Origin of the sequence: Variovorax paradoxus, from assembly GCF_030811855.1 — a bacterium.
GTDB classification, from domain to species: domain Bacteria; phylum Pseudomonadota; class Gammaproteobacteria; order Burkholderiales; family Burkholderiaceae_C; genus Variovorax; species Variovorax paradoxus_L.
Map to the genome: position 1 here is coordinate 114,951 of NZ_JAUSRN010000007.1, position 179,716 is coordinate 294,666.

General features: G+C 65.9%; 174 protein-coding genes and 1 tRNA gene (1 of these 175 running past the window's edge). 91 read left to right on the forward strand and 84 right to left on the reverse strand.

Translation table 11 applies throughout. The annotated features are described in order from the left end of the window. A protein-coding gene (locus J2X92_RS15000) for a P1 family peptidase (protein ID WP_307576762.1) crosses the window boundary here: on the reverse strand, window positions 1-989 show its 5' portion. The gene continues 37 nt to the left of window position 1, outside the view; only the first 989 of its 1,026 coding nucleotides appear in the window; its start codon is at window positions 987-989; its stop codon lies beyond the left edge, outside the window. 40 nt (window positions 990-1,029) lie between these two features. On the opposite strand from J2X92_RS15000, the gene J2X92_RS15005 reads away from it, so the two are divergent. Further along, a complete protein-coding gene (locus tag J2X92_RS15005) occupies window positions 1,030-2,328 on the forward strand; it encodes an NAD(P)/FAD-dependent oxidoreductase (protein WP_307576763.1) in 1,299 nt (432 codons plus the stop codon). Window positions 2,329-2,343: 15 nt separating this feature from the next. On the opposite strand, the gene J2X92_RS15010 is transcribed toward J2X92_RS15005, so the two are convergent. From J2X92_RS15010 to J2X92_RS15025, 4 genes are read right to left on the reverse strand one after another with little or no spacing between them, the layout of a single operon-like run. Next, a complete protein-coding gene (locus J2X92_RS15010; RefSeq protein WP_307576764.1) occupies window positions 2,344-2,811 on the reverse strand; it encodes a DUF411 domain-containing protein in 468 nt (155 codons plus the stop codon). An 11-nt stretch (window positions 2,812-2,822) separates the two neighbouring features. Next, on the reverse strand, window positions 2,823-3,101 hold the full coding sequence (locus J2X92_RS15015) for a hypothetical protein (RefSeq protein WP_307576765.1): 279 nt from the start codon (window positions 3,099-3,101) through the stop codon (window positions 2,823-2,825). Beyond that, complete coding sequence (locus tag J2X92_RS15020; RefSeq protein ID WP_307576766.1) at window positions 3,098-4,090, reverse strand: glycerophosphodiester phosphodiesterase; 993 nt, start codon at window positions 4,088-4,090, stop codon at window positions 3,098-3,100. The genes J2X92_RS15015 and J2X92_RS15020 overlap by 4 nt, the downstream gene beginning before the upstream one ends. Then, a complete protein-coding gene (locus tag J2X92_RS15025; protein ID WP_307576767.1) occupies window positions 4,087-4,653 on the reverse strand; it encodes a DUF1439 domain-containing protein in 567 nt (188 codons plus the stop codon). Before J2X92_RS15025 ends, J2X92_RS15020 begins: the two co-directional genes overlap by 4 nt. 169 nt (window positions 4,654-4,822) lie before the next feature. Here J2X92_RS15025 and J2X92_RS15030 point away from each other — a divergent pair, with 169 nt between their 5' ends. Further along, a complete protein-coding gene (locus J2X92_RS15030) occupies window positions 4,823-5,785 on the forward strand; it encodes a DUF72 domain-containing protein (protein WP_307576768.1) in 963 nt (320 codons plus the stop codon). A gap of 14 nt (window positions 5,786-5,799) precedes the next feature. Here the strand turns inward: J2X92_RS15030 and J2X92_RS15035 are convergent, their stop codons facing one another. The 7 genes from J2X92_RS15035 to J2X92_RS15065 all read right to left on the reverse strand — a co-directional run bounded on the left by J2X92_RS15035 (window position 5,800) and on the right by J2X92_RS15065 (window position 11,073). Further along, window positions 5,800-6,582: an amino acid ABC transporter ATP-binding protein gene (locus J2X92_RS15035; RefSeq protein WP_307576769.1), complete on the reverse strand. Its 783-nt coding sequence runs from the start codon at window positions 6,580-6,582 to the stop codon at window positions 5,800-5,802. Then, window positions 6,566-7,219, reverse strand: coding sequence for an amino acid ABC transporter permease (locus J2X92_RS15040; RefSeq protein WP_028260104.1), 654 nt, complete (start codon window positions 7,217-7,219; stop codon window positions 6,566-6,568). The genes J2X92_RS15035 and J2X92_RS15040 overlap by 17 nt, the downstream gene beginning before the upstream one ends. Before the next feature lie 17 nt (window positions 7,220-7,236). Next, a complete protein-coding gene (locus J2X92_RS15045; RefSeq protein ID WP_307576770.1) occupies window positions 7,237-7,893 on the reverse strand; it encodes an amino acid ABC transporter permease in 657 nt (218 codons plus the stop codon). Between the two features lie 31 nt (window positions 7,894-7,924). Continuing rightward, window positions 7,925-8,725 carry a transporter substrate-binding domain-containing protein gene (locus tag J2X92_RS15050; protein ID WP_307576771.1) on the reverse strand — a complete coding sequence of 267 codons (801 nt, stop codon included), beginning with the start codon at window positions 8,723-8,725 and terminating at the stop codon, window positions 7,925-7,927. After that, window positions 8,722-9,486, reverse strand: a complete 765-nt coding sequence (locus tag J2X92_RS15055; protein WP_307576772.1) for a GntR family transcriptional regulator — start codon at window positions 9,484-9,486, stop codon at window positions 8,722-8,724. Before J2X92_RS15055 ends, J2X92_RS15050 begins: the two co-directional genes overlap by 4 nt. Before the next feature lie 112 nt (window positions 9,487-9,598). Further along, window positions 9,599-10,591, reverse strand: coding sequence for a Bug family tripartite tricarboxylate transporter substrate binding protein (locus tag J2X92_RS15060; protein ID WP_307576773.1), 993 nt, complete (start codon window positions 10,589-10,591; stop codon window positions 9,599-9,601). 41 nt (window positions 10,592-10,632) lie between these two features. Next, window positions 10,633-11,073 carry an OsmC family protein gene (locus tag J2X92_RS15065; RefSeq protein ID WP_093016004.1) on the reverse strand — a complete coding sequence of 147 codons (441 nt, stop codon included), beginning with the start codon at window positions 11,071-11,073 and terminating at the stop codon, window positions 10,633-10,635. A 226-nt stretch (window positions 11,074-11,299) separates the two neighbouring features. On the opposite strand from J2X92_RS15065, the gene J2X92_RS15070 reads away from it, so the two are divergent. Further along, complete coding sequence (locus tag J2X92_RS15070; protein WP_307576774.1) at window positions 11,300-13,000, forward strand: long-chain fatty acid--CoA ligase; 1,701 nt, start codon at window positions 11,300-11,302, stop codon at window positions 12,998-13,000. An 83-nt stretch (window positions 13,001-13,083) separates the two neighbouring features. Next, window positions 13,084-13,602, forward strand: coding sequence for a thermonuclease family protein (locus tag J2X92_RS15075; RefSeq protein WP_307576775.1), 519 nt, complete (start codon window positions 13,084-13,086; stop codon window positions 13,600-13,602). Window positions 13,603-13,642: 40 nt separating this feature from the next. On the opposite strand, the gene J2X92_RS15080 is transcribed toward J2X92_RS15075, so the two are convergent. Then, window positions 13,643-14,989 (reverse strand): NAD(P)/FAD-dependent oxidoreductase, encoded by a 1,347-nt coding sequence (locus J2X92_RS15080; RefSeq protein WP_307576776.1) that lies wholly within the window; start codon window positions 14,987-14,989, stop codon window positions 13,643-13,645. A gap of 167 nt (window positions 14,990-15,156) precedes the next feature. On the opposite strand from J2X92_RS15080, the gene egtB reads away from it, so the two are divergent. The 5 genes from egtB (at window position 15,157) to J2X92_RS15105 (ending at window position 19,666) form a co-directional block, all read left to right on the forward strand. After that, entirely contained in the window at window positions 15,157-16,407 is a 1,251-nt protein-coding gene (egtB, locus tag J2X92_RS15085) for an ergothioneine biosynthesis protein EgtB (protein WP_307576777.1), read from the forward strand. Between the two features lie 3 nt (window positions 16,408-16,410). Next, a complete protein-coding gene (gene egtD / locus J2X92_RS15090; RefSeq protein WP_307576778.1) occupies window positions 16,411-17,415 on the forward strand; it encodes an L-histidine N(alpha)-methyltransferase in 1,005 nt (334 codons plus the stop codon). 672 nt (window positions 17,416-18,087) lie between these two features. Next, window positions 18,088-18,372, forward strand: coding sequence for a DUF427 domain-containing protein (locus tag J2X92_RS15095; RefSeq protein WP_307576779.1), 285 nt, complete (start codon window positions 18,088-18,090; stop codon window positions 18,370-18,372). Beyond that, window positions 18,369-19,118 carry a 2OG-Fe dioxygenase family protein gene (locus J2X92_RS15100; RefSeq protein ID WP_307576780.1) on the forward strand — a complete coding sequence of 250 codons (750 nt, stop codon included), beginning with the start codon at window positions 18,369-18,371 and terminating at the stop codon, window positions 19,116-19,118. Before J2X92_RS15095 ends, J2X92_RS15100 begins: the two co-directional genes overlap by 4 nt. Before the next feature lie 107 nt (window positions 19,119-19,225). Further along, window positions 19,226-19,666 carry a universal stress protein gene (locus J2X92_RS15105; RefSeq protein ID WP_055799091.1) on the forward strand — a complete coding sequence of 147 codons (441 nt, stop codon included), beginning with the start codon at window positions 19,226-19,228 and terminating at the stop codon, window positions 19,664-19,666. Here the strand turns inward: J2X92_RS15105 and J2X92_RS15110 are convergent. Beyond that, entirely contained in the window at window positions 19,653-20,339 is a 687-nt protein-coding gene (locus tag J2X92_RS15110) for an RluA family pseudouridine synthase (protein ID WP_307576781.1), read from the reverse strand. The two genes, J2X92_RS15105 and J2X92_RS15110, sit on opposite strands and share 14 nt — an antisense overlap. Before the next feature lie 66 nt (window positions 20,340-20,405). Here J2X92_RS15110 and J2X92_RS15115 point away from each other — a divergent pair, with 66 nt between their 5' ends. Beyond that, window positions 20,406-21,680: an MFS transporter gene (locus J2X92_RS15115; protein ID WP_307576782.1), complete on the forward strand. Its 1,275-nt coding sequence runs from the start codon at window positions 20,406-20,408 to the stop codon at window positions 21,678-21,680. Window positions 21,681-21,702: 22 nt separating this feature from the next. Here J2X92_RS15115 and J2X92_RS15120 read toward each other — a convergent pair whose 3' ends face one another. From J2X92_RS15120 to J2X92_RS15130, 3 genes are read right to left on the reverse strand one after another with little or no spacing between them, the layout of a single operon-like run. Beyond that, a complete protein-coding gene (locus J2X92_RS15120; protein WP_307576783.1) occupies window positions 21,703-21,984 on the reverse strand; it encodes a 2Fe-2S iron-sulfur cluster-binding protein in 282 nt (93 codons plus the stop codon). Next, on the reverse strand, window positions 21,981-22,292 hold the full coding sequence (locus tag J2X92_RS15125; RefSeq protein ID WP_307576784.1) for a VF530 family protein: 312 nt from the start codon (window positions 22,290-22,292) through the stop codon (window positions 21,981-21,983). Before J2X92_RS15125 ends, J2X92_RS15120 begins: the two co-directional genes overlap by 4 nt. Next, window positions 22,289-22,438: a hypothetical protein gene (locus tag J2X92_RS15130; RefSeq protein WP_015866429.1), complete on the reverse strand. Its 150-nt coding sequence runs from the start codon at window positions 22,436-22,438 to the stop codon at window positions 22,289-22,291. Before J2X92_RS15130 ends, J2X92_RS15125 begins: the two co-directional genes overlap by 4 nt. Before the next feature lie 93 nt (window positions 22,439-22,531). On the opposite strand from J2X92_RS15130, the gene J2X92_RS15135 reads away from it, so the two are divergent. After that, complete coding sequence (locus J2X92_RS15135) at window positions 22,532-23,050, forward strand: GNAT family N-acetyltransferase (RefSeq protein ID WP_093016032.1); 519 nt, start codon at window positions 22,532-22,534, stop codon at window positions 23,048-23,050. Between the two features lie 110 nt (window positions 23,051-23,160). Beyond that, window positions 23,161-24,069, forward strand: a complete 909-nt coding sequence (locus J2X92_RS15140) for a DUF808 domain-containing protein (protein ID WP_307576785.1) — start codon at window positions 23,161-23,163, stop codon at window positions 24,067-24,069. A 33-nt stretch (window positions 24,070-24,102) separates the two neighbouring features. On the opposite strand, the gene J2X92_RS15145 is transcribed toward J2X92_RS15140, so the two are convergent. Together J2X92_RS15145 and J2X92_RS15150 are read right to left on the reverse strand one after the other, a co-directional pair. Continuing rightward, window positions 24,103-24,306 (reverse strand): hypothetical protein, encoded by a 204-nt coding sequence (locus tag J2X92_RS15145; RefSeq protein WP_307576786.1) that lies wholly within the window; start codon window positions 24,304-24,306, stop codon window positions 24,103-24,105. A 34-nt stretch (window positions 24,307-24,340) separates the two neighbouring features. Further along, complete coding sequence (locus J2X92_RS15150) at window positions 24,341-25,528, reverse strand: lactonase family protein (RefSeq protein WP_307576787.1); 1,188 nt, start codon at window positions 25,526-25,528, stop codon at window positions 24,341-24,343. 110 nt (window positions 25,529-25,638) lie between these two features. On the opposite strand from J2X92_RS15150, the gene J2X92_RS15155 reads away from it, so the two are divergent. Genes J2X92_RS15155 through J2X92_RS15165 form a run of 3 tightly spaced genes read left to right on the forward strand, consistent with a single transcriptional unit; the run spans window position 25,639 to window position 27,253 of the window. Next, window positions 25,639-25,911: a DUF2164 domain-containing protein gene (locus J2X92_RS15155; RefSeq protein WP_307576788.1), complete on the forward strand. Its 273-nt coding sequence runs from the start codon at window positions 25,639-25,641 to the stop codon at window positions 25,909-25,911. A 52-nt stretch (window positions 25,912-25,963) separates the two neighbouring features. Continuing rightward, window positions 25,964-26,395, forward strand: coding sequence for a hypothetical protein (locus J2X92_RS15160; protein WP_307576789.1), 432 nt, complete (start codon window positions 25,964-25,966; stop codon window positions 26,393-26,395). Window positions 26,396-26,455: 60 nt separating this feature from the next. Beyond that, window positions 26,456-27,253, forward strand: coding sequence for an enoyl-CoA hydratase/isomerase family protein (locus J2X92_RS15165; protein ID WP_307576790.1), 798 nt, complete (start codon window positions 26,456-26,458; stop codon window positions 27,251-27,253). Here J2X92_RS15165 and J2X92_RS15170 read toward each other — a convergent pair whose 3' ends face one another. After that, entirely contained in the window at window positions 27,254-27,910 is a 657-nt protein-coding gene (locus tag J2X92_RS15170) for a glutathione S-transferase (RefSeq protein WP_307576791.1), read from the reverse strand. A 109-nt stretch (window positions 27,911-28,019) separates the two neighbouring features. Between J2X92_RS15170 and zigA the strand changes: the two genes are divergently transcribed. After that, window positions 28,020-29,213, forward strand: a complete 1,194-nt coding sequence (gene zigA / locus J2X92_RS15175; RefSeq protein WP_307576792.1) for a zinc metallochaperone GTPase ZigA — start codon at window positions 28,020-28,022, stop codon at window positions 29,211-29,213. 9 nt (window positions 29,214-29,222) lie between these two features. On the opposite strand, the gene J2X92_RS15180 is transcribed toward zigA, so the two are convergent. Next, a complete protein-coding gene (locus tag J2X92_RS15180; RefSeq protein WP_307576793.1) occupies window positions 29,223-29,690 on the reverse strand; it encodes a Fur family transcriptional regulator in 468 nt (155 codons plus the stop codon). A 109-nt stretch (window positions 29,691-29,799) separates the two neighbouring features. Here J2X92_RS15180 and J2X92_RS15185 point away from each other — a divergent pair, with 109 nt between their 5' ends. The 8 genes from J2X92_RS15185 to J2X92_RS15220 all read left to right on the forward strand — a co-directional run bounded on the left by J2X92_RS15185 (window position 29,800) and on the right by J2X92_RS15220 (window position 36,269). Continuing rightward, a complete protein-coding gene (locus J2X92_RS15185) occupies window positions 29,800-30,465 on the forward strand; it encodes an alpha/beta hydrolase (RefSeq protein ID WP_307576794.1) in 666 nt (221 codons plus the stop codon). 47 nt (window positions 30,466-30,512) lie between these two features. Continuing rightward, window positions 30,513-30,824, forward strand: coding sequence for a putative quinol monooxygenase (locus J2X92_RS15190; protein ID WP_307576795.1), 312 nt, complete (start codon window positions 30,513-30,515; stop codon window positions 30,822-30,824). Between the two features lie 160 nt (window positions 30,825-30,984). Then, window positions 30,985-32,541: a glutamate--cysteine ligase gene (gene gshA, locus J2X92_RS15195; RefSeq protein ID WP_307576796.1), complete on the forward strand. Its 1,557-nt coding sequence runs from the start codon at window positions 30,985-30,987 to the stop codon at window positions 32,539-32,541. A 186-nt stretch (window positions 32,542-32,727) separates the two neighbouring features. Beyond that, the gene (locus tag J2X92_RS15200) at window positions 32,728-33,108 is read left to right on the forward strand and encodes a response regulator transcription factor (RefSeq protein WP_307576797.1); all 381 of its coding nucleotides are present in this window, start codon (window positions 32,728-32,730) and stop codon (window positions 33,106-33,108) included. A gap of 107 nt (window positions 33,109-33,215) precedes the next feature. Next, window positions 33,216-34,142, forward strand: coding sequence for an SDR family oxidoreductase (locus J2X92_RS15205; protein ID WP_307576798.1), 927 nt, complete (start codon window positions 33,216-33,218; stop codon window positions 34,140-34,142). 102 nt (window positions 34,143-34,244) lie between these two features. Continuing rightward, window positions 34,245-34,682, forward strand: coding sequence for a nuclear transport factor 2 family protein (locus J2X92_RS15210; protein ID WP_307576799.1), 438 nt, complete (start codon window positions 34,245-34,247; stop codon window positions 34,680-34,682). Next, window positions 34,672-35,136, forward strand: coding sequence for a MerR family transcriptional regulator (locus J2X92_RS15215; protein ID WP_307576918.1), 465 nt, complete (start codon window positions 34,672-34,674; stop codon window positions 35,134-35,136). Before J2X92_RS15210 ends, J2X92_RS15215 begins: the two co-directional genes overlap by 11 nt. Then, the gene (locus J2X92_RS15220; protein ID WP_307576800.1) at window positions 35,133-36,269 is read left to right on the forward strand and encodes an alpha/beta fold hydrolase; all 1,137 of its coding nucleotides are present in this window, start codon (window positions 35,133-35,135) and stop codon (window positions 36,267-36,269) included. The genes J2X92_RS15215 and J2X92_RS15220 overlap by 4 nt, the downstream gene beginning before the upstream one ends. Here the strand turns inward: J2X92_RS15220 and J2X92_RS15225 are convergent. From J2X92_RS15225 to J2X92_RS15235, 3 genes are all read right to left on the reverse strand, one after another. Beyond that, window positions 36,256-36,615 carry an HPF/RaiA family ribosome-associated protein gene (locus J2X92_RS15225; protein ID WP_307576801.1) on the reverse strand — a complete coding sequence of 120 codons (360 nt, stop codon included), beginning with the start codon at window positions 36,613-36,615 and terminating at the stop codon, window positions 36,256-36,258. The genes J2X92_RS15220 and J2X92_RS15225 overlap by 14 nt on opposite strands. A 110-nt stretch (window positions 36,616-36,725) precedes the next feature. Continuing rightward, on the reverse strand, window positions 36,726-37,154 hold the full coding sequence (locus tag J2X92_RS15230; protein WP_055799024.1) for a CBS domain-containing protein: 429 nt from the start codon (window positions 37,152-37,154) through the stop codon (window positions 36,726-36,728). Window positions 37,155-37,308: 154 nt separating this feature from the next. Beyond that, window positions 37,309-37,908, reverse strand: coding sequence for a cell envelope protein SmpA (locus tag J2X92_RS15235; protein WP_307576802.1), 600 nt, complete (start codon window positions 37,906-37,908; stop codon window positions 37,309-37,311). Window positions 37,909-38,114: 206 nt separating this feature from the next. Here J2X92_RS15235 and ylqF point away from each other — a divergent pair, with 206 nt between their 5' ends. Continuing rightward, window positions 38,115-39,086: a ribosome biogenesis GTPase YlqF gene (gene ylqF, locus J2X92_RS15240; protein WP_307576803.1), complete on the forward strand. Its 972-nt coding sequence runs from the start codon at window positions 38,115-38,117 to the stop codon at window positions 39,084-39,086. A gap of 16 nt (window positions 39,087-39,102) precedes the next feature. On the opposite strand, the gene J2X92_RS15245 is transcribed toward ylqF, so the two are convergent. Next, window positions 39,103-40,743 (reverse strand): DUF4139 domain-containing protein, encoded by a 1,641-nt coding sequence (locus tag J2X92_RS15245; RefSeq protein ID WP_307576804.1) that lies wholly within the window; start codon window positions 40,741-40,743, stop codon window positions 39,103-39,105. A 194-nt stretch (window positions 40,744-40,937) separates the two neighbouring features. Here J2X92_RS15245 and J2X92_RS15250 point away from each other — a divergent pair, with 194 nt between their 5' ends. Beyond that, entirely contained in the window at window positions 40,938-41,357 is a 420-nt protein-coding gene (locus J2X92_RS15250) for a PaaI family thioesterase (protein ID WP_307576805.1), read from the forward strand. Here the strand turns inward: J2X92_RS15250 and J2X92_RS15255 are convergent. Continuing rightward, a complete protein-coding gene (locus J2X92_RS15255) occupies window positions 41,293-42,543 on the reverse strand; it encodes an acyltransferase family protein (RefSeq protein ID WP_307576806.1) in 1,251 nt (416 codons plus the stop codon). The two genes, J2X92_RS15250 and J2X92_RS15255, sit on opposite strands and share 65 nt — an antisense overlap. Window positions 42,544-42,704: 161 nt before the next feature. Between J2X92_RS15255 and J2X92_RS15260 the strand changes: the two genes are divergently transcribed. The 3 genes from J2X92_RS15260 to J2X92_RS15270 all read left to right on the forward strand — a co-directional run bounded on the left by J2X92_RS15260 (window position 42,705) and on the right by J2X92_RS15270 (window position 46,097). Further along, complete coding sequence (locus J2X92_RS15260) at window positions 42,705-43,610, forward strand: LytTR family DNA-binding domain-containing protein (RefSeq protein ID WP_307576807.1); 906 nt, start codon at window positions 42,705-42,707, stop codon at window positions 43,608-43,610. Window positions 43,611-43,789: 179 nt separating this feature from the next. Beyond that, the gene (locus tag J2X92_RS15265; RefSeq protein WP_307576808.1) at window positions 43,790-44,992 is read left to right on the forward strand and encodes an ammonium transporter; all 1,203 of its coding nucleotides are present in this window, start codon (window positions 43,790-43,792) and stop codon (window positions 44,990-44,992) included. Window positions 44,993-45,161: 169 nt separating this feature from the next. Next, on the forward strand, window positions 45,162-46,097 hold the full coding sequence (locus J2X92_RS15270) for a succinylglutamate desuccinylase/aspartoacylase domain-containing protein (RefSeq protein WP_307576809.1): 936 nt from the start codon (window positions 45,162-45,164) through the stop codon (window positions 46,095-46,097). 15 nt (window positions 46,098-46,112) lie between these two features. Here the strand turns inward: J2X92_RS15270 and J2X92_RS15275 are convergent, their stop codons facing one another. From J2X92_RS15275 to J2X92_RS15285, 3 genes are read right to left on the reverse strand one after another with little or no spacing between them, the layout of a single operon-like run. Continuing rightward, window positions 46,113-47,030 carry a M23 family metallopeptidase gene (locus J2X92_RS15275; protein WP_307576810.1) on the reverse strand — a complete coding sequence of 306 codons (918 nt, stop codon included), beginning with the start codon at window positions 47,028-47,030 and terminating at the stop codon, window positions 46,113-46,115. A gap of 42 nt (window positions 47,031-47,072) precedes the next feature. Then, window positions 47,073-47,609: a pseudouridine synthase gene (locus J2X92_RS15280; RefSeq protein ID WP_307576919.1), complete on the reverse strand. Its 537-nt coding sequence runs from the start codon at window positions 47,607-47,609 to the stop codon at window positions 47,073-47,075. After that, window positions 47,609-49,435, reverse strand: coding sequence for a glutamine--tRNA ligase/YqeY domain fusion protein (locus J2X92_RS15285; protein ID WP_307576811.1), 1,827 nt, complete (start codon window positions 49,433-49,435; stop codon window positions 47,609-47,611). The genes J2X92_RS15280 and J2X92_RS15285 overlap by 1 nt, the downstream gene beginning before the upstream one ends. Before the next feature lie 134 nt (window positions 49,436-49,569). Here J2X92_RS15285 and J2X92_RS15290 point away from each other — a divergent pair, with 134 nt between their 5' ends. Next, window positions 49,570-49,917: a hypothetical protein gene (locus J2X92_RS15290; protein WP_307576812.1), complete on the forward strand. Its 348-nt coding sequence runs from the start codon at window positions 49,570-49,572 to the stop codon at window positions 49,915-49,917. Between the two features lie 80 nt (window positions 49,918-49,997). Here J2X92_RS15290 and J2X92_RS15295 read toward each other — a convergent pair whose 3' ends face one another. From J2X92_RS15295 to J2X92_RS15315, 5 genes are read right to left on the reverse strand one after another with little or no spacing between them, the layout of a single operon-like run. Then, window positions 49,998-50,831, reverse strand: a complete 834-nt coding sequence (locus J2X92_RS15295) for a LytR/AlgR family response regulator transcription factor (protein ID WP_307576813.1) — start codon at window positions 50,829-50,831, stop codon at window positions 49,998-50,000. After that, window positions 50,828-51,898 (reverse strand): sensor histidine kinase, encoded by a 1,071-nt coding sequence (locus tag J2X92_RS15300; protein WP_307576814.1) that lies wholly within the window; start codon window positions 51,896-51,898, stop codon window positions 50,828-50,830. The genes J2X92_RS15295 and J2X92_RS15300 overlap by 4 nt, the downstream gene beginning before the upstream one ends. Window positions 51,899-51,926: 28 nt before the next feature. Continuing rightward, a complete protein-coding gene (locus tag J2X92_RS15305) occupies window positions 51,927-52,229 on the reverse strand; it encodes a 2TM domain-containing protein (protein WP_307576815.1) in 303 nt (100 codons plus the stop codon). Beyond that, the gene (locus tag J2X92_RS15310; protein ID WP_307576816.1) at window positions 52,226-53,176 is read right to left on the reverse strand and encodes a sterol desaturase family protein; all 951 of its coding nucleotides are present in this window, start codon (window positions 53,174-53,176) and stop codon (window positions 52,226-52,228) included. The genes J2X92_RS15305 and J2X92_RS15310 overlap by 4 nt, the downstream gene beginning before the upstream one ends. 31 nt (window positions 53,177-53,207) lie before the next feature. Continuing rightward, window positions 53,208-53,729, reverse strand: a complete 522-nt coding sequence (locus J2X92_RS15315; RefSeq protein ID WP_307576817.1) for a DUF6622 family protein — start codon at window positions 53,727-53,729, stop codon at window positions 53,208-53,210. A gap of 226 nt (window positions 53,730-53,955) precedes the next feature. Here J2X92_RS15315 and J2X92_RS15320 point away from each other — a divergent pair, with 226 nt between their 5' ends. The 4 genes from J2X92_RS15320 to J2X92_RS15335 all read left to right on the forward strand — a co-directional run bounded on the left by J2X92_RS15320 (window position 53,956) and on the right by J2X92_RS15335 (window position 63,242). Further along, window positions 53,956-55,311 carry an efflux RND transporter periplasmic adaptor subunit gene (locus J2X92_RS15320; protein WP_307576818.1) on the forward strand — a complete coding sequence of 452 codons (1,356 nt, stop codon included), beginning with the start codon at window positions 53,956-53,958 and terminating at the stop codon, window positions 55,309-55,311. A 43-nt stretch (window positions 55,312-55,354) separates the two neighbouring features. Further along, window positions 55,355-58,462: an efflux RND transporter permease subunit gene (locus tag J2X92_RS15325; RefSeq protein ID WP_307576819.1), complete on the forward strand. Its 3,108-nt coding sequence runs from the start codon at window positions 55,355-55,357 to the stop codon at window positions 58,460-58,462. Next, a complete protein-coding gene (locus tag J2X92_RS15330) occupies window positions 58,459-61,701 on the forward strand; it encodes an efflux RND transporter permease subunit (RefSeq protein WP_307576820.1) in 3,243 nt (1,080 codons plus the stop codon). The genes J2X92_RS15325 and J2X92_RS15330 overlap by 4 nt, the downstream gene beginning before the upstream one ends. A gap of 122 nt (window positions 61,702-61,823) precedes the next feature. After that, complete coding sequence (locus tag J2X92_RS15335; RefSeq protein WP_307576821.1) at window positions 61,824-63,242, forward strand: efflux transporter outer membrane subunit; 1,419 nt, start codon at window positions 61,824-61,826, stop codon at window positions 63,240-63,242. A gap of 109 nt (window positions 63,243-63,351) precedes the next feature. Here J2X92_RS15335 and J2X92_RS15340 read toward each other — a convergent pair whose 3' ends face one another. Together J2X92_RS15340 and J2X92_RS15345 are read right to left on the reverse strand one after the other, a co-directional pair. Beyond that, window positions 63,352-63,717, reverse strand: coding sequence for an SPW repeat protein (locus tag J2X92_RS15340; RefSeq protein ID WP_307576822.1), 366 nt, complete (start codon window positions 63,715-63,717; stop codon window positions 63,352-63,354). 106 nt (window positions 63,718-63,823) lie between these two features. Beyond that, window positions 63,824-64,690: a MurR/RpiR family transcriptional regulator gene (locus tag J2X92_RS15345; protein ID WP_307576823.1), complete on the reverse strand. Its 867-nt coding sequence runs from the start codon at window positions 64,688-64,690 to the stop codon at window positions 63,824-63,826. A 147-nt stretch (window positions 64,691-64,837) separates the two neighbouring features. On the opposite strand from J2X92_RS15345, the gene J2X92_RS15350 reads away from it, so the two are divergent. The 4 genes from J2X92_RS15350 (at window position 64,838) to J2X92_RS15365 (ending at window position 68,719) form a co-directional block, all read left to right on the forward strand. After that, window positions 64,838-66,172: an aspartate aminotransferase family protein gene (locus J2X92_RS15350; protein WP_307576824.1), complete on the forward strand. Its 1,335-nt coding sequence runs from the start codon at window positions 64,838-64,840 to the stop codon at window positions 66,170-66,172. 57 nt (window positions 66,173-66,229) lie between these two features. After that, window positions 66,230-67,147 carry an amino acid ABC transporter substrate-binding protein gene (locus tag J2X92_RS15355; RefSeq protein WP_307576825.1) on the forward strand — a complete coding sequence of 306 codons (918 nt, stop codon included), beginning with the start codon at window positions 66,230-66,232 and terminating at the stop codon, window positions 67,145-67,147. Between the two features lie 13 nt (window positions 67,148-67,160). Then, a complete protein-coding gene (locus J2X92_RS15360; RefSeq protein WP_307576826.1) occupies window positions 67,161-67,814 on the forward strand; it encodes an aspartate/glutamate racemase family protein in 654 nt (217 codons plus the stop codon). 80 nt (window positions 67,815-67,894) lie between these two features. Beyond that, window positions 67,895-68,719, forward strand: a complete 825-nt coding sequence (locus J2X92_RS15365) for an undecaprenyl-diphosphate phosphatase (protein ID WP_307576827.1) — start codon at window positions 67,895-67,897, stop codon at window positions 68,717-68,719. 51 nt (window positions 68,720-68,770) lie between these two features. Here the strand turns inward: J2X92_RS15365 and J2X92_RS15370 are convergent, their stop codons facing one another. The 4 genes from J2X92_RS15370 to mutS form a co-directional block, all read right to left on the reverse strand. Beyond that, entirely contained in the window at window positions 68,771-69,460 is a 690-nt protein-coding gene (locus tag J2X92_RS15370; protein WP_307576828.1) for a response regulator transcription factor, read from the reverse strand. Between the two features lie 145 nt (window positions 69,461-69,605). Beyond that, window positions 69,606-70,415 carry an alpha/beta hydrolase gene (locus J2X92_RS15375; RefSeq protein WP_307576829.1) on the reverse strand — a complete coding sequence of 270 codons (810 nt, stop codon included), beginning with the start codon at window positions 70,413-70,415 and terminating at the stop codon, window positions 69,606-69,608. An 18-nt stretch (window positions 70,416-70,433) separates the two neighbouring features. Then, window positions 70,434-71,273 (reverse strand): proteasome-type protease, encoded by an 840-nt coding sequence (locus tag J2X92_RS15380; protein ID WP_307576920.1) that lies wholly within the window; start codon window positions 71,271-71,273, stop codon window positions 70,434-70,436. 28 nt (window positions 71,274-71,301) lie between these two features. Then, on the reverse strand, window positions 71,302-73,902 hold the full coding sequence (mutS, locus tag J2X92_RS15385; RefSeq protein ID WP_307576830.1) for a DNA mismatch repair protein MutS: 2,601 nt from the start codon (window positions 73,900-73,902) through the stop codon (window positions 71,302-71,304). Window positions 73,903-74,093: 191 nt separating this feature from the next. Here mutS and J2X92_RS15390 point away from each other — a divergent pair, with 191 nt between their 5' ends. Together J2X92_RS15390 and corA are read left to right on the forward strand one after the other, a co-directional pair. Next, a complete protein-coding gene (locus tag J2X92_RS15390; protein ID WP_307576831.1) occupies window positions 74,094-74,720 on the forward strand; it encodes a hypothetical protein in 627 nt (208 codons plus the stop codon). 33 nt (window positions 74,721-74,753) lie between these two features. Beyond that, on the forward strand, window positions 74,754-75,731 hold the full coding sequence (corA, locus tag J2X92_RS15395) for a magnesium/cobalt transporter CorA (RefSeq protein WP_307576832.1): 978 nt from the start codon (window positions 74,754-74,756) through the stop codon (window positions 75,729-75,731). A 135-nt stretch (window positions 75,732-75,866) separates the two neighbouring features. On the opposite strand, the gene J2X92_RS15400 is transcribed toward corA, so the two are convergent. Together J2X92_RS15400 and J2X92_RS15405 are read right to left on the reverse strand one after the other, a co-directional pair. Then, entirely contained in the window at window positions 75,867-76,709 is an 843-nt protein-coding gene (locus tag J2X92_RS15400) for a siderophore-interacting protein (RefSeq protein ID WP_307576833.1), read from the reverse strand. Window positions 76,710-76,723: 14 nt separating this feature from the next. Next, the gene (locus J2X92_RS15405; RefSeq protein WP_307576834.1) at window positions 76,724-77,341 is read right to left on the reverse strand and encodes a PadR family transcriptional regulator; all 618 of its coding nucleotides are present in this window, start codon (window positions 77,339-77,341) and stop codon (window positions 76,724-76,726) included. Between the two features lie 625 nt (window positions 77,342-77,966). Between J2X92_RS15405 and J2X92_RS15410 the strand changes: the two genes are divergently transcribed. Both J2X92_RS15410 and J2X92_RS15415 read left to right on the forward strand, forming a co-directional pair. Further along, window positions 77,967-81,293, forward strand: a complete 3,327-nt coding sequence (locus tag J2X92_RS15410; protein WP_307576835.1) for a bifunctional diguanylate cyclase/phosphodiesterase — start codon at window positions 77,967-77,969, stop codon at window positions 81,291-81,293. Between the two features lie 76 nt (window positions 81,294-81,369). Next, window positions 81,370-82,182: a glycine-rich domain-containing protein gene (locus J2X92_RS15415; RefSeq protein ID WP_307576836.1), complete on the forward strand. Its 813-nt coding sequence runs from the start codon at window positions 81,370-81,372 to the stop codon at window positions 82,180-82,182. Between the two features lie 75 nt (window positions 82,183-82,257). Here the strand turns inward: J2X92_RS15415 and J2X92_RS15420 are convergent, their stop codons facing one another. Next, window positions 82,258-83,274, reverse strand: a complete 1,017-nt coding sequence (locus tag J2X92_RS15420; RefSeq protein ID WP_307576837.1) for a patatin-like phospholipase family protein — start codon at window positions 83,272-83,274, stop codon at window positions 82,258-82,260. Between the two features lie 27 nt (window positions 83,275-83,301). Here J2X92_RS15420 and J2X92_RS15425 point away from each other — a divergent pair, with 27 nt between their 5' ends. Next, window positions 83,302-84,093: an alpha/beta fold hydrolase gene (locus J2X92_RS15425; RefSeq protein ID WP_307576838.1), complete on the forward strand. Its 792-nt coding sequence runs from the start codon at window positions 83,302-83,304 to the stop codon at window positions 84,091-84,093. A 31-nt stretch (window positions 84,094-84,124) separates the two neighbouring features. Here the strand turns inward: J2X92_RS15425 and J2X92_RS15430 are convergent, their stop codons facing one another. Genes J2X92_RS15430 through J2X92_RS15440 form a run of 3 tightly spaced genes read right to left on the reverse strand, consistent with a single transcriptional unit; the run spans window position 84,125 to window position 87,497 of the window. Continuing rightward, entirely contained in the window at window positions 84,125-85,441 is a 1,317-nt protein-coding gene (locus J2X92_RS15430) for a sulfatase family protein (protein ID WP_307576839.1), read from the reverse strand. A 14-nt stretch (window positions 85,442-85,455) separates the two neighbouring features. Beyond that, the gene (locus J2X92_RS15435) at window positions 85,456-86,451 is read right to left on the reverse strand and encodes a Bug family tripartite tricarboxylate transporter substrate binding protein (RefSeq protein WP_307576840.1); all 996 of its coding nucleotides are present in this window, start codon (window positions 86,449-86,451) and stop codon (window positions 85,456-85,458) included. A 53-nt stretch (window positions 86,452-86,504) separates the two neighbouring features. After that, the gene (locus J2X92_RS15440) at window positions 86,505-87,497 is read right to left on the reverse strand and encodes a Bug family tripartite tricarboxylate transporter substrate binding protein (RefSeq protein WP_307576841.1); all 993 of its coding nucleotides are present in this window, start codon (window positions 87,495-87,497) and stop codon (window positions 86,505-86,507) included. Between the two features lie 103 nt (window positions 87,498-87,600). Between J2X92_RS15440 and J2X92_RS15445 the strand changes: the two genes are divergently transcribed. Both J2X92_RS15445 and J2X92_RS15450 read left to right on the forward strand, forming a co-directional pair. Continuing rightward, a complete protein-coding gene (locus J2X92_RS15445) occupies window positions 87,601-88,122 on the forward strand; it encodes a MarR family winged helix-turn-helix transcriptional regulator (protein ID WP_307576842.1) in 522 nt (173 codons plus the stop codon). Then, a complete protein-coding gene (locus tag J2X92_RS15450; protein WP_307576843.1) occupies window positions 88,119-89,360 on the forward strand; it encodes a DUF418 domain-containing protein in 1,242 nt (413 codons plus the stop codon). Before J2X92_RS15445 ends, J2X92_RS15450 begins: the two co-directional genes overlap by 4 nt. On the opposite strand, the gene J2X92_RS15455 is transcribed toward J2X92_RS15450, so the two are convergent. The 3 genes from J2X92_RS15455 to J2X92_RS15465 are packed head-to-tail and all read right to left on the reverse strand — an operon-like array spanning window position 89,336 to window position 93,734. Continuing rightward, entirely contained in the window at window positions 89,336-90,430 is a 1,095-nt protein-coding gene (locus tag J2X92_RS15455; RefSeq protein WP_307576844.1) for a mechanosensitive ion channel family protein, read from the reverse strand. The genes J2X92_RS15450 and J2X92_RS15455 overlap by 25 nt on opposite strands. Continuing rightward, window positions 90,427-92,673 (reverse strand): FUSC family protein, encoded by a 2,247-nt coding sequence (locus J2X92_RS15460; protein WP_307576845.1) that lies wholly within the window; start codon window positions 92,671-92,673, stop codon window positions 90,427-90,429. Before J2X92_RS15460 ends, J2X92_RS15455 begins: the two co-directional genes overlap by 4 nt. Then, complete coding sequence (locus J2X92_RS15465) at window positions 92,673-93,734, reverse strand: inositol monophosphatase family protein (RefSeq protein ID WP_307576846.1); 1,062 nt, start codon at window positions 93,732-93,734, stop codon at window positions 92,673-92,675. Before J2X92_RS15465 ends, J2X92_RS15460 begins: the two co-directional genes overlap by 1 nt. Before the next feature lie 119 nt (window positions 93,735-93,853). Between J2X92_RS15465 and J2X92_RS15470 the strand changes: the two genes are divergently transcribed. Next, window positions 93,854-94,603: an RNA methyltransferase gene (locus tag J2X92_RS15470; protein WP_307576847.1), complete on the forward strand. Its 750-nt coding sequence runs from the start codon at window positions 93,854-93,856 to the stop codon at window positions 94,601-94,603. Window positions 94,604-94,622: 19 nt separating this feature from the next. Continuing rightward, window positions 94,623-95,414: a serine O-acetyltransferase gene (gene cysE / locus J2X92_RS15475; protein WP_307576921.1), complete on the forward strand. Its 792-nt coding sequence runs from the start codon at window positions 94,623-94,625 to the stop codon at window positions 95,412-95,414. Between the two features lie 9 nt (window positions 95,415-95,423). Here cysE and cadR read toward each other — a convergent pair whose 3' ends face one another. Then, window positions 95,424-95,894 (reverse strand): Cd(II)/Pb(II)-responsive transcriptional regulator, encoded by a 471-nt coding sequence (gene cadR / locus J2X92_RS15480; protein ID WP_307576848.1) that lies wholly within the window; start codon window positions 95,892-95,894, stop codon window positions 95,424-95,426. Between the two features lie 71 nt (window positions 95,895-95,965). On the opposite strand from cadR, the gene J2X92_RS15485 reads away from it, so the two are divergent. The 3 genes from J2X92_RS15485 to J2X92_RS15495 all read left to right on the forward strand — a co-directional run bounded on the left by J2X92_RS15485 (window position 95,966) and on the right by J2X92_RS15495 (window position 100,425). After that, complete coding sequence (locus tag J2X92_RS15485; protein WP_307576849.1) at window positions 95,966-98,248, forward strand: heavy metal translocating P-type ATPase; 2,283 nt, start codon at window positions 95,966-95,968, stop codon at window positions 98,246-98,248. Between the two features lie 57 nt (window positions 98,249-98,305). After that, window positions 98,306-99,577, forward strand: coding sequence for a cation:proton antiporter (locus J2X92_RS15490; protein WP_307576850.1), 1,272 nt, complete (start codon window positions 98,306-98,308; stop codon window positions 99,575-99,577). Between the two features lie 92 nt (window positions 99,578-99,669). After that, window positions 99,670-100,425: an SDR family oxidoreductase gene (locus J2X92_RS15495; RefSeq protein WP_307576851.1), complete on the forward strand. Its 756-nt coding sequence runs from the start codon at window positions 99,670-99,672 to the stop codon at window positions 100,423-100,425. On the opposite strand, the gene mog is transcribed toward J2X92_RS15495, so the two are convergent. After that, window positions 100,422-101,012, reverse strand: coding sequence for a molybdopterin adenylyltransferase (gene mog / locus J2X92_RS15500; protein ID WP_307576852.1), 591 nt, complete (start codon window positions 101,010-101,012; stop codon window positions 100,422-100,424). The two genes, J2X92_RS15495 and mog, sit on opposite strands and share 4 nt — an antisense overlap. A gap of 198 nt (window positions 101,013-101,210) precedes the next feature. After that, window positions 101,211-101,867 carry a ribosome biogenesis factor YjgA gene (gene yjgA, locus J2X92_RS15505; RefSeq protein ID WP_307576853.1) on the reverse strand — a complete coding sequence of 219 codons (657 nt, stop codon included), beginning with the start codon at window positions 101,865-101,867 and terminating at the stop codon, window positions 101,211-101,213. A gap of 106 nt (window positions 101,868-101,973) precedes the next feature. Between yjgA and pmbA the strand changes: the two genes are divergently transcribed. Next, complete coding sequence (gene pmbA / locus J2X92_RS15510; protein ID WP_307576854.1) at window positions 101,974-103,344, forward strand: metalloprotease PmbA; 1,371 nt, start codon at window positions 101,974-101,976, stop codon at window positions 103,342-103,344. Window positions 103,345-103,366: 22 nt separating this feature from the next. On the opposite strand, the gene J2X92_RS15515 is transcribed toward pmbA, so the two are convergent. Continuing rightward, a complete protein-coding gene (locus tag J2X92_RS15515; RefSeq protein WP_307576855.1) occupies window positions 103,367-104,158 on the reverse strand; it encodes a fumarylacetoacetate hydrolase family protein in 792 nt (263 codons plus the stop codon). 208 nt (window positions 104,159-104,366) lie between these two features. Between J2X92_RS15515 and J2X92_RS15520 the strand changes: the two genes are divergently transcribed. After that, the gene (locus J2X92_RS15520) at window positions 104,367-105,266 is read left to right on the forward strand and encodes a helix-turn-helix transcriptional regulator (RefSeq protein ID WP_307576922.1); all 900 of its coding nucleotides are present in this window, start codon (window positions 104,367-104,369) and stop codon (window positions 105,264-105,266) included. A 9-nt stretch (window positions 105,267-105,275) separates the two neighbouring features. Here J2X92_RS15520 and J2X92_RS15525 read toward each other — a convergent pair whose 3' ends face one another. After that, window positions 105,276-105,926 (reverse strand): SMI1/KNR4 family protein, encoded by a 651-nt coding sequence (locus tag J2X92_RS15525; RefSeq protein ID WP_307576856.1) that lies wholly within the window; start codon window positions 105,924-105,926, stop codon window positions 105,276-105,278. Window positions 105,927-106,141: 215 nt separating this feature from the next. Between J2X92_RS15525 and J2X92_RS15530 the strand changes: the two genes are divergently transcribed. After that, on the forward strand, window positions 106,142-106,684 hold the full coding sequence (locus tag J2X92_RS15530; RefSeq protein WP_307576857.1) for a nucleoside 2-deoxyribosyltransferase: 543 nt from the start codon (window positions 106,142-106,144) through the stop codon (window positions 106,682-106,684). 24 nt (window positions 106,685-106,708) lie between these two features. Here J2X92_RS15530 and J2X92_RS15535 read toward each other — a convergent pair whose 3' ends face one another. Beyond that, window positions 106,709-107,614 (reverse strand): LysR family transcriptional regulator, encoded by a 906-nt coding sequence (locus J2X92_RS15535; protein WP_307576858.1) that lies wholly within the window; start codon window positions 107,612-107,614, stop codon window positions 106,709-106,711. 102 nt (window positions 107,615-107,716) lie between these two features. Here J2X92_RS15535 and J2X92_RS15540 point away from each other — a divergent pair, with 102 nt between their 5' ends. Continuing rightward, the gene (locus J2X92_RS15540) at window positions 107,717-108,475 is read left to right on the forward strand and encodes a sulfite exporter TauE/SafE family protein (protein WP_307576859.1); all 759 of its coding nucleotides are present in this window, start codon (window positions 107,717-107,719) and stop codon (window positions 108,473-108,475) included. A 28-nt stretch (window positions 108,476-108,503) separates the two neighbouring features. Here the strand turns inward: J2X92_RS15540 and J2X92_RS15545 are convergent, their stop codons facing one another. The 16 genes from J2X92_RS15545 to nirB form a co-directional block, all read right to left on the reverse strand. After that, window positions 108,504-108,974, reverse strand: coding sequence for an NUDIX domain-containing protein (locus J2X92_RS15545; protein WP_307576860.1), 471 nt, complete (start codon window positions 108,972-108,974; stop codon window positions 108,504-108,506). Next, window positions 108,974-109,423 carry a GatB/YqeY domain-containing protein gene (locus J2X92_RS15550; RefSeq protein WP_055798861.1) on the reverse strand — a complete coding sequence of 150 codons (450 nt, stop codon included), beginning with the start codon at window positions 109,421-109,423 and terminating at the stop codon, window positions 108,974-108,976. Before J2X92_RS15550 ends, J2X92_RS15545 begins: the two co-directional genes overlap by 1 nt. 123 nt (window positions 109,424-109,546) lie before the next feature. Then, window positions 109,547-109,759 carry a 30S ribosomal protein S21 gene (gene rpsU, locus J2X92_RS15555; RefSeq protein WP_007833691.1) on the reverse strand — a complete coding sequence of 71 codons (213 nt, stop codon included), beginning with the start codon at window positions 109,757-109,759 and terminating at the stop codon, window positions 109,547-109,549. Between the two features lie 110 nt (window positions 109,760-109,869). Further along, on the reverse strand, window positions 109,870-111,102 hold the full coding sequence (locus J2X92_RS15560) for an NAD(P)/FAD-dependent oxidoreductase (protein ID WP_307576861.1): 1,233 nt from the start codon (window positions 111,100-111,102) through the stop codon (window positions 109,870-109,872). Between the two features lie 5 nt (window positions 111,103-111,107). After that, on the reverse strand, window positions 111,108-111,893 hold the full coding sequence (locus J2X92_RS15565; protein WP_307576862.1) for a YaeF family permuted papain-like enzyme: 786 nt from the start codon (window positions 111,891-111,893) through the stop codon (window positions 111,108-111,110). Beyond that, window positions 111,890-113,020 (reverse strand): sterol desaturase family protein, encoded by a 1,131-nt coding sequence (locus J2X92_RS15570; RefSeq protein ID WP_307576863.1) that lies wholly within the window; start codon window positions 113,018-113,020, stop codon window positions 111,890-111,892. The genes J2X92_RS15565 and J2X92_RS15570 overlap by 4 nt, the downstream gene beginning before the upstream one ends. 122 nt (window positions 113,021-113,142) lie before the next feature. Further along, the gene (locus J2X92_RS15575; protein ID WP_307576864.1) at window positions 113,143-114,027 is read right to left on the reverse strand and encodes an ABC transporter permease; all 885 of its coding nucleotides are present in this window, start codon (window positions 114,025-114,027) and stop codon (window positions 113,143-113,145) included. A 318-nt stretch (window positions 114,028-114,345) separates the two neighbouring features. Then, entirely contained in the window at window positions 114,346-115,263 is a 918-nt protein-coding gene (locus J2X92_RS15580) for an ABC transporter permease (RefSeq protein ID WP_307576865.1), read from the reverse strand. A 4-nt stretch (window positions 115,264-115,267) separates the two neighbouring features. Beyond that, window positions 115,268-116,536 (reverse strand): ABC transporter substrate-binding protein, encoded by a 1,269-nt coding sequence (locus tag J2X92_RS15585; RefSeq protein ID WP_307576866.1) that lies wholly within the window; start codon window positions 116,534-116,536, stop codon window positions 115,268-115,270. Further along, window positions 116,533-117,636, reverse strand: a complete 1,104-nt coding sequence (locus tag J2X92_RS15590; RefSeq protein ID WP_307576867.1) for an ABC transporter ATP-binding protein — start codon at window positions 117,634-117,636, stop codon at window positions 116,533-116,535. Before J2X92_RS15590 ends, J2X92_RS15585 begins: the two co-directional genes overlap by 4 nt. A 148-nt stretch (window positions 117,637-117,784) precedes the next feature. Continuing rightward, window positions 117,785-118,597, reverse strand: a complete 813-nt coding sequence (cobA, locus tag J2X92_RS15595) for a uroporphyrinogen-III C-methyltransferase (RefSeq protein WP_307576868.1) — start codon at window positions 118,595-118,597, stop codon at window positions 117,785-117,787. After that, window positions 118,594-119,499: a DNA-binding protein YbiB gene (ybiB, locus tag J2X92_RS15600; RefSeq protein ID WP_307576869.1), complete on the reverse strand. Its 906-nt coding sequence runs from the start codon at window positions 119,497-119,499 to the stop codon at window positions 118,594-118,596. The genes cobA and ybiB overlap by 4 nt, the downstream gene beginning before the upstream one ends. Before the next feature lie 47 nt (window positions 119,500-119,546). Next, window positions 119,547-122,342: a nitrate reductase gene (locus J2X92_RS15605; protein WP_307576870.1), complete on the reverse strand. Its 2,796-nt coding sequence runs from the start codon at window positions 122,340-122,342 to the stop codon at window positions 119,547-119,549. Window positions 122,343-122,365: 23 nt separating this feature from the next. Next, window positions 122,366-122,791, reverse strand: coding sequence for a nitrite reductase small subunit NirD (gene nirD / locus J2X92_RS15610; RefSeq protein ID WP_307576871.1), 426 nt, complete (start codon window positions 122,789-122,791; stop codon window positions 122,366-122,368). Continuing rightward, window positions 122,788-123,579, reverse strand: a complete 792-nt coding sequence (locus J2X92_RS15615) for a type IV pili methyl-accepting chemotaxis transducer N-terminal domain-containing protein (protein ID WP_307576872.1) — start codon at window positions 123,577-123,579, stop codon at window positions 122,788-122,790. Before J2X92_RS15615 ends, nirD begins: the two co-directional genes overlap by 4 nt. A gap of 22 nt (window positions 123,580-123,601) precedes the next feature. Then, window positions 123,602-126,058, reverse strand: coding sequence for a nitrite reductase large subunit NirB (gene nirB / locus J2X92_RS15620; protein ID WP_307576873.1), 2,457 nt, complete (start codon window positions 126,056-126,058; stop codon window positions 123,602-123,604). A 74-nt stretch (window positions 126,059-126,132) separates the two neighbouring features. Here nirB and J2X92_RS15625 point away from each other — a divergent pair, with 74 nt between their 5' ends. Next, window positions 126,133-127,833 (forward strand): bifunctional protein-serine/threonine kinase/phosphatase, encoded by a 1,701-nt coding sequence (locus tag J2X92_RS15625; protein ID WP_307576874.1) that lies wholly within the window; start codon window positions 126,133-126,135, stop codon window positions 127,831-127,833. 17 nt (window positions 127,834-127,850) lie between these two features. On the opposite strand, the gene J2X92_RS15630 is transcribed toward J2X92_RS15625, so the two are convergent. Beyond that, window positions 127,851-129,119 carry an MFS transporter gene (locus tag J2X92_RS15630; RefSeq protein ID WP_307576875.1) on the reverse strand — a complete coding sequence of 423 codons (1,269 nt, stop codon included), beginning with the start codon at window positions 129,117-129,119 and terminating at the stop codon, window positions 127,851-127,853. A gap of 257 nt (window positions 129,120-129,376) precedes the next feature. Between J2X92_RS15630 and J2X92_RS15635 the strand changes: the two genes are divergently transcribed. Next, complete coding sequence (locus J2X92_RS15635) at window positions 129,377-130,669, forward strand: type IV pili methyl-accepting chemotaxis transducer N-terminal domain-containing protein (protein ID WP_307576876.1); 1,293 nt, start codon at window positions 129,377-129,379, stop codon at window positions 130,667-130,669. Window positions 130,670-130,694: 25 nt separating this feature from the next. Here J2X92_RS15635 and J2X92_RS15640 read toward each other — a convergent pair whose 3' ends face one another. From J2X92_RS15640 to J2X92_RS15655, 4 genes are all read right to left on the reverse strand, one after another. Further along, window positions 130,695-131,504 (reverse strand): ABC transporter ATP-binding protein, encoded by an 810-nt coding sequence (locus J2X92_RS15640; protein ID WP_307576877.1) that lies wholly within the window; start codon window positions 131,502-131,504, stop codon window positions 130,695-130,697. Further along, complete coding sequence (gene ntrB / locus J2X92_RS15645; RefSeq protein WP_307576878.1) at window positions 131,501-132,439, reverse strand: nitrate ABC transporter permease; 939 nt, start codon at window positions 132,437-132,439, stop codon at window positions 131,501-131,503. Before ntrB ends, J2X92_RS15640 begins: the two co-directional genes overlap by 4 nt. A gap of 13 nt (window positions 132,440-132,452) precedes the next feature. Beyond that, the gene (locus J2X92_RS15650) at window positions 132,453-133,697 is read right to left on the reverse strand and encodes a CmpA/NrtA family ABC transporter substrate-binding protein (RefSeq protein WP_307576879.1); all 1,245 of its coding nucleotides are present in this window, start codon (window positions 133,695-133,697) and stop codon (window positions 132,453-132,455) included. A gap of 343 nt (window positions 133,698-134,040) precedes the next feature. Next, complete coding sequence (locus J2X92_RS15655) at window positions 134,041-135,321, reverse strand: nitrate regulatory protein (RefSeq protein ID WP_307576880.1); 1,281 nt, start codon at window positions 135,319-135,321, stop codon at window positions 134,041-134,043. Between the two features lie 75 nt (window positions 135,322-135,396). Between J2X92_RS15655 and tsaD the strand changes: the two genes are divergently transcribed. Then, complete coding sequence (gene tsaD, locus J2X92_RS15660) at window positions 135,397-136,458, forward strand: tRNA (adenosine(37)-N6)-threonylcarbamoyltransferase complex transferase subunit TsaD (RefSeq protein ID WP_307576881.1); 1,062 nt, start codon at window positions 135,397-135,399, stop codon at window positions 136,456-136,458. On the opposite strand, the gene J2X92_RS15665 is transcribed toward tsaD, so the two are convergent. Both J2X92_RS15665 and J2X92_RS15670 read right to left on the reverse strand, forming a co-directional pair. Next, the gene (locus J2X92_RS15665) at window positions 136,394-137,155 is read right to left on the reverse strand and encodes an alpha/beta hydrolase-fold protein (RefSeq protein ID WP_307576882.1); all 762 of its coding nucleotides are present in this window, start codon (window positions 137,153-137,155) and stop codon (window positions 136,394-136,396) included. The genes tsaD and J2X92_RS15665 overlap by 65 nt on opposite strands. A gap of 188 nt (window positions 137,156-137,343) precedes the next feature. Further along, window positions 137,344-137,715: an Hsp20/alpha crystallin family protein gene (locus J2X92_RS15670; protein ID WP_307576883.1), complete on the reverse strand. Its 372-nt coding sequence runs from the start codon at window positions 137,713-137,715 to the stop codon at window positions 137,344-137,346. A 122-nt stretch (window positions 137,716-137,837) separates the two neighbouring features. On the opposite strand from J2X92_RS15670, the gene J2X92_RS15675 reads away from it, so the two are divergent. The 25 genes from J2X92_RS15675 (at window position 137,838) to J2X92_RS15795 (ending at window position 161,858) form a co-directional block, all read left to right on the forward strand. Further along, window positions 137,838-139,136 (forward strand): branched-chain amino acid ABC transporter substrate-binding protein, encoded by a 1,299-nt coding sequence (locus J2X92_RS15675; RefSeq protein ID WP_307576884.1) that lies wholly within the window; start codon window positions 137,838-137,840, stop codon window positions 139,134-139,136. Window positions 139,137-139,147: 11 nt separating this feature from the next. Then, on the forward strand, window positions 139,148-140,305 hold the full coding sequence (locus J2X92_RS15680; RefSeq protein WP_307576885.1) for a pyridoxal phosphate-dependent aminotransferase: 1,158 nt from the start codon (window positions 139,148-139,150) through the stop codon (window positions 140,303-140,305). A gap of 232 nt (window positions 140,306-140,537) precedes the next feature. Beyond that, a complete protein-coding gene (rpsO, locus tag J2X92_RS15685) occupies window positions 140,538-140,804 on the forward strand; it encodes a 30S ribosomal protein S15 (protein ID WP_007837783.1) in 267 nt (88 codons plus the stop codon). A gap of 217 nt (window positions 140,805-141,021) precedes the next feature. Beyond that, window positions 141,022-143,349 (forward strand): polyribonucleotide nucleotidyltransferase, encoded by a 2,328-nt coding sequence (gene pnp / locus J2X92_RS15690; RefSeq protein WP_307576886.1) that lies wholly within the window; start codon window positions 141,022-141,024, stop codon window positions 143,347-143,349. Between the two features lie 96 nt (window positions 143,350-143,445). Beyond that, a complete protein-coding gene (locus tag J2X92_RS15695) occupies window positions 143,446-144,444 on the forward strand; it encodes an NAD(P)H-quinone oxidoreductase (protein WP_307576887.1) in 999 nt (332 codons plus the stop codon). A 13-nt stretch (window positions 144,445-144,457) separates the two neighbouring features. After that, complete coding sequence (gene tpiA, locus J2X92_RS15700; protein ID WP_307576888.1) at window positions 144,458-145,225, forward strand: triose-phosphate isomerase; 768 nt, start codon at window positions 144,458-144,460, stop codon at window positions 145,223-145,225. Window positions 145,226-145,265: 40 nt separating this feature from the next. Then, window positions 145,266-145,682: a preprotein translocase subunit SecG gene (secG, locus tag J2X92_RS15705; protein ID WP_307576889.1), complete on the forward strand. Its 417-nt coding sequence runs from the start codon at window positions 145,266-145,268 to the stop codon at window positions 145,680-145,682. Window positions 145,683-145,799: 117 nt separating this feature from the next. After that, window positions 145,800-145,884 (forward strand) — tRNA-Leu (locus J2X92_RS15710). Between the two features lie 68 nt (window positions 145,885-145,952). Next, window positions 145,953-146,312 carry an NADH-quinone oxidoreductase subunit A gene (locus tag J2X92_RS15715; protein WP_055805154.1) on the forward strand — a complete coding sequence of 120 codons (360 nt, stop codon included), beginning with the start codon at window positions 145,953-145,955 and terminating at the stop codon, window positions 146,310-146,312. A 15-nt stretch (window positions 146,313-146,327) separates the two neighbouring features. Continuing rightward, the gene (locus J2X92_RS15720; protein WP_012748606.1) at window positions 146,328-146,807 is read left to right on the forward strand and encodes a NuoB/complex I 20 kDa subunit family protein; all 480 of its coding nucleotides are present in this window, start codon (window positions 146,328-146,330) and stop codon (window positions 146,805-146,807) included. A 14-nt stretch (window positions 146,808-146,821) separates the two neighbouring features. Next, window positions 146,822-147,433 (forward strand): NADH-quinone oxidoreductase subunit C, encoded by a 612-nt coding sequence (locus J2X92_RS15725; RefSeq protein WP_307576890.1) that lies wholly within the window; start codon window positions 146,822-146,824, stop codon window positions 147,431-147,433. A gap of 1 nt (window position 147,434) precedes the next feature. Then, window positions 147,435-148,688 carry an NADH-quinone oxidoreductase subunit D gene (locus tag J2X92_RS15730; protein ID WP_307576891.1) on the forward strand — a complete coding sequence of 418 codons (1,254 nt, stop codon included), beginning with the start codon at window positions 147,435-147,437 and terminating at the stop codon, window positions 148,686-148,688. A gap of 10 nt (window positions 148,689-148,698) precedes the next feature. Beyond that, window positions 148,699-149,256 carry an NADH-quinone oxidoreductase subunit NuoE family protein gene (locus tag J2X92_RS15735; RefSeq protein ID WP_235505149.1) on the forward strand — a complete coding sequence of 186 codons (558 nt, stop codon included), beginning with the start codon at window positions 148,699-148,701 and terminating at the stop codon, window positions 149,254-149,256. Then, a complete protein-coding gene (gene nuoF / locus J2X92_RS15740; RefSeq protein ID WP_055805162.1) occupies window positions 149,256-150,596 on the forward strand; it encodes an NADH-quinone oxidoreductase subunit NuoF in 1,341 nt (446 codons plus the stop codon). Before J2X92_RS15735 ends, nuoF begins: the two co-directional genes overlap by 1 nt. 20 nt (window positions 150,597-150,616) lie before the next feature. Continuing rightward, complete coding sequence (gene nuoG, locus J2X92_RS15745; protein WP_307576892.1) at window positions 150,617-152,779, forward strand: NADH-quinone oxidoreductase subunit NuoG; 2,163 nt, start codon at window positions 150,617-150,619, stop codon at window positions 152,777-152,779. Then, complete coding sequence (gene nuoH / locus J2X92_RS15750) at window positions 152,776-153,852, forward strand: NADH-quinone oxidoreductase subunit NuoH (protein ID WP_307576893.1); 1,077 nt, start codon at window positions 152,776-152,778, stop codon at window positions 153,850-153,852. Before nuoG ends, nuoH begins: the two co-directional genes overlap by 4 nt. 17 nt (window positions 153,853-153,869) lie before the next feature. Then, window positions 153,870-154,391, forward strand: a complete 522-nt coding sequence (gene nuoI, locus J2X92_RS15755) for an NADH-quinone oxidoreductase subunit NuoI (protein ID WP_055805171.1) — start codon at window positions 153,870-153,872, stop codon at window positions 154,389-154,391. Window positions 154,392-154,429: 38 nt separating this feature from the next. Continuing rightward, on the forward strand, window positions 154,430-155,095 hold the full coding sequence (locus tag J2X92_RS15760; protein ID WP_307576894.1) for an NADH-quinone oxidoreductase subunit J: 666 nt from the start codon (window positions 154,430-154,432) through the stop codon (window positions 155,093-155,095). Beyond that, window positions 155,092-155,400 (forward strand): NADH-quinone oxidoreductase subunit NuoK, encoded by a 309-nt coding sequence (gene nuoK / locus J2X92_RS15765; RefSeq protein ID WP_012748597.1) that lies wholly within the window; start codon window positions 155,092-155,094, stop codon window positions 155,398-155,400. Before J2X92_RS15760 ends, nuoK begins: the two co-directional genes overlap by 4 nt. A 7-nt stretch (window positions 155,401-155,407) precedes the next feature. Next, window positions 155,408-157,441, forward strand: coding sequence for an NADH-quinone oxidoreductase subunit L (gene nuoL / locus J2X92_RS15770; RefSeq protein WP_307576895.1), 2,034 nt, complete (start codon window positions 155,408-155,410; stop codon window positions 157,439-157,441). Between the two features lie 30 nt (window positions 157,442-157,471). Further along, a complete protein-coding gene (locus J2X92_RS15775) occupies window positions 157,472-158,950 on the forward strand; it encodes an NADH-quinone oxidoreductase subunit M (protein WP_307576896.1) in 1,479 nt (492 codons plus the stop codon). A 13-nt stretch (window positions 158,951-158,963) separates the two neighbouring features. Continuing rightward, entirely contained in the window at window positions 158,964-160,451 is a 1,488-nt protein-coding gene (gene nuoN, locus J2X92_RS15780) for an NADH-quinone oxidoreductase subunit NuoN (protein ID WP_307576897.1), read from the forward strand. A gap of 16 nt (window positions 160,452-160,467) precedes the next feature. After that, entirely contained in the window at window positions 160,468-160,773 is a 306-nt protein-coding gene (locus J2X92_RS15785; RefSeq protein WP_307576898.1) for a DUF2818 family protein, read from the forward strand. Between the two features lies 1 nt (window position 160,774). After that, window positions 160,775-161,383, forward strand: coding sequence for an NUDIX domain-containing protein (locus J2X92_RS15790; protein ID WP_307576899.1), 609 nt, complete (start codon window positions 160,775-160,777; stop codon window positions 161,381-161,383). A gap of 7 nt (window positions 161,384-161,390) precedes the next feature. After that, entirely contained in the window at window positions 161,391-161,858 is a 468-nt protein-coding gene (locus J2X92_RS15795) for a DUF1178 family protein (RefSeq protein WP_307576900.1), read from the forward strand. Window positions 161,859-161,880: 22 nt separating this feature from the next. On the opposite strand, the gene J2X92_RS15800 is transcribed toward J2X92_RS15795, so the two are convergent. After that, complete coding sequence (locus tag J2X92_RS15800) at window positions 161,881-163,665, reverse strand: ABC transporter transmembrane domain-containing protein (protein WP_307576901.1); 1,785 nt, start codon at window positions 163,663-163,665, stop codon at window positions 161,881-161,883. Between the two features lie 76 nt (window positions 163,666-163,741). On the opposite strand from J2X92_RS15800, the gene J2X92_RS15805 reads away from it, so the two are divergent. The 4 genes from J2X92_RS15805 to J2X92_RS15820 are packed head-to-tail and all read left to right on the forward strand — an operon-like array spanning window position 163,742 to window position 168,715. Further along, complete coding sequence (locus tag J2X92_RS15805) at window positions 163,742-164,278, forward strand: MarR family winged helix-turn-helix transcriptional regulator (protein ID WP_093017457.1); 537 nt, start codon at window positions 163,742-163,744, stop codon at window positions 164,276-164,278. Beyond that, the gene (locus J2X92_RS15810) at window positions 164,271-165,749 is read left to right on the forward strand and encodes an efflux transporter outer membrane subunit (protein ID WP_307576902.1); all 1,479 of its coding nucleotides are present in this window, start codon (window positions 164,271-164,273) and stop codon (window positions 165,747-165,749) included. Before J2X92_RS15805 ends, J2X92_RS15810 begins: the two co-directional genes overlap by 8 nt. Window positions 165,750-165,778: 29 nt before the next feature. Continuing rightward, window positions 165,779-167,122, forward strand: a complete 1,344-nt coding sequence (locus J2X92_RS15815; protein ID WP_307576903.1) for an HlyD family secretion protein — start codon at window positions 165,779-165,781, stop codon at window positions 167,120-167,122. A 30-nt stretch (window positions 167,123-167,152) separates the two neighbouring features. Beyond that, window positions 167,153-168,715 (forward strand): DHA2 family efflux MFS transporter permease subunit, encoded by a 1,563-nt coding sequence (locus J2X92_RS15820; protein WP_307576904.1) that lies wholly within the window; start codon window positions 167,153-167,155, stop codon window positions 168,713-168,715. 27 nt (window positions 168,716-168,742) lie between these two features. Here the strand turns inward: J2X92_RS15820 and J2X92_RS15825 are convergent, their stop codons facing one another. Then, the gene (locus J2X92_RS15825) at window positions 168,743-169,942 is read right to left on the reverse strand and encodes an AGE family epimerase/isomerase (RefSeq protein WP_307576905.1); all 1,200 of its coding nucleotides are present in this window, start codon (window positions 169,940-169,942) and stop codon (window positions 168,743-168,745) included. 216 nt (window positions 169,943-170,158) lie between these two features. Here J2X92_RS15825 and J2X92_RS15830 point away from each other — a divergent pair, with 216 nt between their 5' ends. From J2X92_RS15830 to J2X92_RS15850, 5 genes are all read left to right on the forward strand, one after another. Further along, entirely contained in the window at window positions 170,159-170,929 is a 771-nt protein-coding gene (locus J2X92_RS15830) for an ABC transporter ATP-binding protein (protein ID WP_307576906.1), read from the forward strand. Window position 170,930: 1 nt separating this feature from the next. Next, entirely contained in the window at window positions 170,931-171,638 is a 708-nt protein-coding gene (locus J2X92_RS15835; protein WP_307576907.1) for an ABC transporter ATP-binding protein, read from the forward strand. Window positions 171,639-171,694: 56 nt separating this feature from the next. After that, the gene (locus J2X92_RS15840) at window positions 171,695-172,891 is read left to right on the forward strand and encodes an ABC transporter substrate-binding protein (protein WP_307576908.1); all 1,197 of its coding nucleotides are present in this window, start codon (window positions 171,695-171,697) and stop codon (window positions 172,889-172,891) included. Window positions 172,892-173,016: 125 nt separating this feature from the next. Then, complete coding sequence (locus tag J2X92_RS15845; protein WP_307576909.1) at window positions 173,017-173,892, forward strand: branched-chain amino acid ABC transporter permease; 876 nt, start codon at window positions 173,017-173,019, stop codon at window positions 173,890-173,892. 4 nt (window positions 173,893-173,896) lie between these two features. Further along, window positions 173,897-174,880, forward strand: coding sequence for a branched-chain amino acid ABC transporter permease (locus J2X92_RS15850; RefSeq protein WP_307576910.1), 984 nt, complete (start codon window positions 173,897-173,899; stop codon window positions 174,878-174,880). A 57-nt stretch (window positions 174,881-174,937) separates the two neighbouring features. Here the strand turns inward: J2X92_RS15850 and J2X92_RS15855 are convergent, their stop codons facing one another. From J2X92_RS15855 to J2X92_RS15870, 4 genes are all read right to left on the reverse strand, one after another. Beyond that, the gene (locus J2X92_RS15855) at window positions 174,938-176,779 is read right to left on the reverse strand and encodes a bifunctional metallophosphatase/5'-nucleotidase (protein WP_307576912.1); all 1,842 of its coding nucleotides are present in this window, start codon (window positions 176,777-176,779) and stop codon (window positions 174,938-174,940) included. Window positions 176,780-176,860: 81 nt separating this feature from the next. Beyond that, window positions 176,861-177,331 (reverse strand): hypothetical protein, encoded by a 471-nt coding sequence (locus tag J2X92_RS15860; protein ID WP_307576913.1) that lies wholly within the window; start codon window positions 177,329-177,331, stop codon window positions 176,861-176,863. Between the two features lie 89 nt (window positions 177,332-177,420). Continuing rightward, window positions 177,421-178,458, reverse strand: coding sequence for a lipocalin-like domain-containing protein (locus tag J2X92_RS15865; protein ID WP_307576914.1), 1,038 nt, complete (start codon window positions 178,456-178,458; stop codon window positions 177,421-177,423). A gap of 41 nt (window positions 178,459-178,499) precedes the next feature. Continuing rightward, entirely contained in the window at window positions 178,500-179,561 is a 1,062-nt protein-coding gene (locus tag J2X92_RS15870) for a PLP-dependent cysteine synthase family protein (RefSeq protein WP_307576915.1), read from the reverse strand. Between the last annotated feature and the right edge of the window lie 155 nt (window positions 179,562-179,716).

The window sequence follows — 179,716 nt, forward strand, 5'->3', positions numbered from 1 at the left end:
ACGTGCAACTCGCCTACGGTGACAGAACGCGCGGCCAGCACCGCACGCAAGGTGGCGCGCGCCACCGCTTCGGCCGCCATGGTGCCGAGCACGGTCATGCCGGGGGCATTGCCCTCGAGCGGCACGCGGCCGGTGGCCAGCGCAAAGAGCGTGTCGCCGTCGCTCATCGTGTGCACCGGATTGATGGCGCGCGCGAGGCCGTCGTGCGCCACGCTGGCAAGGCGGTTGGCCTGCACCTTCGTCAGCACCGCATCGGTTGCGATCACGCCCAGCGTGGTGTTGGTGCCTGCAAGCAGCGGCTTCGGCTGCTCGCCGCGCAGCAGGGCGCGACGGGTGTCGAGCAGCGCCAGGCCGTCTTCGGTGCGCGCGCCGGCTACCGGCTGCGCGGTGTCGGGGTCGATCACGTCGCCGAGCGCATTAACCGCTATCAGCGCGCCCACCGTCACGCCGCCCACGGTGACCGAGGCGGTGCCGATGCCACCCTTCATCGCGCGCTCCACGCCAAAGAGCTTGCCCACGAGCGCGCCGCTGCCGGCGCCCACGTTGCCTTCGGCCGGGGCATCGCTGCTGGCCGCCTCACAGGCCGCATAGCCGGCCGCGGCGTCGGGGCGGATGCGCGCATCGCCCATGGGCAGGTCGAACAGCACGGCGGCCGGCACGATGGGCAAGATGCCGAAGCGCACGTCCATGCCGATGTTCCGCTCCTCTAGCCAGCGCATCGCGCCCTCGGCGGCGGCCAGGCCCCAGGCGCTGCCGCCCGCCAGCATGATGCCGTGCACCTGCTGCACCAGGTTGCCGGGCGAGAGCAGGTCGGTTTCGCGCGTGCCGGGCGCGGCGCCGCGCACGTCGACACCCGCCACGGCGCCTTCGCGCGCAAGGATCACGGTGCAGCCGGTGGGCCGGCGAGTGTCGGAAAAATGGCCTACCTCGATGCCGGCGACATCGGTGATGGCGCCTGAAGGCGAAAGATCGGAAGAGGGAACGGACATGGCGGCCGATTATGGGACCGCCCCTCTACGATAGGCGTCCATGACAGTTGCAAGAAGTTTCTCCGCGGGCGGCGCCGGGCGTCACGCGGTCGTGATCGGCGCGGGCGCCGTGGGCAGTGCGACGGCCATCGAGGCCTTGCGCGCCGGCCTGCGCGTGACGGTGGTGGAGCCCGGCGAGCCGGGCGGGCCGCAGGCCACGAGCTACGGCAACGCGGGCTGGTTGTCCTCGCATTCCGTGGTGCCGCCTGCGTTGCCCGGTGCGTGGCGCAAGGTGCCCGGCTGGCTGGCCGATCCGCTAGGGCCGCTCGCGCTGCGCTGGCGCTATCTGCCGCGGTCCTTGCCCTGGCTGCTGCGCTACCTGGCCTCGGGCTGGACCGAGGCGCGCGTGCAGCGCACGGCCGACGCACTGCGCACCCTGCTTGCCGATGCGCCGGCCCTGCATGCCCGGCTGGCCGCAGAGGCCGGCGTGCCGCAACTCATCGAGCAGCGCGGGCTGCTGCATGCGTACCGGTCGCGCGAAGAGTTCGAGTCTGACGCGCTCGGCTGGCGTGTACGCCGGCGCACCGGCGTGCAGTGGGACGAGTGGGCTGGGCCGGAACTGCGGCAGCGCGAGCCCGATCTCGATGCGCGCTACACGCTCGGCATCTTCGTGCCCGAGGCCGGCCACTGCCGCAACCCTGGGGCCTACGTGGCCGCGCTGGCGCGACATGCGATGGAGGCCGGTGCAGAGCGCGTGGCGGCGCGCGCCACGGGCTTTCGTATCGAAGGCGGACGGCTGCGCGCGGTGCAAACGGAGGCCGGGGAGATCGTCTGCGACGCTGCCGCCATCTGCGCGGGCGCTCGCTCGGGCCCACTCGCCGCGTTAGCCGGCTCCCCTGTGCCACTCGAATCGGAGCGCGGCTACCACGTGGTGGTCGAAGGCGCTGTGGTGGGTCCGCGCACGCCGACCATGGTGGCCGATGGCAAGCTCATCGCGCACTGGATGGACGGCGGCCTGCGTGCGGCCGGGCAGGTCGAGATCGGCGGACTCGAGGCTGCGCCCGACTGGCGCCGCGCCGAGATCCTGCATCGCCACCTGCAATCGATGTTTCCCGCCCTGGCCGATCAGCCGGCGGATTCGGTTGTGGTGAAGCACTGGCTCGGCCACCGGCCCAGCCTGCCCGATGGGTTGCCATGCATCGGCGCCGCCGCGGCCAGCGCGGACGTCGTGCTGGCCTTCGGGCATGGCCATGTGGGCCTCTGCGGCTCCGCGCGCACCGGCAGGCTGGCAGCGCAGTTGCTGGCGGGCACCGCGCCCGAGACGGCGCTGGGTCCGTTCGATCCTGGCCGCTTCAGCTGACCGGGCCGTACCGGTTCAGCGGTAGCTCTGGTAAACGCGAGAGCCGCCGTCGGCAAGCACCAGCAGAACGTCGTAGGGATCGCGCTGGTTTCCGTAGACCGCGCCGTCCATCCCCGGTGAGCCGACCGGCATGCCCGGCACGGCAAGGCCGATGGCTTTCGGCTTTTCACGCAGCAGCCGGTGCACCTCGCGCGCGGGCACGTGGCCTTCGAGCGCATAGCCGCCGACCATGCCGGTGTGGCACGAGCCCAATTTGTCGGGCACGCCGAGCCGGGCGCGCGCAGCGTTGTTGCCGTCATCGTGCACGCGCGTTGTAAAGCCGTTTGCATTGAGGTGCTTGACCCAATCCTGGCAGCACCCGCAGTTCGGGTCCTTCCAGATCTCGACCATCGGCGCCGCGGCCAACGCGGCGAGCGGCCATGCCGCGGTGGAGGCGAGCGCCAGCGCCGAGCCGGCGCGCAGAAGAAGTGTTCGTCTTTGCATGTGGGGTCTCCTCAAGACACGAGCTGCCCGCGAGCCTTGTCGACCCACACCTGCAGGTTGTCGAGCAGGTCCTTCTGGCTGAAGGAGCAGCTCTCCTCGCTGAAGAGCGCACTCGATTCGAGCCGGTCGAGCAGGTTCAGCAGCACCTCCGCGTAGCGCGGCGGCAGGGCGCCCAGCAGGTCCGTGCTGGCACGCGCTTCGTTCGAAAGCGCGGAGGCCGAGCCACTGCCGCTTTGCAATGCCGCGATGCGGCTACCGAGGTCTTCGAGTTGCCGTGCGGCGGTGTTCATGACGCGGCCTTTCCGGGTGGCGGCAGCGACAGCCCGCGTTCGCGCATCAAGTCGCGCAGCACATCGGGGTAGTCGGTAATGATGCCGTCCACGCCCCAGTCCATCAGCCGCAGCATGTCGGCGCGTTGGTTCACGGTCCAGGGCAGCACCTTGAAGCCCAGGCCCTGTGCCTCCTTGATGGCCGCCGGGGTCAGGTCGTTGTAGGCCGGCGACCAGATCACCGGCCCTGCCGACTTGCCTGAAGCGGCCTTGACCAGTTGCGGAGTGGAGGTGAAGTTGGTGCTATCGAGCCCGGCCGTCCAGCGGCTGTCCTTGAGCGTGCGCGCGCTGCTGAGATAGGCGCGCGGCAACTGGGGCGCAAGCTGGCCGACCAGCGCGAGCGTGCGCCAATCGAAGCTCTGGACGGTGACCCGGCCGCCCATCTGCGCCTTGTCGATCTCGGCGAGCAGGGCGCGCACCATCGGCTCGGGCGCGGCGGTCTCGTCAGGCTTGGCCGGATCGATCTTGGTCTCGATGTTGAAGCGCACCGTGGCGGCCGCGGCGCCCCGTGCACGCACGTGGTCGAACAGGGCGGCCAGGGTTGGAATGCGTTCGCCGTCTTGCGGGATTTGCAATGCAAACTGCTTGCCGTAATTGCTCGCGGGATTGAGGCGGCCCACGTCGTAGCCCTGAATTTGCGCCAGCGTGAGCGAGCGCACGGTGGCGCCGCTCTGCGGAGCCAGCCATGCGCCGTTCGCGTCCCGCGTGTGGTCGGGGTTGAGAGTGGTGTCGTGCGAGATCACGACCACGCCGTCGGCCGTCAGACCAATGTCGAGCTCGAGCGTGTTCACGCCCAGGTCGATGGCCTTCGAGAAAGCCGCCAACGTGTTCTCGGGTGCAAGGCCGCGTCCGCCGCGGTGAGCCTCCAAGTCGAAGTGCTGCTTTGCCTTGGGGAGAACGGCCGCGCAGCCTGCAATAAGCAGTGCGGCGGCAAGCAGGGGATATTTCATTTGAGCTGTACCTTGATGCCGTCGTCTAGCACCGTGATGTCGCCGATTTCGTAGGTCTTGCGGCCGACGGTGAGTTCTTCGGCGGTGAAGCTGCGCAGTATTTGGCCTTGCAGCAGTTCCTGGGCGACCACCGCGCCTATCTTCTGCAGCCTCTCGGCATCGCGGCCCTGCACGCCCTGCAACTCGAGGCGCTCGGCCTTGGGTTGGTCGAGCCGCAGCGCGCGCGTGGCAGCGTCGTAGCGCAACGCACTGCTGACCGAGACCACGCCCTGCACCGGCGATGCGGCCAAGAGGGGGCTCGCGATGGTCAGCGTGGCCGTGATGGCCGCGCGGTTGCCGCGCGCGTCCAGGCCCAGTTGCGGATCGCGCAGCCCGACCATGAAGATCTCGGCATAGCGTTCGGCCACCGGAAAGCGCTTGGCGATCTGCGCCTGCAATTCGTCGCGGGTTGCGGTGTATTCGCTCAGGAAGAAATTGAAACCTGCCAGCGCCGAAAGCGGCGATTGCAGGACCGTGGCGCCGAGCAGCGCGCGCAGCACCCAGCGGCGGGAGTTGAAGGGCATGGGAGGGATTTGCATACTTCTCGGAGCTTGCCACAGCCCGCGTGGTTCCAGCCAGCGGGTCCGGCGCGTTCGCAAGTTCCCCATGCTGCTATGCGGAAGGGAATATTTCCTACGCGCCGGCGCTGTTCGGCGAGCCACGTTCGGGGCTTCGGCAAGAAAAAGACGAACGATGCAGCGCGCCACGCGAATCGGAATTTCTGGCTGGCGCTATGCGCCATGGCGGGGGCGCTTTTATCCGCAGGGGCTGGCGCAGCGCCTGGAGCTCGATTTTGCCTCGCGCATGCTGCCGACCATCGAAATCAACGGCTCCTTCTATTCGCTGCAGCGCCCCGAGTCCTACCAGGCATGGCATGACGCGACACCGGATGATTTCGTGTTTGCGGTGAAGGGGCCGCGCTACATCACCCACAACCTGCGGCTCAAGGAACCGCGCACCGCGCTCGCCAACTTCTTTGCCTCGGGTGTGTTCGCACTCGGCTCCAAACTCGGACCGATCCTCTGGCAGCTGCCGCCGTACTTTGTCTACAACGCCGATCGCCTGGAGGAATTCTTCACGCTTTTGCCCCGGGACGGCCGTTCCGCGCTGGCGCTCGCACGCCAGCACAACGAGAAGGTCGGTGAAGACCGCACGTTGTTGAAGGTGCCTGCGAAACTGCGCCTTCGCCATGCGCTGGAAGTGCGGCATGCCAGTTTCGCGAATCCGGAATTCATCGCGCTGCTGCGCCGGCAGAAAGTCGCGTTGGTTGTTGCCGATACGGCAGGACGCTGGCCGCTGCTCGAAGACCTCTGCGCTGACTTTGTCTACATGCGGCTGCATGGCGACAAGGAGCTCTACGCCAGCGGTTACAGCGACGAAGCGCTCGATAGCTGGGCCGAGCGCATCGATGCGTGGCGCCATGGACGCCAGGTCAAGGATGCCAAGCTGGCCGCGCCTTCGCGCCGATTGGCCGGGCGCAAGGGACGCGACGTGTACTGCTATTTCGACAACGACGTGAAGGTGCACGCGCCCTACGATGCCGCGCACCTGGCGGCCCGGCTCGGCGTGGCCACCGGCCTTGGCACCGACGACAACTTCGAGCCGCCGCCCGGCATGGCCGTGCGCAAGCGCACGAAGGCAACGGCCCGCAAGTAGCGGTGGCTTGCGGCTCAGTCGTGCAGCGACGAAAGAAACTGCTTGAGTTCGGCCGTCTGAGGATTGCCGAACAGTTCGGCCGGCGGGCCGATCTCATGCACGCGGCCCTGGTGCATGAAGATCACCCGGTCGCTCACCTTGCGCGCAAAGCTCATCTCGTGCGTGACCATGAGAAGCGTCATGCCTTCGTCGGCCAGCGACTCCACCACGCGTAGCACCTCGCCCACCAGTTCGGGGTCAAGCGCCGAGGTGATCTCGTCGCACAGCAGCACGGCCGGTTCCATGGCCAGCGCGCGGGCAATGGCCACGCGCTGCTGCTGTCCGCCAGAGAGCTGGTCGGGCATAGCGTCGAACTTCTCGGCCAGGTTGACGCGCTCGAGCAGCTTGCGCGCCTGCGACGCCGCCTCCATGCCGCCGCGCTTTTTCACCAACGTGGGTGCGAGCATCACGTTCTTGCCGACCGAGAGATGCGGAAACAGGTTGAAGCTCTGGAAGATCATGCCCACGCGCTGGCGCAACTCGCGCATGGCCATGGCGCTTTCGTGCAGCAGGGGCTTGCCATCGACAGTGAGCGAGCCCTCCTGGAACACCTCTAGCCCGTTGATGCAGCGCAAGAGAGTGCTCTTGCCCGAGCCGCTCTTGCCGATGATGGCGATGACCTCGCCGCGCTTCACTTCGAGATCGATGCCCTTGAGCACCTCGTTGGCGCCATACGATTTGCGCAGCGCGGTCACGCGCACGATGGGCGCGGCGGAGGAGGAGGTGGAAGAGACGGGGGATTCAAGCACGGCGGCCATGGGATTTCCTCTCGAGGTTCTTGGCGTACAGGCTTACCGGAAAGCACAGCACGAAATAAAGCAGCGCCACGCAGCTGAACACCACGAAGGGCTTGAAGGTGGCGTTCGAAATCATGCTGCCGGCCTTGGTGAGTTCGACGAAGCCGATGACCGAGGCGAGCGCGGTGCCCTTGATGACCTGCACCAGGAAGCCGACCGTCGGCGCGATCGCGATCTTCACGGCCTGCGGCAGGATCACGTGGCGCATCTGCTCGGCAAAGCTCAGGGCCAGGCTGCCCGAAGCTTCCCACTGGCCCTTGGGAATGGAGGCCACGCAGCCGCGCCAGATCTCGGTGAGAAAGGCGCTGGTGTAGAGCGTGAGCGCCACGCTCGCTGCGGTCCACGCCGACACGTCGACGCCGAACAGCGCGATGCCGAAGTAGGCGAGAAACAGCTGCATCAGGAGCGGCGTGCCCTGGAACAGCTGCACGTAGACGCCGACGGCGCGGTTCATGACGCTGCCGCCGCGCAGACGCAAAAACAGCAGCAAGCCGCCGACCAGTCCGCCGCCAACGAAGGCGATGAACGACAGAACGACCGTCCAGCGCAGTGCCATCAACAGGTTGCGCAGAATGTCCCAGAGAGAAAAATCGACCATGGTGTGGCTTCCTGCGTTCAGCGGCCGAAGAAAAATCTCGGCCCGGCCCAATTGAGCAATTTGCGCAGCGCCACCGCCAGCGCCAGGTAGAGCAGCGTGGCAATGATGAAGGACTCGAAAGCACGGAAGTTGCGGCTCTGGATGAGGTTGGCCGCATAGCTCAGCTCTTCGGTGGAGATCTGCCCGCAGACGGCCGAGCCCAGCATCACGATGATGATCTGGCTCACCATGGCGGGCCACACCTTCTTGAGCGCCGGCGGCAGCACCACGCGGATGAACACCTGCAACTTGTTGAGCGCCAGGCTCACGGCCGCCTCGATCTGCCCCTTGGGCGTGGCCTCGATGCCGGCGCGGATGATCTCGGTGGAGTAGGCGCCGAGGTTCATCACCATCGCGATGATCGATGCCGTCTCGGGCGTGAGCTTGACGCCCGCGGCCGGCAGCCCGAAGAAGATGAAGAACAGTTGCACGATGAAGGGCGTGTTGCGGATCAGCTCCACGTAGCTGCCCGCCACCCAGCGCAGCCACGGCGGCCCGTTGGCGCGCGCCCAGGCGCAGGCCACGCCCACGGCCATGCCGATGACCGTGGCAATGGCCGTCAGGCCGACTGTCCAGGCAATGCCCTTGGCGAGCAGCCGCCAGTCGACAAGAACTGCACCGAAATCGAATTCCATGGCGGCGCCTTTATGAAAGGTTCAGCGTCGGTCAGACGGGCAGGTCGCCGGATGCCTTGCCGAGCCACTTCTTGGACATGGCATCGAGCGTGCCGTCCTTCTTGGCCGCGGCGATGATCTCGTTGACCTTGGTCTTCAGTGCGGTTTCGCCCTTTGCCACGCCAACGTAGCACGGACTGTCTTTCAGCAGCAGCTTGAACTCGGCGCTGACCTTCGGGTTCTTGGCCAGCATGTCGCCGGCCACAGCCGCGCTGGTGGCAACGGTTTGCGTCTGGCCGGCCACGAAGGCTGCGATGGTTGCGTTGTTGTCCTCGAAGCGGCGGTAGTCGACGTTCGGCGGCGCCACCTTGTTCAGTTCCTGGTCTTCCATGGCGCCACGCGTCACGGCGACGGTCTTGCCGGCCATGTCGGCAAAACTGGTGAGTTTCATGCTCTTGGCGGCGTACACGGCCTGGAAGAAAGGCGCATAGGCCGAAGAGAACTCGATCACCTTCTCGCGCTCGGGGTTCTTGCCCAGCGTGGAGATCACGAGGTCGGCCTTGCGGGTCTGCAGGTAAGGAATGCGGTTGGCGCTGGTCACGGGCACGAGCTCGACCTTCACACCCAGCTTGGCGGCGATCAGCTCGGCCATTTCCACGTCAAGGCCCTGCGGCTTCATGTTCTTGTCGACCGAGCCGTACGGCGGGTAGTCGGTGGGCACGGCGATCTTGATGGTCTTGGCCTTCAGCACGTTGTCCAGGGCGTTCTGGGCTTGGGCGGCGCCCGCTGCAGCCAGCATGGCAACCGAAGCAAGTGCGAGGGTGAGGTGGCGTTTGGACGAAGAGAAGTTCATAGCAGGGCTCCTAGGTAAGTCGTTGAATCGGTGTCGTCGGGGGAGGGCGCGGCTTTGCGCCGCTTCGGCTTGGCCGAGGTGTTTTGAAGCGGTGCCAGCGCATCTCGCAGTTGCGCGAGTGGATCGGTGGGCGCCTGCACGCGCAGCGCCGATTGCACCGTGCCGATGTGCGCAGCCATCAATGCCTCGGCGGCGGCGTGATCGCCCCTCTCGAGTGCGGCAACGATCTGCACGTGGTCTTCGCAGGACTGCACGGCGTCGTGCGAAGACTGGTAGAGCATGGCGATCAGGGTGGTGCGCGCCGTGAAGTCGCGCAGCGTGTCGGCCAGGAGGGTGTTGCCCAGGCATTCGGCCAGGCACACGTGAAAGTCGCCGAGCAGGAAGCTGCGGTTGCCGACGTCGTTTTCCTTCAGCGCGGTTTTTTCACGCTGAAGGTGCGCCTTCAACTGGCGCAGTGCGGACTTGTCGATCTTGCCGGTGTTGCCCGCACTGCGGATAAGGCCAAGCTCGATGACGCGCCGGGCTTCGAAGGCTTCGCGCGCCTCGTCCTGGGAGGGTTCGATCACGAACCAGCCGCGCCGTGCGCTCACGGTGACGATGCCGCGCGCGGCCAGGCGGGTGAGCGCTTCCCGCACGATGGTGCGGCTGCAGTCGAACAGCATGGCAAGCTGCTGCTCGCCCAGGCGCGAACCCGGCGCGAGCTTTTGCGCCATCACCGCTTCGACGATGCGTGCACTGATTTCGGATGCGGAAATGGCCATAGGCCTGCATACCAGCAGCTTTTGTGCCAACTGGTATGCAAGATATGTGCACCGAAATGGGTTGGGTTGCGCACAAGCCGCCCAAAATGCGGGCGTCCGGTCACTCGTCCTTTTAGTCCATCCGTGCGCCTGAAGCCTTCACCGCCCTTTCCCACCGCGGCGTTTCCGTGGCCAGGAAGCGCGCGAACTCCTCGCTGCCCAGGAAGGCCGGGTCCGCGCCCTGGCTCACCATGCGCTCGCGCACCTCGGGGCTGGTCAGCACCTGCTTGAACGCATCGCTGAGCTTGGCGACCACGTCCTTGGGTGTGTCCTTGGGCGCAAGAAAGCCGTAGAAGCCCACCACCTCGAAGCCCTTGATGCCCGACTCGATGACAGTCGGCACGTCAGGGAGGGCGGGGTTGCGCTCGCGGCTGGTCACGGCCAGGGCGCGCACCTTGCCTTGCTTGTGGTAGTTGGCGGCTTGCGGAATCGATTCGGCCATGAACTGCACCTGCCCAGCCATCAGGTCGGTAAAGGCCGGTGCGCTGCCGCGGTAGGGAATGTGCACCATGAAGATGCCGGTCGCGGTCTTGAACATCTCTGGCACCAGGTGGCTGATGCCGCCATTGCCGGCCGAGCCGTAGTTGACCTGGCCCGGCCGCGCCCTGGCGTAGTCGACAAACTCCTTGAGGTTCTGTACTGGCAGCTTGGGCGTGACCAGCAGCGCCAGCGGTTGCATGGCGGTGCGTGCAATGGGCACGAAGTCGCGTTGCGTGTTGTAGGGCAACTTGCTGTAGAGCGCGCCGTTGATCACGGCCACGCCGGTATTGGCCAGCAGCAGGGTGTAGCCGTCGGCCGGGCTCTTGGCGACCGCATCGGCGCCCACCGAGCCGCCCGCGCCGGGTTTGTAGTCGACGATCAGCGGCTGGCCGAGCACGGCCTGCAGCTTGTCGGTCAAAAGGCGCGCATGCTGGTCGAGCGGGCCACCGGCAGGAAAGCCGATGACGACCTTGATGGGCTTGTCCGGGTAGGCGGCCTGGGCCAGGCCGCCCAAGCCGAAAGATGCGAACGACGCGATTGAAAAGGCCGCCAGGATGGCGGCGCGGACCGGTTGGCGGTGGGCCATGGATCGTCTCCTCTTGTAGTGGAGACGATCATAAGCAGCGCTCAGCCCGCGAGCGTGGCCTTCAACGTGATCTCCGGCACGCTGGCCAGCGCCTTCGACAACGGGCATCCGGCCTTGGCGGCGGCCGCGATCTGGTGGAACTTGGCTTCATCGAGCTTTGGCACGGCGGCGTCGAGCTCGAGCGCGATGCGGTCGATCTTGAAGCCTTCACCGTCCTTGGCCAGGCGCACAGCGGCCTTGGTGTCGATCCTGGTGGCGGTGAAGCCCTCTTTCTCGAGCGCGAAGGCAAAGGCCATCGTCAAGCAGGCCGCATGGGCCGCACCGACGATCTCCTCGGGGTTGGTGCCGCGCTTGTCATCCTCAAAGCGGCTTGCGAAGCCGTAGGGATAGTCCTTGAGGGCGCCGGTTTCGGTGCTGACCTGGCCTTTGCCGGTCTTGCCGGCGCCTTCCCAGTGAACGCTTGCGTGCTTGTCTGCTGGCATGAAATCTCTCCTTCATAGGGGTGACGGTGGGGGGAGCCGAAGGTTCGCGCGGAATGCCGCGCTTGTCTGTAGTCGCAAGGCGCGTGCGGTGCGGATCGCGGCGTTGAAACAAATGGGCGTCGCCAAGGTGACGGCTCCGGGGGCTTCCCCGATGGGAGCGGCGCACGGGTCGCCTTAGGCTGCGGACTGTTCCTTTTTCCCTCCCTTCGACCGACTGCCCCCGACCATGCAACAACGCCCGCACTACAAGTTCTGGCCCAAGCGCCTTCCGCATTCGATTACCGTGCCCGCAACCTCGCTCTGGCACAACCTCGCGACGTCGGCGGCGCGCTATCCGGACAAGGCAGCGCTGGTGTTCTTCGGCCGCGTGGTGAACTATCGCGATTTCGCAGAGCAGGCCGAGCGCCTGGCCGGCACGCTGCATGCGCTGGGCGTAAAGCGCGGCGACCGCGTGGTGCTGGACATGCAGAACTGCCCGCAGCTCGTGATTGCGCATTTCGCAATCCTGCGCGCCAATGCGGTGGTGGTGCCAGTCAACCCGATGAACCGGGCCGAAGAGCTCAAGCACTACATCGTCGACCCCGACGCCAAGGTAGCCATCACCACCGGCGACCTGGCTGGGGAGCTGGCCAGGGCCAGCAATGCGCTGCCGCCAGAGCAGCGGCTGTCGCACATCATCGTGACCCAGTTCACCGATGCCTTCGACGCCGACGCGACCGGCGACGACGCCCCCGCGCCGGCATGGAAGGAATGGCTCACCATGCGCCATCCCCTGCCCGAGCTGGCGGGCGGCAAGGCCATGGCGTGGACCGACGCGCTGGCCGCAGGCCATGCCGCGCCCGAGCACGTGGTGGGCGCCAACGACATGGCGCTGCTGCCCTACACCAGCGGCACCACCGGCCTGCCCAAGGGCTGCGTGCACCATCACTCGAGCCTCATGCACAACGCGGTGGCTGGTCAACTCTGGGGCCAGGCTACGTCGGAAGCGGTGGTGCTGGCCGTGGTGCCCATGTTCCACATCACGGGCGTGGTGAGCATGATGCACACCTCTATCGTCGCGGGGGGCACGCTGGTGATCATGCCGCGTTGGGACCGCGACGTGGCCGGGCGCCTCATCTCGCGCTGGAAGGTGACGAGCTGGACCAACATCCCGACCATGGTGATCGACCTCATGGCCAGCCCCCACTTCGCGAGCTACGACCTGTCGAGCATCACCCACATCGGCGGCGGCGGCGCCGCCATGCCGCAGGCCGTGGCGCAGCGCCTCTTCGAGCAATACGGCCTCAAGTACCAGGAGGGCTACGGCCTTACCGAAACGGCGGCGCCATCGCACACCAATCCGTCGGACAACCCCAAGCAGCAGTGCCTGGGCATTCCGTTCATGAGCACCGATGCGCGCGTGGTCGATCCCGATACGCTGGCCGAAATGCCCATCGGCGAATCGGGAGAAATCATCATCCACGGCCCCGAGGTGTTCCAGGGCTACTGGAAACGCCCCGATGCAACCCGTGCCGCTTTCGTCGAGTTCGAAGGCAAGCGCTTCTTCCGCTCGGGCGACATGGGCCGCATGGACGAGGACGGCTATTTCTTCATCACCGACCGGCTCAAGCGAATGATCAACGCGAGCGGCTTCAAGGTGTGGCCCGCCGAGGTCGAGCTGCTGATGTTCCGCCATCCCGCCATCCAGGAGGCCTGCGTCATCTCGACGAAGGACAGCTACCGCGGCGAATCGGTCAAGGCCGTGGTGGTGCTGCGCGCCACGCACAAGGACACCACCGAGCAGGACATCATCGACTGGTGCCGCGAGAACATGGCCGTCTACAAGATTCCGCGCAAGGTGCAGTTCGTCGATGCACTGCCCAAGAGTGGGAGCGGCAAGGTGATGTGGCGGTTGTTGCAGGAAGACGAGAACGGCGGCGCGGCGTAACAACGGGTTCGTGCCGCCGGGCCGCGGCACTTCGCACGGAGAATCCGTGGCTTTGGCCGCCACGGCTTTTCTTTCTCCGCTCCATGCACTTGCGCTTTCTCTCCGCCATCTGTTTTGCGCTTCTGCCCCTGCTGTCGCATGCCGCCCCTCGAACATGCCTCGTCGTCGGCATCAGCGACGGCGACACGCTCACAGCCCGATGCGGGCGCTTCGGTTCCTATGAAGAGGTCAAGGTGCGCATCGCCGCGATCGACGCACCTGAAAGATCGCAGCCTTATGGCCAACGCAGCCGGCAGGCGCTGAGCCGCCTCTGCTATTTCGAGCAGGCCGTGATCGCCGAGCGCGACACCGACCGCTATGGCCGCACGGTGGCCGACGTGAGCTGCAAGGGGCAGGACGCAGGCACCCACCTGGTCTCCGAAGGCTGGGCCTGGGTGTACGACTTCAACGGAATCGCCACGCGGCGCGGCGGCGGGTTGTTCAAGCTGCAGGACGGCGCGCGCGCGCAGCGCCTGGGGCTGTGGGCCAGTGCCAAGCCGACGCCGCCGTGGGAATGGCGGCGGCGTCAGCGCGAGAGCGATTCGAGCGAAGCTCTGTTCTGAGCCCTGCTGCGGCCACCCGCTCGCAGGTCATGCGCTATGGCTACGACTCGCTCCTGCCCTGCACGTCGGCCACCACGCGTGCGTTGCGCTGAAAGCTCCAATAGGCGCTGGCCCAGTCCATCATCACCACGATGCGGTTGCGGAAGCCGATCAAGAAGTACGCATGCGCGAACAGCCAGAAGAGCCATGCGAGCCGGCCGCTGAAGCGCAGCGGGCCGAAGGGCGTGCCCAGGTCCACCACGGCGGAGTTGCGGCCGATGGTGGCCAGGTTGCCGTAGTCGCGGTAGCGGAAGGGCACGGTCGGCTCGCCCTTGATGCGGCGCAAAATATTCGCGGCCGACGCGCGGCCCATCTGCTTGGCGCCGGGCGACACGCCGGGCACCGGCTTGGGCGGCTTGCCGGGCGCGTGGCTCAGGGCAGCCGCAAGATCGCCCACCACGCTGATCTCGGGATGGCCGGCCAGGCTCAGATCGGGTTCGACCTTGATGCGGCCGGCGCGGTCGCACTCGACACCGGTCGCTTCGCCCAGCATGCGGCCGAGCGGAGATGCCGCAACGCCCGCCGCCCACACCACGCAGCTGGTGTCGATGCGGTAGCTGGTGACCGGCGCGCCGTCCGCACCACCGCCTGACTGCACTTCGAGCCCGGTGGCGTCGATGGCGGTGACGCGTGCGTTGAGCCGCACCTCCACACCGAGTTTTTCCAGTTGATCAAGCGCCTTTTGGCTGAGGCTCTCGGGCATGGCCTGCAGCACGCGCGGCCCGCCTTCGATCAGCAGCACCTGCGCGCTGCCGGGATCGATGTGGCGGAACTCGCCGGAAAGCGTGTGCTTGGCAATTTCGGCCAGCGTGCCGGCCATTTCGACGCCGGTCGGCCCGGCGCCGATCACCGCGAAGGTGAGGAAAGCTCGGCGGCGCGCCGGGTCGGTGGCGGTCTCGGCCGCCTCGAACGACATCAGCACGCGGCGGCGGATCTCGAAGGCATCGGCCAGCGTCTTGAGGCCGGGCGCAACGGGCGCCCATTCGTCGTGGCCGAAATAGCTGTGCGTGGCGCCGGCCGCGACAACCAGGTGGTCGTACGGGACGCGGTTTCCGTTGGCCAAATGCACCGCTTGTGCCGAGGTATCGATGGCGCTCACTTCGCCGAGCAGCGTGGTGATGCGCGGCTGCTGGCGGAACAGGGTGCGCACGGGCGCTGCAATCGATGGTGCGGCCAGCCCGGCGGTCGCCACCTGGTAGAGCAGGGGCTGGAACAGGTGGTGGTTGGTCTTTTCGATCACCGTGACGTCGACGTCGGCACCCTCGAGCTTGCGGGCGGCTTCGAGTCCGCCGAATCCGCAGCCGACGATGACGACACGGGGGCGGACGGAGGCGTTGTTCGTTTGCATCGAGCGGATGATACGCAGGCGCCCTGCACGTCAGCCCATCTTGTGCCAAAGTGGCTCCCCCACCGATCGGGCGGGCCCCCGCAGCACAGGGCAGGGCGGGCACTTGTCCTACGTGATGCGGCAACACCGATCGGCTACAAATTGCGGTTGACCCGACTGGAGACACCATGACGCTTTCCCGGCCGATCACCCAGGCGGCAAGCGCACTGCGCGACAGGTTCCGCGAAGTGCGCGCCGCCAGCCTGGCACTCGCCGCGCCGCTCTCCGCCGAAGACCAATGCATCCAGTCGATGCCCGACGCGAGCCCGACCAAGTGGCACCTGGCCCACACCACGTGGTTTTTCGAGACCGTGCTGCTCCAGCCGCACGCCGCAGGCTACCGGCCGTTCGATACACGTTTTCATTACCTCTTCAATTCGTACTACGAGGCGCTCGGCCCGCGCCATCCACGGCCGCAGCGCGGGCTGCTCACGCGGCCCTCGGTAGACGAGGTGCATGCCTACCGCAGCCATGTCGACGAGGCCGTGCTGGCGCTGCTCGACAGCGACATCGTCGACCAGGATTGGGCCGCCATCGAGCCCATCGTCACGCTCGGCCTCAACCATGAGCAGCAGCACCAGGAACTCTTGCTCACCGACATTCTTCATGCGCTGTCATGCAACCCGCTGCTGCCGGCCTACAAGCCCGCCGCAGGGCCTGCGTTGCGGCTTGCTGCGGTGCCGCCCGCGATGCGCTGGCTTTCGCAGCCCGGCGGGATGGTGCAGGTGGGCCATGAAGGACAAGGCTTTGCCTTCGACAACGAAACGCCGCGCCATGCAGCGCTGCTGCAGCCCTACGCCATTGCCGACAGGCTGGTGAATTGCGGCGACTACGCGCAGTTCATTGCGGATGGCGGCTATCAGCGGCCGGAGCTCTGGCTCTCTGACGGGTGGGCTGCCGTGCAGGCGCAGGGTTGGCGGCACCCCGCGTACTGGATCGAGGCCAACGACCCGCGCCTCGGAAGCCAGCAGCAACAGAGCGGCTGGCAGGTCTTCGGCCTGCACGGCGTTCGGCCGATGGAAGCCGAGGCGCCGGTGTCGCAACTCAGCTTCTACGAAGCCGCCGCGTACGCCGAATGGGCCAGCGCGCGGCTGCCCACCGAGTTCGAATGGGAGGCCGCCTTCGACGCGCCCGGCATCTCGCAGATGAGCGGCCATGTCTGGCAGTGGACGCGGTCCTCCTACGATCCCTACCCCGGCTTCCGGCCCATGCCCGGCATCGCGGCCGAATACAACGGCAAGTTCATGGTGGGTCAACTGGTGTTGCGCGGTGGCAGCGTCGCCACCCCGGCCGGGCACACGCGGCCCAGCTACCGCAACTTCTTTCCGCCGGCCGCGCGCTGGCAGTTCTCGGGGCTGCGGCTCGCGAAAGACGTTTGAATCATGCGCAATCCAACTTCCTCGTCCTCCTTTTCGTTTGCCACCGCCGCCGCGCAGCAGCAGAAGCGCCAGCCCACTGCGCCGGTGCCGCTTTCCGAATTCGGCCGCGAGATGCAGGCTGGTCTTGCGCGCAGGCCGCGCCGGATTTCGCCCAAGTATTTTTATGACGCGGCGGGTTCGCAATTGTTCGACCGCATCTGCGAATTGCCCGAGTACTACCCCACGCGCACCGAGCTGCGCATCCTCGGCGAATGCGCCGGAGAGATCGCGGGGCAGATCGGTCCCGGTGCCGAGATCGTGGAGTTCGGCGCCGGCTCCCTCACCAAGGTGCGGCTGCTGCTCGATGCGCTCGAATCGCCCCGGCGCTACCTGCCCATCGACATTTCGGGCGAACACCTGGAGGCGGCCGCCGAGCGGCTGAAGGCCGACTACCCGCAACTCGCGGTGCAGCCGATCGCGGCTGACTACACGATGCCCCTGGTGCTGCCCGCGCCATTGCCGGGCGCGGGCAAGCGCGTCGGCTTTTTCCCGGGATCGACCATCGGAAACTTCGAGCCTGACGAGGCGCTGGCTTTTCTGCAGCTTGCGGCGCGGATGCTGCGCGGCGGAGGGCTCTTGATTGGCGTCGATCTGGTGAAGGATCCGGACCGGCTGCATGCGGCCTACAACGACGCGCAAGGCGTGACCGCCGCGTTCAACCTCAATCTGTTGCGGCGTGCGAATGCCGAGCTCGACACCGATTTCGACATCGACGGCTTTGCGCATGCGGCGTTCTACAACGCGCCGAAGCAGCGCATCGAGATGCATCTTGTGAGCCGGCGCGACCAGGCGGTTTCATTGAACGGTGAGCGGTTCGGCTTTGTCGAGGGTGAGACGATTCATACGGAGTACTCGCACAAGTTCACTGTGGAGGGGTTGCGGGCGCTGGCTGTGAAGGCGGGGTTTCGGCCTTTGGCGGTTTGGACGGATCCCGAGAGGCTTTTTAGTGTGCATTGGCTTGCGGCCTGATTTCTTCTTTTTTGGTTCCGAGGCCGGGACTCGCCCCGGCGGGCGACCTACTTTTCTTTGCTTCGCCAAAGAAACGTAGGCAAAAGAAAGGCGACCCCACTGTCTGCGACCCTTCGCTTCGCTGCGGGCAACCTGCGGTGCTCGGGTTTCGCGGGGTCTCGCAGAACTCGCTTCGCTCAAACAGCTGCGAGCCCTGATCCGCGAAACCCTGCGCTCCTCGGCGCATACAGAGGGGCGGGGGAACCACACGGGCCTTTGCTTCGCTCGGCCACCATGCCCCCGCGGCGCTGCGCGCCGCGGTGGTTGGTGACGTGGCCTTCGGTATTGGCTGTTGGGGCCGAGCGAGAGCGAAGGCTGCCCGCTCCCACCCCTTCTGTATGCGCCGAGGAGCGCAGATGCAGGCGGGATCAGGGCCACAGCTGTTTGAGCGAAGCGAGTTCTGCGGACCCCCGCCGGAGTCGAGCACCGCAGGTTGCCCGCAGCGAAGCGAAGGGACGCAGACAGTAGGGTCGCCTTTTCTTTGCTTACTTTCTTTTGGCGAAGCAAAAGAAATTGAGTCGCCCGCCGGGGCGACACCCGGCCTCGGGAAAACAATCAAGCCCACATATACCCGGACCAAAACCCACGCCAAAGGCAGAGGGCACAATATCCCTTCCCCGTGGAGAGCAAGACATGAAAGCAACCTGGAACGGCGTCACCATCGCCGAAAGCGACGACACCGTGCTCGTCGAAGGCAACCACTATTTCCCGATGAGCTCGCTCAACCGCGACCACGTCACCTTCAGCAACCACAAGACCACCTGTCACTGGAAGGGCACAGCCAGCTACTACTCGCTGCTGGTCAACGGTGAGCTCCACACCGACGCCGCCTGGTACTACGCCGATCCAAAGCCCGAAGCCGAGGAAATCCGCGACCGCGTGGCGTTCTGGAAAGACGTGAAAGTCAGCGCGTCGTGACCACGGCCGCGTTCGCACCGCCATTCATCGAGCCGGGCGAACTGCCGGCAGCTCTGCGCGAACAAGGCTATGCGGTGCTGAGCCCGCAAGGCGTGAGCGAATGGCTCGGCGTGCCGCTCGCGCAGCTCGAGGCGCTGCATGCCGATTGGAACGATCTTCCACCGGACGAATACCTGAAGGACGGCGGCCGCTACCGCACGCGGCGCCATGCGTGCTTTACGGTCGATGGCGAGTCGATCGCGCAGGTGCCGCACCGTGCGCACTGGCAGCCGGTCGAATACAACGCGCTGCATGGCGGCATGCAGCGCTGGTTCGCGCCTATGCATGAAGCCACCGTGGCGCAGCCGGTATGGCAGCGCCTGCTGCAACGCCTGGGCGAAGCGGCCAGTGGCATGCGCGGCACCAAGGCGCAGCCATGGTTCGTCGAAGCGCATCAGTTCCGCATCGACACGGCGGGCGGCATCGGCCGGCCCACGCCTGAAGGCGCGCACCGCGACGGTGTCGACCTGGTGGCGGTGGCGCTGGTCGGACGCAGCGGCGTCAAGGGCGGCGAGACACGCGTGTTCGAGGCCAACGGCCGGCGCGGCGAGCGCTTCACCATGACCGAGCCATGGACGCTGCTGCTGCTCGACGACGCACGCGTGATCCACGAGTCCACGCCCATCCAGCCGCTCGAAGAGGGTACCGCCGGCTGGCGCGATACCCTCGTCGTCACTTGCCGCGCTCAGGGTTTCCAGGGGGATTGAGCCCGCTGGCTTGAGTCCTACAGTCACGCCTCCGCGCAGGGGGTAAATTCGAGGGACGGTTCGGTTGCGAGCCGCGACTGTCCGCGAACGATAAAGTGAGGTCCGCCATGTTCAATCACATCCTGGTTCCGATCGACGGCTCCGAAACTTCCATGCTCGCGGTCAGCAAGGCGAGCGGCCTGGCGCTGGCGTTCGGGAGCCGGATTACGCTGATCCACGTGATCGACAACTATCCCTTCATCGGCGTGGGGGCGGACTACGCATTGGGCCAGAACGAGTACCTGGCGGCGGCCACTGCGAGCGCGAATGCGGCTTTGGCGCGCGGCGTTGCGGCGCTTGCCGCCGAAGGTCTGCACAGCGACCAGCGCGTGATCGACGGCCACGTGGTGCACGAAGGCATCGTCGACACCGCCATTGCCATCGCGGCCGACCTCATCGTCATGGGTTCGCATGGCCGCAGCGGCATCGAGAAGCTGCTGCTCGGCAGTGTCACGCAGCGCGTGCTGCAGGACGCGCCCATGCCCGTGCTGGTGGTCAAGGGCGGCTGAGCAGCAGCGCGAAGTCCGGAGGGCTTTCGAATCGAAGGGTCTGCTGCGTCGCCGGATGCACGAAACCCAGTTCGTTTGCATGCAGCAGCAAGCGCGGCGCACGCGCCTGAATCTCTTCACCGCCGTAGAGCGCATCACCCAGGATCGGATGGCCGATCGAGAGCAGATGCACGCGCAGCTGGTGCGAACGCCCCGTGAGCGGTTCCAGCAGCACGTGCGTGGCCGCGGCGGATTCTTCGCCTGGCGACCATGATTGCAATGACCTCCAGCGCGTGATGCTGGGCTTGCCCGCCGCATCGACCTTCTGCAGCGGGCGCCGCGGCCAGTCGGCCATCAGCGGTGCATCGATCACCGACCACTCATCTTTGACCGGCAGCACGCCATCGACAATGGCCTGGTAGCGCTTGTGCACGCGGCGTTCGGCAAAGGCGTCGCTGAGGGCACGCTGCATGGCGGCGCCGCGGGCCATCAGAACGAGTCCGCTCGTGGCCATGTCGAGCCGATGGACGATCAGCGCGTCGGGCCAACGCCTCATCGCGCGCGCGCTCAGGCAGTCCTGCTTGTCTTCGCCGCGTCCGGGCACGCAGAGCAGCCCGGCGGGCTTGTTGAGCACGAGCAGGTGAGCGTCCTGGTAAATCAGGTCGATGGAGTCGATGAAGGCGGTGTCCGGCATGGGTGACCGAGTGTAGAGAGCCCACGCTCATGCGCGGCTCATGGTGCCTCGGCTATCCTCGAACGAATGTCCGGCCCTGCCCCCGTCCCCGCGCCCGTCTCCCCGCCACCGAGCTTTTCCGACCTCACGCGTGAACGCCCGTTCATGCGGATGTGGGTGGCGCGCCTTTTCGGCACCGCGGCCTCGCAGATGCTCCTGGTGGCCATCGGCTGGCACATGTACGAGCTCACCAGCAGCGCATGGGACCTCGGGCTCGTGGGCCTCTACCAGTTCGTTCCCGCGCTGTTGCTGGCGCTCCTGGCGGGTCACGTGGTCGACCGCCATCACCGGGGCCGCATCGTGGCGGCCTGCTTTGCGGTGCAGGGGCTGGTGGCGCTGGTGCTGCTGTTCGCGGTGGTGCAGCGCTTCGACACGCGTGCACTGCTGCTGGGCCTCTCGCTGGTGCTGGGCGCGGTCCGGGCCTTCCAGATGCCGGCGCAGCAGGCGCTGACGCCGCTCCTGGTGCCGCCCACCATGCTGCCGCGCGCAATGGCCTTCAGCTCGGCCGGCATGCAAGGCGCAATCATCGGCGGGCCGGCCCTGGGGGGACTGCTTTTTGTGGCGGGCATGCAGGTGGTGTACGGCGCCAGCGTGCTGTGCTTTGGGGTGGCTTGTGCGCTCGTACTGCGGCTGCGCTATGCCCATGCACCGGCCGCGCGAGAACCGGTCACGCTGGCCACCGTGTTTGCCGGTGTCGATTTCATCTGGAAGCGCAAGCCCGTGCTCGGCGCCGTCTCGCTCGATCTTTTCGCGGTGCTCCTGGGCGGTGCGGTGGCGCTGCTTCCGATCTACGCCAAGGACATCCTGCACACGGGACCCTGGGGGCTCGGCCTGCTGCGCGGGGCGCCGGCGGTGGGTGCGCTGGTGATGTCGATCGCGCTCACGCGCCGGCCCATCGAGCGCAACATCGGCCGCACGCTGCTGCTGGCCGTCGGGCTCTTCGGGCTGTGCATGGTGGTGTTCGGAATTTCCCGCAGCTTCATCGTCTCGCTGATCGCGCTGGTGGTGTCGGGCGGCGCCGACATGGTCAACGTGGTGATCCGCCAGACCCTGGTCCAGCTCGAAACCCCGGACGCCATGCGCGGCCGCGTGAGCGCGGTCAATTCGATCTTCATCGGCGCCAGCAACCAGCTGGGCGAATTCGAATCGGGCGCTACCGCAGCGCTCCTGGGGCCGGTGGGTTCGGTGGTGGTGGGCGGCGTGGGCACCATGATGGTGGCGCTTGGCTGGTTCAAGCTGTTCCCGTCATTGGCGCAGCGCGACCGGCTGGTGGTCGCGATGCCGGCGGCGGCCATCAAGTAGGGCGAAGCGGCGCGAACTTTTTTCAGAAGATCGAGAACGCCTTGGGCGCATCGATCGTGACGTCGCCCTGCGCCTCGGCCACGCAGGGGAGGATCCAGCCCTCGGCTTTCTCGTCGGCGCTCAGGCCAGGCCATTCGACGACGTGGCGGATGGCGCCCGACACCAGCTGGCAGATGCAGGTGCGGCAGGTGCCGTTGCGGCAGGAGCTCGGCATCTCGATGCCGGCTGCCTCGGCTGATTTCAAAAGCGTGGTGCCAGCCTCGGCCTCGAAAGCCAGGCCCGACGGTTCGAGTCGAACCCTCATCGTTCTGGAGGCTGTTGCTGGTGTTGTTGCTCGCGGCGCTGTTCGCGCAGCATGAAGAGATAAAGGCTCTCGACCTTCTCGCGCGCCCAGGGCGTCTTGCGCAGGAACTTGAGGCTGGAACCCACACTCGGGTCGATCGCGAAGCAGCGGATGGGGACCAGCTCGCCGAGCCGCTCCCAGCCGTAGTAGTCGGCCAGCGCCGTGACGATGGCCTCCAGCGTGAGCCCGTGCAGCGGATTGCGGGGCTGGGCCGGCTTGGCGGCCGCCGGTGGCGGCACAGGCCCCGCTGGTGCCTCCTCGTCGGTCACTTGTTCTTGAGTTTGCCGCGCGGAATCACCGCCGTGGTGATCGTGCGGACGGGCTCGATGCCGCCGGTGCCTACCGGCTTGGGCGGTGAAGTGTCCTTCTTCGGTTTCTTGGCTTCCTTGTTTGCGCGCTGTTGACCTTTGGCCATATCGACTCCTTTTGATGCTGCGTATGCGGCGTAAGTAGCGGGCAGTTTAGCGGTGCGGCGACAATACGCGGTTCCATTTGATTTTCCGCATTCATGTCAGATTACGAAGTTCGCCCCGCCACCATGCGCGACGCCAAGGCCGTCGCCGAAGTCCACGCCCTGGCCGCCAAGGCTGCCTACGAAGGCATCCTGCCCGAAGAAGAGCTGCGCTTGCTGGCTCCCGCCTCGCGCGAAGCCAAGTGGCGCGAAGCCATCGAGTTCAGCGAGCCGCAGGTGCAGGTCGCGGTGCTGGACGGCGAAATCGTCGGCTTTGTCGGTTTCGACCGCTCGCGCGACCCCAAGACGCCGTCCACCACAGGCGAGATCTGGGCCATCTACGTCAAGCCCGAACACTGGGGCAAGGGCATTGGCGTGGCCCTTTGGGACGCCGCGCGTGAAGGCCTAGAGGAAGAAGGCTGCACCACCGTGACGGTGTGGGTGCCCATTCGCAACGACCGCGCCATGCGCTTCCACGAGCTTGCCGGCTTCAAGCGCGAAATGAAGACCGCCAAGACCACCGCGCTGGGCACCGTGCGGGTTGAAGAGATCCGCCTCAAACGCAGCGTCGCCTGACGCGTCCCCGCGGCCGGCCTGCCTTGGCGCGGCTGCGTACGGGTATTGCCGGCGCGGGCCGCGCTTGCGGCTAAGCTCGCCGGTTCTTTTTTCTCACACCGACCCTTGCCATGGCCACCAGCCTGCTTTTGCTGCTCGACGACATCGCAACCGTCCTGGACGACGTCTCGATACTCACCAAGGTTGCCGCCAAGAAGACCGCCGGCGTGCTGGGCGACGACCTTGCGCTCAATGCGCAGCAGGTCTCGGGCGTGAAGGCCGAGCGCGAAATCCCGGTGGTCTGGGCGGTGTGCAAGGGCTCCTTCATCAACAAGGCGATCCTGGTTCCGGCGGCGCTGGCCATCGGCACCTGGCTGCCCTGGCTGGTGACGCCGCTGCTCATGATCGGCGGCGCCTTTCTCTGCTTCGAAGGCTTCGAGAAGCTCGCGCACAAGTTCCTGCACAAGAAGGAGCACGAGGCCGATACCGCGCGCCACGAGCGCGCCGTGGCCGACGAGACCGTCGACGTGGTCGCGGTCGAGAAGGACAAGATCAAGGGCGCGGTGCGGACCGACTTCATCCTCTCGGCCGAAATCATCGCCATCACGCTGGGCACCGTGCAGGGCCAGTCATTCACCACGCAGCTCACGGTGCTTGCGGGGATTGCGCTGATCATGACCATCGGCGTCTACGGCCTGGTCGCCGGCATCGTGAAGCTCGACGACGCGGGCCTTTACCTGAGCCGGCAAGCCAGCAAGGCCGCGCAGGCTCTCGGCCGCGGCATTCTTGCCGCGGCGCCGTGGCTCATGAAAGGGCTGTCGGTGGCGGGCACCGCGGCCATGTTCCTGGTGGGCGGCGGCATCCTGGTGCACGGCGTGCCCGCGCTCGGCCATGCGGTCGAAGACTGGGCCAAGGCCGCCGGCGGCGTGGTCGGTGCGCTCGGGTCGATGGGGGTGAATGCAGGCATCGGCGTCGTGGCGGGCGCCATTGTGCTGGCCTGCGTTGAACTCGCCGGCAAGCTGCGCGGCAAGAAGGCCTGAGCCCTTGCGAGCCGCGGGCCGCTCCTGCGCCCGTTATTTGCCGCGTTTGAAAAGGCTGACCGCCACCAGCGCCACGCCCAGCGCCAGCGCGAACCATCCGACCAGATAGGCGCCGGCCACCATGTCGAACCAGCGCGTGCCTTGCAGGAAGCGCGGCGCCAGCAGAACGGCGGCACCGATCGCCAGGCAGAGAATGCCGCGTTCGAGCGTGCGGAGTTGTCGTTTGGGTTGCGCCATGGCTTCGCGGTTCAGTCAGGGTTGCGGGGTTTGTTCAGTGCGACATTGTCCCGCGCATCGCGGCCGGGTGTCCCTGCAGCTGGAATGATTTGCCCGTTGGCACCAGCGTGTCGCCGTCCAAGCGCAGGATCGTGATGTCCTGGTCGATGAAGTTGCCCACGTACAGGTATTTGCCGTCCGCGCTCCACACGGCTCCTTCGGGCAGGCCGCGCACCACCACCTCGTTGGCGCGTGTCACCTTCTTGCCGTCGATCTTGAGCAGCACCACGGACCCATTGCGGTTGTAGAAGTAGGCGTTCTTCGAGGCGTTGCTGCCGCGCAGCAGCACGGCCACCGCATGCCGGCCGGTCGGGCTCACCGCGAGGCCTTCGGGACCATCGCCCACCACCACCTTGTCGACCACACGCGGCGGCGTGGCCTCCAGATCGATCACGCTCACCGTGTCGATCTGCCCGTCCGATGCGCCCGAGTTGCCGTTGTCGGCCGTGAGCGCGAGCTTGCCGTCCGGCGTTACGTCCACGTTGTACGGCCAGAGACCGGCCGCAAGATCGACCTTGTTGTAGCTGACCTTCTCACCGTTCACCTCGAGCAGCGCGATCTTGTGGGTCGGGAACTTGGCCGCCAACGCGCGCTTGCCATCGGGCGTGAAGCGCACGTGCGCCACCGAATCATTCATGGCCACGGTGTCGATCAGCGTCACCTTCTTGCCCGCGATGCGCAGCACGCTGACCGAGTTGTCGGCGCGATTGGCCACCAGCGCAAGATCGCCCGCGCGGTTGATCGACAAACCCGAAGGCTGCTTGCCCACGGTGAGCGTGTCGATCAGCTTGGGCGGCGTGGTGGTCAGGTCGATCACGAAGAGGCGGTTGTCGGGCACCTGCTTGCGCACGCCGTTTTCTTCGACCACGTTGAGCGAGTTGGCCACCAGCGCCAGCGTTTCGCCCGGCGTGATCGCAAGGTTGACGGGCGGGCCGGCAATGGTGTTGTCGAGCTGCAGCGTGCCGACGAGCTTGGGTGAGAGTGGATCGGTGCCGATGTCCAGCACCTGCACCGTGTCTCGTCCCATCGGACCGAGGATCACGGCGCCGGCGTCGCTCCACGATTGCTTTTCGTCGTTGGCCACCAGCATCAACTGGCGCTGCGGCACGGTGGGGGTCAGGCTGGTGCAGCCCGCAAGGGCGGCCAATGCAAGAGCGGCCAGTGCAGCCGGATGGAATTTCATGAAGCGTTCTCCGTGTTGTAGGTCTTTGTGCTTCGGGCCGCGCGCGCCCGCAGCGCATGGTAGCGGCACAATGGATCGGACCCATTTCAAGGAACCGAAGAGCAGTCCGCATGACCATCGAAATTCCCAAGGAAGCACGCCAGCAGGCCATCGCCTCGATCGAGCGCTACTTCAACGAAAACATGGAAGAGAAGATCGGCAACATCGCGGCCGGCGCGCTGCTCGGCTTCTTTCTTGAAGAGGTCGGCCCGATCGTCTACAACAAGGCGGTGGCCGACGTGCAGGAGCGCCTGCAGTCGCGCATTTCGGAAGTCGATCTCGAAGTACATGAAGACGAATTCCAGTACTGGCGCAAGTTCGACCGATCGAAAAAAGCCAAATAGACGTCGCGCCCGCCACGAAAACATGCTTCCAGACGTTGCAAAATCCCAAGCCATGCAACCACACCGCCCGACCAACCCTTTTGCAGCTTCGCCCTCGCGGCTGCGCACCTTCGCAGCCGTGCCGCTGCTCATGCTGGCCGCATCCGTCGCCAGTGCCCAGCAGGCGCCCTCGGACTTTCCACTGGATTCCGTCGGCTACCTGAACGAGGAACTGCCCCGCATGGAGGCGGCCATTGCCGCCAGGGACCGCAGTTTCTTCCAGGGTGCGATGGCACGCACCGTGCAATTCTCGGAGCGCTGGGGCTTCAAGGCGCAGGCCAATCCCGATCTGGCGAAGTACCCGATGTGTACCGAGGCTGTGATGGACTACGTGGTGGTCGGCATGTGCAGGCTGAATCCCTCGAGCGACGGGTGCGAGCCGGGGCTGGCATCGCGCTTCGAGTCCAATGTGCAGCGCTGCCGCGAGGTTGCAGCGCGAAAATAGGCGGCCCGTCTTTCGACGCAAAAAGAAATCCTCGCACCTGCTGCGGGGTGGAGACACGCCATGGACTACACCCGCTACCAGACCCTTGCCATCACCCGCCGCGGCATCGGCGATGCGGTGCTCGACATCCAGATGCGCGCGACCAACGGCAAGCTCCCCACGGCGGGCCATGACGGCCATCGCGAACTGGCCGGGATCTGGCGCGACGTGTCGGCCGACGACACGGTGCGCTGTGCTGTGCTGAGGGGCGAAGGGCTGGGCTTTTCGGGCGGCGGCGACCTGGCCATGGTGCAGGACATGACCACCAATGACACAGTGCGCCAGCGCGTGTGGAAAGAAGCGCGCGACCTCGTCTACAACCTCATCAACTGCGACAAGCCCATCGTGAGCGCCATGCACGGCCCGGCCGTGGGCGCGGGGCTGGTGGCGGGGCTGCTGGCAGACATCTCCATTGCCAGCAAGGGCGCGAAGATCGTCGACGGCCATACGCGCCTGGGCGTGGCGGCCGGCGACCACGCGGCCATCGTCTGGCCGCTCTTGTGCGGCATGGCCAAGGCCAAGTACCACTTGCTGCTGTGCGAGCCGGTGAGCGGCGAAGAGGCTGAGCGCATAGGCCTGGTGTCGCTCGCGGTGGACGAGGCCGACCTGCTGCCGCGCGCTTACGAAGTGGCCGACCGGCTCGCGGCCGGGAGCCAGAGCGCGATCCGCCTCACCAAGTACGCGCTCAACAACTGGCTGCGCCAAGCCGGGCCGACCTTCGATGCTTCGCTGGCGCTCGAATTCATGGGTTTCGCGGGCGCCGACGTGCGCGAAGGCGTGGCCTCGCTGCGCGAGCGGCGGGCGCCGAACTTCGGCTGATCAGGCCGGCGGGTAGACGACGCCAATTTCGCCTGGCGTCCACTGCGCGTACTTCCACATTGCGCGTTCGAACAGCGGCGAAGCGGTCCAGCCCGCGAGCCAGGTGTGCAGCAAGGGCCAGGGCTGGCTTTTGAACCATGCGGGCTCGACCATTGCGAACTGCCGCACGAAGGGCATGACGGCCGCATCCGCCAGCGAGGCTCGCGCGCCGAAAAGCTGCCCCGAGCCGGCGAGCCGCGCCTCCAGATCCAACAGGAATCGGACGCCCGTCTCGCGCGCATCGGCGGACGAACCCTCGAATCGCGCCGGGTACTTGTAGCGGTCGAGCTGCGGCTTGAACCGGTCGTCGCACTCGGCCACGAGCGCGAGCATGTCTCCGAGCGTTCCAGCGTCGGGCTCCAGCCAGCACAACGGATCGTTGCGGCGCAGTGCCCAGAGCATGATGTCGAGACTCTGTTCCAGCACCGCGGCATTGGCCAGCACCAGCACGGGCACCGTGCCCTTGGACGAGGCCGCGAGCATTTCGGCCGGCTTGTTCTTCAGCACCACTTCGCGCAGTTCGCAGTGCTCGCCGCTGGCGGCCAATGCCAGGCGCGCACGCATCGCATAGGGGCAGCGGCGAAAGCTGTAGAGAACGGGAAGGGCGGTGTGTGGCATTGCGCACACGAGTCTATGCCGGCGGAGCAGCGGAAAGTCGGTTGCCATCAAATGCAACTTGGTTGCGTTGCTTTCTATAATGCAATTCTGTTGCATATAGGATCATTCCATGACCGACCGCCTTCCCGTCACCGTGTTGTCTGGCTTTCTAGGCGCCGGCAAGACCACGCTGCTGAACCACATCCTGCATAACCGCGAGGGCCGCCGCGTGGCGGTCATCGTCAACGACATGAGCGAGGTCAACATCGACGCGGCCCTGGTGCGGGACGGCGGCGCCGAGCTTTCGCGCACCGACGAGAAGCTGGTCGAGATGAGCAACGGCTGCATCTGCTGCACGCTGCGCGAAGACCTCCTCATAGAAGTCGGCCGGCTCGCGAAGGAAGGGCGCTTCGACCAGCTCGTGATCGAATCGACCGGCATTTCAGAGCCGCTGCCGGTGGCCGAGACCTTCACCTTCGCGGGCGAAGACGGCAAGAGCCTTGCCGACGTGGCGCGCCTGGACACCATGGTGACCGTGGTCGATGCCTTCAACTTCCTGCGCGACTACGGCTCGCCCGACAGCCTGGGCCAGCGCGGCCAGTCGCTCGGCGACGAGGACACCCGCACGGTGGTCGACCTGCTGATCGAGCAGGTCGAGTTCTGCGACGTGCTGGTGGTCAACAAGACAGACCTTGTCACGGCCGAAGAGCGCGAGCGGCTGATGGCGATTCTGCGCAGCCTCAACCCGCGTGCGCGCATCGAGACTTCGGAGTTCGGCCGCGTCGCGCTCGACCGTGTGCTCGACACGGGCCTGTTCGACTTCGAGCAGGCCGAACGCGCGCCCGGATGGCTGGCGGAACTGCGCGGCGAGCATGCGCCCGAGAGCGAGACCTACGGCATCGGCAGCTTCGTCTACCGCGCACGACTGCCGTTCCATCCCCAGCGCTTCTGGGACTTGGTGCAAAGCGAGTGGGAAGGCGTGGTGCGTTCCAAGGGGTTCTTCTGGCTCGCGAGCCGCGCCACACGGGCAGGCTCATGGTCGCAGGCCGGTGGTGCCTGCCGCTATGGCGTGGCGGGTTTGTGGTGGGCTGCCGTTCCACGCGAGCACTGGCCCGCCGATGAGGAAGCTCTGGAGGCCATTCGCAAGAACTGGGACCCGGCCACCGGCGACGCACGGCAGGAGCTCGTGCTGATCGGCATCGGCATGAACGAAGCCGCCCTGCGCGCGCGGCTCGATGCCTGCCTGCTGACTGAAAGCGAAATGCGCCACGGGGCGTCGTGGTGGACCAACTTGCCCGATCCTTTTCCGTCCTGGAACGTATAGCCCCGGGCTTCAGCCCCTGCATTCCCCGCAGGTGCCGTGCAGCGTGAGCGCGGTGTGGCGGGTGTCGATGCCCTGCTTGCGCAGTTCCCGGCCCAGCCGGCTCATTACCTTGGGCAGTTCGGGATCGGAGGGCAGCGCCAGCACCTTGTGGCACTGGTCGCATTCGAAGATGTTGCCCGACGCGGCTTCCACATGGCGCGAGAAGCGATTGACGCGGTCAGCGCCCACGCGCCGGTCGCACAGGCCCGCTTCGACCAGGCGATCGAGCACGCGGTAGATGGTCACGCGGTCAGGCGCCTCGCCGGCGGCGGCTGTGTAGGCGGCAACCACGTCGTCGTGCGTGAGCGGCTGGGTTGCGCGGGCCAACAGTTCCAGCACCGTTTGCGCGGCGCGCGTGACGCGCAGGCCGCTTTGCCGCAGCAGGGTTTCGCTGTCGGTCGGCGTGGCGGCGAGAGGGGGCTTCGGATGCAGGCTCATGGGTTCTTCGCGGAACCGCCATTGTGTTGCATTCCGTGAGACCGCGCCCTGGCCGGCCCGAATGCGCTAAGGTCTGGTTTTTCGCGTCTCTGAATACCTTCTACCGACCATGTCCCGCTCCCCGATCGAAATCGAAACCGCTCCCCATCCCACTGCCACGGTGATCGTGATGCACGGCCTGGGTGCCGATGGAAACGACTTCGTGCCGATTGCCAACGAACTCGATTTGTCGAACGTGGGCCCGGTCCGCTTCGTGTTTCCCAATGCCCCGGTGATCCCCGTCACCATTAACGGCGGCTACCAGATGCCGGCCTGGTACGACATTGCCGTGGCCGACCTGGCCGCGCGCGAGGACGAGGCGGGCCTGCGCCGTTCGCAGGCCACCATCGAGACGCTCATTGCCAACGAGAAGGCCCGCGGCATCGCGGCCGGCCGCATTGTGGTGGCAGGTTTTTCGCAAGGCTGCGCCATGGCGTTGATGACCGGTCTGCGCCATACCGAACGGCTGGCGGGCATCGTCGGCCTCTCTGGTTATTTGCCCATTGCAGCGACCACCGCGGCCGAGCGGCACGCGGCCAACCACGAGACCCCTGTCTTCCTGGCCCATGGCCGGCAAGATCCGGTGGTGCCGCTCGATCGGGCGCTGCAGTCGCGCGACGCGCTCATCGCGCTCGGCCATCCCGTCGAATGGCACGAGTACACGATGGCGCATTCGGTCTGCATGGAAGAAATTGCCGACCTGAACCGGTTTCTTCTGCGCGTGCTGGCGTCCTGACGCATCCGGCGCCTTCACGCATTTGCGAAAGAGAAGGAGAAGACAAGATGATCCTCGTCATCGGACACGCCATGGCGAAACCCGAAACCTTGCACGCGATGCTGGCCATCAGTGTGGAGCATGTGCTGCGTTCGCGCACTGAACCAGGCTGCATCTCGCACGAGGTCAGCGCCGACGTCCAGCAGCCGCTTCGGCTCAGCTTCGTCGAGCGCTGGAGCGACTTGGCGGCGCTGAAGGCGCATTTTCGCGTCGAGGCTTCGCGCGCGTTTGCCAAGGCATTGGCCGGCATGGCCGATGGCATGCCGCAGATGTCGGTCTACCAGTCGGAAGAGATCGACCTGGCGGCGGGGCGCGGCTGATCCTTTCGGCTTTGGATGAATTTGCAGGCGAATCCGATGGACTTTGCTATCAATACCGTAGCGCCGCGCAGCATAGCGGAAGCCGGGATTCCCTGCACCAGCAATGCCCGCGCCGCCGTGCTACCTTCCAGCCCCTCAGAGAACGACGGGTCATAACAATATGAGCATCAGATTGCAGGAGAGGTTGGGTTCACTCTCAACCGCGCGGTTGAAGGGAATGCGGCGCGGCATCGAGAAGGAAAGCCTGCGCGCGCTCCCCGACGGCAAGCTCGCGCTCACGCCGCACCCAATCGCGCTGGGCTCGGCGCTGACCCATCCGCACATCACCACCGACTTCAGCGAGTCGCAGCTCGAGCTCATCACGGGCGTGCATGCCGGAGTCGAATCGGCGCTCGAGGAACTGACCCGCGTGCACCAGTTCACCTACCGAGTGCTCGACTCTCTCGGCGACGAGCGGCTGTGGGTCTCCAGCATGCCCTGCGGCCTGCCGACCGACGAGACCATTCCGATCGGGCGCTACGGCTCCTCGAACGTCGGGCGCGCCAAGAGTGTCTACCGCATGGGCCTGAGCCACCGCTACGGCCGGCGCATGCAGACTATCTCGGGCATTCACTACAACTGGTCGCTGCCCGACGTGTCGAGCGAACAGTATTTCGCGCTCATTCGCAACTTTCGCCGCCACGCCTTCCTGCTGCTGTACCTGTTCGGCGCTTCGCCGGCGCTGTGTTCGAGCTTTGTCGCGGGCCGACCGCACGAGCTCCAGCCGCTGGGAGAAGGCAGCATGTTCATGCCGCATGGCACCTCGCTGCGCATGGGCCGGCTCGGCTACCAGAGCGACGCGCAGGCCTCGTTGGCCGTGAGCTACAACAGCCTCGATGGCTACGCCGCCTCGCTGCAGGACGCACTCACGCGGCCGTGGCCTGCCTACGAGGCCATCGGTATCCAGAACCTCGGCGGCGACTACAACCAGCTGGGCACCAGCCTGCTGCAGATCGAGAACGAGTTCTACGGCACCATCCGGCCCAAGCGCGTGATCAACCCCGGCGAGCGTCCGCTGCACGCACTGCGCGAACGCGGCGTCGAGTACGTCGAGGTGCGGCTGATGGACCTGGACCCCTTCGAGCCGGTGGGCATCAACGCCCAGACGATGCGCTTTCTCGACGTGTTCCTGCTGCAGTGCCTTTTGAGCGACAGCCCGGCCGACACGCCGCAGGAAATTGCCGAACTGGCCCACAACCAGCACCTCACCGCCGCACGCGGGCGCGAGCCGGGCCTGCAGCTGCTGCGCGGAGGCCGCGAAGTTGCGTTGATCGGCTGGGGCGTGGAGCTGGTCGAGCAATGCCTGCCTATTGCGGCCGCGCTCGATGCCGCGAACGGCGGCACGCAGCATGCCGATGCAGTGCGCGCAGCGCTTTCCGCCCTGCAGAACCCGGACAGCCTGCCTTCGGCGCGGGTGCTGTCCGCCATCGAGGAGCGGCACGGCAACTCGTTCACCGGCTTCGTGCGGGCGCAGTCGGAGCAGACCCGCGCCACACTGCTGGCGCTGCCGTTCTCGGCGGAGCAGCAGGCCGAGTTCGAGCGCATGACCGAGGAGTCGATCCAGGAGCAGAAGCGCATCGAGGCCGCCGACACGATGCCGTTCGAGATCTACCGCGAGCAGTACGTGTCGCCGGCCCGACTGGGGCTGGGCCGAGGCCGGATGGCCGTCGCGGCCTGAACTCCGGCTGTCCTACGCGTCTCACCGGCAGACTGCCGGCCCGACGACAGCGGCGGGGGCCGATGGCCTACAGGCATTGGCCGGCATGACCCACTGCGGGCGCTTCGGCGCCAGCGACCATGGGGCCATGCACCTCGTAAGCTCCTGTTTCTTGTTCCGGCCCGTGGTTTGGCCGGGAGTGTTGGTATGACTTTCAAGGCCTATCTCGTCGAGGACAGTGCCCTCATCCGTGAAAACCTCGTCGGGTTTCTTCACGACGTGGCCGATGCCGACGTGGTGGCCTGCGCCAGCAGCGAGGAAGAGGCGGTACGCTGGCTGCGCCAGCATCGCGACGACTGGGACCTGACCATCGTCGACCTGTTCCTGGCGCGAGGCAACGGCCTTGGCGTGATCAAGGCCTGCCGCAACCGCAAGGCCAAGCAGAAGGTGGTGGTGCTGAGCAACTACGCCACGGCCGACATGCGCCAGCGCTCCGAGCAACTGGGCGCCGATGCCTTCTTCGACAAGTCGGCCGAGCTCGATCAGCTGGTCGCGTACTGCGAAACCCTGCGTCACGCGCGCGACTGAGCTGGCGGCCGGCCCGCCGGGCCGCCGCGCTTTTCTGAGGTAAAACGCCTCGCGGCCGTCATGGGCCCGCACATTCCCATTCCTCAGCAAAGCAGCGAGAGCGACACATGAGCAACAGCACCATCGATTTCAAGGGCCGAGTGGCCATAGTGACCGGCGCGGGCGGCGGCCTGGGCCGCCAGCATGCGCTGGCCCTGGCGGCGCGCGGCGCCAAGGTGGTGGTGAACGACCTGGGCGGCACCAGCGACGGCTCGGGCGCTTCGGTGAGCGCGGCACAGGCGGTCGTCGACGAAATCAAGGCCGCGGGCGGGGAAGCCATGGCCAACGGCGCCTCGGTGACCGACTTCGACGCGGTGCAGGCCATGGTGCAGCAGGCGGTCGATGCCTGGGGCCGAGTCGACATCCTGGTGAACAACGCCGGCATCCTGCGCGACAAGAGCTTTGCCAAGATGGAGCTTGCCGATTTCAAGCTGGTGGTCGACGTGCACCTGATGGGCGCCGTGAACTGCACCAAGGCCGTCTGGGCACTCATGAACGAGCAGAAATACGGCCGCATCGTCATGACGACCTCGTCGTCGGGCCTGTACGGCAACTTCGGCCAGAGCAACTACGGCGCCGCCAAGCTCGCGCTGGTGGGCCTGATGCAGACGCTGAGCATCGAAGGCGCCAAGAACGACATCCGCGTCAATTGCCTGGCCCCGACGGCAGCCACCCGCATGACCGAGGGCCTGATGCCGCCGGAGGTTCTCGATGCGCTCAAGCCCGAAGCCGTGGTGCCCGCCATGCTGGTGCTGGCCTCCACCGACGCACCGAACCGCACCATTCTTTGCGCCGGCGCCGGCACCTTCGAGGCCGCGCACATCACGCTGACGCAGGGCGCCTGGCTCGGCATCGGTGCGGACACGCCGGAGCAACTGGCTGCGCGGCTCGCCGAGGTGACTTCGCGCGAGGGCGAGATCGTGCCGCAGAGCGGCACCGCACAAGGCAGCAACGAGGTCGGCAAGGCCATGGTGGCAAACGCGCGCAAGGGCTGACGCGCTGATCCTGCCGATGGCGCTTGACCTGAAGTGCACTCGAGCATTTCCAATGAATCGACCGGGACTTCCGGTTTATTCATTCGACGAGGACAAGCAGCCATGAACACGACGACGACAGACAACAAGGCGCTGGTGCAGCGCATCCATGCGGAGCTGGACAAGGGCAACGGCCAGCTCTTCCTCGACAACCTGGCCGACGACGCCCGCTGGACGCTGGAAGGCAGCACGCCGTGGTCGCGCACCTACGCGGGCAAGGCCGCCATCCGCGAAGAGCTGCTCAAGCCGCTGTTCGCTCAGTTCGCGGGCCGCTACGTGACCAAGACGGAGCGCATCATTGCCGAGGGAGACCGGGTGGTAGTACTGTTCAGCGGCGACGTGCCCACCAAGGCCGGCAAGCGCTACAACAACCGCTATTGCTACATCTATCGACTCGAAGGAGGCAAGGTGAAGGAGCTGACCGAGTACTTCGACACGGCACTGGTGCAGGAGGCGCTCGAGGCGCCGCCCGCTGCTGCTACCCATGCCCATGCCGGCTGACCGCGGCATCCCTTTTCACATCGGCGAACTCGCCACACGCACCGGCCGCACGGTGCACGCGATCCGCTGGTACGAGACGCAAGGCCTGGTGCCCGGCGTTTCGCGCGACGAGGGCGGCCGGCGTGTCTATGGCGAAATGCACGTCGGCTGGCTGGACCTGATCGACCGGCTGCGCCGCACCGGCATGTCCATTGCCGAGATGCGCGAATACACGGCGCTTGCATTGCAGGGCAAGGCCACCCTGCCGCAGCGCCGCGGCATGCTCGCAGCGCACCGTGCGCGCGTGGCCGACACCATTGCCGACTGGAAGCGCGCCCTGTCGCTGGTGGACCGCAAGATCGACTTCTACGACGAGTGGATGCACACCGGCCACCGGCCGCCGCTGATTCCCGCCGAAACGCCTCGCGTCGAGTCCCTTACGCCGAAACCGCCGAAACCACGGAAATCCTCATGACCATCGCCGAAACCGCTCCCATCCCGCTGCCCGCGGGCATCCGCTCGCGCCAGGTCGACAACGGCAACGGCCTGTCGATGCACGTGCTCGAAGCCGGTTTTGATGCGCCGGGGCGCCCTTGCGTGCTGCTGCTGCACGGGTTTCCGGAGCTGGCCTATAGCTGGCGCAAGGTGATGTTGCCGCTGGCTGAGGCGGGCTTTCACGTGGTCGCACCCGATCAGCGCGGCTATGGCCGCACCACGGGCTGGCAGCAAGGCTACGAAGCCGGGCTGGACGAGTTTCGCCTGCTCAATCTGGTACGGGATGCGGCGGGGCTCGTGTCCGCGCTGGGCCACCAGACGGCCGCGGTGGTGGGCCACGACTTCGGCTCGCCGGTGGCGGCCTGGTGCGCGCTGACCCGCCCGGACGTGTTCCGCTCGGTCGCATTGATGAGCGCGCCGTTTCCCGGCCCGCCGAACGCTGCGACGGCACCCGTGTTCGCGCAGGCCATCCGGCACCTGCTCGATGGCTTGGCCGCACTGCATCCTCCGCGCAAACACTATCAGTGGTACTACTCGGGGCCCGAGGCTGACGCCGACATGCGGCATGCACCGCAAGGGTTGCATGCCTTTTTGCGTGGCTACTACCACCACAAGAGTGCCGATTGGCCGCAGAACCGGCCCTTCGCGCTGGCCGCAATGAGCGCCGCCGAGCTGGCTCACCTGCCCACCTACTACGTGATGCGGGCCGAGCAGACCATGGCCGAGACGGTGGCTGCTGAAATGCCCTCGGCCGAACAGATCGCCGCCTGCAGATGGTTGCCCGAAGAGGACCTGGCCGTGTACACCGCCGAATACGCGCGCACTGGCTTCCAGGGCGGGTTGCAGTGGTATCGCTGCGGCACGAGCGGGCACTACATTCCCGAAATGCTGGCTTGGTCGGGGCGCACGATCGACGTGCCCGCCTGCTTCATCGCAGGCCGCAGCGACTGGGGCGTGTTCCAGAAGCCCGGCGACTTCGAAGCCATGCAGGCGACGGCCTGCACGCAGCTGCGCGGCGTGCACTGGGTCGAAGGGGCGGGGCACTGGGTGCAGCAGGAGCAGCCCGCCGAAGTAAGCCGCCTGCTACTGGATTTTCTGGCTACTCCGCGATAAAGCCCGCGTCCTTGCGGATCGATTCGCGGTCGCGGTGGTTGCTGAGACGGCCCAGCGTGTTGTCGAGCAGGCGCTTGAGCTTGTCGGCCGCGCCGCGGAAGGCCTCGTCGAGGCTGGTGGCGTGTTGCGTAACTGCAAGCGGTTTGTGGTGGGCAAGGCGGGCTTCCATCACGCAGCACTTGTCGCCGCCGCCGGCCTTGTCGTGGTTCTCGTCGCTCAGATGCACCTCGACGCGTGTCACGTCCTCGACGAAACGGCCCAGTTGCTGCTTGATCTCGGTGTCGGCCCAGCGCTCCAGGGCGTCCTTGTTGTTGATGCCGTTGCTCGTGTTGACCTGAATCTGCATGCCATGTCCCTGCTGATGGATGAACGAGCCCCTACTGTGCGCCCGAAACGGAGACCCTGCGCGTAGGCGTCTTCCCCACTTCCGCCGGGCAGGGCCGGGGCGCGGCCTTTTCAGCTCCGGATGTAACTGGTGAGCTGGTCGATCGTCTGCTCGTGCTCGCTGATGATGTCGTCCATCAAATCCTGGATGGAGATCATGCCCACCACCTTGTCGCCGTCGACCACCGGCAGATGGCGGAACTTGCGTTGGCTCATGAGCGACATGCAGGCCCGGGTGTGGGTCTGCGGGGTCACGGTCATCACGTCGGGCGTCATGATCTCGGAGACCTTCATCTCCTTGGAGTTCTTGCCCTGCAGGGCCACCTTGCGGGTGTAGTCGCGCTCGGAAAGAAAGCCCACCAGCCGGTCGCCGTCCATCACCATCAGCGCGCCCACCTCGAAATGCGCCAATGTGGCCAGCGCATCGAATACGCTGGTGTCCGGCGAGGTGCGCCAAGCCGCGGAATCGTGGCGCTTGAGCAGTTCGGAGACGGGTTTCATCGCGGTAACTCCATCAAAAAGTTTCGATTCGACCGACGCGTCCACGCGCCGCACTCGGTCAAATGATAGGGGCGATATCGGTGGAACCGCCCCCCGCGTTGCAAAAACCTCTAGGGGATTGCGCGCGGCCAGCCACCGCGCGCCTCTTGGCGAACTAAGGTGTTGGCACCAGCACGCGGCTGAGTGCCACGGGGTTGCCCGCGACGGTCTTGACAAGGCCCTTCTCGTCGAAAATCACCTGGTACTCCGACCAGCTGTCGCGCCAATAGCGCCACGTGAGTGCATCCAGGCTGGGGTTCTCGCCCGCCACCGGGTAGCCGATGGCCATCAGTACCTGTTCGCGCGTCATGCCGGGCGCGACCTTGCCGGCGACGATGGCGTCGCGGACAGCGGGCGGGAAGGCGGCCATCTTCTGCTTCGGATCTTCGGTCACGACGTAGCGTTTTGCGAAGTCGGCGAGCGTGATGTTGCGGCTGTAGTCGTTCTTGATGCGCTGGGGCTTGCCGCCGAGATCGGCGTCGAACCAGCGGAAGTCGTAGGCCGTGATGCGCGCCGGCGTGCCCACCGCCACGATGCTCGTACCTTGCTCGTCGTAATTGATGTCGCTGATGGAGCTGCCGTAGGTGCGCATGTTGCAGCACAGGTAGCCGCTGATCATCGGGCCTTGCGGCGGCGAGGGGCGCTGCGCATGGACGACGGTCGCGGGAAGGACGGTGGCTGCCAGCAGTGCGGCAGCGGCAAGGCGCTTGAACATGGATTTCCCTCGGTGGTTATTGATGATGGCTGCGGGTGCAGCGCGCGGATTCTAGGGGGCGAAAGCCTCCCAGGTGCAGGCAGAATGGGCATCCAGAGCTATGGAAAACATAGCGGCGTGATCCAGTTCACATTCCCGGTCGACAATGCGCACCGGGCATTCGTGCCAACCCCTCCCAGACAGAGCGAAAGAAAGAGCATCCATCGATGGCGATCCAGTGGTTCCCCGGGCACATGTACACGACCCAGAAGGCCATCACCGAACGGGTGAAGGACATCGACGTGGTCATCGAGCTGCTCGACGCGCGTCTGCCGGGCTCCAGCGCCAACCCGATGCTGGCCGAGCTCACTGCGGGGCGACCCTCGCTGAAGGTGCTGAACAAGCAGGACCTGGCCGACCCCGCGCGCACGGCACTTTGGCTCGCGCACTACAACGCGCTGCCGGCCACGCGTGCCATCCCGCTCGACGCAAGCCAGACCACCCCGGCGCAGGCCATCGTGCGCGCCTGCCATGAGCTCTCGCCCAATCGCGGCGGCATGGCCAAGCCGATGCGCGTGCTGATCTGCGGCATTCCGAACGTCGGCAAGTCGACCCTCATCAACACCCTGACCGGCAGCCGCAAGGCCAAGACCGGCGACGAGGCCGGCATCACCAAGCTGGAGCAGCGCATCACGCTGGCCGACGACTTCTATCTGTGGGACACCCCCGGCATGCTGTGGCCGCGCATCGTGGTGCCCAAGAGCGGCTACAACCTTGCGGCCAGCGGAGCGGTGGGGCGCAATGCCTTCGACGAAGAGGAAGTGGCGCTCGAGCTGCTCAACTACCTCAAGACGCACTATGCGGCGGGCATCGCGGAGCGATTCAAGCTGGTCGAGCTCGATGCAGCAACCATCGCCGGGATGAAGGACGAGGACGTGCTCGACACCATCGGCCGCAAGCGCGGTGCGCTGCTGGGCAAGGGGCGTGTCAACCTGCAGAAGGCGGCCGAGATCGTGATGCACGAGTTTCGTGCCGGCAACCTCGGGCGCATCACGCTCGAGACGCCCGAAGAGTTCGCGCAGTGGCTCGCGGAGGGGCAGCGCATCGATGCCGAGCGGCAGGCAAAGAAAGCCGCGCGCGGCAAGAAGCGCAAACCGGGCGCCGAGCCGGCCGAAGGCCAGGCGCCCGAGCCGCACTGAACTGTGCGCTCAGCGCTCAGCGCATCTGCAGCCGCGCGTCCTTCGGATAGCTGATGGTGTAGTCGGCTGCCACCCGCGCGGTCTTGCCCGCGTCGAGGTCGAAGCTCCACATCGCGAGGCCAGGCTGCTTGTTCCAGGCCAGTTCACCGGGTTGCGGCGAGAACTGCGCGGCCACGCGCACCTGATCGTCGACCGACACCGGGGCGGCCTCCAGCACCTGCACCGCAATGGGCGTGCGGTGGCGGTTCTCGACCACGTAGGCACGCTGCACCTTGCGTTCGGCGCGCGAGCCCACGAACCCGCCCGTGCCCTGGCTGTCCTGCTCGGGTTCGGGCTGCACGCGCACCAGTTCGTCGCGGCCGAAGGAGAGCGTGAGCTTCGAATCGCTGGGCGCGTTCCAGCGGCCGCTGCCCACGAAGTTGCCGTCGCGGTAGAGCTGCAGCGCACCGGCCGGCCACACGCCTGCAGGCTGCGCAAGCTCGGCGATCAGGAAGGCGCTGGCGTCCACGCGCGGGCTGGTGCGTGCGGCAAGCTTCGCCGTGTCTTCGTGCTGGCCCAGCGCCAGCGTCACGCGCTGGCCGTTGGACGGCACGTCGATGCTTTGCGGCACCGCGAATTCGGTGGCAAAGCTGTTGTCGAACACGTTCACGTCGAAGAGCGGCTCCGCAGCCTCGGCCATCACGCGCTTGTCGGCGGACGCCATGGGAGCCGGCGCCGCCATCATGGCGGCCGGCGCCGGGCTTGCCGGTGCACGCTGCGGCGGCTCGATGCCGATGCGCCATGCGCCGGGCGTGCGGCCCGCGGTTTCGCGGCGCGGCTGGCCGGTGGACAGCACCAGCTTCACGCCGCGCCAGTCTTCGCCCGTGGCCTGCGCCACCAGGGCTTGGCGCTCGATGCGCACCTTGCGCGTGCCGGTGTCGAGCAGCGCGCGATACGTGGGGGTCCAGCCGGGGCCATTGACCTGGTAGCTGAGCTTCACGTCGGCATCGGCACTGGCGGCCAGGGTGACGGTCACGGCCACTACCTGCGCGCCGTTGCCCTGTGTGCGCTTGCGCTCGGCCATCAGCGGGTTCAGTTGGCGGTCGATGTCGGCCTGCTTGCGCTGGATCTGGTGCTGCTTGAGGAGCGAGTCCTGCCCGGCGCGGCGCATGGCGTCGGTCATCGCGGCAAGGTTGCGTGCGTCCATGGGCGCGCGTGCGCCCTGCGCCGATTCGCCGCCGCCAGAGAGGCCCTTGAGATAGCCCGTCACCATGCCCAGCGCGTCGTTCTCGGCCTGCAGCGCTGCCTTCTGATCCTCGAGCTCGCGAATGCGGCCGTCGAGCGCGCTGGTGGCGCAGCGCGCCGAAAGTTCGCGCGGCTCGCTCAGCACCGAGGTCTCGCCCACGCGCACCGATGCCCCGGCCGATACCTGCAGGCTCTGCACGTCGAGCCCCGCGGGCAGGCAGGCGAAAGTGACGGATCGGCTGCCGGCCGCGACACGCGCCACGCGCTCCACCGTCGCGCTGCCGGGATAAACCTTGACCTGGGTGATGCGTGATGCATCCGGGCCGGTGGGGAGGGCCTGCGCATGCGCACCGGCGGCAAGCATCAGCCAAGCCGCGGCAATGAAGGTCGCGCGTAGATTGGCACGGGAGAGGGAAGAAGAGTTTGCTTTCATAGGAGCCCCGGTAGTGGATCGTTCCTCCACTCATACGGCGGGGCTTGCAGACCGGGGTTAAAGGGCTGAAAAAAAAGCGCGCTGTCGCCAAGGCAGCTGATCGGGCCGTGCGCGTCGCCCGCGCGACGGCACGCAGCGGGGCCGCTTCGTAGAGTGGCTTTTTCGATGCTTCATCTTCTTCGTGAAAGACCGCCATGCTCGACACCCTCAAGGCCATCAACAAGACCGCCGCCTTCAATCGCTGGGCCGGCTTCGAAGTGACCCGCGCCGCTGACGGCGAAGCCGAACTGCGCATGGCGTGGCGCGAGGAAGACATGGGTCAGTACGCCGGTTTCCTGCACGCGGGGCTCATCGGCGCCATGCTCGACACCGCCTGCGGCTTCGCGGCCGCCACGGTGGCGGGGCGGGTGCTGGCCTCGCACTTCTCGGTCAACTGCCTCTCGCCCGCACTGGGCCGCGCCTTCATCGCGCGCGGCAAGGTGGTGAAGGCCGGTCGCAAGCAGGTGTTTGCGACCGCCGAGCTCTATGGCCAGGGCGAGGGCGACAGCCTCAAGCTCGTGGCGACGGGGAGCGCAATTCTGGTTCCGGTGGAAGAGGCCCCTCCGGCGAAGTAGCCCGCGGCTCGGCGCGCGTGCGCCGAGGCTTGAGCCCGAACAGCGGCCGCAGCCAGTTGCCGCGCCGGATCAGCCCGTCGGTGAGCGCCCAGCAGCCGGCGATGGTCAACGCCACCAGCAAGGCGGGCTCCAGCACTGGGCCCAACGCAAAGGGTGCCAGCAGCGCAACGCCGGCAATGATCAGCGTCTGGTGCAGCACGTACCACGGGTACACCGACTCGTTGACCCAGCGCAGCCACAGCCAGGGCCGGTTCAGATAGCGATGGCCGTAGCCGAGGATCGAGGCGACCGCCAGCCACAGGTAGAGCATGCGCAAGGTGTCCATCAGTACGCCGGAAGGCGGGCCCTTGGCGCCGAGCCGCAGCGTGATGAAAGTGGCGATCACCGCCGCCGCCAGCGTCAGCGAAACTCGCCGCAGGCGCTCAAGTTCGCGCCACACGCCCGTGTCCACGCCCATCCAGTAGCCGTACAGAAACACGGTGAAGTAGATGCTGTGCAGATGGAAGTCGCGGATCAGGTTGTGTGTGGGCGGAAAGTGCCGGGCCAGCAGCATCGTCCAGAGCAGCAGCGGAAGCACCGGCAGCAACAGCAGCTTCCAGCCGCGCAGCCCGTTGAAGCGCTGGCGCATCCGCTGGCCGGCGGGCGACCTCCACAGCGGCAGCGTCAGCGCGATGATGGCCGTATAGGTGAACAGATAGGGCAGGTACCAGAGGTGGTTCCAGGTGATGCCGAACTCCGCGCCGGCAAAGGCCTGCTTGGGCCACGGATTGCCCATCGACAGATAGCGCAGCAAAAACGCGCCGAAGCCCGGCGCCACCAGCCCGTTGGCCACGCCCTCCGCATAGGCCTGGTAGGGCACGATCACCGCCATGCCGAAGACCAGCGGCAGCATCAGCCGCGCGCCACGGCTACGCAGCAGGCCCCAGGTGCCCTGGTGGCGGCTCAGGAAGCCCAGCGACACGCCCGAGACCAGGAACACCAGGTCCATGCGCCAGAGGTTGAGCACGCGCATCGGCCACTGCAGCCATTCGGCCGCATGCGGACTCTTGAGGTGCCAGGGCCAGTCGGCCACGTAGTACATCGCCACGTGGTACAGGATGACCAGCAGGAAGGCCAGGGCGCGCAGCGCGTCGATGTCGTGGCGGCGGTCGGGTGCTGCGGGCAAGGTGTCAGGGGTTGCGCTCATCGGTCGCTCCTCGAAAACACTTGGGAAGGAGGGCCGATGGTTGCGTTGTTGCGCCGCGCGCGGTCTTCCCGAGGGACGGATCGCGGCCCTTTTGTGACGAGCGGTGGCCGGCGGGGGGCGAAATTTTCCCGCAGGGCCCGTGGATCGCGAGAATCCCGGACATGGGAGATTCCCGAAAAAAAAACCTGTACGAGCGCTATGAACCCATCCGCCGCCGCGTGGAAGTGGGGTTCTGGATCGTCTTCATGGCGCTGCAGGCGGTGTTCAACACCGTGGTGGCGCTGGTCGATTCGCGCGGCCGCGCGGTGCCCCGCGCCACCTGGGAAATTGTCACCTGGGAGGTCTCGAGCCACCTGGTGCTGCTGGCACTGGTGCCTGCCGTGGTGGCCGTCCAGCGCCGGTTGTTGCCGCTGGCGCGCACCCATCTTCTCCGCTACCTGGCCTGGCACCTGGCGGCAAGCGTCGTCTTCAGCGTTGTGCACGTGGCGGCGATGTTCGCGCTGCGGTCCATGGTCTACACCGCGGCCGGCGAGCGCTACGACTATGCGGGCTGGACCGGGCACTGGGGCTACGAATACCTGAAGGACGTGCGTGCCTACCTGGCGATGGTGTTCGGCATCTGGGTCTACGGTGTCTTCATGCTGCGGCTGCAAGGCGAGGCGCGCGTGCTCGATCCGCCTGAGGCGGCAGCGCCCGAGCCTATTCAGCCCACCGCACCAGAGCACTCCGTGCCGCCCGCCCGGCCAGAGCGATTTCTGGTGCGCAAGCTGCGGCGCGAATTTCTCATTGCCGCGGGCGATATCGACTGGCTCCAGGCCGAAGGCAACTACGTCGGCCTGCACGTCAACGGCCACGACTACCTGCTGCGCGCCACGCTTACCGATTTTCTGACCCAGCTCGACCCTGTCCATTTCGTGCGCGTGCACCGCAGCCACGCGGTCAACCTGGGCCGCGTCAAGGAGATCGAGCCGCTCGACGGCGGCGATGCCCGACTGCATATGGCCGACGGCACCACGGTGCCGTGCAGCCGCCGCTACCGCGAAGCCCTGCGCGCCGGCGCGACTTGACGGCCCGGCGTGCCTTCGGGTGTCCTGTTCCGGTGCGCTTCTGAGTCAGAAAGCCCCTTTATGGCCCGAGCCGCACCATCAAGGAGCCTTTGGGCACCATTTTTGCTTTCTTGCGGCGCTGCTCCGAGCAATTCGGGTGCATGCACCAATTCAAACCATAAAAACTGCAAGAAGCTCCAATGGACGCACTCAAACAGGGCGCAGACGCGCTGTTCATCCTTCTCGGCGCCATCATGGTGTTGGCCATGCACGCCGGTTTCGCCTTTCTCGAACTGGGCACGGTTCGCAAGAAGAACCAAGTCAATGCGCTGGTCAAGATATTGGTCGACTTCTCGGTCTCGACCATCGTGTACTTCCTGGTCGGCTACGGCGTGGCGTACGGCACCCACTTCTTCGTGGGCGCCACCGAGCTTGCCGCCAAGAGCGGCTACGAGCTGGTGAAGTTCTTCTTCCTCTTGACCTTTGCCGCGGCCATTCCGGCCATCATCTCGGGCGGCATCGCGGAGCGCGCCAAGTTCTGGCCGCAGCTGATCGCCACGGCGCTCATCGTCGGCTTCGTCTATCCGCTGTATGAGGGCATTGCCTGGAACAAGGCCTTCGGCATCCAGGCGTGGATCGCTTCGGTCACGGGCAGCGAGTTCCACGACTTCGCGGGTTCGGTGGTGGTGCACGCGGTGGGCGGCTGGCTCGCGCTGCCGGCCGTGCTGCTGTTGGGTGCACGCCGCAACCGCTACCGCGGCGACGGCTCGCTGAGCGCCCATCCGCCGTCGAACATTCCCTTTCTGGCGCTGGGTGCCTGGGTGCTGTGCGTGGGCTGGTTCGGCTTCAACGTCATGAGCGCGCAGAGCATCGACAAGATCTCGGGCCTCGTGGCCGTCAATTCGCTCATGGCCATGGTGGGCGGCACCCTGGTGGCGCTGGCGCTCGGCAAGAACGACCCCGGCTTCGTCTACAACGGACCGCTCGCCGGGCTGGTGGCGGTGTGCGCGGGCTCCGATCTGATGCACCCGTTGGGCGCGCTGGTGGTGGGCGGCGTGGCCGGCGCCATCTTCGTGGTGATGTTCACGCTCACGCAGAACAAGTGGAAGATCGACGACGTGCTCGGCGTGTGGCCGTTGCACGGCCTGTGCGGCACCTGGGGCGGTATCGCGGCCGGCATCTTCGGCACGCAGGCGCTGGGCGGCATCGGCGGCGTGAGCGTGTGGGCGCAGCTCATCGGCACATTGATGGGCGTGGTTTGGGCCGCGCTAGCGGGAGCGGCGGTGTACGGCGCGCTCAGGGCCATGATGGGGCTGCGGCTCACGCAGGAAGAGGAATATGACGGGGCCGACCTGTCGATCCACCACATTTCGGCTACGCCGGAGCGTGAGGTGAATTGGTAGGCCCGACGCGGCGCTGAAGCGTATTCGCTGGGAATGCGCTTCATTTTTGAAGCGTATTTGTGCACTCATCCGCTCGGCCTAGCTGCGCGCAGCACAAGAAGCACAAAAGCGCGGCCTGTAGCAAACTCGCCTGACCGCTTCGCTCGCTTCAATTCTTCGCCAACGCCCCATGACCCAATCGCCCCCCGCCCTCGAAGTCCTCCCACGCGACCTCTCCGCCTACCGCAAGGGCAACGTCGGCATCGACTACGTGCACCGCTTCGAGTCCGGCAAGCCCGGCCCGCACGTGCTGATCAACGCGCTCACGCACGGCAACGAGATCTGCGGCATGACCGCCGCCACGCACCTGCTCGACACCACCGTGCGTCCGAAGATCGGCACGCTGACCGTGAGTTTTGCCAATGTGGAGGCGTACGAGTCCTTCGACAAGGCGCTGCCCTTCGACAGCCGCCAGCTGGTGCACAACCTCAATCGCATCTGGTCGCCCGAATGGCTCGACGGCACTGAAGACAGCCCCGAACTGCGCCGCGCCCGCGTGCTGCGCCCGGTGGTAAGTGCGGCCGACCACATCCTGGACATTCACTCCACCAGCCAGCCCGTGATTCCGTTCTGGGTGTACCCGGCGTTCGATCGCAACGCCGAGGCCGCAATGGCCATCGGCCGCCCCTCGGTGCATCTGGTGATGCCCGAGGGCCTCGGCTCTGGCACGCCGCTGATCCAGCACGGCCGGCACGGCCTCCCCGAAGGTAATGGCGTCGCGCTGGTGGCCGAATGCGGCCAGCACTTTCTGCGCTCGGCCTCCGAGTTGGCCACCGCCATCTCGCTCGATTTTCTGGCGCACTTCGGCCTCATCGACAAGGACCCGGCCTTGCCCGCGCCCGGCCCGCAGCGCCGCTTCGAGTTGCTGCAGACGCACGTCATCAAGTCGGAAGATTTTGCGTTCGTGCGCCCGCTCATCGGCTTCGAGACCTTTGCCAAGGGCGAACTCATCGCCACGAATGGCCCGGACGAGATCCGCGCACCGTGCGACGACTGCACGATCTTCATGCCCGCGCAGCGCGTGATCGTGGGGCGGGAGGCGGTTTATTTGACGAAGCCGCTTTGAGGTCGGGGTGGCGACTCAAGCCGCAATGAACAGCGCCGGATCCACCATCGCCCGATTCAGCATCACGGACCAATGCAAATGCGGCCCCGTCACCCGCCCGGTGGCGCCCACGGCTGCAAGCTGCTCGCCGGTCTTGAGCACGTCGCCTACCTTCACATCCACCCGGCTCAGGTGGCAATACATCGTCAGCAAACCGCCGCCGTGGTCGAGCCACACCGTGCCGCCGTTGAAGAAGTAGTCGCCCGTGTCGATCACCCGCCCCGGCAGCGGCGCCAGCACTGGCGTGCCCGTGCCGGCCGCGATGTCCATGCCGCTATGCGGATTGCGCGACTGGCCGTTGAACACGCGGCGCAGGCCGAACGAACTGGAGCGGCGGCCCGGCACGGGGACGCGCATCTGCAGCGAGGCATCGGGCCGCAGATCGGTGAACGTGGCCATGACGGTGGCCAGGTGCGCGCGTTCTCGCTCATAGCGTGCTTCGTCTTCGGGCGACAGGTCGACCGTGCGCGGCGGCACCGTGAGGCGTTGCTCGCGGTACTGTTTGGGGGCCACGGTGTAGGCCACTTGTTTGTCGGCGCCGCTCTCGGGGCGCACTGCGATGCTTGCGTCGCCTGGCGCGGCTGCGAGCGGAATGCCTACCAGCGCCGTCCACTCGATGGCGTCGCCCAGCACGAGCAATGGCACATCGCCTGAAAAGGCGGCCGGTCGTCTGGCGCTGGGACCCAGCGACAGGCGTGCTACGCCGCCCGGTACCTGGGACGCGTGCGGCCAGACGTCGGAACGCTGCTGTTGCTTCGGCTTCGCAGGGGATGCGGCGCTGACCTGCGTTGCAGCAGGCAGCGCCAGCAGGCTCAGCGTGCCGAGCAATGCGCGGCGGCGACTCAGCAGAACGGGCGAGAGGAGGCCGGGAAAATGGGGTCGGTTGCTGCGCATGAGGGATCGAATGAATGAAAGGTGTGCCGTGGCGCTGCTGCGCTACTCCAGCCAGGTGCCGGGCGCCAATCCGTCCAGCGTGTGCGGCCCGATGGCAGCGCGAATCAGACGCAGGGTGGGAAGCCCCACGGCCGCGGTCATGCGCCGCACCTGACGGTTGCGGCCTTCGCTGATCGCCAGTTCCAGCCATGCGGTCGGGATACTCTTGCGTTCGCGGATGGGCGGTTGCCGCGCCCACACATCGGGCGGTGGGTCGAGCAGGCGCGCACGGGCCGGGCGCGTGAGGCCATCGTTGAGCTGCACGCCTTGGCGCAACGCGGCAAGCGCCTCTTCAGTGGGCACGCCTTCCACCTGCACCCAATAGGTTTTCTCCATCTTGAAGCGCGGATCGGCGATGCGCGCCTGAAGCTGGCCGTCGTTGGTGAGCAGCAGCAGGCCCTCGCTGTCGGCATCGAGGCGGCCGGCGACATAGACGTCGGGGATGTCGATGAAGTCTTTCAGCCCGCGCCAGCGGCCCTCGGCCGTGAACTGGCTGAGCACGCCGTAGGGCTTGTTGAAGCGGATCAGGCGGGAAGGGATTACTTGCCCCAGCTGTCCCGCATGCCCGCGGCGCGATTGAACACCCGCTTGCCGCCTGCACCAGCCTTCGAATCGAGCACGAAGTACCCGTGCCGCTCGAACTGAAATGCCGCGCCATCCTGAGCCTTGGCCAGTGAGGGCTCGGCGTACGCAGTGCAAACTTCCAGGCTCTGCTTGTTCAGTTCGTCCATCAACTCTCCGCTGCCCGGATTCGCCGCCGCAAACAGCCGCTCATACAGGCGCACCTCGGCCTGCACCGCATCCGCCGCGGCCACCCAGGTGATGTTGCCCTTCACCTTGATGGCGTCCGCGCCGGGCGTGCCGCTCTTGGTGTCGGGCACCAGCGTGGCCTGCACCTCGATGAGCTTGCCGCTCGCGTCCTTGGTGCCGCCGGTGCATTCGATGACATGGCCGTATTTCAGCCGCACCTTGTTGCCCGGGAACAGGCGGAAGAAGCCCTTGGGCTGCACTTCTTCGTAGTCGGTGCGTTCGATCCACACCTCGCGGCCGAGCTTGAACTCGCGCTTGCCCATCTCGGGGTGGTGCGGGTGCACGGGGGCGGAGCAGTCGTCGAGTACGCTTTCATCCTTGTTGGGACCGCCCATCAGGTCGCCCCAGTTGGTGATCACCAGCTTGACCGGGTCGAGCACGGCCATGGCGCGCGGCGCGGTGGGGTCCAAGGTGTCGCGCAGCGCGGCCTCCAGGCTTGCGTAGTCGATCCAGCCGCCGGACTTGGTAGTGCCGCTGCGTTCGCAGAACAGGCGCAGCGCCTCGGGCGTGTAGCCGCGGCGGCGCAGGCCGGCCAGCGTGGGCATGCGGGGGTCGTCCCAGCCGTCGACATGCTTTTCCTCGACCAGTTGGCGCAGCTTGCGCTTGCTGGTCAGCACGTGGGTGACGTTCAGCCGCGCGAATTCATACTGGCGCGGATGCGGGCTGGCGATGAGGCCGCCTTCGGCCAAACGGTCGAGCAGCCAGTCGTAGAAGGGGCGTTGGTCTTCGAATTCGAGCGTGCAGATGGAATGGGTGATCTGCTCCAGCGCGTCTTCGATCGGGTGCGCAAAGGTGTACATCGGGTAGATGCACCACTTGTCGCCGGTGTTGTGGTGAGTGGCCCGGCGCACGCGGTACAGCGCGGGATCGCGCATGTTGATGTTGGTGCTGGCCATGTCGATCTTGGCGCGCAGGATGGCGGCGCCGTCTGCCACCTGGCCATCGCGCATGGCGCGGAAGCGCGCAAGGTTTTCCTCGGGCGTGCGGCTGCGGAAGGGGCTGTCGGTGCCGGGCGTGTTGAAGTCGCCGCGGTTCGCGCGAACTTCGTCGGCCGTTTGTTCGTCCACGTAGGCAAGGCCGGCGCCAATCAGGTATTCCGCCGCGCGGTACATGAAGTCGAAGTAGTCGCTCGCAAAGTATTCGTGCGGCTGCAGGGTGCCCGGCGCGCTGGGCCGGTCGGCGAGGTAGGTCTCGTAGCCGAGCCACTGGACGGCGTCGCGGATGGAATCGACGTATTCCTGCTCTTCTTTTTCCGGGTTGGTGTCGTCGAAGCGCAGGTGGCACACGCCACCGTATTCCCTGGCCAGCTCGAAATTGAGCCAGATGCTCTTGGCATGGCCGATGTGCAGGTAGCCGTTGGGCTCGGGCGGAAAGCGCATGCGCACCTTGGCGGGGTCGGGCATGCCCTGGGCGTGATGGGTGGCGTCGCCAGGCGATCCGCCCCATTTGCGGCCAAAATAGGCCCCCTGCGCAAGGTCGTTCTCGATCACGTGGCGCAGGAAATTACTCGGTGCAGCAGCCGTTTTTGCGCTGTCTTTGTCAGTCGGGGAGGTCATTGCGGCATTCTAGAGTGCACCCCCTGTCGGTTACCTTTAGCAACGTTCTTCACATTGCGGCGGGCAACCGCTTTGCATTTGGCGCGTTCAATACATACATGGGCGGTAAACGCCCCAACCAGGAGTCCAAGATCATGAGCCTCACACGTTCAACCTTCTTCAAATGGGCCGCCGCGAGTGTCGTGGCAGCCGGTGCATTGTTTGCGGCCACTTCGGCCAGTGCCCGCGGCGACGTGAGCTGGTCGGTTGGCGTGGGTCTGCCAGGCGTGGCAGTGGGCGTGGGCGCTCCGGCCTACTACCCGGCACCGGTCTATGCAGCCCCTGCGCCGGTGTATTACGACGCGCCGCCACCGGTTTATTACCGTCCGCCGCCGCCGGTTTACTACCGTCCGGCCCCGGTGTACTACGCGCCGCCGGCCTACTATGCGCCGCGCTACTACGGTCCGCGTGGCTACCACCACGGCCATCGCCACTGGCGTTAAGCGGCCCCGGCGCCGTTCGCCAAACTAAAAGCCGATCCCTTGGGATCGGCTTTTTTATGCGTGTTCGGAGCCTTTGGATTTCACATGGCGCGAAACAGGTGTGCGTAAAGCCGGCTGACCGGGATTTTTTCGGGCCGGCCGCGCAAGTCCAAGTGCAGCTTGCCCGCCTCATCGCGGTGCACAGCCTCGATGGCCGAGCTACGCACCACCACGGCGCGGTGCACCTGCCAGAAGACTTCCGGTTCCAGCTGGGTCAGCAGCTGCTTCAGCGGCGTGCGAATCAGGTACTCATGCTGGGCGGTAAGCACGCGGATGTATTTGTCGGCCGCCTCGAAATACAGCACCTCGTCGATCGGCACCATGCGCACGGTGCTGCCGCCCGCGTCGCTGGCTGCAACCATGCGCAGCGGGGCGGCGGCCGGTGGCTGCGCGCCGCCCGACGCGGCCGCAAGCACCTGGCGCCACTGGGCAAGGGTTTGCTCCAGCATTTCGTCAGCTGCGGCCAGGGCCGGTTTCGACGGCTGCTGCGCGGTCAAGGCCTGCTGCAGCCGCAGCACGGTCTTACGCAGGCGTTCGGGCTGAACCGGCTTGAGCACGTAGTCGATGGCTTGGGTTTCAAAGGCGCGGGCGGCGTATTCGTCGTAGGCGGTCACGAATACGAGCTGCGGCATGGGCGCCTCGTCGGTCGGCCAGCTGTCGGCCAGTTCGGCGGCAGCGCCCAGGCCATCGAGGCCCGGCATGCGAATGTCGAAAAACAGCACCTGCGGCAGCAGGCGGAGCGCCTCGCGGACGGCGCCGCGGCCGTCGCCGATGGTTGCAAGCACCTGCAGTTCGGGCCATGCAGCGGCCAGTTCGGCCTTGAGCGCCTGGGCAAGCAGGGGCTCGTCTTCGGCAATGAGGGCGGTGGGGTTCATGCGCGTGGGGGCAAGGGAAAACTGATGATGGTGCGGGTACCGCCCCCGGGCTCGGCAGCAAGGCTCATTTGGCCCTGGTCGCCATACACGGAGGCGAGTCGTTCACGGACCTGCGCTAGCCCGAAGCCGGTGCCTTCGGCAGCAGGCCGGTCCGCATCGAGGCCAATGCCGGTGTCGCTCACCTCGATGACCAGCCGGCCGGCGTCCTGGTGCGCCCGCACGGCGACGCGCCCACCTTCGACCTTGGGTTCGAGTCCATGGCGGATGCTGTTTTCCACCAGCGGCTGCAGCAGCAGCGGCGGCACGGGCGTGTCGCGCAGATCCTCCGGCAGGTCGAGCGTGTAGCGCAAGCGCTCGCCCATGCGCACGGACATCAGCTCGAGGTAGTCGGCCAGCCGTTCGAATTCCGCCGAAAGCGGATGCGCCAGCGCGCGCGAGCCGCTGAGGGTCATGCGCAGGTAGTTGTTGAGCCGGTCGAGCATGGCAATGGCACGGGGCGGATCGGTTGCGATCAGCACGCGCAGGTTGGCCAGTGTGTTGAACAGCATGTGCGGCTCGAGCTGGGTTTCGAGCAGCTTGAGCCGCGCTTCGGTCGCATTGCGCTGCGCAAGTTCGATCTGGCGGCGCATGTGCTTGGTACGGCCGAGGCTGTAGAAGAAAAAGCACATGCAAACCGTGGCCGTCAGCGTGATGATGATGGTGGTCGCAAGCTTGCGCTGTGTGAAGCTGCGAAAGTCGAGCAGTGGCTGGTTCGTCCATGCATCGCCGATGGCATTGCCTCCCAGAAAGCCGACCGCCACACCGCCCGCTATCAGCAGATAACCCCAAGGGCCGGACGGCCACAGAATTTCCTGGTGGCCGCTGATCAGCAGCCGGCCCACGTCGATGAAGAGCCAGCTGATCAGCCCGATGGAGAGCGAATACACCATCTGCGCACCCCACTCCCCGTGCTGCGTGATGGCCAGCGCGGCGGCAATGAAGCAGCAGAAGACGACGGTGATCAGGCCATGCCGAAGCATGCCCCGTACGTTCTCCGCACGGAAGCGAGGGAGCGCGTCAACACTCATCGGTGCACCCTAGGGCGTTGCGCTCCGCTCATCCGCGCTCCCCAGAGCGCAGCGCGCGCCGTTCGCGCTCCACCAGCCGGTCGTAGAAGTTGCCGCCAGGCGCAACGAACCAGATCACGGCGCCGTGGATGAGCAGGCCCAGGCCCCAGCCCATGAGCGGATACACCGCCCAGCTATGGCCGCGCGATGCGGAGAGCGCCACCAGCCCGAGGTTGACCAGAACGTAGACGAAGGCATGGATGTACCAGCCCATCTTGGCACCGGCCCGGCGGCGGGCAAGTCGCTCGACGTCGGAGTGAGAGGGGTTCGAATTGGATGCAGCGGTATTCATGACAGCTCCTTCAATTGGACAGGAATGAGATCGGTGGCGGCGGGCAATGGTGGCGGCGGCCGCAGAGCTGCCCGCTCGCGCAGTTCCTCGGTCGTTTCGCCCGGCCCGTCGGGCCGCCAGCCCGGCGGCATGACAAGGTAGCCGACGAAAGCCCGCGCCGAGCGTGACGCACGGAGGTCGCGCAGCAGTGCGCGCCAATGGGTGAATTCGATTTCGAAGATGTTGTTGGACTCCATCGGCTTCACCAGCCCATAGCGGCAGGGAAGATCGGCGCGCTCCGGAATATAGGTGCCGAACAGGCGATCGAAGACGATCAGCACGCCGCCGTAGTTGCCGTCCAGGTATTCCAGGTTCGAGGCGTGGTGCACGCGGTGGGCCGACGGCGTGTTGAGCACCCATTCCAGCGGCCCCAGCTTCGGAATCCAGGTGGCGTGAATCCAGAACTGGTACAGAAGGTTCAGCGTGAGCATCAGCAAAATCACCTTCGGCGGCATGCCCAGCAGCGGCGCGAGCATGAAGAAAGCGAGCGTGCCGGTGAGCCGGCCCGTCCAGCCGAAGCGGTAGGCGGCCGACAGGTTCAGCTGGTTCGGCGAATGATGGATGGCATGCGTGCACCAGAACCAGCGCACACGGTGCGCGGCGCGGTGGTACCAGTAGTAGCAGAACTCCTGGCCGATGAAGCAGGCGACCCAGCCGCTCCAGTGGCCCATGGGCAGCGTGAAGAGGCGGTGGTTCCAGAACCAGTCCATGGCGCCGCTCCAGAAGGCCATCGGGAGCAGCCAGCGCAGCGGGTATTCGCGCACCAGAAAATCGACCACGGAAACGCCGGCAGCCTTCCAGTCGTAGCTGCTCCAGCCGTTGCGCCACGACAGCACCAGCGCCTCGGCAATGGAAGCGGCGAGCACCACCGTGACGGCAATCTGGAGGATCAGCAAGAGCACGGTCATGGTGGTTCCTGGAATGTGCGCCGGCAGGATCTTAGGCCGCGCGGGCTGCCACGGCCATGGCGTCGGTACGGATGGCCAGCTTCCAGAGCCTGACGGCCCGCGCCGCAAAAATGCCGCTGAAGGCGCCGTAAAGCATGGGGACGGCCACGGAGAAGCTGGCCTGCTGGCGCAGTTCGGGGTGCATGGCCAAGGCCACGCCCACCACGTACTTTGTGAAGAAGATGCCCATCATCAGCACCAGCGGTATCGCGCTGCCAGCCAAATGGAACTCGCGTGCGGCCCGGTCGTAGCGCGTGCTGGCGGGCAGGGGCTGCTGCACGACCACCAGCACCAACGCGGCGGCCGCCACGGCCCAGCCAAGCAGGGCGCCGGGCGAATCTCCAAAGGCAGAGATCACGCCGGCCAGCGACAGCCCGGTCATGGCAATCGGCATCACCGTCACCTTGGCCAGGCTGATACTGCCGGACATCAGCTGCTTGCAGCCCAGCCACACGAGCAGCACGAAAACGGCGAAGACCCACTTCGGGGTGTGAAGAATGATTTGCAGCAGCATGGTGTTTCTCCAACAAGAGGTGATTCGATGGGGTGGACTGTGCCGGCGCTCCCACACAGCCGCCACGGGTCTGCGACGAAATGCGGGCTTGCGGCGCCAAGCGCAGGGGATTGGCGCGAAACGGGCCGTTCGCCGCAGCTTTACCGGCGCTTTACGGTTCATAAGACAGGCGCGCTACGATGCAGCGCTCCACTAGCGGCCGTACTTGCGCACTGCCACATCACACATGGAATCTCCGAACTCCGAGCCTTCTTCCGGCGATTCGCCTGCTGTTCAACCGGCAACACAACCTTCCTCGTCTCCGCCGCCCCGGCCGCCCTCGCGCCGCAAGCTCTGGCTCGGCAGCCTGATCGCGCTGCTGTTGCTGCTCGCGCTGGGAGGCGGCGCCTGGTATCTCATCAACCGCAAGACCAGCCCCACAGGCGGCCCGGGCTTCGGCGGTGCGACCGTCACGGTCGGCCATGCGGCGGCGCGCGAAATCGAGCTTCCGGTCACCATCGATGCGCTAGGCACGGTCACGCCGTTGGCAACGATCACGCTCAAGGCGCAGGTGGGCGGCGTGCTGACCGAGGTTCTCTTTACCGAAGGGCAGACCGTTGCCAAGAACCAACTGCTCGCGCGCATCGATCCCCGGCCCTACGAGCAGGCGCTGATGCAGGCTCGCGGCACCCGCCAGCGCGACGAGGCGCAGCTCGAGGCCGCGCGCGTCACGCTGGCGCGCTACCGCACGCTGCTGGGGCAGGATTCCATCGCGCGGCAAGACGTCGACACCCAGGCCGCGCTGGTCCGCCAGCTCGAAGGCACGGTCACCACCGACCTGGCCGCCGAGGCCGCCGCCAAGCTGAACCTCGACTACACCCGCATCACTTCGCCGGTGGCCGGCCGCATCGGCCTGCGTGCCGTGGACGCGGGCAACACCGTCACGGCCAATGCGACCACGGGCATTGCGGTCATCACGCAGATGAACCCGATCGACGTGCAGTTCTCGGTGCCGCAAGACCGGGTGCCTGATATCCAGGCACAGCTCGCCAAGGGTGAGCCGCTGTCGGTCACCGCGTTCGACCGCACCCGCGCGGTAACGCTCGACATCGGGACTTTCTCCACGCTCGACAACCTGGTCGACACCACCACCGGCACGGTGAAGGCCAAGGCCCGCTTCGGCAATGCAGAGACCACGTTGTTCCCGAGCCAGTTCGTCAATGTGCAGATGCTGCTGCGCAAGGTGCGGGCGGTGGTGGTTCCCGTGACGGCCGTACGCACGGGCCCCAATGGCGACTATGTCTACGTGATCGACGAAGACCGCAAGGTGTCGACGCGGCCGGTGAAGCGCGGCGAGGCCAATGCCGAGGTGGTGGCCATCACCTCGGGCCTGCGTGTCGGCGAGAACGTGGTGACCGAAGGCGGCGACCGCATCAAGGACGGGTCGGCCGTGCAGCTGCAGGGCGACCGGCCCGCGGCAGGTCCGCGCGGCGGTGCTTCCGGCCCGCGCGGTGCGGCTTCGGGTCCGCGCGGCGCACGCGGCGAGCGTGGAGAACGCGGCGAAGGCGGTGGAGAGCGGCGGCGCCAGCGCCCGCCGCAATGACGAGCAACCACAACACCACACGGAAACAGCGAGCGCGTCCGCGATGAGCCCCTCCCGCCCTTTTATCGAACGGCCGGTGGCCACGGCGCTGCTGATGGTGGCCATCGTGCTGGCCGGCCTCGTCGGCCTGCGGCTGCTGCCGCTGGCCGCGCTGCCGCAGGTCGACTACCCGACCATCCAGGTGCAGACGCTCTACCCCGGCGGCAGCCCCGAGGTCATGGGCCGCACCGTGACGGCCCCGCTCGAGCGCCAGTTCGGCCAGATGGCGGGCCTCAACCGCATGAGCTCGGTGAGCTCGGCGGGCGTCTCCATCGTCACCCTGCAGTTCGCCCTCGACCAGACGCTGGACGTGGCCGAGCAGCAGGTGCAGGCCGCCATCAACGCGGGCAGCTCGCTGCTGCCGGCCGACTTGCCGGCGCCGCCCGTGTACGCCAAGGTGAACCCGGCCGACGCGCCCATCCTGACTTTGGCCGTGAGCTCCGAGACCATGCCGCTTACCGAGGTGCAGAACCTCGTGAACACGCGGCTCGCGCAGAAGATCAGCCAGGTCAGCGGCGTGGGGCTGGTGTCGCTTTCGGGCGGGCAGCGCCCGGCCGTGCGCATCCAGGCCGACACCAACGCGCTCGCGTCGGTGGGCATTGGCCTTGACACGCTGCGCAGCGCCATCACCGCGGCCAACGCCAACAGCGCCAAGGGCAGCTTCGACGGCCCGCGGCGGGCCTACACCATCAACGCCAACGACCAGCTCGTGACGGCGGACGACTACAAGAACCTCATCGTCGCGTGGAAAAACGGCGCACCGGTGCGGATGACCGACGTGGCGCGCGTGGTCGACGGCGCCGAGAACACGCAGCTGGGGGCCTGGGCCGCACTGCGTGCCGGCGAGCAGCCGGCCACGCTCTATCCGGCCATCATCCTGAATGTGCAGCGCCAGCCGGGCGCGAACGTCATTGGCACGGTCGACGCCATCAAGAAGCAGTTGCCCGAACTGCAGGCCTCGCTCCCGGGCTCGCTCAAGGTCGAGGTGCTGAGCGACCGTACCACCGGCATCCGCGCTTCGGTTTCGCACGTGCAGCTCGAACTCGGGCTGGCCGTGGTGATGGTGGTGCTGGTGATCTTCTTCTTCCTGCACAGCGTGCGCGCCACGATCATCGCGAGCCTGGCGGTGCCGATCTCGCTCATCGGCACCTGCGGGCTGATGTACCTGCTCGGCTACAGCCTCAACAACCTGAGCCTGATGGCGCTGACCATTGCCACGGGCTTCGTGGTGGACGATGCGATTGTGATGATCGAGAACATTGCGCGCTACCTGGAAGAGGGCGAGCCGCCGTTCAAGGCTGCGCTCAAGGGTGCCACGCAGATTGGCTTCACCATCATCTCGCTCACGGTGTCGCTCATCGCAGTGCTCATTCCGCTGCTGTTCATGGGCGACGTGGTGGGTCGGCTGTTCCGCGAGTTTGCCGTCACGCTGGCCATCACCATCCTGATTTCCGCCGTGGTGTCGCTCACGCTGGTGCCAATGATGTCGGCGCGCTGGCTCAAACCGCAGGCCGAAGAGGGCGGACGCTTCGGTGCCAGCGTTCAGCGCTTCTTCGACCGCGTGATTTCTCGCTACGACGTGTGGCTGCAATGGGTGTTGCGCCATCAGCCGCTGACGCTCATCGTCGCGGTGGCCACGCTGGCACTCACGGTGCTGCTCTACGTGGTGATTCCGAAGGGCCTGTTTCCGACGCAGGACACCGGGCAGCTGCAGGCGCGCATCGAGGCGTCGCAGGATGTGTCGTACACGCGCATGGCCGAGCTGCAGCAGCAAGCCGCCAAGGCTATCCTGGCCGACCCCGAAGTGGCCAGCGTGAGCTCGGTGGTGGGCGTAGACGCCGCCAACAACACGGCGCTCAACACTGGCAGCATGCTCATCAACATGCGCGCTGACCGCGGCAACCAGGAAGCCACCATGCAGCGCCTGCGCGAGCGGGTGCGTGCCGTGGCCGGCGTCACGTTGTACTTGCAGCCGACGCAAGACTTGACCATCGACGCCGAAACCGGCCCGACCGAATTCCGCGTCTCGCTCGAAGGGGTGGACACCAAGACCGTCGATACCTGGGCGCAGAAGCTGGTGGAACGCCTTCGCTCCGAACCGCTGGTGCGCAATCCCACCACCACGGCGGGTGCGCAGGGCTTGGCAGCTTACGTGGACATCGACCGCAACACGGCCTCGCGCCTCTCCGTCACGGCCAGCTCGGTGGACGACACGCTCTACAGCGCCTTCGGCCAGCGCATAGTCTCCACCATCTTCACCGAAACCAACCAGTACCGGGTGATCCTGGAAGCGCAGCGCGAAGCCCTGGCTTCGCCGCAATTGCTGGGCAACCTGCAGTTGCGCACCGGCAGCGGCGGCGCCACCACGCTGTCGTCGTTTGCCACCGTGCGCGAGCAGCCGGCGCCGCTGCAGGTGACGCACGTGGCGCAGTACCCGGCGGCCACCGTGGGCTTTGACACGGCGGAGAACGTGGCGCTCGGAAAATCGGTGGCGGCCATTCGCGCGGCGGCCAAGGAAATCGGCATGCCGTCGAGCATGACCATGACCTTCCTGGGTGCGGCGGGCGCTTACGAAAAGTCGCTGTCCAACCAGCTGTGGCTCATCCTTGCGGCGGTGGTGTGCGTGTACATCGTGCTGGGCGTTCTGTATGAGAGCTACATCCATCCGCTGACGATTCTTTCGACGCTGCCTTCGGCCGGCGTGGGCGCGCTGCTCGCGCTCATGGTCACCGGCAACGACCTGGGCGTGATCGGCATCATCGGCATCATCCTCTTGATCGGCATCGTGAAGAAAAACGCGATCATGATGATCGACTTTGCCATCGACGCCGAGCGGCGCGAAGGCAAGTCGCCGCAGGAGGCCATTCACCAGGCGGCGCTGCTGCGCTTCAGGCCCATTTTGATGACCACGCTGGCGGCGCTTTTCGCGGCGCTGCCGCTGATGTTCGGCTGGGGCGAGGGCGCCGAGCTGCGCCGGCCGCTGGGCCTGGCGATCTTCGGGGGGCTGGTGGTGAGCCAGGTGCTCACGCTATTCACCACACCGGTGGTGTACCTGGCCTTCGACCGCATGGGCCGCCGGTTCGGACGCAAGCGGGAGGTTGTGGCCGAATGAACCTCTCCAGGCCTTTCGTCGAACGCCCGATCGCCACGGTCCTCTTGACCGTCGGCATCGCGTTGGCCGGGATCGCCGGGTTCTTCGTGCTGCCTGTGTCTCCGTTGCCGCAGGTCGACTTTCCCACCATCTCGGTGACGGCCAGCCTCTCGGGCGCGAGCCCGAGCACCATGGCATCGAGCGTGGCCACGCCGCTGGAGCGGCGGCTGGGCGTGATTGCGGGGGTCAACGAGCTCACCTCGACCAGCTCGAACGGCTCGACCCGCATCAGCCTCCAGTTCGACCTCAAGCGCAACATCGACAGCGCCGCGCGCGAGGTGCAGGCGGCCATCAACGCGGCGCGGGCCGATCTGCCGGCCACTTTGCGCAGCAACCCGACCTACCGCAAGCGCAATCCGACGGCCGCGCCCATCGCGATCCTGGCGCTCACGTCCAAGACGCGCACGCCGGGCCAGATCTACGAGGCCGTGTCCAACATCGTGAGCCAGAAGGTCTCGCAGGTGGAGGGCGTGGGCGAAGTCGAGATCGGCGGCGGCTCGCTGCCGGCAGTGCGGGTGGAGCTCGAGCCCTTTTCGCTCAACCGCTACGGCATCAGCAGCGAAGACGTGCGCGCCGCCATCCAGGCCAACAACGCCAACCGTCCCAAGGGCGCGATCGAGAACGACGAGCGCCGGCTGCAGATCTACACGCCCTCGCCGGGCCGCCATGCCGTGGAGTACCGCGACATGGTGATCGCATGGCGCAACGGCGCGGCCGTGCGGCTGGGCGACGTCGCGCGGGTGATCGACAGCGTGGAGAACACGCGCACCCTGGGTCTCTTCAACGGCCAGCCGGCGGTGGTCGTGCTGGTCACGCAGGAGCCCGGCGCCAACATCATCCAGACGGTGGACGGCCTGCGCGAGCTGTTGCCCGAATTACGGGCGCAGCTGCCGCAGGACATCGAGGTGCAGGTGGCCTCCGACCGCACCAACTCCATCCGCGCCTCGCTGCGCGAGATCGAGGCTACGCTGATGATCTCCATCGCGCTGGTGGTGCTGGTGGTGGGCCTCTTCCTGCGCCGTGCGCGTGCCACCATCATTCCGGCCGTGGCCACGGTGGTGTCGCTGCTCGGCACCTTCGGCGTGATGCACCTGCTGGGCTACAGCCTGAACAACCTGAGCCTGATGGCGCTGACGGTGGCCACCGGCTTCGTGGTGGACGACGCCATCGTGGTGCTCGAGAACACCAGCCGCCACATCGAGGCCGGCGTGGACCGCATCGAGGCGGCCCTGCGCGGCGCGCGCGAGGTGGGCTTCACCGTGCTGTCGATCAGCCTGTCGCTGGTGGCGGTGTTCATTCCGCTGCTGTTCATGGACGGGCAGATCGGCCGCCTGTTCCGCGAATTCGCGGTCACGCTGTCGGTGGCGGTGCTGATCTCTCTGGTGATCTCGCTCACCACCACGCCCATGCTGTGCGCCATGCTGCTGCGGGCCGAGCAGCCCGATGCCAAGCCGCCGGGGCGCCTGGCGCGCATGGCGGAAGGCGTCTACCAGTGGAGCCTGCGCACCTATGCCCACAGCCTCGACTGGGCGCTCGCGAGCAAGGCCGTGGTCATGGTGGTGCTGCTGGCAGTCATCGGACTCAACGTGTACCTGTTCTCCGCGATTCCCAAGGGCTACTTTCCCGAGCAGGACAACGGCCAGCTCAATGCCGGCTTGCGCGCGGACCAGAGCATTTCATCCGTGGCACTGAGCGAAAAACTGCGCCAGGCGGTCGACATCATTCACAAGGACCCGGCGGTCGACACCGTGGTGGGCTTCGCGGGCGGCAGCCGCTCGGGCGGCGGCTTCATGTTCGTCAACCTCAAGCCGATGTCGCAGCGCACCGAAAAGACCGCGGCGGTCGTCAACCGGCTGCGGCCGCAGCTCAACCAGCTGACCGGCCTGCGCGTGTTCCTGAGCCCGGTGCAAGACTTGCGCATGGGCGGGCGTTCGAGCAACTCCACCTACCAGTACACGCTGAAGGGCGACAACCTGGCCGATCTGCGTACCTGGACCGCCAAGCTGGCCGACCGGCTGCGCCAGGAAACGGCGCTGACCGATGTCGACAGCGACCAGGCGGACAACGGCGTGGAGACCTACGTCGACGTCAACCGCGAAAGCGCCGCGCGGCTCGGCGTGACGTCGAGCGCAGTCGACAACGCGCTCTACAACGCCTACGGGCAGCGCTCGGTCGCCACCATCTACGACGAGCTCAACCAGTATTCGGTGATCATGGAATGGGCCCCACGCTACCAGCGCGCGCCCGTGGTGCTGAAGGACCTGTACGTACCCTCGACGCTCACCACCAGCACCACCGCAAGCGGCGCCACCGTCGTGAGTTCGCTCGCCAACACCACCGACGCGACCACCGGCACCTCGACCACCACGTCGGCCAACCCGGCGCTGCGTACCGCGTCAACTGGCCAGGCGCTGGCTGCGAACACCACGCTGATGGTGCCGCTCTCGGCCATTGCCAAGGTCAGCGAGCGCGCGGTGCCGAGCTCCATTGACCACCAGGACACGGAGCTTTCGAGCACCGTGTCTTTCAACCTGGATGAGGGCGTCACGCTGCAGGATGCGCGGCGCATCGTCGCGCAAGCCGAGGCCGACATTGCCATGCCCGTGAACGTGCGCGGCAGCTTCCAGGGCACGGCGCTGGCGGCGCAGCAATCTCAGGGTCAGCAGTTGGCGCTCATCCTGGCGGCGATCGTCGTCATCTACATCGTGCTGGGCATCCTCTACGAAAGCCTGATTCACCCGATCACGGTGCTGACCACGCTGCCTTCGGCGGGCGTGGGCGCGGTGCTCGCGCTGCTGCTGTTCCGCATGGATTTTTCGATCATTGCGCTGATCGGGCTCTTCCTCCTGATCGGCATCGTCAAGAAAAACGCGATTCTGATCATCGACTTCGCGCTCGAGGCCGAGCGCGCGCGCGGCATCTCGGCCGTGGAAGCGGTGCGCGAGGCCTGCCTGCTGCGTTTCCGGCCGATTCTCATGACCACGCTGGCCGCCGCGCTGGGCGCGCTGCCGCTGGCCATCGGCTTCGGCCAGGGCGCCGAGCTGCGCCAGCCGCTGGGCGTGGCGATCATCGGCGGCCTGGTGGCGAGCCAGCTGCTCACCCTGCTGACCACGCCGGTGGTCTACGTGCTGCTCGACAAGCTGCGCCGGCGCTCCGGCAACGAGCGGCACCTGAGCCGCGCCGCGGGCTCGCCTGTATGAAACCCACCCCCGTCCCTCGCTCACTTCGTGTAGCTCGACTCCCCCTCAAGGGGGCAACACCGGCGGCCCGGCAAAGCCGGTTCCGCGGTGTTCCCGGCCTCCGAGAAAATGAATCCATTGCCATGACACATCGCACCCGCATCCCTTCGCTGTCCGCGCTCGCCTTCGCGGCCATGGTGGCCGGCTGCGCCGTAGGCCCTGCATACCAGGTGCCAAGCTCGGCCATGCCCGCCGGGTGGAAGGAGCAGAAGACCGCCGAGGGCTGGCTGCCCGCGGCCCCGGCCGATGCGCTCGACCGCGGCGACTGGTGGAAGCTCTTCGGCGATGCCACGCTCGACGAGCTGGCCGCCAGGGTGCAGGTGTCGAACCAGAACATTGCCGCGGCCGTGGCCAACTACGCGCAGGCGCAGGCCCTGGTGCGGGGAGAGCGCGCCGCGCTGTTTCCCACGGTTTCGCTCGATGGCAGCGGCCGGCGAAGCGGCAACATCGGCGGCAGCAGCAATGCGTCCAACGCCTTTTCCGCCACGTTGGGGGTCGACTGGGCACCCGACGTGTGGGGCCGGCTGCGGCAGGCCGTGACCAGCGCACAGGCGAATGCACAGGCCAGCGAGGCCGACCTGGCGTCGGCGCGCCTGTCGGCCATCGGCGACCTGGCCACCAATTATTTTTCGCTGCGCGAAGCCGACGCCGAGATCGTGCTGCTCGACCAGACCATCGAGGGCTACCAGCGCGCCTTCGAGATCACGAGCAACCGCTACAAGGCCGGCATTGCGGCCCAGACCGACGTGCTGCAGGCGCAGACCCAACTGGTGACCGCGCAGGCCGAGCGCGTGGGCCTGCAGCGCACCCGCACCACGCTGGAGCACGCCATTGCCATGCTGGTGGGCGTGGCGCCTGCCGACTTCAGCCTGCCGGCCGCGCAGTGGACACCGACCGTGCCCGGCATCCCCACCGGCGTGCCTTCCACGCTGCTGCAGCGCCGGCCCGACATTGCCGCAGCGGAGCGCGCGGTGGCAGCGGCCAATGCGCAGATCGGCATTGCGCGGTCGGCGTACTTCCCGAACTTCGGGCTCAGCGCGTCGGTGGGCAGCAGCGCGAGCCGCGTGAAAGACCTGTTCAACGCATCCAACACGCTGTGGGCGCTCGGCCTCTCGGTGGCGCAGGTGGTGTTCGATGCGGGCGCCATCGGCGCAAGCGTCGACTCGGCCAAGGCAGCCCACGATGCCAGCGTGGCACGCTACCGGCAGGCTGTTCTCACGGCGTTCCAGGCGGTGGAAGACCAGTTGACGGCAGGCGCCGCGCTCGCGCAGCAGGAGGGCCTGCGGCGCGAGGCTTCGGCCGCCGCCGACAAGACCGAGCAGCAACTGCTCAATCGCTACCGCGCGGCCCAGGTCAGCTACACCGAGGTGGTCACGGCGCAGGCAGCCGCCCTCAGCGCGCGGCGCACGCTGGTGCAGCTGCAGGTGAATCGCCAGACCGCCGCAGTGGCGCTCATTCAGGCCCTTGGCGGCGGCTGGCAACAGCCCATCCCTCTCCGCTAAGCGGAGCGGACTGGCTGTGCGCGAGATGGGCGTCTGCCCATCTCCTCAGCCCCGGCGCGAGTTGCGCGCGGAGCCGTTCTTCCTTCACGCCGCGATAACGGTCATGCGCTCAGTGCGCGTGACGGTCCATCGACCCGCCGAGGTAGTCCTTGTCGGTCACCAGCACCCAGAGCGCAAGCACCAGGATTGCCGCCGCCACGAGCACCGCATTCACCATCGCTTTCTCGACGGTGGCAAAGCCGAGCACCCAGGGCGAGACGGCCAACCAGATGGCGATGGCGCCTTCTGTCCACTCTTCCCAGGCACGCGGTACCAGGGTCGCCCCTAGCGCCACCGCGCCGAGCACGATGCCTGTCGCCACTGCGCTCCACATCGCGTAAGTGACGTCCTGGAACCCCAGGACCCAAGGCGAGATGATCAGCCACGCACCGAGCGCGACGCTGACTGGGTCTTGCCAATGTTTCACCTGCTTCATGGTCATTACCTCCTGTCGCGACACACAGCCGCGACAGTCGTTCGACTGAACCTTGGCGCCGGGGTTCCGGGATGCGGCGCCGCAGCATCCGATTCGAGGCGGCGTTCTAATTTTTTCGCGGCATCGGCGGCAACAGGTAGGCGCCCGATTCGAACAGCTGCGCCTCGGCCTGATCGATGCGCCGGATTACCGGCTTACCTGCGCGGCTTGCGAGCAGTTCGACCAGCGCCTCGGTCACGGCAACCCCCGCCGCCACCGAGGGAAAGAATGAGGGGCTGTTGATCGTGAAAAGCAGCGTTTCGTCCGCCAGCAGCGACAGCGGCGACGTCACGCTGTCGGTGATGGCCACGATGCGGCAACCGGCCGCCTTGGCCGCCTCTGCCACCTGAAGCGCCTCGCGCGAGTAGGGCATGAAGCTGGCCACCACCAGTGCATCGCCCTTGGCAAAGGCGCGCTGCTGCATTTCGAGCGAGCCGCCCTGGCCGTCGACCAGGTGCACGCTGGCGCGGAAGAGCCGATACACGTAGACGAACGAGAACGCGATCGGAAAGCACGCCCTGAAACCCGCCGCATGCACGGCCGGCGCCTTCTCGATCAGCGCACAGGCCTTTTGCAGCGCCTGCTCGCTCTGCTGGTGCGTGGCCTCGAGGTTGCGGCGCTGCACCTCGAACATCTCGGCCGTCAGGCTTCGGTCCTGCGCGCGGCCGATGAGTTGCTTGGCCCGCCCGCCATAGGTTTCGCTGCCCAGGCCCATGTCGCCGGCAAAGGCTTCCTTGAGTTGCGGCCAGCCCGCATAGCCCAGGTGCTGCGCAAAACGCACCAGCGTGGCGGGCGTGCTCTGCGCGCGCGTGCCCACGTTGCGCATCGATGCGGTCACCACCTCGTTGGGATGGTCGAGCACGTAGCGCGCAACCTGCTGCAGGGCCGGGCTCAACTCGTTGAAACGCTGGCGGATCTGTTCTTTGGCGCCCATGGCGGTGTCTCTTTTCTGGCGGTCGTTGGAACGAATGTACCGGACATGGAACGATGGAACAGTTGACGGAACAAATGTTCCAAATAATAATCCGGCGGAAACGTTGGTTCCAAACACGCATCCGCCATCCACTGCCGCCCAGCCGCCATGACGCACGTCTTCCATCGCCACCTTCGCCACACTCCCCCCGTTGCCGCCGGCTCCGGCGGCATGTTCATCCGCGACGCCGAAGGCCGCGAATACCTCGACGCATCCGGCGGCGCGGCCGTGTCGTCGCTCGGCCATGCGCACCCCGAGGTGCTGGCCGCCATGCACGCGCAGATCGACAAGCTGGCCTACGCGCACACCAGCTTCTTCACGAGCGAAGTGGCCGAGCAATTGGCCGACGAGCTGATCGCTTCCGCCCCTGAGGGCATGAGCCATGCGTACCTGGTGAGTGGCGGGTCCGAAGCGGTCGAGGCGGCGCTCAAGATGGCGCGGCAATATTTCGTCGAGATCGGCCAGCCGCGGCGCACGCACTTCATCGCGCGCCGCCAGAGTTATCACGGCAACACGCTGGGCGCACTGGCCGTGGGCGGCAATGCATGGCGGCGCGAGCCATTCGCGCCCATCCTCGTGCCGGCCACGCATGTGGCGCCGTGCTACCCCTATCGCGAGCAGCGGGCCGATGAAAGCGCCGAGCAATACGGCCTGCGCCTTGCGGCCGAACTCGAAGCTGCCATCCTGGCGCAAGGCGCCGATCGCGTCATCGCCTTCGTGGCCGAAACGGTGGGCGGCGCCACGGCCGGCGTGCTCACGCCCGTGGCGGGCTACTTCAAGGCCGTGCGCGCGGTGTGCGACAAATACGGCGTGCTGCTGATCCTGGACGAGGTGATGTGCGGCATGGGGCGCACCGGCACGCTGCACGCCTGCGAACAAGAGGGCGTGGTGCCCGACCTGATGACCATCGCCAAGGGCCTGGGCGGCGGTTACCAGCCGATCGGCGCGGTGCTGGCGCAGGGCAAGGTCGTCGAGGCCATGTCGAAGGGCAGCGGCTTCTTCCAGCATGGCCATACCTACCTCGGCCATCCGATGGCCTGCGCGGCGGCGCTCGCGGTGCAGCAGGTGATCCGGCGCGACGGCCTGGTCGCCAAGGTGCGCGAAGACGGCGCGGCTTTCGGCGCCATGCTGTCCGATGCGCTCGGCAGCCACGCGCACGTGGGCGACATCCGCGGCCGCGGCTTCTTCTGGGGCATTGAGCTGGTGGCCGACCGCGCGAGCAAGGCGCCGTTCGATCCGGCCATGCGGGTCAACGCAGCCATCAAGAAGGACGTCATGGCGCGCGGCCTGCTGTGCTACCCCTTCGGCGGCACGGTCGATGGCCGGCAGGGCGACCACGTGCTGCTGGCGCCGCCGTTCATCGCAACGCGGCAAGACCTGCGGGAAATCGCCGCCCGCCTCGCTGCTTCGATCGACGCGGTGACGAGTGCCGCCGCCCGCTGATCACTTTCGATCTTCTTTCGCCGTTTTCTTCAACCGCCGTTCCCGAGGAGCGCTTCCATGCCCAAGCGTCGTCTGCCGATTCCCTTCGGTGCTGCCGCTCTCGCGGTAGCCTTCGCCCTGTTGTTGCCGCACACGGCCGCACAGTCCCAGGACAACAACGACACGCTCGCCAAGATCAAGGCAAGCGGCGCCATCACCTTCGGCTACCGCGAGTCGTCGTTCGGCTTCTCGTACCTCGATGGCAACCTGAAGCCCGTGGGCTACAGCATCGAGATCTGCAACCGCATCGTCGAAGCGGTGAAGAGCGAGCTCAAGCTGCCGGCGATCGAGATCAAGTACCAGGCCGTGACCTCGGCCAACCGCATTCCGCTGGTGCAGAACGGCACGGTCGACATCGAGTGCGGCTCCACCACCAACCTGGTCGAGCGCCAGAAGCAGGTGGCGTTTTCGCCCGACATCTTCCGCTACAACGTGCGCATGCTGGTCAAGGCCGATTCGGGCATCAGGAGCATTGCCGACCTGCAGGGCAAGACGGTGGTCACCACCACCGGCACCACCTCGTTCCGCCTGCTGCGCGAAGCCGACAAGGGCCGCAATCTCGAGGTGAACAACCTCGGCGGCAAGGACCACAGCGACTCGTTCCTGCTGGTGGAAAGCGGAAGGGCGCAGGCCTTCGTGCTCGACGACATCCTGCTGGCCGGGCAGATCGCGAATGCGCGCAACCCGAAGGACTTCATCATCACCGGTGAGAGCCTGCGCACCGAGAACCAGTCGCTCATGTTCCGCAAGGACGACCCGGCCTTCAAGGCGCTGGTGGACCGCGTGGTGTCGGGCATGATGAAGTCCGGCGAGATGGAGAAGCTCTACGGCAAGTGGTTCATGTCGCCAATTCCGCCCAAGGGCATCAACATCAACTACCCGCTCAACGCCGAGACGAAAGAGGCTTTCGCCAATCCGTCTTCGAAGGGCATCTGACCGCCGTTCCCTCATGACCCGCATCGCACTGATCCACGCGCTTTCGCATTCGGTCGCGCCCATCAACGCCGCTTTCGAACGCGACTGGCCCGAAGCCGTGCGCATGAACCTGCTGGACGATAGCCTGTCGGCCGATCTTGCGCGCGGTGGGCGCGGCCTCGACGCCGCCATGCACGAGCGATTCCAGCGGCTCGCGCAGTACGCGGTCGACACTGGTGCAGAGGGCATTCTCTTCACCTGTTCGGCCTTCGGGCCCTGCATCGAGGCAGTGGCGCGGCGGCATGCGGGCATTCCGGTGCTCAAGCCCAACGAGGCCATGGTCGCTGAAGCTGCGCAAGGGCAGGGCAAGCTCGGCCTCATCGCGACTTTCGCGGCCACGCTGGTGTCGATGCCGCCAGAATTTCCAACGGGCATTGAACTCGAACCCGCGCTGGCCGAAGGCGCACTCGATGCATTGAATGCCGGCGACACGGAGCGGCACGATGCGTTGATCGCTGCGCAGGCCGTGACGCTGCGCGAGCGCGGCTGCACGCGCATTGCGCTCGCGCAGTTCAGCATGGCGCGCGCACGCGACGCCTGCATGCAGGCGAGCGGCCTGCCCGTGCTCACCACGGTCGACAGCGCGGTGCGGGCCTTGCGGCTGCGCGCCGGTCAAGTCCTTCGATAAGGCCCCCAACGGCCGGGGGGCAGCTGAACCTGGCCTGACTCGATGCCTCGCCATAATTGACGCTCTTTAAAGGAGTAAGCGTGGACATCGTTTTGCTGGTGAAGGCCGCCGTCATGGGCGTCGTCGAGGGGTTGACCGAGTTTCTGCCCATCTCGTCGACCGGACATCTGATTCTTGCAGGCTCGTTGCTCGGCTTCGACGACGCCAAGGCCAAGGTGTTCGACATTGCCATTCAGACCGGTGCGATCTTCGCGGTGATCCTGGTGTACTGGCAGAAGATCCATTCCACGGTGGTTGCGTTGCCGCGGCAAGCGAAGGCAAGGCGTCTTGCGCTCAATGTGATCATCGGCTTCATCCCCGCCGTGGTGCTCGGCCTGATCTTCGGCAAGATGATCAAGGAGCAGCTTTTCACGCCCGTGGTGGTGGCCAGCACCTTCATCATCGGCGGCTTCATCATTCTGTGGGCCGAGAAGCGGCCGCCGGGCTCGATTCGCGTCGAGCACGTCGACGACATGACGGTGTGGGACGCCCTCAAGGTCGGCCTGGTGCAGTGCTTTGCGATGATCCCGGGCACCAGCCGGAGCGGCTCGACCATCATCGGCGGCATGCTGCTCGGCCTGTCGCGCCAGGCCGCCACGGATTTTTCGTTCTTCCTGGCCATTCCGACGCTGATCGGCGCCGGTGCCTACAGCCTCTACAAGGAACGCGCGCTGCTCTCGATGGCCGACGTTCCGCTGTTCTCCGTGGGCCTGGTGTTCTCGTTCGTGAGCGCGTGGCTTTGCGTGCGCTGGCTGCTGAAGTACATCAGCACGCACGACTTCATTCCCTTTGCCTGGTACCGGATCGCATTCGGCATCGTGGTGCTGGCCACGGCGTGGACCGGCACGGTGGTCTGGGCAGAGTAGTAGAAAAAAGAAAACGTCATGCGGCGCAGCAGCGCCGCGAAGTCGACTGCCTCAGCGAAGCTGAACGGATGCGCTACGCAGGGGCTGCGGCGATGCTGCCCGTGCACCGAGCGCCAGCTTTTTGTAGATGTTCCGGGTTCGGCGTTCCACCAACAGCCGGGGCGTCGAGAGCGTCTCGGCGATATCGCGGTGCGTCATTCCTTGCACCACCAGCTCCAGCATGTTGCGCTCGCGCAGAGTCAGCGTGGCCTCGGGCTTGGACCGCAGATCGCTGGCGTGCTGCGCGTACCACGCGAGAACCCGCCGGGCAATGCCAGCGTCGATGGGCGCGCCACCTTGTTCGATGCTGCGCAGCCCGATGCTCAGTTCGAGATCGTCGCGCTCCTTGAGCAGATAGGCCACGGCCCCCGCGCGCAATGCCGAAAAAATGGTTTCCTCGGTCCGCGGCGAGGCGGAAATTGCCACGGCGGGAACCTGCGGATGGTGGACTCGCAGCCATTCGATGAGTTCGATCCCACGCCCGTCCGGCAGGCCAATGTCCACCAGCGCGACCCCGAAACGCTTGCTCTCGAGCAATTTCATGGCCACCGCGTCGTCATCGGTCCACGCGATCTCCGGCTCGTCGCATCCCAGCATCGACAAAACGTAGTGCAAACGCTCCTGCATGGCCCGATCGTTTTCGACCACGAGCGGCGGGCTCAGGGAGATGGCTTCGACGGCTTCCGAAAGGGAAGTTGGCATTTGTGCAGCATTCTGTATCGGTGACCAGCAAAACTGGGACGTTTTTACTTATTTTCCGTAATTGTTACCGATCATTGCACAATGTATCAAGTGGTTTGTCCCGGAGTTGACAGCTGCCCAAGGTGCGGGCCGCCCGCGGCCAGCCTCAGCCTGCCAGGTTGCGCAGCGCCGCCTCGATGGCCGCGGCAGTGGCCAGCGGTTTTTCCATGGGGAACAGGTGCGTGCCATCGAGCATGGCAATGCGGCCTTTGGTGACGTGCTGGGTCATCTTCATGCCGACCTGCTTCATCTCGGCCGACTGGCGACCGCCGATGAAAGCCACCTTGCACTTGAGCGGATTGCGTCGCAACAGGGTGCTGAGGTTGTGGGGCAGGGTGTTGTAGATCGCGGTTTCCACGTTGCGATCGAAGCTCAACTCGCGGGTGTCCTCGCTGTCGAAAGTGCCGTGGTCGATGTAGTCGTGCAGCACCTGCTCGTCCCACTTGGAAAAGGCCTTCTTGCCGCGAAAGTGCTCGAACACTTCCTCGCGGTGTGCCCAGCGGTTCTTGCGCCGGCGGCTCACGGCGCCGGGCGACACGGTCTTCATCAGCGGGGTGCGCTTGACCAGGTTCAGCGTGTTGGCACGCCAGCCGCCGAGCACGGGGGAGTCGAGCAGCACTACGCCGCGGGCGAGCGCCGGATGCATGGCCGCGCACATCAGGCTCAGGAATCCGCCGAACGAATGGCCGACCAAAAACACCGGCCCGCCGGCGCGGTCGGCGAGCTGCCGGGCAAAGTCGGCCAGCTGCTGCACCAGATGCGGCCAGTTGTCGGTGACCGGGTACTTCGGGTCGTGGCCGAACTTCTCGATGGCGTCGACTTCGAAGCCGCGGTTGCGCAGGCTGTCGAGAACGACGCGATAAGTGCTCGCAGGGAAACTGTTGCCGTGCGAGAAAACGACAGGGGGCATCACCATGGCCGCGTTCGGCCTTGCCTAGATCAACTTTTCGTCGGGCGTCGAAATCTTGCGCAGCGGGCTGTGGCGCGTGGCGGGCATCTTCAGCGGATGTTCCGTGGCGGCGTCGTCCCACACCGGGTCTTCGATGCTGTCGAACACCTCGCGCAGCTTCTGGCCCCAGCTGTTGTGCATCATGCGGTAGTAGGGGTTGTCGGCATCGATGCAGATCACGCGATCGGTCTCGAGCTTGTTGGCCTCGTACACCACCAGGTCGAGCGGCAGGCCGACCGAAAGGTTCGACTTCATGGTCGAGTCCATCGACACCAGCGCGCACTTGGCTGCTTCGTCGAGCGGGGTTTCGGGCGTGAGCACTCGGTCGAGCACGGGCTTGCCGTATTTCGATTCGCCGACCTGGAAGTAGGGCGTCTCGGTGGTCGCCTCGATGAAGTTGCCGGCCGCGTAGACCAGGAACAGGCGCATGCCTTCTCCCTTGACCTGCCCCCCGAAGATGAAGGACACGTTGAAGTCGAGGCCCGCATGCTTGAGCGCCTCGGCGTCGCGGTCGTACACGTGGCGCACGGCCGAGCCGAGCACGCGCGCGGCATCGAACATGCTCTTGGCGTTCCAGATGGTGATGGGGTCGCCCTGGGTGCCGTCTTCGCGGGTTTCGCGCAGTTCCTCGATCTGCAGGATTTCGCGCACCGACTGGGAGATGCTCAGGTTGCCCGCCGACAGCAGCACCATGACGCGGTCGCCCGGCTGCTCGTAGACGATCATCTTGCGGAAGGTGCTGATGTGGTCCACGCCCGCGTTGGTCCGCGAGTCGGAAAGAAACACCAGGCCGGCGTTGAGTTTGATGCCTACGCAGTAAGTCATGAGTTCGTCTCGCATGAATCAGGCCCGGTCAGCCGGCGGCACTGCGTTCAAGCGTGTTCAGTTTTTGGAGGGCATAGAGCGCGTCGAGGGCTTCGCGCGGGCTCATGGTGTCGGGATCAAGCGCAGCCAGCGCGGATTCTACGGCGCTGGCCATGGGTGTTTCGGTCGCGGGCGGCGGTGCGAACAGGTCGACCTGTGCACGAGTTTGCGCATGCTGCGATTCAAGTGCCTCCAGCGCCTGCCGCGCATGGTTGACCACAGCGGCGGGCATGCCGGCGAGCCGCGCCACCTGGATGCCGTAGCTCTTGCTGGCCGGGCCGGGCTGCATCTCGTGCAAAAAGACGATGTCGCGGCCGGCTTCGGTGGCGCTCACGTGCATGTTCACGGCGCAGTGGTGCGTGGCCGGAAACTCGGTCAGCTCGAAGTAGTGAGTGGCAAAGAGCGTGAAGGCCTTGCTGCGGTCGTGCAGCTGGGCCGCGATGCCGGCCGCCAGCGCCAGGCCGTCGAAGGTGCTGGTGCCGCGGCCGATTTCATCCATCAGCACCAGCGATTGCGCCGTGGCGCTGTGCAAGATTTGCGCGGCCTCGGTCATCTCGAGCATGAAAGTCGACTGCGCATTGGCCAGGTCGTCCGCCGCGCCAATGCGGGTGTGGATCGCGTCGATGGGCCCGAGCCGGCAGGCCGCCGCCGGCACGTGCGACCCGATGGAAGCCAAGAGCACGATGATGGCCACTTGACGCATGTAAGTGGACTTACCGCCCATGTTGGGGCCGGTGATGATCTGCATGCGCTGCTGCGGGCCCAGCTGCGTGTCGTTCGCAATGAAGCCGCCCGACGACTTTTCGGCCAGCCGCGCTTCCACCACCGGGTGGCGGCCTTGCTGGATCTCGATGCAGGGGTGCGACACGAAGCTCGGCGCGCGCCAGTGCAGCGTGTGGGAGCGCTCCGCGAGCGCGCAGAGCGCATCGAGCGTTGCAATGGCGCCGGCCAGTTGCGTGAGCGCCGGCACCGAGGGTTGCAGCGCATCGAGCAGCTGTTCGTAAAGCCATTTCTCGCGGGCGAGGGCGCGGTCTTGCGCGCTCAGTGCCTTGTCTTCGAAAGCCTTGAGCTCGGGCGTGATGAAGCGCTCGGCGTTCTTCAGCGTCTGGCGGCGGCGGTAGTTGTCTGGCACCTTGGAGAGCGCGCTTTGCGTCACCTCGATGTAGAAGCCGTGCACGCGATTGAACTGCACCCGCAGGTTGCTGATGCCGGTGCGCTCGCGTTCGCTGATCTCGAGCTTCAGCAAAAAGTCGTCGCAGTTCTCGCTGATGGCGCGCAGCTCGTCGAGTTCGGCATCATGGCCTGTTGCGATCACGCCGCCGTCGCGCACCAGGGCTGATGGATCGGGCTTGATGGCGCTCACCAGCAGATCGGCGCAGCCCGGCGGCGGCGCCAGCCGTTCGGCAATCCTGTCGAGCAGCGCGGCCGATGCGGGCAGAAGCGGCGCTAGCTGCTCGGCCTTGGCCAGCGCCAGGCGCAGTGCCAGCAGTTCGCGCGGGCGCACTTGCCGGAGGGCAATGCGCGCCGCGATACGTTCCACGTCGCTCGTGTTCTTGAGCTGCTCGCGCAGCGAGCGCCAGGGTGCGGCCGTGCCGCCCAGCACCGTGGACTGCAGTGCGGCGATGGCTTCGAGCCGCGCCTGCGCCTCGCTGCGGTCGCGCCGGGGCGAGAGCAGCCATCGCTTCAAGAGGCGGCTGCCCATGCCCGTCATGCAGGTGTCGAGCAGCGAGAACATCGTCGGCGAGTCTTCGCCGCGCAGCGTCTGCACCAGCTCCAGGTTGCGCCGCGTGGTCGGCGGCAGCTCGATCAGGTCGCCGTCGCGTTCGACCGAAAGGCGCTGCACGTGCGAGAGGGCGCGGCCCTGCGTGTGCTCGGCATAGCCCAGCAGCGCGGCGGCCGCGGCATGCGCGTTGGTTAGTGATTCGGCGTTCCAGGCGGCCAGGCTGTTGCTGCCCATCTGCTCGCTGAGCTTGCGTTCGCCCAGCCCGCCGTCGAACTGCCACGCCGGGCGGATTGAAAGCGTGAAGGGCGTCGCGGAGCGCGCGGCCTTCAGGCGTTGCTCGAAGGCCGGCGTGACCTCGGCGCTGTAGAGCAGTTCGCTCGGCGCAATGCGCGCGATCCAGGCTTCGAGCGCGTCGGCCGGGCACTCGGCCAGCCGCAGCTCGGCCCCCGTCACGCTGAGCCAGGCCAGCCCGCAGAAGTTACGAGTGCCCGCATGCACCGCGAGCAGCAGCGATTCGCTCTTGTCGTTGAGCAGTTCCGAGTCGGTCAGCGTGCCGGGTGTGACCACCCGCACCACCTTGCGCTCGACCGGCCCCTTGCTGGCGCCGACCTCGCCCACCTGCTCGCAGATGGCGACCGATTCGCCCAGCTTGATGAGTCGCGCCAGGTACGTATCGACCGCGTGGAAGGGCACGCCGCACATCACCACCGGCTGTCCGGCCGACTGGCCGCGCTGGGTGAGCGTGATGTCGAGCAGGCGCGCGGCCTTTTCGGCATCGGCCCAGAACAGCTCGTAGAAATCGCCCATCCGGTAGAACAGCAGCGTGTCCGGATGGTTCGCCTTGAGGCCCAAATATTGCGACATCATGGGTGTATGCCCGGAGAAGTCGCTGGTCGAGGAGGAGGGTTGCGCAGTCGTCGTTTTCACTCGGACGATTATCGGGGACGGCGGACGGCTCGGCCGACGGCCGACCTGGCCGGCTTGCCGACGCGAATCAGCGTCCACCCCGCCGTTCTAAAATCTGCCAGCGCGAACCCCGCGTGAAGAACAAGGCGCCCATGGTCCACCCGGATGAATTCAAAGGCCCTGACGCAGACGCGCTGCCCGACACCGCCACCCTGCCCGCGGAACTCGCCGCGCTGTATCTCTGCATGTCGCCGGCCCAGCTCGCTGACCTGCGCAAATCGAGGCGGCCCGATGGCCGAGCTGGCAACGGCCCGCCCATCATCAAGCCTGTCGAAAGCAGCGCAAAAGGGGCGAAAGACCCGGTGCTCTACGAACTCGGCACCTTGCGCGAGTTTGCGAAGTCACACACCGCCGCTACAGCCTTCGACACCGCGTTGAACTCTGGGATGTTGGGCTGGGTGACCGCCAAACTGCCTTTCTTGGCCGAGCTCGAACCTCGTGTCAAGCGTGGCCGGCGCGTACTCATCGGCGGCGCGTGGGACCGAGCGGACCCGTTGCGAGAGAAGCGCTTCGTGGAGCTGGCGAAGGGCCGCATCCGCTTCACATCATTGACATGCGCCGAAGCCGCTGCGAGCCTGTGGGCCGACGTTGCAAGCCACTCGGCGTTCGCCGAAAAGGGGCTCGCCCTGCTCAAGAGCGAGACCGAGGCCATCGAGGCTTCGCTGGCAGCCACCGCCCTCCTGGCCGCGGCTTCGAATCCGGATGCGGTGAAGACCTGACCCCAGATCCAGTTTGACCATGGACGAGTACCGATGCTGATCAACTGCGTTGCCTATGAAAACGGCGCCAAGCTCGCCGATATTCCGGTGGAGGACATCAGCGAATACATCATCCGGCCCGGCTGCTTCGTCTGGGTGGCGCTGAGCGACGCCACGCCGGAAGAGCTGGCCCAGATGCAGGACGAGTTCAACCTGCATCCGCTGGCGGTGGAAGACGCCCACCATGGCCACCAGCGACCCAAGGTGGAGGAATATGGCGACTCGCTCTTCGTGGTGATGCACCTGGTCGAGCCCGCTCCCGAGGGCGAACATTCAGTGAACGTGGGCGAGGTCGATGTGTTCGTGGGCAAGAACTACGTGCTCTCGGTGCGCAACCGCAGCAAACAGGGCTTTCTGGGCGTGCGCGAACGCTGCGAGCGCGAGCCCGAGCTGCTGCGCAACGGCGCGGGCTTTGTGCTTTATGCGCTGATGGATGCGGTGGTCGACCGGTACTTTCCGGTGATCGATGCGCTCGAGGTGGAGCTGGAGGCCATCGAACAGCAGATCTTTACGCAAGGCGGCGCGGCGCGCGACAAGATCAAGCAGCTGTACGACCTGAAGCGACGCAGCCTGATTCTCAAGCGCGCGGTGGCGCCGCTGGTGGAGGCGGCCGGCAAGCTGCACGGCGGACGGGTGCCGCAGATCTGCGTGACGTCGCAGGAGTATTTTCGCGACGTGGCCGATCACCTGGGGCGCATCAACGGCTCCATCGACGCCATGCGCGACACCATCGGCACCGCCATTTCGGTGAACCTTTCGATGGTGACCATCGAGGAGAGCGAAGTGACCAAGCGGCTTGCCGCGTGGGCCAGCATCTTTGCGGTGTGCACCGCGTTCGCCGGCATCTGGGGCATGAACTTCGAACACATGCCCGAGCTGAAATTTCGCTATGGGTATGCGATGGCGCTGGCGTTGATGGGCGGCACCTGCAGCTATCTTTATTACCGTTTCAGGCGCGCTGGCTGGATCTGAGTTTCTTTCTCCCTCCCCTTCCGGGGGAGGGCAGGGGTGGGGGCAAGCGGCGTATCAAGAGCCACGGCCTTTCATAGGCCGTGTGCCCCCATCCCAACCTTCCCCCGAAAGGGGAAGGAGCAAAACCTAAGGCGCTTACTCGTCGTGCGTGTCGTGCGTCGCCACTGCGCCGCGTCGCCAATAGCCCGAGGCGCGAATCCACTTCGGGTTGGCGCTTCGCTCGCCTACCAGATGCGCCCGCAATGCCTTCGCAATCGCCGATTCGCACCCCACCCATGCATGAAAGTCGCCGGCAGGCAGCTTCATCGCCTTGAGCGCGTCGAGCAGCACGGGGCTTACCCCCGGCTCGGCGCCGTTGCGGTGCACCCACTGAAGGGTGAGCTCGGTCTGCGTATCGAACGGAATCTGGTCGGCTTCGCTGTCGACCTCCGCCAGCACCACCACACGCGCGCCGGCCGGCAGCTCGGACAGGCGCCGGGCGATGGCGGGCAGGGCGGTGTCGTCGCCGATCAGCAAGTGCCAGTCGAATTCGGTCGGCACGATGAACGAGCCGCGCGGGCCGCCCACGCCCAGAACGTCGCCGGGCTTGGCCTGCTCGGCCCATTGCGTGGCGGGGCCGGCCTCGTGCAGCGCGAAGTCGATTTCGAGCGTGTTGGCCTTCGCGTCGTACCGGCGCGGCGTGTAGTCGCGCATGGTCGGCCGGCCGCTCGCGGGCCACACCGGGCCGTCTGGGCCGACAGTCGGAAGCGTGAGCTGGCCCGTTGCGGCATCGGGGAAAAAGACCTTCGAGTGGTCGTCGAAGCCCAGGCTCGTGAATCCCGCGAGGTCGTCGCCCGTGAGGGTGATGCGGATCAGGTGCGGCGTGATGCGCTGCGCCGTCATTACGGTGAGCCGGCGAAAACGAAGCTCGTGGCGCACGCGGCGCGGCGTGCGGTCGGGCGCGCCGACAGGGGAGGTTGTGGTGGTGAAGTCAGTCATTCAAGAAAATTCTTCTAGATACGTTCCAGTTGCTGGGCGGCGCTGTCGAGCACCGCCGCGAAATCGTGGGCTTGTTGTTCGGTGAGGGGCTTGCCCGAGAGGCGCATGCGCATCGCGAGCTTCAGGTTCTCGATGGCGCGCGTGACCTGCGGCGGGCGCCCGCCGCGCGGGCCGGCGCCGTCGACGCCGCCGTTCATGCGGGCCATCATTGCGTCGGCCGTGTCGCGATTGGCGGCCAGAAACTCCTGGCCGCTGGCGGTGATGCTGTAGCGCTTGCGCCCGCCGGTGTCGGCCGTTTCTACGCTGAGGTAGCCCATTTCTTCGAGCAGCGTGAGCGTGGGGTAGACCACGCCGGGGCTCGGTGCGTAGCTCCCGCCCAGGCGATCTTCGATGGCCTTGATGAGCTCGTAGCCGTGCGCCGGCTTCTCGGCGATGAGCTGAAGCAGCACGAAGCGCAGGCCGCCGTGGCCGAAGACCCGCCCGCCGCCGCGTCCACCGCGGCCTCCTTGCATGCGCTGCTCTTCCCCACCTCCGTGGCGGGGGCCGCAGCCGCCGGAGGCGCTGTCTTCGTGTTCGCCACGGGGAGCGTGGCAGTGGTGATGCTTGTGATGGCCGAAGTGGAAATGTCTCATGGCGGGTGCCCTTCGCGATGCGTATCTGAATTATTTTAGATATATCTAAATAAATGTCAAACCGATACGCATGGGGCGCCCGCGATCGTCAAGGACCGAGCGCCTCCCGCGCCCCTACGAAGCGCCGCTGCCGCATCCATTTCGTCGCGACCCACTTCTCGCCGCGAACTGGCCTGTGCCGTTATCGCCGCCTCCGCACGCGGCCAGCAGCGACGCTGCAAGCATGGTCAGGGTGGGGTAAAGCAAACAGGATTTGACGTTTGGAGTGACTTCTCTAATCAATTCGTTCTTTCGGCGGGGGAGGGCATGACGCAGTGCCGAGCAGGGTGCATCGGCACTGGGGACCGCGAACGAATCTAGGTTTGCCCTGTGTCAGTCAAAAGGCAAAAGACTTAGGTGTGAATGGGGGAGGCGCAATGCTCAACCAAGTCCCAAAAACGCGAACTGCCGAAGTTCGGTCAAGTAGTCCGCGCGATGACCCGACTGTGGGTAGGACAAATCGCGTGACGTTTCGGTAACCTTTGTATATATTGCGACAAAACGATACTAATTACTGCGTTCTCTGTGTGCTGCGCTGCAGCACAAAAGAGCCAACCGGTCTGCGCAACGACGGGAGTCGAATCCAATGTCATTGTCCGTCTGGGTCAGGATTCGCTTGCCGCTGGTGATTTTCCTTGCCGGCGCGGCGCTATCGGTCGCCCTCGCTGTCTCCGCCCGCCAGGAGATCGGACGCAGTGCCCAGGCGCGCTTTGACGCAGCCGCCTTCGACTTGGCGCGAAAGGTCGAAGCCCGTTTCGACGACTACATTGCCGTGCTGATCGGCCTGCGTGCGCGGTTCAACACCTCCGAGCCCGTAACGCGAAGCGACTTCACGGACTACGTTGCAGGGTTGAACCTGGCCAGCGCCTACCCCGGTTTCCAGGCCGTCAACTATGCGCCCCGCATTGCGGCCAATGACAAGCAGGCCTTCGAGCAGCAGGTGCGCGGCGATGCAAGCCTCGACACTGTCGTTGCCTCCAAATTCGCCATCAAGCCGCCCGGTGAGCGGGACACCTACTACCCGCTGGTCTATATCGAACCCCGGGCCGGGAACGAGAGACTGATCGGCAATGACCTGGGCGCGATGCCCGACAGGGGAGACGCGCTCGAGCAGGGGCGCGACACCGGCGGCCTCGTCATGTCGGGCCGCAAGGTTCGCATCGCGGGCCGCGAGTCCGACATCGGATTGGCGATGCGGCTGCCGGTTTATCGCCCAAGACAACCGCTCGACACGCTCGAGCAGCGGCGCAGTGCCTATATCGGTTCGGTGGGTGCGGGCTTCAGCATCGCAGGGATGTTGAGCGACGTGGTGGGTTCCGCTGCCGCAAGGACCTTCCGGTTGCGCTTGATCGATGCCGGGCCGAGCAAGGGAGCGATCGGGACACGCGTAGAGACCCGGTTTGTAGAGACCACCTCATTCGGCGAGAAGCAATTGATGTTCGACAGCGGGGCCTTGGCAAAGCCCAATGCTGCCTTGCCAGCGCGCAGTCTCGAACGCATGCTCGGCTTTGAATTGGGCGGCCACTCTTGGCTCGTGGAGGTCGCCCAAGACGAAAACCAGGTCTTTGGGCCGCTAGACAGGTCCATACCGTGGTTCATCCTCTTCGGCGGCCTGGCCACCAGCCTGCTGCTTGCAGGCATCGTTTTTTCGTTGACCACCTCCCGCAGCCGCGCCCAGGTTCTGGCCAACAAGATGACCGTTCACTTGCGCACGAGCGAGCGGCAGTTGGAAGAGGCCCAGCACCTGGCAAGTCTGGGCAGCTGGATCCTCGATCCCCAAACCGGAGTCCTGCAATGCTCCGATGAAGCTCGGCGAATTCTGGGCTTCGAACCCGGTCCTTCGCAGCCGGACCTGCCCACGCTGCTCTCGCGGGTTCCATCCTCGGAACGCGCCGCGGTCGAAGAGCAGATTGCACTGGCCTCGCAGTCCATGGAGCGCAGCGAATTCGAGCACCGCCTGTGCCTTGACGATGGCACCGAGCGCTGGCTCCACGTCATCGCGCAGTCGGCCGTGGAAGACGGAAAGACGCTGGTGCGCGGCACCGTGCGCGACGCCACGCGGCCACGCAAGGATGCCCTGCGCCAGAAGCTCGAATACAAGATCGCCCGGCTGCTTGCCGGCGATGGTCGGGCCGAGACGGTCATCACGCTAGCGCTGGAAGCCGTATGCACCGACTTGCGCTGGGACTGCGGCGCGCTGTGGAGCGTCGGCGAGGATGGCATGGTTCGCTGCACCGCCGCCTGGCATGCCAACGACATTCCCTTGGCAGTGCAGCAGTTTGTCTCTGACAGCCGTTTGCTCGAGTACGGGGCCGACGAAGGCTCGCTGGGCCGCGCGTGGAAAACAGGCGGCATCGTCCAGATCGGCGCGCAGGCGGTTCCGAAGAATTTTGTGCGCGATGCGCGCGCCAGCCAAGCCGGGCTGACGGTCGGCGTCGTCGTGCCGATGATCATTACCGGTTCGACCACGGCGCTGGAGCTCTTTGGCTCCAACCCGTACGTTGTCGAGGCCGAGACGCTGGAGTCGCTGCGAGTGATCGCCTTGCAGATCGCCCAGTACAAGCAACGCAAGCTAGCCGAGAGAAGTCTTCGCTTCATGGCCAGTCATGACGAACTCACCGGGTTGTTCAACCGCGCCGCGCTGCAACACGAGCTGGTTCGCGCCATCAAGCGCAGCAACCGTCACCAGAAGCAGTTCGCGGTGATATTCGTCGACCTGGATCGCTTCAAGCACATCAACGACACGCTGGGCCACGGCGTGGGCGACGAGATGATCAAGATCTGCGGCGAGCGCCTCACGGCGTTGCTGCGCGAGGCCGACGTGGTGGCACGTTTTGGTGGCGATGAGTTCGTGCTTCTGCTGGAGAACCTGTCCAGCGCGAACGATGCCGCGGTGCTCGCAGAAAGAGTGCTCGCCTGCTGCGCCGAGCCTTTCATGATTGCGGGACGCGAGCTGCACGTAACCGCCAGCGTTGGCGTGAGCGTCTACCCGGACAACGGCGGCGATGCCGAAGCGCTCTTGAAGAACGCCGACACCGCGATGTACCGGGCCAAGGAAAGAGGCCGCAACACCTATCGGTTCTACGCGGCGAAGATGAACGCGCAGAGCACCGAGCAGCTGATGATGGAAAGCGCGCTGCGCCATGCCTTGGAACGCGGCGAGCTGGAAATGCACTACCAGCCCAAGTTGGATCTGCAGACCCAGCGCATCGTTGGCGTCGAGGCGTTGATGCGTTGGCACCATCCCATCCTGGGCATGATTCCGCCGGTGCAGTTCATTCCGATTGCCGAAGAGATCGGCTTGATCGTGTCCCTGGGTAAATGGGCGCTGGAGAAGGCCTGCGCTGATTCGCGTTCATGGCAGGCGTTCGGTTTGCCGGACGTGTTGATGAGCGTCAACCTGTCGCCTCGTCAGTTCGAAAGCCGCACGCTCATTACCGACATACGGTCCGTCCTGGAAACCTCGGGCTTGGATCCGTCGCTGCTGGAGCTTGAAATTACCGAGGGTGCGGTCATGGCCAACCCCGAGCGTGCGACCCAATTGCTCCGGACGATTCGAGACATGGGTGTTGGACTTGCCATCGACGATTTTGGAACGGGCTATTCCTCGCTCTCTTACCTGAAGCACTTTCCGCTGTCGACGGTCAAGATCGACCGCTCCTTCATCAACGACCTTTCGCAGGACGCCGATGCTCGCGCGCTCATCGACGGCATCATCACCTTGGCCCACGGGCTGCGAATGAAGGTGGTGGCCGAGGGCATCGAGACCACGGCCCAGTTCGACTATTTGCGCAGCCGCGGTTGCGATGAGGCCCAGGGCTACTGGCTCTGCAGGCCCGTGCCCGCCGACGAGGTGCGCAATTTCATGGCGCGTCATCTGCGCAACCAATTTGCTCCAACGGTGACTGCCTGACAAGCGAACCTTTGAAGCAATCGTTACCGGGCACGTTCGCCCGGACATTGCAGCAACTCCACAGGAGCATTCATTCATGACTCAATCGGCCCAACGCAAGACACTCGACCAGACCATCGCCGCCATCGAGGCGCTCGACCTCACCCCCATCAAATTCAAGGCCTGCCGTAAAGAAGACGGCTACGGCTGGTCCCCAAGCTACGCGAACCAGATGGAAGTGGCCTACAAGCGCTACCTGATCCTGCACGCCAAGCACCCCGACCTGACGCTTGCTCCCGAGCAGGACGTCGACCGCTTCTGGCACATGCACATTCTGGACACGAGAAAGTACGCCGCTGATTGCGAAACCACCTTCGGCTATTTCTTGCATCACTTTCCGTACCTTGGCCTGCGCGGCGAGGACGATGCCAAGGTGCTGCAAGCTGCTTTTGAAGAGATGCAGCGGTTGACGGCTGAGGAGTTTGGCGAGGCTACGCCTCAACGTGGGGTTGGCAAGGATGCCGCCGCGTGGTGTTCGCTTGAGGCGGGCAAACCTGCGGCTGCTTGGTGCTCGCTTGAGGCGGGTAAACCGGCGGCTGCGTGGTGTTCTCTGGAGGCGGGAAAGCCAGCAGCTGCTTGGTGTTCGCTTGAGGTAGATAAACCAGCTGCCGCGTGGTGCTCGCTTGAGGCAGGCAAACCAACGGCTGCTTGGTGCTCGCTCGAGGCGGACAAACCTGCAGCTGCATGGTGTTCGCTGGAGGCTGGCAAGCCAACAGCTGCTTGGTGCTCGCTTGAGGCAGATAAGCCTGCAGCCGCATGGTGTTCGCTGGAAGCGGGCGCTCCGGCAGACATCGCCTCCGCAAGGCCCTCGGCGAAGGCCGGTGCATCAGCAGGTTCCATTTCGGTGTAGATGGATGGAGGCTTGGCGGGGATGAGTGGCTGGTCTGCTGCGTCCTCCGCCCAGCCCCCTCGCGCGCCTGCTCGCTCACGTCCAGTTCTGCTGCACCCAGCTGCGCACCGCCGCCCACTCGGGCGAGGTCTCTATGTAGTTCTGCGTCGCGCTCACCAATTCGCCTACGTTCTTGTAGTCGTCCAGACCGAACGGCTGGCTCAGCGGCACGTTGCCGCGCATGTAGTTGCCGCCGAGCAGTTGCTGGGCCTGGATCGCCGCCAACTCCGCGGTGGCATCCATGGTGAGATTGAGCAGCGCCGTGGCCGGCACCGCGCCATTGCTGAACGGCCACAGCCAATGCGTGACGCCCCAGTCCAGCGGATTGGGCACGGAACCAGGCGGCACGCCTACTGGATTGGCGCCGGTGCCCAGCGACAGCATCACGATGTCCGACGTGGCGGTGGCGTAGCCCTGGTAGATGGCCTCTACGACCGCCGTCATCGAGGGGTTGTTGGCGAACGTGCCGCCGTCAGCGAAGTAGCCGAAGCCGCCCACCTGGTACGGCGGGAAGTACGTCGGCGCAGCCGAGGTGGCCAGTGCGGCGTCCACCATGCTGATATCACGGTAGGTGTTGTTCGGACCGTTGGAGATGGTGCACGGCGCCCAACTGTTGTCGCTCGCATCCCATAGTCGCGCGGAGTTGACGGCCACGAACCGGCTCGCCGACGACATCGCGCCTGCACCCACCAGTTTCTGGGCGACTGCCTGCAGGCCAGTGTTGACGTACTGGCATCTGAAGATGCCAGGGCCGCTGCCCAGCAGTTCTTCCGTCGACTGCGCCGGTGCCCGGTCTTGCTGCTTGGCCTCTGCGGCCAGCCACCAGCCGTTGGGCTCGAAGATCGTGGCCCCTTCGTTCTGGTAGAGATTGACGATGTCGTCGATGCCCACATTGCTCACCAGGCCCAGCGAGATCAGGCCACCCGTGGAAGTGCCGGCGAAACCGTCTGCGTTCTGGACGATGCCGAAGCTTCGGTCCAGGTCCTGGATCAGCAGCGCAGTGATGACGCCGCGGATGCCGCCGCCGTCGCAGCAGAGAATCTTGAAAGACATGGCTGTGCTCCTTGCTAGAGTGGATAGATGAGCACTGTCGCGCCTCTTCATGCGCCAGTCCATTTCACGTCATTACATGCACAAACCCATATCAAAATCACTTGCCACGAGGAGCAATTTCCAATGCCGACGCAGACACTGAAAGACGGGGGTGATTCATTCGAGGTCTCAGTGCGCAAAGCCGCCACAGGTTCTTCGGTCGTTCTTTTTTCAGTTGGATCGGGCGGTCAGCCGGAACGGCTCTCTACGCTCCTGGACGCCTTGACTGAATCTGGTTGCACGGTTGTTGCACCACATTTCGAGCGACTTGCTTCGACTACTCCAACAGAGGAGGAGTTGACCCTTCGGGCAAGAAGACTGGCCCTTGCGCTGGACGCATTCGTTGAGCCCTCTGCAAAAGCGATAGGCGTGGGGCATTCAATTGGTGCAGCTACCCTTGTCGCTATGGCCGGGGGACAAATGTGGTTGGGGCCAGGTCGGTGCGTACGCATCGCACCGGACCGTCGCTTGGGTCGTCTCGCCCTTTTGGCACCACCCACTGGATTCTTTCAAGCTCCGGCCGCACTTGATGTCGTGCGAATTCCAATTTTGGCGTGGGTGGGGTCGGCGGACAGCATCACCCCGCCAGCCCAAACGGAATGGTTTGCACGTGCCATGCACGATTGGAACGCTGTGGATGTCCGCATCACCGAAGGGGCTGGCCATTTCTCGTTCATGGACGTTCCACCGCCGCACACCACGGAGCCACTTCCCAACAAGCAAGCGTTTCTGCGAGAGTATTCGAGCGAGATTTGCAAGTTTGTGGGGGCCGCCGCCTAGAGAGTGAATTGCGACACGTAGCGTGCGACACCTACCGCTGCGGCATATCCCTAACCGAATACCCCAAGCTAACCGTCGCATCCTCCGGAATCCCAGGCATCGTCGCATTCCACGCCGCCCAGTCGGCCCGCATCGCAGCCAACCTCTCCGGCTCCTTCTTCCCCAGATTCGCCCTTTCGCGCTCGTCGGCCGGAATGTTGAACAGGTACTCGTTTCCATCCACCTTCAGGTACTTCCAGTCCCCATCGCGCATGGCTTCCTGCCCGCGGTGATTCATGCGCCAGTGCAGCGGACGGCGGAAGCCGTGCTTTGCGTCCTTCAGCACGGGCATGAGCGACACGCCGTCCAGCGGGTAGTCCGCATCGGCCTGCACGCCAGCCGCGTCGAGCATGGTGGCGGACCAGTCCATGGTCATGCAAAGTTGCTTGCTCTCGCCGCCCTTGGCAATCACGGCGGGCCAGTGCGCGATCCATGGCACGCGGATGCCGCCCTCGGTCAAATCCATCTTGCCGCCGACCAGTGGCCAGTTGTTCGAAAAGCGCTCGCCGCCGTTGTCGCTGGTAAACACCACCAGCGTGTTGTCGGCCATGCCGTGCTTTTGCAGGGCGGCCATGATCCAGCCGATGCCTTCGTCCATGTGATGGATCATGCGGCGGTACACATGAATGTTGCCGCCGGCCAGGTCGAAGAGGTTGTCCTTCACGGTCGGCGCCTTCTCGGCGTCGTCGCGGGTTTCCCAGGGCCAGTGCGGGGCGGTGTAGTGCAGGCTCAGGAAGAACGGAGCTTCCTGTTTTGACATGCGCTCTACGTAGTCGACTGCGCGTTTGGAGAGGATGTCGGTGAGGTAGCCGTCTTCCTTCTTGTCCTCTTCGCCAAACCACAGGTCGTGGGCGCCGGTGGAGTCGCAGTGGGTGAAGTAGTCGACGCCGCCCGACATGGGTCCGAAGAATTCGTCGTATCCCGAGCGCAGCGGTCCGAAGCTCGGCGGGTAGCCCAGGTGCCATTTTCCGATGAGCGCGGTCTGGTAGCCGCCGGCCTTCAGCAGTGATGGCAGGGTGGGGTGGTCGGTCGGCAGGCCGAGCGTGGTGCTGCCGCGGCTGCTGCTCCTGATGGGCTCTTCGGCCGCGCCGCGCAGGCGGTATTGGTAGCGCGCGGTGATCATCGCAAAGCGCGTGGGCGAGCACACGGGCGAATTCGAATAGCCCTGGGTGAGCTTCAGGCCATTCGCAGCCAGGCCGTCGAGCACGGGCGACACGGGGCCGAAGGCAGCATCGCGGCCGCCGTAGCAGCCCAGGTCGGCATAGCCGAGGTCGTCGGCCACGATGAAGATGATGTTGGGTCTGGTCATGTGTCTGGAAAGGTTCAGGGCTGGTAGCCGGACTTCTGGACGACGGGCGCCCATTGCGCGCGGTAGGCCTTGAGCATTGCCACTGTCTGCGCCTGCGTGCTCACCACCGGCGTCATGCCGGCGTCCTTGAACTTGCGCTGCGTGTCGGCGTCTTGCATGACTTCGCGGATCAGGTTGGACAAACGCTCGACCTTCTCCTTGGGCATGCTGGCGGGCGCAAAGAATGTGTTCCAGCCGGTGGCGGCCAGGTCGAGGCCGGCTTCCTTGAAGGTCGGAATGTCCGGCGCAAAGGGCGAGCGCTTGGCGCCCGATAGAGCGAGGATGCGCAGCTTGCCGGCGTTGTGCTGTGGCAGCACCACGTCTTCGGTGTCGATGGAAATCGGCACCTGGCCGCCGATCAGGTCGTTCAGCAGGGGGGCCGAGCCGCGGTAGCCGATGATTTGCGTCTGCACCTTGGCCTTCTCGCCCACCATGAGGCCGAAGAAGTGCGGCAGGCTGCCGGTGGCGGGCACGCCCACGTTGGCCTGGTTCGGGTTGGCGCGCATCCACGCCAGCAGGTGGTTCAGCTCGCGCACCGGCAGCGCGGGCGAGACCGAAAGCGCAAAGTCGTACGCATTGACGTGCGACACGGGGACGAAGTCGCGGTCGGGGTCGTAGTTGTTGTCCTTGAAGACCAGCGGCGCCACCACCATCACGGCGGGGTTGGCGAGCATCAGCACATTCTGGCTGGCGGTCGTGGTCTTGACCTGCTGGGCCGCCAGGCGGCCGCCTGCGCCGGGCTTGTTCTCGACGATGACCGGCACGCCCAGCCGCGCGCCGAGCTTGTCTCCGACGATTCGCGCCACGCGATCGGTGGCGCCGCCAGGCGCATAGCCGACCACGATGTGCAGCGGGCTGTCGAGCGTCGTTTGCGCCCCCGCGGTGGTGGCCATGGTGGCGATGGATGCCATGAAGCCGGCTGCGGCAAGCAGCGTGGCCAGGCGGCGGGTGATTGGGGTGTTCTTCAGCATGATGGGGTTCCTCCTCGTTCGGTTGTCGTTCGTCGATTCATTCAATAGCTTGCTCAGTCGTTGGCCTGAAAATTCACGGCCTTCATGATGCCCGCCCAGCGCGCGGTGTCCTCGCGCATGGTCTTCAGCAATGCCTCGCTGTTGTCGCCCACTGGGTACATGCCGTTCTGAAGCAGCTGCTGGCGCACCTCGCGCGTGTTCACGGCACGGGTGAACTCGGCGCGCAGCTTGTCGATGATGGGCTGCGGCGTTTTCAAGGGCGCGTAGTAGGCAAACCAGGCGGTGGCCACCACGTCCTTGTAGCCGCTCTCGGCAAAGCTGGGAAGGTTGGGCATCAGCGGGGAGCGCTTCTCGCCGCTGGCGGCCAGCACCTTCACGCGGCCCGAAGGCAGCAGTTGCTGCGCACCGCCGATGGTGTCGAAGTACACCGGCACCGAGCCGCCCATCACGTCCTGCCGCGCCGGCGTGGAGCCGCGGTAGGGCACGTGCACCATCTTGAGCCCAGCGGCGCGGTTGAGCATTTCGCCCAGAAAGTGCGAAGGCGTTCCCGCGCCGTACGAGGCAAAGCTGAGCTTGTCGCCCTGCGCCTTGGCCCAGGCGATGAATTCGGCCAGCGTGTTGACCGGCACGTCCTTGTGGACGACCAGCGCCAGCTCGAAGCGCGCCGCATTGATGATCGGCACAAAGTCCTTGATCGGATCGTACGAAAGCTGGCGATAGGCGCTCGGGAACATGGTCATCATGCTGGCGGTGCCCAGCAGCAGCGTGCGCCCGTCGGGCGGCGCCGTCTTGACCGCTTCCACGGCAATGCGGCCTGCCGCGCCCGAGCGGTTGTCGACGATGAGCGGGCCCAGCGTATCGCGCACCTGCTCGGCAATGGCGCGCGTCAGCACGTCCTGCGTGCCGCCGGCAGGCACGCCGATCAGCACCTTGATCGGCTGGCCTGGAGTGAAGCCCTGGGCCTGCGCGGGGAGGGCGAGCGGCGCCAGGGCGAGCCCGCCCAGTGCGGCGAGCGCGCGGCGGCGGTCGATGTTGGATGTGGGCATGGGCGGTGTCTCCGGGTTCTAGGCGTACGTGCGTTCGATCTCGAACGACTGTAGAGACGCTACAGTCGATTGATCTAATCAACCATCCCCCGGACTAACCCCGATGACCGCGCCACGCCGCCCTTTGGACGACCTGCTGCTCTACCGGCTGTCGCGCCTGGTCGGGGTGGCGGGCGGCATGGTGATCCGGCTGTGCGAGGGGCGCTTTGGCATCACGCGGCGCGAATGGCGGCTGATCGCGGTGCTGGCGAGCCGGGGCCAGCTGGGCTCCTCCCAGCTGGCCGAACATGCGCAACTCGACCGCGCCCGCACCTCGAAGGCGGTCGGCTCGCTGGTGCAAAAGCAGCTGGTTTCGCGCGTGGCGCGCGCGGGCGACCGGCGGCAGGTGCTGCTGGGCCTCACCGAGGCGGGGCACGCGCTGTATGAAGAGCTTTTTCCGCTAGTCACCCAGATCAATGCCGAGCTGATGGGTGCTCTGGGCAAGCAAGACGCGGCGCGCCTCGACGAATTCCTGCATCGCCTGCAAGCGCGGGCTGACCGCATGGTGCAAGAGGCCGTGCTGCCCAAGGCCGATCGCGGGCGGCGCGGCGCAGAGCCAACTCCCAAGCCTGGAAAGCCCGCATGACGACGCATCTCTCCGCGCCGGACCCCAGCCCATCGAACGAGCGCCAGCAGATGGTCGACGCGTTGCGCGGCTTTGCGCTGCTGGGCATTCTGGTGGTCAACATCGCGAGCTTTGCCTCGACCTATTACGCCCTGGGCATTCCCGATCCGCTGGCCATGTCGCTGGCCGACCGCATCGCCTCGTTCATGCGCGCCTTTGCGTTCGAGACCAAGTTCTACCTGCTGTTCTCGTTTCTCTTCGGCTACAGCTTCACGCTGCAGATGCGCGCGGCGGAGCGCGACGGCAAGCCCTTCGCGCCGCGCATGGTGCGGCGGCTCTTCGGGCTGTGGGCCATTGGGGTGGCGCATGCCGTGCTGCTTTATTACGGCGACATCCTCATGGCGTATGCGGTGCTGGGCGCCGTGCTGCTCATGCTGCGGCGGCGCGGGGACGTGTTCCTGGCGTGCGCGGCCGTCGGGCTGGTGCTGCTCACCGCATTGTTGTGGGCCGGCGTGGGCAGCAGATATACGCAGCTGGACATGCAAATGGCCGTGCAGGCGGCCTACGCCGACGCCGCCGCGGCACTGGCCGCTTACCGCGCCACGCCTTTGTCGGTGATCGTGCAGCATGTGCGCGATCTTTCGCAGACCTGGTGGGTCACAGCGCTGGTGCAGGCGCCGGAGGCGCTCGCGGTGTTCTTTGCGGGGTTCATCGCCGGCAAGCGCGGGCTTCTTGCGCACGTCGAAGCGCATCGCCGCCTGTTGTGGCGGGTGCTGTGGTGGGGCCTGGCCATCGGCTTGCCGGGTGCGCTGGCCTACGCGCTTCCAACCCTCCATCTGAACGACGCGGTGCGCGAGCTCCAGGACCTGTCGATCACGCTGCTGACCGCACCATTTCTGTCGGCCGCGTATGCGGCCGGCATGCTGCTCGTGTTCCAGACCGGGCGCGGCCGCGTGCTGGCGCGGGCGCTTGCGCCGGCAGGTCGCATGGCGTTGACAAACTACCTGCTGCAATCGCTGGTGTGCGCGTGGATCTTTCTCGCTTATGGCCTGCGGTTGATCGGCACCCTCGGGCCGCTGGCGACATTCGGCGTGGCGCTGGCGATCTTCGCGGGCAACCTGCTGTTCAGCGCGTGGTGGATGGGCCGCTTTGCCTATGGTCCGGTGGAGTGGCTGCTGCGGGCGGTTACCTACCTGCGGCTCCCACCCATCCGGCGCAGCCGCCCTGCAGCAGGTCAGCGCGGCAGCGCGGCGCCCTGATCCGACGGGCGGTCCTCGCGAGAAGGCTGCATTGCATCGCCCTCGATGCGCATCTTCGGCAGGAACTGCGGGTACTCCCGCTGCATGAAGTCGATGAGCCCCTCGCGCACCTTGCATCGCAGATCGAAGGCAAGGCTCGAATTGCCAGCCGTGCACAGCACGCGAATCTGCATGCTGCGCTCGGTGGCGTCGGTCACCTGGAGGTTGAAGAAGCGGCGGTCCCACTCGGGCGCAGCCTTCACGATGCGTTCCACCTCTGCGCGCAGTGGCGCCACCGGCATGCCGTAGTCAACGTAGACGAAGACCGCGCCCAGCAGCTGCGACGACTTGCGGGTCCAGTTCTGGAACGGCTTCTCGATGAAATAGCTGAGCGGCAAGATCAGCCGCCGGTCGTCCCAGATCTTCACCACCACAAAGGTGCCGGTGATCTCCTCCACGCGGCCCCATTCGCCCTCGACCACCAGCACGTCGTCCATGCGGATGGGCTGGGCCAGCGCAATCTGCAGGCCCGCAATCAAATTGCTGAACACCGGCTTGGCCGCGAGGCCCGCCACGATGCCGATCACGCCCGCCGAGGCCAGCAGGCTGGCGCCGACCTGGCGCGCGCCCGGAAAGGTCATGAGCATCATCGCGCCGCCGGCCACCAGCACCATCGTCATGGCGGTGCGCGCCAGCACGCGCGTCTGCGTGAGCACGCGGCGCGCATGCAGGTTGTCTTCGACGTCATGCGGGTGCTGCGCCAGCACGCCGTCGGCAAAGCCGTTGATGGCTTTGACCAGCAGCCAGGTGGTGGCACCGATCAGCAGCAAGCCGTTGAAATGCCTCACGCTGCCGATGAAGCGCAGGTTGTCGGGCGCGGCCTGAAACACCAGCAGCAGCGCGACCAGCGGCAGCACCAGCCGCGCCACCGCCTTGCAGTTGACCACCATCGCATGCAGCGCGGGCGTCGGGCGCGTAACCCGCATCAACACGAGGCCGCCCACGCGGTGGATCAACAGCGCGACCGGAATGCCGACAAAGGCTGCGAGCCATGTGCCGAACCAGGGGTGGGCAAGGATCTCTTCAGTCATTGAGCGGTGGCGGTCGCAGTAGTCTCTGTTGTCTCGTCCAGGGGTTGAAGAATGCGCGCCGCGTCGTCGCGCAGCTGCGTGGCAAGTGCCGTGGCCAGGTCGAGGCGGCGCAGCAGCCAGGGGCTCACGTCGTTCTCGAATGGGTCGGGCAGGGGAATCGGGCCTCCCACGGTGGTGGAGCCGGGGCTTTCGGGCAGCGAGGGGCCGGTGGTCGGCGCGGTGCCGATGGCAGCGTCGATGCGCTGCACCGTGCGCTCCAGCGGTCCTTCGATGTCTGCGGGCGTGAGCCGGTCGCGCCGCAGCACGAGCATCGACTTGACCGCGCTCAGCTGCGCCAGCAACTGGTAGCTGTGGGCCTGCAGGTGCTCGAGCGGTTCGAGCGGCGGCTGCACCGCGCGCGGCTCCGAAAGGGAGCGCTGCGTGGCCTGCACCAGCGCCGAGAGGCTGTCGTAGGCCTCGCGGCGCGCCAGCCGCCATTCGAGCTCGGGGCTGCTGTCGACGGCCTTCAGTTGGCCCAGGCCCAGTGCAAGGCGTGCATGCCGTGCCTGCGCAGTGAGCGTGCGGGCCACCAGCGCCGGAATCTGCCCACGCTCCCACGAGGGCAGCACGTAGCAGAAGCCCCAGGCCAGCGCGGCGCCGATCAGCGTGTCGGCAATGCGTTCGAACAGCGCAAAGATGGGCGCGGCGCCGGTGTTGAGCATGTGCGCTTGCACGAGGCCCAGCACGGTGGCCGCCACCGCAGTGATGAGGTAGCGCCGCACCGCAAAGCTGTGGGCAATGGCTTGCGACACCGTGACGATGGCCAGCAGCAGCAAGGGTGACGGATGCGCGGAGAGCAGGCCCACCGCGAGCACGCTGCCCAGCAAGGTGCCGGCCACGCGGCTGTTGCGCCGCTCCAGCGTTTGCGAGAGGCTGCCGCGCAGCACCACCACGATGGTCAGCAAGATCCAGTAGTCGTGCGAACCCCAGGGCAGCGACACCGCAATGGTGTAGCCCGCCGCAATGGCCAGTGCCGCGCGAATGGCATGGCGCAGCGGCGGTGCGTCCCAGCGCCACAGCGTGAGAAAGGGCCGCAGCGACCAATCGGTGGGGCTCACGAACATCTGCCAGTTGGCGCGCACCACCGCAAGGTTGGGCTCGGCGTCGCCGCGCGCCATGGCCGACAGGCGCAGCACCTCGTCGTTGATGTGGCCGATGCGGCTCGCAAGGCCGCGCGCGAGCATGGCGGCATTGGGGCCGGGCATACCATGGTTCGCACCGTCGTTCTCGCCCGAAAGATGGATCGACGCGAGCCGCGGCCGCCGGTCGGCCACCGCTTCGGGCTGGCGGCCCATCAGCAGCGCGTCGCCGAGGGCCGTGGTTTCGTCGGCCAGCTCTTCGAGCACGCGGCGCATTTCGATCAGCGCTTCGGCATGCGCGGGATGGCTCTTGAGCGCATCCAGATCGAGCTCGCTCGCGAGCAGCTGGTCGCGCATTTCGAGCACGATCACCAGCATGGCCGCCAGCCGCTGTCGGCGCGGCGTGCGCGGCGACTCCAGCACGATGTCGCGCGTGGCCTGCAACTGGTCGGCCAGCGCGGCCTGTTCGCGCAGCAATTGGCCCAGCAACGGCGCGGGGGTTTCGCGGATGTCGCTGGTGTCGTCGCGCGGGGTGAACTGGCTGGCTTCGGTGCGCATCAGCGCGGCCAACGAATACAGCACGTCCGAAACCGACTGCACCCGAAAGCGCGTGTTGAGCGCATGGTTGGCCAGAGTGGCCCAGATCACGTAGAGCCCGGCACCCAGGCCAAAGTGCCAGGTGCGTTCGAGCGCCTCGGCCATGCCGCTGGGCGTGGGCGTGGCCATCGAGAAAATCATCGAGAACATCACCGCGATGGCAATGGGGATGCCGCGCTTGCCCCACGCCATGGCCAGGAAGGCGACAAAGGTGGCGGGCACCAGCACCAGCCCAAGGCGGATGGGCGCGGTGTGCAGCAGCTGCACCAGAAAGAAGAGCGGCAGCCCGATCAGCGGGGCCGGCAGCATCTGGAAGAACTTGCCGCGGCGCGGGCCGGGCAGGTCCGGTGGGGCAGTGACGATCACGCCCACCGCGGCCGACGCCGCAGCGATGGCGCCGAGCCACAGGTGCGCGCCGGCCGAGATGACCAGCAGGCCGAGCGCGACGGTGAGCCCGCTGGCGACGTACTGGCTCAGCGCGATGCGCAGCGCCGCACGAATCCGGAGCGCGGCACGTGGCCCCTGCATCACTTGGCGGAAACGTCGCCTTCGGAAGGGCTGCCGTCGGCAGGCGCATCGCGGCGAATGCGCGTGAGCTTGCGCGACACCGGGGCCGCCGGTGCGGCAGCCGGCGCGGGCGCCTCGCCGTCGAGCGGGGCGGCCGTCAGCTCGGTGACGGTGCTGCGGGCATACAGGTCGACCGATTCATCGGCGCCGGGCCGCGCGGCGGCGGACACGGCGCGCACGCGGTCGCTGGCGCGCATCTTGTCGTCGATGCCGGCAAATTTCGAATACTTGGCGAGCAGCGGCACCATTTGGCCGTAGATGCGCGGCGCACCGGCCAGGCATTCGCGCTGTTCGAGAAAGTCGGGCTCACCCGTGAAGTTGCCGATCAGGCCGCCGGCCTCGGTCACCAGCAGCGAACCCGCGGCCACGTCCCAGGGGTTGAGGCCCGTCTCGAAGAAGGCGTCGGTAAAGCCGGCCGCCACGTAGGCCAGGTCGAGCGCTGCCGCGCCGGGGCGGCGCAGGCCGGCCATGCGGGGCATCATGTCGGCCATGATGGCCAGGTACTGCTTGAAGTTGTCGCCGCTGCGGAACGGGAAGCCGGTGGACACCAGGCATTCGCTGAGCCGGGTGCGCTTGGAAACGCGGATGCGGCGCTCGTTCATGTAAGCGCCGCGGCCCTTGGTGGCGGTGAAGAGGTCGTTGCGGCTCGGGTCGTAGATGACCGCCTGCTCGATCTTGCCGCGCACCGACAGCGCGATGGACACGCAGTAGACCGGAAAGCCGTGGATGAAGTTGGTGGTGCCGTCGAGCGGATCGATGATCCAGACGTAGTCCGAATCCTTGGCGCCATGCTGGGTGCCCGATTCTTCGGCCAGGATGCCGTGCCCCGGATACGCGCCAAGCAGCGTTTCGATGATGACCTGCTCGCTGGCGTGATCGACTTCGGTGACGAAGTCGTTGACCTGCTTTTGCGAGATGCGCACGGCCTCGACGTCGAGGGCGGCGCGGTTGATGATCGCGCCGGCGGCGCGTGCGGCCTTGACGGCCACATTGAGCATGGGATGCAGGTTGGGGGACGACATTGGATTGTGAGAAGAACGGCGGAAGGAGCGGCTGGCGCCCCGATGAGCGGCCCGGCGATGCGGGCGGCGAGAATCGGGCATTTTACCGGCTCCGCCCGCTTTGTGTCTCCAATCCCTCCATGCGCACCCGTTTTATCCTGATCCAGACCAGCCATGCCGGCAATGTGGGCGCCGCCGCCCGGGCCATGAAGACCATGGGTTTCGACGACCTGGTGCTGGTGGCACCGCGCTGGGCCAACGTGCTGCGGCGGGAAGAAACCATCCAGCGCGCGAGCGGCGCACTGGACGTTCTGAACAACGCCCGCATCGTTGAAACGCTCGACGAAGCGCTCGACGGCATCACCCACCTGTGCGCCACCGCCATGATCCCGCGCGACTTCGGCCCACCCACGCGCACCCCGCGCGAGCACCTGGAGCCGCTTGTAAAGCAGGGCGACCAGCACGTGGCCTTCCTCTTCGGCTCCGAGCGTTTCGGCATGCGCAACGAAGACGTCTACCGCTGCAACGTGGCGCTGAGCATTCCGACGGATCCGAAGTTCGGCTCCCTGAACCTCGGCGCCGCCATCCAGGTGATTGCCTATGAATGGCGGCTGGCCCTGGGCGGCTACGAGGTGCGCGACGCCACGGCGCCGGTGCAGGCGGCCGATGCAAAGGCCGTGGCCGGCATGCTCGACCACTGGGAACGGTCGCTGGTGGACATCGGTTTTCTCGACCCCCAGGCGCCCAAGAAGCTGATGCCCCGGCTGCAGCAGCTTTTCAACCGCGCCCAGCCCACGCCGGAGGAAATTCACATCCTCCGCGGCATCGCCAAGGCCATGGCGGACGCGGCTAAAACCCCAACGAACGTACGCGAAGACCCCGCGCCTTAGACTGCCCGGCCCTATCGATATAACGACAACAAAGGCAGCGATGTTTTCTCGAATCCGCGCCGACATCCGGTGCATCCTCGAACGCGACCCGGCCGCCCGCAGCGCCTGGGAAGTGATCACGGTCTACCCCGGCTTCCATGCCGTGGTGCTGCACCGCTGGGCGCATGCATGTTGGACGCACGGATTCAAGTGGCCGGCACGCGCCATCGCACACTGGGCTCGCTGGCTCACGGGCATCGAGATCCACCCGGCCGCCAAGCTCGGCGAGCGGGTGTTCTTCGACCATGCCATGGGCGTGGTGGTGGGCGAGACCGCCGAGATCGGCGACGGCTGCACCATCTACCAGGGCGTGACACTGGGCGGCACCTCGCTCTACAAGGGCACCAAGCGGCATCCGACGCTGGGGCGCAACGTGGTGGTGAGCGCGGGCGCCAAGGTGCTGGGCGGGTTCCTCGTCGGCGATGGCGCCAAGATCGGCAGCAACGCGGTGGTCATCAAGCCGGTGCCGGCAGGGGCGACCGCGGTGGGCATTCCCGCACGCATCATCCCGTCGAAGGCCGGCGAGAGCGCCGATGTGGCCGCTCCGCAGAAGTTCTCCGCCTACGGCATCACGCAGGACGACGACCCGCTGAGTCAGGCCATGCGCGGCCTCGTCGACAGTGCCGCGAGCCAGGAACACCAGATCGCGCTGCTGTGGCAAGCGATCGAGAAGCTGTCCGCGCATCCCGGTACCAAGGACTGCGTGCCCTGCGATGCGGCGCTTGACGAGAACTTCGAGGCGGAGAAACTCACGCAGCTCATCGGCAAGTAGCGGGGCTTTTCAGGTCGATCGTTTCGCGGCCGCGTGCAGCGAGCCATGCACGTGGCCTGCGTGCTGCCCAAACGGCTCTGTGGCCGGCGCGGCGGTGTCGAGCTCTTGCAGGATGCCGCAGTTCTGCGCCGATTGCGGGGCGCAGCATTGCTGGCGCAGCGCCTTCAGCTGCTTCTCCAACGTCTTGAGTTCCGAGATGCGCGCGGCCACGTGGCCGATGTGGTCGTCCAGCAACTGGTTGACCTCGCCGCAATCTTTGCCGGGCGCATCGCGAAAGCGCAGAAGGCTGCGGATCTCATCGAGCGTCATGTCCAAAGAACGGCAGCGGCGGATAAAGCCCAGCCGCTGCGCATGCTCGTCGTCGTAGATGCGGTAGTTGCCGTCGGTGCGCGCCGGCTCGGGCAGCAGTTGCCCGCGCTCGTAGTACCGGATGGTTTCGACCGGTGTGTTCGCAACCTTGGCCAGTTCTCCGATTTTCATGATGCGGCAAGAAGCGAGGTGGGGAATACGGCATTTGACTCTACACCTGCTTCAGGGTTTCCAATGTCCGCATGAATAACGAGAACGCTCTGAAACCGGTGGCGCCACATGCGCACGCTCACCCGCACGCAGCGGCAGAAACCACCTGCTGCGGCCACTCCGCTTGCGGCACGGCCGCGGTCGCATCGACCGATATCGCAGACATTCCGAAGGGGTCCTTGCTCTTCCGCATTCCCACCATGGATTGCGCCGTTGAGGAATCCGAGATCCGCCGCGCGCTCGAGCCGGTGCGTGGCATCAGCGGGCTGCGTTTCCGGCTCGGTGAACGGACGATGGCGATCACCGCAGAAGATGCCGCGTTGCCCGATGCACTCGAGGCCATCCGCAAGGCCGGGTTCAAGCCGGAGCCGCTGAACAACGCGGCCAATGCGCCGTCCGCTGCTGGCACGGTGCGCGACGCCCGCCTCATGACACCGGAACTCACGCGGCTGGTCGGCGCGCTGGTGCTGGCCATCGCGGCCGAGACTGTTTCCTTTCTCGCGCCGGAGGCAGTGGCGTTCACAGTGCTGGAGATGGCCTTGGCGCTCGCGGCCATCGCGCTGGCCGGGCTCGACACCTACAAGAAGGGCTTTGCCGCATTGGTGCGCGGCCGCTTGAACATCAACGCGCTGATGGCCGTGGCCGTGACGGGCGCCTTCCTCATCGGCCAATGGCCCGAGGCCGCGATGGTGATGGCGCTCTATGCCATTGCGGAAATGATCGAGGCACGCGCCGTCGACCGCGCCCGCAATGCCATCCAGGGCCTGCTTGCATTGGCGCCAGACCAGGCCGAGGTCAGGCAGCCCGACGGCCGCTGGAACACGGTGAGGGCCGACACCGTGGCACTCGATGCCACCGTGCGCATCCGCCCGGGCGAGCGTGTGCCGCTCGATGGCGTGGTGACGGAGGGCATGAGCGCCATCGATCAGGCGCCGGTCACGGGCGAGAGCATTCCGGTCGACAAGTCAGTGGGCGACGCGGTGTTCGCAGGCACCATCAACCAGACCGCCGCCCTGGAATTCCGCGTCACTGCGGTGGCGGCCAACACCACGTTGGCTCGCATCATCCATGCGGTCGAAGAAGCGCAAGGTTCACGCGCGCCCACGCAGCGCTTCGTCGATCGCTTCGCGGCCATCTACACGCCCGCGGTCTTCGTGCTGGCGGTGGCCGTGGCGGTGCTCACGCCCTGGCTCATGGGCTGGACGTGGATGGAGGCGGTCTACAAGTCGCTGGTGCTGCTGGTCATTGCATGCCCCTGCGCGCTGGTGATCTCGACGCCCGTCACTGTGGTGAGCGCGCTGGCCTCGGCCGCACGCCGCGGCATCCTGATCAAGGGGGGCACCTACCTCGAAGAGGCTCGCAAGCTCAAGGCCGTCGCGCTCGACAAGACGGGCACCATCACCCAAGGCAAGCCGAAGCTGGTCGAGTCGAGCCTGCTCGACAGCGCAGCGGATGAGGGCGAGATCTTTGCCATTGCCGCGAGTATTGCGGATCGCTCCGACCACCCGGTGTCGAAGGCCATTGCCGCGGGTTTAATAAAGCACGAGCTTCGGCCGATCGGCGAGTTCACGGCCCTGCCCGGACGCGGCGTGCAAGCCACGCACGAAGGCCGCAGCTATGTGCTGGGCAACCATCGCCTCATGGAAGAACAAAAACTGTGCAGCCCTGCGCTTGAAGCCGAGCTGAAGCGGCATGAGGAAGCAGGGCGCACCGTCACCCTGCTGGCCTCCGGCCATGCGGTGCTGGCGCTGTTCGCGGTGGCCGACACCATCAAGCCTTCTTCGCAGGCGGCCATGGCCGAACTGCGTGCGCTGGGTGTCACGCCCGTAATGCTGACCGGCGACAACGCCGCCACGGCCAAGGCGATCGGCACGCACGCGGGCATCGACGACGTGCGCGGTAATCTGCTGCCCGAGGAGAAGCTCGATGCGATCAAGGCGCTGCAGCAGCGCTACGGCATGACCGGGATGGCCGGCGATGGCATCAACGACGCACCCGCGATCGCGCAGGCCGACATCGGCTTTGCGATGGGCGGCGCCGGTACCGACACGGCCATGGAAGCGGCCGATGTGGTCATCATGAACGACGACCTGCGGCGCGTGCCCGAAACGATCCGGCTCTCGCGCCGCGCGCATTCGGTACTTTGGCAGAACATCACGCTGGCGCTCGGCATCAAGGCCGTGTTCTTCGTGCTTGCCGTCTTCGGCAGCGCCACCATGTGGATGGCCGTGTTCGCGGACATGGGAGCGAGCCTGCTGGTCGTCGCCAACGGGCTGCGGCTGATGCGCACGCCCAAGCGCGTGGCAAGCGACTGACGCACGAATAAAACTAACATCGGGGGCTTCGCCGTCCACACCGCCTTCCGGTACTTCATGTCCGCTACTTCCCTCCTGCTGCAACTCATCGTCATCCTGAGCACCGCGCGCATCTGCGGATGGGTGCTGCGCCACGTTGGACAGCCCAGCGTGGTGGGCGAAATGGCGGCGGGGCTCATGCTGGGTCCGGTGGTCATGGGCGCGCTGTTCCCATCGCTGCATGCGCAGCTGTTCTCCAAGAGCCACCTCGAAGGGCTGTCTTCGCTCTCGACCGTCGGCCTGGTGCTCTTCATGTTCGTGGTGGGGCTGGAACTGCGCTCCACGCAGGGCGTGCGTGCGCAGTTGAAGGCCGCGGGCTACGTCGGCGCCCTCAGCGTCATCGTGCCGATGGTGCTGGGCATCGCGATTTCACCGGCGCTGCATCCGGCGCTCGCGCCGGCCGGCGTGGGCTTCTGGCCGTTCGCGCTGTTCATGGCCGCGGCGCTGTCGATCACGGCCTTTCCGGTCATGGCGCGCATCCTGAAAGACCGCGGGCTCACGCGCACGCCATTCGGGCAGCTGTCGCTCGGTGCCGCGGCCGTGGTCGATGTGTTCGCGTGGATCCTGCTGGCGCTGGTGGTGGCGTTGGCGGGTGCGGGCGAGGGCTACATGGGCCTCGTCAAGACGACGGGCGGCGTGGCCGTTCTGCTGGCCGTGCTGTTCTTCGGATTGAAGCCGGCGTTTGCGTGGCTGCTGCGCACACGCGCGCCCGATGGCGAACCCTCGACCACCGAGATGGCCTCGCTCATGATCGGCCTCCTGGTCTGCGCCATGGCCACCGAATGGCTGCATCTGCATGCGGTGTTTGGCGCCTTCCTGTTCGGTGCCTGCCTGCCGCGCGACGACCGTTTGCTGAGCTCGCTCACGCAGCGCATCGAGCCGATCTCCATCGTCGTGCTGATGCCGTTGTTCTTTGCGCTCGCGGGGCTCGGCACCACCTCCAATGCCTTCTCGGGCGCGAGCATTGGCGCCATGCTGCTGATCGTCGCGGTGGCCTCCATCGGCAAGCTGGCCGGCGGCGCCATTGGCGCGCGCATGGCGGGCTACGGCTGGCGCGACAGCTTTGCCACCGGTTCGCTGATGAACGCGCGCGGGCTGATGGAACTCATCGTGATGAAGATCGGCCTGGACGCGGGCCTGATCGGCCCCGAGCTCTTCACCATGCTGCTGGTGATGGCGCTCGTCACCACTGCGATGACGGGTCCGCTCATCAATCTGGTGATGGGTCGCGAGAAAACATCTCCTGTGACTGAGGCCGAGGCCGAAGCGCACGCGCGCGCCAAGCCGTAGGGGCTGTCACAAACCATCCCCACCGGACGTCTAGCTTGCAAGGACGTCCACGGGGGGCGTTCCCTGGACTGCCTTTTCACAAGGAATCAACCATGAAGATCGTCATCATCGGGGGCTCCGGCCTCATCGGCTCGAAGCTCGCCGCGCGGCTGCGCCATGCCGGCCACGAAGTCGTCGCCGCCTCGCCCTCCACAGGCGTCAACACGCTCACCGGCGAAGGATTGAAGGAGGCGCTGGCGGGCGCACAGGTTGTCGTCGATGTGGCGAACTCGCCGTCGTTCGAAGACGAGGCCGTGCTGCGCTTCTTCGAGACCTCGGGCCGCAACCTGCTCGCGGCCGAGGCCGAAGCCGGCGTGGCCCACCACATTGCGCTCTCGGTCGTCGGCACCGACCGGCTGCTCGCCAGTGGCTATTTCCGCGCCAAGCAGGCCCAGGAGGACTTGATCGAGGCCTCGCCCGTGCCCTACACGATCGTGCAGGCGACGCAGTTCTTCGAGTTCCTGGGCGGCATTGCCAACGCGGGGGGCGCGGGCAGCGAGATTCGCCTGTCGCATGCCTTGGTGCAGCCAATTGCGGCGGAAGACGTTGCTGCCGCGCTGGCCGAAATCGTGAATGAGCCGCCGGCCGGCGGGCGGGTGGAGATCGCAGGCCCCGAGGCCGTGCCGCTGGACGACCTAGTGAGGCGCTATCTCGCCGCGACAGGCGACGCCCGGCAAGTGGTCGCCGATGCCAACGCGGATTACTTCGGCGTGCACCTCGACGACCGCTCGCTCACGCCGGCTGCCGGCGCGCGCCTCGCGCCGACCGGCTTCGAGGCCTGGGTTCGGCAGCGCGCCGCGGCCGCCTAGCGCGGCGGCCGGATGGCCGACTTCGGCCGGAACGCTTTGCAGACCGTATCGTCGGTCTCCAGGTACGGCCCGCCGATCAGGTCGATGCAGTACGGCACGGCGGCAAAGATGCCGGGCACGATCTGCTTGCCGTCCGCATCCTTCAGCCCCTCGAGCGTTTCCGCAATCGACTTCGGCTGGCCCGGCAGGTTGATGATCAGGCTCTTGTCGCGGATCACCGCCACTTGGCGCGAAAGGATCGCGGTGGGCACGAAGCGCAGGCTGATCTGTCGCATCTGCTCGCCGAAGCCGGGCATTTCCTTGTGGGCCACGGCAAGGGTGGCCTCGGGCGTCACGTCGCGCAGGGCCGGGCCGGTGCCGCCGGTGGTCAGCACCAGCGAGCAGCCGGCGTTTACCAGCTCGATCAGCGTGGCGCTGATGAGAGCGGCTTCGTCGGGAATGAGCCGCGCTTCGAAATCGATCGGGTTTTTCAGTGCGCGGCCAAGCCATTCCTGGAGCGAAGGCAGGCCCTTGTCTTCGTAGGTGCCGCTGGAGGCGCGGTCGCTGATGGAGACGATGCCGATGCATACCGGGTCGGGTGTGTTCATGGTTTTGCTCCTTCCCCTTCCGGGGGAAGGTTGGGATGGGGGCAGCCAGAGCGCCCGATGGATGCGCCGCTTGCCCCCACCCCGGCCCTCCCCCGGAAGGGGAGGGAGAAAGACAAGTGGCTCACTGCTGCACCCTTGGCGCTGCGCGCCTTCCCGCCAAGCGGGAGTGAGCTTGCTTGGGGCGGCCCGGCGCGGCGCTCATGCATCCTCTTCCCGGTCCTGCGCGGCAGCCTCCGCAGCGTGGTCTGCGCCGCCATGCACCGCCAACTGCGCGCGCACCAGCTGAAATATCTCGCGGTACGCCTTGCCCTGGCGCGGCGCCTCACCGGCGGGGCCGGTCTTCATGTCCTTGCGGGCCTGGCGCACCAGGGCGCGCAGCTGCTGCGAATCGGTGGCGGGGTGGGTTTCGATCCAGCCGCCCAGCGCATCGTCGTCGGCAATCAGCCGGTCGCGCCAGCGTTCTGCTTCGTGCAGCGCCGCGGTTTCGGCCGCCGGCACGCTGTTCTGCTCGGTCAGGGCCTGCTTCACGGCTTCCAGCACCTCGGGCTCCAGTTTGCGCATCAGCTTGCCGATGAACTGCATCTGGCGGCGCTTGCCCTCGAAATTGGTAATGCGCTTGGCTTCGGCCACTGCGTCGACCAGTTTTTCGTCGAGCGGGAGCGCGTCGAACAGGCCGGCGCGCAGGCCGAGCAGTTCGGTGCCGAGCTTTTGCAGTTCGTCGCTTTCGCGCTTGAGGTCGGTGCGGCTGGCTTCGTCGGTGCCCTTGAGCTCGCGCTTGAGCTCCAGGTCGAGTTCGCTGCCTTCGGCGACGAACTGGCCACGGACGAAATAGCCTTTTTTGGGTTTGCGGGACATGGGGTGGATTCTGGGCCGCACCGTGCGGCGTTGCAACGCGTGCAATGCGCAGTGGGAAGCTGAAGGGAAAACGGAATGTGGGGGGCGCAAGTATCATAGCCACCACATGACGACATCCTCCTCGCGCGCCGATTCCGGCTTCGCCTACAGCCGCTCCTTCTTCGAAAACCTGGTCGACTCGGCCCTGGCCCACGCCAAAAAGCTCGGTGCAACCGATGCCGGCGCCGAGGCCTCCGAGGGCTGCGGCCTCAGCGTCTCGGTCCGCAAGGGCGAACTCGAGAACGTCGAGCGCAACCGCGACAAGTCGCTGGGCATCACCGTGTACGTGGGCCACCGCCGCGGCAACGCCAGCACTTCCGACTTCTCCGAGGCCGCCATTGCCCAGACGGTGCAGGCCGCCTACGACATCGCCCGTTTCACGGCCGAAGACCCGGTCAGCGGCCTCCCGGACGAGGAAGACATTGCCAAGGAACACCCGGAACTTGACCTGTTCCACCCCTGGGACGTCACGAGCGAGCAGGCCGCCAAGCTGGCGCTGGAATGCGAAGCGGCCGCCTTGTCGACCGACAAGCGCATCACCAACAGCGAAGGCGCGGGCGTCTCGGCCCAGCAGAGCCACTTTTTCAGCGCCCACACGCACGGTTTTCGCGGCGGCTATGCCAGCTCGCGGCATTCGATTTCGGTTGCGCCCATCGCCGGCAAGGGCGACGACATGCAGCGCGACTCCTGGTACAGCTCGATGCGCTCTGCCGGCGAACTGGCCAGCCCGCAGGCCGTGGGCCGCTACGCCGCCGAGCGGGCGCTGAGCCGGCTCAAGTCGCGCAAGATCAAGACCACCGAATGCCCGGTGCTGTTCGAGTCGCCGCTGGCCGTGGGCCTCTTGGGCGGGCTGGTGCAGGCCGTGAGCGGCGGGGCGCTGTACCGCAAGAGCACCTTCCTGCTCGATTCGCTCGGCAAGCCGGTGCTGCCGAAGCACGTGGACGTGGCCGAAGATCCGCATGTGATGCGCGGCAAGGGCAGCTCGCCGTTCGACGACGAAGGCGTGGTGACCCGTGCGCGCAAGGTGGTGGATGCCGGCCGGCTCGAAGGCTACTTTCTGTCGACCTATTCCGCGCGCAAGCTGGGCATGAAGACCACCGGCAATGCCGGCGGCTCGCACAACCTGATCCTGAGTTCGCGCCTCACCAAACCGGGCGATGACCTCGACGCCATGCTCGCCAAGCTCGGCACCGGCCTGTTCGTGATCGAGCTGATGGGGCAGGGCGTGAACTACGTGACCGGCGACTATTCGCGCGGCGCCAGCGGCTTCTGGGTCGAGAAGGGCCGCATCGCCTTCCCGGTGCATGAAATCACCATTGCCGGCAACCTGAAGGACATGCTGATGGGCATCGAGGCCATTGGCGCCGATGCCTACACCTTCGGCGCCAAGACCACAGGGTCGGTCCTGATCAATCGCATGAAAGTGGCCGGCAGCTAAGTCTGCCAGCACACTGACTCGCTCAGACGATCCGGACCGAAAGGTTCGGCAGCCCGTCGATGTGGATCTCGACCAGGTCGCCGCGCACCACCGGCCCCACGTTCTCGGGCGTGCCCGAGTAGATGATGTCGCCGGGCATCAGCTCGAAAGCCTGGGACAGCCGGCTGATCTGCTCTGCTACCGACCAGATCATGTGCTTGAGCGTGGCGTTCTGCTTCGTCTGGCCATTTACCTTGAGCCAGATGGCGCCGTCGGTGTAGTGGCCGACCTTGGCCACCGGATGGATCGGCCCGATCGGCGCCGACTTGTCGAAGCTCTTGCCGATTTCCCAGGGCTTTTTCTGGTCGCCCATCTCGCGCTGCAGGTCACGCCGGGTCATGTCCAGGCCGAGCGAATAGCCGTAGACGAGCCCCAGCGCATCCGCCTGCGCGATGTCGCGGCCGCCCTTGCCGAGGGCCACGACCAGTTCCACTTCGTAGTGGTAGTTCTTGGTCAGCGGCGGGTACGGATGGTCGGCCACCGTGCCGGGCGTGACGACCTGGATCGCGTCCGTTGGCTTCTGAAAGAAGAAGGGCGGCTCGCGGGTGGGGTCGGAGCCCATCTCGCGCGCATGGGCCGCATAGTTGCGGCCGATGCAGTAGATGCGGCGCACCGGAAACGCCTGCTCGCTGCCGACGATCGGAACCGTGGCTTGCGTGACTGCGAAAGGCGTTTGCGGCGCGCGCGATGCGCCGGCCGGCAGGGCGCAACCGGCAACTGCGCCGGCCGCCATGGCGGCGGAGCCGGCCAGCAGGCCGCGTCGTGAACTGGACATGATCTTTGTCTCCTGAGTTTTTTTGGTGAGCGATGAAAGCCGGCCGCAGCCAGCCGGGCCATTCTGGAGCGCGCTGCCGCGGCGTTTCCGCACGCATCTACGCAAAAACAGGACGCAAGCAACACCGGGCCGGCCGCTCGGGGACGCCTGGGCCAGGGCTTACCATCGCGCCATGTCGGCCCTTCAATCCAGCCTTCGCCTCTACGGCATGCAGGAGCGCGCGAACCACCTCGACTTCGACATTCGCTTCGAAGGCGCGCGGGACGTGCTGGCGCGGCCGCATCGGCACGAGTATTTCCAGATCCAGGTCAGCATCCACGGCGGCTCGCAACAGGTAATCGGCGGCGCGGTGCGCCCATTCACCGCGGGGCACTTGAGCTTCGTGCTGCCCTACCGGGTGCACGTGGTGCCGCATCCGCCGGGTGCGCGCTATGCCATCGTGAATTTCGACCAGGGCTTTCTCTGGCCCGAGCTGGCGGTCGAGGCGCTCGATCTCGAGGAGGTGCCGGCCCTGCGCCAGCCCGAGCTCGCGCCCTTCCTGTTCCAGGAGTACGTCGATTTTCATTTCGGCGACGCCGACTTCGCGCGCATTCTCGGGTGGCTCGAAGAGCTTGCCGTGCTGAACCGGGAGCGGTGCTTCGGCAGCGTGGGCGCGATTCGCGGCATTCTGTTGCAGCTGATGGCGCTGGCCTGCGACCGGCACGAGGCGCAACTTCTCGCACAGGCCGCGCTGCAGAGCGGCCGCAGTCCGGGCCGCGACGCGCTGCAGCGCGTGATGCGCTATGTGCGCGAGCATCTGGGCGAGGAGATGTCGCTCAACGATGCCGCGGCGGCGGCCATGCTCTCGCCCAACTACCTCGCGCATCTGCTCAAGAAGCAGACCCACCGCACCTTCACCGAACTCGTCACCGAACGCCGCCTGGAGCGCGCGAAGGAGCTGCTGGTCACGTCGAACGCCCGCATCGCGGACATCGCGCGGCAGTGCGGTTTCGGCGACGCCGTGTACTTCAGCCGCCGCTTCAGGCTGCACAACGGCGTCACGCCGCGGCAGTTCCGCAGCCGGGCCGATGCCGGGTTGGCCAGGGCGGCAGGGCCGAAGAAGCGGTGAGACAAAGCATCAGTTGAGACGCTGCGAGGCAAAGAGGTCGGTAATCGAGTCCAGGAAGTGAAATTTCTCGGGCGTTTTCGTATTGAAGCTTCGCCCTCCGTCATCCTCGATCTGGATGTTCGAGTTGCCTGACTCCAATTGATCGACCATCCATTCGAGAAACGTTGCCACGGAGTTTCCAACGACGAACTTCTCGTCTTCATCTCGACCGAAGTTGATGACTTGCCCGATCGTTCCGCTTGCTCCAGGATCCAGGTCAACCCCGAGGTGATTTCCTCCGTAGTCGTATGCGAACGGAATCCAGAATTTGTTTGCGTAGACCTCCTTGACGGCGCCAACCTTCGCCGATTTGGAGAACATGCTCGCGCCCTTCATGTCCTCGGCCGAGCTCTCTTCAACGATCTTCTTCCAAGCGGACCAGTGCTTCTTTGCGTCCGCAATGGGCAGGAAGATCAGCCCGTAGAAGGGCCCGGTGTTTGCCTCTCCTTGTTGACCATCATGGGCTCTGTAAAGATCCTTCAGGCTCTCGGGAAAGGGACACCCCACAAGACTTTCGAACTCCGCGAGGGCGGCTTCGGAGCACCCTGGCGCCAAGTCTGCGTGCACTTCCTGGAGATTTGCCTCCAGCCATTTTTCAAGTCGCTCCATTGGGGTCTTCATCACACTTTTCCTCTCTGTTGACCAGTTGATTTTCGAACGTGCACTCGATTCGAAAAAAACTGTAGCAGCGAGGAGCAGCGGGGAAACGAGGTCGTTCGCGAGAAAATTCACGCTTGCGTGATGGAATGACCGTTCATGGTCGACACCCAGAGCCGTTCGATTTTTTGGGCCAGCACCTGCACAACCGAGAGTCGTCAAATCTAAGATGCGCTTTCATGACCCCAAACCCAGAAAACCCGCCGCGTCCGCGAATCTATCTGGCGGGCCCGGACGTCTTCCGCCCCGACGCCCAAGACCACTTCGTGCGGCTCGCGGCGGCTTGCGACGCGCTGGGGCTTGCGGCCTTGCTGCCGGCCGATGGCAACGAGGAGCAGAGTGCCGAAGCACCGGAGACGCGAATCTACGAGGCCAACATGCAGCGTCTTCGCGGCGCCGACGGTGTCGTGGCCAACCTCGCGTGCTTCCGCGGCCTGGAGCCCGATTCAGGCACGGTGTTCGAAGTCGGCGCCGCAGTGGCGCTGCAGATTCCCGTCGTGGCCTACGGCGTACCCGCGGGCAGCTATGCAAACCGCGCCCGGTCCCTCATACCGTGCGCGCCCGATGCAGCCGGGGTACTGCGGGAGACCGGCAGCGGCATTGCGGTGGAAGACTTCGGCCAGCCGCTGAACCTGATGCTGGCCTGCTCGATCCACATCGAACCCACGCCTGAGGCTGCGCTGCGGAAGATGGCAGAGCTGCTTGCACTCCAGCGGCGCTGAGCCGCAGCCGGCTTCGCGTTCAGGCTACTTCGCCGCAGCCTTCTCGGGCGGCGCCAGCAAGTGCTCGAGCATCCGCCGAGCGTTGAGCGGCAGCTCTTCCGAAGACCGCACGCAGGCCATCAGCGTGCGCTCGGCCCACGCATCGCTGAGGTTGGCACGCGCAATCTTCATCGAGCGGGCGCAGCGCGCGGCCGCGGTCTGCGGGACGATGCCCACGCCGATGCCGTGCGCGACCATGCCGCACACGGCCTCGAAGTTGCGCACGCGCACGCGATAGGCCAACTGCTTGCCGAGCGCACGGGCATGCTGCGTGACCAGCTGCTGCAGCGCACTGTCCTCGGTCAGGCCGACGAATTCGCTGTCGGCCACCTCGGCCAGCCGCACGCGCCGGCGCCCCGCCAGCGCATGGCCGCGCGGCATCACGAGCACCAGATCGTCGCGGCGGAAGGGGTGGCATTCGAGGCCCTCGGTGCCGACCGCGTCCGAGACGATGCCGATGTCGCACAGCCCGTCCCGCAGCGCATCGACCGATTGCGGGCTCGGCCGTTCCTCGAGATCGACCGAGATGCGCGGATGCTGCGCAAGGAAGCGGCTCAGCACCTCGGGCAGGTGCTCGTTCAGCGCCGAGGTGCCGCACATGAAGCGCACGTGGCCCTTGAGGCCCTGGCCGTATTCGCCGAGCTCGCCGCGCATGCGTTCCATCTGCTGCAGCACGACACGCGCATGGTGCAGCAGCGTGCGGCCGGCCTCGGTGGGACGCACGCCCTGCGCGTGCCGCGTGAGCAGCGGGCTGCCAAGGGCGTCTTCCATGCCGCGCACGCGCTGGCTGGCCGAGGCGAGCGTCATGTGCGAGCGCTGTGCGCCGGCGGTCAGGCTCCCGGCCTCCACGACGTGGAGGAAGAGCCGCAGGTCTGTGAGGTCGAATCGCATGATGAGGCCGCAAGGTAGCACGGGAGCCTCAGCCTGTGCCTGAGGCTGGCTGCGCGAATGCCTCATTTTCAGCCTCGGCACAGGCCGGCAGACTGCGCCGCAATGACGATCTCGAACGAACTGGCAACAGGCCACTGGGCCGCAGCCGCCGCGGTATTTCTCCTGGCCGGGGTGATCAAGGGCGTGGTCGGGCTCGGGCTGCCGACGGTGTCGATGGCGCTGCTCGCGCTGTGGATGCCGCCGGTGCGCGCGGCCGCATTGCTGATCGCACCCTCGCTGGTCACCAACCTGTGGCAGACCGGGCCGCGTGCGACCTTCTGGCCGGTGCTGCGGCGGATCGGCGGCATGCAGGCGGGCATCGTGGTGGGCACCCTGGGCGGCGCACTGTGGCTCGGGGTGCCGGCAGGCGCCTGGGCCTCGGTGGCGCTCGGTGCGGCGCTGGTGGCCTATGCGTTCTGGGGGCTCACGGGGCGCCAACTGCATGTGCCTGCGGCGCACGAGCGCTGGCTGGGGCCGCTGGTGGGCGCCGCGACGGGTTTGGTCACGGCCGTGACCGGCGTGTTCGTGGTGCCGGCCGTGCCCTATCTGCAGGCCCTGGGTTTCCGGCGCGATGCGCTGATCCAGGCGATGGGTATTTCGTTCACCACCTCGACCGTGGTACTGGCCATCGGGCTGGCGGGCAACGGCAGCTATCCCGCTTCGGCGGTCGGCGGGTCGGTGGCGATGCTGCTGCCGGCGCTCGCCGGCATGGTGCTGGGAACGTGGTTGCGCCAGCGCTTGTCGGTGGCGGTATTCCGGCGTTGCTTTCTGGCCGGGTTGGCGCTCTTGGGGTTCTACATGGTGGCGCACGCGCTGGCCTGAACCAGGTGAGCCGGAATCCCGGCGATCCTCAGCCGGCGAGCAGGGCCGCGCGAACGCGTGCGATGGCCTGCCTGTAGGGCAGGGCGAAGTTCTCGATGCCGTCGTCGGGCGCGAGCCAACTGAACGAAAACACCAGGCCGTCTTCCTCGGGGCTGCCCATGGCCACATGCTCGAAGGTTTCGGGCAGCGGTGCGTCGGCACGTATCAGGAAAACGTGCCAAAGCTGCGGATGGCGCAGCGTATGGCCTTCGGCGCCGGCCTCGCAGTCGCGCTCCAGGGTGCCGAGCGGCTGCAGTTCACCGACATGGTCGATGCCGGATTCCTCGAGCAGCTCGCGGCGTACCGCCACCTCGGGCGATTCGCCGGGCTCGATGGTGCCCTTGGGCAGCTGCATGTTCCCGTCGCCGGGATGCCGGAACACCAGCAACCGGCCGCGGCGGTCGACCAGGCAGGCGCAAGCCTTCGGGATCGTGGTGGCGCAGCCGCCGTCGCTCGCCATCAGGCGCTCGCGAGGGCCGCCTTGACTGCCGCGCTCACCTGGCCCATGTCGGCCTTACCCGCGAGGCGGGTCTTGACCGCGCCCATCACCTTGCCCATGTCGCCAGGGCCCTTGGCGCCCAGTTCGGCCACGATGGCCTTCACTTCGGCGGCCACTTCGTCGGCGCCCATGCGCTGTGGCAGGTAGACCTCGAGCACCTTGATCTCGGCCGCTTCCTTGTCGGCCAGGTCGGCGCGTCCGCCGGTCGTGAACGCCGCGATGGAGTCCTTGCGCTGCTTGACCATCTTGTCGACGATGGCGACGACCATGGCGTCGTCGAGCTCGACGCGCTCGTCGACTTCCTTCTGCTTCAGGGCTGCCAGCAGCAGGCGAATGGTGCCGAGGCGCTCCGAGTCCTTGGCGCGCATCGCGGTCTTCATGTCTTCGGTGATCTGTTCCTTGAGGCTCATGCTCGGGGCTCCTGGTTCGAAAAAAACAAAAGCCGCGGCAGGTTTCCCTGGCGCGGCTGAGGCAGCAATCGGATCGCTGGGCCGACTTGCGTCAAAGGCCGGCGATCCTGTTGCCAACGGGCATCAGTACAGCTTCTTGGGGAGCTGCATGCTGCGCACGCGCTTGTAGTGGCGCTTGACGGCGGCTGCCTTCTTGCGCTTGCGCTCGGCGGTCGGCTTTTCGTAGAACTCGCGGGCGCGCAGGTCGGTCAGCAGGCCGAGCTTTTCGATGGTGCGCTTGAAGCGGCGCAGGGCGACGTCGAAAGGCTCGTTTTCTTTAACGCGAATGGTGGTCATTGATGAATCGTTGAACTGAATTTGGCTCGGGGAGATCGAGGCCCCAAGCCGGGGTTCCTCAACTGAAAAATTTTTGCGGCCGTTGAGGGGAGGCCAAAGTTAGCCCGCGATTATAGCGCGGTTGCACACGCATGTGCGCTCGCCCAGGCCCATTGGAAGTTGTATCCGCCCAGCCAACCCGTCACGTCGACCACTTCGCCGATGAAATACAGGCCCGGCTGCTTCGATTCCATGGTCTGCGAGGACAAATCACGGGTGTCGATGCCGCCTGCCGTGACCTCGGCCTTCTTGTAGCCCTCGGTGCCGCTGGGGGTGATCTGCCAGCGGGCGATGCGCTCGGCCAGGGCGGCCAGGGCCTTGTCGGCGGCCTCGTTGACGGGCCGCTGCAGGGCCGGATCCTGCCCGACCCAGGCGTCCGCCAGCCGGGAGGGCACCAGCATGGCCAGTTCGTTGGCAATGCGCTTTCTGGAGCGGAGCTTGGCGTCGCCCAGGGCCTCGGCCACGTCCACGCCGGGCGCGAAGTCGAGCGTCAACGGCGTTCCGGGTTTCCAGTAGCTCGAAATCTGCAGCACGGCCGGGCCCGAAAGGCCGCGGTGGGTGAACAGCAGGTCTTCGAGGAAGGTCATCTTTTCCTTCTTGGCACCGGTTTCGATGCGCACCGGCAGCGCCAGCCCGGCCAGTTCGGCATACGGCGCCCAGGCCTCGCCGCCGAAGGTCAGCGGCACCAGGGCCGGGCGGGGCGTGACGACGCGCAGGCCGAACTGTTCGGCCAGGCGGTAGCCGAAATCGCTGGCGCCGATCTGCGGGATCGACAGGCCGCCCGTCGCAACCACGAGCTTGGGCGTTTCGATCATGCCCTTGCTGCTATCGATCTTGTAGCTGCCTGGGCCCGTTCCGTCATTGCCGGACCCCGAGAACACGAGTTTTCCGAGCTTGCACGGCTGCCAGCGCGTGACATTGCCCGCGTCGCATTCCGCCAGCAGCATGTCGATGATCTGCTGCGAGGAACCGTCGCAGAACAGCTGCCCCTTGTGCTTCTCGTGAAAGGCGATGCCGTGCTTCTGCACCAGCTCGATGAACTGCTGCGGCGCATAACGCGACAGGGCCGAGCGGCAGAAATTCGGGTTCTCGCCGATGAAGTGGCGCTGCGGCGCGCGCACGTCGAGGTCGCGGTTGGTGAAGTTGGCGCGGCCGCCACCCGAGATGCGGATCTTTTCCGCCACCTTCTCGCTGTGGTCGACCAGCAGCACCTTGAGCCCGCGCTGGCCGGCCAGCGCGGCGCAGAACAGGCCTGCGGCACCGGCGCCGACCACAACGACATCGAATCGAAAAGGCGCGCTCAAATCAGTCAGGGTCCGTCGGCCGCCAGCAGGGGCGGCGGGTTGTATTTGAGGTGGCCCACGTAGCGCAGCGGCTGCGTGGCGGCAATCGAGGGCACGTCGCCCTCGCGCATGTGCAGCAGGTCGGCCGGGCTCACCCAGCGCGGGTCGGCGTCGGTGATCGGCAGGCCGGCCCGCCTATAGGCCTCGAGCACGAATTGCGAGCAGAAGAACTGGTCGTCGCGGCTCGCGCCCAGCTGCACCATGGCCATGCCGCTGATGCAGTAGTGGCTGACGGCCGAGGGAATCAGCGGCAGCTCGCACAGGCGCCGGTTCAGCACGAAGGGCGCATTCAGCAGCACGCCGGTGGTGTTGTAGCGGATGCCCACCTGCGAGTTGGCCCAGGTGCGCAGCTTGGCGGCGCCTGCCGGATCGAGCCCGGGCACGCGAAAGGCCACCACCATTTGTTCTTCGTCCACCACGTCGGCCAGCGGACGCGCGCGCACGCCGCTGCCCACCGCCTCGGCGATCAGGCCGTCGCCCAGGTACAGCACCGCATGGCTCACGGGCGAGAAGGTGCCCAGCCGGATGCCGAAGGAATTGACTGTGGCGATGGAGGTCAAGAGGATGTCGCCGGGCTGCAGCGCATCGGCGGCGATCAGCTCGCCGCCATTGCCGGGGGCGATGACCGAGCTCTGTACCCGCAGCCGCAGGCCCGCGTCTTTCGACGGCAGGTCGACGCGGGTGGCGCAGGCAGAGAGCAGCAGCATCGCGGCAGCGCCGAGCGCCGCCGAGCGGAGATGGCGCCGCATCATCCCTTCCAGATGAAAGGAAACTTCAACTGCTTGAAGAAGCCGTTGGGCACATAGTCGCCGAGCACGCCGTACTTCTCGGGCCAGAGCTTGGTGCTCTTCACTGCGGTGCCAAAGAGATAGTCGAGAAAGGCGTAGTGCGCCGAATAGTTCTTGTCGAGCGCCTCGACGTCCTGGCTGTGGTGCCAGTGGTGGAAGTTGGGCGTCACGATGATGTAGCGCAGCGGCCCGAGCCGCACGCTCACGTTGCAGTGGTTGAACACCGCCTGGAAGCCCACCACCACGATGTAGGCGTCGATCACTTCCTTGGAAAAGCCGAACACGTAGATTGGCGCGAGCACCAGCGTGCGCGTGATCAACAGCTCGAGGATGTGCTGGCGCGAGCCCGCCATCCAGTCCATGCTCTTCACGCTGTGGTGCACCGCATGCAGGCGCCACAGCACCGGCACCTCGTGATAGGCGCGGTGGGTCCAGTACTGCACCAGGTCGGCCACCAGGACGATCAGCAGCAGCCCGGCCCAGAACGGCAGGTTGCCCACCCAGCCGCGAATGCCGTCATTGGCCGCCCAGCCGAAGAACTTGTGCACCATCAGGTTGGTGGCCAGCAGCACGAAGCCCACGATCATGTGGTTCACCACGAAGTGGTGAAAGTCAGTCTGCCACTCGGCGCGGAACACCGGCTGGTCCTTGCGCAGCGCGAAGAGCTTTTCGATGAAGATGAAGATCAGCGACGAGCCCAGCAGGTCGAGGATGAACCAGTCCAGGCCGATGTAGGGCGTGTTGTCGGCAAAGTCGTTCACCGGCACCTTGTGCCCGCCCAGCAGCGCCGCCGCGGCCACCAGCAGGAACGCGGCCGAAGACAGCCAGCGCGAGCGGTTGAAGATGATGTTCACCAGCGCCAGCCCGCCCGAAACGACCATGGCCGCCAGCAGGATGAAGCGCATCACGTCGACGTTGTAGCTCTTGCGCAACTCCGGCGTCGTGAGGTACTGCGGAAAGTGGAACGCCAGCACGCCCAGGAAGCACAGGATGGCCAGGCTGAGCGCAATGGTTCCCGTGACAAGGCCCTGGCCGCGGCGGAGTTCGCCGTGGGTCTGGGTGAATTCGTTGAGTTTCTCGATGTCGAGCATGCCCGCCTCTCTCGCTTGTGAATTGTTGCGCGCGATTTTAGGCGGCTGTAGGAGAACTCTCACGTCGACCGAACGGGGTAGGCGGCCTTCGTGGCTTTCCCGCCTTTGCGCGAATTTTGGTGTCAGCGCGGCCGAACCGCGCGCCGGCGCAGCAGCGCGGCAGTGCCCAGCGCCACGGCCATCACGAGCAGGGAAACGACGGTGGTCACCGTGCCGAGTGCATAAATCGAAGGCGTCGTGACGGTCGAGGTCAGGCCCTGCAGTTCGAGCGGCAGCGTGTTGACGTCGCCGATGGCCTGCGAGGTGCGGGCGATCTCATCCCATGACAGCGTGAAGCCGAACATGCCGATACCGACGATGGACGGGCCGATCAGTGGCAGCACCACATGCCGGAAGGTTTGCCAGGGCGTGGCGCCGAGGTCGCGCGCGGCTTCCTCGTAGGCCGGGTTGAAGCGGTTGAACACCGCGAACATGATGAGCAGCCCGAAGGGCAGGGTCCACGTCAGGTGGGCGCCGAGGGCGGAGCTGAACAGGCCGAGCGCAGTGCCGTAGCCTTCGAGCAGCGTGGTGGCGTCCATGGCCTCGAGCAGGCTCTTGACCCCAGTGTCGATGAGCCGGAACTGCAGGCCGATGCCGAGCGAAATGATGATCGACGGCATGATGAGGCTCGCCACGGTGACGAAGAACAGCGCGTTGCTGCCCGCGAGCTTCTTGCGGAACGCGAGGCCGGCCAGCACAGAGAGCACCACGGTGAAGCCCATTACCACCGCGCCCAGTGCGAGCGAACGTCTGAAGGCCGCGCCGATGTCGACTGTGCCCAGGCCTTCGGCCAGCTTGTAGAACCAGTGCAGCGAGACGCCACGCAGTGGAAAGGTGAGGCCGCCTTCGGGACCCTGGAAGCTCAGGATGAAGATCGTGATCATCGGGCCGTAGAGGAACAGCACGAAGAGGGCGAATACGGTCGCCAAGGGCCAGAAGCCGGGGGCGCGTTGTTCTCCTATGCGCATGTGTGTTGGTCCTTCAGGGCGTGTGCACAGGCCACCGGGTACTCCCCTCCGCGAATGCCCCGCGGCCTGCGGCCTCCTCCTTTATTTCGCTGCGGGGAGCACCCGGCGCCCTGTGCACACCGGGCGCTGCCGTTGTTCCGTTCGATCAACGATCGCTCCGTATAACGCTCACGTCGATGGGGTGCCTTGCGCAGCGAAATAAAGGGGGAGGCCGCAGGCCGGAGGACATTCGCGGAGCAAGGTACCCCGTCGGCGGGAGCGCCCCCCGAACAAGGCTCCTCATGCACAACGGAACGAACAGACGAGCAAGGCTTCATCTCAGAGCTCCTTGCGAATATCAACGAGCCGCGTGAGCCCCCAGATGATCATCAGCACCACCGCCAGCAGGATCATCGCGTTGGCCGCGGCCAGCGGAAACTGCAGGTACGAGGTCTGCACCTGGATGATCTTGCCGATCGATGCGATCTGCTGCCCGCCCATCACCCCGATGGTGACGAAGTCGCCCATCACAATGGTGATGACGAAGATCGAGCCGATGAGGATGCCGGTGCGCGACAGCGGCACCACCACGTTCCAGAGCGTTTGCCAGGCCGAGGCGCCCGCGTCACTGGCGGCTTCGAGCAGCGAGCGATCGATACGCATCATGCTGTTGAAGATGGGCACGATCATGAACATCGTGTAGAGGTGCACGAAGGCAAGCACCACCGAGAAATTAGAGAACAGCAACCACTCGACCGGATGGTCGACCAGGCCGAGCCCCGCCAGCATCTGGTTGACCAGACCGTTGCGCCCCAAGAGCGGCACCCACGAAATCATGCGGATCACGTTGGAGGTCCAGAACGGCACCGTGCACAGCACGAAGAGCACCGTCTGCATGGTCGACGAGCGCACGTGGAACGCCAGAAAGTACGCCACCGAAAAGCCGATCAGCAGCGTGATGCCCCACACCAGCAGGCAGAACTTGAAGGTGCTCAGGTAAGTGTTGAGCGTGACGCACAGGTCGCCGTTGTCGGTGAGCAGCGAGCAGCCCTCGAACAGGCTCGCGTAGTTGCGCAGCGTCACCGCCGGAATCAGCTCGTACTCGTTGAAATTCCACAGGCTGACCATCGCGATCAGCGCCAGTGGAATCAGAAAGAACAGGAGGAACACCAGCGCGAATGGCGCAGCCTGCCACCATGCCTTCACGGCGTGGACGGACGGGCTGGGCGCGTGCGCGCTGGCGGTTGGAGCGCTCACAGGTTCAGGCGGCAACGAACTCGTTCCACTTCTTGACCATGTACTCGTTCTCGTCCATCACCGCGTTCCAGCAGGCGATGCCGCCCATGCGCTGTTCGTAGCTGCCGCCGTCGCGCACCGCGCCGGCCTTGGCCAGCAGGTCGCCGTTCGGGCTCTTGATGTCTTGTGAGGCGGGCTTGCCTTCCATCCAGTAGGCCCACTCGTAGGCTTCCATCTTGGCTTTGGCCGTGTCGAGCACCGCGCTGTAGTAGCCCTGGCGGTTCAAGTAGGCGCCGGCCCAGCCGTCGAGGAACCAGTTGATGAATTCATAGGCGCCGTCGAGCTTCTTGCCCGACAGCGTGGCCGGAAGGCCGAAGCCGGCTGCCCAGGCGCGGTAGCCTTCCTTCAGGGGCTGGAAGTTGCAGGCAATGCCCTTGGTGCGCACGGCCGTGACGGCGGGCGACCACATCGACTGGATCACCACTTCGCCCGAAGCCATCAGGTTGACGGACTCGTTGAAGTCCTTCCACAGCGCGCGGAACTGACCGGCCTTCTTGGCTTCGATCAGGGTCTTGATCGTCAGGTCGATCTCGGCCTTGGTCATGTTGCCCTTGTCCTTGTACTTGTGGATGCCCTTGGCCTCCACCACCATCGCGGCGTCCATGATGCCGATCGACGGAATGTTCAGGATCGCGGCCTTGCCCTTGAATTCGGGGTTCAGCAGTTCGGCCCAGGAGTTGATCGGCCGCTTGATCAGGTCCGGACGGATGCCCAGCGTGTCGGCGTTGTAGACCGTGGGAATGAGCGACATGAACTGCGTCGGCGCGGTCGCGAACTTCTTGCTCTTCTCGCCCTCCAGATAGATCACCTTCTTGGGTGCGGTGCCCTGGTCGCCCACGGCCTTGCCGCCGACTTCGCCCTTGGTGAAGAGCGTGGTGATCTTGTCGGCGTTCTTGATCTTCTTGGTATCGATGCCCTTCAGGTTGCCGGTCGGCACGATCTTCTTGAGCGAGAAGAATTCGGTATCGATCAGGTCGAAGCTGTTGGGTGCGGTCACGGCGCGCTTGGTCACGTCGTCGGTGGTCACGGCCACGTACTGGATCTCGATGCCGGTGTCGGCCTTGAACTTCTCGGCGATCGCCTTGTCCTGGTTCACCGCCGTGCCAAGGTAGCGCAGCACGATTTTTTCCTGCGCATGCACGAAGGGCGCGATGCCCGTGGCCAGTATGCCGGCGGTGCCCTGCAGCAGAGTGCGGCGCTGGACGCCGGCGGACGAGTCGATGGGGTCGGTCATGTTGAAAGAGCCTCCGTATGGAAAGTGGCGGGTGAGGGAACGGGGATAGGGTGAGGCGGCGGGGCCTGCGGGGTCGTGGCGAGCGCGCGCGCATCGGCTTCGGCCCAGGCCAGGCGGACCGTTTCGCCTTGTGCGTGGGGGCTCGCGAGAAAGGCGGCTTCGCCCATCAGCACCGACACGTTCTGGCGGCCGGGCGGTGCGGCTTGCAGCGCCAGCCCGAGCAGCACGTACGTGCCCTGGTACTCGACGTCGGTCACCGTCGCGGCAAGGCCATCGGAGGCGGCGCCATCGGAAGCCGGAGCAATCCGCATGTGATCGTTGCGCACCGCGATGGGCCCGGCGGGCGTGTCGAACACGTTGTGCCCGCCCATGAAGCGCGCCACGAACTCGTTGGCCGGGTGGTTGTAGATCTGGTGCGGCGAGCCGACCTGCTCGATCACGCCGTGGTTCATCACCACCATGGTGTCGGCCAGTGCCATCGCTTCTTCCTGCGAATGCGTGACGTGCACGAAAGTCAGCCCCAGTTCCTTCTGCCAGCGCCGCAACTCGGCGCGCATCTGGATGCGCAAGAAGGGGTCGAGCGCCGACAGCGGCTCGTCGAGCAGCAGCACGCGCGGCTCGGTAATGAGCGCGCGCGCCAGCGCCACGCGCTGCTGCTGTCCGCCGGAGAGTTCACCCGGCTTGCGTTCGGCCAGGTGGCCCATGGCCACGCGGTCCAGCAGGTCACGCGCAAGCTTCTGGCGCTCGGCCTTGCCGACGCCTTTCATCTTGAGGCTAAAGGCCACGTTGTCCGTGGCCGACAGGTGCGGGAACAGCGCAAAGCTCTGGAACATCATCGCCGTGCCGCGCGCGGCCGCGGGCAGGTTCGTGATGTTGCGGTTGTCCAGCAGGATGTCGCCACTGGTGACCGACTCGTGGCCCGCGATCATGCGCAGCGTGGTGCTCTTGCCGCAGCCCGAGGGGCCCAGCAGGCAGCAGTAGCTGCCGCTCGCAATGCGCAGGTCGATCCGGTCAACCGCGGGCGGTGTGCCGGCGGCGTAGCGCTTGCTCAGGGCAACGATTTCGACGGCAGCAGGTGGAGGCGCGGCGACGGCGTTCATGAACGGGCGCGGGGCGCTGAAAACGATCGGAAAACGGGCATGCTGGCGTTAAGCACGCTCCATGCCACATCTTGGTGCTACGGCGCCCCGTCCGGGCGAAGCGCAAGGATGGGGCTCGCAGGCCTCGGGGCCAGCTCTTGCCGATTGCTCAGGTGCCGAACCTGCCAGCGTCAGATCCCAGCGGCAGCGCCGCCGCGGCCAGCCCGCGCAGCACGTCACCCACCACGATCACCGCGGGACTGGCGAGTCCAGCTTCGGCAATGCCAGCCTGGAGCCTGTCGAGCGTGGTCGCGATGTGGCGCTGCTGCGGCAGGCTCGCATGCTGCACCACGGCCACCGGCGTGTCGCCGGGCAGGCCATGGAGCAGTTCGCGTTCGATGTGGCCTGCGCCCGCCACGCCCATGTAGATGACGAGCGTGAGCCGTGCGTTGTGCGCCGTGGCCGCCAGTGCGCGCCAGTCGGTTGCGTCTTCGTGCGCGCCGGCGCCGGTCTTGGCGTGGCCGGTGACGAACACCACGCCCTGCGCATGGTCGCGGTGCGTGAGCGGCACGCCGAGCGAGGTGGCGGCCGCGAGGCCGGCGGTGATGCCGTTGATCACGGTGCACTCGATGCCGGCTTCGCGCAGGTGCTCGACCTCTTCGCCGCCGCGCCCAAAGATGAACGGGTCGCCGCCCTTGAGCCGAACTACGGTTTCGCCTTCATGCGCCGCGGTGATCATGAGCCGCTCGATGAAGGCCTGGGGCGTGCTCTTGCAGCCGCCTCGCTTGCCCACGTGCACGATGCGCGCGCCGGGCCGGGCGTAGGAGCTCAGGATGCTTTCGCTCACGAGATCGTCCACCAGCAGCACCGTCGCGGCCTGTATGGCCTTGACGGCCTTGATGGTCAGCAGCTCGGGGTCGCCGGGGCCGGCGCCCACCAGCGTGCAGCTTCCGGTGGCAAACGAAGAAGTCGGTCTGTTCATGCGTGAGATGCCAGTTGCGTGATGTGCCTGACCTGCGTGGCAATGGCTTCAGGCACGGGAAGCTCGCCGTTCAATACGCGCCGCGTGTACTCGGCCGTGGTCGCGACGTCGATTTCTTTCGGCAGGCCGGGCACCTCGCTCGACGTGCCCGCGGCCTGGGCCTGCAATTCGCTGCGCACGCCGCGCACGAAGCCGTCGATCTGCGCGGTGCGGCGCGGGTCGGACACCACTTCGCCCTCGAGGCCGCGCGAGAGCAGGGCGGTCATGCCCATGAGTTCGAAGGTTTCGCCCATGGTGCGCGCGTATTCCGGATGCGTATAGCTTGCCACGATCACCGACGGACCGGTGGTCGGCTGCATCAGCTTGACCACGCTGTGTCCAGGGTTGCGAAGGCCCACCACGCGGCGCACGTCGAGCAGCCGCTTGAGTGCGGCGTTGAGCAGTTCGGTGGGTGCAAAGCCTACTTGGCCGGACGGGATTTGCCTGATCGTCGTGAGCTGGGGAACGTCCAATGCCTCCAGCACGTTAGAGGCGAGCACGCGCGATGTTTCGGTGGCGCTGCCGTGCACCAGCACCGGCAGGCCTTCGCGGGCGAGCAGCAGCGCCAGCAGCGGCGTGAGCACCGGCAGCTTGCGCGCACCGTTGTAGCTCGGCAGCACGACGAGCGGGCGGTCGGCGGCGGGCAGGCGGTTGAGCCTGGCATGCGTGGCGTCGAGGAAGCCGGCCATTTCTTCCGGCGTTTCGCCCTTGATGCGCATCGCGAGGCAAAAACCGCCGATCTCCAGGTCGGTGACGGTGCCGTCCAGCACCTGGCCGAACAGGTCGGTGGCCTGTTCGCGCGTCAGCGGCTTGGCGCCTCGCGCGCCGCGGCCGATTTCCTTGATGTATTGGCTGATTCCCATGGGTGCACGGATTGTCCCGCAATGCTTATGCCCGAAAGCAAGGCGGCTTATGCACCCTCCACCGCGGTTTCGGCCGGCGTAGCCCGCACCATGCGCTTGAGTTCGGGCAAGCATGAGCCGCAGTTGGTGCCGCATTTGAGCGCGCCCTGCAGGGAAGCCAGCCGTTCCTCGGGCGTGCCGCTGCAGCGGCCCAGCTCGGCCCGTATCGCCAGGTCGGTCACGTTGAAGCAGGTGCACACCGGCTGGCCGCGCGACTGCACCGCCACCGGCGCGCGGGCACCGGGCGAGAGCAGCAGGCGGCCATAGGTTTGCGCCGGGATTTCTTCCCGCAGCAGGGTGCCGATCCAGGCTTCGGCACTGGTGTCCCCGCCCAGCAGGAAGGCCTCCAGGCCGGCGTTGCCATCGGCGCGCCGCACCAGCCGTGCCACGCGGCGCTGACCGCGCCGGCGGTCGGCGTAGCGCAAGGCATCGCTGCCGACGAGGCCGAGCAGGCCTTCGATGCGGTCGATGAGCTCGTCCGCCGGTGCGTCGTGCGCGGCGGCGCGAAACAGGATGCCGCTGCGTTCCTCGCCCGGCGTGTTGCCCGAGAACGGCACGCAGGTGGCAAACGGGAACATCGCCATCAGCGGCTTGAGCGCCTGGTGCGCGGCCAGCGCCGTTTCGGGCGGCAGCCACGCCATGGCGAGCAGCGACCACGGCAGCTCGGCCTTGAGGATCTTGACTGGCGTGTGCTTGAGCTCGGGTTGCTTCGAGGTGGGGCAGTAGGCCGGGGAGGTCAGGGCGTTGATGCCCGCCAGCGGCGTGCCGGTCGACGAGCATCCGCTCAGGTATTCCTCGCCCCAGTGCATGGCGACGAAAGCCTGACTCAGCCCGATCTCGGCGCTCGCGCGCGCCGGCAGGAGGATAGAGCCGCGCTTGGACGTGAGATGCACCAGGTCGCCTTCATTCAGCTGACGGCGCGCCATGTCTTGGGCATTCATCTGCACTACGGGCTCGGCCACGTGGCCGAAGAGCCGGCCGACCGTGCCGGTGCGGCTCATGCCGTGCCATTGGTCGCGAAGGCGGCCGGTGTTCAGCGAGAACGGATAGCGCGCCTCGCGCGCCTCTGCCACCGGCTTGTAGACCGTGTCGGCAAAGCGCGCGCGGCCGTCCGGCGTCGGGAAGATGCCGTCTTCATAAAGGCGTACGCGGCCGGTGGCTTCGCCTTCCTTCAGTGGCCATTGCTGCGGGCCCGCGGTGTCGAGCATCGCGTAGCTCATGCCGGTGATGTCCAGGTCGCGGCCGCGCGTGGATTCGCGGTGCTCGTTCCACACGCGCTCGGCGCTTTCATAGGGAAACAGGGTGGCCGTGCGACCGAGCCGCTGTTCGAGCCGGCGCGCGAAGTCGACGGCAATCGACCAGTCGTGGCGCGCTTCGCCGGGCGCCGGCACCGCGGGGCGCACGCGCGAAATGCGGCGCTCGCTGTTGGTCACGGTGCCTTCCTTTTCTCCCCAAGTGGTGGCGGGCAGAAGAAGGTCGGCAAAGGCGCAGGTCGAGGTGGTCGAAAAAGCTTCCTGCACCACGACGAACTCTGCGCGCTCGAGGGCGCGGCGCACAGTGGCCTGGTCGGGCATCGACTGGGCGGGGTTGGTACAGGCGATCCACAGCGCGCGAATCTCACCGTCCGCGGCGGCCTGGAACATCTCGACCGCGGTCTTGCCGGGCTTCTCGGGTACCGAGGGCAGGTTCCACAGCGCCGCCACTTCCGCGCGGTGCGCCGGGTTGGCCAGGTCGCGGTGCGCGCTCAGAAGGTTGGCCAGGCCGCCCACTTCGCGTCCGCCCATGGCGTTGGGTTGGCCGGTGAGCGAGAACGGGCCCGCGCCGGGCTTGCCGATCTGGCCGGTTGCCAGATGCAGGTTGATCAACGCTGCGTTCTTGGCGGTGCCGCTCGACGACTGGTTGAGGCCCTGGCAGTAGAGGCTCAGCGTTGCCGGCGATGTGGCGAACATGCGCGCCGCGGCAAGCAGGTCTTCCTTCGAGATGCCGCAGATCTGCGCCACCTTGTCGGGCGTGCATTCACGCACCGTGGCTTTCAGTGCATCGAAGCCGTTGGTGTGGGCCGCGATGTAGCCGTTGTCGGTCCAGCCTTCCCACAGCATCAGGTGCAGCATGCCGTTGAACAGCATCACGTCGGTGCCAGGCTGGATTGGCAGGAACAGGTCGGCGATCTCGACCGTGTCGGTGCGGCGCGGGTCGGCCACGATGATCTTCATCCTGGGGTTCGCGGCCTTTGCATCCTCGATGCGGCGGAACAGGATCGGGTGCGCCCATGCGGCGTTGCTGCCCACGATGAAAAGGCACTCGGCGTGCTTCAGGTCGTCGTAGCAGGCCGGGGGCGCATCGGCGCCCAGCGTCTGCTTGTAGCCCGCCACCGCGCTGCTCATGCACAGGCGCGAGTTGGTGTCGATGTTGTTGGTGCCGATCAGCCCCTTGGCCAGCTTGTTGAAGACGTAGTAGTCCTCGGTGAGCAGCTGGCCCGAGACGTAGAAGCCGACAGCGTCGGGGCCATGGTCGCGGATGACCTGTTCGAACTTGTCGACGGCGCCGCCGAGCGCGGTGTCCCATGCGATGGGCGCCGGCTCGCCGCCGCGCGAGGCGCGCCGCATGGGTTGCAGCAGCCGTGTCTGGCGCGTGACCGTGGCCGTGGCCGTGAGATGCAGTGTCGAGCCCTTGGTGCAGAGGCGCCCGAAGTTGGCCGGGTGGTCGGGGTCTCCGCGCACGCCGGTAATCTGCGCGCCATCGGATTCGATAATCACACCGCAGCCCACGCCGCAGTAAGGGCAGGTGGAGCGAGTTTCTTCCATGGGTCGATGCCTTGGTTGTGCGCCTAGCTGCCGTGCGGCGCCTGCACGTCGAAGGACTCGTCACCCAGCTTGCCGGCCGTTGCGGCGCCGGGGCCGGCACGCGGCGGAGCCAGGTCGATGGCATGCGTCTTCAGTTCGAGCGCGTTCATCATGACCTGGCCATCTTCGACCTTCACCGCGAACTTTGGGGTGCACCCCTCATCAGGCGACTTGGCGCAGCCGTCGTCCAGCCCGATGGCCCAGTTGTGCAGCGGACACGCCACGCTGGTGCCGAACACGATGCCCTGGCTCAAAGGCCCGCCCTTGTGCGGGCAGCGGTCGAGCAGCGCGAATACCTGATTCTCGGAATTGCGAAACACCGCCACATCCACGCCCACCGGGCGCGCCACGCGGCGGGCGCCGAGCACGGGGATGTCGTCGATGCGGCAGATGGTTTTCCATTCACTCATGATGGGTCTCTAGGTTTGAGGTCGGAATACAGGCCCGTCACGCGGTCCATGATGGCCAGCATGTTTTCGCTGGTCACGAACACGTCGGACATAAGGGCGGGCGAGGTGCCGGCGCCTTCGAGGCGCTGCAGCCCGCGGTTGAAGAACATCCATTGCGCGTCGGCCAGCACCAGCTCCTGGCGGATCTGTGCGGTGGCTTCGGGCGCATTGCGCAGGGTCTCGAGGCCGGCGAGGAACTCGGCGCGTGCCTTGGCAATCTCGGCCGTGCTTGCGGCGGCGTCAATCTGCATTGCGCTGGCCAGGTAGAACTTGGCCATGCGCTGCGACAGCATGCGTTGGCGGCCCGCGATGTTGACCAGCCGCCCCACGGGCTTGCCCGAGGCGGCTTCGTATTGCGTGGTGCCTTGGTTGGCGAGCGCGAGCACGGCGGCATCGAGCTTGACGATCCGTGCGGCTATTTCCTTGCCGGGCGCCGAGCCGGTGAGCTCTTGCTTGAAGCCGATCCAGGTGCCGTCGAGTGCGTCGTAGGTGCTGCGGATGGCGGGCGTCGGTGCAAAGGCCTTGAGCTCGGCCAGTTGCTTGTCGAACAGTGCAATGGACTTGTCGAGCACCTGCTGGGCATTGCGCGTTTCCACTTGCTGCGCCAGCGCGAGATAGGCCTTGCTGGCGCGCTGCGACAGCATGCGCTGGCGGCCCGCCTTGTTGATGGCGTCGTTGAGGTCGGCCACCTGCGCGTGCACGCCCACCGCGGCCAGCGCGGACGAAGCAATGAAGAGTCTTCTTTTCAATTTTTCTCCCTGCGCTTTGCGCTTAAACCGCGAGCGGCGTGAACTGCCGCACATCCACCGACGCCTGGCTCGACTCGAACCACGGATCGGGCTCGCCATCCAGCGCGAACTGCAGCCGCTCCCACAGCGCCTTGCGCCCGGCCTCGTCCTCCAGGATCTTCTTCTTCACATAGTCCAGCCCGACCCGCCCGATGTAGTGCACCGTGCGCTCCAGGTACCAGCCTTCCTCGCGGTACAGCTGCAGGAACGCACCCGAGTACTCCATCACTTCCTGGGCCGTCTTCACCTTCACCAGGAACTGCGCCACCTCGGTCTTGATGCCGCCGTTGCCCCCCACATACAGCTCCCAGCCCGAGTCCACCCCGATCACGCCCACGTCCTTGATCCCGGCCTCGGCGCAGTTGCGCGGGCAGCCGGATACTGCGAGCTTGACCTTGTGCGGCGAGTACATCGCCCACAGCGCCCGCTCCAGGTCCTTGCCCATTTGCGTGCTGTCCTGGGTGCCGAAGCGGCACCACTCGCTGCCCACGCAGGTCTTCACCGTGCGCAGGCTCTTGGCATAGGCAAAGCCCGAAGGCATGCCGATGTCCTTCCACACCCCCTCCAGGTCTTCCTTCTTCACCCCCAAGAGGTCGATGCGCTGGCCGCCCGTGACCTTGACCGTGGGAATCTTGTACTTGTCGGCCGCGTCCGCGATGCGCCGCAGCTCGTCGGGCGTGGTGTGGCCGCCCCACATGCGCGGAATCACCGAATAGGTGCCGTCCTTCTGGATGTTGGCGTGGCTGCGCTCGTTGATGAAGCGGCTCTGCGGATCGTCCTTGGCCTCCTTGGGCCAGGTGCTGATCAGGTAGTAGTTCACCGCCGGGCGGCAGGTCGCGCAGCCGTTGGGCGTGCGCCAGCCCAGGTTGCGGTAGACCGCGTCGTGCGTGAGGTAGTGTTCCTTCTTGATGGCCTCGCGCACGTCCTGGTGGCTCGCGTCGGTGCAGCCGCACACCGCCTTCTTCTTTGGCGTGGCCGAGTAGTCGCCGCCGGCGGTGAACATCAGGATCTGCTCCACCAGGCCCGTGCACGAGCCGCAGCTGGCGCTGGCCTTGGTGTGCTTCTTGACCTCGTCCAGGGTGAACAGGCCCTTTTCCTTGATGGCCTTGCAGATGGTGCCCTTGGTCACGCCGTTGCAGCCGCACACCTCGGCCTCGTCGGGCATGCTGGCGGCCTTGCTGTGGCCCTCGTGGCCGGTGTCGCCGATGTTGGATTCGCCGAACATCAGCTTGTCGCGGATGTCGTGCACGCTGCGCCCGTCGCGCAAGAGCTTGAAGTACCAGCTGCCGTCCACCGTGTCGCCGTACAGGCACGCGCCCACCAGCTTGTCGTCCTTGATCACCAGCTTCTTGTAGACCCCGCCGAAGGGGTCGCTCATGACGATCTCTTCCGTGCCTTCGCCGCCCATGAACTCGCCGGCGGAGAACAGGTCGATGCCGGTGACCTTCAGCTTGGTGGAGGTGAGGGACCCCAGGTAGCGCCCGATGCCGAACTGGGCCAGGTGGTTGGCCGCGACCTTGGCCTGCTCGAACAGCGGCGCGACCAGGCCGTAGGCGATGCCGCGGTGGGCCGCGCATTCGCCCACCGAGTAGATGCGCGCGTCGGTCACGGTCTGCAGGGTGTCGGTGACGACGATGCCGCGGTTGCAGTGCAGGCGCATCTTCTCGGCCAGCTCGGTGTTGGGGCGGATGCCCACGGCCATGACGACCAGGTCGGCGGCCACCTCGGTGCCGTCCTTGAAGCGGATGGCTTTGACCCGGCCCCCTTTGCCGTCGTCGGCGTCGCCCACCAGCTCCTGGGTCTGGGCGCCGATGAGGAACTTCAGGCCGCGGTCTTCCAGGGACTTTTGCAAGAGCTTGCCGGCCACGTCGTCCAGCTGGCGCTCCATGAGCCAGGGCATGACGTGCACCACGGTGACGTTCATGCCGCGCAGCATCAGGCCGTTGGCCGCCTCCAGGCCCAAGAGGCCGCCGCCGATGACGACCGCGTTCTTGTGCGTGCGCGCGGTCTCGATCATGTAGTCGGTGTCGGCGATGTCGCGGTAGGCGATGACGCCTTTGAGGTCCTTGCCGGGCACGGGGAGCATGAAGGGGTTGGAGCCGGTGCACATCAGGAGGCGGTCGTAGGCGGCCTCGGTGATGGCGCCTTGCGCATCCACGGCGCGCACGATGCGCTTGACGCGGTCGACCTCGACCACTTTCTTGCCGGCGTGCAGGGTGATGTGGTTCTCGGTGTACCACTCCCAGCTGTTGAGCACGATCTCGTCCACGGTCTGCTCGCCGGCCAGCACGGGCGACAGCAGGATGCGGTTGTAGTTGGGGTGCGGCTCGGCACCGAAGACGGTGATGTCGTACAGCTCCGGGGCGAGCTTCAAAAGCTCCTCCAGGGTGCGCACGCCGGCCATGCCGTTGCCGACCATCACGAGTTTGAGTTTCTGCATGGGGTGGGGCCTTTCGGGAATCAGCGGGTTCGAATCGAGCAATGGGAAGCACGCGGCGCGTGGAGAATCGCGCCATGAGCTTTGAAGTGGACATCGGCTACAGCAGCCAGCGCGGACCGCGCGAAGTGAACGAAGACTTTGCCGGCGCCGTGAACGCGCCGCCCGGCGAAGAGTCGCGCGGACTCATCGCGGCCATTGCCGATGGCGTGTCCACCGGCGGCCGCGGGCTGGAGGCGTCGCAGACCACGGTGATGGGGCTTTTGGCAGACTACTTCGCCACGCCCGACACCTGGGAGCCGACCGCCGCGCTCGACCGCCTCGTCGCTGCGCAGAACGCCTGGCTCGCCGATCACAACCGGCGCCGGCAGGGCGGCGGCACTGCGCTCACCACCTTGACGGCGCTGGTGCTGCATGGCCAGAGCTACACGCTGGCGCATGTGGGCGATACGCGCGCATGGCGCGTGCGCACCGACGGCGAGCCTGCCATGCTGCTGACGCAGGACCATGCCTTCGAGCATCCCGACATGCGCAGCCGGCTGACGCGCGCCATTGGCCTGGACGACCAGGTGCGTGTCGACTACGCGCAGGGCGACGTGCGGGTGGGAGACTGCTTCGTGCTCACGTCCGACGGCGTGCACGGCGTGCTCAAGCCGCAGCGCCTGGCCGCGCTGGCCTTGCAGGGCGGTGCCGAGGATGCGAGCGATGCGCTGGTGCGGGCCGCGCTCGATGCGGGCACGCGCGACAACGCGACGGCGCTGGTCATTCGCGTGGTCGGCCTGGACGCGCGGCAACTGGATGACGAGCTTGGCGACGGCCGCCGACTGGCCCCGCCGCCCTTCTTGAAAGTGGGCGATGCGCTCGACGGCTACGTCGTCACCGGGCTGGTGGCCGACACCGGCGTGCACTTGCTGTACCAGGCGCGCAATGTGGCCACGCGCGAGTTGGTGGCGCTCAAGACCCTGCATCCCTCGCGCGCCAGCGACCCCCAGGAGCGCGCCATGCTTGCGCACGAAGCCTGGCTGGGCCAGCGCGTGGGCAACAGTGGATTCGTGCGTGTGCACGAGCGAGCCGAAAACGCCAGCGCGCTCTACATCGTGTTCGACTGGCACGGCGGGCGCACGCTGGAGCAGATGCGCAAGTCCGGCCCCCGCGGCACCGTGGCCGAAGTGGTCACGGCGGCCATCGAGGTGACCAAGGCGCTGGGCCGGCTGCACCGCCATGGCGTGGTGCATCGAGACATCAAGCCCGGCAACCTGCACCTGGGCGAGGATGGACACTGGCGCATCCTGGATCTTGGCGTGGCGCTGTCCGGACGCGAGGGCTCGGCCCAGCGCGAGCTGCATGCCGGCACGCCCAGCTACATCAATCCCGAGCAATGGGAGGGTGCCAATGCCGACCCCGGCAGCGACCTGTTCGCGCTTGGCGCCACGCTGTATCAGTGGCTCGGCGGGCACCTGCCTTACGGCGAGATCGAGCCCTACCAGGTGGCACGCTACCGTCGTGATCCCGTCGCGCTCTCGCGCCTGCGGCCCGACGTACCTGTGTGGCTCGACCATCTGGTGCGCAAGGCCGTTGCGCGCGACCCGAAGGAGCGCTTCGAAACCGCCGAGGAAATGCTGCTCGCCCTGGAGCGGGGCGCTTCCCGCCCCGTCAGCGCGCCCGCCGCCACGCCGCTGATCCGCCGCGACCCGGCTGCGCTCTACAAGATCGCGCTGGCCGTGTCGCTGCTGTTCAACGCACTGCTCGTGGTGTGGCTTCTGTTCCTGCCACGCTGACGACGGGCGGGAGAGGGTCATGGGCGTGCCGCTTTTCGCGCCGGAACGTACTTCTTGGTTTCAGCCGGCTGGGAGGAGGTGCGCGCACGGCCGCCTTTTTCGGCCCAGGTGCGGGTCCAGCGGATCTGCATGATGCGCATCACGCCCAGCATCACGAGCGAGAGCGCACCGAAGAACACGAACCCCCAGACGTAGCTGCCCAGGTACTGCTTCGACAGGCCCATGGCGTTGGGCACCAGGCCGCCGCCCAGCGCGCCGATCTCGCCGATCATGGAACCGGCCACCGCAGTGCTCGTGGGCCAGCGCAGCGGCACCAGCTGGAACAGCGCGCCGTTGCCTGCGCCGAGCGCGGCAAAGCAAAGGATGAGGAGCAGCGTGGTCAGCGCCAGAGAGGACGACGAGATGCCCACCAGCACCAGCCCGACGGCAACCGCCAGCAGCACCACGGTGAGCGTGTTCACACCGCCCCAGCGGTCGGAGATCCAGCCGCCCACGATGCGCACTGCGGCACCCATGAAGGCGGCCAGCATCGTGAGCTGTCCGGCCTGCACCTTGCTCACGCCGAACTGGTCGTAGTAGTAGGACGGCAAAAAGGTGGTGAGGCCGATGAAGCCGCCGAAGGTCACGCCGTAGATGAGGCTGAACACCCAGCCGTCTTTTTCGAACAGGCAGGCGATGTGCTCGCGGAAGCTCGCGTGGCTGTCGACGTCGGGCGGCTCCTTGGCAAACACGATCATCACGACCATCGGCACCAGGATGGCCGCCGCGGCTACGCCGTACACCGCCTGCCAGCCGAGCCACAGCGCGAGCGGCGGCGCCACCAGCACAGACACCGCAGTGCCCACGTTGCCGGCGCCCACCAGGCCCATGGCCAGGCCCTTGTGCTGCGGTGGGAACCAGCCCGAACCCAGCGACAGCGCGACGCCGAAGCTTGCCCCCGCAATGCCCAGCAGCACGCCCATGGCCAGCAGGTCGTTGAAGCTCTTCACGAAGAAGAAGCCGAACAGCATGGCGACCGCGATCAGGCCCATCTCGACCAGCGTGGCGTTCTTGCGGCCGATGTACTGCGACAGGATGCCGAGCGGAAAGCGCATCAGCGCGCCCGCAATGATCGGCACCGACAGCATCAGGCCCTTCTGCGCGGGCGAGAGGTCGAAGGTCTCGCCGATGAAAGGCGCCATGGCGCCGTTCAGCACCCAGATGCAGCAGGAGAACGAGAAATACAGAAAGGCCGAGAACAGCGTCGGGCCGTGGCCTGATTGCAAGAAGGTCCTGAAACTGGACATGGCGTTCAATCGTGCGAAATGCCGCGGCGCAGCTCTTCGGGAGCCGTGTCGACGGACGGGGTTGGGACGGAGTGCCGGCAGCGAATGCTGTTGGCGTGGGGGTGCTTCCCGGCATGAGGGATGCCGGGACGGATGCAGGAGCCTGCAGCTTCACCAAAGCGGTGCTTCGTTACACCGCACCCTGATCGATGCAAGAGGCGTGCCTGCGAAAACGAGCCGGCGTGGCCTATGCTTGCCCTGCCTTCAACCGCTTTGCCATGATGTCCCTTCTCGTCGTCCTGCCCAATGAATTCGCCGACCCTGCACCATTGCCGGAGCCCCTGCAGCAGGCGCTGGCGAGTGCTGGCGCCGTCGTGAGAGAGCGGGCCACCTGCCACACGCTGGTGCAGCAGGTGGGTGCGTTTGCACCGCAACAGGTGCTGGCCTGGCTGCCGGCACCGGTGCACCAGCTGCAGTCGCTGCTCGATGCCCTGAAGGAATGGAACGGCGCCCCACCGTGTGCGCTCGGCCTCGTGAGCGCGCCGCTCGACGGTACGCAGCACGAATCTCTGGTCGCGCTCGGTGTGCACGCGTGGGCGCCGCTCGATGCATTCGACGCTGCTTCGCTGGCGGGCCTGACGGCCAGGGCGCAGGCCCGCTGGCAGCGCGAAGCCGCGCTGCGCACCGAACTCGAGGGTTTGCGCACACGCATGGACGAGCGCAAGTGGGTCGATCGCGCCAAGGGCCTCTTGATGTCTGCACGAGGCATTGGCGAGGACGAGGCTTTCGGCCTGCTGCGCGGCGCCGCCATGCATGCCAACCTGCGATTGGGGGAGGTGTCGCGTTCGGTCATCGAGGCCGCGCAATGGGCCGACGCCATCAACCGCGCCGGCCAGCTGCGCATGCTCTCGCAGCGGCTGGTGCGCGTGGCGGCGCAGCTGCTTGGCGGCATCGACGTGCAGCGCGCGCGGGTCTTGCGCACGCAATCGACTGAGCGGGTGCAGCAGAACCTGGATCATCTGGCAACCCTCGACCTGGACGCGGCCGGCGTGAAGGCGCTGTGCGAGGTGCGGGCGGCCTGGGAAGAGTTGGCCACCTTGCTGGCCGCGAAGCCGGCGCCGCAAGGGCTCGCCGATATCGATGCGCGAGGCGAGGCCCTGCTGTCAGCGGCCGAGGCCATGACCGATGCACTGGAAGCCTCCGGTGCGCGGCGGGCGCTGCGCATCGTGAACATTTGCGGGCGCCAGCGCATGCGCGCGCAGCGCCTCGCGAAAGACGCATTGCTTGCGTCGACCATCGCGGCAGAGGCTTCGCGCGACCGGCTGCTGCCGACCATGAACGAGTTCGAGGCGGCGCTGGGCGAACTGGAGCGTGCGCCCCTCAGCTCGCCCGAAATCCGCGCCGCGCTGGCTGCCGCGCGCGACGAATGGCTGCGCCTGGTGGGTGGCGTGCAGGCGCTCGACAGCCCCGAAGGCCGCGCGACGCTGGTGCGTTCCAGCGAAGCGCTGGTGGACACCTTCGAGCGTCTCACGGCCTGGTACGAGCACAGCTTGCAGGTCATCATGTCCTGACGCCGCTTGTGCCGCGCTCGCTGGGTCAGGCCGCGACCTTCTCCACGTGCGCCTGGCGCGTGTAGAGAAAATCGATCACTGCCTTGCGGGCGTGCACGTAGACCGGATCTTCGGCCAGTTCGACGCGATTGCGTGGACGAGCGATGTCCACCGCCAGCACTTCGCCGATGGTGGCGGCCGGGCCGTTGGTGAGCATCACGATGCGGTCGCTCAGGAGCACCGCCTCGTCAACGTCGTGCGTGACCATGACGACGGTGCTCTGCGTCTTTTGCACGATGGCGAGCAGCTCGTCCTGCAGCTTGGCGCGCGTGAGTGCGTCGAGAGCGCCGAAGGGCTCGTCCATCAGCAGCACCTTGGGTTCCATCGACAGTGCGCGCGCAATGCCCACGCGCTGCTTCATGCCGCCCGAGATTTCACCGGGGCGCTTTTGCGCCGCCGGCGTGAGGCCGACCAACGCGAGCGCCGCATCGGTGCGCGCGCGCAACTGCGCCTTGTTTTCAGTAGCCGCAAAAACGCGCTCGACGGCGAGGTACACGTTCTCGAAGCAGGTGAGCCAAGGCAGCAGCGAGTGGTTCTGGAAGACCACCGCGCGCTCGGGCCCCGGACCTTTGATTTCCCTGTTGGCGCACAGCAGCACGCCCTCCGTCGGCGTGGTCAGGCCGGCGATGAGGTTCAGCAGCGTGGACTTGCCGCAGCCCGAATGGCCGATGAGCGTGACGAACTCGCCCTTGGCCACGTTCAGGTTGACGCCCTGCAGGGCAAGAAAGCTGCCCTTGGCTGTCTTGAAGCGCTGCTCGACGCCATGGATCTCGATGTACTTGGAATCATCATTCATGACTTCACCTCTTCGAACGTGAATGCCGTAGCAAGCTTGATCAGCGCGAACTCCAGCACCAGGCCCACGATGCCGATGACAAAGATGGCAATGATGATGTTGGCGACGTTGAGGTTGTTCCACTCGTCCCACACCCAGAAGCCGATACCGACGCCGCCGGTGAGCATTTCGGCCGCAACGATCACGAGCCACGCGGTGCCCACGGCCAGGCGCACGCCGGTCAGCATGTAGGGCAGCACGGCGGGGAAGAGGATCTTGGTAAAGATCTTCCACTCGGACAGATTCAGCACCTTGGCCACGTTCATGTAGTCGCTCGGCACGCGCTGCACGCCCACGGCGGTGTTGATCACCATCGGCCAGATCGAGCAGATGAAGATGGTCCAGATGGCTGCGGGGTTCGCGCCCTTGAACACCAGAAGGCCGATGGGAAGCCATGCGAGCGGTGACACCGGACGCAGCAGGCTGATCAGCGGATTGAACATGCGCGAGAGAAACTCGAAGCGCCCGATCGCAAAGCCCGCCGGAATGCCGACAGCCGCGGCAAGCCCGAAGCCCAGCGCCACCCGCTGCAGCGACGAGAGCACGTTCCAGCCCACGCCCTGGTCGTTGGGACCCTTGCTGTAGAACGGATCGCTGAACACGGTGAGCGCCTGCTGCCAGGTGACCAGCGGCGACGGAAAGCCGGTGGTGCTTTTCATGGCGACCAGCTCCCAGATCAGCACCAGCAAGCCGAAGCCCGCGAGTGGCGGCAGCACGCGCATCCAGAAGGCGCGCAGGTCGATGGGGGAGCGTTGCTTTTTCTCCCTCTCCACTCTGGGGAGAGGGGTCGGGTGAGGGGCAGCCTCGGCGCGGGGCACGCTCTCGCTCCGGCCCTCTCCCGCACGCGGAAGAGGGAGAGATGCGTCCATCGGCGAATGAAATACAGCACTGACCATGATGTGTTTCTCCTCAGACATGCAGCTTGAATGAATCGGCGTACTTCTTCGGGTCCTTGCCGTCCCACACGGTGCCGTCGAACAGCTTGCTGGTGCGCAATACGTCTTTGGGCACGGGCGTCTGCGTGGCGGCCGCGGCCTGCTTGTAGATGTCGATGCGGTTGATCTCGGTGGCCACCTTCAGGTAATCCGGATGCTCCTTGAGCAGGCCCCAGCGCTTGTGCTGCGTGAGGAACCACATGCCGTCCGACAGGTAGGGGAAGGTCACGGCGCCGCCGTTGTAGAACTTCATGTGGTTAGGGTCGTCCCAGCTCTTGCCCATGCCGTTGATGTAGCGGCCCAGGATGCGCTGGTTGATGGCATCCACACTGGTGTTGACGTAGCTCTTGTCGGCAATGGTCTCGGCCATCTTGTTCTTGTTCTGCAGGCCCGTGTCGATCCACTTGCCGGCTTCGATGATGGCCGCGGTGACGGCGCGCGCGGTGTTGGGGTACTTCTTGACGAAGTCGCCCGTGGTGCCGAGCACTTTCTCCGGATGGTCCTTCCAGATGTCCTGCGTGGTGATGGCTGTCACGCCGATGCCGTCCATGATCGCGCGCTGGCCCCAGGGCTCGCCCACGCAGTAGCCGTCCATGTTGCCCACGCGCATGTTGGCCACCATCTGCGGAGGCGGCACGGTGATGTTCTTGACGTCCTTGAACGGATCGATGCCCGCCGAGGCCAGCCAGTAATAGAGCCACATCGCGTGGGTGCCCGTGGGGAAGGTCTGGGCAAAGGTGTATTCGCGCTTTTCGGTGGCGATGAGCTTGGCGAGCGAGGCCGCGTCCACCGCGCCCTTGTCGGCGAGCTTTTTCGACAGCGTGATGGCCTGGCCGTTGTTGTTGAGGGTCATGAGCACGGCCATGTCCTTCTTGGGGCCGCTCAGGCCCAGGTGCATGCCGTAGACCAGGCCGTAGAGCACGTGCGCCATGTCCAGGTCGCCGTTGGAGAGCTTGTCGCGCACGCCGGCCCAGCTGGCCTCCTTGCTGGGCACGATCTTCACGCCGTACTTCTTGTCGATGCCCAGCACGGAGGCCATCACCACGCTGGCGCAGTCGGTCAGCGGGATAAAGCCGATCTTCACTTCCTCCTTCTCCGGCTTGTCGGAGCCCTGGGCCCAGACGGCGGCGCGCAGGGCGGGATCGATACCCACGGCGCCGATGGCGGCGGCTTGCAGTACGCGGCGGCGGCTGAGGCGGGTTTTCAGCAGGTCGGTCATGTGACGGGCTCCGGTTGAAGGACAACAAAAATGAAAAACAAAAAACAAAAAAGGCGTCCGCACCGCACAAGGGACGCTCGAAAACGAGCCCTTGCGGGATGGGGACGCCTTTGTCCGATGTCGGTCGGCAAACACCCGCCGTTGGATGTTTGCCTGCCTGGGACCCAGGGGTCCATGTACTACTTCAGCAAACTGTGTGCCAGCTTTTCGAACCCCTCGTCCGCTATCAAATAGGCAGCAGGAGAGCGGCTTGCAGTGTGTTTCCCGGATCGCTGGGGCTGAAAGCCGGTTACGTGCACGATTGTTGTGCGCCGCACCAATTCGTGCGCTCGTGCCCGCTTCTTCAGCGCTGGGGCGCCTCGGCCAGGGGCAGGTAGTCGGCCATGGCCAGCATCGACTCGGCCACGTCGACGAGCCGGCGCTTCTGATTCATGGCCGTCTGCAGCAGCATCTTGTGGGCTTCACCCTCGCTCATCCGACGATGCGCCATCAAGAGGCCCTTGGCGCGCTCGACCAGCTTGCGCTCGTTGAGCGAGGCGCGCACGGTTTCGAGCTCGTCGCTCATCGCCTGCAGGCGGCGTGATTGCTCCTGGACCATGTCGAGCACCGAGCGCTCCAGGTGCCGGCCGTAAGGGGCGGGCTCCGTAGCCCGGGTGTCGGTGTGGTCGAAGAAGGCGGCGCCTTCTGCTTGGGGCGCCAGGGTGTCCAGCACTTCCTCGTACCTCTGCAGCTCGCTGCGCGCCTCGGTGGTCTTGCGGGTGCAGAGCTCGCGCAGGTCGGCGGCCAGTCGGTCCTCGACGGACTTCATGGCGTCGATGCGGCGTGTGCAGCTGTCGAACCAGGCTTGGCTCATGCGAGGGTCGGGCGCGGCCGCCGAAGCCGCCTGGGCCGAGGTCACGCTGATGCGGCGCATGCGCTCGATCTCGGCCGTGGCCACGTCGGATTGGCTCTGATGCCAAAGCGCCAACACACTGGCGCTCGAGAAATCGATGAAGACCTGGAAGCAGCGCTCCTGCAGTTCGATGAGATGCAGCCATTGCTGGCGCTGCGCCTCGTCGCGGCGGCCCACGGCCAGCGTGGCGGCGCCGAATGCGCGCTCCTGCCCCGCGAACTCCTTGCCCTGCATGAAATTGAACATCGCGACCAGGAGGCGCGAGATCTCGGGGTCGGTGGCGCCGTCGGCCGCCTCGAACACCACGGCCAGCAAGCCGGCGACGAGCTTCGCGAAAGCCGCGGTGGCTTGCGCGGGCGTCAGCTCGAGCGCGCTGACGCGGCGGCGCAGGGCGGGCAGGCCGTCGAGTCCGGGAAGCACCCACGCAATGCGGCTGAAGAGACGGGCGCTATTGCCCGCAGTGGCGCCGGGCCGCGCCTCGGTTTCGAGCTGGTCGAAACCGGCGCGCACCGCCTCTTCGAGCGCCAGGCATTCGGCGATCTGCGGATCGCGCTGGTCGGCAAAGCGCACGCCGCGCGACGCGAGAAACACGTTGGACATGCCGCGCTCCCGCTGCAGCGCATGAACCAGACGCGCGATCAGGCCGACCAGGTCGCTCGTGCGCGCGAGCTGGTCCAGCTCGTCGATTTCGCACTTTCTGGCGGCGATCAGAAAACTCAGTCCGGATTTCATGGTGAGGAGGGGAAACCACAGCCTTGCTGCAACATCCGTGCCGTGCGGACATTCTGCGCCGCCTACACTCGACGCATGCTTCTCCTGGGTATCGAATCCTCCTGCGACGAAACTGGCGTTGCGCTGGTCGAATCGCACGGCAATGCGCTGCCGCTCTTGCGCGCGCACGCGCTTCACAGCCAGATCGCCATGCACCAGGCCTACGGCGGCGTGGTGCCCGAACTGGCCAGCCGCGACCACATCCGCCGCGTGCTTCCGCTGACCGAAACCGTCATGGGCGAAGCGGGGCGCTCGCTGGCCGAAATCGACGTGGTTGCCTACACGCGCGGGCCGGGCCTTGCGGGGGCTTTGCTGGTGGGCGCGGGCGTGGCGTGCGCTCTGGGCGCGGCGCTTGGCAAGCCGGTGCTCGGCGTGCATCACCTCGAAGGGCATCTGCTTTCGCCTTTCCTGAGCGCGGATCCGCCGGAGTTCCCCTTCGTTGCGCTTCTGGTTTCGGGTGGACATACCCAGCTGATGCGGGTCGACGGCGTCGGGCGCTACCAGCTCCTGGGCGAAACCATCGACGACGCGGCCGGCGAGGCCTTCGACAAGAGCGCCAAGCTCATGGGCCTGCCGTATCCGGGCGGCCCTTGGCTGGCCAAGCTGGCGGAAGAGGGCAACGCCACCGCCTTCAAGCTGCCGCGGCCGCTTTTGCACAGCGGTGATCTGGATTTCTCGTTCGCCGGACTCAAAACCGCGGTGCTGACCCAAGCCAAGAAGCTCGGCACCGAGCTCGAAGCGAACAAGGCGGACCTTGCCGCATCGACGCAGGCGGCGATCGTCGAAGTGCTGCTGAAGAAGTCGATGGCGGCGCTTGAGCAGACCGGGCTCAAGCGGCTCGTGGTGGCCGGCGGGGTGGGCGCGAACCGAAGCCTGCGCGAGCAGTTGAACGCCGCCTGCGCTAAGCGCAGCGTGCGCGTGCACTATCCGGAACTGCACCTGTGCACCGACAACGGCGCGATGATTGCCATGGCGGCGGCCATGCGGCTGCAATCAGGCTTGGCCGAGGCCAGCGAGCGCTACGCCTTCGACGTCAAGCCGCGATGGCCCATGGCTTCGCTGATGACGCCCGAGACACCCTCGCAGGTGCCCGCCTAGCTACAGCGGGGCGCGGCGAGCGGCCGAGCGAGGGCACCGGCAGCACGTCGAGCATGTTGCGCCACAGCTGGCGCCACTGCGGCCAGTCGTGCCCGCCCTCGGTCGTGAAGACGCGGCCTTCGGGCAAGGCATCAGCCAGCAGCTTGTGGTTGCTGGCAAAGCGGTCGTCCAGGCCAAAGCCGAGATAGAGCTGTGGCAGCTTCCGGGCCTGCTGGGGTTCCAGGTATTGCTTGAACCACGGCCACAGCTTGCGGTCGACTTCCTCGTCGGGCAAAGGGCCGCTGGGCGCCTGCCATGTGCGCAGGCCGCCGGCCTTGAGGATCTCGGCACCAAGCACGCGCCGCCCCAGGTAAGGGGCCAGCGCGACGATGCCGTCCACCGAGCCCGGCCTGGACAATTCATGGATCAGCGCGCCGAAACCGCCGATCGAGATGCCCACCAGCCAGATCGACTTGTAGCCCAAGGCCCGCTGGGGTTCGATGACGTCCGCGTGCAGGCGCTCGCTGAGCGTCTGGTCGTAGTAGTAGGAAACGTCGGCATCCACCAGCAGCGAATCGGCCGCCAGATGGCGCTCGCGCACGGCGCTGATGAAGCCTTCGCGTTCGAATTCGTCGGGTTTCAGATAGGCGCCCGGCAGGAAGACCAGGAGCGTATCGGACCGTTCATTGTCTTTGGCTGACTTGAGGTGCGTGATCATGGTGGCCTTGAGGGGGCACCCGAATCCGCACCGCCGAGATTCGGTGCGCTTGCGAGACGCCCACGAAGAGAAAAAATGTGAAAACGTCACATGATGTGACGTTATCCGCTGCCCTATTGTGAATAGGGAGTGCGAACAAAGTCAAAAACAAAAGTTAACGACACTTTCCTCTCGGGGGCTTTGCGAGCTCAGCTGATCTGCAACGCAGAAACTTGGCTAGCAGGCACCTTTTTGCCGAGCTTCAGCGTGAGTACGCCGTTTTCGAGCTTGGCTTCGCTGGCAGCCACGTCGATGTCCAGCGGCAGCTCGTACGCAGCCTTGAATTGGCGCTTGGCTTCGGCCTTGCTGTCGACGCGAACCACGGCACCTTCGATGCCAATGGTGAGGTCTTCGCGCGAGAAGCCCGGCACATCGAGGGAGAGCGTCCAGCTCTTTTCGTCCTGTTCGACGAGCGGCGAGCGGCTGGCTCCGGTGAAGGCTTCGTTGACGAAGCGCTCGAAGGCGCGATCGTACGAACGGGGAGCGAAGCGGGCCGTGCGAAGGGTGGGGGCGAAAAACATGTGAGAACTCCTGAATGAACACAATGGGGACAAGGAATGTGTGTCCCTTACACTGCGCGGCCATTCAATCCTGAGTGCCGCTTGACACCTCATCTAGGCATGGCCGCACCCGTTTCAAGACAATGAACCCCCCCTTTATTTGGCGCCGCAAGGCCTTGAAATTTGCAGCGCTGGCGCTATGCGCAACGCCCTTTGCGGCGCTAGCCCAGACGCCCACGGCACCGCCAGCGCCCATTCGCCTTGCATTGATCGAGAGCATGAGCGGTCCGTTCGCCAATACGGGCGAGGCGGTCTTCCGCAACCTGCTGTGGGCCGTGGAGCGCGTCAATGCGCGCGGCGGTGTCAAGCTGCCGGGCGTGCCTGGTGGCGCACGGCCGCTGCAGCTCGATCGCTACGACAGCAAGGGACAGAACGAAGAGGCACTGTCAGCCCTGCGCGCCGCGATGGACGACGGCGCTCGCATCGTGCTGCAGGGCAACTCGTCAGCCACCGCCGCGGCACTGGTCGATGCCATCGAGAAGAACAACGAGCGCGATCCCTCGCGGCGCGTGATTTTTCTCAACTACGCGGCCGTCGATCCGGTGCTCACCAACGAGCGCTGCAGCTTCTGGCACTTTCGCTTCGATGCCCATGCCGACATGCGCGTGGCCGCGCTGATGGAAGTGGTGAAGGACGATGCGGCGCTCAAGCGCGCGTATCTCATCGGGCAAGACTACAGCTTTGGCCAGGCGGTGCTGCGCGAATCGAAACGCCAGCTGGGCGTGCAGCGGCCGGACGTGGAAATCGTCGGGGACGAGCTGCACCCGATGGGCCGGGTGAAGGACTTCGCGCCCTACGCCAGCAAGATCCTTGCGAGCGGCGCGCAGGCGGTGTTCACCGGCAATTGGGGCAACGACCTCACGCTGCTGGTGAAGGCAGCGCGCGAGGCCGGCTTCAACGGCACCTTCTACACCTTCTATGGCAACGCGCTGGGCGCGCCCGCCGCCATTGGCGATGCCGGCATCGGCCGCGTGATTGCGGTGGCCGACTGGCTGCCCAACGTGCAGACCGCGCAGTCCGAGGCGTTCTACCGCGCCTTCCGCACGCGCTTTCCCAAGCCGGCCGACGACTACGTGCACATGCGCATGCAGCTGCTCGTGGAATCGCTGGCGCAGTCGATCGAACGCGCGGGCAGTGTCGACGCGGTGGCCGTGGCGCGCGCGCTCGAGCAGGCCGACGTGACCCTCTATGGGCAGCGCGGCCGCATGCGAGCGGCCGACCATCAGTTTCAGCAGCAGCTCGTGGTCGGCGTGATGGACAAGCTGGGCAAGCCCGGCGTTCAGTTCGACGTGGAAGGTTCGGGCTACGGCTTTCGCGTGATCAAGACCATTGCCCCCGAGCGCGCCGAACTGCCGACCAGCTGCAAAATGAAAAGAATCTAGGAAACGAAGACATGCGCGAAGCCATTCACAACCTCGAAGCCTCCAAGATCCGGGAGGTTGCCAATGCCGGGCTCGGCCGCGACGACGTGCTCGCGTTCTGGTTCGGAGAAAGCGACGAGGTCACGCCCGAGGTGATCCGCCAGGCGGCCATCGACTCCCTGCAGCGCGGCGAAACCTTCTATGCGCACAACCTCGGGCTGCCCGAACTGCGCGAGGCGATTGCCGGCTACACCAGCAAGCTGCATCCCAAGGTCGATGCGTCGCGCATCGCCGTCACCTCCGGCGGCGTCAGCGCGCTGATGCTGGCGGTGCAGGCGCTGGTCGATGCGGGTGACGAGGTGGTCGCGGTCACGCCGGTGTGGCCCAACCTGACGGCGCAGCCCGCGATCCTCGGCGCCCACGTGCGCACGGTGTCGCTGGTGCCCGCCAACGGCGAATGGACGCTCGACATGGCTGCGCTGCGCAAGGCGGTCACGCCGAAGACGAAGCTGCTGATCGTCAATGCGCCCAACAACCCCACCGGCTGGACCATGACGCGCCAAGAGCAGCAGGCTGTGCTCGACCACTGCCGCGAAAACGGCACCTGGATCCTGGCCGACGAGGTGTACGAGCGCCTTTACTTCGAACCCACGCCAAACTCCTGCGCACCCAGCTTCCTCGACATCTCCAGGCCCGACGACCGGCTGGTGGTGACGCACAGCTTCTCCAAGAGCTTCCTCATGACCGGGTGGCGCCTGGGCTGGCTCGTGCTGCCGCCCGCGCTGGTCGAGGGCATCGGCAAGCTGATCGAGTTCAACACCTCCTGCGCCAGCGTCTTCACCCAGCGCGCCGCCGTTGCCGCCATCGAACACACCGCCGAGATCACACCCCGCGTGGTGGCCCATCTGAAGCAGTGCCGCGACACCCTGGTACCGCTCCTGGTCGCACTGCCCGGCGTGCAGGTGGCCCCCGCCAAGGGCGGCATGTACGCCTTCTTCCGCCTCGAGGGCTTCGGCGACTCCCTCGCCCTGGCCAAGCGCCTGGTCGTCGAAGCCGGCCTCGGCCTGGCCCCCGGCAATGCCTTCGCCCCCGAAGCCCAAGGCTGGCTGCGCTGGTGCTTCGCCTCCAAGGACCCTCAGCGCCTGGTTCAGGGCGTCGAGCGCCTGAAAACCTGGCTGTCCAAGCAGTAGCAAAAACCGCCGGGGCGAGGCCAAAGGCGAGCCGCCCATTCCAGGGATGCCGCGGAACCGGCTTTGCCGGGCCGCTGGCATCGCCCCCGGTAGGGGGAGGGAGGAGCGACACGAAGTGCGCGGAGCCTGGGGGCGAGCTATAATCCCATGGCTTTGCATGCCGCAAGGCGCACGGTGAGGGCAGTTCCAGCGCTCACCGCAAGTCAAACATCCCGGAACAAGGAAAATTCACATGATCGCAGCCTCCATCAAGGCCGAAGTCGTCAAGGACAACGCCCGCGCCGCCAACGACACCGGTAGCCCGGAAGTGCAAGTTGCACTGCTGACCGCCCGTATCAACGAGCTCACCCCCCACTTCAAGACGCACGCCAAGGACCACCATGGCCGTCGCGGCCTGCTGCGCATGGTGAGCCGCCGCCGCAAGCTCCTGGACTACCTCAAGTCCAAGGACGCCGACCGCTACACCGCGCTGATCGCCAAGCTGGGTCTGCGCAAGTAAACCGAATCGCATGAAAAAACGCCTGGGTTAGTACGCTAGCTCAGGCGTTTTTTACTTCGCGATCCCACTTTCGGAGTGCCAAAACAGAGCGAAGCTGTGTCATTCCAATGAAGTTCCCGCCGAGCTTCGCTGGAATGGCATCGTGTTCTGAGAAGCCTCCGTCCCTGCGGAACCTGTACCGAATACAGGCGTTTCGCTATCAAAACAGGAGCAAAACATGAGCCTCTTCAACAAAGTCACCAAGTCCTTCCAGTGGGGCGACAAGACCGTCGTCATGGAAACGGGTGAAATCGCCCGTCAGGCAAGTGGCGCCGTGGTGGTCGACATCGACGGCACCGTGATCCTCGCGACCGTGGTCGCCTCCAAGACCGCCAAGCCGGGCCAGGACTTCTTCCCGCTGACCGTCGACTACATCGAAAAGACCTACGCCGCGGGCAAGATCCCTGGCAGCTTCTTCAAGCGCGAAGCCAAGCCCAGCGAACATGAAACCCTGACCAGCCGCCTGATCGACCGTCCGATCCGCCCGCTGTTCCCCGAAGGTTTCTTGAACGAAGTGCACGTGGTCATCCACACGCTGTCGCTCAACCCCGAAGTCGACGCCGACATCGCCGCCATGATCGGCGTGAGCGCTGCACTGTCGATTTCCGGCATTCCGTTCACCGGCCCGATCGGCGCTGCGCGCGTGGGCTACATCAACGGCCAGTACGTGCTGAATCCGGGCCAGACCGCCCGCAAGGATTCGCAGATGGACCTCGTCGTTGCCGGCACCGAAGCCGCCGTGCTGATGGTCGAATCCGAAGCACAGCAACTCAGCGAAGAAATCATGCTGGGCGGCGTGGTGTTCGGTCACGAACAAGCCAACATCGCGATCAACGCGATTCATGAACTCGTGCGCGACGCTGGCAAGCCGGTGTGGGACTGGCAAGCGCCGGCCGAAGACGAAGCCTTCGTTGCCAAGGTCAAGAGCCTGGCCGAAGAAAAGCTGCGCGCCGTCTATCAAATCCGCAGCAAGCAAGCCCGCACGCAAGCCCTGCGCGAAGCCAATGCCAGCGTGATGAACACGCTGAAGGAAAGCGGCGAATCCTTCGACGCCGGCAAGGTCAACGACCTGCTGTTCTCGATCGAATCGAAGATCGTCCGCAGCCAGATTCTGTCGGGCGAACCCCGCATCGACGGCCGCGACACGCGCACCGTGCGTCCCATCGAGATCCGCAACTCCGTGCTGCCGCGCACCCACGGCTCGGCGCTGTTCACGCGCGGCGAGACGCAGGGCCTGGTCATCACCACGCTTGGCACCGAACGCGACGCACAGCGCATCGACGCTCTGGCGGGCGAGTACGAAGACCGCTTCCTGTTCCACTACAACATGCCTCCCTTTGCCACCGGCGAAGTGGGCCGCATGGGCTCGACCAAGCGCCGCGAAATCGGCCACGGCCGCCTGGCCAAGCGCGCACTCGTCGCCGTGCTGCCGACCAAGGAAGAATTCCCGTACACCATTCGCGTGGTGTCGGAAATCACCGAATCGAACGGCTCTTCGTCGATGGCTTCGGTCTGCGGCGGCTGCCTGTCGATGATGGACGCCGGTGTGCCGATGAAGGCCCACGTCGCCGGTATCGCCATGGGACTCATCAAGGAAGACAACCGCTTTGCGGTGCTGACCGACATCCTGGGCGACGAAGATCACCTGGGCGACATGGACTTCAAGGTGGCCGGCACGACCAACGGCATCACCGCGCTGCAGATGGACATCAAGATCCAGGGCATCACCAAGGAAATCATGCAGGTCGCACTGGCGCAGGCCAAGGAAGCGCGCATGCACATCCTGGGCAAGATGCAAGAAGCCATGGGCGAAGCCAAGACCGAGGTGTCGCAGTTCGCACCGCGCCTGACCACGCTCAAGATCAACCCCGAGAAGATCCGCGACGTGATCGGCAAGGGCGGCGCGGTCATCCGCGGCCTGCAGGAAGAAACCGGCACGACGATCAACATCGACGAAGACGGCACCATCACCATCGCCTCGACCGATCCGGAAAAGGCCGAGTTCGCCAAGCGGCGCATCGAACAGATCACTGCCGAAGTCGAAATCGGCAAGGTCTACGAAGGCCCGGTCACCAAGATCCTGGACTTCGGCGCGCTCATCAACCTCTTGCCTGGCAAGGACGGCCTGCTGCACATCAGCCAGATCGCGCACGAGCGCGTCGAGAAGGTGACCGACTATCTGAGCGAAGGCCAGATCGTCAAGGTCAAGGTTCTCGAGACGGACGAAAAGGGCCGCGTCAAGCTGTCCATGAAGGCCCTGGCCGAGCGTCCGGCCGGCATGGAGTACCAGGAGCGCGCACCGCGTGAAGACCGTGGCGACCGCGGTGATCGCGGCGGCGAGCGCCGCGAGCGCTCGGACCGTGGCGACCGTGGCGGTGATCGCGGTGGCGATCGCGGCGAACGCGCGCCGCGTTTCAACAACGAGCAACAACAGCAGCCCCGCAACGAGCAGCCCCAGGCTCCCGTCGGCGAGCCGCAGTACGCACCGCGCGAGCCGCAAGAGTAAGTAAGTAGGGAAGGGTGCAACGGCAGCTTTGCCGTTGCCATCTTTTTGAACAGCTAACCACGCTCGCACGCGGGCGTTCGTTGCAGGCCAAAGACCATGAAAGCCATTGAAATCACTTCGTACGGCGCCCCTGAGGTGCTGCGCGCCGTGGAGCGTCCTGATCCGGTGGCCGGTGCGGGCGAGTTGCTGATTCGCGTCGCGGCCAGCGGTGTGAACCGTCCGGACGTGCTGCAGCGCAAGGGGCACTATCCGGTGCCGCCGGGCGCTTCGGACCTGCCGGGCCTCGAGGTGGCCGGCGAGATCGTGTCGGGCGATGCCGCAGCTTTGGCCGAAGCGGGTTTCAAGATCGGCGACCGCGTCTGCGCGCTGATCGCGGGCGGTGGCTATGCACAGCTGTGCGTGGCGCCCGTGGCGCAATGCCTGCCGGTGCCCAAGGGCTGGAGCGACACCGAGGCAGCGTCGCTGCCCGAGACCTTCTTCACCGTCTGGAGCAACGTGTTCGAGCGGGGTCGCCTGCAAAAGGGCGAGACCCTGCTGATCCAGGGCGGATCCAGCGGCATCGGCGTGACGGCCATCCAGATCGCCAAGGCGCTGGGTGCGACTGTGATCGTCACGGCCGGCAGCGACGACAAGTGCGAAGCCTGCAAGGCACTGGGCGCGGACCACGCCATCAACTACCGCACGAGCGATTTCGCCGAAGAGGCGAAGAAGCTCACCGGCGGCAAGGGCGTGGACGTGATTCTCGATATGGTGGCCGGTGACTACGTGGCCCGTGAGATCGAATGCATGGCTGAGGACGGCCGGCTCGTGATCATCGCGGTGCAGGGCGGCGTCAAGAGCGACTTCAACGCGGGCCTGGTACTGCGCAAGCGGCTGGTGATCACCGGCTCGACGCTGCGTCCGCGGCCCGTGGCGTTCAAGGGCGCCATTGCCAAGGCGCTGCGCGAAAAGGTCTGGCCGCTGCTCGAAAGCGGAGCGGTCAAGCCCGTGATCCACAGCACTTTTGCGGCGGATGGCGAACCCAATGGCGCGGCCAAGGCGCATGCGCTGATGGAATCCAACCAGCACATCGGCAAGATCGTGCTGACATGGTGAGGGGCAACAACACATGACGACAACCAAGAAGAAGCTGATTGCGGGCAACTGGAAGATGAACGGCGGCCTGGCTGCCAACGAGGCGCTCGTGAAGGCGCTGCAGCAGGGCCTGGCCGCGTCGCCGGCCAGCTGCGACATCGCGCTTTGCGCACCAGCCCCGTACTTCGCCCAACTGCAAGCGCTGCTGGCGGGCTCTACGGCCATGGCGCTGGGCGCACAGGATATTTCGGCGCACCCGCAAGGTGCGTTCACGGGCGAACAATCGGCGGCCATGCTGAAGGAATTCGGCGTGCGCTATGCGATCGTCGGCCATTCGGAGCGCCGGCAATACCACGGCGAGACTGACGAAGCGGTGGCGGCCAAGACAGCGGCTGCGCTCGCAAACGGCATCACGCCGATCGTCTGCGTGGGTGAAACGCTGGCCGAGCGCGAAGCTGGGCATACCGAAGAAGTCGTCAAGCGTCAGCTGGCCGCGGTGATCCACGTCAACGGCCATTGCATCAGCGAAATCGTCGTGGCCTACGAGCCGGTCTGGGCCATTGGCACGGGCAAGACGGCCACGCCGGAACAAGCGCAGGCGGTGCACGCCGTGCTGCGTGCGCAACTGCACCACGCCGCCAGCGAACACGCGGCCGGAATCTGCATTCTTTATGGCGGCAGCATGAACGCGGCCAACGCCGCACAGCTGCTTTCCCAGGCCGACATCGACGGCGGCCTCATTGGCGGTGCCTCCCTCAAGGCCCCCGACTTTTTGCAGATCATTTCCGCTGCCGCTCGCTGAACGCGAGCCGCGGCTGCCATCAAATTAGGAGTAAGAACGAATGAATGTGGTCCTCAATCTTCTGGTCGGCGTGCAAATGCTGTCGGCCCTTGCAATGATCGGGTTGATCCTGATCCAGCACGGCAAGGGCGCCGACATGGGCGCGGCCTTCGGCAGCGGCAGCGCCGGCAGCCTGTTCGGTGCCAGCGGCAGCGCGAATTTCCTTTCGCGCACCACGGCCGTCCTGGCGGCGGTGTTCTTTGCCTGCACGCTGCTCCTGGCCTACTTCAGCCATGCGCGTCCCTCGGGCGGCGGTAGCCTGCTGGAGCGCGCCGCAGTGGGGGCGCCCGCTGCGCCCGCATCCAGTGCCGCAGGTCAGATTCCTTCGGGGACTTCGGGTGCCGCGGTGCCGGCCAAGCCGCCCGCTTCGGCGCCTGCCGCACCGGTTTCGGGCCCGGGCCAGATCCCGAGCAAATAATCAAGTTGTTTTCATGAAGTCGCCAGCGAGAAACGGCTTCATTTCAGGGTAAACTCTAAAGCTGTTCGGAAAGCCAAACACCTTTCCAGGTACCTCATGCCATCCGAACAAAAAACCGCGGTCGTGGTGAAATTGGTAGACACGCTATCTTGAGGGGGTAGTGGCGAAAGCTGTGCGAGTTCGAGTCTCGCCGACCGCACCAAATCTCACTGGCAGAAAACCTCATTCAGAGCGTTTTCCTGCCGGTGGCAAGCGGTGAAAAATCTCCCGATGAACCTCGATTCCTATCTCCCCGTCCTTTTGTTCATTCTGGTCGGTGTCGGTGTAGGTGTCGCACCGCAAGTCATCGGCTACATCCTGGGTCCCAATCGGCCCGACGCAGCGAAGAACGCTCCCTACGAGTGCGGCTTCGAGGCTTTCGAGGATGCGCGCATGAAATTCGACGTGCGCTATTACCTCGTCGCCATTCTCTTCATCCTGTTCGATCTCGAGATTGCCTTTCTCTTTCCGTGGGCCATCGCGCTCAAGGAAATCGGCGCCGTCGGCTTCTGGGCCATGATGATCTTTCTCGCCATCCTCGTCGTGGGCTTTGTCTACGAGTGGAAAAAAGGCGCGCTCGACTGGGAATGACAAGGAATCGACAAAATGGCCATTGAAGGCGTCATGAAGGAAGGCTTCGTCACCACCACCTACGACTCGGTGGTGAACTGGGCGAAGACCGGATCACTCTGGCCGATGACTTTCGGTCTGGCTTGCTGCGCGGTCGAAATGATGCATGCGGGCGCGGCCCGCTACGACATCGACCGTTTCGGCATGCTGTTTCGGCCCAGCCCCCGCCAGTCCGATCTGATGATCGTGGCCGGCACGCTGTGCAACAAGATGGCGCCGGCGCTGCGCAAGGTCTACGACCAGATGCCGGAGCCGCGCTGGGTGCTCTCGATGGGCTCGTGCGCCAACGGCGGTGGCTATTACCACTACAGCTATTCGGTGGTGCGCGGCTGCGACCGCATCGTGCCTGTCGACGTTTATGTGCCGGGTTGCCCGCCCACCGCCGAAGCCTTGCTCTACGGCGTGATCCAGCTGCAGCAGAAGATTCGCCGCACCAACACCATTGCCCGCGCCTGAGGGGATTGCCGACGATGACTGACTTTGCAATATCGCCGGAGGTGCTGCGCGCCACCATCGCCGAAACGCTCGGCGCCCGCGCCAAGAGCGTGACGCTCGCGTTGGGCGAGGTGACCGTGGTAGTCGGCGCTGCCGACTACATCGAAGTCGCCACGATGCTGCGCGACGCGCCCGGCTGCCGCTTCGAGCAGCTGATCGACCTCTGCGGCATGGACTACTCCGACTACCGCGAAGGCGAGTGGCAGGGCGAGCGCTATTGCGTCGTCACGCATCTGCTTTCGGTGAGTCTCAACCAGCGCGTGCGCCTCAAGGTGTTTGCGCCCAGCGAGGACTTGCCGGTGGTCGATTCGCTCCAGCCCGTCTGGAACGCTGCCACCTGGTTCGAGCGCGAGGCCTTCGACCTCTACGGCATCGTGTTCGAAGGTCACGATGACCTGCGCCGCATCCTGACCGACTACGGCTTCATCGGCCATCCGTTCCGCAAGGACTTCCCGGTGTCCGGCCACGTTGAAATGCGCTACGACGAAGAGCAGAAGCGCGTCGTCTACCAGCCGGTATCGATCGAGCCCCGCGAAATCACGCCGCGCGTGATCCGCGAAGACAACTACGGCAGCGGTTTGCACTGATATGGCCGAAATCAAGAACTACACCCTTAACTTCGGTCCCCAGCATCCTGCAGCGCACGGCGTGCTGCGCCTGGTGCTTGAGCTCGACGGCGAAGTGATCCAGCGCGCCGATCCGCACATCGGCCTGTTGCACCGCGCAACCGAAAAGCTCGCGGAATCGCGCACCTTCATCCAGTCGCTGCCGTACATGGACCGTCTCGACTACGTGTCGATGATGAGCAACGAGCACGCCTACTGCCTCGCCATCGAGCGGATGATGGGCCTGGACGTGCCCATTCGCGCGCAATACATCCGCGTGATGTTCGCCGAGATCACCCGCCTGCTGAACCACCTCCTGTGGCTCGGTGCGCACGGGCTCGATTGCGGTGCGATGAACATGCTCATCTACTGCTTCCGCGAGCGCGAAGACCTGTTCGACATGTACGAAGCCGTGTCGGGCGCGCGCATGCATGCGGCGTACTTCCGCCCGGGCGGCGTCTACCGCGACCTGCCGGACGCGATGCCGCAGTACAAGGTCAGCAAGATCAAGAACGCGAAGGCGATCGAACGTCTCAACGAGAACCGCCAGGGCTCGCTGCTCGACTTCGTCGACGACTTCTGCAAGCGCTTCCCCAAGATGGTCGACGAGTACGAAACGCTGCTCACCGACAACCGCATCTGGAAGCAGCGCACCGTGGGCATCGGCGTCGTGACGCCGGAGCGCGCGCTGAACCTCGGCTTCACCGGCCCCATGCTGCGCGGCTCGGGCATCGAATGGGACTTGCGCAAGAAGCAGCCCTACGACGTCTACGACCAGATGCAGTTCGACGTGCCGGTCGGCAAGACCGGCGACTGCTACGACCGCTACCTCGTGCGCGTGGAAGAAATGCGCCAGGCCAACAAGATCATCCAGCAGTGCTCGGCCTGGCTGCGCGCCAACCCCGGCCCGGTGATCACCAGCAACCACAAGGTTGCAGCGCCCGCACGCGAATCGATGAAGGCGAACATGGAGGAGCTGATCCACCATTTCAAGCTCTTCACCGAAGGCTTCCACGTGCCCGAAGGCGAGGCGTATGCCGCCGTCGAGCACCCGAAGGGCGAGTTTGGCATCTATCTGGTGAGCGACGGCGCCAACAAGCCGTACCGCCTGAAGATCCGGGCCCCCGGCTTCCCGCACCTTGCCGCCCTCGACGAAATGTCGCGCGGCCACATGATCGCCGACGCTGTCGCGGTGATCGGCACGATGGACATCGTGTTCGGCGAAATCGACAGGTGAGAAAGAGCGAATGACGACTTCCTCGACCCACCATGACACGGCGCCTTCGGCGCCTTCTGCTCCTCTGAAGCCCGCGATTCTCGAGCGCTTTGCGCGCGAAGTCGCCAAGTACCCTGAAGCCGGCAAGCAGTCGGCCGTGATGGCCTGCCTGGCCATCGTCCAGCAGGATGAAGGCTTCATCAGCATGCAGCGCGAGCGCGAGATCGCCGAGTACCTTGGCATGGCGCCCATTGCCGTGCACGAGGTCACGACCTTCTACAACATGTACAACCAGCACCCGGTGGGCAAGTTCAAGCTCAACGTGTGCACCAACCTGCCGTGCCAGCTGCGCGACGGCGTCACCGCGCTGGTCCACCTCGAGAAGAAGCTCGGCATCAAGATGGGCGAGACCACGGCCGACGGCCTGTTCACTCTGCAGCAGAGCGAGTGCCTGGGCGCCTGCGCCGATTCGCCCGTGATGCTGGTCAACGACCGCACCATGTGCAGCTTCATGAGCAACGAGAAGCTCGACCAGCTCATCGACGGATTGCGTGCCTCCACCGGCACCACCAAAGGGGAGGCCGCGTGATGTCGCCCGAACAAGTGCTTCAGCAATTTCAGGCGACGGGCGTTCAGACCTGTTTCCATGACCGCCACATCGAGCCGCAGATCTATGCCGGCCTCGACGGTACCAACTGGCGCCTGGCCGACTACGAAGCGCGCGGCGGCTACAAGGCGCTGCGCAAGATCCTGACCGAGGGCCTCACGCCCGACCAGGTCATTGCCGAAGTCAAGGCCTCGGGCCTGCGCGGCCGCGGCGGCGCGGGTTTTCCAACCGGCCTTAAGTGGAGCTTCATGCCCCGCCAATTCCCGGGCCAGAAGTACCTCGTCTGCAATTCGGACGAAGGCGAGCCGGGGACGTGCAAGGACCGCGACATCCTGCAGTTCAACCCGCACATCGTGATCGAAGGCATGGCCATTGCTGCGTATGCAATGGGCATCAGCGTAGGCTACAACTACATCCACGGCGAGATCTTCCAGACCTACGACCGCTTCGAGGAAGCCCTCGAAGAAGCGCGCGCCGCCGGCTATCTCGGCGACAAGATCATGGGCAGCACGTACAACTTCCAGTTGCACGCCGCCCACGGTTTCGGCGCCTACATCTGCGGCGAGGAAACCGCGTTGCTCGAATCGCTCGAAGGCAAGAAGGGCCAGCCGCGCTTCAAGCCGCCGTTCCCGGCGAGCTTTGGCCTCTACGGCAAGCCGACCACCATCAACAACACCGAGACCTTTGCGGCGGTGCCCTGGATCATCAACAACGGCGGCGTGGCTTACCTCGAGTGCGGCAAGCCGAACAACGGCGGCACCAAGATCTATTCGGTGAGCGGTGACGTCGAACTGCCTGGCAACTACGAAGTGCCCATGGGCACGCCGTTCTCCAAGCTGCTGGAGCTGTGCGGCGGTGTTCGCAAGGGCCGCACGCTCAAGGCTGTGATCCCTGGCGGATCGTCGTCGCCGGTGCTGCCTGCGTCCATCATGATGGAATGCACGATGGACTACGACTCCATCGCCAAGGCCGGCTCCATGCTCGGTTCGGGCGCCGTCATCGTCATGGACGACAGCCGCTCGATGGTCGAGTCGCTCCGGCGCCTCTCGTACTTCTACATGCACGAGTCCTGCGGCCAGTGCACGCCTTGCCGCGAAGGCACGGGCTGGCTCTACCGCGTGGTGGACCGCATCCACAACGGGCAGGGCAGGGCGTCCGACATGGACTTGCTCAATTCCGTGGCAGACAACATTCAGGGCCGCACGATCTGCGCCCTCGGCGACGCGGCGGCCATGCCGGTGCGCGCGATGATCAAGCACTTCCGTCACGAGTTCGAGGCCTTGATTCCGGGTTACGTCCCGAAAGCGCCCGTCCAGGCCTGAGCGCGAGAAGAAACATACTCATGATCGAAATCGAACTCGACGGCAAGAAGGTCGAAGTGACCGAAGGCAGCATGGTGATGCATGCGGCCGACAAGGCGGGCACCTACATCCCGCACTTCTGCTATCACAAGAAGCTCAGCATCGCGGCCAATTGCCGCATGTGCTTGGTCGACGTGGAAAAAGCGCCCAAGCCGATGCCGGCCTGCGCCACGCCCGTCACGCAGGGCATGATCGTTCGCACCAAGAGCGAGAAGGCGATCAAGGCGCAGCAGTCGGTCATGGAGTTTCTCCTGATCAACCACCCGCTGGATTGCCCCATCTGCGACCAGGGCGGCGAGTGCCAGCTGCAAGATTTGGCGGTGGGCTACGGCGGCTCTTCTTCGCGCTACGAAGAAGAAAAGCGCGTCGTCTTCCACAAGGACGTCGGCCCGCTGATCAGCATGGAAGAAATGAGCCGCTGCATTCATTGCACGCGCTGCGTCCGCTTCGGCCAGGAAGTGGCCGGCGTGATGGAGCTCGGCATGACGCAACGCGGCGAGCACTCCGAAATCGAAACCTTCCTCGGCGATTCGGTCGACTCCGAACTGTCGGGCAACATGATCGACATCTGCCCGGTCGGCGCGCTCACGAGCAAGCCGTTCCGCTACAGCGCCCGCACCTGGGAGCTGTCGCGCCGCAAGTCGGTGAGCCCGCATGATTCCACCGGCGCCAACCTGATCGTCCAAGTCAAGAACAACCGCGTGATGCGCGTGGTGCCGCTCGAGAACGAAGACGTCAACGAGTGCTGGATCGCCGACCGCGACCGCTTCTCGTACGAAGGCCTCAACGGCCCGGAACGCCTCACGCAGCCCATGCTCAAGCAGGGCGGCCAATGGCACCAGGTCGACTGGCAGACCGCGCTCGAATACGTGGCCAATGGCCTCAAGCAGATCAAGGCCGACCACGGCGCGCAGAGCATCGGCACGCTGGTGAGCCCGCACAGCACGCTCGAAGAGCTGCAGCTTGCCGCCATGCTCACGCGTGAACTCGGCAGCGACAACATCGACTATCGCCTGCGCAACGCCGAATTTGCGGCGTTCGAAGGCGTTCGCTGGCTCGGCACCTCGATCGCATCGCTCACACAGCTGCAGCGCGCGCTGGTCGTCGGCTCGAATCTTCGCAAGGACCATCCGCTGTTCGCGCAGCGCGTCCGTCAGGCCGTGCGCAAGGGCGCCGCGCTGTCGGTGATCACCTCGGCCAGCCTCATGGCCGACCGCGAAGCGTGGGCCATGAACGTGGCGCAATCGACGATCGTCGAAGCCGACCAGTGGGTCGAGGCGCTGGCCGCCGTGGCCGCTGCCATCGGCCAGACCAACGGCGCCGCTGCGCCGCTGGCACCGAAGAACGCACCCGATGCCGCCGCACAAGCCATTGCAGCCTCGCTGCTGAGCGGCGAGCGCAAGGCCATCCTGCTCGGCAATGCCGCCGCCCACCACGCGCAAGCCAGCAGCCTGCTGGCCCTCGCCAACTGGATCGGCGCGCAGACCGGCGCCACCGTCGGCTACCTGACCGAAGCCGCCAACACCGTGGGCGCGCAACTCGTCGGCGCGTTCCCGAAGAACGGCGGCCTCGATGCCGGCCGCATGCTCGCCACTGGCTCAGGCCTCAAGGCCGTGCTGCTGCTCAACACTGAACCGGTGTTCGATTCAGCCGCTGGCGCCGCAGCCGCCGATGTCATCGGCAATGCGCAAATGGTCGTCACGCTGAGCCCGTTCAAAGCCAACCTCGAATTCAGCGACGTGCTGCTGCCCATCGCGCCGTTCACCGAAACGCCGGGCACATTCGTCAATGCCGAAGGCCGCGTGCAAAGTTTCCATGCCGTCGTGAAGCCGCAAGGTGAAGCGCGTCCGGCCTGGAAGGTACTGCGCGTGCTGGCCAACCTGCTCGGCTTGCCGGGCTTTGCCTTCGAATCGACCGTCGACGTGCTGCAAACCATCGGTGACAACGGCGCCGTGCCGCACAACGCCCTCAGCAATGCAACCGCCGCACAAGCGGTGGCTTCGACGGACGCGGTTTCCGCACCCGTGGTTGCGAGCATCTACCAGCTCGACTCGATCGTGCGCCGCGCGCCTTCGCTGCAACTCACTGCCGATGCGCGCAACGCACTGGCAGCACCGGCCCGTGCCGAGGAGGCCTTGGCATGATCGACGCTGTGAATGCATTCGGCCAGGGCCTGGTCCATGCACATTGGTGGACGGCCGCGGCCTGGCCCGTGATCTGGACGCTGATCAAGATCATCGTGGTCGTGCTTCCGCTGATGGGGGCCGTGGCCTACCTCACGTTGTGGGAACGCAAGGCCATCGGCTTCACGCAAATCCGCATCGGCCCCAACCGCATCGGACCGCTGGGCTTGCTGCAGCCCATCGCCGACGCGCTCAAGCTGATGACCAAGGAAATCATTCTTCCGACGGTCGCCAACAAGGGCCTGTTCCTGCTGGGCCCGATCATGACCATCATGCCGGCGCTCGTCGCGTGGGTCGTGATTCCGTTCGGTCCTGAAATGGCGCTGGCCAACATCAACGCCGGGCTGCTGTTTGTGATGGCTATCACCTCGCTCGAGGTCTATGGCGTGATCATTGCCGGCTGGGCTTCGAATTCGAAGTACGCCTTCCTGGGTGCGCTGCGCGCCTCGGCGCAGATGGTGAGCTACGAAATCGCGATGGGCTTCTGCTTCGTCGTGGTGCTGATGGTCTCGGGCAGCCTGAACATGAGCGAGATCGTGAATGTCCAGGGCAAGGGCATTTTCTTTGACATGGGCCTCAACTTCCTGTCGTGGAACTGGCTGCCGCTGCTGCCAATCTTCGTCGTCTACTTCATCTCGGGCCTGGCTGAAACCAACCGCCACCCCTTCGACGTGGTCGAAGGCGAGTCCGAAATCGTCGCGGGCCACATGATCGAGTACTCGGGCATGAGCTTTGCCATGTTCTTCCTGGCCGAGTACGCCAACATGTGGCTGGTCTCGATCTTGTGCGTGGTGCTGTTCCTCGGTGGATGGCTGCCTCCGTTCGAGTTCCTGAGCTTCATTCCCGGCTGGATCTGGCTCGGTGCCAAGACCTTCTGCGTGGTCACCATGTTCTTGTGGGTTCGCTCGACGTTCCCGCGCTTCCGCTATGACCAGATCATGCGTCTGGGCTGGAAGATCTTCATTCCGGTCACGCTCGTGTGGCTGGTCGTGGTCGGTGCCTGGATGCAGACCCCGTTCAACATCTGGAAATAACTGGAAGCGCCAACATCATGTCTGCTGCGCACACCGCAACAACGTCCGCTCCGTTCTCGCTCAAGGATTTTCTGGGCAGCTTCATGCTGTTCGAACTGTTCAAGGGCCTTGCGATCACCGGCAAATACGCTTTCGCCCGCAAGATCACGGTGCAGTTCCCCGAAGAAAAAACGCCGCTCTCGCCGCGCTTTCGCGGCCTGCATGCGCTGCGCCGCTATGAAAACGGCGAAGAACGCTGCATTGCCTGCAAGCTGTGCGAGGCCGTGTGTCCGGCGCTCGCCATCACCATCGAATCCGATGTGCGCGACGACGGCTCACGCCGCACCACGCGCTACGACATCGACCTGACCAAGTGCATTTTCTGCGGCTTCTGCGAAGAAAGCTGCCCGGTCGATTCGATCGTCGAGACCCACATCTTCGAATACCACGGCGAAAAGCGCGGCGACCTGTACTTCACCAAGGACATGCTGCTGGCCGTGGGCGACCGCTACGAAAAAGAAATTGCAGCGAACAAGGCGGCCGACGCCAAGTACCGCTGATCCCGCTCAGCCCGAACCCCGTACCAATTCGAATTCCAATGGACGTCAAGACCGGTCTGTTCTATCTCTTTGCCGTGGTGCTGCTGTTTGCAGCCTTCCGCGTCATTACCGCCCGCAATCCCGTGTACGCCGCGTTGTACCTGGTGCTGGCTTTCTTCCAGGCTTCGGCGATCTGGCTTTTGCTGCGCGCCGAATTTCTGGCGATCTCGCTCGTGCTCGTCTATGTCGGTGCGGTGATGGTGCTGTTCCTGTTCGTCGTGATGATGCTGGACATCAACGTCGACGGCCTCCGAGAGGGCTTCTGGAAGCACTTTCCGCTGGCAGCCGGCGTAGGCGCGCTCATCGCGCTCGAGATGGCCGCAGTGCTGATGGGCGGCTTCCGTCTCGGTGAAGCACCGCGTGCCATGGCGACCACCTCTGCCAACAGCTCGAACACGCTCGAACTCGGTAAGCTGCTGTATTCCGAGTACCTCTATCCGCTCGAGATTGCAGCCGTCATCCTGCTGGTGGCCATCGTGGCCGCCATTGCCTTGACGCTGCGCACCCGCAAGGACAGCAAGTACGTCAACCCGTCCGACCAGGTGCGCGTGAAGGCGCGCGACCGCGTGCGCATCGTGCAGATGCCGGTCACGCGCGCTGCCGAGCCCGTGGTGGAAGCACCCGCCGACGCAGCAGCAGCAGTGGCAAAGGAAAACAAGGCATGACGCTCACGCTCGGACACTTTCTTTCACTCGGCGCCATGCTCTTTGCGCTTTCGGTGATCGGCATTTTCCTGAACCGCAAGAACCTCATCGTGCTGCTGATGGCCATCGAGCTGATGCTGCTTGCGGTGAACATGAACTTCGTGGCGTTCTCGTATTACCTGGGCGACATGCATGGCCAGATCTTCGTGTTCTTCATCCTGACGGTGGCCGCGGCCGAGTCGGCCATCGGTCTCGCGCTGCTGGTCTTGTTGTTCCGCAACAAATCCAACATCAACGTCGACGAACTCAACTCCCTCAAGGGTTGAAAGCAGTATGAGCGCAACCCTTTCTGCATCCACCCTGCTGGCCGTGCCGCTGGCACCCCTGGTCGGCGCCGTCGTCGCCGGCCTGTTCGGCACCAAGTTCGGCGGCAACCACATCGGCCGCAAAGTCACGCATTCGCTGACCATCCTCGGCGTTTTCGTCGCCTTCATCATTTCGGCAATGACGCTGAAGTCGGTCATTGTGGACGGCGCCCGCTTCAACGCCACCCTCTACGAATGGATGGTGGTCGGCGGCCTCAAGATGGAAGTCGGATTCCTGGTCGACGGCCTTACGGCCATGATGATGTGCGTGGTGACCTTCGTGTCGCTGATGGTGCACGTCTACACCATCGGCTACATGGAAGAAGACGAGGGCTACAACCGCTTCTTCGCCTACATCTCGCTGTTCACCTTCTCGATGCTGATGCTCGTCATGAGCAACAACATGCTCCAGCTGTTCTTCGGCTGGGAAGCGGTGGGCCTGGTGTCGTACCTGCTGATCGGCTTCTGGTTCAACAGGCCCACGGCCATCTTCGCGAACATGAAGGCGTTCCTGGTCAACCGGGTGGGCGACTTCGGCTTCATTCTCGGCATTGGCCTCATTGCAGCCTACGCTGGCACGCTGAACTACGGCGAAGCCTTCGCCAAGGCCGGCACGCTGGCCGGCATCACCTTCCCCGGCACCGAGTGGATGCTGATCACCGTGATCTGCATCTGCCTGTTCATTGGCGCCATGGGCAAGAGCGCGCAGTTTCCGCTGCACGTCTGGCTGCCCGATTCCATGGAAGGCCCCACGCCCATCTCGGCGCTGATCCACGCGGCAACCATGGTGACCGCCGGCATCTTCATGGTGGCGCGCATGTCGCCGCTGTTCGAACTGAGCGACACCGCCTTGAGCTTCATCCTGGTGATCGGTGCCATCACGGCGCTGTTCATGGGCTTCCTCGGCATCATCCAGAACGACATCAAGCGCGTGGTTGCGTACTCGACGCTCTCGCAGCTCGGCTACATGACGGTGGCACTCGGCGCTTCTGCCTATTCGGTCGCGGTGTTCCACCTGATGACGCACGCCTTCTTCAAGGCGCTGCTGTTCCTCGGTGCGGGCTCGGTGATCATCGGCATGCACCACAACCAGGACATCCGCTGGATGGGGGGCGTGCGCAAGTACATGCCGATTACATGGATCACCTCGCTCGTGGGTTCGCTCGCGCTGATCGGCACGCCGTTCTTCTCCGGCTTCTACTCGAAGGACAGCATCATCGAAGCGGTGCACGAAAGCCACCTCTGGGGCGCGCAGTTCGCCTACTACGCGGTGCTGGCTGGCGTGTTCGTGACGGCGTTCTACTCGTTCCGCATGTACTTCCTGGTGTTCCACGGCAAGGAGCGCTACGACCTGAACCCCGACGCGCACCACCACGACGAACATGCCGAGCATGACGAGAACCATGGCCACCACGGCGAGAAGCCGCACGAGTCGCCCTGGGTGGTGTGGCTGCCTCTAGTGCTGCTGGCCATCCCTTCGGTGGTGATCGGCTTCATGACCATCGAGCCGATGCTCTTCGGGGAGTTCTTCAAGGGAGCCATTGCCGTCGACGCCCACAAGCACCATGCCATGAAGGAGCTCGGAGAAGCGTTCCACGGTCCCGTGGCCATGGCAATTCACGGCCTGACGGCGGCGCCGTTCTGGCTGGCGCTGGCCGGCGTAGTGCTGTCGTTCTACATGTACATGGTCAATCCGGCGCTGCCGGCCGCGATCAAGCGCGCCTTCGGACCGATCTACCGCCTGCTGGAAAACAAGTACTACCTCGACTGGTTCAACGAGAACGTCATTGCCCGCGCCACGCGTGGCTTTGGCACCGGCCTGTGGAAGGGCGGCGACCAGGCACTGATCGACGGCGCGTTGGTCAATGGCTCCTGGAAGGTCGTTGGGCGCGTCTCGGGTGCGGTGCGCTGGATCCAGTCGGGCTACATCTATCACTACGCCTTCGCGATGCTGCTCGGCATCTTCATCCTGATGACGTACTTCGTCTGGTTCAAACGCTGAGCTTTGGCTTAGCGCTGGAGAAAAAGAAAAATGGGTTTGTTGAGCCTTGCCATCTGGGTGCCTATCGCATTCGGTGTCGCGCTGCTGGCGTTCGGCCGTGACGAGCACGCCAGGGGCGTGCGCTGGGTCGCACTGATCGGTGCGATCGTCAGTTTCCTGGTGACCGTGCCGCTGTACACGGGCTTCCAGAACGGCACCGCCGCGATGCAGTTCGTCGAAAAGGCGAGCTGGATCACGCGCTTCAATGTCAGCTACCACATCGGCATCGACGGCCTGTCGCTGTGGCTGGTGCTGCTGACCTCGTTCACCACCGTGGTGGTCGTGATCTCGGCCTGGGAAGTGATCAACGAGCGCGTCAACCAATACATGGCCGCGTTCCTGATTCTTTCGGGCTTCATGATCGGGGTGTTCGCCGCGCTCGACGGCATCCTGTTCTACGTGTTCTTCGAAGCCACGCTGATTCCGATGTACCTCATCATCGGCATCTGGGGCGGCCCGAACAAGATCTACGCGGCCTTCAAGTTCTTCATCTACACCTTGCTCGGCTCGCTGCTGACGCTGGTGGCGCTGATCTACCTGTACAACAAGTCGGGCGGCAGCTTCGACATCCTGAGCTGGCACAAGCTGCCGCTGGGTTCCACGGCGCAGACCTTCCTGTTCTTCGCGTTCTTTGCCGCCTTTGCCGTCAAGGTGCCGATGTGGCCGGTCCACACCTGGCTGCCCGACGTGCACGTCGAAGCGCCGACCGGCGGCTCGGCCGTGCTGGCTGCAATCATGCTGAAGCTCGGTGCCTACGGCTTCCTGCGCTTCTCGATGCCCATCGCACCCGACGCCTCGCACGAATGGGCCTGGCTCATGATCGGGCTGTCGCTGATCGCGGTGATTTACGTCGGCCTGGTGGCGCTGGTGCAGGAAGACATGAAGAAGCTGGTGGCGTATTCGTCCGTCGCGCACATGGGCTTCGTCACGCTCGGCTTCTTCATCTTCAACGAGCTCGGCGTGTCCGGCGGCATCGTGCAGATGATTGCGCACGGCTTCGTCTCGGGCGCCATGTTCCTTGGCATTGGCGTGCTGTACGACCGCGTGCATTCGCGCCAGATCGCCGACTACGGCGGCGTGGTCAACACCATGCCCAAGTTTGCCGCGTTCGCGCTGCTGTTCGCCATGGCCAACTGCGGCCTGCCGGGCACCGCTGGTTTCGTGGGCGAGTGGATGGTCATCCTGGGTGCGGTCAAGGCCAACTTCTGGATCGGCCTGGGTGCCGCCACTGCCCTGATCTTCGGTGCGGCCTACACCCTCTGGATGTACAAGCGCGTTTACCTTGGCCCGGTCGGCAACGACCACGTCAAGGAACTCACCGACATCAATGCCCGCGAATTCCTGATGCTGTCGCTGCTGGCCATTGCCGTGCTGTGGATGGGCATCTATCCGAAGCCGTTCACCGCTGCGATGGATGCCTCGGTCACGGAGCTCCTGCGCCACGTGGCAACCTCGAAACTGCCACGCTGAAGAAGAGAACGAGATGATTGACAAACTCAGCTGGGTCGCGATCTACCCCGAAATCGTGCTGCTGGTCATGGCCTGCATCATTGCGCTGGTCGACCTGTCCAGCACCAGTGCGCAGCGCACGCGCACCTACATCCTGACGCTGCTCACGCTCACGGTGGTGGCCGTGCTGACCGGCATCGCCGCCAACGACGGCAAGACGGTCTACGGCTTCGGCGGCATGGTCGTGAGCGACCCCATGGGCAACTGGCTCAAGTGCTTTGCCACCGTCGCCCTGATGGTCACGCTGGTCTACGGCCGGCCCTATGCGGCGGACCGCGACATGCTGCGCGGCGGTGAAATGTTCACCATCAGCATGTTTGCGCTGCTGGGCATGTTCGTGATGATCTCGGGCAGCAACTTCCTCTTGATCTACCTGGGCCTTGAACTGCTTACCCTCTCGAGCTACGCGCTGGTGGCGCTGCGCCGCGACAACGCGGTGGCAAGCGAGGCGGCCATGAAGTACTTCGTGCTCGGCGCCATGGCCAGCGGCTTCCTGCTCTATGGCCTCTCCATGATGTACGGCGCGACGGGTTCGCTCGACGTGAACGAGGTGTTCAAGATCATCGCCAGCGGCAAGGTGAACCATCAGGTGCTGGTGTTCGGCCTGGTGTTCATCGTCGCGGGCCTGGCCTTCAAGGTGGGGGCTGCGCCTTTCCACATGTGGGTGCCTGACGTGTACCAGGGCGCCCCGACTGCGGTCACGCTGCTGATTGGCGCGGCGCCCGAGCTGGCCGCCTTCGCGATCATCATCCGCCTGCTGGTGGAAGGGCTGCTGCCGCTGGCAATCGACTGGCAGCAGATGCTGACGCTGCTGGCCATTGCGTCGCTCCTGGTGGGCAACCTGGCCGCCATTGCGCAGACCAACCTCAAGCGTATGCTGGCCTACTCGACCATTGCGCAGATGGGCTTCATGCTGCTTGGCCTGGTGGCGGGCGTGGTCAACGGCAATACCTACAACGCGCAGTTCGCATACAGCGCCTCGATGTTCTACATCGTGACCTACGTGCTGACCACGCTGGCGAGCTTCGGCATCATCCTGCTGCTGGCGCGCGAGGGTTTCGAAAGCGAAGAGATCACCGACCTGGCCGGCCTGAACCAGCGCAGCCCGCTGTACGCCGGCGTGATGGCGATTGCGATGTTCTCGCTCGCGGGCCTGCCGCCGCTGGTCGGGTTCTATGCCAAGCTGGCTGTGCTGCAGGCGCTGATCGCGTCGGGCCAGGCGATCTACATCGGCTTGGCCGTGTTCGCGGTGATCACCTCGCTGATCGGCGCGTTCTACTACCTGCGGGTGGTCAAGGTCATGTATTTCGACGCACCCGTCACGGCCAGCACCGTCTCCGCGCCGCGCGACGTGCGCACCGTGCTGTCGATCAACGGCTTGCTGATTCTCGTGCTGGGCATCGTTCCCGGCGGCCTCATGACGCTGTGCGCCAACGCCATCGTGGCGACGCTGGCCAACTGATCTCGGCCAGCGCACGGTGTCGCAAACCGCCTCGGTCTGGGTCGTGCTCGTGGTGGCGCTCTTGGCCGCCAACCTGCCGTTCCTCAACGACCGGCTGTTTGGCGCCATACGGCTGCGCAGCCAGCCCAAGTCGCTGGCGATCCGCCTTGCCGAACTGGTGACGATGTATTTCGTTGCCGGCGGCGTCGGCCTGCTTTTCGAACGCAGGGCAGGGCAGATCGTCCCGCAGGGCTGGGAGTTCTATGCGGTGACCGGCGCGCTCTTCATCGTGCTGGCATTTCCAGGATTCACCTGGCGTTACCTCATGAAGCACAGGCACTGACATGACTTCCATCTCCACTGCCGAATCGCACCTGAAGGAAGAACGCACCGCCAGCGAGGTCCTGCTCAAGGGCAATTTCCTCCAGGTCTGTCGCGACACCGTGCGCCTGCCCGACGGTCACACCGCCACGCGCGAATACGTGATCCATCCAGGCGCGGTGGTGGTGGTTCCGCTGCTCGACGACGGCCGCGTGGTGCTGGAGCGCCAGTACCGCTACCCCGTCGCGCACGTCATGACTGAGTTTCCAGCCGGCAAGCTCGACGCGGGCGAGGATCCGTTTCTCTGCGGCCAGCGCGAACTGCTTGAGGAAACCGGCTACACAGCGCGCGAATGGGCCTATGCCGGCGCCATGCACCTGGCGGTGGCGTATTCCACCGAGATCATCCACATCTACTTTGCGCGGGGCCTTTCGCTCGGCACGCGCCAGCTCGACCACGGCGAGTTTCTTGACGTGTTCACGGCCACGCCGCAGGAAGTGGCCGGCTGGTGCCGTGACGGCACGATCACCGACGCCAAGTCGCTTACTTGCGCGCTCTGGCTGCAGAACGTCCTCTCGGGCGCATGGGAACTCGATTGGCAGTCCCCCGCTGCGCAAGGCGGCGCGGGATAATCCGCGCATGAAGGTTCTCGATCTACGCTGCTCGCATGGCCACGGCTTCGAAGGCTGGTTTGCGTCCAACGAGGCGTTTGAAACCCAGCTCTCGGCCGGTCTGGTCGAATGCCCGGTCTGCGCCGACACGCGCATCGTCAAGCTTCTGAGCGCGCCGCGCCTCAACCTCGGCAACGCCAAGGCGCCGGCGGAGGCCGCGGCATCCTCGGCCCCGGACTCGCCCGGCAAGGCGCAGCTGCCGGCCGAAATGTCTCCCGAGGCACGCTGGATGCGCGCGGTGCGCGAGGTCCTCGCAAAGACGGAGGACGTCGGCGAGCGCTTTGCCGACGAGGCGCGCAAGATGCACTACGGCGAAGCCGAGGAGCGCGGCATCCGCGGCCAGGCCACCCGTGAGCAGACCGAGGCGCTGCTCGAAGAAGGCATTCCGGTGATGCCGCTGCCGATTCCGGCCGCGCTCAAGGAAACGCTCCAGTAATCACTTTCCTGCTGCTGCAGGATCAAGCCGTGAATTGAAGGGCCGCCAAGCGGGCATAGACCCCGCCTTGCGCCACCAGCGTGGCATGTGTTCCATGCTCGACGATGCCGCCGTGATCCAGCACGATGATGCGGTCGGCTTTCTGCACGGTCGCCAGACGGTGCGCAATCACCAGGGTGGTCCGGCCTTCCATGGCGGATTCGAGCGCAGCCTGCACCATGCGCTCGCTCTCCGCATCGAGCGCGCTCGTTGCTTCGTCCAGCAAGAGGAGAGGCGGGTTCTTGAGAATGGCGCGCGCAATCGCGATGCGCTGGCGCTGTCCGCCCGACAAGCGCACTCCGCGCTCGCCCAGGAAAGTGTCGTAGCCCTCGGGCAGAGCCTTGAGAAAGTCGTGTGCGAAGGCCGCTCGGGCGGCGGCATGCACCTCGTCCGCGGTGGCGTCGGGACGGCCATAGCGGATGTTCTCGAAAGCGCTGGCCGAGAAGATCACTGCGTCCTGCGGCACCAGGCCGATGCGGGTGCGCAGATCGGGCAGCGCGAGCGCGGCCAGCGGCACGCCGTCGAGCAGCAGCCGCCCCGACTGCGGGTCGTAGTAGCGCAGCAGCAGCTGGAACACCGTGCTCTTGCCCGCGCCGCTCGAGCCCACCAGCGCCACCGTTTCTCCGGGCGCGATGTGGAGGCTGAAGTCCTTCAGCGCCGGGGTGCCGGGCCGCGACGGATAGTGGAAGGTCACCGCCTCGAACTTGACCGCGCTGCCCGCCACGGGAATGGCTGCAGCCGCCGGATTCGGCGGGGAGACGATCGCCGCGGGCGCATGCAGCAGTTCCATCAGGCGTTCGGTGGCGCCCGCCGCGCGCAGCAGGTCGCCATACACCTCGCCGAGCACGGCGGTCGCGCTCGCGAGAATGGCCACGTAGACCACGGTCTGCCCCAGGTGGCCGGCCGTGATGTCGCCGCGCAGCACCGCCTGCGTGCCCTGGTACAGGCCCCAGAGCAGCGCGGCCGAGGTGGCGATGATGATGAAGGCCACCAGCACCGAGCGCGCCTTGGTGCGGCGCACGGCGGTCCTGAATGCATTCTCGGTCGAGGTGTTGAAGCGGCCGGCTTCGCGCGATTCGGCCGTGTAGCTTTGCACCACCGGAATCGCATTAAGGACCTCGGCGGCGATGGCGCTCGAGTCGGCCACCCGGTCCTGGCTGGCGCGCGACAGCTTGCGCACGCGCCGGCCGAACCACATGCTCGGCAGCACCACCAGCACCAGGATGCCCAGCACCTGAACCATCACGTAGGGATTGGTCCAGATCAGCACCGCCAGCGCGCCCACGCCCATGACCGCGTTGCGCAAGCCCATGCTCAGCGATGAGCCGACCACCGTCTGTACCAGGGTGGTGTCGGCCGTCAGGCGCGACAGCACTTCGCCAGTTTGCGTCGTCTCGAAGAACGCGGGGCTCTGGCGCAGCACGTGGTTGTATACGGCGTTGCGCAAGTCGGCGGTGACGCGCTCGCCAAGCCAGCTCACCGTGTAGAAGCGCGCAGCTGAAAAAAGCCCGAGAGCCACGGCCACCGCGAAGAGGGCGCCGAAGTGCTCGCGCAGCGCCATGGTTTGTGCGCCCTTGTCTGCACTGACCAGGCCGCCGTCGATCAAGCTGCGCAGCGCCAGCGGAAACACCAGTGTCGTGATGGCCGCGAACACCAGAAAGATGCCCGCCAGAACGATTTGGATGCGGTATGGCCGAAGAAAGGGGCTCAAGCCCGACAGCGACCGGGGCGAGCCCTTGGCTGGAGTAGACAGAGGGGAAGAAGCCATGGCGCGGATTCTACCGACGCTTGCCGTCACAAAGGCAGCCTTGACAATAATTGCTTGGGCAACTAATATTCTGGCCATGAGTGATGCAGATACCCCGCAAGTCCCGCCAGCGTCCGGCGACCCCAAGCTCCGGCCGGCGGACTTCTACCGTGCCGAGACCTACCAGGCCGAGGAGAGCATCGGGTATCTGATGCGGCGCATATTGAGCGCCGTGGCCCAGGCCGTGGAAACTCGCATGTGCGAACCCGGCAGCCCCACCTTCCCCCAATGGTTGCCCCTGTACAAGCTGCACGTTGGCGCGGCCACCACGGTGGCCGAGTTGGCCCGCGCCTGCGAGCTCGACGCAGGCGCCATGACGCGCCTGCTTGACCGCCTCGAGGCCAAGGGCCTGTGCCGCCGCGTCCGCTCGCTGGAAGACCGCCGCGTCGTCAACATCGAACTCACCGAAGAAGGCCGTGCCGCCGCCAAGGAAGTCCCGCACGTGCTGAGCCGCGTGCAGAACGAGCATCTGGCGGGTTTCACCAACGAAGAGTGGGAGCAGCTCAAGGGTTACCTGCGCCGCATCCTCGACAACGCGCAGGCCCTCGCGGCCCGTGGAGAAAAAAATGACTGAATCTCTTGCCGCGCGCGTGGCGCGCCGCACCCCCGTCGTCGCTGCTGCGCTCCTTGTGGTCGCGCTGGCCGGTTGTGCCGATATGGCCGGCATCGGCTCGGAGGCGAAGCTTCGCGATGCGTCGTCGCTCGGCATTGCCGCCGACAGCCGCGCAGCCGTCGTACCCAGTGTCGACAGCCAATGGTGGCGAGCCTTCGGCGATGCGCAGCTCGACACGCTGATCGACCAGGCCGTGGCCGGCAATCCGAATCTCCAGGTGGCACGCGCGCGCCTCGCGCGGGCGCAGGCTTCCGCGGACATCGCCGAGTCGGCCCTGAAGCCCAAGGTGAATGGCGAACTCGACCTGAATCGCCAGAAGTTCAACAGCAACTACATCTATCCCGCCCCGCTGGGCGGCTCGACGCAGAACATCGGCCTCCTGCAGCTCGGCGCAAGCTGGGAGCTCGACTTCTTCGGCAAGAACCGCACGGCGCTGGAAGCCGCCATCGGCAGCGCCAATGCCGCGGCCGCCGATGCCGATGCCGCACGCGTGCTGCTGGCCAGCAACGTGGCGCGCAGCTACTTCCAGTGGGCTCGGTTGAACGAGCAGCTCGGCGTGGCCCAGCGCACGCTGGCTCAGCGCGACGAAACACTCAAGCTCGTTCGCGATCGCGTTTCCGCAGGCCTGGACACCCGCCTCGAACTTCGCCAAAGCGAAGGCGGCCTGCCCGAAGCGCGCCAGCAGATCGAAGCGCTCAACGAACAGATCGCGCTGCAGCAGCACGCACTCGATGCGCTTGTCGGCCAGCCCAATGTGTCGGCGTCGCTCAAGCCGCCGGTGCTCGAAGCCGTCAAGCCCATCGCGTTGCAGGCCAACATTCCGGCCGATCTGCTGGGACGTCGTGCCGACATTGCCGCTGCGCGCTGGCGCGTCGAGGCCGCCTCCAGCGACGTGGCCAATGCCAAGACCCAGTTCTATCCCAACGTGAACCTCACGGCCTTCGTCGGCTTCCAGAGCCTCGGATTCGGCAAGCTGCTCAAGTCGGGCAGCGAGCAGTGGGGCGTGGGCCCGGCCATCCATCTGCCGATCTTCGAAGGGGGCCGGCTGCGCGCCAACCTGCGCGGCAAGGCGGCCGACCTGGACGGCGCGATAGAGAGCTACAACGCCACCGTTCTCGATGCGGTGCGCGACGCAGCCGACCAGGTGTCGAGCGCCCAGTCGATCGCCCGCCAGCAGGCCGAACAGCGCGCCGCGCAGACGGCAGCCGAAGGTGCCTACGACATCGCCGTGCAGCGCTACCGCGCCGGCCTCGGCAACTATCTCAACGTGCTGACCGCGGAAACCTCCGTGCTCGCGCAGCGCCGGCTGGCGGTCGATCTTGCCGCCCGCGCGCTCGACACGCAGGTGGGCCTGGCACGCGCGCTCGGCGGCGGATGGCAGCCGCCCGCGACGGCCACCGCCACGGCACCGGCTTCATCCGCACTGAACTGAACTGAACCGACTTCGGAAAGAACTTCATCATGAGCGACAACAACACTCCGACATCCGCTGCAGCGAATACTTCCGCGGCTCCCGAAGCACCCGCCGGCAACGGCAAGCGCCGGCGTGCGCTCACGGCGCTCGCGGCCGTGGTGATCGTGGCCGGCGGCGGCTGGGGCCTATACGAATGGCTGGTTGCCAGCCACTACGAAGACACCGACAACGCCTACGTGCAGGGCAACGTCATCCAGATCACGCCGCAGATCGGCGGCACCGTCATGGCCATCAACGCCGACGACACGGACTTCGTGAAGGCCGGACAGCCGCTGGTGCAACTGGACCCCGCCGATGCGAAGGTGGCGCTCGAGCAGGCCGAGGCCGCGCTCGCGCAGGCCGTGCGCCAGGTGCGCACGCTGTATGCCAACAACGGCTCGCTGGCCGCGCAGGTTACGCTGCGCCAGTCCGACATCGCCCGGGCGCAGAGCGACATCGCCAAGGCGCAGGACGACCTGCAGCGCCGCCGCGCGTTGTCGGGTAACGGCGCGGTTTCGAAGGAAGAACTCAACCACGCCGAGACGTCGCTCGACAATGCGAAGAGCCAGCTGGCTGCTGCGCAGGCAGGCGTGGTGGCCGCGCGCGAAGCGCTGGCCAGCAACCAGTCGCTGACCGAAGGCACCAGCGTGGCGCAGCACCCGAGCGTGCTGGCCGCGGCGGCCAAGGTGCGCGAGGCCTACCTCGCCACGCAGCGCGTGGCGCTGCCGGCGCCGGTCGACGGCTACGTGGCCAAGCGCACCGTGCAGCTCGGCCAGCGCGTGGCAGCAGGCACGCCGATGATGTCCATCGTGCCGCTCAACCAGCTGTGGGTCGATGCCAACTTCAAGGAAGTGCAGCTGCGCAACATCCGCATCGACCAGCCCGTGAAGCTCAAGGCCGACGTCTACGGCAAGAAGGTCGAATACACCGGCAAGGTTGCGGGCCTGGGTGTGGGCACCGGCAGCGCCTTTGCGCTGCTGCCTGCGCAGAACGCCACCGGCAACTGGATCAAGGTGGTGCAGCGCGTGCCGGTCCGCATTGCGCTCGACCCTGAGCAGCTCAAGGCCAACCCGCTGCGCATCGGCCTCTCGATGGATGCAGAGATCGACATCTCGCAGAAGGGCGGCAAGATGCTGGCCGATGCGCCGCGCGCCACCGCCATGTCGCAGACGCAGGTCTACAGCAAGCTCGACCAGGGTGCCGACGCCGAAGTCGATCGCATCGTTGCCGCGAACCTCGGACGCGGCGCGCCGGCAGGTTCTGTTGTGCCTGCGGCGGCCCGCTCGGCCGCGCCGGCAGCCAGCGCCGGCACCGCGGCGCAAGGTGCTTCTTCGCAGTCCCACCCCGGCTGATCGTCTCAACGGATTCCTGAGGCAAAGCCAATGGCCACTGCTGCTCCCGCTTACGTTGCGCATCCGCCGCTCGAGGGCGCCGCCCGCGTCTGGGGCACGATCGCGCTCTCGGCCGCCACCTTCATGAACGTGCTCGACTCGTCGATTGCGAACGTGTCGCTGCCGGCTATCTCTGGCGACCTGGGCGTTAGCACCACGCAAGGCACCTGGGTCATCACCAGCTTCGCGGTGGCCAATGCCATCGCGGTGCCGCTCACGGGTTTCATGACGCAGCGCTTCGGCCAGGTGCGCCTGTTCATGGCCAGCGTGATCCTGTTCATGGTTGCCTCTCTGTTGTGCGGCCTGGCGCCGAACATGACGACGCTGATCCTGTTTCGCGCGCTGCAGGGCTTCGTTGCCGGTCCGATGATTCCGCTGTCGCAGACGCTGCTGCTGTCGAGCTACCCGCGCGCCAAGGCGGGCCTCGCGATGGCGATGTGGTCGATGACGACGCTGGTTGCCCCGGTGATGGGGCCGCTGCTCGGCGGCTGGATCACCGACAACATCTCTTGGCCGTGGATCTTCTACATCAACATCCCGGTGGGCATCGTGGCCGCGGCCATTACCTGGGCGCTCTACCGCAAGCGCGAGAGCACCACGCACAAGGTGCCGATCGACGCCATCGGCCTCGCGCTGCTGGTGCTGTGGGTCGGCTCGATGCAGCTCATGCTCGACAAGGGCAAGGAACTCGACTGGTTCCATTCGCCCGAGATCGTCACGATGGCCGTCATCGCCGTGGTCGGCTTTGCTTTCTTCCTCATCTGGGAGCTGACCGACAAGCATCCGGTGGTCGACCTGTCGCTCTTCAAGCGCCGCAACTTCTGGTCGGGCGCGGTGGCCACCGCCGTGGCGTACGGCCTGTTCTTCGGCAACGTCGTGCTGCTGCCGCTGTGGCTGCAGCAATGGATGGGCTACACCGCCACGCAGGCCGGCATGATCATGGCGCCGGTGGGTCTGCTCGCCATCTTCTTCTCGCCGGTGGTCGGGCTCACGGTCGGCAAGATCGATCCGCGCCGCTACGCCACCTTCTCGTTCCTGGTGTTCGCGCTGGTGCTGTGGATGCGGTCGAACTTCAACACGCAGGCCGACTTCGTGACGATCATCATCCCGACGATCATCCAGGGCATTGCGATGGCGTTCTTCTTCATTCCGCTCGTAACCATCACGCTGTCGGGCCTGACGCCCGATCGCATTCCGGCCGCGTCGGGGTTGTCGAACTTCCTGCGGATCACCGCGGGCGCGATGGGCACGTCGATCACCACCACGCTGTGGGAGAACCGGGCCGCGCTGCATCACTCGCAGCTGGCGGAATCGGTGAACCAGGGCAACAACGCGGCGACCAGCGCCATGTCCGGCCTGGCGAGCAGCGGCTTGAGCACGGAGCAGGTACTGGGGCAGGTCAACCGCATCGTCGATCAGCAATCGTTCATGCTGGCCACCAACGACATCTTCTATGCGTCAGCCATCCTGTTCCTGCTGCTGATTCCGCTGGTGTGGCTGGCAAGGCCGCAAAAGGGCGGCGCGGGCGGCGATGCCGCGGCAGGCGCGCACTAGGCTCGTGAAGAAGAAAGGCGCGCTGCTTCAGGCGCCGAGTGCGCGCAGCACGTCGTAGCACGCACCCATGGTGTGATAGTCGGTCTTGCCGGCGGGGCTCTTCTCGTCGCTCAGCTTGCGGTTGTCCGGCGTGAGGATGCGATACCACGCACCGTGCCGGTGATCGACGAAGTGCGCCCAGCTATAGGCCCAGATGCGGTCGTACCAGTTCCAGTAGGCGTCGTCGCCGGTGCGCACGGCGAGGAGTGCGGCCGCGGCAAAGCTCTCGGCCTGCACCCAAAAGTACTTGTCGCCGTCGCACACCGTGCCATCGGGGCCGAATCCGTAGACCAGTCCGTCGTTCACGGGATCCCAGCCGCGCAGCATGGCGGTGTCGAAGAAGTGCCGGGCACGCGGCACGATCCAATCCGCCTCGCGGCCTGAGGCAACCAGCGCGCGCTCAAGCTGAAGCAACAGCTTGGCCCATTCGGTGAGATGGCCGGTCTGGAAACCCCAGGGCCGGAAGATGTTGCTCTTGTCGCCGCGGTTGTAGTCCCAGTCGACCGACCAGTCTTCGCGGTAGTGCTCCCACACCAGCCCATCGGCCAGCGCGGCCTGCCGGCCCGTGATCGACTCGGCGAGCGTGAGCGCACGATCGAGATAGCGCGCGTCTTGCGTGGCCTCGAACGCGGCGAGCATCGCCTCGCACGCGTGCATGTTGGCGTTCTGGCCTCTATAGGGTTTGACATGCCAGTCGGCGCTGGCCTCGTCCGCATAGAGCGCATGTTGCGGCTCCCAGAAACGCTGTTCCATTAACTCCCAGGTTTGCGCCAGCCCCGCACGCGCTTCGCCGATGCCAGCCACCAGCGCATGCGCGTGCGCGAGCAGCACGAAGGCGAGGCCGTAGCAATGGTTGGTGTCGTCCTGCACTATGGCGCGTGCGTCGTGCCAGTCGATCTGCCATGCGTAGCCGCCGCCCGGCCGCGCGTGTGCATGCTGCACGAAAGCCAAGCCGTGGCGTGCCGCCGCAAGGTCATCCGGCCTGCCGAATCGGCGGTAGGCGATTGCATGGTTAAACACGAAGCGTGTGCTGCTGACCAAGTGACGCGTGCGCCGGTCGTACACCGTGCCGTCGTCCTTGAAGAAGTGGAAGAAGCCGCCTGATGAGTCGCGGCTGACCGGCTCGTAGAAAGCCAGCGTGTGCAGGATGTGGCCTGTCAGGAATTCGGGTGATCGGAACTTCGGCATGGAGCTAGAGGTCAAAACCGGCGGGTCATTGTCATTGTGACGACAGTCATCGATGCAAGGCAGTGATGGCGCGCACAGGTTGCACTGCAGCATAGGCATTTGCCCCAGTATGCAAGCAGGAGGCACCCACGAACAATCAGGCCGCGCTCGGTAGTGGCGCATCGAGATGGACCGCATGACCGACATATCTTTTCTGAACCCGGGCGATTTCGCGAGATGAGCGACGTCATTCTCGAAACGCGCCAGCTCACCAAGGAATTCAAGGGGTTCACCGCGGTCAGCAAGGTCAATCTGTCGGTGGTGCGCGGCTCCATCCATGCGCTCATCGGGCCCAACGGCGCCGGCAAGACCACCTGCTTCAACCTGCTCACCAAGTTTCTCGAGCCGACCAGCGGTACGATCCTTTTCAACGGGCAGGACATCACGGGCGAACGGCCGGCGCAGATCGCTCGGCGCGGCATCATCCGCTCGTTCCAGATCTCGGCGGTGTTCCCTCATCTCACGCTGCTCGAGAACGTGCGCCTCGGGCTGCAGCGCGCGCTCGGCACTTCGTACCATTTCTGGAAGAGCGAGAAGACGCTCGTGCCGCTCGATTCACGCGCCCGCGAACTGTTGGCTGAAGTCGGCCTCGCGGACCAAGCCGACGAGCTGACCGTGAACCTGCCGTACGGCCACAAGCGCGCACTCGAGATTGCCACCACGCTGGCCATGGATCCCGAGCTGATGCTGCTCGACGAGCCCACGCAGGGCATGGGCCATGAAGACGTGCACCGCGTGGCCGAACTCATCAAGCGCGTGTCTGCGGGCCGCACAATCCTCATGGTCGAGCACAACATGAGTGTGGTCTCGACCATTGCCGACACCATCACCGTGCTCCAGCGCGGCGCCGTGCTGGCCGAAGGGCCATACGCCGAAGTCTCGAAGAATCCGCAGGTGATGGAGGCCTACATGGGCACGACCGACGGCCAGTTGCAAGGAGCGCATTGACATGACCGCCGCGCTCGAAATCAAAGGCCTGCACGCCTGGTACGGCGAATCGCACGTGCTGCACGGCGTCAACATGGTGGTGCAGCCCGGCGAGGTGGTCACGCTGCTTGGGCGCAACGGCGCGGGGCGCACCAGCACGCTGCGCGCGATCATGGGCTTGACCGGCTCGCGCAAGGGCAGCATCGAAGTCAACGGCGTGCAGACAATCGGCATGGCGACGCACCGCATCGCGCACCTGGGCATTGGCTATTGCCCCGAAGAGCGCGGCATCTTCGCCAGCCTCTCGGCGGAAGAAAACCTGATGCTGCCCCCGGCGCTCAAGGGTGCGGGGCAGGGCATGTCGGTGGCCGAGATCTACGAGATGTTTCCCAATCTGGCCGAGCGCCGCAACAGCCCGGGCACGCGGCTTTCGGGCGGCGAGCAGCAGATGCTCGCGGTGGCGCGCATCCTGCGCACCGGCGCCAAGCTGCTGCTGCTCGACGAAATTTCCGAAGGCCTGGCGCCGGTCATCGTGCAGGCGCTGGCCCGCATGATCCACACCCTCCGCGCCAAGGGCTACACCATCGTGATGGTGGAGCAGAACTTCCGCTTCGCGGCGCCGTTGGCCGACCGCTTCTACGTGATGGAGCACGGCCGCATGGTCGAGGCCTTCGGCGCCAAGGAACTCGACGCCAAGATGCCCGTGCTCAGCGAACTGCTGGGCGTGTAGCCGCGGCCGCCATCGCTTTTTTTCCGTTGACTCTCTCAACCATCCCAGGAGACACCATGCAAAACAAGCTCAAGATCATTGCACTCATGCTCGGCGCCGCGGGTCTTGCCAGCCATGCCGTGCAGGCGCAGGAGAAGGTCGTCATCGGCTACATCAGCGACCTGTCGGGCCTGTACGCCGACCTGGAAGGCAAGGGCGGCGCAACGGCCATCCAGATGGCCATCGACGACATGGGCGGCAAGGTGCTCGGCCAGCCAGTGGAAGTGCTGAGCGTCGACCACCAGAACAAGCCCGACATCGCGGCCTCAAAGGCGCGTGAATGGATCGACACGGCTGGCGCGACGATGATCTTCGCCGGTACCAACTCGGGTGTTGCGCTCGCTACCGCCAAGGTGGCGCAGGAGAAGAAGCGCGTGTTCTTCACCAACGGTGCAGCAACTTCGGCACTCACCAACGCGCAGTGCAGCCCCTACACCGTGCACTACGCCTACGACACGGTCGCGCTGGCCAAGAGCACCGGCGGCGCAGTGGTCGACACCGGCGGCAAGAGCTGGTTCTTTTTGACGGCCGACTATGCCTTCGGCCATGCGCTCGAGGCCGACACGGCCAAGGTCGTCAAGTCCAAGGGCGGCACCGTGGTGGGCGCCGTGCGCGCACCGCTCAACGCATCGGACTTCTCGTCCTTCCTGCTGCAGGCGCAGAATTCCAAGGCGCAGGTGCTGGGCCTGGCCAACGCCGGCGGCGACTTCATCAACTCGATGAAGGCGTCGAAGGAATTCGGCATCGACAAGTCGATGAAGGTTGCGGGCCTCCTGGTGTTTCTCACCGACGTGAAGAGCCTGGGCCTGCCGGCCACGCAAGGCCTGCTGCACACCACCAGCTGGTACTGGGACGCCGACGACGAGTCGCGCAAGTGGGCGGCCCGCTACGAAGCCAAGACCAAGAACAAGCCAACCGACATCCAGGCTGCTGATTACTCGGCCACCATGGCCTATCTGAAGGCCGTCGAGGCCGTGAAGAGCACCGACGCCGACAAGGTCATGGCCCAGCTCAAGAAGACGCCTATCAACGACTTCTACGCCAAGGGCATGATCCGCCCCGATGGCCGCATGGTGCACGACATGCTGCTGGCCGAGGTCAAGAAGCCGTCGGAATCCAAGGGCCCGTGGGACCTGCTGAAGATCGTCAAGAAGGTGCCGGGCGACCAGGTCTACACGACCAAGGAAGAGAGCACCTGCGCGCTCTGGAAATAACTGTTGATCGCCCTCCAGCCTTCGCGCACTGCATGCCGCTTCGCCAACCCCCGTGAGCGGGGGGTGGCCGTGCGCGGCGGCTTCGTTGCGAAGCCGCTGCCGTCTTTCCGAACCTCGCCTTTACGATGAACATTTCCCTGCCTGCCCTGTTGAGCCAGCTCCTGTTGGGGCTGGTCAACGGGTCGTTCTACGCGATCCTGAGCCTCGGGCTGGCGGTGATCTTCGGTCTGCTCAACGTCATCAACTTTGCGCATGGCGCGCTGTTCATGATGGGGGCGGTGCTGTCGTGGATGGCGATGACCTACTTCAACGTCAACTACTGGGTCATGCTGGTGGTGGCGCCGCTGATCGTCGGCCTGTTCGGCGTGCTGATCGAGCGGCTTTTGCTGCGCTGGATCTACAAGCTAGACCACCTCTACGGCCTGCTGCTCACGCTCGGCCTCACGCTGCTGATCGAAGGCGGCTTCCGCTCCGTGTATGGCGTCTCGGGCCTGGCCTACAGCACGCCCGAAGCGCTGAGCGGCGGCACCAATCTCGGCTTCATGTTTTTGCCCAACTATCGCGCCTGGGTGGTGGTGGCATCGCTGGTCGTGTGCTTTGCCACCTGGTATGCCATCGAAAAGACGCGGCTCGGCGCCTACCTGCGCGCGGGCACCGAGAACCCGCGGCTGGTCGAGGCCTTCGGCGTCAACGTGCCGTTGATGGTGACGCTGACCTACGGCTTCGGTGTGGCGCTGGCCGCATTTGCGGGCGTGCTTGCCGCGCCGGTGATCCAGATCTCACCGCTGATGGGACAGAACCTCATCATCATCGTGTTCGCGGTCGTCGTCATCGGCGGCATGGGCTCGATCATGGGCGCCATTCTCACGGGCCTCGGGCTCGGCGTGATCGAGGGGCTCACCAAGGTGTTCTATCCCGAGGCTTCGGCCACCGTGGTCTTCGTGATCATGGTCGTGGTGCTGCTGATCCGCCCCGCGGGCCTGTTCGGCAGCGAGAAATAAGTTCATGAAGAAAATATCGCTCGTCGTCTACGGTGTGCTGCTGCTGGCGCTCATCGCCGCACCTTTCATAGGCTTCTATCCGGTGTTCGTGATGAAGGTGCTGTGCTTCGCACTCTTCGCCTGCGCCTTCAACCTGCTGCTGGGCTACACCGGCATGCTGTCATTCGGGCATGCCGCGTTCCTGGGCGGCGCTGCCTACCTCACGGGCCATGCGCTCAAGGTGTGGCACCTGACGCCCGAGCTCGGACTGATCGCGGGCACGCTGGCCGGCGCGCTGCTGGGGCTGGTGTTCGGCTGGCTCGCCATCCGCCGCCAAGGCATCTACTTTTCGATGATCACGCTGGCGCTTGCGCAGATGATGTATTTCGTCGCGCTGCAAGCACCCTTCACGGGCGGCGAGGACGGCCTGCAGAGCGTGCCGCGCGGCAAGCTCTTCGGCCTCATCGACCTGCGCAACGACCTCACCATGTACTACGTCGCACTGGTGATCGTGGTGGCGGCCTTCCTGCTTATCGCACGGACCGTGCACTCGCCTTTCGGGCAAGTGCTCAAGGGCATCAAGGAGAACGAGCCGCGCGCCATCTCGCTGGGCTACGACGTCAATCGCTTCAAGCTGCTGGCGTTCGTGATATCGGCCGCGCTGTCGGGCCTGGCAGGCTCGCTCAAGACGCTGGTGCTCGGCTTCGCGTCGCTCAGCGACGTGCACTGGACCGCATCGGGCCACGTGATTCTCATGACGCTGGTGGGCGGGCTCGGCACGCTCTCGGGGCCGCTGGTGGGTTCGGCGGTCGTCGTTCTGCTGGAGAACAAGGTCGGCGACTTCGGCACCTTCATGGCACGCCTGACCGGTGTCGACTGGTTCAACACGCTCGGCGAATCGGTCACCATGGTCACCGGCCTGATCTTCGTGGTCTGCGTGCTGGCATTCCGCAAAGGCATCATGGGCGAGGTCATCGCGTTTTTCGACCGCAGGCGGGGCAAGGTCTGAAACGAAAGAAAGAAGGGCGGACCCTGTACGCCCTTTCGCTTCGGACACAAAGCCCGTTCAGGGCAGCGCGGTGATGCGGTTGGTCGAAGGCGGTGCCAGCGGGCTGTTCGCCTTGATGTAGGCCTCCAGCGCATCCACGTCCTGGTCGCCGCCGAGCGTGTCGGTGCCCTGGTTGAAGACCGTGAAGTTGTCTCCGCCGGTGGCCAGGAAGCTGTTCATCGTCACGCGGTAGCTTGTGCCGTCGGCCATCGCGGTGCCATTGAGCGCCATGTTGCTGATGCGCGAACCCGCGGGCGCCGAGAGGCTGTAGCTGTAGCTCAGGCTGCGAGAAGGCAGCAACACCCGCGGCGAAGCAACCGTGTTGGTGCCGCTGTTGAACTGCTGCTCCAGCAGTGCCTTGATCTGCGCTCCCGTCATCGTCTTCACCACCAGGCTGTTGCCAAAGGGCTGCACACTGAAGATCTGGCCATAGGTCACGCTGCCGTCACCGGCCGGCACGAGGTCGGCGCGCACACCGCCGGGGTTCATGAACGCGATCTGCGCGCCGCCCTTGTTGCTGGGGCTCGTGGCGTCGAGCTGCGCATCCGCGATCAGGTTGCCGAGCACGCTCTCGCGCGATGCCGTCTGCGTGCGCGTGGCCGGGCCGGAGAGCGTGCCCACCACCCGCTGCACCAGCGGCGCTGCGATCGAGAGGTATTGGCTGACGAGCGCGGCCACCTGCTGGTTCTTGCCGAACGTCGGGTACTGGTCGGTCAGCGCAATCGTGCTGGCGCCGCTGGTGTACGCCTCGCCCTGGACGATCACGTTGTCGGCCGACCTGGCCGTGACCTTGCGCGTCCGCGTGTCGATCGTCAGGTTGATGTCGGTCAGCAAGGTACCGTACTGGCCGGCGCTCGTCAGAAGGAAGGGCTTGGCCGGGTTGGTCTTGCCGTAGTCGCAGATGTACGAGCGGTGCGTATGGCCCGAGATCACCACGTCGACCGATGCGTCCAGCTTGTCGAGGATCGGCAGGATGTCGCCGCTCAGCCCGGCGCAGCTCTTGTCGTTATAGCCCACCGTGGTCGTGCCGCCTTCGTGGACCACCACGACGATGGCGTCGGCGCCCTGTGCCTTCAGCTGCGGAATCAATGCGTTGGCGGTGTCCGCTTCGTCCTTGAAGCTCAAGCCGGCAACGCCGGCGGGCGTCACGATACTGGGCGTTCCCTTGAGGGTCATGCCGATGAACGCCACCTTCACCGTGGCGCCATCCTTCGTGAAGGTCTTCATGCCCGTGGCGGGAAACAGCGTGGTGCCGTCGGTCTTCACGGTGTTGGCCGCCAGGAAGCCGAAGTTGGCGCCCGGAAAGGCCTTGTTGACGCGGCAGGGCTCCAGCGGCGTGTTCTTGGCGCAGCCGCCGTTCTTCATGCGCAGGAGTTCGGTCTGGCCCTTGTCGAACTCGTGATTGCCCACGGCGTTGAAGTCGATCTTCATCTCGTTCACGGCCTCGATGGTCGGCTCGTCGAGGAACAGCGCCGACACCAGCGGCGAGGCGCCGATCATGTCGCCGGCGGACACCACTGCGTTGTTCTCGTTCTTTGCCTTGAGCGACGCGATGGCCGAAGCGAGGTAGGCTGCGCCGCCGGCGGGGACCGCGACCGTGCCGCCGCTCTTGGCCGGCGCGGTGATCGACAGCCTGGGCGGCTCGAGGTTGCCGTGCAAGTCGTTGAAGGCAATGAGCTTCACGTCCACGCTGCCGGGCGTGGCCGGAGCCGGCGCGGGCGCTGGCGGCGCGGGGGGCGGTGCAGGCGCGGCGGCGACGGGAAGAAAGCCGTTCGAATTGCTGCTGCTTCCGCCGCAGGCGGACAGCGTGGCCAACGCAATCCCCGCCAGGACGAGATGTGGTTTCAATGATGCGTGCATGAGCCTCTCCTCTGTGTGGAATGCAGCGCATGCTGAAGATGGCAGATGACGTCGCCGTGACGCCGCGTTGCGAACGGGCTCTCAGGGCAGGGCGATCAGGCGAATGGTCACGCCGCGGCCGAAGGCGCGTTTCAGCAGCTCGCTGGTTTGCGCACTGCGCGCGTCGCCGGGCGACTGCACGGCGAGCCACCCATCATCGGCTCGCCGCTGCAGATGCCAGCCCTCCTGCCCCAGTTGGAGGACAGCGGCAAGCGCCGCAACGTCCGCCACCGGCAGTGCTGCGGGCGTGATGTCCAGCCAGTCCACCACCTGATCGGCCTCGCCGCCGAGCCTTGCCGCGGCGCCTTCGACCAGCGCGTGCTGCGTGGCGACGTCCCTCACCGCACCTTGAAGGATGATGCCGTTGCCATGCCAGCGAATTTCAAACATCGCGGTGTTCGCCGGCGGGGCAGCACGAAGCGCAGTCGCGTATGCCCATGCAGCGCCCGCTGCAGCGGCCAGGGCAAGCACCAGCAGCAACGCGACGTTGATGATCGGGGGTCTGTTCTTCATTCGAGCCTTGGCGGCACCACGTGCATGTCGAACGCCGAGTTCAGGGGCTCGGCATGACGGCGTGATGACAGCCGGGCTGCTTCGTGAGATCAGAGCCTCAGCGGTGCGGCGTAGCCGGTCATCTCCAGGTAGCCACGGCCGATGCGCCGGCCTTGCGCGTCGAGCAGGTCGCTGACGCCTTCCCAATACACCCCGCCGGTCGAGCCGCGGCTGTCGAGCTCCTGGTCGTCGAGCAGGGCGCGCACTTCGAAGTTCCCTGACGGCGTTTGCACGCGCCACTGTGTCGGATACTTCGCCTGCGTGCGCGGGCTGCTCCACGCCTTGGTACCGTCGAAGCGCACCTCGTCGCTGCCGAAGCTGCGCAGCGCACCCTCGCGGGTGCGAAACGAACCGCCCGCCCACAGCGCACCGCCGTCGGCGCGCCGCAGGCGAAAGGCGGTGAGGGCGCTGCCGTCCTCCAGGTTCATGCCGATCCAGTCCCAACCCACCGCATCGGGATGCATCAGCGCCTCGCTCCATTCGTGGTCGAGCCACGCTGTGCCGTCGACGTCGAATGACTGGCCTTTCTTGAGCCCCAGCTTGCCTTGGGTTTTCAGCTGCGGTTCGCTGTAGTAGTAGCTTGCCTGTGCTTCTTCGGGGCCCTTGCGTGAGAGCCCGGCCTTGCCCTGCAGCAGCACCGGCTGCGTGGGCGTGAAGCGCAGGTCGATCGAAAACTCCCCGGCCGGAATGTGCGCCGAATAGCTGCCGTCCTTGTTGCGAAGCAGCGACCAGTCGCGTAGCCGCACGTCGGTATCGGCTTCGCTCGCCGATGCAATGCCAAAGCCGGCGCGAGCAATGCGCTGGTCATGCAGTAGCACGCGGCCTTCCAGATCGGTGACGGCTGCGTGCGCGAACACGAGGTGCTTGGCCGCAAAGGCCGAGCGCAGCTTTTGCGCCGCATCGACGCGTGAGCGGAAGAACGTCACCTGAAAACCGAACTCGCGTCCCGATGCCGTCTTCGCGTGGCCCGTGATGTACCACCACTCGGTTTGCAGATCGGGATGGCTGCCGAAGTCGCGCGGGAACTGCAGGGTGCGCGCGGGCAAGGCCCAGCTTGCGGGCGATGCGGCCGCAAGCGCCGCGAGCATCAAGCTGCGCCGAGAAAGATGGCTGCAGGCCCGCGTCGGCATTACTCCGCAACCATCGCGTCGATGCGCTGCTGCGCCGGTCCAATGTCGCCGAAGGTGCTTTGCACCCAGGCCGCATCGTGATAGCTCGGCAGATAGCGCTCGCCCGCGTCGCACAGCAGCGAAAGGATGGAACCCTGCCGTCCGGCCGCGCGCATCTCGCGTGCGATGGCCAGCATGCCGACGAAGTTGGTGCCGGTCGAGGGCCCGACCTTGCGCCCTAGCAGCGCCGAAAGCGCATGCATGGCCGCGACCGAATCGAGATTGGGCACCTCGATCATGCGGTCGACCAGCGTGCGGATGAAGCTCGGCTCCACGCGCGGCCGTCCGATGCCTTCGATGCGCGAGCCCGCCGCGGTCAGCGTGGCATCGCCCGTGTGGTGATAGGCCGAAAACACCGAGCCTTCGGGGTCAGCCACGCACACCTGCGTGTCGTGGCAGCGAAAGCGCACATAGCGCCCGATGGTGGCGCTGGTGCCGCCGGTGCCCGCGCCCACCACGATCCACGCCGGCACCGGATGCCGCTCGCGCGCCATCTGCTGGAACATGCTTTCTGCGATGTTGTTGTTGCCGCGCCAGTCGGTCGCGCGTTCGGCATAGGTGAACTGGTCCATGTAGTGGCCGCCGGTCTGCTCGGCGAGCGCGCGCGCCTCTTCGTAGACCTGCGCCGCGTGATCGACGAAGTGGCAGCGCGCGCCGTAGAAGGCGATTTGTGCCACTTTCTCTGGTGAGGTGCTGCGCGGCATCACGGCGATGAAGGGCAGGCCCAGCAGGCGCGCGAAGTAGGCCTCGCTCACTGCCGTCGAGCCGCTCGAAGCCTCGACGATGGTCGTGCCTTCGCGCACCCATCCGTTGCACAGTGCGTAGAGGAAGAGCGATCGCGCCAAGCGGTGCTTGAGGCTGCCTGTGGGATGGGTCGACTCGTCTTTCAGGTACAGGTCGATGCCTTGGGCGGCGAGCGTTGGCAGCGGCAGCGGGATGAGGTGCGTGTCGGCGCTGCGGTGGTAGTCGGCTTCGATGCGGCGGATGGCTTTGCTTTGCCAGCTGAGGGGTGTTTGCTGCATATGGTGTGCAGTCTACAAGTCACGGGACTGTTGGGCTTGGTTTGTTTCCCGAGGCCGGGTCTCGCCCCGGCGGGCGACCTACTTTTCTTTGCTTCGCCAAAGAAACGTAGGCAAAAGAAAGGCGACCCCACTGTCTGCGACCCTTCGCTTCGCTG

Excerpts from the sequence above, each read along its gene's own strand:
- J2X92_RS15735 (WP_235505149.1), top strand. The coding sequence starts at position 148,699 with ATGACGACTTCCTCGACCCACCATGACACGGCGCCTTCGGCGCCTTCT.
- J2X92_RS15450 (WP_307576843.1), top strand. The coding sequence starts at position 88,119 with ATGACGACGCATCTCTCCGCGCCGGACCCCAGCCCATCGAACGAGCGC.
- J2X92_RS15715 (WP_055805154.1), top strand. The coding sequence starts at position 145,953 with ATGAACCTCGATTCCTATCTCCCCGTCCTTTTGTTCATTCTGGTCGGT.
- J2X92_RS15165 (WP_307576790.1), top strand. The coding sequence starts at position 26,456 with ATGGACTACACCCGCTACCAGACCCTTGCCATCACCCGCCGCGGCATC.
- J2X92_RS15845 (WP_307576909.1), top strand. The coding sequence starts at position 173,017 with ATGAACATTTCCCTGCCTGCCCTGTTGAGCCAGCTCCTGTTGGGGCTG.
- J2X92_RS15025 (WP_307576767.1), bottom strand. The coding sequence starts at position 4,653 with ATGCCCTTCAACTCCCGCCGCTGGGTGCTGCGCGCGCTGCTCGGCGCC.
- J2X92_RS15455 (WP_307576844.1), bottom strand. The coding sequence starts at position 90,430 with ATGACTGAAGAGATCCTTGCCCACCCCTGGTTCGGCACATGGCTCGCA.
- J2X92_RS15490 (WP_307576850.1), top strand. The coding sequence starts at position 98,306 with ATGTCCGCTACTTCCCTCCTGCTGCAACTCATCGTCATCCTGAGCACC.
- J2X92_RS15320 (WP_307576818.1), top strand. The coding sequence starts at position 53,956 with ATGGAATCTCCGAACTCCGAGCCTTCTTCCGGCGATTCGCCTGCTGTT.
- J2X92_RS15200 (WP_307576797.1), top strand. The coding sequence starts at position 32,728 with ATGACTTTCAAGGCCTATCTCGTCGAGGACAGTGCCCTCATCCGTGAA.
- J2X92_RS15865 (WP_307576914.1), bottom strand. The coding sequence starts at position 178,458 with ATGCTCGCGGCGCTTGCGGCCGCATCGCCCGCAAGCTGGGCCTTGCCC.
- mog (WP_307576852.1), bottom strand. The coding sequence starts at position 101,012 with ATGAACACACCCGACCCGGTATGCATCGGCATCGTCTCCATCAGCGAC.
- J2X92_RS15355 (WP_307576825.1), top strand. The coding sequence starts at position 66,230 with ATGCCCAAGCGTCGTCTGCCGATTCCCTTCGGTGCTGCCGCTCTCGCG.
- J2X92_RS15115 (WP_307576782.1), top strand. The coding sequence starts at position 20,406 with ATGTCCGGCCCTGCCCCCGTCCCCGCGCCCGTCTCCCCGCCACCGAGC.
- J2X92_RS15330 (WP_307576820.1), top strand. The coding sequence starts at position 58,459 with ATGAACCTCTCCAGGCCTTTCGTCGAACGCCCGATCGCCACGGTCCTC.
- J2X92_RS15360 (WP_307576826.1), top strand. The coding sequence starts at position 67,161 with ATGACCCGCATCGCACTGATCCACGCGCTTTCGCATTCGGTCGCGCCC.
- nirB (WP_307576873.1), bottom strand. The coding sequence starts at position 126,058 with ATGCAGAAACTCAAACTCGTGATGGTCGGCAACGGCATGGCCGGCGTG.
- J2X92_RS15445 (WP_307576842.1), top strand. The coding sequence starts at position 87,601 with ATGACCGCGCCACGCCGCCCTTTGGACGACCTGCTGCTCTACCGGCTG.
- J2X92_RS15650 (WP_307576879.1), bottom strand. The coding sequence starts at position 133,697 with ATGACCGACCTGCTGAAAACCCGCCTCAGCCGCCGCCGCGTACTGCAA.
- J2X92_RS15530 (WP_307576857.1), top strand. The coding sequence starts at position 106,142 with ATGACCCCAAACCCAGAAAACCCGCCGCGTCCGCGAATCTATCTGGCG.
- ylqF (WP_307576803.1), top strand. The coding sequence starts at position 38,115 with ATGGCGATCCAGTGGTTCCCCGGGCACATGTACACGACCCAGAAGGCC.
- cobA (WP_307576868.1), bottom strand. The coding sequence starts at position 118,597 with ATGAACAGACCGACTTCTTCGTTTGCCACCGGAAGCTGCACGCTGGTG.
- nirD (WP_307576871.1), bottom strand. The coding sequence starts at position 122,791 with ATGAGTGAATGGAAAACCATCTGCCGCATCGACGACATCCCCGTGCTC.
- J2X92_RS15540 (WP_307576859.1), top strand. The coding sequence starts at position 107,717 with ATGACGATCTCGAACGAACTGGCAACAGGCCACTGGGCCGCAGCCGCC.
- J2X92_RS15860 (WP_307576913.1), bottom strand. The coding sequence starts at position 177,331 with ATGAAGAACAGACCCCCGATCATCAACGTCGCGTTGCTGCTGGTGCTT.
- J2X92_RS15425 (WP_307576838.1), top strand. The coding sequence starts at position 83,302 with ATGAGCACTGTCGCGCCTCTTCATGCGCCAGTCCATTTCACGTCATTA.
- J2X92_RS15150 (WP_307576787.1), bottom strand. The coding sequence starts at position 25,528 with ATGAAATTCCATCCGGCTGCACTGGCCGCTCTTGCATTGGCCGCCCTT.
- J2X92_RS15270 (WP_307576809.1), top strand. The coding sequence starts at position 45,162 with ATGACCCAATCGCCCCCCGCCCTCGAAGTCCTCCCACGCGACCTCTCC.
- J2X92_RS15830 (WP_307576906.1), top strand. The coding sequence starts at position 170,159 with ATGAGCGACGTCATTCTCGAAACGCGCCAGCTCACCAAGGAATTCAAG.
- J2X92_RS15630 (WP_307576875.1), bottom strand. The coding sequence starts at position 129,119 with ATGTCCAGTTTCAGGACCTTCTTGCAATCAGGCCACGGCCCGACGCTG.
- J2X92_RS15460 (WP_307576845.1), bottom strand. The coding sequence starts at position 92,673 with ATGCAGGGGCCACGTGCCGCGCTCCGGATTCGTGCGGCGCTGCGCATC.
- J2X92_RS15020 (WP_307576766.1), bottom strand. The coding sequence starts at position 4,090 with ATGAAATATCCCCTGCTTGCCGCCGCACTGCTTATTGCAGGCTGCGCG.
- nuoG (WP_307576892.1), top strand. The coding sequence starts at position 150,617 with ATGATCGAAATCGAACTCGACGGCAAGAAGGTCGAAGTGACCGAAGGC.
- J2X92_RS15180 (WP_307576793.1), bottom strand. The coding sequence starts at position 29,690 with ATGAGCCTGCATCCGAAGCCCCCTCTCGCCGCCACGCCGACCGACAGC.
- J2X92_RS15430 (WP_307576839.1), bottom strand. The coding sequence starts at position 85,441 with ATGACCAGACCCAACATCATCTTCATCGTGGCCGACGACCTCGGCTAT.
- J2X92_RS15375 (WP_307576829.1), bottom strand. The coding sequence starts at position 70,415 with ATGGTGATGCCCCCTGTCGTTTTCTCGCACGGCAACAGTTTCCCTGCG.
- J2X92_RS15065 (WP_093016004.1), bottom strand. The coding sequence starts at position 11,073 with ATGCCAGCAGACAAGCACGCAAGCGTTCACTGGGAAGGCGCCGGCAAG.
- nuoK (WP_012748597.1), top strand. The coding sequence starts at position 155,092 with ATGACGCTCACGCTCGGACACTTTCTTTCACTCGGCGCCATGCTCTTT.
- J2X92_RS15655 (WP_307576880.1), bottom strand. The coding sequence starts at position 135,321 with ATGAAATCCGGACTGAGTTTTCTGATCGCCGCCAGAAAGTGCGAAATC.
- J2X92_RS15160 (WP_307576789.1), top strand. The coding sequence starts at position 25,964 with ATGCAACCACACCGCCCGACCAACCCTTTTGCAGCTTCGCCCTCGCGG.
- J2X92_RS15840 (WP_307576908.1), top strand. The coding sequence starts at position 171,695 with ATGCAAAACAAGCTCAAGATCATTGCACTCATGCTCGGCGCCGCGGGT.
- J2X92_RS15045 (WP_307576770.1), bottom strand. The coding sequence starts at position 7,893 with ATGGAATTCGATTTCGGTGCAGTTCTTGTCGACTGGCGGCTGCTCGCC.
- nuoI (WP_055805171.1), top strand. The coding sequence starts at position 153,870 with ATGTCTGCTGCGCACACCGCAACAACGTCCGCTCCGTTCTCGCTCAAG.
- J2X92_RS15295 (WP_307576813.1), bottom strand. The coding sequence starts at position 50,831 with ATGAACCCCACCGCCCTCATTGCCGAAGACGAGCCCCTGCTTGCCCAG.
- J2X92_RS15250 (WP_307576805.1), top strand. The coding sequence starts at position 40,938 with ATGCTCGACACCCTCAAGGCCATCAACAAGACCGCCGCCTTCAATCGC.
- J2X92_RS15080 (WP_307576776.1), bottom strand. The coding sequence starts at position 14,989 with ATGCAAACGAACAACGCCTCCGTCCGCCCCCGTGTCGTCATCGTCGGC.
- rpsO (WP_007837783.1), top strand. The coding sequence starts at position 140,538 with ATGATCGCAGCCTCCATCAAGGCCGAAGTCGTCAAGGACAACGCCCGC.
- J2X92_RS15870 (WP_307576915.1), bottom strand. The coding sequence starts at position 179,561 with ATGCAGCAAACACCCCTCAGCTGGCAAAGCAAAGCCATCCGCCGCATC.
- J2X92_RS15015 (WP_307576765.1), bottom strand. The coding sequence starts at position 3,101 with ATGAACACCGCCGCACGGCAACTCGAAGACCTCGGTAGCCGCATCGCG.
- J2X92_RS15190 (WP_307576795.1), top strand. The coding sequence starts at position 30,513 with ATGATCCTCGTCATCGGACACGCCATGGCGAAACCCGAAACCTTGCAC.
- J2X92_RS15825 (WP_307576905.1), bottom strand. The coding sequence starts at position 169,942 with ATGCCGAAGTTCCGATCACCCGAATTCCTGACAGGCCACATCCTGCAC.
- J2X92_RS15465 (WP_307576846.1), bottom strand. The coding sequence starts at position 93,734 with ATGTCGTCCCCCAACCTGCATCCCATGCTCAATGTGGCCGTCAAGGCC.
- J2X92_RS15370 (WP_307576828.1), bottom strand. The coding sequence starts at position 69,460 with ATGCCAACTTCCCTTTCGGAAGCCGTCGAAGCCATCTCCCTGAGCCCG.
- J2X92_RS15625 (WP_307576874.1), top strand. The coding sequence starts at position 126,133 with ATGAGCTTTGAAGTGGACATCGGCTACAGCAGCCAGCGCGGACCGCGC.
- J2X92_RS15520 (WP_307576922.1), top strand. The coding sequence starts at position 104,367 with ATGCAGGAGCGCGCGAACCACCTCGACTTCGACATTCGCTTCGAAGGC.
- J2X92_RS15635 (WP_307576876.1), top strand. The coding sequence starts at position 129,377 with ATGATGTCCCTTCTCGTCGTCCTGCCCAATGAATTCGCCGACCCTGCA.
- J2X92_RS15035 (WP_307576769.1), bottom strand. The coding sequence starts at position 6,582 with ATGGCCGCCGTGCTTGAATCCCCCGTCTCTTCCACCTCCTCCTCCGCC.
- J2X92_RS15495 (WP_307576851.1), top strand. The coding sequence starts at position 99,670 with ATGAAGATCGTCATCATCGGGGGCTCCGGCCTCATCGGCTCGAAGCTC.
- J2X92_RS15570 (WP_307576863.1), bottom strand. The coding sequence starts at position 113,020 with ATGCTCGACATCGAGAAACTCAACGAATTCACCCAGACCCACGGCGAA.
- J2X92_RS15140 (WP_307576785.1), top strand. The coding sequence starts at position 23,161 with ATGGCCACCAGCCTGCTTTTGCTGCTCGACGACATCGCAACCGTCCTG.
- J2X92_RS15235 (WP_307576802.1), bottom strand. The coding sequence starts at position 37,908 with ATGTTCAAGCGCCTTGCCGCTGCCGCACTGCTGGCAGCCACCGTCCTT.
- J2X92_RS15205 (WP_307576798.1), top strand. The coding sequence starts at position 33,216 with ATGAGCAACAGCACCATCGATTTCAAGGGCCGAGTGGCCATAGTGACC.
- J2X92_RS15775 (WP_307576896.1), top strand. The coding sequence starts at position 157,472 with ATGGGTTTGTTGAGCCTTGCCATCTGGGTGCCTATCGCATTCGGTGTC.
- J2X92_RS15470 (WP_307576847.1), top strand. The coding sequence starts at position 93,854 with ATGCGCACCCGTTTTATCCTGATCCAGACCAGCCATGCCGGCAATGTG.
- J2X92_RS15055 (WP_307576772.1), bottom strand. The coding sequence starts at position 9,486 with ATGGCCATTTCCGCATCCGAAATCAGTGCACGCATCGTCGAAGCGGTG.
- J2X92_RS15290 (WP_307576812.1), top strand. The coding sequence starts at position 49,570 with ATGAGCCTCACACGTTCAACCTTCTTCAAATGGGCCGCCGCGAGTGTC.
- J2X92_RS15225 (WP_307576801.1), bottom strand. The coding sequence starts at position 36,615 with ATGCAGATTCAGGTCAACACGAGCAACGGCATCAACAACAAGGACGCC.
- J2X92_RS15820 (WP_307576904.1), top strand. The coding sequence starts at position 167,153 with ATGGCCACTGCTGCTCCCGCTTACGTTGCGCATCCGCCGCTCGAGGGC.
- J2X92_RS15105 (WP_055799091.1), top strand. The coding sequence starts at position 19,226 with ATGTTCAATCACATCCTGGTTCCGATCGACGGCTCCGAAACTTCCATG.
- J2X92_RS15415 (WP_307576836.1), top strand. The coding sequence starts at position 81,370 with ATGACTCAATCGGCCCAACGCAAGACACTCGACCAGACCATCGCCGCC.
- pnp (WP_307576886.1), top strand. The coding sequence starts at position 141,022 with ATGAGCCTCTTCAACAAAGTCACCAAGTCCTTCCAGTGGGGCGACAAG.
- J2X92_RS15730 (WP_307576891.1), top strand. The coding sequence starts at position 147,435 with ATGGCCGAAATCAAGAACTACACCCTTAACTTCGGTCCCCAGCATCCT.
- rpsU (WP_007833691.1), bottom strand. The coding sequence starts at position 109,759 with ATGACCACCATTCGCGTTAAAGAAAACGAGCCTTTCGACGTCGCCCTG.
- J2X92_RS15525 (WP_307576856.1), bottom strand. The coding sequence starts at position 105,926 with ATGAAGACCCCAATGGAGCGACTTGAAAAATGGCTGGAGGCAAATCTC.
- J2X92_RS15060 (WP_307576773.1), bottom strand. The coding sequence starts at position 10,591 with ATGGCCCACCGCCAACCGGTCCGCGCCGCCATCCTGGCGGCCTTTTCA.
- J2X92_RS15185 (WP_307576794.1), top strand. The coding sequence starts at position 29,800 with ATGTCCCGCTCCCCGATCGAAATCGAAACCGCTCCCCATCCCACTGCC.
- J2X92_RS15435 (WP_307576840.1), bottom strand. The coding sequence starts at position 86,451 with ATGCTGAAGAACACCCCAATCACCCGCCGCCTGGCCACGCTGCTTGCC.
- J2X92_RS15535 (WP_307576858.1), bottom strand. The coding sequence starts at position 107,614 with ATGCGATTCGACCTCACAGACCTGCGGCTCTTCCTCCACGTCGTGGAG.
- J2X92_RS15170 (WP_307576791.1), bottom strand. The coding sequence starts at position 27,910 with ATGCCACACACCGCCCTTCCCGTTCTCTACAGCTTTCGCCGCTGCCCC.
- J2X92_RS15095 (WP_307576779.1), top strand. The coding sequence starts at position 18,088 with ATGAAAGCAACCTGGAACGGCGTCACCATCGCCGAAAGCGACGACACC.
- J2X92_RS15720 (WP_012748606.1), top strand. The coding sequence starts at position 146,328 with ATGGCCATTGAAGGCGTCATGAAGGAAGGCTTCGTCACCACCACCTAC.
- J2X92_RS15265 (WP_307576808.1), top strand. The coding sequence starts at position 43,790 with ATGGACGCACTCAAACAGGGCGCAGACGCGCTGTTCATCCTTCTCGGC.
- J2X92_RS15405 (WP_307576834.1), bottom strand. The coding sequence starts at position 77,341 with ATGAGACATTTCCACTTCGGCCATCACAAGCATCACCACTGCCACGCT.
- secG (WP_307576889.1), top strand. The coding sequence starts at position 145,266 with ATGAATGTGGTCCTCAATCTTCTGGTCGGCGTGCAAATGCTGTCGGCC.
- J2X92_RS15300 (WP_307576814.1), bottom strand. The coding sequence starts at position 51,898 with ATGAGTGTTGACGCGCTCCCTCGCTTCCGTGCGGAGAACGTACGGGGC.
- J2X92_RS15400 (WP_307576833.1), bottom strand. The coding sequence starts at position 76,709 with ATGACTGACTTCACCACCACAACCTCCCCTGTCGGCGCGCCCGACCGC.
- ntrB (WP_307576878.1), bottom strand. The coding sequence starts at position 132,439 with ATGGTCAGTGCTGTATTTCATTCGCCGATGGACGCATCTCTCCCTCTT.
- J2X92_RS15815 (WP_307576903.1), top strand. The coding sequence starts at position 165,779 with ATGAGCGACAACAACACTCCGACATCCGCTGCAGCGAATACTTCCGCG.
- J2X92_RS15310 (WP_307576816.1), bottom strand. The coding sequence starts at position 53,176 with ATGACCGTGCTCTTGCTGATCCTCCAGATTGCCGTCACGGTGGTGCTC.
- J2X92_RS15760 (WP_307576894.1), top strand. The coding sequence starts at position 154,430 with ATGGACGTCAAGACCGGTCTGTTCTATCTCTTTGCCGTGGTGCTGCTG.
- J2X92_RS15605 (WP_307576870.1), bottom strand. The coding sequence starts at position 122,342 with ATGGAAGAAACTCGCTCCACCTGCCCTTACTGCGGCGTGGGCTGCGGT.
- J2X92_RS15485 (WP_307576849.1), top strand. The coding sequence starts at position 95,966 with ATGAATAACGAGAACGCTCTGAAACCGGTGGCGCCACATGCGCACGCT.
- mutS (WP_307576830.1), bottom strand. The coding sequence starts at position 73,902 with ATGATGTCGCAATATTTGGGCCTCAAGGCGAACCATCCGGACACGCTG.
- corA (WP_307576832.1), top strand. The coding sequence starts at position 74,754 with ATGCTGATCAACTGCGTTGCCTATGAAAACGGCGCCAAGCTCGCCGAT.
- J2X92_RS15030 (WP_307576768.1), top strand. The coding sequence starts at position 4,823 with ATGCAGCGCGCCACGCGAATCGGAATTTCTGGCTGGCGCTATGCGCCA.
- J2X92_RS15550 (WP_055798861.1), bottom strand. The coding sequence starts at position 109,423 with ATGAGCCTCAAGGAACAGATCACCGAAGACATGAAGACCGCGATGCGC.
- J2X92_RS15305 (WP_307576815.1), bottom strand. The coding sequence starts at position 52,229 with ATGAATACCGCTGCATCCAATTCGAACCCCTCTCACTCCGACGTCGAG.
- J2X92_RS15215 (WP_307576918.1), top strand. The coding sequence starts at position 34,672 with ATGCCGGCTGACCGCGGCATCCCTTTTCACATCGGCGAACTCGCCACA.
- J2X92_RS15210 (WP_307576799.1), top strand. The coding sequence starts at position 34,245 with ATGAACACGACGACGACAGACAACAAGGCGCTGGTGCAGCGCATCCAT.
- J2X92_RS15135 (WP_093016032.1), top strand. The coding sequence starts at position 22,532 with ATGTCAGATTACGAAGTTCGCCCCGCCACCATGCGCGACGCCAAGGCC.
- J2X92_RS15515 (WP_307576855.1), bottom strand. The coding sequence starts at position 104,158 with ATGTCCAGTTCACGACGCGGCCTGCTGGCCGGCTCCGCCGCCATGGCG.
- egtD (WP_307576778.1), top strand. The coding sequence starts at position 16,411 with ATGCGCAATCCAACTTCCTCGTCCTCCTTTTCGTTTGCCACCGCCGCC.
- J2X92_RS15050 (WP_307576771.1), bottom strand. The coding sequence starts at position 8,725 with ATGAACTTCTCTTCGTCCAAACGCCACCTCACCCTCGCACTTGCTTCG.
- zigA (WP_307576792.1), top strand. The coding sequence starts at position 28,020 with ATGACCGACCGCCTTCCCGTCACCGTGTTGTCTGGCTTTCTAGGCGCC.
- J2X92_RS15680 (WP_307576885.1), top strand. The coding sequence starts at position 139,148 with ATGCGCGAAGCCATTCACAACCTCGAAGCCTCCAAGATCCGGGAGGTT.
- tsaD (WP_307576881.1), top strand. The coding sequence starts at position 135,397 with ATGCTTCTCCTGGGTATCGAATCCTCCTGCGACGAAACTGGCGTTGCG.
- J2X92_RS15805 (WP_093017457.1), top strand. The coding sequence starts at position 163,742 with ATGAGTGATGCAGATACCCCGCAAGTCCCGCCAGCGTCCGGCGACCCC.
- J2X92_RS15340 (WP_307576822.1), bottom strand. The coding sequence starts at position 63,717 with ATGAAGCAGGTGAAACATTGGCAAGACCCAGTCAGCGTCGCGCTCGGT.
- J2X92_RS15390 (WP_307576831.1), top strand. The coding sequence starts at position 74,094 with ATGGTCCACCCGGATGAATTCAAAGGCCCTGACGCAGACGCGCTGCCC.
- J2X92_RS15410 (WP_307576835.1), top strand. The coding sequence starts at position 77,967 with ATGTCATTGTCCGTCTGGGTCAGGATTCGCTTGCCGCTGGTGATTTTC.
- nuoH (WP_307576893.1), top strand. The coding sequence starts at position 152,776 with ATGATCGACGCTGTGAATGCATTCGGCCAGGGCCTGGTCCATGCACAT.
- J2X92_RS15230 (WP_055799024.1), bottom strand. The coding sequence starts at position 37,154 with ATGAAACCCGTCTCCGAACTGCTCAAGCGCCACGATTCCGCGGCTTGG.
- yjgA (WP_307576853.1), bottom strand. The coding sequence starts at position 101,867 with ATGTCCCGCAAACCCAAAAAAGGCTATTTCGTCCGTGGCCAGTTCGTC.
- nuoL (WP_307576895.1), top strand. The coding sequence starts at position 155,408 with ATGAGCGCAACCCTTTCTGCATCCACCCTGCTGGCCGTGCCGCTGGCA.
- J2X92_RS15380 (WP_307576920.1), bottom strand. The coding sequence starts at position 71,273 with ATGACTTACTGCGTAGGCATCAAACTCAACGCCGGCCTGGTGTTTCTT.
- J2X92_RS15260 (WP_307576807.1), top strand. The coding sequence starts at position 42,705 with ATGGGAGATTCCCGAAAAAAAAACCTGTACGAGCGCTATGAACCCATC.
- J2X92_RS15795 (WP_307576900.1), top strand. The coding sequence starts at position 161,391 with ATGAAGGTTCTCGATCTACGCTGCTCGCATGGCCACGGCTTCGAAGGC.
- J2X92_RS15005 (WP_307576763.1), top strand. The coding sequence starts at position 1,030 with ATGACAGTTGCAAGAAGTTTCTCCGCGGGCGGCGCCGGGCGTCACGCG.
- J2X92_RS15255 (WP_307576806.1), bottom strand. The coding sequence starts at position 42,543 with ATGAGCGCAACCCCTGACACCTTGCCCGCAGCACCCGACCGCCGCCAC.
- J2X92_RS15220 (WP_307576800.1), top strand. The coding sequence starts at position 35,133 with ATGACCATCGCCGAAACCGCTCCCATCCCGCTGCCCGCGGGCATCCGC.
- J2X92_RS15285 (WP_307576811.1), bottom strand. The coding sequence starts at position 49,435 with ATGACCTCCCCGACTGACAAAGACAGCGCAAAAACGGCTGCTGCACCG.
- J2X92_RS15835 (WP_307576907.1), top strand. The coding sequence starts at position 170,931 with ATGACCGCCGCGCTCGAAATCAAAGGCCTGCACGCCTGGTACGGCGAA.
- J2X92_RS15565 (WP_307576862.1), bottom strand. The coding sequence starts at position 111,893 with ATGATGCGGCGCCATCTCCGCTCGGCGGCGCTCGGCGCTGCCGCGATG.
- J2X92_RS15575 (WP_307576864.1), bottom strand. The coding sequence starts at position 114,027 with ATGCGCATAGGAGAACAACGCGCCCCCGGCTTCTGGCCCTTGGCGACC.
- tpiA (WP_307576888.1), top strand. The coding sequence starts at position 144,458 with ATGACGACAACCAAGAAGAAGCTGATTGCGGGCAACTGGAAGATGAAC.
- J2X92_RS15670 (WP_307576883.1), bottom strand. The coding sequence starts at position 137,715 with ATGTTTTTCGCCCCCACCCTTCGCACGGCCCGCTTCGCTCCCCGTTCG.
- J2X92_RS15120 (WP_307576783.1), bottom strand. The coding sequence starts at position 21,984 with ATGAGGGTTCGACTCGAACCGTCGGGCCTGGCTTTCGAGGCCGAGGCT.
- J2X92_RS15130 (WP_015866429.1), bottom strand. The coding sequence starts at position 22,438 with ATGGCCAAAGGTCAACAGCGCGCAAACAAGGAAGCCAAGAAACCGAAG.
- J2X92_RS15810 (WP_307576902.1), top strand. The coding sequence starts at position 164,271 with ATGACTGAATCTCTTGCCGCGCGCGTGGCGCGCCGCACCCCCGTCGTC.
- J2X92_RS15585 (WP_307576866.1), bottom strand. The coding sequence starts at position 116,536 with ATGACCGACCCCATCGACTCGTCCGCCGGCGTCCAGCGCCGCACTCTG.
- J2X92_RS15070 (WP_307576774.1), top strand. The coding sequence starts at position 11,300 with ATGCAACAACGCCCGCACTACAAGTTCTGGCCCAAGCGCCTTCCGCAT.
- gshA (WP_307576796.1), top strand. The coding sequence starts at position 30,985 with ATGAGCATCAGATTGCAGGAGAGGTTGGGTTCACTCTCAACCGCGCGG.
- ybiB (WP_307576869.1), bottom strand. The coding sequence starts at position 119,499 with ATGGGAATCAGCCAATACATCAAGGAAATCGGCCGCGGCGCGCGAGGC.
- J2X92_RS15315 (WP_307576817.1), bottom strand. The coding sequence starts at position 53,729 with ATGCTGCTGCAAATCATTCTTCACACCCCGAAGTGGGTCTTCGCCGTT.
- J2X92_RS15790 (WP_307576899.1), top strand. The coding sequence starts at position 160,775 with ATGACTTCCATCTCCACTGCCGAATCGCACCTGAAGGAAGAACGCACC.
- nuoN (WP_307576897.1), top strand. The coding sequence starts at position 158,964 with ATGATTGACAAACTCAGCTGGGTCGCGATCTACCCCGAAATCGTGCTG.
- J2X92_RS15325 (WP_307576819.1), top strand. The coding sequence starts at position 55,355 with ATGAGCCCCTCCCGCCCTTTTATCGAACGGCCGGTGGCCACGGCGCTG.
- nuoF (WP_055805162.1), top strand. The coding sequence starts at position 149,256 with ATGTCGCCCGAACAAGTGCTTCAGCAATTTCAGGCGACGGGCGTTCAG.
- J2X92_RS15145 (WP_307576786.1), bottom strand. The coding sequence starts at position 24,306 with ATGGCGCAACCCAAACGACAACTCCGCACGCTCGAACGCGGCATTCTC.
- J2X92_RS15010 (WP_307576764.1), bottom strand. The coding sequence starts at position 2,811 with ATGCAAAGACGAACACTTCTTCTGCGCGCCGGCTCGGCGCTGGCGCTC.
- J2X92_RS15275 (WP_307576810.1), bottom strand. The coding sequence starts at position 47,030 with ATGCGCAGCAACCGACCCCATTTTCCCGGCCTCCTCTCGCCCGTTCTG.
- J2X92_RS15545 (WP_307576860.1), bottom strand. The coding sequence starts at position 108,974 with ATGGCGAGCGACGGCGGCTGCGCCACCACGATCCCGAAGGCTTGCGCC.
- J2X92_RS15335 (WP_307576821.1), top strand. The coding sequence starts at position 61,824 with ATGACACATCGCACCCGCATCCCTTCGCTGTCCGCGCTCGCCTTCGCG.
- J2X92_RS15440 (WP_307576841.1), bottom strand. The coding sequence starts at position 87,497 with ATGCCCACATCCAACATCGACCGCCGCCGCGCGCTCGCCGCACTGGGC.
- J2X92_RS15345 (WP_307576823.1), bottom strand. The coding sequence starts at position 64,690 with ATGGGCGCCAAAGAACAGATCCGCCAGCGTTTCAACGAGTTGAGCCCG.
- J2X92_RS15040 (WP_028260104.1), bottom strand. The coding sequence starts at position 7,219 with ATGGTCGATTTTTCTCTCTGGGACATTCTGCGCAACCTGTTGATGGCA.
- J2X92_RS15245 (WP_307576804.1), bottom strand. The coding sequence starts at position 40,743 with ATGAAAGCAAACTCTTCTTCCCTCTCCCGTGCCAATCTACGCGCGACC.
- pmbA (WP_307576854.1), top strand. The coding sequence starts at position 101,974 with ATGACGACATCCTCCTCGCGCGCCGATTCCGGCTTCGCCTACAGCCGC.
- J2X92_RS15800 (WP_307576901.1), bottom strand. The coding sequence starts at position 163,665 with ATGGCTTCTTCCCCTCTGTCTACTCCAGCCAAGGGCTCGCCCCGGTCG.
- J2X92_RS15640 (WP_307576877.1), bottom strand. The coding sequence starts at position 131,504 with ATGAATGATGATTCCAAGTACATCGAGATCCATGGCGTCGAGCAGCGC.
- J2X92_RS15695 (WP_307576887.1), top strand. The coding sequence starts at position 143,446 with ATGAAAGCCATTGAAATCACTTCGTACGGCGCCCCTGAGGTGCTGCGC.
- J2X92_RS15850 (WP_307576910.1), top strand. The coding sequence starts at position 173,897 with ATGAAGAAAATATCGCTCGTCGTCTACGGTGTGCTGCTGCTGGCGCTC.
- J2X92_RS15665 (WP_307576882.1), bottom strand. The coding sequence starts at position 137,155 with ATGATCACGCACCTCAAGTCAGCCAAAGACAATGAACGGTCCGATACG.
- J2X92_RS15350 (WP_307576824.1), top strand. The coding sequence starts at position 64,838 with ATGACGCACGTCTTCCATCGCCACCTTCGCCACACTCCCCCCGTTGCC.
- egtB (WP_307576777.1), top strand. The coding sequence starts at position 15,157 with ATGACGCTTTCCCGGCCGATCACCCAGGCGGCAAGCGCACTGCGCGAC.
- J2X92_RS15420 (WP_307576837.1), bottom strand. The coding sequence starts at position 83,274 with ATGTCTTTCAAGATTCTCTGCTGCGACGGCGGCGGCATCCGCGGCGTC.
- J2X92_RS15725 (WP_307576890.1), top strand. The coding sequence starts at position 146,822 with ATGACTGACTTTGCAATATCGCCGGAGGTGCTGCGCGCCACCATCGCC.
- J2X92_RS15675 (WP_307576884.1), top strand. The coding sequence starts at position 137,838 with ATGAACCCCCCCTTTATTTGGCGCCGCAAGGCCTTGAAATTTGCAGCG.
- J2X92_RS15855 (WP_307576912.1), bottom strand. The coding sequence starts at position 176,779 with ATGCACGCATCATTGAAACCACATCTCGTCCTGGCGGGGATTGCGTTG.
- J2X92_RS15110 (WP_307576781.1), bottom strand. The coding sequence starts at position 20,339 with ATGCCGGACACCGCCTTCATCGACTCCATCGACCTGATTTACCAGGAC.
- J2X92_RS15155 (WP_307576788.1), top strand. The coding sequence starts at position 25,639 with ATGACCATCGAAATTCCCAAGGAAGCACGCCAGCAGGCCATCGCCTCG.
- J2X92_RS15590 (WP_307576867.1), bottom strand. The coding sequence starts at position 117,636 with ATGAACGCCGTCGCCGCGCCTCCACCTGCTGCCGTCGAAATCGTTGCC.
- cadR (WP_307576848.1), bottom strand. The coding sequence starts at position 95,894 with ATGAAAATCGGAGAACTGGCCAAGGTTGCGAACACACCGGTCGAAACC.
- J2X92_RS15075 (WP_307576775.1), top strand. The coding sequence starts at position 13,084 with ATGCACTTGCGCTTTCTCTCCGCCATCTGTTTTGCGCTTCTGCCCCTG.